At 62.2% G+C, this 163,630-nt stretch carries 150 protein-coding genes, 1 tRNA gene and 2 riboswitches; of the genes, 66 read left to right on the top strand and 85 right to left on the bottom strand.

The window, feature by feature from the left end; all coding sequences use genetic code 11:
* Window positions 1-211: 211 nt before the first annotated feature.
* A complete protein-coding gene (gene aroQ, locus ACIOTN_RS00755) occupies window positions 212-664 on the top strand; it encodes a type II 3-dehydroquinate dehydratase (RefSeq protein WP_105656979.1) in 453 nt (150 codons plus the stop codon).
* 9 nt (window positions 665-673) lie between these two features.
* On the opposite strand, the gene ACIOTN_RS00750 is transcribed toward aroQ, so the two are convergent.
* Window positions 674-1,864, bottom strand: a complete 1,191-nt coding sequence (locus tag ACIOTN_RS00750) for a MarP family serine protease (RefSeq protein WP_286134139.1) — start codon at window positions 1,862-1,864, stop codon at window positions 674-676.
* 204 nt (window positions 1,865-2,068) lie between these two features.
* Between ACIOTN_RS00750 and ACIOTN_RS00745 the strand changes: the two genes are divergently transcribed.
* Entirely contained in the window at window positions 2,069-2,746 is a 678-nt protein-coding gene (locus tag ACIOTN_RS00745) for a Crp/Fnr family transcriptional regulator (RefSeq protein ID WP_022874282.1), read from the top strand.
* 68 nt (window positions 2,747-2,814) lie between these two features.
* Here the strand turns inward: ACIOTN_RS00745 and ACIOTN_RS00740 are convergent, their stop codons facing one another.
* Window positions 2,815-3,729 carry an NUDIX hydrolase gene (locus ACIOTN_RS00740; protein WP_105656981.1) on the bottom strand — a complete coding sequence of 305 codons (915 nt, stop codon included), beginning with the start codon at window positions 3,727-3,729 and terminating at the stop codon, window positions 2,815-2,817.
* A 61-nt stretch (window positions 3,730-3,790) separates the two neighbouring features.
* Window positions 3,791-4,267: a RidA family protein gene (locus tag ACIOTN_RS00735; protein ID WP_105656982.1), complete on the bottom strand. Its 477-nt coding sequence runs from the start codon at window positions 4,265-4,267 to the stop codon at window positions 3,791-3,793.
* Between the two features lie 225 nt (window positions 4,268-4,492).
* Between ACIOTN_RS00735 and ACIOTN_RS00730 the strand changes: the two genes are divergently transcribed.
* The 4 genes from ACIOTN_RS00730 (at window position 4,493) to ACIOTN_RS00715 (ending at window position 11,669) form a co-directional block, all read left to right on the top strand.
* On the top strand, window positions 4,493-6,793 hold the full coding sequence (locus ACIOTN_RS00730; protein WP_105656983.1) for a transglycosylase domain-containing protein: 2,301 nt from the start codon (window positions 4,493-4,495) through the stop codon (window positions 6,791-6,793).
* A gap of 119 nt (window positions 6,794-6,912) precedes the next feature.
* The gene (locus ACIOTN_RS00725; RefSeq protein WP_105656984.1) at window positions 6,913-7,866 is read left to right on the top strand and encodes a metallophosphoesterase; all 954 of its coding nucleotides are present in this window, start codon (window positions 6,913-6,915) and stop codon (window positions 7,864-7,866) included.
* Between the two features lie 174 nt (window positions 7,867-8,040).
* Window positions 8,041-9,864 (top strand): ABC transporter ATP-binding protein, encoded by a 1,824-nt coding sequence (locus ACIOTN_RS00720; protein WP_105657084.1) that lies wholly within the window; start codon window positions 8,041-8,043, stop codon window positions 9,862-9,864.
* Window positions 9,861-11,669 (top strand): ABC transporter ATP-binding protein, encoded by a 1,809-nt coding sequence (locus ACIOTN_RS00715; RefSeq protein WP_402734692.1) that lies wholly within the window; start codon window positions 9,861-9,863, stop codon window positions 11,667-11,669. Before ACIOTN_RS00720 ends, ACIOTN_RS00715 begins: the two co-directional genes overlap by 4 nt.
* An 85-nt stretch (window positions 11,670-11,754) precedes the next feature.
* Here the strand turns inward: ACIOTN_RS00715 and ACIOTN_RS00710 are convergent, their stop codons facing one another.
* Together ACIOTN_RS00710 and purD are read right to left on the bottom strand one after the other, a co-directional pair.
* Window positions 11,755-12,660, bottom strand: a complete 906-nt coding sequence (locus ACIOTN_RS00710; protein ID WP_332498200.1) for a phosphoribosylaminoimidazolesuccinocarboxamide synthase — start codon at window positions 12,658-12,660, stop codon at window positions 11,755-11,757.
* Window positions 12,661-12,675: 15 nt separating this feature from the next.
* Window positions 12,676-13,962: a phosphoribosylamine--glycine ligase gene (gene purD / locus ACIOTN_RS00705; protein ID WP_402734978.1), complete on the bottom strand. Its 1,287-nt coding sequence runs from the start codon at window positions 13,960-13,962 to the stop codon at window positions 12,676-12,678.
* A 302-nt stretch (window positions 13,963-14,264) separates the two neighbouring features.
* Here purD and ACIOTN_RS00700 point away from each other — a divergent pair, with 302 nt between their 5' ends.
* From ACIOTN_RS00700 to purM, 4 genes are all read left to right on the top strand, one after another.
* Complete coding sequence (locus tag ACIOTN_RS00700) at window positions 14,265-14,645, top strand: sterol carrier family protein (RefSeq protein ID WP_105656988.1); 381 nt, start codon at window positions 14,265-14,267, stop codon at window positions 14,643-14,645.
* 52 nt (window positions 14,646-14,697) lie between these two features.
* Window positions 14,698-14,976, top strand: a complete 279-nt coding sequence (locus ACIOTN_RS00695; RefSeq protein ID WP_181148810.1) for a hypothetical protein — start codon at window positions 14,698-14,700, stop codon at window positions 14,974-14,976.
* Between the two features lie 105 nt (window positions 14,977-15,081).
* Entirely contained in the window at window positions 15,082-16,605 is a 1,524-nt protein-coding gene (gene purF, locus ACIOTN_RS00690) for an amidophosphoribosyltransferase (RefSeq protein ID WP_105656990.1), read from the top strand.
* Between the two features lie 79 nt (window positions 16,606-16,684).
* Complete coding sequence (gene purM / locus ACIOTN_RS00685; RefSeq protein ID WP_332485915.1) at window positions 16,685-17,827, top strand: phosphoribosylformylglycinamidine cyclo-ligase; 1,143 nt, start codon at window positions 16,685-16,687, stop codon at window positions 17,825-17,827.
* A 245-nt stretch (window positions 17,828-18,072) separates the two neighbouring features.
* Here the strand turns inward: purM and ACIOTN_RS00680 are convergent, their stop codons facing one another.
* Complete coding sequence (locus ACIOTN_RS00680) at window positions 18,073-18,963, bottom strand: Sir2 family NAD-dependent protein deacetylase (protein ID WP_402734977.1); 891 nt, start codon at window positions 18,961-18,963, stop codon at window positions 18,073-18,075.
* A gap of 191 nt (window positions 18,964-19,154) precedes the next feature.
* A complete protein-coding gene (locus tag ACIOTN_RS00675; RefSeq protein WP_105657086.1) occupies window positions 19,155-19,373 on the bottom strand; it encodes a DUF3073 domain-containing protein in 219 nt (72 codons plus the stop codon).
* Window positions 19,374-19,595: 222 nt separating this feature from the next.
* Between ACIOTN_RS00675 and ACIOTN_RS00670 the strand changes: the two genes are divergently transcribed.
* Window positions 19,596-20,237, top strand: a complete 642-nt coding sequence (locus ACIOTN_RS00670; RefSeq protein WP_133833565.1) for a septum formation family protein — start codon at window positions 19,596-19,598, stop codon at window positions 20,235-20,237.
* A gap of 73 nt (window positions 20,238-20,310) precedes the next feature.
* On the opposite strand, the gene clpB is transcribed toward ACIOTN_RS00670, so the two are convergent.
* Window positions 20,311-22,899 (bottom strand): ATP-dependent chaperone ClpB, encoded by a 2,589-nt coding sequence (gene clpB, locus ACIOTN_RS00665; protein ID WP_133833564.1) that lies wholly within the window; start codon window positions 22,897-22,899, stop codon window positions 20,311-20,313.
* A 170-nt stretch (window positions 22,900-23,069) separates the two neighbouring features.
* Here clpB and ACIOTN_RS00660 point away from each other — a divergent pair, with 170 nt between their 5' ends.
* From ACIOTN_RS00660 to ACIOTN_RS00650, 3 genes are all read left to right on the top strand, one after another.
* Entirely contained in the window at window positions 23,070-23,564 is a 495-nt protein-coding gene (locus ACIOTN_RS00660; protein ID WP_133833563.1) for a DinB family protein, read from the top strand.
* 30 nt (window positions 23,565-23,594) lie between these two features.
* Window positions 23,595-24,062, top strand: a complete 468-nt coding sequence (locus ACIOTN_RS00655) for an N-acetyltransferase (protein ID WP_133833562.1) — start codon at window positions 23,595-23,597, stop codon at window positions 24,060-24,062.
* Between the two features lie 308 nt (window positions 24,063-24,370).
* The gene (locus ACIOTN_RS00650; protein ID WP_105656995.1) at window positions 24,371-25,555 is read left to right on the top strand and encodes a TerC family protein; all 1,185 of its coding nucleotides are present in this window, start codon (window positions 24,371-24,373) and stop codon (window positions 25,553-25,555) included.
* A gap of 73 nt (window positions 25,556-25,628) precedes the next feature.
* On the opposite strand, the gene ACIOTN_RS00645 is transcribed toward ACIOTN_RS00650, so the two are convergent.
* Complete coding sequence (locus ACIOTN_RS00645) at window positions 25,629-26,039, bottom strand: YccF domain-containing protein (RefSeq protein ID WP_105656996.1); 411 nt, start codon at window positions 26,037-26,039, stop codon at window positions 25,629-25,631.
* 126 nt (window positions 26,040-26,165) lie between these two features.
* On the opposite strand from ACIOTN_RS00645, the gene trmB reads away from it, so the two are divergent.
* On the top strand, window positions 26,166-27,023 hold the full coding sequence (trmB, locus tag ACIOTN_RS00640) for a tRNA (guanosine(46)-N7)-methyltransferase TrmB (protein ID WP_133833561.1): 858 nt from the start codon (window positions 26,166-26,168) through the stop codon (window positions 27,021-27,023).
* A gap of 50 nt (window positions 27,024-27,073) precedes the next feature.
* Window positions 27,074-27,700, top strand: a complete 627-nt coding sequence (locus ACIOTN_RS00635; protein WP_105657088.1) for a GNAT family N-acetyltransferase — start codon at window positions 27,074-27,076, stop codon at window positions 27,698-27,700.
* On the opposite strand, the gene ACIOTN_RS00630 is transcribed toward ACIOTN_RS00635, so the two are convergent.
* The 4 genes from ACIOTN_RS00630 to dnaK all read right to left on the bottom strand — a co-directional run bounded on the left by ACIOTN_RS00630 (window position 27,697) and on the right by dnaK (window position 31,747).
* A complete protein-coding gene (locus tag ACIOTN_RS00630; protein ID WP_105656998.1) occupies window positions 27,697-28,125 on the bottom strand; it encodes a heat shock protein transcriptional repressor HspR in 429 nt (142 codons plus the stop codon). The genes ACIOTN_RS00635 and ACIOTN_RS00630 overlap by 4 nt on opposite strands.
* Window positions 28,126-28,238: 113 nt before the next feature.
* The gene (locus tag ACIOTN_RS00625; protein WP_105656999.1) at window positions 28,239-29,213 is read right to left on the bottom strand and encodes a DnaJ C-terminal domain-containing protein; all 975 of its coding nucleotides are present in this window, start codon (window positions 29,211-29,213) and stop codon (window positions 28,239-28,241) included.
* A gap of 85 nt (window positions 29,214-29,298) precedes the next feature.
* On the bottom strand, window positions 29,299-29,880 hold the full coding sequence (locus ACIOTN_RS00620) for a nucleotide exchange factor GrpE (RefSeq protein WP_105657000.1): 582 nt from the start codon (window positions 29,878-29,880) through the stop codon (window positions 29,299-29,301).
* A 13-nt stretch (window positions 29,881-29,893) separates the two neighbouring features.
* Window positions 29,894-31,747 carry a molecular chaperone DnaK gene (dnaK, locus tag ACIOTN_RS00615; protein WP_105657001.1) on the bottom strand — a complete coding sequence of 618 codons (1,854 nt, stop codon included), beginning with the start codon at window positions 31,745-31,747 and terminating at the stop codon, window positions 29,894-29,896.
* Between the two features lie 249 nt (window positions 31,748-31,996).
* Between dnaK and ACIOTN_RS00610 the strand changes: the two genes are divergently transcribed.
* Entirely contained in the window at window positions 31,997-32,215 is a 219-nt protein-coding gene (locus ACIOTN_RS00610) for a PLD nuclease N-terminal domain-containing protein (protein WP_402734691.1), read from the top strand.
* 82 nt (window positions 32,216-32,297) lie between these two features.
* Here the strand turns inward: ACIOTN_RS00610 and ACIOTN_RS00605 are convergent, their stop codons facing one another.
* The 3 genes from ACIOTN_RS00605 to ACIOTN_RS00595 form a co-directional block, all read right to left on the bottom strand.
* Complete coding sequence (locus ACIOTN_RS00605; RefSeq protein WP_105657003.1) at window positions 32,298-32,771, bottom strand: small multi-drug export protein; 474 nt, start codon at window positions 32,769-32,771, stop codon at window positions 32,298-32,300.
* A gap of 191 nt (window positions 32,772-32,962) precedes the next feature.
* Window positions 32,963-34,504 carry a DEAD/DEAH box helicase gene (locus ACIOTN_RS00600; RefSeq protein WP_402734690.1) on the bottom strand — a complete coding sequence of 514 codons (1,542 nt, stop codon included), beginning with the start codon at window positions 34,502-34,504 and terminating at the stop codon, window positions 32,963-32,965.
* Between the two features lie 305 nt (window positions 34,505-34,809).
* On the bottom strand, window positions 34,810-36,951 hold the full coding sequence (locus tag ACIOTN_RS00595) for an MMPL family transporter (RefSeq protein WP_402734689.1): 2,142 nt from the start codon (window positions 36,949-36,951) through the stop codon (window positions 34,810-34,812).
* Window positions 36,952-37,080: 129 nt separating this feature from the next.
* Between ACIOTN_RS00595 and ACIOTN_RS00590 the strand changes: the two genes are divergently transcribed.
* The 4 genes from ACIOTN_RS00590 to ACIOTN_RS00575 all read left to right on the top strand — a co-directional run bounded on the left by ACIOTN_RS00590 (window position 37,081) and on the right by ACIOTN_RS00575 (window position 40,867).
* Entirely contained in the window at window positions 37,081-37,593 is a 513-nt protein-coding gene (locus tag ACIOTN_RS00590; protein WP_105657005.1) for a MarR family winged helix-turn-helix transcriptional regulator, read from the top strand.
* On the top strand, window positions 37,590-38,213 hold the full coding sequence (locus ACIOTN_RS00585) for a LysE family transporter (RefSeq protein WP_133833557.1): 624 nt from the start codon (window positions 37,590-37,592) through the stop codon (window positions 38,211-38,213). The genes ACIOTN_RS00590 and ACIOTN_RS00585 overlap by 4 nt, the downstream gene beginning before the upstream one ends.
* Before the next feature lie 139 nt (window positions 38,214-38,352).
* The gene (locus ACIOTN_RS00580) at window positions 38,353-38,862 is read left to right on the top strand and encodes a low molecular weight protein-tyrosine-phosphatase (RefSeq protein WP_105657007.1); all 510 of its coding nucleotides are present in this window, start codon (window positions 38,353-38,355) and stop codon (window positions 38,860-38,862) included.
* Window positions 38,849-40,867: a chorismate-binding protein gene (locus ACIOTN_RS00575; RefSeq protein ID WP_402734688.1), complete on the top strand. Its 2,019-nt coding sequence runs from the start codon at window positions 38,849-38,851 to the stop codon at window positions 40,865-40,867. Before ACIOTN_RS00580 ends, ACIOTN_RS00575 begins: the two co-directional genes overlap by 14 nt.
* 1 nt (window position 40,868) lies before the next feature.
* On the opposite strand, the gene cls is transcribed toward ACIOTN_RS00575, so the two are convergent.
* Entirely contained in the window at window positions 40,869-42,365 is a 1,497-nt protein-coding gene (gene cls / locus ACIOTN_RS00570; protein ID WP_286134130.1) for a cardiolipin synthase, read from the bottom strand.
* A 166-nt stretch (window positions 42,366-42,531) separates the two neighbouring features.
* Here cls and ACIOTN_RS00565 point away from each other — a divergent pair, with 166 nt between their 5' ends.
* Complete coding sequence (locus tag ACIOTN_RS00565; RefSeq protein ID WP_105657010.1) at window positions 42,532-43,407, top strand: aminodeoxychorismate lyase; 876 nt, start codon at window positions 42,532-42,534, stop codon at window positions 43,405-43,407.
* Here the strand turns inward: ACIOTN_RS00565 and ACIOTN_RS00560 are convergent.
* Both ACIOTN_RS00560 and ACIOTN_RS00555 read right to left on the bottom strand, forming a co-directional pair.
* On the bottom strand, window positions 43,404-45,731 hold the full coding sequence (locus ACIOTN_RS00560; protein WP_402734687.1) for an ATP-binding cassette domain-containing protein: 2,328 nt from the start codon (window positions 45,729-45,731) through the stop codon (window positions 43,404-43,406). The two genes, ACIOTN_RS00565 and ACIOTN_RS00560, sit on opposite strands and share 4 nt — an antisense overlap.
* The gene (locus tag ACIOTN_RS00555) at window positions 45,728-46,336 is read right to left on the bottom strand and encodes an ECF transporter S component (protein WP_402734686.1); all 609 of its coding nucleotides are present in this window, start codon (window positions 46,334-46,336) and stop codon (window positions 45,728-45,730) included. The genes ACIOTN_RS00560 and ACIOTN_RS00555 overlap by 4 nt, the downstream gene beginning before the upstream one ends.
* 65 nt (window positions 46,337-46,401) lie before the next feature.
* Window positions 46,402-46,522: riboswitch (TPP riboswitch) on the bottom strand.
* Between the two features lie 75 nt (window positions 46,523-46,597).
* Between ACIOTN_RS00555 and ACIOTN_RS00550 the strand changes: the two genes are divergently transcribed.
* Window positions 46,598-46,849 carry a DUF4235 domain-containing protein gene (locus tag ACIOTN_RS00550; protein ID WP_286134132.1) on the top strand — a complete coding sequence of 84 codons (252 nt, stop codon included), beginning with the start codon at window positions 46,598-46,600 and terminating at the stop codon, window positions 46,847-46,849.
* Window positions 46,850-46,905: 56 nt separating this feature from the next.
* Here ACIOTN_RS00550 and mnhG read toward each other — a convergent pair whose 3' ends face one another.
* The 6 genes from mnhG to ACIOTN_RS00520 are packed head-to-tail and all read right to left on the bottom strand — an operon-like array spanning window position 46,906 to window position 53,229.
* A complete protein-coding gene (mnhG, locus tag ACIOTN_RS00545) occupies window positions 46,906-47,310 on the bottom strand; it encodes a monovalent cation/H(+) antiporter subunit G (RefSeq protein ID WP_105657013.1) in 405 nt (134 codons plus the stop codon).
* Window positions 47,310-47,576: a monovalent cation/H+ antiporter complex subunit F gene (locus ACIOTN_RS00540; protein ID WP_105657014.1), complete on the bottom strand. Its 267-nt coding sequence runs from the start codon at window positions 47,574-47,576 to the stop codon at window positions 47,310-47,312. Before ACIOTN_RS00540 ends, mnhG begins: the two co-directional genes overlap by 1 nt.
* A gap of 1 nt (window position 47,577) precedes the next feature.
* Window positions 47,578-48,207: a Na+/H+ antiporter subunit E gene (locus ACIOTN_RS00535; protein WP_105657015.1), complete on the bottom strand. Its 630-nt coding sequence runs from the start codon at window positions 48,205-48,207 to the stop codon at window positions 47,578-47,580.
* An 8-nt stretch (window positions 48,208-48,215) separates the two neighbouring features.
* A complete protein-coding gene (locus tag ACIOTN_RS00530) occupies window positions 48,216-49,817 on the bottom strand; it encodes a Na+/H+ antiporter subunit D (RefSeq protein ID WP_105657016.1) in 1,602 nt (533 codons plus the stop codon).
* The gene (locus ACIOTN_RS00525) at window positions 49,814-50,263 is read right to left on the bottom strand and encodes a Na(+)/H(+) antiporter subunit C (protein WP_105657017.1); all 450 of its coding nucleotides are present in this window, start codon (window positions 50,261-50,263) and stop codon (window positions 49,814-49,816) included. Before ACIOTN_RS00525 ends, ACIOTN_RS00530 begins: the two co-directional genes overlap by 4 nt.
* Window positions 50,260-53,229, bottom strand: a complete 2,970-nt coding sequence (locus ACIOTN_RS00520; protein WP_105657018.1) for a Na+/H+ antiporter subunit A — start codon at window positions 53,227-53,229, stop codon at window positions 50,260-50,262. Before ACIOTN_RS00520 ends, ACIOTN_RS00525 begins: the two co-directional genes overlap by 4 nt.
* 226 nt (window positions 53,230-53,455) lie before the next feature.
* Here ACIOTN_RS00520 and ACIOTN_RS00515 point away from each other — a divergent pair, with 226 nt between their 5' ends.
* The gene (locus tag ACIOTN_RS00515; RefSeq protein ID WP_105657019.1) at window positions 53,456-54,778 is read left to right on the top strand and encodes an MFS transporter; all 1,323 of its coding nucleotides are present in this window, start codon (window positions 53,456-53,458) and stop codon (window positions 54,776-54,778) included.
* A gap of 80 nt (window positions 54,779-54,858) precedes the next feature.
* On the opposite strand, the gene dcd is transcribed toward ACIOTN_RS00515, so the two are convergent.
* Window positions 54,859-55,440 (bottom strand): dCTP deaminase, encoded by a 582-nt coding sequence (gene dcd / locus ACIOTN_RS00510; protein ID WP_013349886.1) that lies wholly within the window; start codon window positions 55,438-55,440, stop codon window positions 54,859-54,861.
* A gap of 189 nt (window positions 55,441-55,629) precedes the next feature.
* Here dcd and ACIOTN_RS00505 point away from each other — a divergent pair, with 189 nt between their 5' ends.
* Entirely contained in the window at window positions 55,630-56,490 is an 861-nt protein-coding gene (locus ACIOTN_RS00505) for a M15 family metallopeptidase (RefSeq protein ID WP_181148811.1), read from the top strand.
* 425 nt (window positions 56,491-56,915) lie between these two features.
* Here the strand turns inward: ACIOTN_RS00505 and ACIOTN_RS00500 are convergent, their stop codons facing one another.
* The gene (locus ACIOTN_RS00500; RefSeq protein ID WP_105662528.1) at window positions 56,916-58,622 is read right to left on the bottom strand and encodes a fumarate hydratase; all 1,707 of its coding nucleotides are present in this window, start codon (window positions 58,620-58,622) and stop codon (window positions 56,916-56,918) included.
* Window positions 58,623-58,733: 111 nt separating this feature from the next.
* Between ACIOTN_RS00500 and ACIOTN_RS00495 the strand changes: the two genes are divergently transcribed.
* From ACIOTN_RS00495 to ACIOTN_RS00460, 8 genes are all read left to right on the top strand, one after another.
* Entirely contained in the window at window positions 58,734-59,219 is a 486-nt protein-coding gene (locus ACIOTN_RS00495; RefSeq protein ID WP_105662527.1) for an SseB family protein, read from the top strand.
* A 105-nt stretch (window positions 59,220-59,324) separates the two neighbouring features.
* Window positions 59,325-59,395, top strand: a tRNA-Gly gene (locus ACIOTN_RS00490).
* Window positions 59,396-59,464: 69 nt separating this feature from the next.
* Window positions 59,465-60,394 carry an AEC family transporter gene (locus tag ACIOTN_RS00485; RefSeq protein ID WP_133833550.1) on the top strand — a complete coding sequence of 310 codons (930 nt, stop codon included), beginning with the start codon at window positions 59,465-59,467 and terminating at the stop codon, window positions 60,392-60,394.
* An 87-nt stretch (window positions 60,395-60,481) separates the two neighbouring features.
* Entirely contained in the window at window positions 60,482-61,309 is an 828-nt protein-coding gene (locus ACIOTN_RS00480; RefSeq protein ID WP_332730604.1) for an amino acid ABC transporter substrate-binding protein, read from the top strand.
* A 73-nt stretch (window positions 61,310-61,382) separates the two neighbouring features.
* Window positions 61,383-62,048, top strand: a complete 666-nt coding sequence (locus ACIOTN_RS00475) for an amino acid ABC transporter permease (protein WP_105657025.1) — start codon at window positions 61,383-61,385, stop codon at window positions 62,046-62,048.
* Complete coding sequence (locus ACIOTN_RS00470) at window positions 62,035-62,802, top strand: amino acid ABC transporter ATP-binding protein (RefSeq protein ID WP_105657026.1); 768 nt, start codon at window positions 62,035-62,037, stop codon at window positions 62,800-62,802. The genes ACIOTN_RS00475 and ACIOTN_RS00470 overlap by 14 nt, the downstream gene beginning before the upstream one ends.
* 18 nt (window positions 62,803-62,820) lie before the next feature.
* The gene (locus ACIOTN_RS00465) at window positions 62,821-64,356 is read left to right on the top strand and encodes a helicase HerA-like domain-containing protein (protein ID WP_105657027.1); all 1,536 of its coding nucleotides are present in this window, start codon (window positions 62,821-62,823) and stop codon (window positions 64,354-64,356) included.
* 66 nt (window positions 64,357-64,422) lie between these two features.
* Window positions 64,423-65,445, top strand: coding sequence for a hypothetical protein (locus ACIOTN_RS00460; protein ID WP_105657028.1), 1,023 nt, complete (start codon window positions 64,423-64,425; stop codon window positions 65,443-65,445).
* On the opposite strand, the gene ACIOTN_RS00455 is transcribed toward ACIOTN_RS00460, so the two are convergent.
* From ACIOTN_RS00455 to ACIOTN_RS00405, 11 genes are all read right to left on the bottom strand, one after another.
* Window positions 65,442-66,680: an MFS transporter gene (locus ACIOTN_RS00455; RefSeq protein ID WP_105657029.1), complete on the bottom strand. Its 1,239-nt coding sequence runs from the start codon at window positions 66,678-66,680 to the stop codon at window positions 65,442-65,444. The two genes, ACIOTN_RS00460 and ACIOTN_RS00455, sit on opposite strands and share 4 nt — an antisense overlap.
* 181 nt (window positions 66,681-66,861) lie before the next feature.
* A complete protein-coding gene (locus tag ACIOTN_RS00450; protein WP_105657030.1) occupies window positions 66,862-68,769 on the bottom strand; it encodes an NHL domain-containing thioredoxin family protein in 1,908 nt (635 codons plus the stop codon).
* Window positions 68,770-68,941: 172 nt separating this feature from the next.
* Window positions 68,942-69,706, bottom strand: a complete 765-nt coding sequence (locus tag ACIOTN_RS00445) for a hypothetical protein (protein WP_105657031.1) — start codon at window positions 69,704-69,706, stop codon at window positions 68,942-68,944.
* Window positions 69,699-71,753 carry a cytochrome c oxidase assembly protein gene (locus tag ACIOTN_RS00440; protein ID WP_105657032.1) on the bottom strand — a complete coding sequence of 685 codons (2,055 nt, stop codon included), beginning with the start codon at window positions 71,751-71,753 and terminating at the stop codon, window positions 69,699-69,701. Before ACIOTN_RS00440 ends, ACIOTN_RS00445 begins: the two co-directional genes overlap by 8 nt.
* A 65-nt stretch (window positions 71,754-71,818) precedes the next feature.
* Window positions 71,819-72,967 (bottom strand): Dyp-type peroxidase, encoded by a 1,149-nt coding sequence (locus ACIOTN_RS00435; RefSeq protein WP_181148812.1) that lies wholly within the window; start codon window positions 72,965-72,967, stop codon window positions 71,819-71,821.
* The gene (locus tag ACIOTN_RS00430) at window positions 72,954-73,490 is read right to left on the bottom strand and encodes a copper chaperone PCu(A)C (protein WP_105657034.1); all 537 of its coding nucleotides are present in this window, start codon (window positions 73,488-73,490) and stop codon (window positions 72,954-72,956) included. Before ACIOTN_RS00430 ends, ACIOTN_RS00435 begins: the two co-directional genes overlap by 14 nt.
* A gap of 76 nt (window positions 73,491-73,566) precedes the next feature.
* Complete coding sequence (locus tag ACIOTN_RS00425) at window positions 73,567-74,157, bottom strand: copper resistance CopC family protein (RefSeq protein ID WP_105657035.1); 591 nt, start codon at window positions 74,155-74,157, stop codon at window positions 73,567-73,569.
* A 43-nt stretch (window positions 74,158-74,200) separates the two neighbouring features.
* Window positions 74,201-74,809 (bottom strand): hypothetical protein, encoded by a 609-nt coding sequence (locus ACIOTN_RS00420; protein ID WP_133833541.1) that lies wholly within the window; start codon window positions 74,807-74,809, stop codon window positions 74,201-74,203.
* Between the two features lie 158 nt (window positions 74,810-74,967).
* A complete protein-coding gene (locus ACIOTN_RS00415; RefSeq protein ID WP_013349906.1) occupies window positions 74,968-75,252 on the bottom strand; it encodes an HU family DNA-binding protein in 285 nt (94 codons plus the stop codon).
* Window positions 75,253-75,527: 275 nt separating this feature from the next.
* Window positions 75,528-75,812 (bottom strand): HU family DNA-binding protein, encoded by a 285-nt coding sequence (locus tag ACIOTN_RS00410; protein ID WP_013349906.1) that lies wholly within the window; start codon window positions 75,810-75,812, stop codon window positions 75,528-75,530.
* A 174-nt stretch (window positions 75,813-75,986) separates the two neighbouring features.
* Window positions 75,987-76,955 (bottom strand): SDR family NAD(P)-dependent oxidoreductase, encoded by a 969-nt coding sequence (locus tag ACIOTN_RS00405; RefSeq protein WP_105657037.1) that lies wholly within the window; start codon window positions 76,953-76,955, stop codon window positions 75,987-75,989.
* A gap of 219 nt (window positions 76,956-77,174) precedes the next feature.
* On the opposite strand from ACIOTN_RS00405, the gene ACIOTN_RS00400 reads away from it, so the two are divergent.
* Window positions 77,175-77,756 (top strand): DUF1992 domain-containing protein, encoded by a 582-nt coding sequence (locus ACIOTN_RS00400; protein ID WP_166650710.1) that lies wholly within the window; start codon window positions 77,175-77,177, stop codon window positions 77,754-77,756.
* Between the two features lie 60 nt (window positions 77,757-77,816).
* On the opposite strand, the gene rpsN is transcribed toward ACIOTN_RS00400, so the two are convergent.
* The 9 genes from rpsN to ACIOTN_RS00355 form a co-directional block, all read right to left on the bottom strand.
* Window positions 77,817-78,122 carry a 30S ribosomal protein S14 gene (gene rpsN / locus ACIOTN_RS00395; RefSeq protein WP_013349909.1) on the bottom strand — a complete coding sequence of 102 codons (306 nt, stop codon included), beginning with the start codon at window positions 78,120-78,122 and terminating at the stop codon, window positions 77,817-77,819.
* A 3-nt stretch (window positions 78,123-78,125) separates the two neighbouring features.
* Window positions 78,126-78,296, bottom strand: coding sequence for a 50S ribosomal protein L33 (rpmG, locus tag ACIOTN_RS00390; RefSeq protein ID WP_013349910.1), 171 nt, complete (start codon window positions 78,294-78,296; stop codon window positions 78,126-78,128).
* A 2-nt stretch (window positions 78,297-78,298) separates the two neighbouring features.
* On the bottom strand, window positions 78,299-78,535 hold the full coding sequence (rpmB, locus tag ACIOTN_RS00385) for a 50S ribosomal protein L28 (RefSeq protein WP_013349911.1): 237 nt from the start codon (window positions 78,533-78,535) through the stop codon (window positions 78,299-78,301).
* Between the two features lie 327 nt (window positions 78,536-78,862).
* Window positions 78,863-79,363, bottom strand: coding sequence for a MarR family winged helix-turn-helix transcriptional regulator (locus ACIOTN_RS00380; RefSeq protein WP_105657039.1), 501 nt, complete (start codon window positions 79,361-79,363; stop codon window positions 78,863-78,865).
* A 360-nt stretch (window positions 79,364-79,723) separates the two neighbouring features.
* Entirely contained in the window at window positions 79,724-80,521 is a 798-nt protein-coding gene (locus tag ACIOTN_RS00375) for an ABC transporter permease (protein ID WP_105657040.1), read from the bottom strand.
* A 1-nt stretch (window position 80,522) separates the two neighbouring features.
* Complete coding sequence (locus ACIOTN_RS00370) at window positions 80,523-81,446, bottom strand: ABC transporter permease (RefSeq protein ID WP_332730597.1); 924 nt, start codon at window positions 81,444-81,446, stop codon at window positions 80,523-80,525.
* Window positions 81,443-82,576, bottom strand: coding sequence for an ABC transporter ATP-binding protein (locus ACIOTN_RS00365; protein WP_332730596.1), 1,134 nt, complete (start codon window positions 82,574-82,576; stop codon window positions 81,443-81,445). Before ACIOTN_RS00365 ends, ACIOTN_RS00370 begins: the two co-directional genes overlap by 4 nt.
* Window positions 82,573-82,734: a hypothetical protein gene (locus tag ACIOTN_RS00360; RefSeq protein ID WP_166650709.1), complete on the bottom strand. Its 162-nt coding sequence runs from the start codon at window positions 82,732-82,734 to the stop codon at window positions 82,573-82,575. The genes ACIOTN_RS00365 and ACIOTN_RS00360 overlap by 4 nt, the downstream gene beginning before the upstream one ends.
* Before the next feature lie 15 nt (window positions 82,735-82,749).
* Window positions 82,750-83,973 (bottom strand): PotD/PotF family extracellular solute-binding protein, encoded by a 1,224-nt coding sequence (locus ACIOTN_RS00355; protein ID WP_402734685.1) that lies wholly within the window; start codon window positions 83,971-83,973, stop codon window positions 82,750-82,752.
* Window positions 83,974-84,183: 210 nt separating this feature from the next.
* Here ACIOTN_RS00355 and ACIOTN_RS00350 point away from each other — a divergent pair, with 210 nt between their 5' ends.
* The 4 genes from ACIOTN_RS00350 (at window position 84,184) to ACIOTN_RS00335 (ending at window position 89,244) form a co-directional block, all read left to right on the top strand.
* Complete coding sequence (locus tag ACIOTN_RS00350; RefSeq protein WP_105657044.1) at window positions 84,184-84,651, top strand: Lrp/AsnC family transcriptional regulator; 468 nt, start codon at window positions 84,184-84,186, stop codon at window positions 84,649-84,651.
* A complete protein-coding gene (locus ACIOTN_RS00345) occupies window positions 84,648-86,027 on the top strand; it encodes an aspartate aminotransferase family protein (RefSeq protein WP_105657045.1) in 1,380 nt (459 codons plus the stop codon). The genes ACIOTN_RS00350 and ACIOTN_RS00345 overlap by 4 nt, the downstream gene beginning before the upstream one ends.
* A gap of 156 nt (window positions 86,028-86,183) precedes the next feature.
* The gene (locus ACIOTN_RS00340) at window positions 86,184-87,242 is read left to right on the top strand and encodes an ImmA/IrrE family metallo-endopeptidase (protein WP_332485883.1); all 1,059 of its coding nucleotides are present in this window, start codon (window positions 86,184-86,186) and stop codon (window positions 87,240-87,242) included.
* 79 nt (window positions 87,243-87,321) lie between these two features.
* The gene (locus ACIOTN_RS00335; protein ID WP_402734684.1) at window positions 87,322-89,244 is read left to right on the top strand and encodes an acyl-CoA dehydrogenase family protein; all 1,923 of its coding nucleotides are present in this window, start codon (window positions 87,322-87,324) and stop codon (window positions 89,242-89,244) included.
* Here ACIOTN_RS00335 and ACIOTN_RS00330 read toward each other — a convergent pair.
* Complete coding sequence (locus ACIOTN_RS00330; protein WP_402734683.1) at window positions 89,241-90,983, bottom strand: HNH endonuclease signature motif containing protein; 1,743 nt, start codon at window positions 90,981-90,983, stop codon at window positions 89,241-89,243. The two genes, ACIOTN_RS00335 and ACIOTN_RS00330, sit on opposite strands and share 4 nt — an antisense overlap.
* Before the next feature lie 61 nt (window positions 90,984-91,044).
* Entirely contained in the window at window positions 91,045-92,571 is a 1,527-nt protein-coding gene (locus ACIOTN_RS00325; protein WP_332485880.1) for a PucR family transcriptional regulator ligand-binding domain-containing protein, read from the bottom strand.
* Between the two features lie 110 nt (window positions 92,572-92,681).
* Here ACIOTN_RS00325 and ACIOTN_RS00320 point away from each other — a divergent pair, with 110 nt between their 5' ends.
* The 6 genes from ACIOTN_RS00320 (at window position 92,682) to ACIOTN_RS00295 (ending at window position 98,644) form a co-directional block, all read left to right on the top strand.
* Complete coding sequence (locus ACIOTN_RS00320; RefSeq protein WP_402734682.1) at window positions 92,682-94,184, top strand: CoA-acylating methylmalonate-semialdehyde dehydrogenase; 1,503 nt, start codon at window positions 92,682-92,684, stop codon at window positions 94,182-94,184.
* 5 nt (window positions 94,185-94,189) lie between these two features.
* Window positions 94,190-95,569 carry an aspartate aminotransferase family protein gene (locus tag ACIOTN_RS00315; protein WP_332728380.1) on the top strand — a complete coding sequence of 460 codons (1,380 nt, stop codon included), beginning with the start codon at window positions 94,190-94,192 and terminating at the stop codon, window positions 95,567-95,569.
* Between the two features lie 59 nt (window positions 95,570-95,628).
* The gene (locus ACIOTN_RS00310) at window positions 95,629-96,987 is read left to right on the top strand and encodes an FAD-binding oxidoreductase (RefSeq protein ID WP_133833530.1); all 1,359 of its coding nucleotides are present in this window, start codon (window positions 95,629-95,631) and stop codon (window positions 96,985-96,987) included.
* 38 nt (window positions 96,988-97,025) lie between these two features.
* The gene (locus tag ACIOTN_RS00305) at window positions 97,026-97,463 is read left to right on the top strand and encodes a hypothetical protein (RefSeq protein ID WP_402734681.1); all 438 of its coding nucleotides are present in this window, start codon (window positions 97,026-97,028) and stop codon (window positions 97,461-97,463) included.
* A 91-nt stretch (window positions 97,464-97,554) separates the two neighbouring features.
* A complete protein-coding gene (locus tag ACIOTN_RS00300; RefSeq protein WP_286134134.1) occupies window positions 97,555-98,031 on the top strand; it encodes an HtaA domain-containing protein in 477 nt (158 codons plus the stop codon).
* Window positions 98,032-98,143: 112 nt separating this feature from the next.
* Window positions 98,144-98,644, top strand: a complete 501-nt coding sequence (locus tag ACIOTN_RS00295) for a hypothetical protein (RefSeq protein WP_402734680.1) — start codon at window positions 98,144-98,146, stop codon at window positions 98,642-98,644.
* Here the strand turns inward: ACIOTN_RS00295 and ACIOTN_RS00290 are convergent.
* Window positions 98,621-99,436 (bottom strand): shikimate 5-dehydrogenase, encoded by an 816-nt coding sequence (locus tag ACIOTN_RS00290; protein ID WP_365943155.1) that lies wholly within the window; start codon window positions 99,434-99,436, stop codon window positions 98,621-98,623. The two genes, ACIOTN_RS00295 and ACIOTN_RS00290, sit on opposite strands and share 24 nt — an antisense overlap.
* Before the next feature lie 102 nt (window positions 99,437-99,538).
* Between ACIOTN_RS00290 and arr the strand changes: the two genes are divergently transcribed.
* Window positions 99,539-99,949 (top strand): NAD(+)--rifampin ADP-ribosyltransferase, encoded by a 411-nt coding sequence (gene arr, locus ACIOTN_RS00285; protein ID WP_133833527.1) that lies wholly within the window; start codon window positions 99,539-99,541, stop codon window positions 99,947-99,949.
* Window positions 99,950-100,030: 81 nt separating this feature from the next.
* Here the strand turns inward: arr and ACIOTN_RS00280 are convergent, their stop codons facing one another.
* From ACIOTN_RS00280 to ACIOTN_RS00265, 4 genes are all read right to left on the bottom strand, one after another.
* Window positions 100,031-101,443 (bottom strand): aldehyde dehydrogenase family protein, encoded by a 1,413-nt coding sequence (locus ACIOTN_RS00280; RefSeq protein WP_332498503.1) that lies wholly within the window; start codon window positions 101,441-101,443, stop codon window positions 100,031-100,033.
* A 25-nt stretch (window positions 101,444-101,468) separates the two neighbouring features.
* Window positions 101,469-102,899, bottom strand: coding sequence for an APC family permease (locus tag ACIOTN_RS00275; RefSeq protein WP_133833525.1), 1,431 nt, complete (start codon window positions 102,897-102,899; stop codon window positions 101,469-101,471).
* A gap of 113 nt (window positions 102,900-103,012) precedes the next feature.
* The gene (locus tag ACIOTN_RS00270) at window positions 103,013-103,936 is read right to left on the bottom strand and encodes a helix-turn-helix domain-containing protein (protein ID WP_402734679.1); all 924 of its coding nucleotides are present in this window, start codon (window positions 103,934-103,936) and stop codon (window positions 103,013-103,015) included.
* Window positions 103,937-104,040: 104 nt separating this feature from the next.
* Complete coding sequence (locus ACIOTN_RS00265) at window positions 104,041-104,634, bottom strand: TetR/AcrR family transcriptional regulator (protein WP_105657060.1); 594 nt, start codon at window positions 104,632-104,634, stop codon at window positions 104,041-104,043.
* A 130-nt stretch (window positions 104,635-104,764) separates the two neighbouring features.
* On the opposite strand from ACIOTN_RS00265, the gene ACIOTN_RS00260 reads away from it, so the two are divergent.
* The 5 genes from ACIOTN_RS00260 to ACIOTN_RS00240 all read left to right on the top strand — a co-directional run bounded on the left by ACIOTN_RS00260 (window position 104,765) and on the right by ACIOTN_RS00240 (window position 110,712).
* Window positions 104,765-106,687 carry a primary-amine oxidase gene (locus tag ACIOTN_RS00260; protein ID WP_105657061.1) on the top strand — a complete coding sequence of 641 codons (1,923 nt, stop codon included), beginning with the start codon at window positions 104,765-104,767 and terminating at the stop codon, window positions 106,685-106,687.
* Window positions 106,671-107,111: a hypothetical protein gene (locus ACIOTN_RS00255; RefSeq protein WP_105657062.1), complete on the top strand. Its 441-nt coding sequence runs from the start codon at window positions 106,671-106,673 to the stop codon at window positions 107,109-107,111. The genes ACIOTN_RS00260 and ACIOTN_RS00255 overlap by 17 nt, the downstream gene beginning before the upstream one ends.
* Window positions 107,112-107,387: 276 nt before the next feature.
* The gene (locus ACIOTN_RS00250) at window positions 107,388-108,833 is read left to right on the top strand and encodes an FAD-binding oxidoreductase (RefSeq protein ID WP_105657063.1); all 1,446 of its coding nucleotides are present in this window, start codon (window positions 107,388-107,390) and stop codon (window positions 108,831-108,833) included.
* Window positions 108,833-109,201 (top strand): cupin domain-containing protein, encoded by a 369-nt coding sequence (locus ACIOTN_RS00245; protein ID WP_105657064.1) that lies wholly within the window; start codon window positions 108,833-108,835, stop codon window positions 109,199-109,201. Before ACIOTN_RS00250 ends, ACIOTN_RS00245 begins: the two co-directional genes overlap by 1 nt.
* Before the next feature lie 20 nt (window positions 109,202-109,221).
* Window positions 109,222-110,712 carry a gamma-aminobutyraldehyde dehydrogenase gene (locus ACIOTN_RS00240; RefSeq protein WP_105657065.1) on the top strand — a complete coding sequence of 497 codons (1,491 nt, stop codon included), beginning with the start codon at window positions 109,222-109,224 and terminating at the stop codon, window positions 110,710-110,712.
* Window positions 110,713-110,722: 10 nt separating this feature from the next.
* Here ACIOTN_RS00240 and ACIOTN_RS00235 read toward each other — a convergent pair whose 3' ends face one another.
* The 3 genes from ACIOTN_RS00235 to ACIOTN_RS00225 all read right to left on the bottom strand — a co-directional run bounded on the left by ACIOTN_RS00235 (window position 110,723) and on the right by ACIOTN_RS00225 (window position 114,238).
* Window positions 110,723-111,721 (bottom strand): CDP-glycerol glycerophosphotransferase family protein, encoded by a 999-nt coding sequence (locus tag ACIOTN_RS00235; RefSeq protein ID WP_105657066.1) that lies wholly within the window; start codon window positions 111,719-111,721, stop codon window positions 110,723-110,725.
* A gap of 139 nt (window positions 111,722-111,860) precedes the next feature.
* Window positions 111,861-112,916, bottom strand: a complete 1,056-nt coding sequence (locus ACIOTN_RS00230; protein WP_402734678.1) for a metal ABC transporter solute-binding protein, Zn/Mn family — start codon at window positions 112,914-112,916, stop codon at window positions 111,861-111,863.
* Between the two features lie 68 nt (window positions 112,917-112,984).
* A complete protein-coding gene (locus tag ACIOTN_RS00225; protein ID WP_105657068.1) occupies window positions 112,985-114,238 on the bottom strand; it encodes a YibE/F family protein in 1,254 nt (417 codons plus the stop codon).
* Window positions 114,239-114,497: 259 nt separating this feature from the next.
* Here ACIOTN_RS00225 and ACIOTN_RS00220 point away from each other — a divergent pair, with 259 nt between their 5' ends.
* Window positions 114,498-115,565 (top strand): CPBP family intramembrane glutamic endopeptidase, encoded by a 1,068-nt coding sequence (locus ACIOTN_RS00220; RefSeq protein ID WP_166650705.1) that lies wholly within the window; start codon window positions 114,498-114,500, stop codon window positions 115,563-115,565.
* A gap of 74 nt (window positions 115,566-115,639) precedes the next feature.
* Here the strand turns inward: ACIOTN_RS00220 and ACIOTN_RS00215 are convergent, their stop codons facing one another.
* The 10 genes from ACIOTN_RS00215 to ACIOTN_RS00170 form a co-directional block, all read right to left on the bottom strand.
* A complete protein-coding gene (locus tag ACIOTN_RS00215; protein ID WP_286134138.1) occupies window positions 115,640-116,770 on the bottom strand; it encodes a hypothetical protein in 1,131 nt (376 codons plus the stop codon).
* A gap of 140 nt (window positions 116,771-116,910) precedes the next feature.
* Complete coding sequence (locus ACIOTN_RS00210; RefSeq protein ID WP_105657071.1) at window positions 116,911-118,020, bottom strand: oxidoreductase; 1,110 nt, start codon at window positions 118,018-118,020, stop codon at window positions 116,911-116,913.
* A gap of 58 nt (window positions 118,021-118,078) precedes the next feature.
* The gene (mgtE, locus tag ACIOTN_RS00205; protein WP_105662516.1) at window positions 118,079-119,434 is read right to left on the bottom strand and encodes a magnesium transporter; all 1,356 of its coding nucleotides are present in this window, start codon (window positions 119,432-119,434) and stop codon (window positions 118,079-118,081) included.
* Window positions 119,435-119,850: 416 nt separating this feature from the next.
* Complete coding sequence (locus ACIOTN_RS00200) at window positions 119,851-121,260, bottom strand: L-serine ammonia-lyase (protein WP_105657073.1); 1,410 nt, start codon at window positions 121,258-121,260, stop codon at window positions 119,851-119,853.
* A gap of 185 nt (window positions 121,261-121,445) precedes the next feature.
* Window positions 121,446-122,768 (bottom strand): serine hydroxymethyltransferase, encoded by a 1,323-nt coding sequence (gene glyA, locus ACIOTN_RS00195; protein WP_402734677.1) that lies wholly within the window; start codon window positions 122,766-122,768, stop codon window positions 121,446-121,448.
* Window positions 122,768-123,148: a glycine cleavage system protein GcvH gene (gene gcvH / locus ACIOTN_RS00190; RefSeq protein ID WP_105659073.1), complete on the bottom strand. Its 381-nt coding sequence runs from the start codon at window positions 123,146-123,148 to the stop codon at window positions 122,768-122,770. The genes glyA and gcvH overlap by 1 nt, the downstream gene beginning before the upstream one ends.
* 60 nt (window positions 123,149-123,208) lie before the next feature.
* Window positions 123,209-124,336, bottom strand: coding sequence for a glycine cleavage system aminomethyltransferase GcvT (gene gcvT / locus ACIOTN_RS00185; RefSeq protein ID WP_105659074.1), 1,128 nt, complete (start codon window positions 124,334-124,336; stop codon window positions 123,209-123,211).
* 13 nt (window positions 124,337-124,349) lie between these two features.
* Window positions 124,350-127,196, bottom strand: a complete 2,847-nt coding sequence (gcvP, locus tag ACIOTN_RS00180) for an aminomethyl-transferring glycine dehydrogenase (protein WP_402734676.1) — start codon at window positions 127,194-127,196, stop codon at window positions 124,350-124,352.
* Between the two features lie 164 nt (window positions 127,197-127,360).
* Window positions 127,361-127,458: riboswitch (glycine riboswitch) on the bottom strand.
* 102 nt (window positions 127,459-127,560) lie between these two features.
* Entirely contained in the window at window positions 127,561-128,349 is a 789-nt protein-coding gene (locus ACIOTN_RS00175; RefSeq protein WP_402734675.1) for an SGNH/GDSL hydrolase family protein, read from the bottom strand.
* A 35-nt stretch (window positions 128,350-128,384) separates the two neighbouring features.
* Window positions 128,385-129,557 (bottom strand): serine hydrolase domain-containing protein, encoded by a 1,173-nt coding sequence (locus ACIOTN_RS00170; protein ID WP_105659076.1) that lies wholly within the window; start codon window positions 129,555-129,557, stop codon window positions 128,385-128,387.
* A 265-nt stretch (window positions 129,558-129,822) separates the two neighbouring features.
* Between ACIOTN_RS00170 and ACIOTN_RS00165 the strand changes: the two genes are divergently transcribed.
* The gene (locus tag ACIOTN_RS00165; RefSeq protein WP_105659077.1) at window positions 129,823-131,271 is read left to right on the top strand and encodes an APC family permease; all 1,449 of its coding nucleotides are present in this window, start codon (window positions 129,823-129,825) and stop codon (window positions 131,269-131,271) included.
* Between the two features lie 63 nt (window positions 131,272-131,334).
* Here ACIOTN_RS00165 and ACIOTN_RS00160 read toward each other — a convergent pair whose 3' ends face one another.
* Entirely contained in the window at window positions 131,335-132,264 is a 930-nt protein-coding gene (locus ACIOTN_RS00160) for an RNase H family protein (protein ID WP_400344186.1), read from the bottom strand.
* 117 nt (window positions 132,265-132,381) lie between these two features.
* Here ACIOTN_RS00160 and ACIOTN_RS00155 point away from each other — a divergent pair, with 117 nt between their 5' ends.
* Window positions 132,382-132,690, top strand: a complete 309-nt coding sequence (locus ACIOTN_RS00155) for a hypothetical protein (RefSeq protein ID WP_402734674.1) — start codon at window positions 132,382-132,384, stop codon at window positions 132,688-132,690.
* Between the two features lie 69 nt (window positions 132,691-132,759).
* Here the strand turns inward: ACIOTN_RS00155 and ACIOTN_RS00150 are convergent, their stop codons facing one another.
* Both ACIOTN_RS00150 and ACIOTN_RS00145 read right to left on the bottom strand, forming a co-directional pair.
* A complete protein-coding gene (locus ACIOTN_RS00150; protein ID WP_402734673.1) occupies window positions 132,760-133,869 on the bottom strand; it encodes a glutathione S-transferase C-terminal domain-containing protein in 1,110 nt (369 codons plus the stop codon).
* Between the two features lie 123 nt (window positions 133,870-133,992).
* The gene (locus tag ACIOTN_RS00145; RefSeq protein ID WP_133834851.1) at window positions 133,993-134,568 is read right to left on the bottom strand and encodes an NADPH-dependent FMN reductase; all 576 of its coding nucleotides are present in this window, start codon (window positions 134,566-134,568) and stop codon (window positions 133,993-133,995) included.
* 142 nt (window positions 134,569-134,710) lie between these two features.
* On the opposite strand from ACIOTN_RS00145, the gene ACIOTN_RS00140 reads away from it, so the two are divergent.
* On the top strand, window positions 134,711-135,196 hold the full coding sequence (locus ACIOTN_RS00140; RefSeq protein ID WP_105659082.1) for a MarR family winged helix-turn-helix transcriptional regulator: 486 nt from the start codon (window positions 134,711-134,713) through the stop codon (window positions 135,194-135,196).
* Here the strand turns inward: ACIOTN_RS00140 and ACIOTN_RS00135 are convergent.
* On the bottom strand, window positions 135,193-137,037 hold the full coding sequence (locus tag ACIOTN_RS00135; protein WP_402734672.1) for an ABC transporter ATP-binding protein: 1,845 nt from the start codon (window positions 137,035-137,037) through the stop codon (window positions 135,193-135,195). The two genes, ACIOTN_RS00140 and ACIOTN_RS00135, sit on opposite strands and share 4 nt — an antisense overlap.
* Before the next feature lie 189 nt (window positions 137,038-137,226).
* Between ACIOTN_RS00135 and ACIOTN_RS00130 the strand changes: the two genes are divergently transcribed.
* Window positions 137,227-137,619, top strand: coding sequence for a MarR family winged helix-turn-helix transcriptional regulator (locus ACIOTN_RS00130; RefSeq protein ID WP_181148955.1), 393 nt, complete (start codon window positions 137,227-137,229; stop codon window positions 137,617-137,619).
* A 75-nt stretch (window positions 137,620-137,694) separates the two neighbouring features.
* On the opposite strand, the gene ACIOTN_RS00125 is transcribed toward ACIOTN_RS00130, so the two are convergent.
* The 3 genes from ACIOTN_RS00125 to ACIOTN_RS00115 are packed head-to-tail and all read right to left on the bottom strand — an operon-like array spanning window position 137,695 to window position 141,758.
* Window positions 137,695-139,602: an SIP domain-containing protein gene (locus ACIOTN_RS00125; protein ID WP_402734671.1), complete on the bottom strand. Its 1,908-nt coding sequence runs from the start codon at window positions 139,600-139,602 to the stop codon at window positions 137,695-137,697.
* A 3-nt stretch (window positions 139,603-139,605) separates the two neighbouring features.
* The gene (locus ACIOTN_RS00120) at window positions 139,606-140,712 is read right to left on the bottom strand and encodes an iron chelate uptake ABC transporter family permease subunit (RefSeq protein ID WP_286134415.1); all 1,107 of its coding nucleotides are present in this window, start codon (window positions 140,710-140,712) and stop codon (window positions 139,606-139,608) included.
* The gene (locus ACIOTN_RS00115; protein WP_402734670.1) at window positions 140,709-141,758 is read right to left on the bottom strand and encodes a FecCD family ABC transporter permease; all 1,050 of its coding nucleotides are present in this window, start codon (window positions 141,756-141,758) and stop codon (window positions 140,709-140,711) included. Before ACIOTN_RS00115 ends, ACIOTN_RS00120 begins: the two co-directional genes overlap by 4 nt.
* 35 nt (window positions 141,759-141,793) lie before the next feature.
* Here ACIOTN_RS00115 and ACIOTN_RS00110 point away from each other — a divergent pair, with 35 nt between their 5' ends.
* Window positions 141,794-142,579, top strand: coding sequence for an MBL fold metallo-hydrolase (locus ACIOTN_RS00110; protein ID WP_402734669.1), 786 nt, complete (start codon window positions 141,794-141,796; stop codon window positions 142,577-142,579).
* Between the two features lie 6 nt (window positions 142,580-142,585).
* Here the strand turns inward: ACIOTN_RS00110 and ACIOTN_RS00105 are convergent, their stop codons facing one another.
* The 3 genes from ACIOTN_RS00105 to ACIOTN_RS00095 form a co-directional block, all read right to left on the bottom strand.
* On the bottom strand, window positions 142,586-143,644 hold the full coding sequence (locus ACIOTN_RS00105) for an ABC transporter substrate-binding protein (protein ID WP_105659088.1): 1,059 nt from the start codon (window positions 143,642-143,644) through the stop codon (window positions 142,586-142,588).
* A gap of 190 nt (window positions 143,645-143,834) precedes the next feature.
* A complete protein-coding gene (locus ACIOTN_RS00100) occupies window positions 143,835-145,160 on the bottom strand; it encodes an FtsX-like permease family protein (protein ID WP_105659089.1) in 1,326 nt (441 codons plus the stop codon).
* Window positions 145,157-145,900, bottom strand: a complete 744-nt coding sequence (locus ACIOTN_RS00095; RefSeq protein WP_105662723.1) for an ABC transporter ATP-binding protein — start codon at window positions 145,898-145,900, stop codon at window positions 145,157-145,159. Before ACIOTN_RS00095 ends, ACIOTN_RS00100 begins: the two co-directional genes overlap by 4 nt.
* 132 nt (window positions 145,901-146,032) lie before the next feature.
* Here ACIOTN_RS00095 and ACIOTN_RS00090 point away from each other — a divergent pair, with 132 nt between their 5' ends.
* Entirely contained in the window at window positions 146,033-146,293 is a 261-nt protein-coding gene (locus ACIOTN_RS00090; protein ID WP_105659091.1) for a thioredoxin, read from the top strand.
* Window positions 146,294-146,357: 64 nt separating this feature from the next.
* Complete coding sequence (locus ACIOTN_RS00085) at window positions 146,358-147,002, top strand: YqaJ viral recombinase family protein (protein WP_286134416.1); 645 nt, start codon at window positions 146,358-146,360, stop codon at window positions 147,000-147,002.
* Between the two features lie 69 nt (window positions 147,003-147,071).
* Here the strand turns inward: ACIOTN_RS00085 and ACIOTN_RS00080 are convergent, their stop codons facing one another.
* The gene (locus ACIOTN_RS00080; RefSeq protein ID WP_105659092.1) at window positions 147,072-148,166 is read right to left on the bottom strand and encodes a mechanosensitive ion channel family protein; all 1,095 of its coding nucleotides are present in this window, start codon (window positions 148,164-148,166) and stop codon (window positions 147,072-147,074) included.
* A 211-nt stretch (window positions 148,167-148,377) separates the two neighbouring features.
* Between ACIOTN_RS00080 and ACIOTN_RS00075 the strand changes: the two genes are divergently transcribed.
* The 3 genes from ACIOTN_RS00075 (at window position 148,378) to ACIOTN_RS00065 (ending at window position 151,533) form a co-directional block, all read left to right on the top strand.
* The gene (locus ACIOTN_RS00075) at window positions 148,378-148,923 is read left to right on the top strand and encodes a hypothetical protein (protein ID WP_402734668.1); all 546 of its coding nucleotides are present in this window, start codon (window positions 148,378-148,380) and stop codon (window positions 148,921-148,923) included.
* Window positions 148,924-149,018: 95 nt separating this feature from the next.
* Window positions 149,019-150,017, top strand: a complete 999-nt coding sequence (locus ACIOTN_RS00070; protein WP_286134418.1) for a PhzF family phenazine biosynthesis protein — start codon at window positions 149,019-149,021, stop codon at window positions 150,015-150,017.
* 61 nt (window positions 150,018-150,078) lie between these two features.
* Window positions 150,079-151,533, top strand: coding sequence for a DHA2 family efflux MFS transporter permease subunit (locus tag ACIOTN_RS00065; protein WP_105659094.1), 1,455 nt, complete (start codon window positions 150,079-150,081; stop codon window positions 151,531-151,533).
* A 78-nt stretch (window positions 151,534-151,611) separates the two neighbouring features.
* On the opposite strand, the gene ACIOTN_RS00060 is transcribed toward ACIOTN_RS00065, so the two are convergent.
* Together ACIOTN_RS00060 and ACIOTN_RS00055 are read right to left on the bottom strand one after the other, a co-directional pair.
* Complete coding sequence (locus ACIOTN_RS00060) at window positions 151,612-151,794, bottom strand: hypothetical protein (RefSeq protein ID WP_105662724.1); 183 nt, start codon at window positions 151,792-151,794, stop codon at window positions 151,612-151,614.
* Window positions 151,795-151,898: 104 nt separating this feature from the next.
* Window positions 151,899-152,330 (bottom strand): DoxX family membrane protein, encoded by a 432-nt coding sequence (locus ACIOTN_RS00055; RefSeq protein WP_105659096.1) that lies wholly within the window; start codon window positions 152,328-152,330, stop codon window positions 151,899-151,901.
* Between the two features lie 161 nt (window positions 152,331-152,491).
* Between ACIOTN_RS00055 and ACIOTN_RS00050 the strand changes: the two genes are divergently transcribed.
* Together ACIOTN_RS00050 and ACIOTN_RS00045 are read left to right on the top strand one after the other, a co-directional pair.
* Window positions 152,492-153,181 (top strand): TetR/AcrR family transcriptional regulator, encoded by a 690-nt coding sequence (locus tag ACIOTN_RS00050; RefSeq protein WP_105659097.1) that lies wholly within the window; start codon window positions 152,492-152,494, stop codon window positions 153,179-153,181.
* A 103-nt stretch (window positions 153,182-153,284) separates the two neighbouring features.
* Window positions 153,285-154,517, top strand: a complete 1,233-nt coding sequence (locus ACIOTN_RS00045) for an acyl-CoA dehydrogenase family protein (protein ID WP_105659098.1) — start codon at window positions 153,285-153,287, stop codon at window positions 154,515-154,517.
* 70 nt (window positions 154,518-154,587) lie between these two features.
* On the opposite strand, the gene hrpB is transcribed toward ACIOTN_RS00045, so the two are convergent.
* Both hrpB and ACIOTN_RS00035 read right to left on the bottom strand, forming a co-directional pair.
* Complete coding sequence (gene hrpB, locus ACIOTN_RS00040) at window positions 154,588-157,146, bottom strand: ATP-dependent helicase HrpB (RefSeq protein ID WP_105662726.1); 2,559 nt, start codon at window positions 157,144-157,146, stop codon at window positions 154,588-154,590.
* Window positions 157,143-157,928 carry an alpha/beta fold hydrolase gene (locus tag ACIOTN_RS00035; protein WP_105662728.1) on the bottom strand — a complete coding sequence of 262 codons (786 nt, stop codon included), beginning with the start codon at window positions 157,926-157,928 and terminating at the stop codon, window positions 157,143-157,145. The genes hrpB and ACIOTN_RS00035 overlap by 4 nt, the downstream gene beginning before the upstream one ends.
* Before the next feature lie 150 nt (window positions 157,929-158,078).
* Here ACIOTN_RS00035 and ACIOTN_RS00030 point away from each other — a divergent pair, with 150 nt between their 5' ends.
* The 3 genes from ACIOTN_RS00030 (at window position 158,079) to ACIOTN_RS00020 (ending at window position 161,253) form a co-directional block, all read left to right on the top strand.
* Window positions 158,079-158,240, top strand: a complete 162-nt coding sequence (locus ACIOTN_RS00030; RefSeq protein ID WP_166650864.1) for a hypothetical protein — start codon at window positions 158,079-158,081, stop codon at window positions 158,238-158,240.
* A 296-nt stretch (window positions 158,241-158,536) separates the two neighbouring features.
* On the top strand, window positions 158,537-159,598 hold the full coding sequence (gene mgrA / locus ACIOTN_RS00025) for an L-glyceraldehyde 3-phosphate reductase (protein ID WP_105662727.1): 1,062 nt from the start codon (window positions 158,537-158,539) through the stop codon (window positions 159,596-159,598).
* A gap of 272 nt (window positions 159,599-159,870) precedes the next feature.
* Window positions 159,871-161,253: an NAD-dependent succinate-semialdehyde dehydrogenase gene (locus ACIOTN_RS00020; protein WP_105659101.1), complete on the top strand. Its 1,383-nt coding sequence runs from the start codon at window positions 159,871-159,873 to the stop codon at window positions 161,251-161,253.
* Window positions 161,254-161,354: 101 nt separating this feature from the next.
* Here ACIOTN_RS00020 and ACIOTN_RS00015 read toward each other — a convergent pair whose 3' ends face one another.
* From ACIOTN_RS00015 to ACIOTN_RS00005, 3 genes are all read right to left on the bottom strand, one after another.
* Window positions 161,355-162,428 carry an HTTM domain-containing protein gene (locus tag ACIOTN_RS00015; protein ID WP_105659102.1) on the bottom strand — a complete coding sequence of 358 codons (1,074 nt, stop codon included), beginning with the start codon at window positions 162,426-162,428 and terminating at the stop codon, window positions 161,355-161,357.
* Complete coding sequence (locus tag ACIOTN_RS00010) at window positions 162,419-163,174, bottom strand: DUF5819 family protein (RefSeq protein WP_146112342.1); 756 nt, start codon at window positions 163,172-163,174, stop codon at window positions 162,419-162,421. Before ACIOTN_RS00010 ends, ACIOTN_RS00015 begins: the two co-directional genes overlap by 10 nt.
* 116 nt (window positions 163,175-163,290) lie before the next feature.
* The coding region (locus ACIOTN_RS00005) for an LPXTG cell wall anchor domain-containing protein (protein WP_402734667.1) at window positions 163,291-163,630 on the bottom strand (340 nt) is incomplete at its 5' end.

Genomic DNA, 163,630 nt, shown 5'->3' with positions numbered 1-163,630 from the left:
GGGGCCCGCGCGCCCCGCACCCCCCCCGCGCGGCCCACATCCCCGGTCAGCCCCCGCCCCCGCCAACCATCCCCAAACTCCCCCCCCCCCCCCCGGCCCCCCCCCCCCCCGCCCCCCCCCCCCGGGGGGGGCCCCCCCACGGCGGCTTCTTGTATTACGGGGCCAAAGAATTCGGGCGGGAATTTCCCGGTTGTGTAATAGATTTGAGTTCATGACTGAGAACGCATCGAACACCATCTTGCTGCTCAACGGCCCCAACCTGAATCTGCTGGGCACCCGGGAGCCGGAAATCTATGGCCACGACACCCTGGCCGATGTTGAGCAGCTGGCCCGGGAAACCGCTGCGGCCCTCGGCTTCGAATTGCGCGCCTTGCAGTCCAACCATGAGGGTGTGCTCATCGACGCGATTCACGAGGCCCGCACTACCGCAGCCGGCATCATCATGAACCCCGGCGCATTCACCCATACCTCTGTGGCTATTGCCGATGCCATCAGCGGCGTGCAGTTGCCAGCCATCGAGGTGCACATCTCGAACGTGCACAAGCGTGAAGCGTTCCGCCACCATTCCTTCATCTCGCCGGTAGCCAGCTCGATCATCATCGGTGCGGGCGTGCACGGCTACAAGCTGGCGGTTCAGCAGCTCGCGCATTTGCTGGGCAAATAGCCGCAAGCCCTAGCCGGTGACGCAGTCGCCTGTTTTGATGCTGGTGCGCCGATCGCCGCCCAGCTCCATGGCGTTCTCGATCTCTTCGAGGCTCAGGGCGAAGCCGACCTCGTCATCGCTGCGCGACTTGGCGAAGATCAAGCCCACCGCGTCGCCGGATTCATCCAGCAGCGGTCCGCCGGAATTGCCCTGGGCTACTTCCGCGGTGAGCTGGTAGACAGAGATTCGAGATGGGTCCGCGCCATAGATATTGGCAATGGAGACGAAGGCACGGGAAGCGATCAAGGCTCCGCGGATCTGCTGCGGGCCGCCCGCTGGGTGCCCGACAAAGGTTGCCGAGTCGCCGCGCATCAGGTCATCAGCGGCGAGGTCGATAGGCTCTGCCTCCAGCCCTTCGACGTAAAGCAGCGCGATGTCGGCCTTGGGATCGAAATAAACAACCTTTCCGCGGTGAACTTCGTCACCGCCGACCTCCACGGTTGCCGCGCTCAATCCGGCGACCACGTGCGCGTTGGTCATGACCAGCTCGTGGTCGACAACGAAGCCTGAGCCGGTCAGGTTCACACCGCATTGCACCGCGGTACCGGAGATCTTGGCGGCCGATTGGGCAGCGGCCAGCTGCAGGTCGTTAGCTGCCCATTCGGTGTTGGCCGGCGCCTGGACCGGGGGCGCGAAAGGCTCCAGGAATGCGGGGAGGGTTTCGGCGATCACCTTGGAGCGTGCGGTGGAAATCGCGGCATCGACAAACTCGGGTGTCAGGCCACGAATCGAGTCGATCATCTTGGACTTGCTGATCTCCAGCGAAAGCCTTGGAATACCCATGCTTGAAGTGGAAAAGGCCAAGCCACCGATGATTGTGGCGGTAATGAACACCGACAGCACGCCACCGGCAATGCGGTCCGCGGCACGCAGGAAATCGACATTCATCCAGTGGCGGATGCGGGTTGCAATCACCCGTCCCAGAGCTTGCCCGAGAATGATCAGCACGGCTGCGGTAGCTATCATCAGGCCGACCCGCCACCAGGGGTTCGTGGCGAAGGTGGAAACCAGCGGGATGGCGAAGAATGCGGCGACGCCGCCGACAATCAGGCCGAGCATGTCGCCAATGGTCAGCAGAAAACCTCGACGAACTCCAACAACGAAAAACGTCAGCAAAACAGCGCAGATGACTACGTCGAGCCAGCTGAAAATTCCGAGCACCAAGACCCCAGTTCATTCATAAAGTTCGTATAGACCCAAGGTACCCTTAGAAGCTGATGGATTTCTGCGAGCAGATTCGCGAGTTTTAGTCGAATGTGCGTGATTTTCAACATTTTCTTGGTTAAACCACGTGTGGAAACTGTCACATTGTTACCGAATACGGCACAATGAAGTAAGCGCCTACTACTGTTGACAGGAGATTTAATGGATATCGAGGTACTGCGTCGCGCGCCACTGTTTGCGTCGCTTGGTGATGAAGTATTCGCCGCGCTAACCGAAGAATTGACCGAGGTTGATCTCTCCCGCGGCGCATCGGTGTTCCGTGAAGGCGATCAGGGTGACCGTCTGTACTTCATCGTTTCGGGCAAGATCAAGCTGGGTCGCACCTCTTCGGATGGTCGCGAGAACCTGATTGCTGTTCTTGGCCCAGGCGAACTGTTTGGCGAGATGGCATTGTTCGATCCACACCCACGCAACGCAACTGCAACCGCCGTGTCCGAGACCCGCTTGGCGGGCCTGAGCCACGAGAACATGCGCAAGGCTATCTTGAACTCCCCTGAGGTCTCGATCCAGCTGCTGCAGGCTCTGGCTGCACGTCTGCGTCGTACCAATGAGTCCCTGGCCGATCTGGTCTTCTCTGACGTTCCTGGCCGTGTTGCCAAGGCTCTGTTGGATCTGGCTGACCGCTTCGGTCGCCCAGCTACCGACGGCATCCTGGTTGCCCACGAACTGACTCAGGAAGAGCTGGCTCAGCTCGTTGGTGCTTCCCGCGAAACCGTGAACAAGGCTCTGGCCGAGTTCGTGCAGCGCGGCTGGCTGCGCCTGGAAGCACGCGCCGTCGTGATCCTGGATATCCAGCGTCTGCGCCAGCGCTCGCGCTAAACCGCAGTGATGCAAACAGGCCGGGAATCCTTCAAGGATTCCCGGCCTGCTTTGTTTAAGTTCTGCTCTCAGTGCCCGGCAGTAGTCTGCCATGGGCGGGAGGATTCAGCGCTCATGGAGCCAAGGACTTCCAGATAGTAAATGCCATCGCGCACCAGCAGGTCCGGATGCTTGAGATTCAACGAACGGGCCCGCGAAAGGTAGGCGACCACTCCATTGGCCTCCGCCATGGCTTCCAGGATCATTTCCACCGCCGGGTAGCTAATCTCCGAGAGCGCGAGGTTCACTGTGTTGGGTTGGCCAACGCTGTCCCCCAGCTCGCTGGTGCTGCGTTTGGCCAATATTTCCCCGGCGGCACACCAGCGCCCCCATTTGCCTTTGCCGCGCAGCAAGGCAGCCTCCTGGCGGTTGGGCACGGTGGCAGTGAAGTACCAGGTGTCGAAGCGGCGCAGGGCAAAGTTCGGGTTGAGCCAGTGGGATACCGGACGCAAAAGGTCTGTGCGCAAGCCCAGTCCGCGGCGGCGCAGGAATTCGTCGAAGGCCAGGTCCTGTCCGGCGATTGCTTCGCGGGCGGTCATCCAGTCTTCTGCATCGGTCATTTCGACCACGGATTGCTCATCGGTGCCGGCCAGCAGGATTCCGGTCTCTTCGAAAAGCTCGCGGATGGCGCAAACGATGTATGCCTGCGCCAACTGCTGGTCCAGCATGTCCATGCGCTTGGACCATTGGGACAGGCTCGGACCGAACCATTGGTAGGTGGCACGGTCGCTCGCCTCGTGGCTGCCGCCTGGAAAGGCCACGTTGCCCAGTGGGGAGCCCCCGGGGCGATAAGTCAGATAGGTCTCCACGCCGTGGGAAGAATCCCTCACAAGGCAGATGGAGGACGCGCGCCGCGGGGTGCGCGGCGTGCGCGAACCGAAAGAGAACCAGTTTTCGGCGGTGGCAATTTGATGCGGTGGCAAATCAAAGAGCCGGCGCACCATACCGCTGCGCGGCCCCGCCGGGAATGCCCGTCGGGACCGCGCAGCAGGAATCTGGCTTGAATTACTCAAATTCGGCGATGACCTCGACCTCGACAGGTGCATCCAGCGGCAGAACGGCAACGCCGACGGCCGAGCGTGCGTGCAAGCCTGCATCGCCGAGTACCTCGCCGAAGAACTCCGATGCCCCGTTGATGACGCCTGGCTGTCCGGTGAAGTCCGGTGCCGACGACACGAAACCGACAACCTTCACGATGCGCTTAATGCGATCTAGATCACCAATTTCGGCCTTGATGGCGGCTAGCGCGTTAAGCGCAGCGGTCTGCGCCTGGGCCTTCGCCTCCTCGGCCGAAACCTCGGCACCAACCTTTCCAACGGCTGTGAGTTCACCCTTAATCAGCGGAAGCTGGCCAGAGGTGTAGACATAGTTGCCGGTGGTAACGGCTGGCAGGTAGGCGGCTACCGGCTTTGCCACAGCTGGCAAGGCATGACCGAGCTCGGCCAGACGAGCCTCGACACGCGAGGAAGTAGCTTCTTGCATGGGATTTCTCCTTCAGTAAATGTTGTTGCTAGTTACGCTTTCGGACGCTTCATGTAGGCCACTGGAGATGAGCCGTTGGGGCCTGGAACCACGGTTACCAGCTCCCAGCCATCGTCACCCCACTGGTCCAAAATCTGCTTCGTAGCGTGAATCAAAAGCGGCAAAGTGGCGTATTCCCATTTAGTCATACTCGATACGTTAGCGCGTCCTTGTAAACTAGTGGGTATGGCAGCCAAGAAGTCCCCTTTTTTTGATACCGCTACCACCCTGGGAAAAGTCGTTGCATTCTTCGGAATCAGCGCCCTGTGTGGTGTGCTCGCAGCAGGCATGCTCGTGCCCATTGCAGCTATCGCAAAAACCGGTTTGACCACCGGTAACAACATCGTCAGCGCGCTCCCGAGCTCGTTTGAAAAGCTCCCCATCCCGGAGCCTTCCACGATCCTTGACGCTGATGGCAAGGCCATTGCGAACTTCTACCAGCAAAATCGCCAGCCTGTGAAGCTAGATGACATCTCGCCAAACATGCGCAAGGCGATCATCTCGGTGGAAGATGAGCGTTTCTACGAGCACAAGGGCATCGACCCCAAGGGCATCGCCCGTGCAGTAGTTGGCAACCTCACCTCTTCGAGCCGCTCTGGTGCTTCCACCCTGACCCAGCAGTACGTGAACAACCTGCTAGTGAATAACCAGGTGCTCACCGGTTCGGACGAATCCACTGTTTCCGGCCAGAAGGGCTACTCGGATAAGATCCGCGAGCTGAAGTACGCGGTGGCCATCGAGAAGGAAATGTCCAAGGACCAGATCCTGGAGGGCTACCTGAACCTGGTGCTCTTCTCGGGTCGCGAGTACGGCGTGCAGGCTGCCGCTCAGCACTTCTACTCAACCGATGCCAAGGACTTGAACGTGCAGCAGTCGGCCATGCTTGCCGGCATGGTCCAGCTGCCAAACGTCTACAACCCGATCAACAACCCTGAGCGATCCATCGACCGCCGCAACAAGGTGCTGGGCAACATGTACCGCACCGGCGCAATCACCAAGAAGGAATACGACAAGGCGGTGAAGTCGGACCTGGAACTGGATCCGCGCACGTCCCCTTCCGGTTGCACCGCGGCCAAGGAAAATGCCTACTTCTGCGACTACGTCACCAATCTGATCCTTTCCGATGACACCTATGGCAAGACCAAGGAAGATCGCGAAGGCCTGCTGTACCGTGGCGGCTTGACCGTCAAGACCACCCTGAACAGCAAGCTGAACAAGAAGGCCGCCAAGGACGCAGCGAAGGCTATCGATCCAAAGGCCAAGTCCAACACCGACATTTACTCCTCGATCGTTTCGGTCGAGCCGGGCACCGGCAAGATCCTGACCATGGCGCAGAACACCACCTACGGTCCGGAAGTCAAGAACTCGGGCGAGAACACCTATTACAACTTCGCTGTCGAGCGTTCCCTGGGTGGCGCTGGCGGGTTCCAGGGTGGTTCTACCATGAAGCCGTACACCACCTTGGGCTGGCTGTCCGAAGGCAACCGCATGTACGACAAGATCAATGCCAAGAAGCAGGTTTTCGTACCCGGCTCCAAGTGGCGGGCATCTTGCCTTCCCGGAGGAACGACAACTGTTGGTTCTAATTGGGAACCGAAGAATGCATCGCCTGGCTTCTACCGCTCGATGACCGTGGATACCGGCCTGTACTGGTCGATCAATACCGCGACCGTGCAGGAGGCCTACAAGACCGACCTGTGCACCATCGCCGATTACACCAAGAAGCTTGGCGTACTGGATCAGGGCGCCAAGGGCGGCCCTGCCCCGATCTCGCCTTCGAACCCTTCGTTCATCATCGGCTCGGCAGAAATCACCCCGCTGTCCCAGGCCGCCGCATTCGCTGCATTCGCCAACAAGGGCGAGTACTGCGAACCACGCGCCATCAACAGCGTGACCGACAAGGACGGCAACGAGTACAAGGTCAAGAAGGAATCCTGCTCCCAGGAAATCGACCCGACCTACGTTGCCGATCTGAACGGCACCCTGAAGAAGATCGCCACCAACCGCGTCTCCAAGGGCCGCGTCGACGGCCCAATCGCTGGCAAGACCGGTACCAACAACTACGCGTCCTCGACCTGGTTCGTCGGCTACACCACCGGAATTTCCACCGCCACCTGGGTCGGCCGACTCAAGGGCAAGGCCGGCGAAGAGAAGAACCAGATGCACGGCGCGATGGTCAACGACAAGAAGGCCCCTTGGATGGTCGATTCCTCGACCTTCGCCGCCCCGCTGTGGGTGGACTTCATGGAGGAGGCCGTGCACGAATACGAGCGGAACAACTTCGGTTCGGCCCGTCGCCAGCCGCCTCCGCCAAAGCCGAAGGAAGAAGACGATTCCAAGTCCGACTCGGATGAGAAGGACAATGACAAGGAAGAGTCGAAGGAAGATTCCAAGCCTAAGGAAGAATCCTCGCCGAAGCCCGACTCCGATAACAAGGGCAACGGAAACGGCAATGGAAACGGCAACGGCAAGAAGTCCGATGACTAGCTGAATATTCGAAAGGCCGCGTTCAACTTTGGTTGGACGCGGCCTTTCGGTTTAGATTGGCATAGGAGAACTCCACCAGAAGTTGCCTCCGGGCTTGAAAGGACGATGGCACAGAAGTCATGGTTGAACAGAATAATTTCGCTTCGGCATTACGTCATGCCAGCGGTACTGCGGCCCTTGCCGCCACCGGCGCTCTGGCCATCGGCGGAGCTCTGGTGGGCTATGGCATGCTGGAGGCCCAAAAGTTCGGGCTGCGCCACGAATCGCTTAAGGTCCTGCCCCGCGGATACGGCGACATCAAGGTCCTGCACCTTTCGGACATCCACATGGTTCCAGGGCAGGAAGCCAAAACCCAGTGGCTGCGCGGTCTGGCTGATCTGAAGCCCGACTTTGTCATCAACACCGGGGATAACCTCAGCCACCGCAAGGCCGTGCCGGCTTTGATCAAGGCGCTGGAACCGCTGATGGCTTTCCCTGGCGCCTTCGTTCCCGGGTCCAATTGCTACTACGCTCCGAAGCTGAAGAACCCGTTCAGGTATTTGGCTCCTTCCACCGGAACTCCCAACCCTGCCCCGCGGGACCAGTTGCCGTTCGAAGAAATGCACCGGGCCTTCGGCGGAGCCGGCTGGATCAACATGTCCAACCGTGCGCATTCCACGGTGCTCAATGGCCTGCGCCTGGATCTTACCGGCGTGGATGATCCGCACATCGACCGGGACCTCTTCGCTGGCTGGCCGCGTGGTTCCTCCTCAAGCAGCCAGGCGCCCCACGTGCGCATTGCGCTCACCCACGCGCCCTACCAGCGGGTTCTTGACCAATTCACCGAGGCGAAGGCTGATGTCATTTTCGCTGGCCACACCCACGGCGGCCAGGTGTGCATCCCGGGCTATGGCGCATTGGTCTCCAACTGCGATCTGCCTACGTGGCGCGCCCGCGGCCTGAGCGATTGGGAATACAACGGCAACACCGTTCCGTTGAATGTTTCCGCTGGCGTGGGCACCTCGCGCTTCGCTCCGATTCGCTTCGCCTGCCCGCCGGAAGCCATCATGGTTACCCTGGCTGCCCGCGACTAAGCCACGAAATTTCTTCGGGTAATCCCCGGTCAAGCACCTTCTTGGTGCTCGACCGGGGATTATTTGCCTCCAATGTGAAGCACTTCTTTCCAATAGTTGCCTATTGATTGAATTATCCCAACTACTGCCGGTAGTCTGTAACTCTGTCAAACTTCTGGATGAATGCGGGGTACCGTGGCTCAAGCTCAACAGGCCGGTTCGAAAGATCCGGTCCCGCTCTCCGCAACACTGAAACGGCTTGCTCCATTCGTCAAGCCGATCTTCCCCCGGCTCTTTTGCGGTTTCCTCTGCGCGCTCGGCGCCGGAATTGTCGCGCTGGCCATCCCCCAGGTGCTCGCCTGGCTGGTCAATGTCGTCCTGCATCGTGATGGGGCAGCCTCGGAGGTGTGGCTCTCTGTTGGCATCGTTGCCGCATTGGGCCTTGTCGAAGCCCTGCTGATCTTCCTGCGCCGCCAATTCGTGCTGAATCCCGCAGCAGGCCTTGAAGCGCAGATGCGCATCCGCTTCTACAAGCACCTGCAGCGCCTGCCCGTGGCGTTCCACGAACGCTGGGGCTCGGGGCAGCTTCTCTCCCGCTCCATGTCGGATCTCTCCTTGTTGCGCCGCTGGCTCGCGTTCGGCGCGATGATGCTGGTTGTTGAAACCGTCACCGTCATCACCGGGCTGGTGCTGATGTTCACCCATTCATGGATCCTGGGACTGCTCTACCTGCTGGGATCTATCCCGATTGCCATCAAGGCCTACCGTTTCCGCAACGACTACCGGGCCGCCAGCCGCCGCAGCCAGGACCAGGCTGGGGACCTGGCCACCGCGGTGGAAGAATCAGTGCACGGCATCCGCGTCATCAAGGCCTTCGGCCGCGGGCCGCATGTCTACGCGGGCTTCAGCGCCCAGGCAAAGTCCCTGCAGGAAACCGAAATAACCAAGGCCAAGACGCTGGCCAGCTTCCTGCTCACCGTCGTTGCGGTGCCTGAAACCATTCTGGGCATCGGCCTGCTGATCGGCATTGCCCAGGTCGCCAACGGCACGCTGAGCGTCGGCTCGCTGGTGGCCTACTTCGCCATCGCCGCGGTCATCGCCGGCCCCGTCGAGGGCATGGGAATGCTGCTGGGCATGACACTGAGCACCAAAACTGCGCTGGACCGCCACTTCGAGGTCATGGATTCAATCAATGACATCGATTCCCCCGCGCAGCCCCGGGTCCCTGCAGAACGCGATGGCAGCGTGAAGCTGGAGCATGTGCGCTTCGCCTACCCGGATACCGCCGGTACCCACCGGCCGATCCTGGCCGACATCAACTTGGAGATCCGTCCCGGGGAAACCATGGCCCTTGTCGGCATCACCGGTTCAGGCAAGTCCACCTTGCTGAACCTGGTTCCGCGCCTGCATGAAGCGACCGCCGGCGAGGTGCTCATCCACGGACAGGACGTCAAGGACTGGGACCTCCGGGAACTGCGAACCGAGATCGCTGTGGCTTTCGAGGACACCACCTTGTTCTCCACCTCCATCCGCGGCAACGTGCTGCTCGGCGCCCCGGAAAACCTGGATGAGCAGCAGCGCGAAGCCCTGCTCGCCGAGGCCCTGGACGTCGCCCAGGCGCAGTTTGCCTACGCGTTGCCCGAAGGGGTAGAGACCTTGATCGGCGAGGAAGGCCTGTCGCTATCGGGCGGGCAGCGCCAGCGCATCGCCTTGGCCCGCGCCATCGCGGCGCGCCCGAGCGTGCTGGTCCTCGACGATCCGCTGTCCGCCCTGGATGTGCGCACCGAGGAACTGGTCACCGAGAGGCTGCGCGAAGTCCTGGCCGGAACCACCACGCTGATCGTGGCCCACCGGCCCTCGACCGTGATGCTCGCCGACCGCGTGGCGCTGCTGCGCGATGGCCGCATCGACGCGGTGGGAAGCCATGCCCACCTGTTGAGCACCAATGAGCATTACCGATTCGTCATCGCCAGCCTGGATGACGAAGACCAGCCAGCCACCGTGGAGGTCTCCCGATGAGCAAGCCACTGGGCGTCGCCAATGAAGACGCCATCAAGCTCTCTGCCGCCGAGCGCAAGGTCGTGCGGCAACGTTCCTTCCGGTTGCTGGCCTCGCTGGCCGTGCCGCAGAAGAAGCTGTTCGTCCTCACCGTGGTGCTGGTGCTGTTCTCCAACGCGGCACGCGTGCTGCTTCCGGTGCTGATCGCCTTCTCGATCGACTGGACCCTGCCGCAGGTGCGCGAAGGCAACTGGGGCGCCCTGGGGATGACCGGGGCCGGATACATCGTGTGCGCCGTGCTCAGCGGCGTGCTGCTCTCCTGGTACATCACCAGTGCGGCGAAGATCTCCCAGGCGATGCTCCTGGATCTGCGCCAGCAGGTCTTCCGCCATACCCAGCGGCTGAGCCTCGAATTCCACGAGAACTACACCTCCGGGCGGATCATTTCCCGGCAGACCTCCGATCTGGAAACGCTGCGCGAGCTGCTCGATCAAGGCGTCTCGGAACTGGCCTCCTCCTGCGTGTTCGTGGTCTTCACCCTGGTCTCGATTTTCTTCCTCGACTGGCGCAGCGGCCTGGTGGTCTGCGTGGCCGTCCTTCCGGTAGCGATCCTCTTCTTCTGGTACCAGCGCCGCTCCGAGCTGCTCTACCGCGAATCCCGCGTGGTCTCGGCCAAGGTCATCTCCACCTTCGTGGAAACCATGACCGGCATCCGCGCGGTCAAGGCCTTCCGCCGCGAGGAAGCCAACGACGCGAACTACTCGGATCTCGCGGAGCAGTACCGGGTGAACTCGGTGCGTTCCTTCAACCTCTTCGGCGTCCTGCAGCCGGGACTGGTCCTGATCGGCAACCTGACGGTGGCGGCATTGCTGGCCTACGGCGGATTCCGCATCATCGACGGCACCATGCAGGTCGGTGCGATGGTGGCCATCCTGCTGGCCTCCAAGCGCCTGTTCCAGCCAGTCGAGCAGATCGCCGTGTTCTATTCCTCGCTGCAGTCGGCCACCGCCGCCTTGGAGAAGGTTTCGGGGCTGCTGGAGGAAGAACCGACGGTGCGCGAGCCTGCGGCCCCTCGCACCATCCGCAAGGTGGCCGGCGAGCTGGTCTTCAAGGATGCGGTCTTCGGCTACGGCGAGGGCCCGGTGATCATGGAGGAATTCGACCTGCGGATCCCGGCGGGCCAAACGGTGGCCGTGGTAGGCCAGACCGGTGCCGGCAAGTCCACGCTGGCCAAGCTCATTGCCCGCTTCTACGACCTGCGTTCGGGCACCTTGGAACTGGATTCGGTGCCGATCAACGAGCTGTCGAACAAGGAACTGCGCCAGCACGTGGTGATGGTCACCCAGGAGGCGTTCCTCTTCTCCGGATCGGTGGCCGAGAACATCGCGCTGGGCCGGCCGGGCGCCTCGCCGGAGGATATCGAGTCAGCCGCCCGTGCGGTCGGCGCCCACGAGTTCATCATGGATCTGCCTGAGGGCTACGGCACCGACGTGAACAAGCGAGGCGGACGGGTCTCGGCCGGCCAGCGCCAGCTGATTTCCTTTGCCCGCGCCTTCCTGGCCGATCCTGCGGTGCTGATCCTTGATGAGGCCACCAGCTCCCTGGATATCCCTTCGGAACGGGCAGTGCAGCGCGGACTGCAAACCCTGCTGGGCAACCGCACCGCGCTGATCATCGCGCACCGCCTGTCCACCGTGCAGATCGCGGACCGCGTGCTGGTGGTCCACGATGGCAAGATCACCGAGGACGGCACCCCAGCGCAGCTGATTGCCGATGAGGGGCGCTTCGCGGCCCTGCACAAGGCGTGGAAGGACTCGCTGGTCTGATCCCGTCCAGGACAGCGCAAAGCCCTCCGCAGATCACTTCGATCAGCGGAGGGCTTTGCCGTGCGTGGTTGTTCTTCGCCTGCGCCTAGGCGCTGAAGACCTGGCCGGTGAGCCGTTCATAGGCCTCGATGTAGCGGGCACGGGTCTTCTCGATGATTCCGGCTGGCAGCTGGGGCGGTTCTTCGCCCGAGTTCTTGTCCCAACCCGATTCGGCGGAGGTCAGCCAGTCGCGGACGAACTGCTTGTCGAAGCTGGCCTGCGCCTGGCCCGGCTTGTAGGATTCGGCATCCCAGAAGCGCGAGGAATCCGGGGTCAGTACCTCATCGCCCAGGGTGATCTCGCCGGTGGCCGGATCAGCTCCGAACTCCACCTTGGTATCGGCCAGGATGATGCCGCGCGCGCGGGCGATCTGCTCGGCCTGCTCGTACAGGGCCACGGTCTTCTCGCGCAGCGCCTCGGACACTTCGGCGCCAACGCGTTCCACGGTCTGCTCGAAGGAGATGTTCTCGTCGTGCTCCCCCACCTCGGCCTTGGCCGATGGGGTGAACAGCGCCGGTTCCAGGCGCGAGCCATCCACCAGTCCTGCCGGCAGTGGCAGCTCGCACACGGTTTGCGAGGCCTTGTACTCGGCCAGGCCCGATCCGGTCAGGTATCCGCGGGCGATGCACTCGATCGGGTACATCTCCAGCTTCTTGCACACCATCGCGCGTCCGGCCACCTCGGCTGGAACATCGGTGGAGATGACATGGTTGGCGAAGTCGCCCAGCTGCTCGAACCACCAGAGGCTGAGCTGGGTCAGCACCTTGCCCTTGTCCGGGATTTCGCTGGCCAGCACGAAGTCGTAGGCGCTGATGCGGTCGGAGGCCACCACGAGGACACGGTCGGTGCCTTCGAAGCTGGCGCCCGCAGGCACGTACAGGTCGCGTACCTTGCCCGAGTAGTAATGGTCCCAACCTTCTAGGTCGAGTACTTCGGTCTGGAATCCTGCCATGAGTTCTGTAGTCCTCTACTTGCTTTCGTTGGCGATGGCGATTTCGCCGCGTTCGGCCTTCAACGCAATGTCGGTGCGCGACTGGGCACCGTCCCAGCTGATCTCGGCAACCCCGGCGTACGCTGCGGCGCGGGCCGCGGCGAGGTCATCGCCCAGGCCCACCACGGCCAGAACGCGGCCACCGGAAACAATGATGTTCCCTTCAGCATCCGCGGAAGTTCCGGCATGCATCACGTGCACGCCGTCAATTCCGTTGGCTGCCTCCAGCCCGGAGATCACCGCTCCCTTGACCGGGGTGTCCGGGTAGTTCTCGGCGGCGATGACCACATCAACTGCGGTCTGCGCGGACCAGGTCAGCTGCTCGGCATCATCGAGCCGGCCCTTGGCGGCAGCCAGCAGCACACCGCCCAGCGGAGTCTTCAGCCGGGCAAGGACAGCCTGGGTTTCCGGGTCGCCGAAGCGGGCATTGAACTCGATGACGCGGATGCCGCGCTTGGTGATCGCCAAGCCGCAGTACAGCACGCCGGTGAACGGGGTGCCGCGCTTTTCCATTTCGCGCAGGGTCGGGTAGGCGACGCGGTCCATGACCTCGTCGACGAAGCTCTCCGGCAGCCATTCCAGCGGCGAGTAGGCACCCATGCCACCGGTGTTCGGGCCTTCGTCGTTATCGAAGATGCGCTTGAAGTCCTGTGCCGGGGCCAGCGGAACAGCATGCTTGCCATCGCAGATGACAAACAGTGAAACTTCTGGGCCATCGAGGAATTCTTCGATCACTACGGTCCCGCCGGCGGCAAAGCAGGCTTCTGCGTGCTCCAGCGCTTCGTCGCGATCGCCGGTGACCACGACGCCCTTGCCGGCGGCCAGGCCATCGTCCTTGACCACGTACGGCGCACCGAAGTCATCCAGCGCACTGGCGGCTTCCTCGCGGTTGGTGGCCACATGGGCCATGGCGGTGGGAACCTCAGCGGCAGCCATGACGTTCTTGGCAAAAGCCTTGGACGCTTCGAGCTGCGCGGCAGCCTGGGTCGGGCCGAAGACCGGGATCTGCGCTGCGATCAGCGCATCGGAAACACCGGAAGCCAGCGGCGCTTCGGGGCCGACGACCACCAGATCGCTGCCCAGTTCCCGGGCGAGCGCGACGACTGCGGCAGGATCCTGCGCATCGATCGCGTGGGTAGTGACGTCCTGTGCGATACCGGCGTTGCCGGGGGCGCAATGAACTTCGTTGACGTAGGGGTCTGCACTCAGTGCACGGACAATTGCATGCTCACGGCCGCCTGGGCCAATAACCAGTACCTTCACCCGGTCGAGTTTACCGGAGATCCAGCGGGTCAACCGCGTCTATGACGCACAGGCATTAGCCGCAGGCCCCGTCCATCTGGCCGCCCGCCTGGCACCGGGCCGCGGGGCGAATTCGGCGCCAGCAAGCCCAAAGCGCCCCCTGGAAGTCTTCGGCACAGCATCATGCCGGCATCCAACCGGCGCTGCGTTGGCTGAACTAGAGTTGGCATGGCTGGATTTCTCGGTTTTCCAGATCCACAGTAGATGCCCAGCGCACGCAAATATGACGTTTCTCCGTCATTGAGAGAAAGTGGAATCGACCCATGGCAATCAAACGGCGCGTTGATGAAACCGCTGGCCGAGCGGCCCTGCGCGAATGGTCCGGAACCACGCAGGGACAAGGAAAAATAGCCCGCCCGGTGCTCGCCACCGCGGTGCGCTTTTCGCTGGAGGAGCTGGCCTCCCGCGCCGAGGGCAACTCGGTCGAGGTACGCGTTCCGCCCTTCGGTGTGACTCAGTGCATAGCGGGTCCCCGGCACACCCGCGGAACACCTCCGAATGTAGTCGAAATGCCTGCTGAACTCTGGCTTTCCCTCGCTACTGGGCGTATCGGCTGGGCCGAGGCCTTGCAGACTGGGCAATTGCATGCTTCGGGACTTAGGGCAGACTTGTCAGCGCACCTACCACTTATTGAGTACCCTTAAGGGTATGGAGCAACACCCCGCTACCCCGTCTTCTGCCGATCAGAGTGTTGAAGTGCATATTCACTCGTCGCCCAAGTTCTGGCCGTTCATTTTGACTTTCGCGGTCCTTGGCGCGCTAGCCGGTCTCATCATTGGCCTGCTTGGCGAACCATCGCAGGATTACACCCGCACCTCGGCGTCCGGATTCTTCGCCATATTCGGTGCAGGCCTGGGCGTAGGCATCGGCGCATTGGCGTATGTGATTGTTGATCGCGTGACCTCACGCAAAACCACCAAGCATCTGGCAGTTCCTCTGGCCGAGGACACTGACTCCAGCGGACTACAAGGCTAGGCAGCTTTTCTCCTGAATTAGAAGAGCAGGCGGCCGCGCACCTGGCCGCCACCCACCACATTTTTGGTCGGTGTCGACCAACTGGAACATGAGAGAATAACCAACATGGCGCGTGGCGATGGATTCTTAAATCACGACCTGCTTCCAAACGAAAAGGGGCCGCAGGATGAATGCGGCGTTTTTGGCGTTTGGGCTCCTGGCGAAGAGGTCGCAAAACTCACCTATTACGGCCTGTATGCCCTGCAGCACCGCGGACAGGAATCCGCTGGTATTGCCACGAGCGACGGTGCGCGTATCAACGTCTACAAGGACATGGGCCTGGTCTCCCAGGTGTTCGACGAGAATACGCTGAACTCCATGGCCGGCCAGCTGGCTATCGGCCACTGCCGCTACTCGACCACCGGTGCCAGCCACTGGGCCAATGCGCAGCCGACCTTGGGCCCGACCCAGGCCGGTACCGTCGCCCTGGCCCACAACGGCAATCTGACCAACTCCGCTGATCTGGCCGATATGGTCTCCGCCAAGCAGCAGGCCGAAGGCGGCAAGGTCCGCGGCGAACTCGCCCAGGGCAACACCACCGACACCGCCTTGGTCACCGCCTTGCTGGCCGGTTCCGAAGGGCAGTCGCTGGAAGAAACCGCGCTGGAGCTGCTGCCGAAGATCGAAGGCGCCTTCTGCTTCGTCTTCATGAACGAGGACACCCTCTACGCAGCCCGCGACCCGCATGGTGTTCGCCCCCTGGTCCTGGGCCGGCTGGACCGAGGCTGGGTTGTTGCTTCGGAGCAGCCTGCACTGGCTACCGTTGGCGCCTCGTTCATCCGCGAAATCGAACCCGGCGAAATGATCGCCATCGACGAGAACGGCGTGCGTTCCACCCGCTTCGCCGAAGCCACCCCCAAGGGCTGCGTCTTCGAGTACGTCTACCTGGCTCGTCCCGATGCTGCCATTGCCGGCCGCTCGGTCTACGAATCCCGCGTGGAAATGGGCCGCCAGCTGGCCCGCGAGAACAGCGCGGACGCGGACATCGTGATCCCGGTTCCGGAGTCCGGCACCCCGGCCGCCATCGGCTACGCCGAGGAATCGGGCATTCCTTTCACCCACGGCTTCGTGAAGAACGCCTACGTGGGCCGTACCTTCATCCAGCCATCGCAGACCCTGCGCCAGCTGGGCATCAAGCTCAAGCTCAATGCGCTGGAAACCGTGCTGCGCGGCAAGCGCGTCGTGGTGGTGGATGATTCGATCGTCCGCGGCAACACCCAGCGCGCGGTGGTGCGCATGCTGCGCGAGGCCGGTGCCGCCGAGGTGCATGTGAAGATCTCCTCGCCTCCGGTCAAGTGGCCTTGCTTCTACGGCATCGACTTCGCCTCGCGTGCCGAGCTGATCGCCAACGGCGCTGCCGTGGCTGAGATCGCGACCTCCATCGGCGCGGACTCCTTGGCCTACATTTCCGAAGACGGCATGATCGAGGCGACCCGCCAGCCGCGCGAGCGCCTGTGCACCGCGTGCTTCACCGGCGAGTACCCGATCGCCTTGCCGAACGAGGAGCGCCGCGGCAAGAACCTGCTGGAGCGCAGCAACCAGGGTGGCTGCGAGCCGGGTCCTGATGCCGAGTTCGAAACCAACAGCTAATCCCCTCCACGATCCCAACCATCTCGTTGCAAAGGGCGCCGGAAATGCGGCGCCCAGAACAGAAAAGGAACCGACTGCCATGAGCGGCAATGATCAGCAGCCAACTTCCATCACCTATGCCGGTGCCGGCGTTGACGTTGAGGCCGGTGACCGTGCCGTTGAGTTGATGAAGGGCGCGATCAAGGCAACCCACACCGCGGGCGTTGTCGGAGGGGTCGGCGGCTTCGCCGGGCTCTTCGATGTATCGTTCCTGACCGGTTACAAGAAGCCGTACTTGGCTACCTCCACCGACGGGGTAGGCACCAAGGTTGCCATCGCCCAGAAGCTGGACATCCACGACACCATCGGCCAGGACCTGGTCGGCATGGTGGTCGACGATATTGTCGTGGTGGGCGCCAAGCCTCTGTTCATGACCGACTACATCGCCACCGGCAAGGTCGTCCCGGAGCGCATCGCGGATATCGTGCGCGGCATCGCGGAAGGCTGCAAGCTGGCCGGCACCGCGCTGGTTGGCGGCGAAACCGCGGAGCACCCGGGCCTGCTAGCCGAGGACGAATACGATGTTGCCGGTGCTGCTACCGGTGTCATCGAAGCTGACCAGCTGCTGGGCCCGGAGCGCGTGCGGGCCGGCGACGTCGTCATCGGCATGGCGTCCTCGGGCATCCACTCCAACGGCTACTCGCTGGTGCGCCGCGTCATCGCCCACGCCAAGTGGGAGCTGGAACGCGAAGTTGCAGAGTTCGGCAAGACCTTGGGCGAGGAACTGCTGGTTCCGACCCGCATCTACACCACCGCTTGCCTGGATCTGGTGGGCGAGCTGAACGACGGCGAGAACTTCGGCGTGCACGGCTTCAGCCACGTCACCGGTGGGGGCCTGGCTGCCAACCTGGCTCGCGTGCTGCCCCAGGGCCTGATGGCCCGTGTGGACCGCTCGACCTGGTCCCTGCCAGCAGTCTTCTCCACCATCGCCCAGCTGGGCAACGTGCCACAGCCTGACCTTGAGCGCACCCTGAACCTGGGTGTGGGCATGGTTGCTGTTGTTGATCCAGCTGTAGCTGATCGTGCCGTAGAGCTGCTGAACAAGGCTGGCATGGGAGCTTGGGTCATGGGCGGCGTCGAGAATATCGATCCAGCGGCAGCCGATGCCGGACTGGACTACGTCCAGGGAGCCAAGGGCGTTGACGGCGGCGCAGTGCTGCTGACCGGCAACTACGCCAAGTAGTACTCGCAGGATCCGCTTCCTTGCCGATGCGCCGCACTGATCCCAGTGCGGCGCATCGGTTCTTTAACGCCATCGCCATGCGAATGGGGATGCAGGGTTGACCGGAGCCCTCTTGCCCGGCTTCCAGGCGCCAGGCAATGCTGCCGGTGGTGCTGCACCAGTGCGAGCTTCCTGCCGGGCTGAGTGCCCAGAGCAGCATTTGGCACGCTTCATTGGTGTCCCTTGCGGGACGAAATACCGGCCTGCTAGTCCAGTTGCTTCAGGGCGTGCTCCAAAGGCACACGCCAGCGCCAGGTTGCTTTTTGTTCACCGCGGACGTGGCCGTTGGTAATCAGCGCCACCGGCAAATCCCGCTTGACGAAGTTCAACAGGATCTTGTACCCGCTCATCACTGCAAGGGAGGAGCCCAGCACCAAGAGCGATGTGGATTCCGCTTCCAGTGCCGCAATGCGTTCCTTGCGTTCAACCGGAACGTTCTCGCCGAAATACACCACATCAGGCTTCAGGGCCAGCGAGCCGCAGCTCAAGCAGGCCACCATGTTGAACCGGTCAACCAGATACTGGGGCAGCTCCACATCCCCATCGGGGTTCACCGCGCTGGGGTCGATTTCCACGGCTTCCAAATAGCCTTCGTTGGCCGCCTGCAGGCGCAGATCAAAGTCATTGCGGTTCTCGCTGTACCCGCAGTCCAGGCAGCGGACGATCGACAAGTCGCCATGGACCGGAATGACCCGTTTGGATCCGGCCTGCTGGTGCAGCCCGTCAACGTTCTGCGTAATGATTCCACTGAGTTTCCCGTGCTCTTCCCACTGCACCAAGCGCTGGTGAATGTGGTTAGGCTCGGCTTTGTCCATATGGCGCCAGCCGACGTAGCCACGGGCCCAATAGCGCTGCCGGGCTTCAGGACGGAATCGGAATTCTTGATAGGTCATCGGCCGGTGGCGCTGCAATGAACCGTTGGGTCCCCGGTAGTCGGGGATTCCGGAATCGGTAGAAACACCGGCTCCGGTGACCACCAGGACCCCGCCAGCGGAAAGCATTTGGCGCACCCCGGCACGCGCTTCAGCTTCCGGGGATTCAGGTGCCTGCTGCTCGACAATGCGCTGCATCGACCGGATGGCCGAATTATGCGCCATCTGGATGGATAGCTCTTCTGGAGTGCTCACGTTCCACCTAACAATTACTGGGCACGACAAAGGCCGCAACGACTAAAAGCTAATTTAGCTTAGTCGCTGCGGCTTGTCGCAAAATGTACTGAAGAGCTGTACCACTCAATGCTTAAGGTGTGGCACTCTGAGCCAAGGACTCCCGGCATCAGAAGACGAGGCTACTCGTCTTCGTCATCTCCCGAGTACTTCTTAGTCAGCTCGTCGTATTCCGAATATTCTTCGTCATACGATGAATCATTACGCTCAGTGTTCTGAGCATGATGATCGGACTGAACGCCCAACTCGCGTTCAAGTGCCGAAAGGTCAGTGGACGGCGAGTAGTACTTGATATCTCGCGCCTGACGCTGTGCTTTAGCCTTTTGACGGCCGCGCCCCATGGCGTGACCCCCTCTTTTCAGTAGAGTCGGGAGGTGGTCCACCTTGAAAAGATGAAGGCCCCCGAATATGTGATCAGTTCTTTCGTAATTAAAGGTTAACACGATTCACCGGCGAGCGCTGAATGCAACACCCTCCGAAACCGCTAGACTGTCGATTAGTCCAACGACTATGTATTGAGCCGGCGAGCGATCGCCCGACCCAACCACGAAGGAGCTCAACAGGTGGTGGAAAACAATCTGCCCGAGCCGCAGGCGGCTTTGCCGCCATTGCAGCCAGAACCGGAGAAGCCCAAGCGTCAAAGTGCCCAATGGGCCTTGATGATTGTCGCCGTTCTCGCACTGGCCGCGGCAGTGGTTTTCGTGGTGTTGAGACTAGTGGATCCCCCTGCTTCGCCAACTGCGAACAACGTGGAGCGCAACGAGAATCCAGGCCTCGACGGCATTGTTGCCACCGAGATGCCTCCAACCCAGTTGGAGCAAGGCGACTGCCTGCGCGGATTCAATTCACCACTGGATCCGCAGACGGTCGTAACCTGTGATTCCTCCCACAATGCCCAACTGATCGGCATCTTCCAGGTCACTGGCGAGGAGTACCCGGGAGCCAACGTGCTGCTCACCCAATCCGAAGACCTGTGCAAATCGGTGTCACTGGATCCTCGTGCAGGGCTGGACTCCACCTGGACCTATCACTTCTCGCGTCCCTCGGAGAGCACCTGGGGCCAGGGCGACCGCACCGTTTCGTGCTTCCTGAGCCTGTCCGAGGGCGACGTCCGCAACTCATTGCTGCCAGAGGGCTCTACGGATGGAGAATCGGAGAACTCCGAAGAGGAGCCGTCCAAGGCACAGGAGACCACCGACAGCTAAGTCTGCGTTCAGGAAAAATGGCGAGGGCATGAACGGGATTCCATCCGTTCACGCCCTCGCCATTGCCAGGCTCCTAGGCCTTCTTGGCAACTTTGAGCTTGTCGCCAACTTCGTCCAGGGTGACCCCTACAGTATCCCCGTCCTGCACCGTTCCAGCCAGGATCTCCTTGGCCAGCCGGTCTCCGATCTCGCGCTGCACCAGGCGGCGCAGCGGACGAGCGCCGTAGGCAGGATCGTAACCGGTCAGGGCCAGCCAATCGCTGGCGGCCTGATCCACCTCCAGGTTCAAGCGGCGGTCGGCCAAGCGCTGTGCGAGCAGGTCGATCTGCAGCTTGACGATGCTGCCCAGCTCTTCGATGCTCAATGGGTCGAAGAGGATGACCTCATCGAGACGGTTCAAGAACTCCGGCTTGAACGATGCATTGACCACGCTCATCACCGCTGACTTCTTGGCCTCGTCTTCCATGCTCTGGTCCACCAGGAACTGGGAACCCAGATTCGAGGTGAGGATCAGAATGGTATTCCTGAAGTCCACGGTGCGGCCTTGGCCATCGGTCAGCCGCCCGTCATCGAGCACCTGCAGCAGGATATCGAATACTTCCGGATGCGCCTTTTCCACCTCGTCCAGCAGAATCACCGAGTACGGGCGGCGGCGCACAGCTTCGGTCAGCTGCCCGCCCTCTTCATACCCTACGTAGCCCGGAGGGGCACCGACCAGGCGCGAAACCGCATGCTTCTCCGAGTATTCGGACATGTCGATCCGCACCATCGCCCGTGGATCATCGAAGAGGAAGTCAGCCAGGGACTTGGCCAACTCGGTCTTGCCGACACCGGTAGGACCCAGGAACAGGAAGGATCCGGTAGGCCGGTTCGGGTCGGCAATGCCGGCGCGGGTACGGCGAACGGCGTCAGAGACAGCGGCAATAGCCTGCTTCTGCCCCATCAGGCGCTGCCCGATGATTTCTTCCATATCCAGCAACTTCTGGCTTTCGCCCTGCAGCATGCGCCCGGCCGGAATACCGGTCCACGCCGAGATGACTTCTGCAATGTCATCCGCGGTGACTTCCTCGGCAACCATGGTGTGCGTATCGGCCTTATCGGCTTCGGCAGCTGCCGCCGCATCCAGTTCCTGCTGCAGCGTTGGGATCTCCCCGTAGAGCAGGCGAGAGGCCTGCTCCAGGTCGCCCTCGCGCTGGGCCTTGTCGGCCTGGCTGCGTAATTCGTCGAGCCTGACCTTCAGGTCGCCGACGCGGTTCAAGCCAGCCTTCTCGGCTTCCCACTGGGAGTTCAGCGCGTCCAGCTGTTCCTTCTTGTCGGCCATGTCCTTGCGCAGCGCATCCAGGCGTTCCACCGAAGCTGGATCCGTTTCATCGGACAGCGCCAGCTCCTCCATGGTCAGCCGGTCCACCTCGCGGCGCAGCTCATCGATTTCCTCCGGAGCCGAGTCGATCTCCATGCGCAGGCGGCTAGCGGCCTCATCGACCAGGTCGATGGCCTTGTCTGGCAGCTGGCGGCCGGAGATGTACCTGTTGGACAGCGTGGATGCTGCCACCAAGGCGGAGTCCGCAATGGAAACCTTGTGGTGCGCCTCGTAGCGCTCCTTCAACCCACGCAGGATGGCAATGGTGTCATCCACGCTGGGCTCACCGACATACACCTGTGCGAAGCGGCGTTCCAGGGCGGGATCCTTCTCGATGTTCTCGCGGTACTCGTCCAAGGTAGTAGCACCAATCAAGCGCAACTCGCCGCGGGCGAGCATTGGCTTGAGCATGTTCCCCGCGTCCATGGCGCCTTCGGAGGCTCCGGCGCCGACCACGGTGTGGATCTCGTCAATGAAGGTGACAATCTGGCCGTCCGAAGCCTTGATCTCTTCCAATACCGACTTCAGCCGCTCTTCGAATTCGCCACGGTACTTGGCGCCGGCGACCATGGCGCCCAGATCCAGCGAGATCAGGGTCTTGCCACGCAGGGATTCCGGCACGTCGCCCGCGATCATGCGCTGGGCAAGCCCCTCAACGACAGCGGTTTTGCCAACGCCTGGCTCGCCGATCAGCACCGGGTTGTTCTTGGTTCGGCGGGAGAGCACCTGGACCACGCGGCGGATCTCGCGGTCGCGGCCGATGACTGGATCCAGCTTGCCCGAGCGCGCCAGGGCGGTCATGTCGGTGCCGAACTTCTCCAGGGACTGGAAGGTGGCCTCCGGATCCGGATTATCGACCTTGCGGTCGCCGCGGATGGTGGGCAAGGTGCCCACCAGCAGTTCGCGGGTGGCCCCGAATTCGCGCAACGCGTCGCCGGCCTTGGTCTGGTCTGATGCCAAGGCGATAAGCAGGTGCTCGGTGGAGACGTAGGTGTCCCCCATTTCTGCGGCAGCCGCTTGGGCGTTGCTCACAACCTGCAGCACCTGTCGGGAGTACTGGGCTTGGGCCACTGAACTGCCGGAGCTGGAAGGCAATGCGTTGATGACAGCGCTTGCCTTGACCGAAAGCGCGTCGACATCCAATCCGGCGGTCTTCAGGAGGGCGACTGCGACGGAGTCGCGCTGGTCCAGCAAGGCCTTCAGCAGGTGCGCAGGTTCAATCTGCGGATTGCCTGCGGTTGAAGCGTTCATCCCGGAAGCCGAGAGGGCTTCTTGGCTCTTAGTGGTGAGTTTGGTGTCCACGCGCATCCTTTCTCTAATTGGGTGAACCCATAAACTTGAGTGTACTTAACTCAACTCTACTCGCACTCTTCGTATTCCAGCTAGAGCAAGATTTTCGAAAGATTTTCCATTTCACTTGCCCCAGAGGCAAAATACCTTGTCACTGACGATTTGCCGACTTAAGATAAGGCATGGCCAACCCGGATTCCAAAGACATTTTTTCACTGACCCACGATGATATGGTCCAAGTTTTCATCGATCAGCACCGGCAGATGCTGCTTTCCTGCACCGGCGGACTGAGTGAAGCCGAAGCCAGATTGAAGTTGGTTGAATCCAAGACCACGCTGCTCGGGCTGGTGAAACATGCGATCTTCGTGGAACGGGTCTGGTTCGGTGAAGCAGCCACCGGCCGGAGCCGTGCAGAGCTGGGCATTGCCTCTTCGCCCAGCAAATCATTCGACTTGGAGGCTTCCGACACCATCGATTCGATTCGGCACGAATATGCCCAAGCCATCGAACTGTCGCATCAAGCAGTCGAAGGCAAAACAGGAGATGACGTCTTCTCAGGCAACCGGCGTGGACCGCTGCCGCTGCGCTGGATCCAGCTGCATATGCTGCGTGAACTGGCACAGCATTGCGGACACGCAGATATCCTGCGTGAACAAATCCTGGCCGCGCGGAAATAGCGTGCCGCCCTCAACCGGTAGACTCCGGGCATGCCATTAGAACTCCACCCGCTTCCCGCTGAAGAATTCCATTCGTGGATGGCACGAAGTACCGCCGAGTACGTATCGGACCTTGTTGCCGCTGGCAGTTCCCAGCACAAGGCGCAGGAAGATGCAGACCGGGCCATGACCCGGGCCTTTCCCACCGGATTGCCAAGTTGCACCAATGCGGTATTCACCCTGGAGCATGGCATTTTCGGCGATGTGGGCTATGTCTGGATCGGCCACGACACCTCAGGCGATCCGGCTTCATGGTGGGTTTGGGACATAGTTGTCGACCCCGGGCACCGCGGCAAGGGGTTCGGACGCCAGGCCATGAATTTGGCCGAAGAATACGCCCGTGCCCACGGCGCACGTACCCTGGGGCTGAATGTGTTCGGATTCAACCAGAGCGCTCGCGGCCTCTATGAATCGCTTGGATATGAAACCACCAGCATCAAGATGCACAAGTCGCTCTAGCAGCGCCTAGTTCCTGCCCCTAGCCCACGTTGCTCCAAGCAAAGTGCATTCTTCGAATTGCTATTGACGCCTACCCAACTGCACAAAGACAAAGTACATTACAGATCATCATGACATCCACGGACCAAGATTTTTCCAGAAGCATCGCATCAGGATAAGCTGGTAGAACGTAAGGGAGTATTCATAATCGTTGAATCCGTCAATACGCAGGACTTCATGGTCCTGCCGGGTTTTGCGGCCAGCCCCGGGGTCGGTGAAGAGACTTACTCAGATGCGTTCGCGCGCTACTTACGAAAGCAGGAATCCCTATGGGAGTTTCCCCTATGATTTGGGGCATCACGATTGTCGTGATTCTCGCCCTTCTGGCCTTCGACTATTTCTTCCACATCCGCAAGGCCCACGTTCCATCGCTGCGTGAAGCAGCCATCTGGTCCAGCATCTATGTTGGATTGGCCCTCGTTTTCGGTGTGCTGGTGCTGGTCTTCGGCGGAATCGACATGGGTGCCGAGTACTTTGCCGGCTACATTACCGAGAAGGCCCTGTCGGTCGACAACCTGTTCGTCTTCCTGATTATCATCGCCAGCTTCCGCGTACCCCGCGAAGACCAGCAGAAAGTCCTACTCTTCGGCATCGTCTTCTCGCTGATCGCACGTACCGCCTTCATCTTTGTCGGCGCGGCGCTGATCAACCAGTTCGCTTGGGTCTTCTACCTGTTCGGCCTGATCCTGCTGTTGACCGCAGGCAACCTGCTGAAGAAGGATGACGAATCCGATGAGGCCAACAACTTCATCATCCGGATCGCCAAGAAGCTATTCCACACTACCGACAACTATGACGGCGACAAGCTGTTCACCAAGATCGATGGCAAGAAGGTCCTGACTCCGATGCTGCTGGTCATGGTGGCCATCGGCGGTACCGATATTCTCTTCGCTCTGGATTCCATCCCTGCGATCTTCGGACTCACCCAGAACGTCTACATCGTGTTCACGGCTACCGCCTTCTCGCTCATGGGACTGCGCCAGCTCTACTTCCTGCTCGACGGATTGCTGGACCGCTTGATCTACCTGTCCTACGGGTTGGCAGCAATCCTGGCATTCATCGGCGTGAAGCTGATCCTGCATGCACTGCACGAGAACAACTTGCCATTCATCAATGATGGTGAGCACGTGATGGTCATTGAAATCAGCACCGGCCTGTCGCTGAGCGTCATTATCGGTGTCCTGGTGCTGACAATTCTCGCTTCGCTGTTCAGCAAGGCAGGCAAGGCCCAGACTGCCATCGGCAACCTGCGCCGCCATGCCAACAGCTACAACGACCTGAGCTACACCTCGGACGCGGTCGAACGCGAACGCATCTACCGCGCCTTGGTGGAGGAAGAAGCGTATGTGAAAACCATGGAAAAGAAGTACCGCGACAAGGCCAAGGACGTGGACAAGATCCGTGTCGAGGTCGCCGAAGCGCACCGCCAGCACGATGAGTACCTCAAGAGCTGATCAGGTTCGTACATAAAGCGAATGGCTGCCAACCCCATCAAGGGTTGGCAGCCATTCGCTGTCTTGGCGCAGCCTAGCGGCGAACACCGCCGATGAAATAGTCCGAAGGCACAATGACCTTGCCCAGAGGCATCAGGGAAACCGGGATCATCTTCAAGTTTGCGATCCCCAGCGGGATGCCGATAATCGAAATGAACATCGGGATCGCGGTTACCACGTGCCCAACGGCAATCCAGATACCAGCAAAAATGATCCAGATGATGTTGCCCAGGGTGGAGAACGCGCCTACCGGGCCGTTGTCGACCACGGTGCGGCCAAACGGCCACAGCGCATAGCCGGCAATGCGGAACGAGGCGATGCCGAATGGAATGGTCACGATCAGCACGCAGCAGATGATGCCTGCCAACACGTAGCCCAAGGCCAGCCACAGGCCGCCGAAAAGCAGCCAAATAATGTTGAGAATACCGCGCACTAAATCAGTCATGGTTATATTCTCTGTCTTTTGCCTGTTTTACTCCATCGGGGATCCCCCCGATTTTCTTCTAGGGGTGTCCAATCCCCTACCGTTCGGCAAGCATCGAAGCAGCTTGCTCGGATAGGATTAATCATCATGAGCGAATCGAGCGAGCAGCAGCGCCCAGCCCACGGCACTGCCCCTAGGAACCCAGACCTTTTCCGTGCCGAGCCGGTATCCTTCGTGCGCCGCGGCAACCGCCTGCAGGGCCGCCGTGCCAGCGCCTGGGAGCGCAATGCCGATCAGTACGTCATTGAGCCGCCCCGCAAGATCGCCGACACTTCGGTTGCCGATGACTTCCAGCTCGATCCTGCCGAGGCTTTCGGACGCACCGCACCGCTGATCGTGGAGATCGGCACCGGCCTGGGCGAATGCATCGCCAACGCCGCCAAGGATGATCCCGAGCGCAACTACCTCGCCGTTGAGGTCTACCGTCCGGGCCTGGCCCAGCTGATGCTGAAGGTCGAGTCTTTCGGCATCACCAACGTCCGCGCAGTGCAGGCCAATGCCCCAGAGGTTCTGGATGTCATGCTGGACGAGAACAGCGCCGATGAGATCTGGATCTTCTTCTCAGATCCATGGCACAAGCCGCGCCACCATAAGCGTCGCCTGATCAAGGCCTCGTTCCTGGACAAGGTCTCCCGCGTGCTCAAGCCGGGAGGCACCCTGCGCTTGGCCACCGACTGGTCCAACTACGCCGAGCAAATGCGCGAAGTCCTCGAAGCCCATCCGGACTTCGAGAACCAGCATCATGGCAATCTGTCCGGCACTGAGAGCAACCTGACCAAGGTGCGCCGCGAGGGCATGGAAGGCTTCGACCCCGAGCCAGAATTCACCGATGCCCAGGGTGGCTGGGCCCCGCGTTTCGAGCGCCGGATCCTGACCAGCTTCGAAGGCAAGGCGCTCAAGGCTGGTCGTCTGGTCTTCGATCTGGCGTACACCCGCATCGGCTAGTCGCCGAAATAAAGCATTGAAGAGGCCATGGAATCCATAGGATGGATTCCATGGCCTCTTCTTCTGCGCAAAGTCTGCACTACGCCCAAGCTCCGAGAATGGACTATGCCGGGGTGCGGCTAGAACAATTGTCAATGGACCACGCCCCGGATCTGATCCAGCTCGCAGCCAACGGCCAGTTGGATGAAGCGTGGTTTGCCACCACTCCATCGGCCGAATCCATGCGCTTGGATATCCAGCGCCGCTTGGCATTGCAGGAAACTGGCGAGATGGCTCCCTTTGCGATCATCGACCTGTCCACCGGCAAAGCGGTGGGGGCCACGACTTACTTGAATATCGACGCGGCAAATCACCGCGTGGAAATCGGCTCAACGTTCCTGGCCATGCCAGCCCAAGGCACCGGGATCAATCCAGCTGCCAAGTTCATGCTGCTGCGCCGGGCTTTCGAGGAACTGGATTGCTATTCAGTGGCTTTCTGCACGCACTGGCACAATGCCGCTTCACGCGCCGCGATTGCACGGCTCGGCGCCAAGCAGGATGGCGTGCTGCGCAATCACAAATATGATCCAAAGAGCGGCACCCTGCGCGATACGGTGATGTTCTCAATACTCCCGCACGAATGGCCTGCCGTGCGCACCCAATTGGAAGCGCGCTTGGCCCGGCACGGACGGATCTAGCGTCCGATAGCGCGGCGTGCGGTAAACAGCGTCACGGTCGGTTCACGGCGTTCAGGGCGCATGCCCCTAGCCAACGAAACGATGTCGCCTCCAGCGGTGCCCGCAGCGAAGATGCGAGATTGGCCCTGGCGTACGGCGGAAAGTTCTTGGCGAAGCCCATTGACTTCGGTTTGCAGATAGGCGACTTGATCTTGCAGGTCCAGGATGCGCTTGATGCCCTCGAGCGAGACGCCTTCCTTGCTCAGGGCCTGCACCTGGCGCAACAGTGATACGTCGCGCTGCGAGTAGCGGCGTTGCTTTCCGCTCTGGCGGCTGGGCGAAACCAAACCAATGCGGTCATACTGGCGCAGCGTCTGCGGATGCATGTCTGCAAGTTGCGCGGCGACGGAAATGACGAAGACAGGTCGCAGGTACTCCCCGTTCACGTTGCTTCTACCACCTTTCTGCAAGGACCTTGGATTCGGTCCCTATTGCCTTCGAGTCTATCTTCCCTGCCCAGCCAATTCGATGACGGGGCAGGGAAGACAGCCTATTGGGTTCAGAGCTTGGCTTTGGCAGCCAAATCCACTCGTGGATCCTCGCCCTCGGTGGCTGATGCGAAGTCCTCCACGGCCTTCTTTGCAGCATCCGAGAGGTTCTGCGGAATCGCGACATCCAGGACGATCAGCAGATCGCCGGTGGCCTTGGAGGTCTTCACGCCGCGGCCCTTCAGACGCAAGGTGCGCCCGGAGTTGGATCCAGCGGGAACCTTCACCGCAACGGAATCCCCGTCCAGGGTCGGTACGTGGATCTTTGCTCCAAGCACCGCTTCAGCGAAGGTCACCGGCACGTGGATGCGGATGTTGTTCTCTTCGCGCTTGAAGAACGGGTGCTCGCTGACCTTGACCTTGACCAGCAGGTCGCCGTTGCCGGCAGCACCAGGCTGGCCCTTGCCGCGCACGCGCACCGACTGGCCATCCTTGATGCCCGCCGGTATGCGCACGTCAATGACCTCGCCATTCTGCTCGCGCAGGCCAATGGTGGTGCCCTTAATTGATCCGGAGAAGGAAATCGTGGTGCTCGCCGTGCGGTCAGCACCCTTGCGCGGTGGTGCGCTCTGGCCGAAGCCGCCGCCACCGAAACCGCCGCCACCACCGAAGAGGTCGGAGAAGTCCGGCTGCCCGCCGCGGCCACGTGGGCCCGCTCCGCCGCCTCCGAAGAGGTTGGAGAAGATGTCCTCGAAGCCGGCTTGCCCGCCGGGGCCGCCCGGTCCGCCACCAGCAGAGAATCGCGCTCCGCCGCCCATGGCGCGGATCGCGTCGTACTGCTCGCGCTCTTCCTTGTCCGAAAGCACCGAGTTGGCTTCGGAGATGTCCTTGAATTTCTTTTCAGCGGCCGCATCACCCTGGTTGGTATCCGGGTGGTACTTGCGCGCAAGCTTGCGGTACGCCTTCTTGATGTCCGCCTCGCTGGCGTCCTTGGAGACGCCCAGAATGGCGTAAAAGTCTTTTTCGATCCAGTCCTGACTTGCCATCAGGGCCCCATCCTTTCAGTGCCAATTCGACACTGCCCACTGTCGAAGACTCGGCAGTGGGCAGTATCGATTGTGCTATTCGTGGCTATTCGCCGGTTGCTACCAGCACCTGAGCTGCACGCAGGATGATGGTTCCCTTGCGGTAACCGGTGCGCAGCACCTGTCCCACGTGGTCGGCTGGAATCTCGTCAACAGCCTGGCGAAGCAGGGCTTCGTGGATGTTCGGGTCGAATTCCACGCCGGCCTCGTTGATGCGCTCCAGGCCATGCTGAGCCAGAATTCCATCCAGCTTGTTGGCGATCGATGCGAACGGGCCGTCGGCGAGGTCGCCGTGGGCTCGCGCCGCATCGATGTCGTCAAGCACCGGAAGCAGGGTGTTGAGCACGGACTGCACGGCGTTTTCACGCGCTACGGCCCGGTCGCGTTCCACGCGCTTGCGGTAGTTGACGTATTCGGCCTGCAGGCGCAGCAGGTCGTTGCGCAGTTCGGTTTCCACCGCACCGGCCTCTTCCGGCTGCGCCGAATCGGCTTCAGCGCCAGCAGCAGCTTCGTTCAGGATCGCCTCGGCCTGACCCAGGGCGTCAGCGGTTGGCTGCTCGTTGGCGGCCTCTGGCTGGTTCTCCGGCTCCTGGCCGGAGTTCTCGTTCTGGTCCTTTGCCTCGGACATATTCCTAAACTCCTTACTTCTTGTCGGCTTCGTCTTCGTCGATGACCTCGGCGTCGACGATGTCTTCATCAGCGTTCGGTGCCTGCTCGCCCTCAGGAGCCTGGGCGCCCTCGGCCTGCGCGTTGGCGTAGATTGCCTCGCCCAGCTTGGTCTGCGATGCCTGCAGCTTCTCGAACGCGGCCTTGACCTCGTCGTCGTTGTCCTGCTTCTCCAGGGCAGCCTTCAGGGCGTCGACGTCAGCCTGGACCTCGGTCTTGACCTCTTCAGGCAGCTTGTCTTCGTTGTCCTTGATCAGCTTGTCTACGGAGTAGGCAGCCTGCTCAGCGGCGTTACGGGTCTCAGCGGCCTCGCGGCGTGCCTTGTCTTCTTCGGCGTGTGCTTCAGCTTCCTGGACCATGCGCTCGATGTCTTCCTTGGACAGCGAGGAACCACCGGTGATGGTCATCGACTGCTCGGTGCCGGTGCCCTTGTCCTTGGCGGATACGTGCACGATGCCGTTGGCGTCGATGTCGAAGGTGACCTCAACCTGCGGGATGCCGCGAGGAGCCGGTGCGATACCGGTCAGCTCGAAGGTGCCCAGCGCCTTGTTGTCGCGGGTGAACTCGCGCTCGCCCTGGAAGACCTGGATGGATACCGAAGGCTGGTTGTCCTCGGCGGTGGTGAAGGTCTCCGAACGCTTGGTCGGGATCGCGGTGTTGCGCTCGATCAGCTTGGTCATCACGCCGCCCTTGGTCTCGATACCCAAGGACAGTGGGGTGACGTCGATGAGCAGAACGTCCTTGCGCTCGCCCTTCAGCACGCCTGCCTGCAGCGCTGCGCCCACGGCGACAACCTCATCTGGGTTCACGCCCTTGTTCGCTTCCTTGCCGGCCAGGTCCTTGACCAGTTCGGCAACGGCTGGCATGCGGGTGGAACCGCCAACCAGGATCACGTGGGCGATGTCCGAAACCTTGACGCCTGCCTCGGCGATGACGTCGTTGAATGGCTTGCGGGTGCGCTCCAGCAGGTCCTTGGTCAGGTCCTGGAACTTGGCACGCGAGAGGTGCTCGTCCAGGTGCACTGGGCCTTCCGGGGTCACCGAGAGGTACTGCAGCGAGATGTTGGTGCTGGTAGCCGAGGACAGTTCCTTCTTGGCCTGCTCAGCAGATTCCTTCAGGCGCTGCAGCGCGATCTTGTCCTTGGACAGGTCCGCGCCCTTGGCCTTGGCCTGGGCCAGCAGCCAATCCACGATGCGCTGATCCCAGTCGTCGCCGCCCAGGCGGTTATCGCCTGCGGTAGAGCGGACCTGGATGGTCGAGAAGCCGTCGTCGTCCTTGCCGACTTCCAGCAGGGAAACGTCGAAGGTGCCGCCACCGAGGTCGAAGACCAGGATGAGCTCGTCTTCCTGGCCCTTTTCCAGGCCGTAAGCCAGCGCAGCTGCGGTTGGCTCGTTGACGATGCGCAGGACGTTCAGGCCGGCGATCTCGCCAGCTTCCTTGGTGGCCTGGCGCTCTGCGTCGTTGAAGTATGCAGGAACGGTGATCACCGCGTCGGTGACCTTCTCGCCCAGGTACGACTCAGCGTCGTTCTTCAGCTTCATCAGGGTACGAGCCGAGATTTCCTGAGCGGTGTACTTCTTCTCGTCAACGTCAATGGTCCAGTCGGTACCCATGTGACGCTTGACCGATGCGATGGTGCGGTCGATGTTGTTGACGGCCTGGCGCTTGGCGATATCGCCAACCAGGACTTCGCCGCTCTTCGAGAAAGCAACGATCGACGGGGTAGTGCGGTTGCCTTCCGCGTTTGCGATAACGGTTGGCTCACCACCTTCGAGCACGGAAACGACGGAGTTGGTGGTTCCTAGGTCGATACCTACGGCACGCGACATAATGGCTCTCCTTTGCCTTGGTTGAAAGTACTAACGCTGAGGACATTTATCCTCATTGAGCGTTCTGCACTCAAGTTTACTCAGCCGCTTTCGGCTGTCAAATCAACTTGAGCGAAGGTGACTCAACTTTGCGTTCTGCTCATTTCAACTGCGGTGGTGAGAGAATAATTCCCGTCCTGAAAAAATTTTTCATTCATCCGCTTTCAACGCGTCCAGCGGGCGGGAAAAGCGGCAGCTAGGAGCCACCTCATGGAAACGAAGCGCAAGTTCCAGGATCTGCCACCGGGCGGAAAGATCGCGGTCGCCTTTGCGGCAATTGCCGAGCTGACCTTGATGGTTGCGGCACTGCGGGATTTGTACAAGCGCCCCGCCGAACAGGTCAAGGGTCCAAAGCCGGCATGGGCAGCGGCCAGCATGGTCAATTTCCTTGGCCCCATCGCCTATTTTGCTTTTGGACGCCGCAAGTAATCCCTTGGCATTCCATAGCCACTGGAAAACAAGCCGTCCTCGGTCATTCGAGGACGGCTTGTTCGCTTTCAGCGAGTTCCGGTTAGCCCATCAGGCTAATTCCCCGGGCAGCCAGAACGCCAAACGCGGTGCCCCACAAGATAATCGAGATGATCTGCCAGATGATCACCTTCTGCTTATTAGCACCGAAGGAGACCAAGGCAGCCGAGGTCACCTGCGAAGGCAGGATGGTCTGTCCCAGAAGGCTCACCCCGGCAATGCCGTATTTATCGAAAGCTCGGCGCAGCTTCTCGAACTTGCGTTCCTTCTTCTCCGAGTCTTTGCCCTTGCGAACCTTGTTGCGCACGGCGTGGGCGCTGTTGACGAACAACAGCATGGAAATCACGTTGCCGATCACGGCGGTGGCGATGGCAGCAACCACCGGAACACCGATGACCACGCCAATGGCCGAACCAAAGTAGGACTCGATCAGCGGAATGGCAGCTAGCAAGGCAACCGCCAAGAATTGCAGTGGCTCCGGGAAGGACGCGGCGAAATTCTGCAGGGATTCAATCATGGCTGGTGCTCCTGAAGCGGTGAAGGTTAATCGGCGGCTCGTTGCTTCAATCCTATGTATCGCCTAGTCGAAACGTGATCAATCAGCGGAGCTAAACTTTTGACGCGCAATTTCCCGGGTTTAACGCAAAACTCCCCCGCATCCATTGGGATGGATGCGAGGGAGTACTCCGCAAGGATTAGTGCCAGCGCCTAGTTGCCACGACCAGCTGGGCTCGATGCGCGACGCGGGCCACGCGAACGGCCACCGGTTGCACCGCCAGCGGCATTGCGGCCGCCGGTTCGCGGTGAGCGCGAAGGGCTCGACGGGCGTTCAGCGTTGGCACCTCGTGCGCCGCGGGCTGGACGGTCGGAGTTCGCACCGCGGGCGCTGCGCGCTGGACGCTCGCCCTGGCTAGCGCCGTCACGTTCCGCACGGCGGCGTTCGCCGCCACGGCCCTGGGCTTCGGCAGCTGGCTTGGCGCCACGCGCCGGGCGCTGGCCGCGGCCACCGCGGCCGGCACCTTCACCGGCAGGCTTGCTCTTGGCAGGATTGCGCTTCTGCTGAACCGGAGCAACGTAGGCAACCGGCTCGGCAACTTCGCCGACGACCTTGGCCACAACCGGAGAATTCAGGTTGACCTTTTCGAAAGGCACCTTCAGTCCGGCCTGCTTCAGCAAAGTCGAAACGTCGCCCTGCTGATCAGGGGTGCAGATGGTCACTACAGTTCCATCCGAACCCGCACGTGCGGTACGGCCGGAGCGGTGGGTGTAGGCCTTGTGCTCTGCTGGTGGATCAACGTGGACAACCAGCTCCACACCATCAACGTGCACGCCACGAGCGGCAACGTCGGTGGCGACAAGAACCTTCGCCTCGCCTGAAGCAAAAGCAGCAAGGTTGCGGTCACGGGCATTCTGCGAGAGGTTACCGTGCAGGTCTACCGCCGGAACGCCAGCCTTGGACAGGGTGAGCGCCATCTTCTTGGCGTGGTGCTTGGTGCGCATGAACATGATGCGACGGGCAGTGCCCTGGGCTAGAACGCGGATCAGGTCCTTCTTATCATCGTTGCCGATGACGAAGACGTGGTGCTCCATGGTGTTCACAGCGGCCTTGGGTGCATCCACCGAGTGAATGGTCGGGTTGCTCAGGTAGCGCTTGACCACCTTGTCCACACCGTTGTCCAAGGTAGCGGAGAACAGCATGTGCTGGATGCCGGTTGGCATGCGGTCCATGATGCGGCGAACTACAGGCAGGAAGCCCATGTCGGCCATGTGGTCGGCTTCATCCAGCACGGAGATTTCCAGCTGGGACAGGTCCACGACCTTCTGCTTGATCAGGTCATCCAGGCGGCCCGGGCAGGCGATGACAATGTCCACGCCCTCGTTCATGGCCTTTTCCTGGCGGCTCTGGGCCACGCCACCGTAGATCACGGTGGTACGCAGGCCTGCGGCCTTTGCCAGGGGGTCAACGGTCTTGGCAATCTGGGTCGCCAGTTCACGGGTTGGAGCCATGATCAGCGCGCGTGGGAAACGGGCCTTGCGGCGCTGTGGGCGATCTGCCAGCCGAGCTACCAGGGGCAGCGAGAAGGCCAAAGTCTTGCCGGAGCCGGTCTGGCCGCGGCCCAGGACGTCGCCGCCGGCCAAGGTCGACGGCAAGGTGGCTTCCTGGATCGGGAAAGCGGCTTCGATCCCGCTGGCAACAAGGACTTTCGACAGGTATTCGGGCACGCCGAGGGCGCTAAAAGTTACGGACATATTCAAACTTTCTCTCTGATTCGCACGCCTGCTTCAGGCGTTGGGTTTCGCCGAGCCAGGAGGAAGTCCGCAACATGCAAGGCCAAGGAAGGCCTGCTGCCAAAAGTGGACCGGCGGAGGTTTTCCGGGCGATTCACAGGAGGGAAATCTAAACTGTCGACGCATGCGCCACAGAATTTTCCGGTGACGCACAAGTATCCATACTACAGTGCGAAAGCGGGGCCCGTCTGTGAGCGGCTCCGCTTTGCACTGCCGCCCCGGGAGACGTTCACCACTAGGGCTCCCGGGACAGGCCGCCGCGCTGCCTAGTTCAGCTCGAATTCCTTCTTCGCCAATTTCGAGGGCCACCAGACCTTTGGTCCGATTTCTTCGACCAGCGCCGGCACCAGCAGGCTTCGCACGACGAAGGTATCCAAGAGCACCCCGAAGGCCACGATGAAGCCCAACTGGCCCAGGAACATGATTGGCACCACACCCAGTGCGGCGAAGGTAGCGGCAAGCACCACGCCGGCGGAGGTAATCACGCCGCCGGTGACCTTCAAGCCCACCCGCATGCCCTCACGGGTTCCGCGCTTCAAGGATTCCTCGCGCACACGGGTCATCAAGAAGATGTTGTAGTCAACGCCCAGCGCCACCAGGAAGACAAAGCCGAACAGCGGTACGGATGGATCGGCACCCACGTAGCCGAAGACATTGTTGAAGACCAGCGCACTGACACCCATCGCCGTGCCGTAGGACAGCACGGTGGTCAGGATCAGCAGCACCGGAGCCAGAATGGAACGCAGCAGCAGCATCAAGATCAGCAAAATGGCCAGGAGGGTAATCGGAATGATCTTGAACAGATCCGCGATGGCCGTCTCGTTGGTATCGAGCTGGGTCGCAGTGGTGCCGCCGACCAGCGCGTCGGCGTCGACCGCATGCAGCTGCTCGCGCAGCTCGACCACGGTCTGCTTGGCGGCATCCGAGTCCGCTGCATCGGCCAGCGTCACCGACATCAGGTTGCGGCCTTCGACGCTCATTGGCTCGGCCCCGCGGGCGGCCATGGCCGGTCCGCCGTCTTCAGCCTGCAAGTAGGCCGAATCCACGCCGGAGACATCAAGGGCCTTTTCCAGGGCCGTCTGCGCTTCGGCTTCATCGACAATCACCGTGGCCGGGGATCCCGTGCCGCCAGGGAAGTGCTCGCCCAGGGCGATCTGCCCGTCACGCGACTCCGAACCGCCTACCACCAGCTCGCTCTGCGGCACGCCATGGGCCTTGAGCTGGGTCATGCCCAGCGCTCCCACGGCGAGCACCAGAGCGGTGATGATCCAGATCGGGCGCGGATGGCTGGCAACGAACCGCGCAATGCGGCCCCACAGGCCTTCCTTCTCCTGGCCTTGGGCGTCCACGGCCACCGGCTTGGGCGGGAAGGGCCAGTAAGCGGCCCGTCCCAGCAAGCCGAGCACCGCCGGCAGGAACGTCAACGCGGCAACGATCGAGAAGATGATGCCCGAGGCGCCAATGGGTCCCAGTGCCTTATTGGAGTTCAGATCGGAGAACAGCAGGCACAGCAGGCCCACCGTCACGGTGCCGCCCGAAGCGACAATCGGTTCCAGCGAGCCTTTCCATGCGGAAGCCACGGCCTGCCACTTGTCCTGCCCGGCCATGAGCGCTTCCTTGTGCCTGGCCACGAACAGCAGCGAGTAGTCGGTAGCCGCGCCGATGACCAGGATGGACAAGATGCCCTGGGCCTGGCCGTCGAGCCGGATCCAGCCTTCGGATGCCATGAAGTACACCGCGACAATTGCCGCGCACAGCGCGACGACCGAGGTGAGCAGCACCGTGAAGGGAAGCAGGATCGAACGGTAGACCAGCAGCAGGATCACCAGCACAGCTGCCAGGGCCACGCCCAGCAGCACGCCGTCGATGCCGCCGAAGGCCTCGACCAGGTCGGCGCTGAAGCCTGCCGGCCCGGTGACGTAGGCGGTGGTGCCCTCGGGCTTCTCGGCGGCCAGGAGCGCCCGCAGCTCTTCGACTCCGGTATCGGCCTCCACCTCGCCGGAGACCGGAACGATGAATTCAGCGGCCTTGCCGTCCTCGGAGAGGAAGGGCCCGGTGATCTGCCCGTCCAGATGCGTGAAGTCCTTCAGCGCCTCGCCGACCCCTCCAGCAGTTTCCTTGCTGACCTCGCCATCGCTGGTGAGCAGGACCACCGCTGGGATTGCTTCGGTGGAGCGGAATTTGTTCTGCCATTCCAGGGCTTCGGTTGCTTCGGCGGTGGCCGGGAGGAAGGAGGTCTGGTCGTTGGTCTGGACCTCGGAAAGCTTGCCGAAGGTCGGGCCGCCGATTCCGGCTACACCCAGCCAGAGGATGATCAGCAGGGCGTAGATTCCTGCCCTGATGCCGATACCCTTCTTGTCCAATCGCTTCTTGCCCGATGGCTGGTCGGTTTTCGCTACATGCGCCACTGATCCGTCCTCACTCGTGATTGCTGGCGGTGGATCAAAGGGCGATCCGAATGCCATACTACAAGACTTACTTCCATCGTAGAAATACTTCCCAGGCTATTAAATGCTTTTCCGACTAGGATTGCGCCTATGAGCGCAAGAGAACAGCACAATTTGGTCATGCTCCTGCAGGAATTCGGCCAAGCCTCGGACCGCTACGTTGAGTCCACCGGAGCACTTTACGCAACGCACCGCACGGATATGAATGCGCTGTCAATCATCATGAAATACGAGCAGCGCAGCCTTCTGCCTTCCCCGCGCGACCTGAGCCGCGACCTGCAACTGAGTTCTCCGGCTACCACCGCCATGCTCGACCGCCTGGAAAAACTGGGAATGATCGAGCGCCAGCGCTCGGACCGGGATCGCCGTGTCATCCGCATCGCCATGACACCCAAAGCCCGCGGCAAGGGCATGGAAATGTTCATGCCGCTAGGTGCCAAAATGCGGGAAGTGATCAGCCACTACGACGAGCAGCAGCTGCAGGTCATAGCCCGCTTCATGGCAGAAGCCGTCGCCGGCGTGGACAGCGCGCGCGAAGAAGTCGTAACACAGCGAGCAACGAAACCAGCCAAGAGCGCGACGGACACTAGCCTTAAGCAGTGACCCTTTCACTCTGGATATCCCTTCTCAGCGCCTGCATCGTCATCAGCTTCACCCCCGGGGCCGGAGCCATCAATACGATGAGCAATTCGATGCGCCAAGGCTGGCGCGCTTCCATTTGGGGCGTGCTCGGGCAGCAGATCGCCTTGCTGATCCACGTGGTGATCGTTGCCGCCGGAGTCGGGCTGCTCGTGGCCAGCTCGCCGTTGCTATTCGCCATCATCCGCTACGCAGGCGCTGCCTATCTGGTGTACCTCGGTATCCGCATGCTGCTCTCCAAGCCGGAGGTCGCCTCCGACGGAACTAGCACCGGGCATCGCCTGACCCGCTGGTCCATGCTCAACCGGGGCATCCTGGTCAACCTGCTCAATCCGAAGGCCATCGTCTTCTTCCTGGCTTTCACCCCGCAGTTCATCCGCACCGATCAGCCGCTCCTGGCCCAATACGCCATCTTCATCGGCACGGTCATCGTGGTGGACATCGCGGTGATGTTCTTCTTCTTTGCCGGCACGGCCCGCACCTTCCAGCGCTTCACCGCGACCTACCGCGGCGCCAAGCTGCTGAACATCCTCTTCGGCGTACTGTTCATCCTGGTCGCCGCGCTCCTGCTGCTCATGCACTAGCATTTTCGCCCCGCTCTTGCCGCAGAACTCCTAGCCGTGAACCGATTCCCGGGCCAATTTCCGAATCGTTGCCGATTTGTTGCCGGGAAACGGGCGCGTAGCTATCGATCGAATCGCCTTGTGCCCATAGACTGATGCCATGTTCCGGATAATGATCGTGTGCACGGGAAATATTTGCCGTTCGCCTATGGCCGAGTACATGCTCAAGAATGCGCTCAAGGATGCCGAGGTCTCGCAGGTCGAGGTCATATCGCGAGCCATCACCGATGGTGAAGTCGGCAAGCGCATCGATGAGCGTGCTGCCAGTACTCTGCGCAGCCATGGACTTGATGCATCTGAGCACATTGCCGCCCAGATCGACTCGGACGAAATCGCCAAGATGGATCTCGTACTGGCGATGGACACCGACCACTTCGAGGAACTCGTTCCCGAATTGGCCGAAATCGATCCGAGCGAACGTCCGCAACTGCGGATGTTCCGTTCCTTTGATCCGGGAACCGCGAGCTCCCCGCACGACCAGCAGGGCATCTATGACCCCTGGTACGGTGATGCCGGAGACTTCCGCGAGACCTGGAAACTCATTTCTGCTTCCCTGCCTGCCCTTGTAGATTACGTGCGGAGTAACATCGCCTCTCGTGGAAACCGCTAGACCAACGCTGATTGCCATTGACGGGCGTTCCGGATCCGGCAAAAGCACCTTTGCAACAGACCTAGCGAAATACCTGGAAGCCACCGCCTCCGTAGCTATTTTGCGCCTTGAAGAGCTCTACCACGGTTGGGACGGGCTGCACCGGTCCTTCGATCTCTACCACCGGATCCTGCCTCAGCTCGCAGCAGGCAACACGATCACCTACCCCACCTGGGATTGGGCCGCGGGTGCCCTTGGCGCATCCAAGAACTTCACTCCGGCCGAGGTAGTGATCATCGAAGGCGTAGGAGCGATCCATTCCGACGCCCGAGAATTCCTCGATATCGGGATCTGGCTGGAAGCACCCGAAAGCTTCCGCCGCGACCGGGCGCTGGCACGCGATGGACAGGCCTACCGTCCGTACTGGCAGATGTGGGCCGAACAAGAGGAACGGTACCTGCTGGCCCATCAGCCGCACGCCGCAGCAACCCTGATCATTGATGCCGCTGGCGACCACGACCCCATCGAGATCTGGGCGCGTTCCTGCCGCTACCTGCCGGCCATGATGCGCCAGCTTTGCCTCCGCTCCAACCAGTCCCCCACTGCCCCAACCTTCCGCCAGAGCTACGAGGCGCCAGCCGATACGGCGTCACTCTTCGAGGAACTGGCCCGGTCCCTTCCGCATGCCGCACTACTGGAATCAACAAGCCATAAGCTCAGCGACCCGTTGGGACGCAACCGCTATTCGTTGATCGCGCTTTCGGCGGCAGAACAGCCCCCGGTACTGAGCGCCACCAGCCACGGCACCACCGTCAGCTTGCCCGGAGCGCAAGTACGGCTGGGCGAGGATTTCTTCCGCGCGCTGGCAGGCCTCTGGCCTGCCGGAACCACCGCTAAAGTCGGCTACCCGCTGCCGGCATGGGTGGGGTACCTCGGTTATGAGCTCAAGCGCGAGCTCGGCGCCGCGGATCTGCAGGCAGTGGTTGAACCCGGGCGGGTGCGCCCCGATGCCCAGTTCTTTGCGCCGGATACCGTGGTGGTCATTGACCATCAAGAAGGCCAGATGCATCTGCACAGCATTAGCGAACCGGCAGCAGCGCTGAGCATCCGGTTGGGCAATCCTCCAGAACTGCGCGCCCACCACCCGTTGCCTATCCCGCAGTTCAGCTGCGCGGATACCGAAGCCGGCTACAAGCAGAAGATACGCCAGGCCCAACGCGAGATCTATGAAGGCAACACCTACGAAGTTTGCCTGACTACCGAACTGACGGCCCATGCCGAACTGTTCGATCCGTTCGAGGCCTACTGCCGGATGCGCCGCTCCAGCCCTGCACCGTTTGCCCACTACCTGCGTTTCACTGATCTGCAAATCGCCAGCATTTCACCGGAACGGTTCCTCGCGCTGTCCAAGGACGGGCAGTTGCGGGCCGAGCCGATCAAGGGCACCCGGCCGCGTGGCGAAAATGAAGAATCAGATCTCGCGTTGAAGCATGATCTGGCCACCCATCCCAAGGACCGGGCCGAGAACATCATGATCGTTGACCTGTTGCGCAACGACCTGTCGCACCATGCGGTTCCCGGGTCGGTGAAGGTTGCCCGGCTGTGCGCGGTGGAAACCTACGCGACAGTGCACCAGATGGTCTCCACCATCGACGCCACGCTATCCTCCCCGCAGCTGGCCGCCGAAGCCCTGCGCGAAGCTTTCCCGCCGGGCTCCATGACCGGTGCACCGAAGCTGTCCACGATGAGCATCTTGGATGAGCTCGAAGAGCACCGTGCCCGCGGCCTGTACTCCGGGGCCGTGGGGTATCTGGGTGCTGATGGTGCCGCCGATTTCTCCGTGGTGATCCGAACCCTGGTGTGCGACCGGCTAGCTGACCAGTCATGGCGGTTGAGCCTGGGCCTTGGCGGGGCAATCACCGCTGATTCGGTGCCCGCTGAAGAGTGGGACGAGGTCATCACCAAATCCCGTGGCGTGCTTCAAGCGCTGGGCGCCAGCTTCCCGCAAGACACTCAAGCCAACTGAATTATTGCAAGGTGGCCGTCAAGCGAGCCACGTTGTCGATCCAGCGTTGCATGCGAGGACGGCGGCGCCACTGCGAGAGGGTGATTTCCGAGGAAATCCCGCGGTAGTGGTTCTGCACCTGATTAACCGCATCGACCATTTCCTTGCCCAGCAGCATCACGGAAATTTCCATGTTCAGGCTGAATGAGCGCATGTCCATATTCGAGGATCCCACCACGGCCACGTCGTTATCCACGGTGAAGCACTTGGTATGCAGCACCATCGGTGCCGGGTAGCGGTGAATGCGCACGCCGGCTTCCAGCAGCTGCTGGTAGTAGGACTGCTGCGCGTGGTGCACCAGGAACTGGTCGCCCTCTTCGCAAACATACAATTCCACTTCTACTCCGCGCTGGGCGGCAGTGGTGATGGCATAGAGCAGCGAATCGTCGGGAACGAAGTAGGGGCTGGTGATTTCCAGGCGTTCGGAGGCAGAATAGATCAGCGTATTGAACAGCCTGAGGTTGTTCTCGGTACCGTATCCGGGGCCGCTGGGCAGCAGCTGCGCCAGGGTGGAACCGGGACGTTCCTCATAGGCCAGCGGGTGGCGGGCCTCGGCCATGTCCATCAGCACTTCCTGGTCGTCGTCCTCCTGCCACCAGTCGGTAGCGAAAGTGACGTCGAGGCTGCGCACCAGCGGACCTTCGACCCGGAGCATCATTTCAACCCATTCGCGGCCCACCTTATGCGAGGACTCGCGCTTGTAGCCGGGTTCAATCAGGTTCTGGCTTCCGGTGAAGGCCACCTCGCCATCAACAACGAGGATCTTGCGGTGGTTGCGCAGATCCGGGCGGCGCCAACGACGGCCAATCAGGTCGATGGGCAGCATCGGGCGCCAGTTGATACCGGATTTCTTCAGCCGCTTCTTGAAATCCTTGTAGCCCTTGACGCGCAAGGTTCCCAGGTGGTCGAAGAGCAACCGGACGTGCACGCCGCGCTCCGCGGCCGCTTCCAGCGCATCGAGTACCGGTCCAACATAATCCGGGTCATCGCCCATGATGTAGAACTGGATGTGCACATAGCGGGTGGCGTTATCGATTTCCTTGCGCATGGCATCGAGCGAAGCCCGGTAATCGGAAATGACCTCTACCTGGTTGCCGCCTTCCAGCGGCATGGCACCAAGATTGCGGTTGAGCATGACTGCCGATTCGACCCATTCCTCCTGGGAATGGAATTCTTCGGGCAGCTGCATGTGGCTCGTGGCCTTCATGATTTCATCGTGCGCACGCCGCTGCTTTTCCAAGCGGCGGCGCGACAGGTGCGGATTGGCGAAAAGCCAGTATGCGACAAGTCCCACAACGGGCAGGAAGAAGATAGCCAATAGCCATGCCATGGCGGTGGTGGGGCGCCGGTTGCCCGGAACGATGCCGATCATGAAGTAGCGAACCGCTAGCTCTATTGCGACCAGCACGCTCCAGAGAACGCCGCCAATCTGCAAGAAGACTTCATTACTTGGCCACACTCGGGCACCCCCTTGGCTACACCCCGCGAATTCGGCATTATCGGCCTCTGATCTGCGATGTACAGGCCAAAATCCTTCGCTTAGCTTATCGAACATTGCCGGACTTGTCTGAATCTCCGCCTGCAGAAATCGCGCAGAAGACGCTGGGGTTCGATAATCTGTCTTTATGAGCTCACTTGTATTCTTGGATCCGGCCTATCCGGCTGGTCGTCTTGCAGACATCACTGCACCGCAACTTCTGGTCACAGCACAGGGAGTCACGCGAGGTGATGGCATCTTTGAATCGATGCTCTACACCAACCAGGCCGTACGCAAATTCGAAGCGCACCTGGCACGCTTGGCGACCTCGGCTGAAGTTGCCGACTTGGCCATTCCCGATGCGCGCAGCTGGTTTGCCGCGGTAGATACCGCTGTGGCCGATTTCGATGCCACCGGCGGCGCTGAAGAAGCGGTGGTCAAGCTGGTCGCCGCGCGCGGCGAGCACGACAATGATCCTGCCATTTGCTGGGTCACCGTGACCCCTGCCCCGGCTTTGGGCAGGGAACAGCGTGAAACCGGTGTGGATGTCCTGATGCTGGATCGCGGCTACGACTCGAAGCTGGCCGAACGTGCGCCATGGCTCATGATGGGCGCCAAGACCCTTTCCTATTCGATCAACATGGCCGCCCTGCGCTACGCGCACAAGCACGGCGCCCATGATGTCATTTTCACCTCCGCCGACGGGATCATCCTGGAAGCTCCGACCTCGACCGTGCTGGTAGCCCAGCGCGATGGCGAGACCAAGCGGCTGCTGACCCCGATGCTTGAAACCGGCATCCTGCCAGGCACCACGCAAAGCGCCATTTTCGACGCCGCGGCCCAGGATGGCTGGGAGCTGGGCTACGGCCCGTTGCGCCCGGAAGACCTGTACCAGGCCGATGGCGTGTGGCTGGTTTCCTCCATCCGCCTGCTGACCCCGGTGCGCACCATCGATGCCAAGCCGTTGCGCCTGGACGCTGAGCTCCATGAAGAGCTCAGCGCCCTGAGCGAAGCAATCCGCTAGGACCACACCAAGTTGTAGGTCCCTGCCAGCACGGCCGCAGCCATTGCGGCCGTGCCAAACAGGATCCCCGTGGCCAGCACCATGCCATCACGCCAGGTGAAGGTGGCCGTGCGAATCCATGTGCGCTTGGCCGTGCCAAACCCCTTGGCCTCCATCGTGGTGGCCAACCGTCCGGCGCGGCGAATCGCTTGCACCAGCAAGGCCAGCACCTGGCCGAGGGTTGCCTTGATGCGTTGGCCCACGGTGCCGAAGTTCCCGACACCGCGAGCGCGCCGGGCCAGCGTGAGCGTGGTGAATTCTTCCACCATCAACCCGAGTAGGCGCATGCCGGCCAAGGCCCCGAGCACAAACCGGTGGGGTACCTTCAGCTGCTGAGACAGCGCCCCGCCCAAATCGCTTGGATTCGTGGTGGCCAGCAGCAAGATGCACGGGATGGCCAGCGCGAAAGCGCGCAGTCCGGTGGCAATGCCCCCGGCCACCGATCCCTCGGTGATGCTGAAGGCGCCGAATTGGGCGTAGACCATGCCGCTATCCTGGCCCACCAAGGCGATGCCCCACGCCGCAAGGATTCCGGCAATCAGCAGTGGCCACGCGCGCTTGAGGAATTTCAGCGGGCTCAGCCCTGCCAGGGGGAAGAACACCACGGTCGCCACGATCACCACCAGCGCCGAAACCCAATCCAAGGTGGTGATCAACGGCAGTGTTGCCGCAGCCACCGCACCGAGCTTGGCCAGCGGATTGATCTTCGCCAACCAGCTATGCCCTACCGGCGCATCAAGCACCGGCCCCTGTCGCGGGGTACCAGCTTCCGGGGTGCCGGCAGTGAGCACCAGGTCCCTTGCTTTGAGCACCGAGGCAAAGTGATCGTCGTGGGTCACAGCAATGATCGCGGTGCCCTGCTGCAATTCCTCAACCAGCAGCCCGGCCAGTTCCCTCCACGTATTCGCATCCTGCCCGAAGGTCGGTTCGTCGAGGATCAGCACCTGGGGGGATGCGGCCAGAACAGTGGCCACGGACAAGCGCCGCTTCTCGCCCCCGGAGAGAGTGAACGGGTTCGCGTCTGCCAAATGCGCCAGGCCCAAGCGTTCCAGCAACGCGTCCACGCGCGCTTGGACCTGGGCCGGCTCGTATTTCGGCGCATCGGCGCTGCTGGCCTGCGCGCGGCTGGGAGCGAAAGCCAGCTCTTCCCGAACGCTCTGGGTCACGAATTGGTGTTCGGGTTCCTGGAACACCGAACCGATCCGCCCAATCAATGCACCGGCCTTCCAGGCAAACGGGGAGTTGCCCAGACCGTCGGCCAGTTGCGCGGTGGCCGCCAACCCGCCGTCGGCCGGGACGAGCAATCCGCCCAAGGTCAAGGCCAGCGTCGACTTTCCAGCGCCATTCTCGCCGCGAATCACCGTCGCGGTGCCCGCTTGCACATTCACGTCCACCGCTTGGGTGCGCGGTGCCGTGGCGGTGCGGGCGGATACCAGCTGCTGCGCTTCCAGCAGCGTGGCACCGGCACCGTTCGTTGCCCGGGCCACCTGCGGGAAGTAGCCTGGAATCCACAGCCCGGCAGTAGCCAGCTCCTCGCGCACCGTTTCATCGGTGTACAGCTGCTGCGGGTCCAGATCGTGCGCGACTCCCCCACCGGGCTGCAGCACGATAACCCGGTCCACATGCTGCGCCCAGGCTTCAATCCGGTGTTCCACGACGACCAGCGTGGCACCGGAAAGCCGGGCGGCGTTCAGCACCGCATCGCGCAAGAGCTCAATGCTCTGCGGGTCCACATTGGCAGTCGGTTCATCGAGCAGCATGACGCTGGGTTCCATGGCCAGAATGCCGGCCAAGGCCAACCGCTGTTTCTGTCCGCCGGAAAGTTGCTGGGTGCGGTGCTCGAAGGACAGCGCACCCAGACCCACAGCGTCCAGCACTTCGGGGATCCGCTGGCGGATCAGTTCGGGATCCATTCCGAGGTTCTCGGCGCCAAAGGCCACGTCATCGGCGACCCTGCTTTGCACTACCTGGGTTTCCGGGTCTTGCTGCATCAAGCCCACCGGGTGGCTCCGGATGAAGGCATCGCTGCCATCTATGAGCAGCCGGCCAGCGACCTGATCGTCCTCATCCGCTTCCAGCAACCCGGCCATCGCGTGCAGCAAGGTTGACTTGCCGGCGCCCGATGGACCGACCAGCAGCACCTTCTCACCGGCGTGGATCACAAGGTCCAGTCCCGAGATGGCAGGATTCTTCCTCTCGGAGTGCTGCCAGCCGAACCCCGTTGCGGTGATGGCGGCACCGCGCTGTGTCAGCGAGGCTGCGCCGGAATTGGCAAAGGAACTCATTTTGCGCTTTCCAGGTGCGCACGCCGGCTCGGCAGGGCGCTCAATGCACCGGTCTTCGCCAGTCCACGCGTGGCCAACCAGGACAGCAGCCCTGCGACGACTACGCCGGAAATGCCGGTGGCGATCACGTGGAAGATCTTCATTCCGGCGGTGTACTCAACGTAGTAGGCCAGGATGTAGGCCTCGGAAATGCCGGCGAACAAGCCGGCGAACAAGCCTGCCAGCAGCGCCACGCCCAGGTTCCACTTGCGGTAGCGGAATGCTGCGAAGACCAGCTCTGCACCCAGGCCCTGGACCAGGCCGGACATCAGTACGGTCAAGCCGTAGTGCGAGCCGAGCAGCGCTTCAACCACAGCGGCCAGCAGCTCGCAGTAGATTGCGGCGCCTGGCTTGCGGATGATCAGTGCGCCGAGCACCGCCGGGAAGAGCCACATGCCGGTGAGCAACGCGGTGGCTGGCGGGAAAGCCGCAAAGGCGAGCGAGAACAGGCCATAGCCGGCACTCCACGCCCAGAAAATGACCCCTGAAGCGACGGCGATCACCGAGGCGACGACGATATCAACTACACGCCAGCCGGTCCGCTGCTTCGAAACTGTTTCGTTCATTGCTGGTCCTCCTGTGGAAAGGAGGGGAGATGGACGGAATGAGGGCATACTGCCGCGCCTATCCGCATCCGAGATGCTCGACTTCCTTCGCCGGTACTAGCCGGGGCAGGTTCGAGGGTCTGCGATCTATCGCACTCTCAGCGTCTTGCGACTTTTTAAAAGTCTGACGCTCCCCTGTCGGAATAATTACTGCTCCCCCACCATACCGCAGGTATGCTGGGCAGAGGAACGATATGTCAAGAGCTTGATCGCGAGGAAAAAATGGATAAAGTGCAGAAACTTGCCACTACCGGTATCACCGTTGGCGCTGGCATGCTCGGCGGCAAGCTGGTTGATTTCCTTTGGTTGAAGGCAACCGGCAGCAAAGCACCACGCAAGGGCACTGAGGAAGCAGCGGAAGCTTCTTTCCGCCGTGCCTTAGGCTTCGCAGTCGTTTCGGCCCTGGTCGCAGCAATCCTGCAGACGGTGGCTGACCGCAGCGCCAACAAGGTTGTTGCCAAGTTCACCAAGTAAGCTTCGGCGTTGAGCCAAAAGCGGGAGCCGCCCAGAGGGGCGGCTCCCGCTTTTTCTCAATCTTGTTCGTCTGGCGATCCGGTCTTGGAAACCGGGGTGGTTCCGGTCGGCGGTGTTCCGTTGACCTTGTTGACCACGTGGCTCAGCTCATCGGAGAACAGGGTTTCCTTGGCAGCGTGCTTGGTCCGGTAGCCGGAACGGCCAATCATGTGGGCCGAAACCGGTGCGGTCAATAGCTGCATTCCCCAGGCCAGCACGAGTACCGGGACCACAGCCCAGCTGCGCAGGTAAATGGCCAGTCCAGCGAAAATCAGCAGGAAGCCGAGTACCTGCGGTTTGGTCGCTGCATGCATGCGGGTGAGCATGTCCGGGAAGGTCAGCAAGCCGATACCTGCGATCAATGACATCAGGCAGCCAAGGATCAGCAGGACGGCAACGAGGACATCGAGGAAGATTTCCATTAGGCGTTCCTCTGATCCGAAACGAAGCGCGAGACGGTCACCGAACCGATGAACCCGAGCATGCAGGCGGCCACGACGAACAGCAAGTAGTCGGTGTGCTTGTGCAGCACCATTTCCAGGCACAGCGCGGCGGAGATGATCAGCAGCATCACGTCCAGGGCCAGCACCCGGTCAAGGATTGACGGCCCCTTGGCAACACGGACCAGGCAGGCGACAGCACCGAGCCCGAGCATGATGCCGCAGATCCAAATGACGATATCCAGCATGTTACCCCTTCCTCGCATCAAAGTTCGGTCCGCATTCGCTCTTGATCGCTTCGTACTCGTCTCGGCTGCCAATAGCCATGATCAGCCGGCGTTCGATGTCCCGGATGCCGGCACGCGCCTTCTCCACGTCCGCAGGCGACTCGATGTCGATGTAGTGCAGGTACAGCGTCGACGAGCTGCGGTCCACGTCGATCACGAAGGAGCCCGGGATCAGCGTGAGCACGTGTCCCACAGTCATCACGATCAGGTCCGAGTCGGTGCGCAGCGGGACCGCAATGACCGCGCTGCGGGTGCGCTTCCCGCGGACCAGCGCCAGCCAGGCCACATGGACGCTGGCCGCGAAGACCTGTCCGAGGAACCAGATGAACAGCTTCAGGCAGTACCAGGCATTGATCCGGCCCGAAAGGACCACCGGCGGCAGCGGGAACAGGTTCACGATCAGCAGCGCGATGATCACGCCGAAGACCATGTTCCCCAGGGAGAAGTCCTGCCAGAGAGCACCCCAGACAAAGAGCAGCAGCAGAAGCAGCGGCCATTCCTGCTTGAGTGTCGCGCGGTGGCGCACACCGGAGGTATCCAGCGCATCGTCAATGCGCTGGTCACGCGGTTCAAAGTTCTTGTTCGGCATCATCCCTCCAATCAGAATGGCAAGATCGAGCTGATATACGGTTCGCGGGCGATCAGTTCCGCAGCCACCCGCTCGCAGAATTCGAAGATCGGCCCGGCAAAGACGGTCAGGGCGATGCCCGCAAGCACCAGCGAACCGGTGGCGTAGCGCATGCCCCACGGCAAGGAGTCGGCTTCCAGCTGCTTGGCCAGTTTCAACCCCAAGCGGGGGTTCTGCGCGCCGCCGGCCAACGTCTCGTCGGCGACCTGCGTCGCTTCGGCCACCAGATCCTGGTTGGGCACCTCGGCATCAGCAGCACGGCGCCAGAACACACGGGCCCACACGCGGATGATCGCCATCAAGGTCAGCAGGCTGGTCAGCAATCCGGCGCCGATCACGACCCAGGTCAGCGGATCGGCATCCTGCGCGGCCGCATGCAATAGCCCGAATTTGCCCAGGAATCCGGAGAACGGCGGGATGCCGCCCAGATTGATGGCCGGGATGAAGAAGAGCAGGGCCAATGCCGGGGAGAGCTTGGCCAGCGAGCCGAGCCGGGTGACATTCGAGCTACCGGCACGGCGTTCGATCAGTCCCGCCACCATGAACAGCGAAGTCTGCACGATGATGTGGTGGCCCACGTAGTAGATGGTCGCGGCGATGGCCAGCGGCCCGCCCACGGCCACGCCGAAGATAAGGTAGCCGATGTGGCTGGTGAGCGTGAAGGAAAGCATGCGCTTGAAGTCCGTCTGCGCCAGCGCACCGAGGATACCGATGACCATGGTCAGCGCGGCCACCACCAGCAGTCCGGCGTTGACCGAGCCGCCCGGGAAGAGCAGGGTTTCGGTGCGGACGATCGCGTAGACGCCCACCTTGGTCAGCAACCCGGCGAACACGGCGGTCACCGGGGCCGGTGCGGTCGGGTAGGAGTCCGGCAGCCACAGGGACAGCGGGAAGACCGCGGCCTTGATGCCGAAAGCGATCAGCAACAGCACATGCAAGATCAGCTGCGGGCCCTGGCCCAGCTCGGGCAGCTTCACCGCAAGGTCAGCCATGTTCACCGTGCCGGTGGCCGCATAGGTCATCGCGATGGCCATCAGGAAGATCACCGAGGAAACCACGGAAACCACCACATAGGTGGTACCGGCGCGGATGCGCTCGGCGGTACCGCCCAAGGTCAGCAGCACGTAGCTGGCGGTGAGCAGGATTTCGAATCCGACGTACAGGTTGAAAAGGTCAGCGGCCAGGAAGGCGTTGGACACTCCGGCTAGCAGGATCAGGTACGCCGGGTGGAATATCGACACCGGTCCGGGCTCGTCCCCGTCGGCCAGGCCCTGGCTGGTGGCGAAGAGCAGCACAGCCAGCGAGACGACGGTGGAGACCAGCAGCATGAAGGCGCTGAACCCGTCGACCATCAGGGCGATGCCGAAGGGCGACTCCCAGCCGCCAATATGGATGGCATAGCTTTCCCCGCCCCATACGGCGGCGAGCATTCCCGCTTCGAGCACCAGGGTCAGGCACAGGATGCCGATGGTGATCAGGCGCTGCAGGCGGACCTGGCGGCGGGCCAGGAAGGCTGCCCCGGCGCCGAAGATCGGCAGCACCACGGCCAAAGGGGCTAGATCCAGGAAATTCACTCTTCCCCCTCGCGCACTGGGCGTCCTTCTTCATCGACGAATTCGGTCGTATCCTCGGCCACTGGCGAGTCTTCTTCCTCGTCGTAGGCGGTCTTCTGGGACACCTTGATATCTTCGGTGTCATCGGTGAGCTCATCAGCGCTGGTCAGGGTCCAGGACCGGTAGATCATCGCCAGCAGGAAGGCGGTCACCGCGAAGGTGATCACAATGGCGGTGAGGATCAGGGCCTGCGGCAGCGGGTCCGAGTACGAGTCGGCCGCCGCATCCGGCTTGAACAACGGCGCCGCGCCCTTGCGCCCGCCGCTGGTGAGGATCAGCAGGTTGATGCCGTTGCCCAACAGCATGATGCCCAGCAGCACCCGGGTCAGGGTGCGTTCGAGCACCAGGTAGAAGCCGGCCGCCAGCAGCACGCCGGTGACTACGAGGAAAGTGATGTTCACGCTCATCGGCCAACTCCAGTCCGGGAGGCCTGGATCTCGTCGTGGCGCTCCACCGGGCTGCGGCCCTCGGAGAGCGAATCAATCTCACTGCCCAAAGAACGCAGCACGTCCTGCACGAGGCCAAGGACCACCAGATACACTCCAATGTCGAAAATCGTTGAGGAAACGAACTTGTGCTCGCCGAAGAACCAGAATTCCAGGGCATAGGTGGTGAAGATGCCATCACCCAGCAGCAGCGGCACGATGCCCGCCAATCCGGCCAGCGCTATGCCGCCGCCGATCAGCATGCCCGGAGCGATGCGCATCGACTCGGAAAGTTCCACGCGGCCGCCGGCCAGGTAGCGGATGGTCAGCGCCAAGCCGGCGATCAGCCCGCCAGCGAAGCCGCCGCCCGGGGTATTGTGCCCGGTCAGCAGCGTGTACACCGACATGATCAGCACCGTGTGGAAAATCAGCCGGGTGACCACTTCAAAGATGATCGAGCGGCGCTCGGCGACCAGGGTGCTGCCAGCCATCAACCAGTCCTGGTTGGAGCTGGAGGCAAAGCGGCGGGCAATGCGCAGCTCGGTTTCCTTGGAGTCCTTGCTGCCCATGGCTTCGGAACCCGCGTCGATGCTGCCCGGTGCCACCTGGTGGGCCCGCACCCGGTTGCCGAAGCTGCGCCCGGCGAAGATCAGCGAAGCCACACCGGTGGCAGCCGCTGCCAGCACGGTGATCTCGCCGAAGGTATCCCACACGCGCAGGTCCACCAGGGCCACGTTGACGATGTTCTTGCCGTAGCCCTCGTAATAGGCCAGATCCGGCCAAGCCAGGGAAATGCGGGCCTCGTTGCGGGCGGCCATCATCGCGATGGCAATGTAGACGACCATCACGGCCAAGGCGATCGACAGGATGGCCCGGCCCCACTTGATCCGGGTCAGGCCCACCCACAGTCGCTTGGGCAGGGCGCGCAAGGCGAGCACGAAGGAAACCAGCACGATGGTTTCCACCAGCAGCTGGGTCAGCGCCAGGTCCGGGGCACCTTGCAGGGCGAAGATCGCGACCATGCCGTAGCCGGTCACCGAAACCATCAGCACCGCCATGAAACGCTTCGGCGCGGTAATGGAGACCACCGCACCGGCGATGATCACCGCACCGATCAGCAGCTGGGCCGGGTGGTCGGCGATGATCCAGTTCGTTGGCCACGGCGTGTAGACGGTCAGCGCGATGGCCAGCGGAATCACCAGCACCACGACCAGGATGACGCCCAGGTAGAAGGAGAGCGAACCACGCTGGGTGCGACCGGTGATCCAGATGGCCACCTTGTCCAGCACGTTCACCGACATGCGGTAGATTTCCTCGGCCGAGGTGACCATGCGGCGCAGCGGTGCGCCGGTGTCGGTTCGGTGACGCAGCCAGAAGAAGCACAGGCCCAGGCCCACCGAAATGGCGCTCAGCCCCAGTGCCGCGTTGAAGCCGGCAAATGGCAGCAGGTGCATTTTGCCCGGTCCGCCCTGCGCGGCCGACCAGTGGATGGCCAGCGGCTCCACCAGCTGCGGGTACAGGCCCAGGAACAGCGTCGCCGCCGAAAGAACCAGCAAGGGCGCCAGGAAGATCAGTGTCGGGGCCTTGCACTGCAATGCAGGCAACTTCTTTTTCTTCACGCCGAAAGCCCCGAAGAAGAAGCGCAGCGAGTAGGCCATGGTCAGCGCCGCACCCATCAGGATGCCGACGAGCGCGGCCATCCCCCAGCCGGTTTCCAGGTGCAGGGCCGATTCGTAGACCGCTTCCTTGGCAACGAAGCCGAACAGCAGCGGCACGCCGGCCATGGACGCCGCGGCGATGCCGGTGGTCGTGGCCAGGATCGGCATGGCACGGCGCAAGCCGCTGAGCTTGCGGATATCGCGGGTACCGGTGTTGTGGTCGATGATGCCCACGCTCAGGAACAGCGTCGCCTTGAACAGGCCGTGGGCCAGCGTCATGGCCAGTGCGGCAAAAGCCGCTTCGGGGGTGCCGAAGCCGAAGACCGCGATGATGAAGCCCAGCTGGGAGACGGTGCCGAAGGCCAGGATCAGCTTCAGGTCGTATTGCTTGAGCGCCCGGTAGCCGCCGATGAGCATGGTGAGAATACCGATGCCTACGGTCATGGGGACCCACAGGGTGGTCTCGGCGAAGCCCGGGGCCAGTCGGGCGATCAGGTAGACGCCGGCCTTGACCATGGCTGCCGCGTGCAGGTACGCGGACACCGGAGTCGGAGCGGCCATCGCGCCGGGCAGCCAGAAGTGGAAAGGCACCAGAGCCGATTTGGAGATCGCCCCGACAATAATCAGCGCCACCGCAACATCGGTGAAGGCCCCCAAGGCCACCAGTTCATCGGCCGATGCCATGATCTCCGAGAGCTGGTAGCTGCCGGCCGCCGCGCCGAGCATCAAGATGCCGGCGAGCATCACCAGTCCGCCAAGGGTCGTGATGATCAGGGCGTTCATGGCTGAACGGCGCGCGGTGATCAGGGCCTGGCTGAAACCGATGAGCAGGTAGGAAAGCACGCTGGTGATTTCCCAGAAGATGAACATGATGATGATGTCATCGGCCGTGACCAAGCCGGTCATGGCTCCGGCGAAAGCGACCATCTTCGCCGCGAAGCTGCCGATCTGCGGATCATCATTCTTGAAATAGCGGGCGCAATAGAACAGCACCAGCGCGCCCACGCCGAGGATCAGGAGCAAGATTGTCGCGGCCAAAGAATCCATGCGGAAATTCAGGGCGATATTCAGCCCGGGAATCCATTCCATTTGAACCGATGGCGGCGCATTTGGCGCACCATTGGCCAGGGAATTATCGGCAGAAAGCACCGCCGGCATGCGGGTCAGCAACCAGATGAATCCCACTGCGGGCACGGCCGCCACAACGTAAAAACCGTTTCGTTTCAAGGCCCGGAATATTAATGGGCATAAAACAGCGGTGGCAAACAGCGCAGTGAGAATTATTAGCACGCTTTTCCTCTGTCGGCTGGTGGTGGGCAGAGTATCCAGAGCACTTCGAAAAGCGCCTGCATCTGTAATTTTATCAGCCGTGGCCTGCCTGCAATCGCACGAATGTGCCCTTTAAGGAATATTCCCTGCATTTTCCGCGACCAGCTGATTTTCCAAGCTAGCCGCTATTCTCCAAAAGGTCGTTCCTATTCATCGCCTGATTACCTGTTGCAGGTACGATGCCAGCATGGGAATCAATCAGGTCGAACCGTCGGCGATTCGTGAAAAGTGGCTTAATAAGTACACCTGGGCGTGGGCCAGCTGGGATTGGGGACAAGCCGCGATCAACGCTGTCATGATCACTTTCGTGTTCACCGTCTATCTCACCAGCGAGCTATTCGGCGACACCGACCATGCGTCGCTGGTCCTCTCGCAGGCACTGGCCATCGGCGGACTGGCCATCGCCCTGCTGGTGCCCGTCACCGGGCTTCGCGCCGATGTTGCCGGGCGGCGCAAGCTGTGGATCGTGGTCAACACCCTGGTTCTCGTCGCCATCTGCGCGGCCTGCTTCTTCGTCTACCCCGACCCTTCCTACCTCTGGTTCGGCGCGATCCTCGTCGCGGCCATGTCGGTCTTCGGCGAATTCGCCGGCGTGAACTACAACGCGGTGCTGAACCAGATTTCCACCAAGGCAACGGTCGGCAAGGTCTCCGGTTTCGGCTGGGGCATGGGCTACGTCGGCGGAATCCTCGCCCTCGCCCTGGTGCTCTTCCTGTTCGTGCAGCCAATCGTGGACTGGCCAGGTGCCAGCACCGAAGAATCGTTGAACTTGCGCTGGGTGGCAGTGTTCTCTGCCGCTTGGTGCTTGCTCTTCGCGCTGCCGCTGTTCTTCGTCATCCCCGAAGCGCCACCGAGCACCTCGAAGAAAATCCCGCTGATGCTTACCTACAAGGTCCTGTTCAACAACATCAGGGAACTGTGGCGCAGCGACCGCAACCTGCTCTTCTTCCTCTGCTCCTCCGCCGTCTTCCGCGACGGGCTGGCCGCCATCTTCACCTTCGGCGGCGTCATTGCCGCGGGCACCTTCGGTTTCGAACTGACCGAAGTGATCATCTTCGCGATCGTCGGCAACGTCGTTGCGGCCCTTGGCGCGGTGCTTGGCGGCCGCATCGATGACGTGGCAGGCCCAAAGGCGGTCATTGTCGGTTCGCTGATCGGCCTGCTGGTTGCCGGCGCCGGAGTCTTCTTCTCCCCCGAAGCCGCGGGCTTCTGGATCTTCGGCCTGCTGCTGTGCTTGTTCGTCGGACCGGCACAGGCAGCTTCCCGCTCCTACCTCTCGCGCTTGATTCCCGAAGGACGCGAAGGAGAGCTCTTCGGGTTGTACGCGACCACCGGTCGCGCCGTGTCCTTCCTGGCACCGGCGTTGTTTGCCGGAGCCATCGCCATCGCTACCCCGCTGGTGGCATCCGGCCAAGCCCAGCGTTACGGCATCCTGGGCATCCTGGTGGTCTTGGCGCTCGGCCTGCTCCTGCTCCTGCCAATCCGGTCGCCCAAGAAGGTCACCGCGTAGCTTCCAGCCGCAAACGGCGCTGGCCCCCAACAAATGTTGGGGGCCAGCGCCGTTTGCGGGATCCTGAGCGGTACTGCCGCTTAGTTCTCGATGATGGTCCGGTGGAAGTTCAGGTGGCTGCGCGAAGCCGTGGGGCCACGCTGGCCCTGGTAGCGATTGCCGTAGGGTCCCGAACCATATGGATGCTCGGTGTCCGACGTCAGCTTGAAGAAGCACAGCTGGCCGATCTTCGATCCCGGCCACAGCTTAATGGGCAAGGTAGCCATGTTGGACAGTTCCAAGGTCACGTGGCCGGAGAACCCCGGATCGATGAACCCCGCGGTGGAGTGGGTCAGCAGGCCAAGGCGGCCCAAGGAGCTCTTGCCTTCCAGCCGCGCGGCCACGCCGTGGCCCAAGGTCACCACTTCGTAGGTCGAGCCGAGCACGAATTCGCCCGGGTGCAGGATGAATGGCTCATCGGGGTCGACCTCGACCAGGCGCGTCAGTTCATCTTGCTCCACCGAAGGATCGATGTGCGCATACTTGTGGTTATCGAAAAGCCGGAAGAACCGGTCAAGTCGAACATCCACGGATGCGGGCTGGACCATCTGCGGGTCAAAGGGCTCTAGCCCAATCTCACCGGACGCTATTTCTCGACGAATGTCACCATCTGAATACAACACGCGTATAAATTTATCCTGACTTTCCCCGGCAGCCGAACTATTAGGCCAATTATGTACAGTGAGTCGAGATCACTGGCCGCATCCTGTTCACCAGCTGGTCGCAGATTTCCCACCAATTACCCAGCGTTTCCAGCTATCGTTAAGGTGGGATTTCCCATCATCGCTCCGCAACTCAAGGGTTTATTCAACATGCGCCTAGCCTCCGCGCTGACTGGCACCGTACTCGCATCGGCATTGCTGCTCTCCGGCACCGCCGCACTCGCTGCGCCGGCCGAGGATCTGCCTGCTGTCCAGAGCTCGCAGCTGTCGAAGGCATCGAGCCCCTTGGCCTTGATCAACCCCACCACGAAGCTTTCGCCGGAGGACTACGTTCCCGGCAAGCTCGTTGGTGTTGCCGGCAGCTCGATGACCCTGCGTCCTGAGGCGGCAGAGGCCGTTGAAGCGTTCATTGCTGATGCGCGCGCTGCCGGCCATTCGATCAAGCTGCTGAGCGCATACCGTTCGTACCAGCGCCAGGCGGTCTTGTTCAACCAGTACCAAGCCAAGTACGGCACCGCTTATGCCGAACGGATTTCTGCGCGCCCCGGAACCAGCGAGCACCAGCTTGGTTTGGCGGCAGACCTGGGCTACACCGATAGCCGCGCCGAATTGAAAGCCGAATTCGGCCAGACCCCGGCTGGCCTGTGGATTGCCGAGCACGCGGCGGAATACGGCCTGATCATCCGCTACCCCCAGGGCAAGGAAGAGATCACCGGCTACAAGTACGAGCCGTGGCATGTGCGCTATGTCGGCGTCGAGCATGCCGAAGCGATGCTTGCTTCCGGAGCGGAAACTTTCGAAGAGTACCACCAGATGCTGGCTGCCTCGATAGCGGAGGCCGAGCAAAGCGAAGCAAAGGCAGCTATCGAGAAAGAACCCGCGAAAGCCAAAGACGAAGAGCCGCAGGAAAAATCCAAGAAGGCGGGCGAAGATGTGGTCGTGGACGAGGACTTGATGGTCCTGCGTTTCCTTCCGCCGTACCGCGACTGGGGCTTCGGCTTCACGCAGTAGTCCGGTCTGGAACAGGCCGCTGCCAGCTCCACTAGAACCGCCGGAACCACGAACATTGTTGCTGCGAGTCGCCATTTCGCGGCTCTGCCCGAATCCGCTGGGCGTTGGGCGGTGCCCGAATCAGGGTGCAGCGGGGCATCCAGTACTAGCGTCCAATATTAACTAGTGCCCGGGACGCGAAGCAGCAAGTTCACACGAAGTAGCCTCGTCAGCACCCTGCCCCTCTGCGCTTCGCGCAAGGGGCTTCCCTTTTGCGGGAGCATCCTGGAATCTGCCCTCCGCACCGCGAGCAATCCCGGGAACGGTTTTCCAGGTTGCGTGGCGCCAGGTGGCATGAAAATGCTCCCCAAAAGTTGCTGGCTTCTACAGTCCAAATTTTGGGGAGCAGTTCATGGCAGGTGGTTCCTGCCCAGAGCGCTGGAGAATTACTTCGCGCGCACCGGAATGCCGGTGAAGGTCGGCTTCAAGGTCTCGGCGAAGAAGTCCTCGCCCTTGTCATCGACAACGATGAAGGCCGGGAAGTCCTCGACCTCGATCTTCCAGATCGCTTCCATGCCCAGTTCCTCGTATTCGAGCACCTCGACCTTCTTGATGCAATCCTGGGCCAGGCGTGCCGCCGGGCCGCCGATGGAACCAAGGTAGAAGCCGCCGTGGGTGTTGCATGCGTCGGTGACCTGCTTGGAGCGGTTGCCCTTCGCCAGCATGACCATCGAGCCGCCGGCAGCCTGGAACTGGTCCACGTAGGAGTCCATGCGGCCTGCGGTGGTTGGGCCGAAGGAACCCGAAGGCATGCCTTCAGGGGTCTTGGCAGGACCTGCGTAGTAGACCGGGTGGTCCTTGAGGTACTGCGGCATTTCCTCGCCAGCATCCAGGCGTTCCTTGACCTTGGCGTGTGCGATATCGCGGGCCACAACCAATGGACCGGACAGCGACAAGCGGGTCTTGACCGGGAACTTGGTCAGCTCGGCCAGGATTTCGCTCATCGGCTTGTTCAGGTCGATCTTGACCACCGAAGAGCCACCGGTGCCGGTGACGCCATCGGTCTCGTCGTCGTGCGCGGCCAGGGCCGGGTGGTCCTCCGCCGGCATGAAGCGGGCTGGATCGGTTTCCAGCTGCTCGACGAACAGTCCCGCTTCGGTGACCTTGGCCAGCATCTGGCGGTCAGCCGAGCAGGATACTGCGATGGCCACCGGCAGCGAGGCGCCGTGGCGAGGCAGGCGCACCACGCGCACATCGTGGCAGAAGTACTTGCCGCCGAACTGCGCGCCAATGCCGAAGTGGCGGGTCAGCTCAAGGACCTTGTCTTCCAGCTCGGTGTCGCGGAAGCCGCGGCCGGTCATCGCGCCTTCGGTCGGCAGCGAATCCAGGTACTTGGCCGAACCGTACTTCGCGGTCTTCAACGCCATCTCGGCCGAGGTGCCGCCGATGACGATGGACAGGTGGTACGGAGGGCACGCGGCGGTGCCCAGCGAGCGCAGCTTCTCATCGAGGAACTTCAGCATCGAGTTCTCGTTGAGGATCGCCTTGGTCTCCTGGTACAGGAAGGACTTGTTGGCCGATCCGCCGCCCTTGGCCATGAACAGGAACTTGTAGCTGGTGTCAGCGCCGTCCTTGGTGTTCGCGTAGAGGTCGATCTGCGCCGGGAGGTTGTTGCCGGTGGCCTTCTCTTCCCAGGTGGTGATCGGAGCCAGCTGCGAGTAGCGCAGGTTCAGGCGGGTGTAGGCGTTGTAGATGCCGCGCGAGAGCGAGATCTCGTCCTGCTCTTCGGTCAGCACGCGCTGGCCGCGCTTGCCCATGACGATCGCGGTACCGGTGTCCTGGCACATCGGCAGGATGCCGCCGGCGGCGATGTTGGCGTTCTTCAGCAGGTCCAGGGCGACGAACTTGTCGTTCGGGCTGGCATCCTCGTCGTCGAGGATATTGCGCAGCTGCTGCAGGTGGGCCGGGCGAAGGTAGTGCGAGATGTCGTGCAGCGCGGTCTCGGCCAGCTGCTCCAGTGCCTGCGGCGCGACCTTCAGGAAGTTCTTTCCATCCGGGCCGGCGACAACTTCGACACCTTCGGAGGAAATCTTGCGGTACGGGGTGGTATCTTCGCCAATTGGCAGAAGATCCTCGTAACGGAATTCAGGCATGCTCAGTCCTTGATTCAATCGTGTGTGCTCATCTGCCATTTTAGGCCTTTACCCCGAATTAACCGCATTCGGCGTTTGCACCTGGGGGTTTATCGCGACATGCTGTAGTACATGAGCAACGAGAACACCTCCGCCGCCGCTGAAGGCCAAGAACCAGACCAGGTCCCGGATGCGATCATCGAAACGCCAATGGACAAGCAGCGGGCACAGCCCAAGACGCATTTCGAAATGATGCTGCAGGCCGGGCTCAACAAACCTGAGCTGTCCGGCTCGGTCATCGGCGCTTTCATGAGCGCCGAGGTGTATTTCCTCTCCCGTGAAGAGGTCACCGGCGAGAACAAGAATGCCCAGCCGATGATGCTGACCAACCCTTCCGGCGAGGCCGTGGTAGCGGTCTTCACCACCTTGGAGCGCATCCCTTCCTCGTACATCGACATGGCGCCCTACGGCGTGAAGGTCCAGGGCGCCACCGTGGTGCGCGCCTTGGAGAACACCGGCTTCGTAGTGAACCCCGGCGACGAGCTCAGCTTCGAGGTCCCGGCCGATGGGGTGGCGATCCTGCGCGAGCAGCTGCTCAACGAGAAGCCCTCCGAATAGGCATTGCGTAACTTTGGCCACGATTTTCCGTGCCGTTTTCCGGTGCGCGGGATTCGTGGGATATGCTTTTGATGCCCGGGCCGTCAATAGGCCGCTCGGTGCACTGCGGGCGTAGCTCAATGGTAGAGCGCTAGCTTCCCAAGCTCGATACGCGGGTTCGATTCCCGTCGCCCGCTCAAGCGAACGCCGGGGCACCAATGGTGCTCCGGCGTTGTTGGTCTTCTGATAGCCAGCGAAGGAGCACGATGACCGGAGTCCTCGAAGGCTTCTCCATCATTTGGGTTGTCATTCTCGTCGGCTACTTGGTGGGCCGCACCGGGGTGCTGGGCGAGCAAGGCCGCCATGTGCTCAGCCGGGTCACCTTCTTCGTGGCCAGCCCCGCCCTGCTGTTCACCACCTTGGCCGAGTCCGATCCGGTTTCCGTGCTCGGGCCGCTGCTCTGGGTTGCCGCCCTGTCCGCGGCGCTGACCGCGGTGCTCTACTACCTGGCGACGGCCCGGATGCTCAAGCGCCCGGCCTCGGAAAGCATCATCGCGGCAATGTCCGCCTCCACGGTGAACTCCGCCAACTTGGGCCTGCCCATCGCGTTGTACGTGCTCGGCGACATGTCCTACGCGGCACCGATCATCCTCTTCCAGTTGGCCCTCTACCAGCCGATCAATCTGGCGATGCTGGATGCCACCACCTCGCGGCACCGCACCACCCCGATCGCTTTGCTGCTGGCCACCGCGAAGAACCCGATGATCATCGGGTCGCTGCTCGGCTTGGCCGTCGCGCTGACCGGCATCGAATTGCCCTCCATCGTGCTCGAACCGATCGACCTGATCGCCGGCGCCTCGATCCCCGCCATGCTCATGGCTTTCGGCATCTCCTTGGTGGGTTCCAAGCCGCTGGAAAAGAAGTCGGGCCGCCGCGCCGATGTGCTGATCGCCGCCGGGGCCAAGCTGCTGCTCCACCCGTTCCTGGCCTGGGCACTGGCCTACTGGGTATTCAATCTGCGTGGCGAGCTGCTGGTGGCGTCGGTCATCATGGCCGGCCTGCCAACTGCGCAGAACATTTTCGTGACGGCCATGCGCTATGACCACGGGGTGGTAATCGCGAAGGACACGGTCCTGGTCACCACCATCTGCGCGATCCCGCTGATGATGCTGCTGGCGATCGTCCTCGGAATTTAGCGTAACTTCCACCTGCAGGAATAAGCGATCATCACTAGAGTGTTCAGTAGGACAACAGCTTTTATCCACTCCCCTAGCGAGGTCACCATGAAGCGCACCGCACCACTGCTGGCTACTGCCGCAATTATCGCCCTGTCACTGAGCGCCTGCGGCTCGGCAGGCCCATCGACCTCCGCAAGCGAATCCGGTGGTGCCAAGCCCTCGGCGGACACCGGAGCCACCTTGAAGAAGGTCCAGGATTCGGGCGTGCTGACCGTGGGCACCGAAGGCACCTACCGCCCGTTCTCCTACCACGAGGGCAACGAGCTGACCGGCTACGACGTCGAGGTCATCGAAGCCGTCGGCGAGAAGATGGGCGTCGAGGTCAAGTTCCAGGAAACCCAGTGGGACGCGATCTTCGCCGGACTGGATGCCGGGCGTTTTGATGCCATCGCCAACCAGGTCTCGATCAACCCGGAACGCGAAGAGAAGTACCTGTTCACCGAGCCTTACACCGTCTCCACCGGCGTGGTGGTGACCAAGAGCGATAACAGCGAGATCACCTCCTTCGAGACGTTGGAGGGCAAGACCACCGCGCAGTCGCTGACCAGCAACTTCTACGAGACCGCCAAGGCCGCCGGCGCGAACGTCGAGCCGGTGGAAGGCTGGGCCCAGTCGATCACCCTGCTCAAGCAGGGCCGTGTCGATGCCACCGTGAACGACAAGCTGACGTTCCTGGATGCGCAGAAGACCAACCCGGATGACAGCATCAAGATCGCTGCCGAATCCGAGGAGAAGAGCGAATCCGCTGTAGCCCTGCGCAAGGATTCCACTGAACTGGCCCAGGCCATTGACACCGCGCTCGAGGAGCTGCGCGCCGAGGGGGAACTGGCAAAGATCTCCGAGAAGTACTTCGGCGAAGACGTCAGCAAGTAGCAAACACTATAAGTAGACTGGCTCCACACGTAAGAACGCGTGGAGCCAGTCTCATTTGCGCAAAAGGTAGCCCATGGATTCGAAATGGCAGTTATTCCTCGACTCGCTCGGGCCGTTAGCCCTCGGGGCGATCACGGCAACCATTCCGCTGGCCCTGATCAGCATGGCCTTGGGCCTGGTCATCGCCTTGCTGATGGCGCTGATGCGGATCAGCAAGAACCGGGTCATCTCCTCGATTGCCCGGATCTACATCTCCATCATTCGCGGCACGCCGCTGCTGGTGCAGCTGTTCGTCATCTTCTACGGCATGCCTTCGGTGGGCCTGACCATCGACCCGTGGCCTAGTGCCATCATCGCCTTCAGCCTGAACATCGGCGGTTACGCCGCTGAAATCATTCGTGCCGCGATCCTCTCGGTCCCCCAGGGCCAATGGGAAGCCGGCTACACCCTGGGCATGTCGCGCACGCGCACCCTGTACCGGCTGATCTTGCCGCAGGCCACCCGGGTGGCTGTGCCGCCGCTGTCGAACTCCTTCATTTCCCTGGTCAAGGACACCTCGCTGGCCTCCACCATCCTGGTCACCGAAATGTTCCGCAAGGCCCAGGAAATCACGGCCTCCACCTACGAGTTCCTGCTGCTCTATTGCGAGGCCGCAGCCATCTACTGGGTCATCTGCCTGGTACTTTCGGCCCTGCAAAACTCTGTTGAAGGAAGGCTTGAAAAGTATGTCGCCAAGTAATTCCGCCCTGCTCTCCGTCACCGCCCTGCATAAGGCCTTCGGCGAGAACCAGGTGCTCGAAGGCATCGACTTCACCGTGCATTCCGGTGAAGTAGTTGCACTGATTGGCCCGTCGGGCTCTGGCAAGACCACCGCCCTGCGTTGCCTGAACGGCCTGGAAATCGCCGATGCCGGCACCGTCGGATTCGCCGGCGGGCCGGAAGTTTCCTTCAGCGCCGGGATGAAACCCAAGGCCGCACAGATCCTGCGCAAGCGTTCGGCGATGGTGTTCCAGGGACATCACCTGTTCCCCCATCTGACGGTGCTGCAGAACGTGAGCATCGGGCCGATCGAGGTGCAAAAGCGTCCCAAGGACCAGGTCCTGGCGCAGGCGAAGAAGCTGCTGGCCCGCGTGGGCCTTGAAGCCAAGGCCGACGCCTACCCGAACTCCCTGTCCGGCGGCCAGCAGCAGCGCGTGGGCATTGTCCGCGCGCTGATGCAGCAGCCGGATCTGCTGCTCTTCGACGAACCCACCAGCGCACTGGATCCGGAGCTGGTCGGCGAGGTGCTCACGGTCATCAAGGAATTGGCCCAGGAGGGCTGGTCCATGGTGCTGGTGACCCACGAGCTGGCCTTCGCCCGGGATGTGGCCGACACCGTGGTGTTCATGGATGGCGGGGTGGTCGTGGAGACCGGTCCGGCGGCCAAGGTGCTCGGCACGCCTGCCAACCCCCGCACCCAAACTTTCGTCCAGCGTCTGTTGCACCCGTTCTAAAAGCAATAAAGTGAAGCCATGACCCAGGAAACGAATACTTTGCTGACCAGCCTCGTTGAAGGCTACAACTTCGAATCCGATTGCTTGGAGCTCGGGGCTGCACTGATCGGCGGCAAGGCCGAGCCAACCGCGCAGGTCCGCCTGCCGTTGAAAATGCTCAACCGCCACGGCCTGATCGCTGGTGCCACCGGCACCGGCAAGACCGTCACCTTGCAGACCATGGCAGAACAGCTCTCTGTGGCCGGGGTTCCGGTTTTCCTCGCCGATGTCAAAGGCGATCTGAGCGGCCTGGCGCAGCCTGCCGAACCGTCGGAGAAGCTCAGTGCCCGACTGGCCGAGCTCGGCCACGAATTCGTTGCGCGCACCAACCCGGTCGAGTTCCTCAGCCTGGGTGGCAATGGGCAGGGCGTCCCGGTACGCGCCAGCGTGGACGCCTTCGGCCCGATTTTGCTGGCCCGTGTCCTGGAACTGAACGAAACCCAGGAAGAATGCCTGCAGCTGATCTTCCATTACGCCGATTCCAATAAGCTGCCGCTGGATGACCTCAGCGACCTGAAAGCTGTCATCAGCTTCCTGCTCAGCGACGACGGCGCCCCGGCGCTGGCCGCCCTGGGCGGCGTCTCCTCATCCACCGCATCGGTGATCCTGCGCGGCATCACGATCATGCAGACCCAGGGACTGGACCAGTTCTTCGGGCAGCCGGAGTTCGATACCGCGGACTTCTTGCAGGTGCGCGACGGCGCGGGCGTCATCAACATCCTGGAACTGCCCTCGGTCAGCTCCCAGCCAATGCTTTTCTCCACGTTCCTCATGTGGCTCCTGGCCGACATGTTCGAGGACCTGCCAGAAGCCGGGGACCTGGAGAAGCCCAAGCTGGTGTTCTTCCTCGACGAGGCCCACCTGCTCTTCAAGGATGCGACCAAGGCGTTCACCGATGCGATCATCAACACCGTGCGCCTGATACGCTCCAAGGGCGTGGGCCTGTTCTTCATCACCCAGTCCCCGACCGACCTGCCCGATGAGGTGCTCGGCCAGCTGGGTAACCGCATCCAGCATGCGGTGCGCGTGTTCACCGCCAAGGACCAGAGCGCGCTCAAGCAGATCATCAAGACCTTCCCAACCGGTGAGCTGGACCTGCAGGAAGCACTGACCCAGGCCGGTGTCGGCGAGGCTGTGGTCACCGTGCTGGGCGAGAAAGGTGCACCGACCCCGGTAGCGTGGACCAAGATGTCCTCGCCGGGGTCCAACATCGGCCCGGCCTCACCTGAGGTGATGGCCCAGGTCCGTGGCACTTCGACGCTGGCTGCGCAGTACAGCGCCGCAGTGGATCGTGATTCTGCCCGCGAAATGCTCGAGGCCAAAACCCGGGCCGCGGCGCCGGAGCCAGCGACTGCTCCCGAGCCGGCGAAGGAGCCACGACGGGAAAGCGCCCCACGCCAGAGCCAACCGCGCCAAGAAGAGAACCCGATGATGGACATGGCCATGGGCGCCGCCAAGGTGCTTGGCCGCGAGCTGATCCGCGGCTTCTTCGGCAACCGCAAGCGCCGCCGTTAGTAATACCTGGCTCTTCCAGCACGCCGTTTTCGGTCTGGGCCCGGAAACCAGATAGCCTAGCTACTGATGAACACTCGTAATTCCACGCCGATCTCCGCTGCCCGCCTGGCTCTTCGCTGGGCATTGGCTGCAGCGGCTGTCGTCTTTCTGGTCATTGCCGGAACGATCGCCGCCAACCGTACGCTCTTCTCCCCCCAGCACCAGGTGCAGGCACTGCAGCAGCATCTGGCCAGGGGCGAAGGCGCCGAAGCCCTGGGCCTGATGCAGGCCCAGGTCCCGCAGGGCGATGCTGTTGCCCTGGATGGGGACGTGCTCAAGCGCACCCAGGCCGGAATTACGGATTTCTCCACCGACAAGGCCCAGGCGGTAGAGGGCGATGAGCAGTTGCGCACCGTCACCGCGCATTACAAGGCCCACGGCGTGGACAAGGAATCGACCTACACGCTGCGCCATGCCGGCAAATCCTGGCTGCTGTTCGACAAGTGGGCCTTCGAGCCAAGCACGCTGCCCAGCGTGAAGATCAAGGCCAACACCGTCAACGAGGTCACGGTCAACGAGCAGAAGATCCCGTTATCGGCTGGCGTGAGCACCCTTCCGGTGTTCTACCCCTCGATCCTCGACGCGAGCTTCAGCACCAAGAACTTTGCGGCCGACACCCGCGGGATGGTGGTCACCAAGCCTGCCAAGGAGCCGGTGGAGATCGCGCTGAAGACCGAGCCGACCAAGGAATTCATCGCTGCCATCAATGCCAAGGTGAAGAACTACCTCAACGAGTGCGCCAGCGAGCAGGTGCTGATGCCTGCCGGATGCCCGTTCGCCTACAGCACCTCGGCGCGCGTGGACCCGGCAACCATCGACTGGTCCATCGCGAAGTACCCCACCATTGAAGTGAACTACTACAACGGCGCCTGGGTGCTGTCCCCGCTGAAGGCCACCGCCACCTTGACCCTGACCGAGCAGGATCTGCGCACCGGCGCCAAGGCCAAGAAGACCGTCAAGGATGACTACTCCTTCACCGCGCAGCTGACCACCAGCACCACCGAAGTTTCCGTGGTTCCGGTGGCCGGCGGCGAACAGGTGGCCGGCTAGCGTCCGAGCAGTTCGCGGAACTGGCTGCGCAGCGGCACCGCGTTGGTCTTGAACTTCTGCCAGACCACCAGCGCTGCCAAGCTGGCGGCCAGCGACAACCCGGCGCCAATGGTCACGGCGATCTGGATCCCGAACAGTTCAGCGAACCAGCCGATCAGCGGCGAGCCGATGGGCGTACCGCCCATCACCACCATCAGGTACAGCGCCAGCACGCGCGCCCGGTACTCCGGGGGCACCGAGGTCTGCACCATGGTGTTGCAGCTGTTCAAGAAGGTCAGCGACCCCAGTCCCACCGGGATCAGCACCAGCGCGAATGCGATGTAGTTGGGCATCCACGCACTGGCAATCCCGGCGATGCCGAAGAACACGCCGCCGCCGATCAGGAAGCGCCAGCGCGGAGCCGAACGCCGGGCGGCGAACAGCGCCCCGCCAAAGGTGCCCACGGCCATGATCGAGCCCAGGATGCCGTACTCCCCTGCTCCTACCCCGTAGACCTCGGTGGCCATCAGCGCGTTGGTCATCTGGAAGTTCAGCCCGAAGGTGCCGATCACGCCGGCCAGGAAGAAGATCAGCACCAGATCCTTGCGGTTCTTCACGTAGGCCAAGCCCTCGCGCACCTGCCCCTTGGCGCGCGCGACCGGTTTGGAAGGGTTCAGTGCGTCCTTGCGCATGAACGCCAGCGAGAAAATCACCGCGAGGAATGAGGCGCCGTTGAGCAGGAACGCCGGTCCGGTGCCCACCAGCGCGATGACCGCACCGGCCACGCCGGGCCCGGCCAGCCGGGCCAGGTTGAAGTTGGCGCTGTTCAACGCCACCGCGTTGGCCAGGTGGGTGCCGGGAACCACCTCGGAGACGAACGCCTGGCGTGCCGGGGCGTCGAAGGAGGCGCCGATGCCCAGCATCGTGGCCAGCACGTAGACATGCCACAGCTGCGCCGTGCCGGTAACCACCAGCAGGCCCAGGACCAGGGCGCAGACTCCCATGAAGCTCTGCGTGAGGATCAGCAACCGGCGCTTGTCGAAGCGGTCGGCGATCAGTCCGGCATAGGGGCCCAGCAGCAGCACGGGCAGGAACTGCAGGCCGGTGGTGATGCCGGTGGCCACTGCATCATGGTCGGTGAGCTCAGTGAGCACCAGCCAGTCCTGGGCCACGCGCTGCATCCAGGTTCCGATATTGGAGACCAGCGCACCGATCACCCACAACCGGTAATTTGGTACTTCCAGTGCACGGAACATTTTCGACGCCATAGCTACCGCCAGATCCCTCCGGCTCCTCCCGCCCTCCAGTCTAGCCACCCGGGCAGGAAAATGCTGAGGTTTCCTCAGATTCTTGCTGTGGCGCTGCCCCGGCGTTCGCCGCCGGGCACGCAAAAGGCGCACCATCGCTGGTGCGCCTGATGCATGCTTCGGGCCGGGGCTAGTTCACGCCACGCAGGTCAAGGAGCAGTTCATTCTCGCCCTCTGCGTCCAGCACCACCGGGATGCCCCAGTCCTGCTGGTACAGGTGGCAGGCCGCGTGATCGGGAATCTCGCCGCCCGGTTCGCCATCGCAGGCCGCCGCGCGGGCGGTAATGTGCAGCACGCCCTCGGCCACCTCCGGATTCAGTTCCAGGGTGCGGGACAGGCCCACCGAGGTGCCGGCGCCGTCGAGGATCAGTTCCTCCGGGCTGGCCGAGATCTTCAGCTGGGTCGGATCGCCCCAGCGGTCATCGAGCTTCTGCCCCTTGGGTGCGGCGAAGCGGACCAGGATCCCGTGCTTGCCGGCCTGCACCCGGGTCTTGGGGCGCTGGGTCTGGCTGGCGCCCTGGTCGACCACCAGTGCTTCGGCAGGGATCGGGATGCGCACCAGCTGGTGGGAGTTGGTCTCCACGACCAGCAGCACCGGATCGCCGTCCACGGTGGTGTCCACCAGCACGTCGGCCGGTTCCTTCAGGCCCTTGGCCAGGGTGGAGACAGTCTTGGTGGCCGGATCGAAGCGGCGCACCGCGCCATTGTAGGAGTCGGCGATGGCAATCGAGTGGTCCGGCAGCACGGCCACGCCCAGCGGGTGCTGCAGGCGCGCCTGCTGCGCATCGCCATCGCGGAAGCCGAAGTCGAACAGGCCGGTGCCCACCGCGGTGTTCACGCTCTTGGCCTTGCCTTCTTCAACCTCGATCCAGCGCAGGGCGCTGGTTTCCGAGTCGGCGATCCACACGTTTTCGCCATCCAGTGCCAGGCCCGAGGACTGGGCGAACCAGGCCTCATCCGGCGCGCCATCGGTTAGGCCTTCCAGCCCGGTGCCGGCGAAGACCGACACGGCGCCGGTGCGCGGATCGAAGGCGAAGATCTGGTGGGTTCCGGCCATCGCGACGATGACCTGCCCCGATGGGTGGTAGAGCACATCCCATGGGGACGAGAGCGAAATATTCAGCGCATCGGTGCCCAGCTCGGTAGGCTGGACTTCTTGGCGGGCGTTCTCCGAATCCAGCAGGCGCTGCACGCCGTTGCCGGCCAGGGTGCCCACGGCGCCGGTGGCCAGGTTCACCGAGCGCAGGCGGTGGTTGACGGTGTCGGCGACGATCACGTCGTAGCCGACTTCGGCGGCCAGTTCCGCCGGCAAGGCGGCCAGCCCCTGCAGTTCGTTGAACTGCGCGGTGGCAGCGTCCCCGTCGGCATAGCCCTTGACCCCGGCGCCGATGGTGCGCACCACGGTGGACAGGTCGCCGGCCAGTTCGACCAGGCGGTGGTGGCCCGAATCGCCCACCAGGAAGTTGCCGTTGGCTAGGGCGATCGCCTTGCCCGGGAAGCGCAGGTCGCCCTCGCGGGCTGCCGGTGCCACGTACGGACCGTTGCCGCGGTGCAGCGTGCCCTTGGCTTCGTGCTCGGCTACCAGTTCCTCGACCAGCGAGCCCAGGCCCTGGGCGTGGCCCTCGCCGGACAGATGCGCGACGATGTAGCCTTCGGGATCCAATACCACCAGGGTAGGCCAGGCGCGGGCACCGTAGGCCTGCCAGGTGACCAATTCCGGGTCGTCGAGCACCGGGTGGTGGATTTCGTAGCGCTCCACGGCGGCGGCCAGCGCATCCGGATCCGCTTCGTGCTCGAACTTCGGGGAGTGCACGCCGACGGTGACCAGCACGTCCTTGTACTGCTCCTCTAGCGGGCGCAGCTCGTCGAGCACGTGCAGGCAGTTGATGCAGCAGAAGGTCCAGAAGTCCAGGAGCACGATCTTGCCGCGCAATGCGTCCAGATCCAGTTGCTTGCCGCCGGTATTCAGCCAGTTGCGGCCCAGCAGTTCGCTGGCGCGCACCTTGTAATTGGCGCGGACGGATTCGGAAGTGCTCATGGTGATCCTTTCGCTGTCGCCGCGGCTGCGGCAATTCGAACCTCAATTATCTGCCACCGCGGCCCGCTGGGGCTAACGGTGTTAAGCAACATTGAGAAAAGTGTGAAACTCGCTCACGGTCTGCTGGTGTAACCGCAGGCCCAGGGCTTCTATTCCCTGCCGGGGCGGCAAGCTAGGGCAGCTGCGCGAGCACGGTGTCCATGATGCCGGTGGCCACCTGGTTGAAGGCGGCATCCTGCAGCGAGGTCGCCGAGAGGAAGGAGACCATCACCGCATACTCCCCGGTGCTCTTGATCAGCACCAGCGAATCCTGCGCATACTGCCCATCACGGCTGTAGTACAGGGCCGAATCGGCATCCTGCACGCCCGGATCGGAGAATGCCAGGGTCTCGCGGTAGTCCAGCCCGTTGAGCTTCACGCTCTTGCATTCCTCCAGGATGGTGGCCACGTTCGCATTGTGCGCCGCCACCTTCTCCGCCCCGTCGCCGAGCTTGGCCACCTCCACCGACCCGGTGATCGACTGGTTCTCGTTGGTGAAGTCGGTGCGCGCCGCCTCGGTGCCCAGCTGCACCGGCGACCAGTTCAAGTCCTCGATCGGAGCCGAGCATTGGGACGGCAGGACCACCAGGTCCTTGAGCGTATCGGTAGGCGGCGTGGCCAGGGATTCGAGGTCCTCGCCCTGGATCTTGGCGCTGGAGGGGAAGCCGAGCTCGGCGGCCATCACTGCGCCGGCCGTGGTGGCCACCTGCGCGGTGGTCATTTCTTCCGGCTGGGCAGGCTCTTGCGGCTCTTGCGATGCGCTGGGCGTCGCGGTGCCCTGCACGGCGATCTTGTGCGTTTCGTCCTGCGGCATTTCGGATTGCGCGGAGCAGGCGCTTGCGGCCAGCAGCGCGCACACCGCCAGGGAGGCGGCGAGGATTTTCTTGGTGCTAGGCACGTGGGTCCCTTCGGTCGGCTTGCTTGAAGCGGGCGAACATTTCGTTGTAGGCAGCCAGCTCGGCGTCGTTGTCGCGCTCGGCCTGGCGGTCGTAGCGCTTGGTGTCCTTCTTGTCCTGGCGCAGCCACGAGATGACCACGAAAATGGCCAGGACCAGGGTCGGCACTTCGCCGATCGCCCACATCGCCCCGGCACCCACCACCTGGTCTTCCAGTGCGGTGCCGCCCCAGGTGCGGCCCATGTTCCCGAAGTAGTCCGGGGCCAGCAGGGTTTCGGTGCTCATCAGCGCCACCCCGAAGAAAGCGTGGAAGGCGACGGTGGCCAGCAGCACCACCAGGCGCATCGGGTACGGGTAGCGCTTGGGGACCGGGTCGGCGTCCACCAGCGACAGCGCGAACAGGTATCCGGTGAGCAGGAAGTGCAGGTTCATCAGCTCGTGGCCCGCGTGGTAGCGCATGGCCGGTTCCAGCAACGGGGTGAAGTAGAAGACGACGATCGAGCCGGCGAAGTTCACCGCAGCGAAAATCGGGTGGGTGATGACCTTCGAGTAGCGCGAGTGCACCAGGTAGAGGATCCATTCGCGCGGGCCGCGGGTGCCGTCGACGCGCGATCCCAGCACCTTGAGCAGCAGCGTGACCGGGGTGCCCAGGACCAGGAAGATCGGCACGATCATGGTCAGCGACATGTGGTCGACCATGTGGGTGGAGAACTGGATCTTGCCGTACACGGCCACCGCGCCGCTGGTCACGTAGAACAGCGCGAAAAGGCCCACGATCCAGCTGGCCAGGCGCAGCACGCTGGGCTTGTCGCCGCGGCGGGCCAGCTTGATGAAGGCCCACAGGTACACGGCCAGGCCGAACAGGCACACGGCCACCCAGATCCAGTCCATGCGCCAGGTGGTGAACCACGCGGCGGTATCCGGGGCCGGCGGCAGATCGTAGCCGGTGAGCAGGCGGGCCGGGGTCGCTTGCACCGGAGGCTCATCGGAAGTCGGCGGAGCGGTGCGCGCCAGCACGGTCGCCACCGACATCACCGCAGCCATCAGGATGACCTCGCCGGCCACGACCTGCCAGGCCGCGCGCAGCGCCGTGAACTTGCCCTCCAGCAGCCGCGGGATCACCATGCGCCGGTGCCACAGGCCCAGTGCGCCCAGCCCCAGGGTGATCAGGATCTTCACGATCACCAGGATGCCGTACGGGGTCAGCCACTGGTCCCAGCCGGTGATGCGGATCACCGCCGAAGCCAGGCCCGAGCCGATCATCAGGAACACCGCGAAGGTGGCCAGCGCGGAATAGCGCTTGAGCACCACCCCGGCCAGCACCTGCCCGCGTTTGCGTCCCGGCGCTTCGCCGGCCAGCGTCGGAGCGAGCAGGGCCAGCACCATGATGCCGCCAAACCAGAGCACCACGGCCAGCAGGTGCAGGCCGATGGAGTTCACCGCGGCGAAGTGGTCGTCTCCCCCGGCCGCGTGGCCGATGAAGGCCAGCGGCAGGATGCCGAACAGCGAGAAGAATGCGCTGAGCCCCACCGTGGTCCTGGAGCGCGCGGCCAGGGCCAGCGAACTGGTGATCGCTGCGATCACCACCATCCAGGCCCAGGCCCGCCCGCTGGTGATCGACAGGATGTAGTCCAGGATCGCGGCCGAATACTGCGGATCCAGGCTCATCGGGATGCCGGCCAAATCCCAGAAGGTCAGCAGCATGACGGTGGCCGCGGACAGGGTCCACACCACCGCGGCCCCGGCGGCGATATTCATCGTGCGGGCGAACGCCGGATGGGCTTGGCCTTCGGCATCGCCGGTCACCTTGGCGGCCCGCGGGATGATCGCCGCACCGAAAACCAGCGCGGCGATGCTCAGCGACATCGAGGCATGGTGGATGGCCCGGGAGATGGGCAGCGACCAGCGCACGAAAGCCCCGGGATCGGCCAAATCCGCCGGCCGGGCGATCCCGGTGAACAACACCGCCGCCAGGAAGGCCACCGCCGCAGCGAGGATTCCGGGCAGGATGAAGCGGGTGACTGAAACCGTGCGCTGTGCTGTATCCATAACCTTCTCATCATCTCATTTTTCGCCCGGCCGGTCACCGCGCGGCAGCCCGCTTTAGGCGCATCTCACACCTGGCCCAGCAACGCCTCCCCCAGGTAGCCGCCTTCGCGCACCCCGGGAAGGATCGCGTACAGGCCCGATCCCACCGGCTTCAGCCAGGTGTTCAGCGCATCTGCGGCCGCCAGCCGGTGCTGCACCGGGATGAAGCTGGTGGCCGGGTCGCGCTGGTAGCTGGCGAACAGCAACCCGGAAGCCGCCCCGTCGAAGTTGTAGCCCCGCCGGTGCATGGTTTCGTCCGCGCTGGCCGGCTTGGCCAGCGCCACGTGGGCGTTGGCCGCGATCGCCGGCAGCCCCAGCTCATTGGCCGCGGCCAGGTCCACCGGATCATCCACGCTGGCGCCCGACAGCGGCGCGCCGTCGGACTGCCGGCGGCCCAGTGCATGGTCCCGTCCGGCGCCGTCCACCTCGTCCCAGCCGTCCAGGTCCATCTCGAACCTGCGCAGCGCCAGGGTGGTCCCGTTCTCGATCCAACCCGGCTGGCCGAACACCGCGCTCTCGCGCAGTTCTCCGCCGGGGTTGTTGATCCCGTCGAGCTGGCCGAACAGGTTGCGGAACCCGCGCCCGCCGGGGTTGATGAACCCGGTCTGGGCGAAGCGCCTGGCGCCCAGCCCGCGCAGGTTCTTGGACACCGCCCGCACCGCATGGTGCAGCACGGTCTGCTCCTGCGCGCAGAACTGGATCAGCAGATCGCACTGCCCGTACTGCTCATCGAGCTGGTCCCCGGCGAAGCGCGGCAGCGTGCCGATCTGCCCGCGCCCGGCCACATCCAGCAGGCTCTGGCCCAGCCCCACGGTCAGCGTCAGCTCGCCTCCGGGCTGCGCCATTTCCGGTTCGGTGTCGGCCAGCACCCCGCGGCCACTGGCCAGCCGGGCCGCATCATCGGTGATCATCTGCAGCACCGCGCGCAGCTGCTCCTTCTTGGAGCCCTCTCGCCAGTGCAGATCCCACCCGGCGAAGACCGCGTGGGCCTGCTGGCCGTCGAGAATCCCCGACTGGTACTTCCCGTAGAACGGGCGGTACCCCTGCGGGTTGGCGGTGGCCGCTGGGGCTGGAGCGCTCAGCTTTCCGGTGCCGAACCCGGTGAGCATTCCGCCCAGCGCGGCGGCCGCGGTGGTGCCCAGCAGCAGCCGGCGGTCGACGCTAGTGCCCGGCATGCGCATCCCCGGCATGCTCGTCGTAGCTTTCGTTGGCCCCGTCGAAGTTGCGGATCGGGAAGTCCACCTCGGTGCTCGACCCGTCGGCGAATTCCAGCTTCAGCCTCGCCGTCTGGGCCGCCACCAGCGATTCCTGCAGGTCCATGAACATCAGGTGGTGGCCGCCCGGTGCCAGCACCGCGTCCTTGCCGGGTTCGATCACCAGATCCCCTTCGAGCTGCGCCATCGTCATCCCGTCGCCGGTGCCGCGCATTTCGTGGATCTGGATCTGATCGCCCTGGGCATTGCTGATCTTGCGCAGCGCAATCGGGGTGCCAGAATTATTGTGCAGGATGCCGAAGGCCGCGCTCATGCCCGACTCGGCGGCCTTGGCCCAGGTTTCGCTGGTGGCCAGCGCTTCGGCTTGCCCGGCGGTTTTCTGTTCGGCGGCCGGTGCGGGCTGCTGCCCGTCGGCGCTCTGCGCGCAGCCGGTGAGCAGCAGTCCAAGGCCCAGGGCCAGTGCAGTGGTTTTGCGGAAATTCATGTTCTCAAGCTTTCGGGTTCGGTGTCCAGGCGCGCCAAAGGCAGCGGTGGCCTCGGGCGCACCGGAAGGGTGGGGGCTACTTGGACTGGCGCATGAACTTGGCCAGCACGCCCAGCGCGCCGCCAAGGATGACTACGCCGATGATGACCCAGACCACCGGGCTCATCGAGCTGCCCAGGTCCTGGACCGGGTTAGCGCCTGGATCCAGGTCGGCGGACCCTGCGGAGTCGCTAGGCGCCGCTGGCGCGCTCGAGCTGACCAGGGTGGGGGCGGCCTGTGGCGCGTCGACGCTGAAGCCGATCTTGTTCTCGATCGGGTGGCCGTCAGACGAGACCACGCGGTAGGCCAGCTGGTACTCGCCGTTGCCCAGCTCCTTGGCCGGGGTGACGGTGACCTTGGTGCCCTTGGTCTTGGCCTCGGTGTCGATCTTTTCCCCATCGAGGGTCAGCGAGACCACCGTGGAGTCCACGCCGGATAGGCTCTGGAGCACGCCGGAGAATTCGAGGGTGATGTCCTCGGGCACTTCCTGGATGGTGGCCCCGGCCTCCGGGGTAGAGCCGATCAACTGGTCGTGCGCGTTGGCGGCACCGATCGAGCCGGCGAAAGCCAGCAAGGAGAATGCCAGTACTGCGACTAGTCGGGTGATGTTCTTGGTTACTACGCTCATGATGTTCCTTCCAAGCCCCTTGCGGGGCGCTTCAATTCTTTACTCAGGCAGCAAGAATGAAGCAGGGCGGACCGCGGCGCTCCGGCAGTCTTCCCAATTGCGCCAGCTTGAGTTGGAAACGCAAGGGGAAGTAGGCACGAAGCGGCCGGGCAGCAGGTACCTGCACGCGAATGCGCGAGAGGATCCGCCGGGCCGTTGAAAGGGTGAGCCAGCCGGCCATGGCCTTGAGCAGGCGTTCACCGCCGTAGAGCACCAGTACGCTGGCGATCGCGGCCAGCACGTGGGCGTAGAGCATCGATTCGGTATGCACGTTGGCGTACTGCGCGGTGATGTCCTGCGCCAGCGCTGGATTGCGCCCCGCATGGTGCGCGTGTTCCAGACCGGAAATGTCGCCGCCCTGGTGGCTCATCACCGACAAGCTCAGGTGGTAGAGCCCCTGGCTGAGCAGCACGACCAGGCTGGTCGCCCACAGGGAGAACTTCCGGCCCACCAGCACGACGCCGATAGCCGCAGAGACGCAGGTAATGAGCACCATGGCCACCACCGATAGCGCTGTAGGCGCACTGTGGGCGTGCGCGGCAAAGGCTGTCCAGGTGCACACGCTTGCCGCCAACCAGCCGCGGATAACGCGGGTTGCGGGTTTCTGTGACACGATGGGCAGCCATTCTTCGCGGAGTTCTACGATCGAAGCTGATTCTACGCGAAGTAGAAGAGCGCCTCAAACGGTGCTCCGATAAAGCAGAAGGCCCGACCCTGCCTCCTGGATTTCTCCGGAGCGGGTCGGGCCTTGCGCAAAGCTCTAGCGGAAGCTTACTTCTTGGCTACAGCAGCCTTCAGCTTCGACCCAGCGGTCAGCTTGACCGAGTGGCCAGCAGGAATCTGGATTGCTTCACCGGTCTGTGGGTTGCGGCCGGTGCGAGCTGCACGATCGGTGCGCTCTACAGCCAACCAACCTGGGATCGACACCTTCTCACCCTTGGAAATCTGGTCGACGAAAACCTCGAAGACTGCATCCAGAACACCATTAACGGCAACCTGGGAGTTTTCGGTCTTCGCTGCAACAGCAGCAACAAGTTCGCTACGGTTCATAGCCAATGTATGGTCCTCCTGGACTAGTGATCCAAAGCCCTCTTCCGGGCCCCGAACGCCGCACGGTCGCACGGTCTTACCAGTGAGAACATATCAAACGTTTCGCCCCAGAACTGCGGAAAACAGGCGGAAAACCGGGATTTTTTCAACTAATTGCAGATTTCTTGGCTCAACGGCAGCATTTTTGGGTTCAATGAAGGCTTTTGCAACGTTCCTTAACGCCGCAAGGCCCGCCAATCCGGGAACGGACAGCGGGCCTTGCGCAAAGCTCTAGCGGAAGCTTACTTCTTGGCTACAGCAGCCTTCAGCTTCGACCCAGCGGTCAGCTTGACCGAGTGGCCAGCAGGAATCTGGATTGCTTCACCGGTCTGTGGGTTGCGGCCGGTGCGAGCTGCACGATCGGTGCGCTCTACAGCCAACCAACCTGGGATCGACACCTTCTCACCCTTGGAAATCTGGTCGACGAAAACCTCGAAGACTGCATCCAGAACACCATTAACGGCAACCTGGGAGTTTTCGGTCTTCGCTGCAACAGCAGCAACAAGTTCGCTACGGTTCATAGCCAATGTATGGTCCTCCTGGACTAGTGATCCAAAGCCCTCTTCCGGGCCCCGAACGCCGCACGGTCGCACGGACTTATCAAGAGTTGAACTTACCAGCTGAAAGCGACAAAAAGTGCATCATCTTGCGGATTCTGCTGAATTTTCGCCAAATCAAGGGTGTGAAAGTTCACCCGGGACCTACAGCGCGAACGGATCGAGGCCTTCGTTTGCCTCCACGAAAAGTTCCCAGGCTTTGCTTTGCAGCTCCTTGCCGCGGGTCGCTTTCGCCGGGCTGGCCAGTGCCGTTGGACCCTTCGTGAGGTATTTCGGCCCCAAATAGCTGCCTCGGGGCGCGTCTTCGAGTTCCGGCGCCAATGCCGCTTCGACCAATGCCACCGCACCTTCATGTTTGCCCTGCGCGAAACTGGACTGCAATTGGCCAATCAGCCGCTTGGCAAAGTCCGGTTCGTTGATGTTGGGCACCTGCGGGGTCAGCCCGGAAAGCGAATACCCCGGGTGGATGGCCAGCGCGCGAGCCGGCAGTTCCAGCTGGCGCAGCCGGTGGTCCAGGGCCAAGGTGAAGGCTTGCACTGCCGCCTTGGACTGCGCATAGGCACGGTATGGATGGTAGTCGCGGGTCAAGGCCAGGTTTTGCGGATCGGTAGCCAGCATCCGGGTGGACATCGATCCCAGCCCGATGAACCGCAGCGGCTGGGCGAAGCGTTCGGCCAGCTCGCCGACTAGCCGCGCATGCCCGATGAAATTCGTGCTCATGGTCAGCTCATGGCCCAGCAGGCCCTCGACGCGGCTCTGCGGCGCCCGGATGACCCCTGCATTGGCGATCAGCGCATCCAATGGCCGATTGCGCAGTTCAGCTGCCAGTCCCATTGCGGATTCCATGCGCGAGGAGTCGAACTGCATGAATTCCACGCTAGCCGCCGGTACGCGCAGCCGGATCTGCTCCATGGCATGCTCCGCACGGCTCTGGTTGCGGCAGGCCAGGATGACTTGCGCACCGGCTCGCGCCAAGCCGAGGCTCGCGAAGAAGCCAAGGCCGCTATTCGCGCCGGTCACCACAACGGTCTTGCCTTGGCCCAGCGGCGCCCACCGCTGCCGGTTCGCGTAGATGTCAGTTGCGGGTCTCGGATAGCGCGTCGCTGGCTTCATGGAATACACGCTACTACAGGGATAATGCTCGATTGCGGGTGGGACATGGCCGCTTATAGCGATCTCCAGCCACCTCGCAGCCGCTTGCTGGGCACTGAATCCTTGGCGAGGCGCCCGAACCCGAAGGGAATGATTTTATCTTCCCAGCTCCCCCATCAATTGCTTCGGAAAGTCCCAGTGCCGTTGCCGGGCTCAGGCGCACGGTGGGATCATTGGAAGATGGAGCACAGCGAGGATGCCGCACTGAATGCGGCCCGGTACAAGATGAAGCAGGACAGCGAGCCGTTGCCGGTGGACGAGTATGCGCAGGCCACCGGGATGGCTCCCGTCGAGAAGCAGAAGACGCCGCTGCAGCTGCATGCCGAGGACGAGGCATGGGAAGTGGCCAACTCCGTGCTCGATGAGGCTTTCGCCCGCGGGGACTTCGACAATCTTGCCCTCTCGGGCCAGAAGATCGACCATATCACCAGCAATGACGATCCCGACTGGTGGCTGAAGTCCATGATGCGCCGCGAGCAGCTTACCGGGCTGGGCCCACCAGCGCTGACCTTGCGGGTGGAAGATGAGCAGATGGAGCAGACCTTGGACCGCTTGCCCTCCGAGCGGGCCGTGCGTGAGCATATCGAGGATTTCAATGCCCGCATTATCGAGGCGCGGCGGCAGCTGCTTGGCGGCCCGCCGGTGATCACCGCTTTGCGCGATTCCACCGCAGAGGTGCTTGGTTGGCAGGAACGCCGGGCGGCAGAACCTGCACCGGTGGCAGAGAAAGCACCGGTGAAACGCCGGTGGTGGCGGCGTTAAAAGGCGAAGCCGCCTTCCCGAAAGGGAAGGCGGCTTGCTAAGTCAAAAGACTTGCAGGTCTTACCAGGAAGACTTGGTGATGCCCGGAAGCTCACCACGGTGCGCCATGTCGCGGAAGCGAACACGGGAGATACCGAACTTCTGGAAGGTGCCGCGTGGGCGACCGTCGATTGCGTCGCGGTTGCGAACGCGAATCGGGGAAGCATCGCGTGGAAGCTTCTGCAGGCCTACGCGTGCAGCTTCGCGAGCTTCGTCGGTTGCGTTTGGATCAACCAGGGTCTTCTTCAATTCGAGACGCTTTGCAGCGTAACGCTCGACAATGACCTTGCGCTGTTCGTTCTTTGCGATCTTGGACTTCTTGGCCATGTCTTAGCGCTCCTCTCGGAATTCAACGTGCTTACGGACGACTGGGTCGTACTTCTTCATGACCATGCGGTCAGGGTTGTTACGACGGTTCTTACGGGTTACGTAAGTGAAACCGGTTCCAGCGGTGGACTTCAGCTTGATGATCGGACGTACGTCCTTATCCTTCTTTGCCATTTTTAGAGCTTCACACCCTTCGCAATCAGGTCAGCAATTACAGCGTCGATACCGCGAGCATCGATGACCTTGATGCCCTTGACCGACAGGGTCAGGGTCACCTTACGGCGCAGGGAAGGCACGTAGTAGGTCTTCTTCTGGATGTTCGGATCGAAACGACGCTTGTTGCGACGGTGCGAGTGGGAGATGCTATGTCCGAAGGCCGGAGTAGTACCGGTTACCTGGCAAACAGCTGCCATGATCACTCCTCAGTTAGTTAGTAGTAAAATTCGGCGGTACTCGCGCACAGTGCCCATACCAAAATATCGACACCGCTTCTGCGTTATGAGTCCCGCCAACCAGTGAAACACCGTTAATACTGCACACTAGGAAGGTAACCAGGCTGGGTGAGAACCAACCGAAGAGCCTTAAAGTATGTAAGTCGGTGAACTTCGCAACCGGTCGAGCAATTTCCCCGTACTCAGTCGGCCACGATATTCGGTATTACGGGCAACGCGCAGTTGTTCTGCTGTTAGACGGCATAACAACACACGCGATTAACGCCTGATTAGCTTATCGAGAATTCCTCAGTGTTCCAAATCGAGGTTTTCCGAATTCAGGATCCAATGATCCGCATCAAGCGAAGTTGTAATTTTGCGTGCGATCCGCGTGAGATCGTTAACGTCCTTGTCATCAAGGGTATCGAAGAGAAGTCCGCGCACCGAGGCAACGTGGTGAGGCGCCATCTGCTGCACGGCTTCCCATCCGGCCTGCGTTAATGAGGCGATTTTCACACGGGCATCTTCTGCGGACTGCTCGCGGGTAACCCAGCCGCGCTTCTCCAGCTTCTTGACCACATGCGACAGTCGCGAAAGCGAAGCACTGGTGTGCGAAGCCAGCGTCGTCATGGTCAGCTGATGGTCCTTGGCCTCGGAGAGCATGGCGAGCATGTGGTAGTCGAAAAGCGTGATGCCTTCCAGGCCCTGCAGATCGGAATCCAAGGCCGCCGGAAGCAAAGTCATGACAGCATGCAGTCCAAGCCAGGCGTCGCGTTCAGGCCCGGAGAGCCAAACTGGCTTATCGCTCATGAAGTTTCCAATCGTTCATAGACCTGCACCTACAGGCCAGCAAGGTATCAACCTGTAGACCATATATTGTAAAGCTAAGTATTTACTATATGTCAGATGCCCGCATTTCGGCTCTCTGCCAATATTTCGTTCCGCCAGCCACCCTAATGGCCTTTGGGCGCGGCTGCATCCTGCAGGCAATGGTCCTGCAAATCACCGCAAGAGCAGCAAGCGGCCGGAGGCCTAGCGCCAGTCCAACAACGTGCAGGTCCCAGAGGGTGCAAGGAGCGAGCTGGGTACCGCTCACGCTAGTGACGATCCCTGCTTTTTGACCAGCTGGCAAGCCAAAGGCCCGCGCTGAAGAGCGCGGGCCTTTGGAACCTAGGAATTCTCCAGCTGTTTCTTCTTCCGGTAGCTGATCACCTGTCCGATGACCACCACGAGCAGGGCAAGGATGAACATCGCCGAACCAATGACATTCGCCTGGGCCGGGATGCCGCGGGTAGCTGCCACATAGATGAACTTCGGGAAGGTCTGGAAGGTGCCGGAGTTGAAATTCGTGATGATGAAATCATCAAAACTCATCGCGAAGGACAACAGCGCGGCGGCCACAATGCCTGGCAGCAGCAGCGGGAACGTCACCTTCCAGAAGGCCGCCCGCGGCGAGGCGTAGAGATCGGCGGCCGCTTCTTCCAATCGCGGATCCAGCGAGGAGACACGAGCCCTGACGGTGACGATCACGAAGGACATGCAGAACACAATGTGGGCGATCACGATGGTGGCGTAGCCCAGTTCCCAACCGAGGTTCAGGAACTGTGCCAGCAGAGAAGCGCCGAGCACGACCTCCGGAGTAGCCAACGGCAAAATGATCAGCACATCGGTGAGCTTGCGGAACCGGAACTTGTAGCGGACCAGGCCGATGGCGATCAGCGTGCCCAAGGCGGTGGCGGCAATCGTGGCCACCGTGCCGACCTGCAGCGAGTGCGCCAGCGATTCGCAGACCGCCGGAGCGCCGCAGGGGTTCTGCCAGTTCTCCAGGGTGAAGCCGCGCCAGTCCAGGTTGGTGCGGCCGGCATCGTTGAAGGAGAACACGAAGATGTACGCGATCGGGACCAGGAGGTAGATGAAAGCCAGCCCGCCGACAGCGGGGATGAACCAGCGTCCGATTTTCTGCTTCATGCTACATCAGCTCCTTGGTCCCGAAGCGGCGGATATAGATCGTGACCAGGATCAGGATCGAGACCATCAGCACGAAGCTCAACGCCGAGGCGCCCGGGTAATCGATGACCTTGAAGAATCTGGAATCGATGATCTGGCCGATCATCGTAGTATTGCGGTTATTGCCCAGCAGGGCCGCGTTCACGTAGTCGCCGGCGGCCGGGATGAACGTCAGCAGGGTGCCGGCGAAGACGCCCGGGGCGCTCATCGGCAGCGTCACCTTGAAGAAGGAGGTCACCGGGCTGGCATACAGATCCCCCGAGGCCTCGAGCAGGCGGGTGTCCAGCCGGCCCAGGTTAGCGTAGATCGGCAGCACCATGAACGGCAGGAAGTTATAGGTCAGGCCCGCGACGACCGCGAACGGCGTGGCAGTCAGGTGCCCGTCGGCTGGCAGGATCGCCAGGAATTTCAGCGTTTGGGCGATGAACCCCTCATCGGCCAGTATCTGCTTCCAGGCCTGGGTGCGCAGAATGAAGCTGGAGAAGAACGGGGCGATCAGCAGCACCAGCAAGATGCCCTGCAGCAGCGTCTTCTCGCGCAAGCGGACTGCCACCAGGTAGGCCATCGGGAAGCCGATGAGCAAGGCCAGGACGGTGGCGATCAGCGCGAACCCGAAGGAGCGCAGCAGCTCGGGCCAGTAGGCGGCGAGCACCGTGGCGTAGTTGCCGATTTCGAAACCCGGCACGAATTCGCCGATTTCCCCGCCCTCGGGTTTCACGTACAGGCTCATTGCCAGCAGGACTACCACCGGAAGCGCGAAGAACAGGGCGAGCACCAGCATGCCCGGGGCGATCAGGTAGACGCCGGTGCGGCCCTTGCGCCGCTCCGCCCGGATCTCCTCGGGGCTGCGCAGGTCGACGATGCCCTTCTTGGTCATGACCGTCATGGCTGGTCAACTCCGGCATCCTCGTGCTCGGCACCGGCCAATCCGAAGGAATGCTGCGCTTCCCAGGACAGGTACACGGTGTCGCCTTCGGCAGCAGGCTGCTGGCCGCGATTCTGCGCGAAGGTCCCGAGCGTGCCGATCCCGTCCACCTCGACCAGGTACTCGGTGGTGGTGCCGGTGAAGGACACGTCGACCACGGTGCCGGACAAGCGGTTCTCTCCCGCATAGCCATCGCGCGAGATCGTGATCTTCTCCGGGCGCACCCCGACGACCACCTCCCCTGAGGCCTGCACGGCGCGGTCGGCCGGCAGCAAGATGGCTTGGCCGTTGACCATGACGCTGAGCATGCCGGCGTCATTGCCGGTGACCGTGCCGCGCATCAGGTTCGACTTGCCCAGGAAGTTCGCGACGAACGCGGTCTTGGGCAATTCGTAGAGTTCGCGCGGCGGGCCCATCTGCTCGATCCGTCCGCCGTTCATCACGGCGACCACGTCGGCCATGGTCATGGCCTCTTCCTGGTCGTGGGTGACGTGGATGAAGGTCAGGCCGACTTCGGTCTGGATGTTCTTCAGCTCCAGCTGCATTTGGCGGCGCAGCTTCATGTCAAGTGCCCCGAGGGGCTCATCGAGCAGCAGCACCTGCGGGCGATTGACCAGCGCCCGGGCCAGGGCCACGCGCTGCTGCTGCCCGCCGGAGAGCTGGATCGGCTTGCGATTGGCAAGGTGCCCGAGCTCCACCAGGTCCAGCCCGGCCCTGGCTTTCTCCATCGCCTGCTTGTCCTTCTTGCGCTTGAGCCCGAAGGCCACGTTTTCCAGCACGCTCATGTGCGGGAACAGCGCATAGGACTGGAACACGGTGTTCACCGGACGCTGGTGGCTGGCCAGCGCGGTCACGTCCTGGCCGCCGATCGAGATGCTGCCCTCGCTGGGGGCCTCAAGGCCCGCGATCATGCGCAGGGTGGTCGACTTGCCGCAACCGGAGGGTCCGAGCAGGGCGAAGAAGGTGCCCGAAGGGACCACCAAATCCAGGTCCTTGACCGCCACGAAGCTGGAAAAGCGCTTGGTGATGCCCGAGAGGTGCAGATCCGCGCCGGTGGCAGTGGTTTCGGTACGCGTTGCCAAGGTTGTCATGCCCCTATCACTTCCTGGAACTGGTTGTGGAAATCGGTTTCTGCTGCCGGTACAGCACGTGCGGAGGTTGCCCGGTTGACGACGTCCCTGGCACGGGCCGGGCCCGAACCGTGGCCCTTGGGCAGGCGCTGGCAGTTGATGGCTCGTTGGCGAGTCATGGTGTTCCCCGCTTTCTAGGCGCCGATTGCACTCTGGAATTCAGAGTTCAACGCGGTCTCTTCATCCGCTTCCAGCGAGCGGAAGACATGTGCCTTTGCCAGATCCTCATCGGTCGGGAAGATCAGCGGGTTGCCGACCAGGTCAGGGTCGATCTTTTCCATTTCTTCCTGGGCGCCGACCACCGGGCAGATGAAGTTCACGTAGGCTGCGACCTGCGCGGCCACGGCCGGGTCGTAGTAGAAGTCCATGAGCTTCTCGGAGTTGGCCTTGCGTGGCGAGGCCACCGGGACCATCAGGTTGTCGCTCCACAGGGTGCCGCCGGCCTCGGGGATCACGAACTCCCACTGGTCATCGTTCTCGAAGTTCATCTGCACGATATCGCCGGACCAGACGATGCCGGCGATCGCATCGCCCGAGACGAAGTCCTCCTTGTAGGAGTTGCCCTTGACCTGGCGGATCTGGCCATTGCCGATGTTCTCGCGCAGCACGTCGGCAGCGGCGCCGAATTCGCTTTCGCCCCATTGGCCGGCGATGTCCACGCCGTTGTGCAGCATCAGCAGGCCGATGGTGTCGCGCATTTCATCGAGCACGGTGATACGGCCCTTGAGCTTTGGATCCCAGAGGTCCTCGACGGATTTCAGGCCCTTGGGGAATGCCTTCTTATTCCAGGCGATGCCGGCGTAGCCGGACTGCCAGGTCAGCGAGTGCTTGCGTCCCGGGTCGAAGTCCACGTCCTTCAGGTTGGGCAGCAGGTTGGCCGAGTTGGGGATGTTCGCCAGGTCCAGCTCCTGGGCGTAGCCCTGGCGGATCATGCGGCCGGCCATCCAGTCGGTCATCGTGATGACGTCCTGGCCGATGTCCTGGCCTGCCTTGAGCTGGCCCTGCACCTTGCCGTAGTAGGTGTCGTTGCCGTCGATATCCTCGCGGTAGTTCACCTTGATGCCGGTCTGCTTGGTGAACGCATCCAGTGTCGGGTAGGTCTTCTTCTCGTCGTCGTAATCCAGGTACAGGGTCCAGTTGGCCCAGTTCACGGTGGGGTCGTTTGCGGAAATGTCCTCGATCGACGGTGCGGCTTTGGTGCTGCTTCCTCCCGTGCCGCAGGCTGCGAGCAGCCCGGTCAGGCCCAATGCGCCGGTCGCGGAAAGCACGCTGCGGCGGGAGTAGCTGCGCTGGCTCACGGCCTGGACCAGTGCGCGGACTTGGGGGTCTTGCGGAAGTCGGCGTTGCGAGTGCGACATGGCTGGAATCCTAACGACGAATGTGATCGGCCACACATGAAAGTGTTGTCGTTCATCCTGCCAGCAATGCACAAGTCCAACAAGACCCGAACGCAAGTTTCCTTGTAAAAATTACGTTACGAAAACTGAAAACTTTCAAAAATACCCCTTTCGCAACTGAATCAGTGACGGTAGGGTCTGTGGAAAGTCCCTTAGACCTAGGAGGTCGATATGACGCTGCCCTCGCATACGGCACAGGCCATTGATGAAATTTCCAAGGAGATCATCGAGCAGCTGCAGGAAGATGGCCGGCGCTCCTATGCCGCCATCGGCAAGGCAGTGGGCCTGAGCGAAGCGGCTGTGCGCCAGCGCGTGCAGAAGCTGGTCGAGAGCCGCGTCGTGCAAATCGTCGCAGTCACCAACCCGCTGGAATTGGGATTCACCCGCCAGGCCATGATCGGCGTCGTCGCCGCCAGCGACATCAGCGGCACCGCCGACCGGATCGCCGAACTTCCGGAAGTCGACTACTGCGTGGTCACCGCCGGCAGCTCGGACATCCTCGCGGAGGTCATCTGCTCGAACGATGAGGACCTGCTGCGCGTGATCGGAACGATCCGCGGGCTCGAAGGCGTGGTCAGCACCAATACGTACACCTACCTTTCACTCAAAAAACAGGAATACAACTGGGGAACACGATGAACACACCACGTGGTACCGATCGCCAGCAAGCCGCTCGCGATCACCTTTGGATGCACATGGCCCGGCACTCCGGAATTTCCAACGGCGCGCATGTTCCGATCATCTCGCGCGGCGAGGGGCACAAGATCTACGACGATGCCGGGCGCGAATACATCGACGGCTTGGCCGGGCTGTTCGTGGTCAACGCGGGGCACGGGCGCGCCGAATTGGCCGAAGCCATGGCCAAGCAGGCCGAGAAGCTGGCCTTCATGCCGCTGTGGTCCTACGCCCACGAACCGGCGATCGACCTGGCTGAGCGCCTGGCCAGCTATGCACCGGGCGACTTGAACCGCGTCTTCTTCACCACCGGCGGCGGCGAGGCGGTCGAATCCGCCTTCAAGCTGGCCAAGCAGCATTTCAAGATGAAGGGCAAGCCGGGCAAAACCAAGGTCATTTCGCGCGCCCTGGCCTACCACGGCACCCCTCAGGGAGCCTTGGCCATCACCTCGCTGCCGGATATGAAGACCCCGTTCGAGCCCTTGGTCCCCGGCACCTTCCGCGTGCCGAACACCAACTTCTACCGCGCACCGCAGATGTTCGCGGACAACGAGAAGGACTTCGGGCTGTGGGCCGCGGAGCGCATCCGCGAAGCCATCGAATTCGAAGGCGCCGACACCGTGGCGGCGGTCTTCCTGGAACCGGTGCAGAACTCCGGCGGCTGCTTCCCGCCACCACCGGGGTACTTCGACCGGGTCCGCGAGATCTGTGACGAATACGACGTGCTGCTGGTTTCCGACGAAACCATCTGCGCGTTCGGCCGCATCGGCTCGATGTTCGCCTGCAACGACTTCGGCTACGTCCCGGACATCATCACCTCGGCAAAGGCGCTGACCAGTGGCTATGTCCCGCTGGGCGTGATGGTCGTTTCCGACAAGCTGTTCGAGCCTTTCACCAAGGGCGATACCACCTTCTACCACGGCTACACCTTTGGCGGGCATCCGGTGGCAGCCGCGGTGGCGATGGCGAACCTGGACATCTTCGAGCGGGAAGGATTGAACGAGAACGTCAAGAACAATGCCGACGCGTTCAAATCCACGCTGTCCAAGCTCACCGATCTGGACATCGTTGGCGACGTGCGCGGCGCCGGCTACTTCTACGGGATCGAGCTGGTCAAGGACAAAGCGACCAAGGAGACCTTCAGCGACGCGGAGTCCGAACGCCTGCTGCGCGGGTACCTCTCCCCGGCCCTGTGGGAGGCGGGACTGTATTGCCGCGCCGACGATCGCGGCGACCCGGTCATCCAGCTGGCTCCGCCCATCACGATCGGGCAGCCGGAGTTCGACCAGATCGAATCCATCCTGCGCACCGTGCTGAAGGAAGCGGCCAGCAAGATCTAGCGCCACGAAGGCTCGCAGGCACCGCCTGCGAGCCTTTTCGCAAGTCAGAGCGTGTTACTTCACGAAGCTGCACGCAATTGGTGCTTTGTGGCATAGGCCACTAGTCTGAGGTCATTAGACGATCAAGATCGCCTTTTGGAAGATTGCAGGAACCTCATGACTTTGGAACCGACCAGAATCAGGTTGGCACGCGAACGTGCAGCGCTGAGCCGGTCCGCCTTGGCCGCCTCGCTGGGTATTTGCGAGCGCGAACTCGCCCATGCTCCCGAGGATCTTTCCCTTGCGCTGGCCGATGCGCTGGGCTGCGCGCCGCAGTTCTTCCGGCTTCCCGCGGCCCAGGGCATCGACACCGAACGGATCTTCTTCCGCTCCCCGCGCCGCACCAGCACCGCGCAAAAAGTCGCCGCAGCCGCGCTGGGCCGCAACGGCGTAGAACTCTACAACCTGATCACGCGGAACTTCCGGCTCCCGCACACCGGGATCCCCGAGCTGTGCGGCTTCACCCCGGAAGATGCCGCCGCGCATCTGCGCACCGAATGGGATCTGGGATGCGGCGCGCTGCCCGATCTGCTGCATCTGCTCGAAGCCCGCGGGGTGCGGGTGCTGAGCCTGCCGGCCTCGCTCGAAGCGGTCAAGACCTTCAGCTTCTGGGAAGACGAGCAGGCCTTCATCTTTCTGGCCGCCGGCAGCCGCAATGCACAGCGCCTGGCGATGGCCCACGAGCTGGGGCATCTGCTGATGCACTCCTCGCTGGGCGAGAACCGCGAGCAGGTGGCCGCCGCGGAACGCGAAGCCGACGAATTCGCGGCACGCTTGCTCCTGCCCTCCCTGTCCCTGCAGGTTCGGGTCTCCGATTCCCTGCAGATCCCGCAGCTGCTGGCACTCGAAGAGCAGTTCGGTGCACCGGCCCAGGTGATCCTCGCGCATTCGCGTGCCCGCGGCTTGCTGGGCGAAGGCGCCTACCAGTGGTTGTCCCAGGAGCTGGCGCTGGAACCGGCCCAGGAGCACCAGCAGCTGGTCTCCCGGGTCTTCTCCCTGGTCTTCCCCTCCCTGCAGCGCGACCATCGGGCCAGCACCGCACGGATCGCCCGCGAATTAGGGCAAACCGCATCGCAGATCCATGAGCTGACCTTCGGGCAGGCGTTCGTGCTGCTCGAAGGAGAGAACCTGCACGACGCCGGCCAGGCGATCCGCGGCCACTTGCACGCGCTCTAGCAACCCCGGGGTTTGGCAGCTACGCTGGTGCCACCAGGCGATGGCGCCGCGGCCGATCGCCGAGCCAAAGGGGATCGCCATGCAAATCAACGCCGACAAATCCAGGCAAGTCGCCGAGGAGTCCCGCGAGCAGTTCGACCGGCCCAGCTTCGCCAAGGGCCTGTACATGGGGGCCGTGGACTTCTCCCTGATCGAACCATTGCCCAGCGCCCTGCATCCAGAACGCGGACAGGAATTCCTGCCGCAACTCGAAGCGGTCCTCGATGGCATCGACCCGGAGCGCATCGAAACCGAGGCGCGCATCCCCGGCGAATATATTGCCCAGCTGCGCCGCATCGGCGCCTTCGGCATGAAGATCCCGATTGAATACGGCGGACTGGGGCTGAGCCTGCTGGACTACGGCCGGGCGCTGATGCGCGTCGGCGTGGTTTCCCCGGCCATCGGCGCGCTGCTCTCGGCCCACCAGTCCATCGGCGTCCCCGAACCGGTGAAGTCCTTCGGCACCGAGGAGCAAAAACGCGAATACCTGCCGCGCTGCGCGGCAGGAGCCATCAGCGCCTTCCTGCTCACCGAGAACGATGTCGGTTCCGACCCTGCACGGTTGGGCACCGAAGCCCGGCTCAGTCACGACGGCAGCCACTACATGCTGGATGGCGCGAAGCTGTGGACCACCAACGGGGTGGTCGCCGAGCTGCTCGTGGTGATGGCCGCGGTGCAGCCGCATGAGGCCCTCGGCCAAGAGCCTGCAGGTTGCGGCGGAATCACCGCCTTCATCGTCGAGGCCGATACCGCGGGCATCACCGTCGAGAACCGCAACCAGTTCATGGGCCTGCGCGGAATCGAGAACGGGGTGACCCGGTTCCGCTCGGTGCGCGTGCCGGCGGCCAACCGCCTGGGCAAGGAAGGCTCGGGGCTGAAGATCGCGCTGAGCACCCTGAACACCGGGCGCTTGTCCATCCCGGCCATGTGCGCCGGGGCCGGCAAATGGTCCACGAAGATCGCCCGTGAATGGTCCGCGGCCCGCGTGCAGTGGGGCCACCCGGTCGGCAAGCACCAAGCCGTCGCCGGCAAGCTCGCCTGCATCGCGGCCAGCAGCTATGCGCTGGAAGCGGTGTTCGAGGTGTCCGCCCGGCTGGCCGATGCCGGCATGAAGGATATTCGCATCGAGGCGGCCCTGGCCAAGCTCTGGGCTTCGGAGGCCGCCTGCACGATCGCCGATGAGCTGCTGCAGATCCGCGGCGGGCGCGGATTCGAGACCGCGCAGTCGCAGGCAGCGCGCGGCGAGCGGGCGGTGCCGGTCGAACAGATGCTGCGCGACCTGCGGATCAACCGCATCTTCGAAGGCTCCACCGAAATCATGCACCTGCTGATTGCCCGCGAGGCCGTGGATGCGCACCTGCAGGCGGCCGGGGACCTGGCGCGTGCCGGGTCGAGCATCCAGGACAAGGCCCGGGCGGCGGTGGAAGCCTCGGGATTCTATGCCCGGTGGCTGCCCAAACTTGCGATGGGCGCAGGCTCGCTTCCGAACTCCTATGCCGAGCACGGCCCATTGGCCAAGCACCTGCGCTATGTGGAGCGGACCTCGCGGCGGCTGGCACGCCAGACGTTCGCCGGGATGGCGCGCTGGCAGGCCGGCCTGGAAAAGCAGCAGGTCTTCCTGGGCCATATCGTGGATATCGGCGCGGAGCTGTTCGCCATGTCCGCGGTGATCGCCAAGACCACTGCGCTGCCGCAGTCCCCGGCCGGCCAGCGCGACTCTGCGCAGGATCTTGCCCTGGCCTTCTGCGAACAGGCCGCGCAACGCTGCGAGGAGCATTTCGACAGGCTCTGGAAAAACACCACCCGTACCGATGGACGGATCGCCGCGGACCTGCTGGACGGGAAGTTCCAGTGGCTGGAGGCAGGGGTCCGCGATGTCTCCGAAGGCACCGGAGAGTGGATCGCCCAGTGGTCCGATGGAGTTCGCAAAGACGTGCGGTGGCCCTACCCGGAGGATGACTAGGGCTCCACGATCTCGATGTCCAGTTCCCCGGCACGCCACTTCGCGGTCATGCGCTCGGCGAGGGCATCGGCCGCCAGGGCTTCCTGCGGGGTCATCCAGTAGGTGTTCACCCGGAGTTTCTGCTGCGGGTCGAGTTCCTTGGACAGCAGGGCCATCGGCCGGCATCCAGGGATCTTCACCGCGTGGAACAACCCGCAATGCCTGCCGATATGGTGGATCATGCATCCCAAGGCCGCGGACTCGATGTCCGTGTTGCCGCCCTTTTCCCACGCGTCGAGATGATCCAGTTCGCATCGTTCGGCGGGCATGCTGCATCCCGGATACAGGCACCCTCGATAGGCCGCCCGGATGGCGCGGCCCTGCGCCTTGCTATACAGCCGCTGGGTGCGGCCCAGATCCAGGGGAAGGCTCTGGCCGTTCAGCACCAGCGGATAGATTCCGGCCGTGCACAATGCCGCTCTGGTTTCGCCCGGGGATAGCTGGATCCCGGTGGAAGTGACCGCGAATTCCTTGCCGTCGCGTCTCATCTTCTCGTAATCCAGGATGATGCTCACCTGCGGTACCGCCAACCCGGGTTGCTTCCCTGGCGAACCGCTCTGGTTGCGGTCGGTCATCAGCAAGGCCAGGAATCCTACGAGCCGGCGTCGTTCTGGCCTGAGTTCCTCGAACTGGGTGGCGGCCGGGCCGGCAGGTTCCTCGGGCTCTTCAGGTTCTTCGGGTTCGTCAGGTTCCTCGGGTTCTCCAGGTTCGTCAGGTTTGTCAGGTTCTTCGGGTTCTTCAGGTTCTTCAGGTTCGGCGGATCCCTCGGGTGCCGATCCGGCAGGTTCCCCGTCTTTGGCCCAGTCGGGCATCGATTCCTCGTCATCCCAGCCGCTGTCTTGGGCACCGGTGAACTGCGCCTCGGCGTGCGCCAGGGCTTCGCGGTTCCCGGCCACGGTGGCCGGGTTGTCCAGCGCGTTGAAATACGCTTCGATCATCGCCGCATGGGCGGGCAGGACGCGCAGGACGTATTCGACCAGGCCCTGGCGCATGCCCTTCTTGAAGATCCCGATCCCATCCAGCAGGGCCTGCAACGGGCGCTGGCCGGACTTCACCTGCGCCACCAGTGCGTTGATGTGCCTGCGGGCGGCCTTGGGTTCGCTGCGGATGAAGGCGGCCGATTCGGCTTGCAGCTGGTCCTTCTTGGCCTGCCCGGCCTGGCCTTCGCCGAAGTCCTTGCGGGCCGAATGCAGTTTCAGTGCGGCCGAGGACACCAGCCGGGGATCCACGTCGGGGTCGGCGAATTGCCCGGCCAGTTCCGGCAACCAGGCGGGCAGCGGTTGCCCTGCCTCGTCGACACCGCCCAGCAAGCAATCCACCAGGGCCAGCCGGTCGCGGACCGTGCTGCGCGGGATATCCAGCCAGCCGTGCAGCAGCCCGGCCGTGTTCTTGAAATGCGTGCGGGCAGTGGTGGTGCGCCCGGCGGCCGCCTGGAATGCGGTGAGGCTCGGGTGCTCGCCTGCCTCGGTGACGGCCTGGAAGGATTCCTGGTCGAGCTTGTGGGCACCGGTGCGGCGCAGCGCATGGGCGGCGTGCAGCTGGGTGCGGCTCTGGCGGCGGGCGAGCTTGTCAGCAAGCTGCGCAAAGCAGGCCGCGTGGCCGGGGCTCAATGGCCCGCCGGAAAGGACCGCGGTGGCCGATGCGATGAGTTCTTCCGCGTCGGCCAGGTCCTTTAGCGCCTGTGCCTGTTCTGTGCTCATGCCCCCATGATGCCCGCGGCGTCCTGCGGGGTTTTCTCACCGGGAGCCAAGTGTGGATAGCTCAGCCGTGCATGCGGTACCAGAGCAGCGCCACCTGCAGCGAGGCGCGGGATTCGGCGGAGTCCAGCTGCACCCCGAGCTTGGCTTCGAGCTTGGCCAGCCGGGAGTAGAGGGTGGGCCGCGAGAGGTAGCCGGCCTTGGCCAGCGCGGTTTTGTTCCCGCCGTGGGCCAGGTAGAGATCGAGCAGGTCAAGGGCGGCCAGGTCGAGCGGGTTGAGCAGGCCGGAGAGCTCGGCCAGCGCGAAGGTGCGCAGCTTCGGGTCGCTGCCCATGGCCGAGAGCACCCCGCGCAGGCGCAGGTCGGCGAAGCGGTAGTAGGGCTGGGCGCGGGTGGGCAGGTGCGGGACGATCTGCGCGACCTGCGCGGCTTCCTCCAGCCCGGCGATGCTGGTGGCCAGGGTGCCTTCGGGCCCCACGCCGATGGCCACCGGCGCGGTGAGCTGCTCGGCCAGCCGGCGAGTGAAGCCCTGCAGGGTGGAGTCCAGCAGTTCGCGGGCGCGCAGCGGCAGAATCAGCCCCAGGTACCCGGGCTTGAGCGAGCCGGCCAGGATGCCCAGGTGCAGGGTGTCGGCCAGCTGGTCGAGCACTTCGAGCAGGGCGCGGTCGGCCAGCTGGGTTTCGGTCGGCGTTCCGGAACCGGCCAGGGAGATGACCACCGGGACATAGTAGGGGGCGGCGGCCAGGCCCAGGGCCTGGGTGCGGATGGCGATGTCCTTGTCGCTGTAGCTGTGCCCGGCCTGCAGTTCGTGCAGCGTGGAGGTGCGCGCCTGGTAGAGCAGCTCGCGCTGGTCGCGCCCGGACAGGCGGGCGATGGTCAGCGCCTGGCCGGCCCGTTCCAGCACCAGGGCCGCGCGGTCGTCGTCCTCCAGGACGGCCGGGACGATCAGCCGCCCCCAGCGGCTGCGGACCGCGCCGACCGGGGTCTGCAGCCAGTTCTCGGTGCCGGTGGCGCGTCCGGTGTGCTCCAGGAACCCGACGAAGCGCGAGCGGGTGATCCAGTGTTCCAGTTGCGCGCCGGACTGGGCGAGCACGTGGTGGCGGACGTCTTCCAGGACCACGGGGGCCGAGAGCAGCTGCGCGGTGCGGTCCACGATCTGCGCTTCGTCGGCCTCGGTCAGCGAGAGCCCGGTGTAGATTTCGTGCACCGTGCGGGAGAACTGGACGGCCTCGAGCTGCTCGGCAACGAGTTTCTGGTGGATGACCTCGGTGATGGACACGAAGCGGGTGGTGGTGCGCAGGGCGATGACCGGCAGGCCCAGGTCGGCGACGTCCAGCGGTGCGCCGGAAAGGTCCTCGATGATGACCCCGACGGCCCCGGCCTCGCGCAGCGCGGTGATGAAGGCGCGCACGTCGCTCACGTTGCGCAGGGTCGTGAGGATCAGCTCGCGGCCCAGCAGCAGGTCGATGTTCTCGGTGGATTCGGTCACGTGCACCCAGCGAAGCGGCGCGTCCATCCCTGTTCCGCAGAGCACCTGGGGGTCAGCGGCCTGGACCACTGGCAGGTGCAGTACCTCGTCTACCGTCAGCATTTTTACACTCCGTCAGCACTAGTGCTTAAATCATGGCACAGTGATGGTGTTGTCCCTCACATCCATGACCCATGATGAAGGCAGGCACCCAACTTCGAAAGGCCGATACGATGACCGCAACGCTGACCGGCACCCTGCAGCACTGGATCAACAACGCCAATTACTCCGCCGATGACCGCACCGGCAAGATCTACAACCCCGCCACCGGCGAGGTCACCCGCCAGGTTGCGCTGGCCTCCAAGGCCACCACCGAGCATGCGATCGCCGCAGCCGCTGAGGCCTTCCCGAAGTGGCGCGACACCTCGCTGGCCCGCCGCACCGCGATCATGTTCAACTTCCGCCAGCTGCTGGCCGAGCGCAAGGGCGAGCTGGCCGCGATCATCACCGCCGAGCACGGCAAGGTGCTGGACGACGCGCTGGGCGAAGTGGCCCGCGGCCTGGAAGTCGTCGAGCTGTGCTGCAACGCGCCCTACCTGCTCAAGGGCGAGTTCTCGCAGAACGCCTCCACCGGCATCGACGTGCAGTCCATGCGCCAGCCGGTCGGCATCTCGGCCATCATCTCCCCCTTCAACTTCCCGGCCATGGTGCCGCTGTGGTTCTTCCCGGTAGCGATCGCCGCCGGCAACGCGGTGGTGCTCAAGCCATCGGAGAAGGACCCGTCGGCCGCCAACTGGCTGGCCGAGCTGTTCACCGAGGCCGGCCTGCCCGAGGGCGTGCTGAACGTGGTGCACGGCGACAAGGAGGCGGTGGACACCCTGCTGACCGATCCGCGCGTGAACTCCGTGTCCTTCGTGGGTTCCACCCCGATCGCGCAGTACGTCTACTCCACCGGCACCGCGCACAACAAGCGGGTGCAGGCCTTTGGCGGCGCGAAGAACCACATGCTGGTGCTTCCGGATGCCGACCTGGACCTGGCCGCCGACATGGCGGTCAACGCAGGCTTCGGCGCGGCCGGCGAGCGCTGCATGGCGATCTCCGTAGTCGTCGCGATCGACACCATCGCCGATGAGCTGGTGGCCAAGATCGCCGAACGCGCCAAGACGCTGCGCGTGGGCGATGGCACCCGCGGCTGCGACATGGGTCCGCTGATCACCGGCGAGCACAAGGCGAAGGTGGCCGGGTACATCGAGGCCGGCATCTCCGCCGGCGCGGACCTGGTGCTCGATGGCCGCACCGGCACCGTGGATGCTGATGGCGAGGGCTTCTTCCTGCACCCGACGATGTTCGACCACGTCGGCACGGACATGTCCATCTACACCGAGGAGATCTTCGGTCCGGTGCTCTCGGTGGTGCGCGTGGAGAGCTTCAACGAGGGCATCGAGCTGATCAACTCTTCGCCGTACGGCAATGGCACCGCGATCTTCACCAACGACGGCGGCGCGGTCCGCCGCTTCGAGGACGAGATCCAGGTGGGCATGGTCGGGGTCAACGTGCCGATCCCGGTACCGGTGGGCTACCACTCCTTCGGCGGCTGGAAGGCCTCGCTGTTCGGCGACCAGCACGCCTACGGCCCGGAGGGCTTCAAGTTCTTCACCCGCAACAAGGTGATCACCAAACGCTGGCTCGACCCGAGCCACGGCGGTATCAACCTCGGCTTCCCGCAGAATGACTGATACCCATGACTGAACCATTGGCACAGCCACTGACGCAGGGCGTTTCCGCAGCGGATATCGCCGCTGGCCAGCACGCCTATGAGCTGGACCGCAAGCACGTCTTCCACTCCTGGCAGGCCCAGGGGCCGTTCGCCCCGATGGCCATCCTGAAGGCCGAAGGCTCCTGGGTATGGGACGGCGAGGGCAACGCGCTGATCGACCTCTCCAGCCAGCTGGTGAACACGAACATCGGGCACCAGCACCCGAAGGTGATCGCCGCGATCCAGGAGCAGGCCGGCAAGCTGGCCACCATCGCCCCGCAGCATGTGAATGACGCGCGCTCTGAGGCGGCCCGGCTGATCGCCAAGCACACCCCCGGGCAGCTGGACAAGATCTTCTTCACCAATGGCGGTGCCGATGCGGTGGAGCATGCGGTGCGCATGGCGCGGCTGCATACCGGCAAGCACAAGGTGCTCTCCGCGTACCGCTCCTACCACGGCGGCACCCACCTGGCGGTGAACCTCACCGGGGATCCGCGGCGCTTCGCCTCGGATCACGGAACCGATGGGGTGGTGCGCTTCTTCCCGGCCTACCCGTACCGCTCCTACTTCAATTCGAGCACCCCCGAAGAGGAAACGCAGCGGGCGCTCAAGCACCTGGAAGACACGATCCTGCTCGAAGGCCCCGGCACCATTGCCGCGATCATCCTGGAGAGCATTCCGGGTACCGCCGGCATCTACCTGCCGCCCCCGGGGTATCTGCAGGGCGTGCGCGAACTGACTAAGAAGCACGGCATCGTGTACATCGCCGATGAGGTGATGGCCGGCTTCGGGCGCAGCGGGAAGTGGTTCGCGGTGGACCATGCCGGCGTGGTGCCGGACCTGCTGACCTTTGCCAAGGGCGTGAATTCCGGCTATGTGCCGCTGGGCGGGGTGGCGATCAGCCCGGAAATCTTCGAGACCTTCCGCGAGCGGGTCTACCCGGGCGGGTTGACCTATTCGGGCCACCCGCTGGCCTGCGCGGCGGCGGTAGCCACCATCACCGCGATGGAGGACGAGGCCATGGTGGAGAACGCCCAGCGCTTGGGCGAGGAAATCATCGGGCCGCGCCTGGCGCAGTTCGCCGCCGAGCACCCGAGCGTGGGCGAGGTGCGCGGAACCGGCGTGTTCTGGGCGATCGAGCTGGTGAAGAACCGGGAAACCCGCGAGCCGCTGGCCGCCTATGGAGGCAGCAGCCCGGAGATGAACCAGGTGGTTGCCGCCGCGAAGGCCGCAGGGCTGCTGCCCTTCGCGAACTTCAACCGGCTGCATGTGGTGCCGGCGATGAATATCGAGGACGACGTGCTGATCGAAGCACTGGATCGCCTCGAGCAGGCCTTGGCCGTCGCCGACACGTTCGTTCAATAGCACCGATCTGGCAGGACAGCTCAGCTGTCCTGCCAGTTCTGCATTCAAAGGAGATCGAGATGACTACCGTGGCAACCAGTCCAGTGCTATGCGCCCATCCCCGGGCCTCGCTCGATGAGCAGGACCGCAAGCAGGCCAGCGTGGACCGCTCCGGCTATGTGCCCCCGACCTTTGCCGACGGGGTGATCTTCGCGCAGGACATCGATGATGTGGTGCTGGCGATGCAGTTGGCCCACAAGCATGGCGCCACGATCGTCCCGCGCGGGGCCGGCACCGGGCTGGCGGCAGGGGCCAGCGCCGAGGCCGGGCAGATCGTGCTCGACTTGTCCCGGATGGACAAGATCCTGGAAATCGATCCGGTGGAAGCCACCGCGGTGGTGCAGCCCGGCGTGCTCAATGCGGCGGTGAACCAGGCCGCCGGCGAGCACGGGTTGTTCTACGCCCCGGATCCTGCCAGTACCGCGATCTGCTCGATCGGCGGCAATATTGCGACGAATGCCGGCGGCATGTGGTGCGCCAAGTACGGGGTGACCCGCGAGTCGGTGCTCAGCTTGCTGGTGGTGCTGCCCGACGGGCAGCTGCTGCGTACCGGGCGGCGGACCATCAAGGGCGTGGCCGGCTATGACATGAATGCGCTGATGATCGGTTCGGAAGGCACCTTGGGCATTGTGGTTGAAGCACTGCTGCGCCTGCGCCCGAAGCCCAAGCACACCTCCACCTTGGTCGCCTACTTCCCCGATGAGGATACCGCGGCAAAGGCCGCCTCGGCGGTGATCGCCGAACGGCTGGCCCCCTCGGTGCTGGAGCTGATGTGCGGCAAGACCCTGAAGGCAGTGGATGCGGCGCTCGGAACGGATCACGAAGCGCGCGGCGGCGCGTTGCTGCTCGCGCAGACCGACGGCTACGGCGCGCAGCTGGAAATGCAGGCCCTGCAGGATGCGATCGCCCCGCTGGCCGCGCACATCGAGATCGCCACGGACCAGGAGCAAGCACAGGCGCTGATCGAAGCCCGGCGCCAGGCGATCCCGAGCATGGAGCTGCTGGGCACGGCCTCGATCTGCGATATCGGCGTGCCGCGCAATCGCTTGGCCGAAGCCTTCGCCGGCCTGCAGCGCATCGAGGATGAACGCGGAGTATCGATCTTCACTATTGCCCATGCCGCCGATGGCAACCTGCATCCGATCATCGTGGTGCCTGAAGGCCAATCCATCACCAGCGGCGCACCGAAGGCCGCGCTGGGAGACATGTTCCACCTCGCCAAGTCCCTGGGCGGCACGCTCACCGGCGAGCACGGCATCGGTTTGCTCAAGCAGGATTGGCTGGCCCAAGAGCTGGGCGAAACCTCGCTTGCGCTGCAGCGACGGGTGCGCGCGGTGTTCGATCCACAGGGCATCTTGAACCCGGGCAAGGCGATTTAACCCTAGAAGTCATCCGCTGACATGGGTAGGGTAAATACATGGATGAGTATCTACCGGTGGAATTCAGCCTTCCTCTCGTGTCGCTGGCCGCTTCTGTGATCTTCTTGCTGATCGGGTTGCCCTTGATCATCCACGCCCTGATCCGCCGCAAGGGCTTCACGCGCCTGCGTGACGGGGAGCAGACTTATGCGCGACGCGCATCCATCCGCACCGAGTTCATTTCTGCCGATATTGCTGTGGTGGCAACGGCCATCTGCCTGGTCATGGGCATCACCGGCTACAACACCGCGATGAGCAACCTCGAGGCGAACGTCCAGAAGGAATATTCGCCGACCGAGTTGGAGATCAAGTACTGGAACGGGTCGTGGGCAACAGCAGATATCGCCTTTGCCGACGGTACCAGCTACGTGGATGCCCAGATCTCGATGCAGTCTGCCTACCGTCCACTAGTTGAACCCAAGATGACGCTGGATTAGCTGGCAGAGAACTGTCGCCATGATCCAACTCCAGTATGAAATACTGGCCACAACATATTTTCACGCCGATATCCTGTGGAGGGAAAAGACAATGACCGGAAGTGGTGCGCCAGCAGGCGATCCGTTCCAGCCGCATCTTGAATGGGGTCTGAAAACCTCGTTCGTGAGCTATATTTCTTCCCTCGCCGACGGACGCATTGAAGCTGCCAACGGGGTATGGCAGGCAGGCAACGCGTTGGCGTTCCCCGTCTCCCCCGCTGCAGAGGTACCGGAAAACGAAATCTGGTTCAACGGGCGTGTGTCCTTCTCCGGGCACGGCGGCATGATGAAGCTGGATCTCTTTGAACCGCGCATCGTGAACCATGACGAGAACATCAGCCTCACGATCGACGAAGCCGGCGAACGCGTTGCCATTGCCGAGCTCACCGAAACCAGCGTTTCGAACGCTTTCGGCCTGGTCAAGACCCGCTTCTCGGCGGTGCTCACCGAGGCAGGTTCGAAACTGTTCAACGGCCAGTACCCTGCCGGCCAGCAGATGGAAGAAGTCGAGGTCGTGCTGCGCGGTTAGCAGCTCACCAGCAACAGGGCCCGGCACGAAAGTGCCGGGCCCTTGGCATACCTATCACCCGTGTTCAGTTGCCGGGGCTGGTTTTCTTCCTTTAACAAGGTAGGTTCGGATCATGTCTAGAACTTTCCTGTCGAAGATCAGAATCCTGACTGCACTGAGCATTGCGATGATGGCTTTGTCTTTCGTCATGGCTCATTCGTGGTTATTGCAGATCCTCACGCTGGGTCTAGGCGCTTCGGCACTAATCGGTCTTCGCCCGTATATGCCAAATAAGGCGCACAAGTGCCGACAACCAGTCACTTCTGCTTCCCTCGCTCGCCATCACCGCGGCAGGTGCATTCATCTTCCGGTTCTTCATCTTGTGGGCGACATCCAGGCCTGCAAGGTACGCCGACTACATGCCCGAGAACGGTGTACCGATCACGAATGGAATTGCATTGAACACACAATTCTTCCAGTTGCTATCCATGGGATTGATCGTGCTCTTGCCGATCGCGTTCTTCGTCCTGCTGATGGTATTTTTTCGTGGAAAGAACATCATAAGCCAGGTGAATACCGCCAACTAGGGCGCGTACTGATATTCGGGGCTTCAGGATTCCCGGGAGAATTCTGAGGCACGCAATACCTGCTCTTCACTTAGTGCGTGGCCGGTGTACTTCTGAAACTGCGCCGCGGCCTGCAGGGCGATGACTTCTGCCCCGGTAATCACCTGCTTGCCAGCAGTTCGTGTTGCGCGGATCAATGGTGTTTCACTTGGGAAAGCCACCACGTCGAAGACGGTTCGTGCGGCTTCAATCTGCTGGGTGCTAAATGCGTGCTCCTCAGACTGGGCTCCGTCCATGCCCAGCGGCGTTACGTTCACAAGAATCTCGTGTCCTGGAGCCGGGTCAGCACTGGTAAATCGGTAACCGTATTTGTCAGCTAAGGCTTGGCCGGAAACTTCGTTACGTGCCAGCACCGTCAGGTCGTTGAATCCGGCTTCGCGGAAGGCAGCCACGACGGCCTTGGCCATTCCTCCGGAGCCTCGGACAAGCACGGAACTTTCAGGATCCAGCTGGTGGCGTTCGATGAGCGTCGCGATCGCCTCGAAGTCGGTATTTGAAGCAACCAGTCGCCCGTTGGTATTCACGATGGTGTTCACCGAGTCGATTGCCTTGGCCGAAGGCTCAATCTCATCGACCATGTTCATCACGCCTTCCTTGAACGGCATGGATACCGAACAGCCACGAATGCCCAAGGCCCGGACCCCAGCGATGGCACCAGCGAGGTCTTCGGTCGAGAAGGCCTTGTAGATGAAGTTCAGCCCGAGTTCTTCATACAGGTAATTATGGAACCGGGTGCCGATATTAGATGGTCGACCAGATAACGAAATGCACAGGGTCATGTCCTTGTTCAAAATAGGCACGCGTTGCTCTCCAAATACTGTCGTCGGTTCACTTCCCAATATACGTGGCGATACGCGGCCGATCCTTTCATGAACCGGCAATGGCGACTATCGTCTTGGCCTATGAGCAACGAACTTGATGACGGCCCGTTCTTCCACGGCACCAAAGCCGCGCTGCACCCCGGGGATCTGCTGTCCCCCGGTTTTCCCTCGAACTATCGTCCGGAAATCATCATGAACCACATCTACTTCACCGCACTTGCCGATGGCGCGGGGTTGGCCGCCGAAATTGCGGCCCTGGAGGGGACCGCCCATGTCTATGAAGTGGAACCGACCGGGGCGTATGAAGATGACCCGAATGTCACCGACAAGAAATTCCCGGGCAATCCCACGCGTTCCTACCGCAGTGCGCATCCTGTACGGGTGATCCGTGAAGTCCACGATTGGACCCGGCTGTCGCCCGAAGCCTTGCAAAGCTGGCGTGAACGCATCGCAAGGATCACCGATGACCCCACTGCCGAGATCATCAACTAGCCTTCGCACGCAAATGGGCGGTGCCCGATGCCTGGATAGGCACCGGGCACCGCCGGGGAATGCTGGCGAACGCAGTCTCCGTCAGCCCTTGATGATCTGCGGCTGAGCCAGGGACTTCAAGCCGTCAATACCGAATTCCAGGCCGTAGCCGGACTGCTTGGCGCCGCCAAATGGAATGCGCGGGTCGATGGTGCCGTGCGAGTTGATCCACACGGTGCCTGCTTGGATCTGCGCCGCGACTTCTAGTGCCTTCTCGCGGTTGCTGCTCCATACCGAGGCTCCGAGCCCGACTTCCAGGGCATTGGCGTGCTTGATCGCTTCGGCCGTGTCCTTGACCTTGATGATCGGCAGGGCCGGGCCGAACTGCTCCTCGACCACCAGCGGGTTGCCCGGGTCGATGTCGGCAATGAGCGTGGTCGGGTAGAAGTAGCCGGCCGCGTTTTCATCGGGGTTGGCACCGAGCAGCACCTTGGCGCCGGAATCCACGGCATCCTTGACCAGGGAAGCGACGATGTCGTACTGGGCCTTGTTCTGCAGCGGGCCCAGCACGTTGTTCTCGTCGAGGCCGACACCCATGGGCATCTGCGCGGCGACGCCGGCCAGTGCATCGCACACCGCGTCGTAGATCGATTCGGGCACGTACAGGCGCTTGAGCGCGGCACAGGTCTGGCCGGTGTTGATGAAGGCACCCCAGAACAGGTCTTCGGCGATGGCCTGCGGATCGGCGTCTTCGAGCACGATGCCGGCGTCGTTGCCGCCCAATTCCATGGTCAGGCGCTTCACGGTATCGGCCGAGGAGCGGATGATGGCCTTGCCGGTGCGGGTGGAGCCGGTGAACATGATCTTGGCGATATCCGGATGGCCCGAGAGCCTCTCGCCGACCTCGCGTCCGCCAGCCACGATCTTCAGCACGTCTGCTGGCAGCACTTCGTTGAGCACGTGGACCAGGGCCAGGACCGAGAGCGGGGTGTATTCGCTGGGCTTCATCACCACGGTGTTGCCCATGCGCAAGCTCGGGGCCAGCTGCCAGATGGAGATCATCATGGGCCAGTTCCACGGGCCGATGGCGCCCACTACACCCAGTGCGCGGAAGTGCTTGGCTGCATAGGTTTCGCCGTCATCCACGACCACTTCCGGCTCGATTTCATAAGCGGTGGCGGCGCGCAGCCAGGCGGCTGCTCCCCCGACCTCGAAGCGCGCATTCGGCCCGTTCAGCGGCTTGCCCTGCTCACGGGAGAGCAGCTCGGCGAGCGCTTCCGCGTTGGCTTCGATATTGTCCGCGGCCGCATTGAGCACGCGGTTGCGCTCTTCGTGGCCCAAGGCATCCCAGGCCGGCTGGGCGGACTTTGCGGCGGCAACGGCCGCGTCGAGATCGGCGGCAGTCTGCTCGGCAACACAGCCAACCAGTTCACCGGTTGCCGGGTCCAGGATTTCGGTGCCACCGGTTGCGGGCTGGATCGCATCCAGCAGTTCTTGGGCGTTTGCGTAAGCCATCTTTGAGCTCCTTGGTACTGAGTTGTTAGGTGACGGGAAGTTTTTCGGCCATCGGTGCACGCCGTTTGGACGAGCGGATGACCAGTGCCAGCACCCATGCGATGAGGCCAGGCAGGATCACGATGCCTTGCAGCACATAACCGAGCATTCCCGGTTCTGCCATGCCAAGCAAGATTTCGAAGTTGATGACGATTTGGGCGAAGACATAGACCAGGGCGATGCCCGAGACCAGCGGAGCGATCACCCGGGTTATCAGGGATTCTCCGCTGCGGTTCGCCTTGAAGTATCCGATGACGGCAAAAGAGGTCAGTGCCATGAGCAGCACCAGCCCGTAGGCCGCCGAGTTGGTCATCCAGGTGAACATCGTGAACACGACATACATCGGATCCTTGCCATGCGAGATCACCGCGAAGACGGCGATAACCGCCAGTCCGAGGGTGGACTGCGCCAGCGAGCCTGCAACGGGGGCGTGGGTGGTGCGCGAAGTTGCGGCAAGGAACTTCGGCAGCGCCCCGCCGCGGCCCATGGAGTAGAAGTAGCGGGCAATGACGTTGTGGAAGGCCAGCAGCGCGGCGAACAGGCTGGTGATGAACAGGATGTTGGCCAGATCGACGAACCAGGCTGGCGCGTTGGCGCCGAAGAACGCGAAAATCAGGTCGGGGCCGAATTGTGCCGAAGCGCCGATGACGTTCGAGGCGCCTTCGCCGACAGCTACGGCGAAGGCCGAAAACGCGTAGAAGCAGGCGATGATGACGACCGCGATCATCGTGGCACGCCGGGCGGTGCGTGCTGGATCCTTGACCTCTTCGTTGTAGATGGTTCCGGATTCGAAGCCCATGAAAGCGGCGATGGTGAAGGCCATGACGGCGCCCATGCCCGGTGCGATGGCGTCAGCCATGTTGAAGGATGCGGCCGGCTGCGGCGCTTCGGGAGCCAGCACGAAGGCCATGATGTTGTAGATGATGACCACGAGGAATTCTGCGGCCACGACGATGCCCAGGATCTTGACGGAGAAGTCGACCCGGTTCATGCCCAGGAAGCCGACAACTGCCCACGCGGCCAGGGCCATGGCCCACCATGGGATGGCGGTGCCGAAGGAGGCATTGGCAAAGGATGCCGCGGCGAATCCGAACATGCCGTAGATGCCGATCTGCATGAGGTTGTAGCTGACCAGGGCGACCATTGCCGCTCCCACGCCCAATGCCCGTCCCAGCCCCTGGGCAATGTAGGCGTAGAAGGCGCCGGCGTTCGGGATGTAGCGGCTCATCGCGGTGTAGCCGATGCTGAAAACCAGCAGGATGGCACCGACCATGAGGAAGGACAACGGCACGGATTCCATGCCGGTCACCGCGTAGTTGGTAGTCACGCCGCCAGCCACGGCGGTTAGCGGTGCGCTGGCGGCAATGATCATCACGACCAGAGCCGGCACCGTCAGTGTGCGTTGTTCGAGTCCCATTCGATCCCCCATTTGCCGAGTGCTTGGATATCAGCATCGCCCAAGTGCTCGGGCTTGTCCTTGGCATTGAGTGCAGGACCATTGGCTCCGCGTGCACAAGAGTGTCCTGCGCCTCAGCCGGCGCAGCGGTATTTGCCCGGGGTGGAACCGAATTCCTTGGAGAACATGCGGCTGAATCCGGCCGCATCGGCAATCCCGACCCGGGACCCGATGGCTTGGACGGGCAGTTCGGCCAGCAGCGGGTCGCGCAGCAGGCGCGCGGCTTCGTGCATCCGCAGATGGCGGATCAATGCGGCAACACTGAGCGGCTGGTTCTCGAAAAGCGCGTGCAGGCTGCGCACGGACATGAAGTGGGCGGCAGCGATGCGTGCAGGTCCCAGGTCGGGATCATCCAGGTGTGCGCCGATGTAGCTGGTGGCCAATTCGCGCTGCCGCTCCTTGGCATCGCCATGGCACTCGGCGCCAAGCGCCCCGCCCAGGGCAGTTGCCAGCAGGTCCACGGTATTGCGCGCCAGCTGGTAGCCGCCGAATTCATCCCATTGGGACAGATTGGCGCCAAGATGGCGCAGCAGCGGGGCGACGGTTCCCGATAGCGGGTGGGTTTGCCTCAGGGCGACGGCGGTGAGCTGGCCGACCTGTTGCTGGGACAGGCGGAAAAGACCATGGGGAACCAATGCGACGAGCACCGACGCCGGCTTTTCAAAGGCCAGGGTATAGGGGCGCTGCGTGTCATAGATCGCCAGGTCCCCTGGGGCCAGCAGGGTCTCGCGACCGTCTTGGATCAGCAGCCCGTAGCCATCGAGCTGGTAGGAGACCTTGTAGAAATCCCCGTCGCCGCTGGAGGTGAGGTTCTCGGTTCGTTGCACTGCGTGGGGTTTGGCATGTATGCGCATCAAACCGATATCGCCGAGCATACTGGCACCCAGTGTGGCGGTGAAATGGCCGCTGGAAATCTGCTCGCTTTGCAGCCTGACGAAGGCGTCGGAAATGAGCCGCGACCACGCGGTGAACGAATCGACGTGCTGAAGTTGGTACATGCTTGCCTCCCCATTGAAGCCCATCAACTGTGTCGGGCATCACGAATGAGAGTACGCCGAGCGAGGCGAAAAGTCACTATTTTCTTCGCGCGGAGAATATCCGCCTAGCTCTGGGGGTGCAGGCGGCGCAAGGCATCCAGGCGGTATTGCAGCTGCGCTTCGAGCGACTCGGCGGTGTTGACAGCTTCATCGAGCACGCTGCTGGCCTGAGCGCCCATCAGGAAATTGATCATCGAGTCGCGGGCAACACGCGCCGCGGGATGCTCCGGACCCAGCAGCTGCCCAAGCCACTGGTCGATGAGCTCGCGCCACCGGTCCATGGTTTGCGCATTGACCGCAGCCAGCGCACGGTCCCCGAGGGCCAGATGCCAGAAGTGCACAGCAATGCGGGCTTCATTGCGCCGCAGCTCATCAAGCGGGAGCACTTCGCGCGAGAACGCCTCCAGCGCACCCAGCCCGGCTTGCCCCTGGCACATGCGGGCGATGCGCCGGTCGGTAGCCTCGGCCACGTAGCGGAACGTGGCAACCAGCAGCGAATCGCGCGTCGGGAAGTAGGGCTTGAAGGCGCCATTCGAATAGCCGGCTGCGGCCGCCAAGTCACGCAGATTCAGCTTCTCGATGCCTTCGCGGGCAATGAATCGCCAAGTGACTTCGACAATCTCCCGGCGACGCTGATCATGGTCCACGATTTTCGGCATGATTCAAGATTAGCGAAAAACAATTTATTTCAGGCAAGGGCTTGCGTCACATTGGCCCCGTCCGTATTCTCTACAACTAGAGAATAATAAATGCCGCAGATCACACTTCAGTGCCGAAGGAGCCACTCCCATGCCAATCACCACCACCACGGATTTCACCCTGCTCAGCGAAGCAGAGATTGCCACCGCCAAGGAATTGCTGGTCAGCCACCAGCTTTTCACCGAGAACACCCGCATCGCCTACATGGGCCTGGAAGATCCACGCGCTGACCGCCCCGGACGTTTTGTCCGCGTCATGCTCATGGACAAGCTGGCCAACTCACCCAAGGACGTCGTCCTGGACTTGGGCGCGCAGGCCGTGCACTCCCGAATCGACCTGGATCCGGCCAAGGTGGGGCAGATGCCCGTGCTGCTGGAGGAATTCGAAATGGTGGAGGCCATCCTGGTTGCCGATCCGCAGTGGGCGGCCGCTCTGGCCAAGCGCAATCTGACGCCAGAACAGGTGCGCGTTGCCCCGCTCTCCGCAGGTGTCTACGAGGACGAGTACCCGCAAGAAGCCGGGCGCCGCATCCTGCGCGGCCTGGCCTTCCGCCAGGATTTCGCCGAAGACTCCGCCTGGGCCCATCCCGTTGATGGACTGGTGGTTTACATTGACACCATCGCCGGAAAGATCGACCAGCTGCTGGACCTGGAAGTCATCCCTGTGCCCGAAACCCACGGCAACTACACGGATCCGGAACTCACTGGCCCGGTGCGCACCACCCAGAAGCCCATCGAGATCACCCAGCCTGAGGGCGCCAGCTTCACGGTCAGCGCAGGCAACCACGTCGAGTGGGAGAAATGGTCGCTGGATATCGGTTTCGACATGCGCGAAGGGCTGGTGCTCTACAACATCGCCTTCAACGATCGGGGCACCGAACGCCGCATCCTGGATCGTGCGTCCATCGCGGAAATGGTAGTCCCCTACGGGGACCCTTCCCCGGTGCGCAGCTGGCAGAACTACTTCGACACCGGCGAGTACCTGATCGGGCGCCTGGCCAACTCGCTGGAGCTGGGCTGCGACTGCCTGGGCGAAATCCACTACATCTCCCCTGTGGTCACCGACGCCGATGGCAATGCGCAGAAGATCACCAACGGCATCTGCATGCACGAGGAAGACGCCTCGATCCTCTCCAAGCACGCCGATGACTGGTCAGGCGTGAAGTACACGCGCCGCAACCGCCGCCTGGTGATCAGCTTCTTCACTACCGTGGGCAACTACGACTACGGCTTCTACTGGTACCTGTACCTGGACGGCACCATCGAATTCGAGGCCAAGGCCACCGGCATCGTGTTCACCTCGGCCATGCTCGACGAGCGCTACTCCTCGGAAATGGCGCCTGGCCTGGGCGCGCCCTTCCACCAGCACATCTTCGGCGCCCGGCTGGACTTCGCCCTGGACGGCGGACCCAGCCGCGTCATCGAAGAAGAAGCCGTGCGCCTGCCCATCAGCAAGGAGAACCCCCGGGGCAACGCCTTCACCCGCAGCCACACGGTGCTGGCTACCGAGAAGCAGGCAGTACGCGATAGCAATCCGACCGCCGGCCGCACTTGGGTGGTGACCAACCCGGATTCGAAGAACTACCTCGGCAAGCCGGTGGGCTACAAGCTGATGTCCCAGGGACTGCCGACCCTGCTGGCCGCCGAAGGATCCTCCATCCATCGTCGCGCAGAATTCGCCTCCAAGGCCCTGTGGGTGACCAAGCGGGAGGACGGCCACCGCTATCCAACCGGTGACTTCGTGAACCAGAACCCGGGCGTTGACGGCATTGGCTCGTGGATCGAGGACGACAAGAACATCGACGGCGAGCAGATCAGCCTGTGGCACACCTTCGCGTTGACCCACTTCCCGCGGACCGAGGACTGGCCGATGATGCCTGTGGACACCGTTGGCTTCACCATCCGTCCCGAGGGCTTCTTCGACCGCTCCCCTGTCCTTGATGTTCCAGCCCCGGTCCAGCACGGCTGCTGCGCCACCAAGGAATCAGACGGTTGCTGTGGCAGCGGCGACTAGCCACGCGGCCAGGGTGCCGGCCGGACACATTGCCCTGGGAGCCGCTTCGCTGGGCCTGGCCGCAACCCACCTGCTGGTTCTGGCACTGATGCCGCACTCCTTGTGGTGGAACCTGGCATTGCTTGCCATGACCTTGTGGTGCATCAAATGCTCCTGGTGCGTGCTGCGCGGCGGTTCTCCCCTGCGCCTGCTGGTGATGAGCGCGCTCATGGGCACCTCCCATGTGGCGATGGTGATCGGCATGCCGTGGTTTGGCGGCCATCACGCGTCCCACGCTGCGCACGGCGCCCAGCATGCACCGGTGATGCTGGGAGTTGCGGCCGCCGAATTCCTCCTGATGTTCGGCGCGGCTTGGCTCAGCCGCCATTTCCCGGGACGGGCGCATCAATTCACTAGCGGCAAACCGGTCGCGGTTCCCGCATGACCAGGCCCGGTCTTCGAAGCAGTGCTTTGCTGTTTCGAAGGCCGGGTTTCGGCTTGGCTTCGGGACCTTGACAACCCCGAGCGGCGCAGGCTTAGATGAGTAATGAATCACATTCAATTTGTATTCATCTTTCCGAGAAGAGGGATAGCCTTGGCCGCCGATTGGCACTCAACTGGCATCCCCGGTGCCCAGCAGACGGCAAAGCCGCACGGACCACTGGTCGTTCCCCTGCCTCGATAGCGCCTGCCGAACCCGCTACCTTCGAGGAAAGAACCAATGAACAGCACCAATGACCTGACTTTTGACAGGCATGAAGCCGAAGTCTCGCCCACCCTGATCTCCCGAGCATTGGCCGGCGCCAAGCGCACCAGCTACTGGCTGGATCATGAGCACCGCCCCGCACCCCACCCGGCGCTGCATGGCTCGCTCACCACCGACTTGCTGATTATCGGCGGCGGCTACACCGGATTGTGGACCGCGCTCCAAGCCAAGGAGCAGAACCCCGGCCGAAGGGTCGTACTGATCGAGGGCCAGCGCTTGGGCTGGGCTGCTTCCGGGCGCAATGGCGGCTTCTGCGAAGCCTCCCTGGTCCATGGCGAGGCCAACGGAGAAAACCATCTGCCCAAGGAAAATGCGCTGCTTGCGGAGCTCGGCAGGAAGAACCTCGACGAGTTCGAAGCGACGGTGCGCCGCTATGCAATGGACGTGGACTTCGTCCGCGAGGGCGCGCTCAGCGTGGCCACCGAACAGCATCAGATTGCGTGGGTGGCCGAGGAAGCTGAGGCACCGGGTGTCGACTACCTCGATGCCGGCGCGGTAAGGCAACTGGTCAATTCGCCAGACTTCTTGGCCGGCGCCCGTGACCATGACTCAACCGCGCTGGTCCACCCCGCCAAGCTGGTCTGGGAACTTGCCCGCGTCTGCAGCGAGCTAGGCGTCGAGTTCTACGAGCATACCCACGCCGTGGAGATGAACAATGCCGGCACGCAGGTCCAGGTGCTGACCGCCGACGGGCAGATCACCGCCAAGCATGTGGCCCTGGCAACCAATGTTTTCCCGTCTCTGCTCAAGCGCCACCGCTCCCGAATTGTGCCGGTATACGACTACGCGCTGATGACTGAGCCGCTCACTGCGCAGCAGCGCGCGGCCATCGGCTGGGAGAACATGGTGGGCTTGGCCGACCTGAACAACCGGTTCCACTATGCCCGCCCAACCATCGACGCCGAAGGGAACTTCCGCATTCTCTACGGCGGCTACGACGCGGTCTACCACTTCGGGGGCAAGGTCCGCTCCAGCTACGACACCAACCAGCAGACCTTCGAGAAGCTCGCCGCGCATTTCTTCGGCAGCTTCCCGGACCTCTCACAGGTGAAGTTCTCTCATGCGTGGGGTGGCGCCATTGATACCTGCTCCCGCTTCTTCTCCTTCTTCGATCTGGCCTACGGCGGCAAGGTCGCCTACTGTGCAGGCTTCACCGGCCTCGGTGTCGGCGCTACCCGTTTCGGTGCAAGGGTCATGCTGGATCTGCTCTCGGGCCAGAAGACCGAGCTGACCGAATTGGAACTGGTGCGTACCAAGCCGATCCCATTCCCGCCGGAACCTGCCGCATGGGTGGGCGTGAACCTGATGACAAGCCAGCTGGTCAAGGCCGATCGCAATCGAGGCGAGCGCTCGGCCTTCTTGAAGCTGATGGATAAGATCGGAATGGGGTTCGATTCCTGATGCCTGGAAGAATACTTCAAGCCGGCATCGTCCAAGCCGATGCCCTTGAGGTCAAGCATGTTGCCATCGGCGACGAGCAGGTGGTCGCCGGTCAGGCATCCGCAACCGCAGGCTACCGCGAGCTGGGCACCCTCGGGGATGCAGAAATCGGCGTCTGGGAGATGTCCCGCGGCGCCATGCAGGATATTGAAGCGGACGAGTACTTCGTGGTGCTTGCCGGGTGCGCGACGGTGCAGATTCTGGAAACCGAAGGTTTCGGTGCCCAAGAACTGGTGCTGGTTCCAGGCAGCGTTGTCCGGCTCCATGCGGGCATGAGAACCCGTTGGATCGTCACCGAAACCCTGCGCAAGATCTATTTCACCCTCTGAATCCCCCTAGGAGAATTCACATGGCCTACTACGATAGTTCCCTTGGACACCAGTTCATCAATGGCCAGCAGGTCCGCGGGCACGGCCCGGTGCTGGAGCGCGCGAATCCAGCCACCGGAAAGAAGCTGCTGGACGTGGATACCGCGACCGGCGAGCAGGTTGACCAGGCGGTGCAGGCGGCCGCCGGCGCCTTCAAGACCTGGTCCCGGCTGACCCCGGGCGAACGGGCCGACCACCTGCTGGCATTCGCTCGCGAACTGGAAAAGCATGCCGATGAAATCGCCGCCCTGGAAACCGCTCAGACCGGCAAGAGCATCCGCATGTCGACCCAATTCGATGTGCCCGGTTCCATCGACAACGTGAATTTCTTTGCTGGCGCTGCACGCAATTTGCAGGGATTGGCCGCCGGGGACTACGCGGGCAACACCACCTCGATGGTTCGCCGTGAAGCTATCGGCGTGATCGGTTCGATCAGCCCGTGGAACTACCCGCTGCAGATGGCTGCGTGGAAGGTCCTGCCAGCGATTGCCGCCGGCAATACGATTGTGCTCAAGCCCAGCGAGCTGACCCCGGGCACCTCGGTGCTCTTTGCCCGGGCCGCCAAGGATGCCGGGTTGCCGGACGGCGTGATCAACATTGTCGTTGGCGACGGGCCCAGCGTTGGCTCGCCCTTGGTGCGCCACAAGCTGGTGAAGATGACTTCGTTCACCGGCTCTACCGCCGTGGGCCTGAAGATCATGTCCATGGCGGCCGAGACCGGTACCCGGGTTCATCTTGAACTCGGCGGCAAGGCGCCGATGGTGGTCTTCGATGATGCCGATATCGAAGCTGCCGCACATGGTGCGGTGGCCGGCTCGACGATCAATTCCGGACAGGATTGCACCGCCGCCACGCGCGCGTACGTGCATTCCTCGGTCTTCGAGAAGTTCACCAGCAAGGTGGCCGAACTGATGGAGGCCATGGTGGTGGGAGATCCGACCGATCCCGATACCGACATGGGTTCGATGATCAGCGAAGCCCACCTGCAGAAGGTTTCCTCGATGGTTGAGCGTGCCAAGGATGCCGGAGCAACGGTGCTTGCCGGTGGCAAGCAGCTTCCGGGCGATGGCTGGTTCTACCGTCCTACCCTGGTGGTGGGAGCTGCGCAGGATTCAGAGATCGTGCAGCAGGAAGTCTTCGGCCCGGTCCTGGTGGCGTTGGCGTTCGATACCGATGACGAAGCCATCGAATTGGCCAACGACACCCCGTATGGCCTGGCGGCGAGCGCATGGACCAAGAACGTTGACCGCGCGATGCGTGCCAGCGCCGAAATCCAGGCCGGTTGCGTGTGGATCAACGAGCATATCCTGATCGTTTCCGATATGCCGCATGGAGGCTACAAGGCTTCGGGGATGGGCAAGGACATGAGCCAGTATTCCTTCGATGAGTACACCAATGTCAAGCATGTGATGATCTCCCATGATCCCGCGGCCCATCGCGAATGGCAGGATACGGTCTTCAAGCAGCGCTAGGCCCAGAAGGCTAGAGGCTCGAAAGCAGCTGGCTCAGCTTCTTCGTAGCCACCCCGGGTTCTGTGGTGGCAAAGAAGTACTGTGCCAGCTGTTTTTGCGCCCCGGCAACCGAGGATGCGGCAAGATCCGCAACCCGCTGCGCCAGTCCGTTGGCGTTGCCCAGCCGCTGGTCCAATGGCAACCCTGAATGGAGCTTGCTTTGGGGGTCTCCGGCCAGCAGCAGCGGGATGTTGAGCGCTACCGCGTCATAGGCCATCGCCGAGGTGTCGCAGATGGCCACATCCGCCCACACCAAGGACTGCGCCGCGTCGCTGAGCGCATCCACGGTGGCAGCGTAGTTGCTTTTCAGGCTTACCACGGCCTTTTTTGCCTCTGCGGACACATCACCGGTCTTCGGATGAGGACGGAAACGTACTTCGAAACGCTCATCGTTGCTCAGCTGGGCTAGAATTCTCTCGCCCAAAGTAGCCACCGAGGAGTACGCCATGGCTTGCGAGTCGCCCTCCCAAGTCGGTGCGTAGAGAACCCGGATCTTCTCCGAAGGGCCGGGCAATTCCAGTTCATCGAGCTGCGGGCGTCCGATCTGCACCAGATGCGATGGGTCGAAACGGGAGATGTTCTCGGTGATGCGCTCTACCGCGGCAGCACCAGCCACGCAGGCGAAATCGTAGGCTTTGAGCTGGTTGGAGACCATGGAGGCCTTTTCGCTCTCACCGTGGTTCAAGTGAATATGCGCCGGTCCGTTGAAGCGCAGCATCGTGAAGTTCCGCTGGGCGTTGTTCACGTAGTTGATGGATTTGGTATTCCACTCGCTCAGCTTATTCTCGATCTGCTCCATGGAACGCGAGAACAATATCGGCAGGTTCGACTCTGCCAGCGCGTGTCGTGCACTTAGTGCGTCCATGAGCACCACGCCGACGTTGAGACCCTGGGCAGCCAGTCGCTCGAAGGTACCCAGCCAGACTCCGAGCTGGTAGAACTGCCCGGGCCCCTCGGCGAAGAAAAGCACATGGTCGGCTTGCTCGATTCCCCGGTCCGAGTGAGCGATCTCCGCTCGAACAGACCGCTCCGCAATGAGGGAGCGTGCTTTACCTGTCGCTTGCGTTATCTGGGAAGAGAACAATGCCATGCATTTAGTTTACGTAGGTTTAGCCGTTGATTGCGGAAGCCAAGTCGGAAATGTTGGATTCCATCCATTCGAGGTAGCTGGAATCATCCTGAATGGTTTCTGCAAAGTCGACTACAGGTACCTGTCCCCGCTCAGCGTTCTTCTTCAGCGCCTTGGTTTCGCTGCCTTCGGTCTGCACGTTGTAGGCAAGCATGTCAGCGTCGCCAGCAACGAGCTTGCCTTCAGCCTTCTTCATGGTCATCGGCGCAATGCCCTCGCCCTCTTCGATGGCTTCGCTCAGCCCTTCAGGAGTGGTGTTCTCCATGCCGGCTGCTTCCAGCAAGTGGAATGGAACCGGCTCGGTCATCATGAAGCTCTTGCCATCCAGCTTGGCGGTTTCGAGCTGGGCTTCGAGTTTCCCGATCCCTTCGTTGAAGGCTGCTGCGTTCTGCTTGTACTGATCCGCGTTGGCGGTATCGGCCTTGGCGAAGGACTCGGCCAGTGCATCAGCAAGTTCACCCATGGAATCCAGGTCGTACCAGATGTGCTCGTTGTAGCCCGCGTGGTCGTGGCCCTCATGGCCGCCCTCATCAGCGTGCTGCGCATGCTCCTCAGCGCTTTCGCCCTCATGGCCGCCCTCATCAGCGTGCTGCGCATGCTCCTCAGCGCTTTCGCCCTCATGCCCGGCCTCTTCGGATTCCGCAGCTACCGGCGAGGAGTCCACAGCGTGCATGAGCGTGATCTCTCCAGACTTGCCTTCCGGTAGCGAAGAAACGAGAGAGTCCATGAATTGGTCATATCCGCCACCATTGGCAAGGACCAGGTCCGCGCTGGATATCGCAAGCTTGTCGCGTGCGGTTGGCTCATAGGAGTGCGGATCCTGTGCGGCCGAAGTGATGATCTCGCTGACCTCCACGCTATCTCCACCAATGGCACGGGCGATCTGTCCGTAGACGTTCGTCGTGGCCACTACGCTGATCCCTGCAGATTCCGCGTCCTTCGATTCGCTTCCCGTGGCGCTACCGCATCCGGCAAGGATCAGTCCGGCAGCGGGCAGGGCGACGGCAGCTGCGAGCAGCGAGCGGTAGTTCTTCATGGTGGTCTCCATCTAAATCGGATCGCTATTGAGAACTATTCTACATTACATATGAGAATGGTTCGCACCTAGGAGTCGGAGGTTACACTCTGCAAAGCCCGCTTGCCGTGGGCACCACCGGTGCCGGTAGCTTTCACCACCATCACTGCAATGGCGGTGGTTACCGGGATCGCCAATACCAATCCGATGGAACCAATCAGGATTCGGATGACCTCTTCAGCCATGGCGCCGGAGCCGAGGGTGACCCCGAAACTCTGGTTGCTCAGCGCCGCAATGGCCAGCACCGGCAGGGCCGCACCGGCGTAGGCGAAGGCGATGGTGTATACGGTCGAAGCGATATGGTCCCGGCCGATGCGCATGCCGCGGAAGAACAGTTCCCTGGCCGAGGCCTTGGGCGTGCTCTCTGCCAGTTCCCAGACGGTTGCCGACTGGGTAATTGTCACGTCATTGAGCACACCCATGCCGCCAACCAGCACGCCGCAGATCAGCAAGCCGGGCAGGGAAATTTGCGGGGCCACCGTCGATAGGGTGATTGCCGATTCATCGTTGGCTCCAGTCAAAGCGGCCGCATCGGTCAACCAAAGCACCATCGCCGCGGTCACCGCCAGGCCAAAGAGCGTTCCCAGCAGCGCTGTGGATGTTTTCGCGTTCAGACCATGGGCGAAATACAACGCGACAAACATGATGGCGGTAGAACCGGTGAGTCCCACCAGGACCGGATTGCCGCCTTCAAGCAAGGCCGGAACCATGAAGATGATCATGAAGGCGATGCCACCGACCAAGCCGATCATCGCCCGCGTGCCGCGCCATCCGGCGACCAGCACCACGACCACGCCATAGGCGATGGCCAGCAGTGCCATGGGCAAAGTGCGCACGAAGTCAACGAATACGTACGGGCTGCCGCTGGTGGTGTCCACCGCGGAGAGATCAAGGTATCGAATGCTGTCGCCCGCGCGCGCATCACGTGATTGCAGCATTTCCGGTGGGATTTCCAATTGGATCTCCGCGCCTCCGGATTCGGGCATCACGTAGGTGACTTGGCATTCGAGAACCTTGCCACCAACTTCTTCCAACCCTTGGGAAGACGGGCAGTCCTGGACTGTGCTGCGCGTGACAGTGCCCACTTCCATCGTTGCGCCACCGGTAGTGTCCATGGCTCCATTCAGGGCAAACTTGTCGTAGTTGCCTTGCGGCCACAACAAGATGACCATGACCAGGGCCAGGGCGCCGATAGGCGCAAGCAGCGCCCATAAGATGATCGAGGCACGCCGCCGGCGCCGGGGATCCTGCAAAATCGGTTCGTCATGGTGATGATGGCCCACGTGGTGCTGCTCCAAATCAAAGAAGGCGAATCGTTCTTTCCCAGTGTAAGAGCTAGCCCATTGGAGTTTGCCTTGGATGCCGACCGCGTTGCGAAGAGCTGGTCCTGGATATTCAAAAGGATGACCCGATAAATCCTCCGTAAGGTTCATACCTTCAAACACTGCGGAACGGGAGAATTGAGCCATGAGCTTGCCAATGAACCAGCCACCCTTGCCGCAAGGCGCCGAGGTTGAGATGAACTATTCGTTCCATCGCCTAATGAGACGCAGTGAGAACTACCGCTGGTGGAGGCCGCTGGCGTTCACCGGCATCGGCATTGGCTTCTACGGCGCGGCATTGCTCATCGCCATACTGGCGATGTTCATTGCACTGATCATGAACCCGCTGACGTGGGCTGCGGAGAATCCAGATGAGGCTCCCGATCAGTTCCTCATGGATCCAACCCTGAACATGGCCACGGCGACGGACTTCTCGATGACCATGGTCTCCCTGATCATCATGATCCCGGCGGTCTACCTCGCCTACTTGCTCATCGGACCCAAGCCTGTCGGCTTGCTGATATCGGTCGCCGGCAAATTGCGCTGGCGCTGGTTCGGCCTGGTGTTGGGTGCCAGCGCCATCTTGTTCGCAGTGTATTTCGGGCTGAGTTTCGGGTTGGGCGCCTTGGGCATTGGCGAGTCCGAACCCGTGCCGGCGAGCAGCCTGCCGGCCGATCCGCTGTTCTATGCCCTGCTGGTGATCCTCTTGACGCCCTTCCAGTGCGCAGCTGAAGAGCTTGTTTTCCGTGGCGCGTTCATGCAGGTCATCGGCAGCTGGCTGAAGCATCCACTGTTCGCCATCCTGCTTCCAGTTCCCTTCTTCACCATCGGCCATCTCTACGATGTCTGGGGGCTTCTCGATGTGGCGGCGTTCGCTATCGCGGCAGGCTATCTGACCTGGCGCACCGGTGGGCTTGAAGCAGCGATGGCGATGCACATCATCAACAACACCTTCTTGTTCCTGCTCGGTGCAATGGGCGTAGTTGATCTGAACGCCACGGAATCCAACCCGGTCTCGCTGGTCTTCTCGGTGTGCTTCATGGCCCTATTGACCTTCGTGCTGGTGAAGCTGGCAGACAGGCAAGGCATTGCGCGTACGGCAGGCCCGATTCCAGCAGCAGAGCGCCGTCCGATGCTGCAGCCTTGGCAGATGAACCAGCCACCGGTTCACCCTAGCCAGGCCTACTGGGCTCCTCCGGCCTACCAGCCTGGACAGCAGCAGAACTCCGATCACGGTTCAGATGTTTCCCCACCGGCTCCCCCGGCAGCCGGCCCGTCAGATCGCTAGGCACCAGATAGCTGGAACGCAAAAAACGATCCGCGCAGGATTTCCTGTGCGGATCGTTTCTTTTAATGAACTGTTCAGGATTTGGCCCAGCGCAGCAAGGCTGCGATTCCTGCACCGCCAGGAATCACCGAATCCGGTACATAGCGAATGCTGGCATCGGTCAGCGCAGTGGCCCGCAGGAGCACTTCTGGCGCCGGCCATTCCCCGACGACCAACTCTGCATGGTCATCTCCGTCCTGATGGGCAATCCATGGTTCGGCGCTCAAGGCGCGAAGGGTATGCTCGCTTTGGTACTGTCCAACCAGCACCATTTCGGCTTGCGCCGATTGGAGCGCAGTGACAACTTCATCGAGACCGACAGCAAGCTGCGCTTTGCCGTTGCCGGACTGCGCAGCGATCTTCGATTCCAATTCAGCCAGGGACTTGGCTTTCACTTCCTCTACAAGCTTGGTGATTTGGGCATCGACTTGCTTGGTGTCCGCACCCCCGGTGCGCGTATGCGAGTCGATGACTTCTACATAGTCCTTGAGCGCCACGGGCACTGCCCCGAGCACTAGTTCACGAGCCTTGATGTCGCCCGAAAGAATGATCAGGCGGACGTAGTTCTCGTTGGACATTTCACTGATCAGCTCGGCAACTTCGTCAGCGTTTCGACGAGCCATCTCATCGGCGGCGGCCTGCGCCTTGGGCTGGTCGTATTCCCCGGGCACCTTGCGTGCATGGTGGATTTCCTCGGGCAACCCGACGATGCCACGGCTGCCCAGGCGTTCAGGTGACGCCGTATTGTAGAGGTGCACCTCGCCTCCGTCCTTGCTGACTTCAGCTACGAGGTAGGAGAACGATCCGCCACGGGCGCGGGCCAGCGCCGTGAAGTTCGGGAACGGACCCACATCAACCGATGAAGTTTGGACCTTGAGGCCTGGGATGACTTCGTTCAGGACGATTTCGCCGTCATGAACAGCTACGAACCGTGCTACTGGTGCTCGCAGTCCCTGGGCTGGCTCCAGTGCGCCGATCAGTGCTTGGACATCGCTGGGCTGCGCCTGCTGGCTCTTGAGCAGCTTGGCTACCTCGTCCGGAAGCCGGTCTGCTGCTTCCTGGGCGGCAGTGGTTCCCAACGATGCATCCACGAGAGCTGTGCTCCACGAGCCGTTTCTCCGATAGAGCGAAGCGTCGATTCCATTAGAATCCGCGCGTAGTGCCATGCTGACTCCCTTCCGCACGCGACCCTTGGCCGCGGTGCGACTAGATCCGTGGCACTAACCTAACATCACTATTCAGTGGCTGGAAGAGGTAACCAGAAACTATGTCGTTGTTTGGATGAAATCAGCATGGCAACTTGCGTTTACCAGCGGCCGCGCCAGTATTGGGCGGGGAATGCCATCGGTGCACCCAATTCCTGCGCCGAACGGTTAGCCCACTGCGGATCGCCCAGGGCAGCGCGCCCAACGCAGACGCCGTCCGCTTGCCCGGTCACGACGATCTGCTCTGCCTGCATCGGCTCGGTGATGACGCCGACCGCGGTAACGAAGGCATCCTGGGGCAGCGCTTCCTTCACTGCCTGAGCCAACGGCACTTGGTAGCCCGGACCAGACGGTCCGTTGAACTTGCCAATTCCTGCACTGGAGAGGTCGAAGTGGCGCACACCGTAGCCGTAGAGTTCCTTGGCGATCCGAACGGTGTCAGCAATGCTCCATCCATCGTCCACCCAGTCTTCTCCGGAGAAGCGAATGCCCAGGGCCTTGTTTTCCGGCCACACGGCAGCCACAGCCTCGATGACTTCACGCAGGTATCGAGTGCGATTCTCGAAGCTGCCACCGTATTCGTCGGTGCGCTTATTGGTCAGCGGCGACAGGAATTGGTGCACCAGGTAGCCGTGCGCGGCATGGATCTGGATCAGGTCGAATCCGGCCGCGTCGGCACGCTTAGCCGCATCAGCCCAGTCCTGCACCGATGCCTGGATCTGTTCCACGCTCATCGCGGTAGCTGGCTTCAGCCCGTAGAGCTCGCTGGGCGAGGAAGTGAAGGTTTCCCAGCCGCCATCTTCCGCGCTGATGCTGCCGGATTTTCCAGCTTCTTCAAGATCCTTGAGCCAGCCATAGGTCGATGCCTTGGCTCCGGCGTGCGCCAGCTGCACGCCGGCGGCTGCCCCATGGGCGCGGATGTATTGGGCAATCGGTTTCCAGGCTTCGGCCTGCTCGTCATTCCACAGGCCGGTATCGCGATCCGAGATCCTGCCTTCAGCTGCCACCGCAGTTGCTTCGGCGATCACCAAGGAGTATCCGCCATGGGCCATGGAACCCAGGTGAGCCAAGTGCCAGGTCGTTGGAACGCCGTCGCGTTTTTCCACGGAATACTGGCACATCGGCGGAAGCACGACGCGGTTGCGAAGCTTCAGGCCTGCTCCGCTTCTGGCCGGGACGGTAAATTCAGTAAAGAGCTTGCTATGAGGCATACCTGTTACGACGCTGGGGTGCGCGAATTTATTCCGCGCACCCCAGTGCAGCTGCAGGCTATCCAAGAATCAGCACGGCCACCGACAGGTAGACGATCAGCCCGGCGGCATCCACGAAGGTTGAAATGAAGGGGTTGGAAAATACCGCAGGATCAACCTTGAAGAATTTACCGATGATCGGCATCACCCCGCCGACAGCGGCAGCAATGCTGCACAGTGCCACCAGGCTGATGCCTATCACCAATCCGATGCGCAGTTCGAAAATGCTCCCGGCCACCACCAGCGCTATGGCGCCCAGGCACAGTCCCAGGACCGCTCCGATTCGCACCTCGCGCATCAGCACCCGCCAGAAGTCGCTTCCCCGCACATCACCCATGGCCAGCGCACGGGTGACAGTGGTCGCCGCCTGGTTGCCGGTGTTCCCGCCAATGCCCACGATCAAGGGGATGAACAAGCTAAGCACCACCATCGACTCCAGTGTCTGCTCGAAACTGGACAGCACCTTGACCGTCAAGGTGGCGCCGATAGCCAGGACCAGCAGCCAGATGACGCGCGCCTTCACCAGGTGGCGCAATGGCGTCCCCAGGTAAGGGCGGAAGAGCGGATCCGTTCCGGAGCCGTACGCGGAGCGGCGCTCTTCGGCATCCTCTAGGATCGCGATCGCCATGGGCAAGGTCAGCACTCCCAGCAGGCGATCTTCCCGATCAAGCACCGGGAGCATCCCTGCCTTCCGATCCACCACCACCCGTGCCGCGCTCGTCTCCGGCTCGCAGGCCTGGACGACCGGGCTCTGGGTGCACAGTTCTCCGATCGTTGTCCCGGCCGGCTCGGTGAGCAACTCGCTGAGCTTGATGGTGCCAAGCAGCCGGCGTTCATCATCGATCACCAGGATGTGCTGCGCGTTCTCGCAGTTCCCGAGGCGTGCGCTGATGCGTTCCAGGGTTTCGGCCACAGACAGCTGCGGGTGGGTCGAGATGAAATCCGGGGACATCGCCCTGCCGGCGCTTGATTCCGGATAGCCCAGCAGGATTCCGGTTTCCTGGCGCGTGGCCGTCGGCAGCCCTGCCAGCAGTTTCGTGGCCACCATCGCTGGCAGTTCATCGAGCAGCGCTACCCGTCCCGCGGCGGGGAGTTGGGCGAAGGCATCGATGACGGTCTGCGACTGCAGCGCCCGCACCAGGTCGGCTTGCACCGGGGCGTCGAGTTCCTGGAAGACCAGTACCGCGGTCTGCTTGTCAAGCAGCCGGTAGGCCAGGGCAGCCTCCGTGGCATCCAGTGCTTCGAGGTGCTCAATGGTCTGGGCGATGTGCAGACCGCCCAGCAGCCCTGCCGCGAGCTGGAATTCTGCGTGATTGAGATGGGAGCGCAAGGCTCGCGAAATAGTAGAGAAGTCTACCTTTTCTGGAGAAAACATGATTTTGGTCCAAATGGTTCATTTGGCGCGTGAATACAAGCCTGCCAGCAACTTCTCACCGCTTGACCACCCCATGAATACAGGGAGATAAATCAGTCAGTATTTGCGTGCAGGACCAGGCGCCGGTGACATGTACAAGAGTCACGAACTCGTTGGGATCCCATGGCGGGATGCTGCCAGATTCGGCTGATTCGGCTACGAGCGTCCGGGTGAGTTCGTGTGCATAGATCGACTAGAACTGTCTTCCACGACACTCACCTCCTCGAAACTGGTTTGCGCTAGCGCGCATCAGGCCTAGTCCCAGTTCTATCAGCTATGGCTGGGAATTGCCGGACTTGGGGGCCAAGATCACATTTAAACAGTTCGGGAGGTCTGCAGTGCAGGCCTCCCGAACTGGGTCATGCGTTACTGGGAAATCAGCATTCCACCACGTTGACGGCCAGGCCGCCCATCGCAGTTTCCTTGTACTTGTCGCTCATGTCCTTGCCGGTTTCGCGCATGGTGATAATGACTTCATCCAAGGTGACGTGGTGTTCGCCGTCGCCCATCAGCGCCATCTTCGCCGCGTTCACTGCCTTGGAAGCAGCGATGGCGTTGCGTTCGATGCAAGGGATCTGGACCAGTCCGCCGATCGGGTCGCAGGTCAGGCCAAGGTTGTGTTCCATGGCGATTTCCGCTGCGTTCTCTACCTGCGCTGGGGTGCCGCCAAGAATTTCGGCCAGGCCGCCAGCAGCCATCGATGATGCCGAACCGACTTCGCCCTGGCAGCCGACTTCGGCGCCGGAGATCGATGCCTGCTCCTTGTACAGCACGCCGACGGCACCAGCGGTGAGCAGGAAGCGTACGACAGCGTCGTGCTTTTCCTCCTCATTCCAGTACTTTGCGCCCGGTGCGTAGTGGGTGGCGTAGAACAGCACGGCTGGGATGATGCCCGCTGCGCCGTTGGTCGGAGCGGTGACCACGCGTCCGCCGGAGGCGTTCTCCTCATTGACGGCCAGCGCAACGAGGTTGATCCATTCCTGCCAGTAGACCGGATCCCGGTCCTTGTCTTCCTTGCGCAGGCGTTCATGCCATTCCGGCGCACGGCGGCGAACTTTCAAGCCGCCGGGCAGCACGCCGGTGCGTTCCAGCGCGGAATCCTTGCAGTCTTCCATCACTTCGTAGATGTGGACCAGGCCGTTGCGGATCTCGTCGCGGGACCGGTAAGCCATTTCGTTGGCCATCATGATGTCGGCAATGGACAGGCCGGTTTCCTTCACATGTTCCAGCAGCTTGGCTGCCGTGGTGAAGGGATAGGGCTGCTTGTTCAGCTTCTCTTCGAGGTTCTTCTCGATGCGGTCTTCGGCGCCTTCGCGCACGATGAAGCCGCCGCCTACGGAGAAGAAGGTCTCGTTGGCGATTTCGTTGCCGTCAGCGTCGAGGGCAATGAACTTCACGCCGTTGGTGTGGCGTGGCAGTACGGTGAGCGGATGCTGGATCATGTCTTCGACCTTGTAGTTCAGGTCCTTGCGCTGATCAAGCTGTTCGGCCAGGTGGAGGATTCCAGTGGCTTCCATGTCCGCCAGACGGTCATCGACCTGTGATGGCAGCACGGTTTCAGGTTCGAAGCCTTCAAGCCCCAGCATGATGGCAGTGAAGGTGCCGTGGCCGCGTCCGGTAGCGGCCAGGGATCCGTAGACATCAACACGGATATTTTCCAGTGCGTCCAGTTGGCCTTCTCGGATTACTTGGGCAATGAATGCGTGTGCTGCACGCATTGGTCCCACGGTATGGCTGGAAGACGGTCCGATGCCAACCGAGAAAAGATCGAATACGCTAACCGCCATAGCGGGTCACATCCTTAGAACTTGGGTAATCCGAGAGCTTCTGCCCCGGATCTGTGGAGTGTGGTTCCAGAGGCTTGCGGCCACCGCACGTACCGTGCAGCGCCTGGACCTCTGGATGTTGAAAGACCGCGGGCCCGAAAAGCGAGTATTTCCACCTTCCGGGCCCACATCCTAATCAGATGATGCTACTCGGAAACCTTAGCCAGTTCCGGGTACAGCGGGTGGGCCGCGGCAAGCTTCAGAACACGATCCTTCAGCTCCGGCAACACCGCCGTATTACCCTCAGCACCAGCAATCAACGTCTGTGCAATGATCTCCGCAACCTCAGCGAACGCAGCCTCCGAGAAACCACGGGTAGCCAACGCCGGAGTACCAATACGCAACCCCGAAGTCACCATCGGCGGACGAGGATCAAACGGCACCGAATTGCGGTTCACCGTGATCTCCACCTGAGCCAAAAGATCCTCACCCTGCTGCCCATCCAACTCGCTATTACGCAAGTCAACGAGCACCATGTGAACATCCGTGCCACCAGTCAAAACGCTGATGCCCTTGGCAACAACATCTTCCTGGGTCAAGCGCTCAGCCAAAATCCGCGCACCAGCCAAGGTCCGCTCCTGGCGCTCCTTGAACTCCGGCGAAGCAGCAATCTTGAAAGCCACCGCCTTGCCAGCAATCACGTGCTCCAACGGACCACCCTGCTGACCAGGGAACACCGCCGAGTTCAACTTCTTCGCAATCTCCGCATCATTCGACAGAATAATGCCGCCACGAGGACCAGCCAACGTCTTATGCGTCGTGGAAGTCACCACATGAGCATGCGGCACCGGCGAAGGATGCAACCCGGTTGCCACCAAGCCAGCGAAGTGCGCCATATCCACGAACAAGTACGCGCCAACCTTGTCAGCAATCTCGCGGAAACGCTGGAAATCCAGCTGGCGCGGGTACGCCGACCAGCCAGCAACAATCATCTTCGGCTGGTTCTCGATGGCAAGGCGCTCCACCTCGTCCATGTCCACCTCATAGGTTTCCTCGTCCACACCGTAAGGAACGATGTTGAACAAGCGGCCCGAGAAGTTCAGCTTCATCCCGTGGGTCAGGTGGCCACCGTGGTTCAGGTTCAGCCCCAGCACGGTATCGCCCGGACGCACCAGCGCGTGGTACACCGACGCGTTAGCCTGCGCACCGGAATGCGGCTGCACATTAGCGAACTTCGCCCCGAACAACTCCTTGAGCCGCTCAATCGCCAACGTCTCGATGACATCAACTTCCTCGCAACCGCCATAGTAGCGGCGGCCCGGGTAGCCCTCGGCATACTTGTTGGTCAGTACCGAACCCTGCGCCTGCATGATTGCCTGCGCAGTGTGGTTCTCCGAAGCGATCATTTCCAGGCCGCGCTGCTGGCGAGCCAGCTCAGCGTCAATACGCTGCGCGATCTCCGGGTCCAGCGAAGCCAGCGACTGGGTCAACGTTGCAGCGGCAACGGATTCAAAAGTCTGGTTGCTCATTACTCGACGTTTCCACCGTTCGCGCTTGCGTAGTCAGCTGCCGAAAGCAGCGGACCCTCTTCGGCGACCTCAACGGTGAACAGCCAGCCGGCACCGTATGGGTCTTCGTTCAGGATGCCTGGGTTGTCCACTGCCTCGTCGTTGATGGCAACGATGGTGCCGGTCACTGGCGAGTACAGGTCGGAAACCGACTTGGTGGACTCGACTTCGCCACAGGTCTCGCCTGCGGTAACGGAGTCGCCGACCTCTGGCAGGTCGACGTAGACCACGTCGCCCAGGGCGTCGGCGGCAACCTGGGTGATGCCGATCTTTGCTGGGGACGATGCATCGATCCACTCGTGTTCGGCCGAGTAGCGCAATGACGAAAGAACTTTACTCACGGTATTTCCTCTCCCAAGGGAATTAGCGGGCGATTTGCTTAGCCCTACTGATGTTTAACGTTACTTGGCTCGGGTGTAGAACGGCAGTTCGACTACGACAAAAGGCAAAGTCTTACCACGCAGGTCTACCTCCAGCTCGGTTCCCACTGCACCGAATTCGGCGTCGACATAACCCAGTGCAACCGGGTAGCCCAGGGTTGGCGAAGGCTGGCCGGAGGTGATTTCACCGATGGTTGCGCCGTCCTTGACGATGGCGTAGCCGCCGCGGCCGGCGCGCTTGCCCAGGCCCTTGAGGCCGACGAGCTTGCGTGGCGGGGTCGCACCGCGCAACGCTTCCAGGGCTTCGCGGCCCACGAAGTCCTCTTCCTTCTTGAAGGAGACCACCGGGCCGAATCCGGCATCGAACGGGGTGCGTTCCAGGGACAGCTCGTTGCCGTACAGCGGCATGCCGGCTTCAAGGCGCAGCGAGTCGCGGGCGGCCAGGCCGCAAGGAACCAGCTCGTGGTCCTTGCCGGCGTCAACGCTCTTTTCCCAGAGGGCTGCCGCATCCTCGTTTTCGATGATCAGCTCGAAGCCGTCTTCGCCGGTGTAGCCGGTGCGGGCCAGCAGCACGTCGATGCCACCGAGCACCACCTTCACCGCAGCGTAGTACTTCAGTTCGGTGACCGCCTGGGCGGTTGCCTCGTCGGCGGCCAGCTTGCGCACAATTGCCTCGGCGTTCGGTCCCTGGACGGCGATCAGCGACTGGCGGCCCGAAGCGTCGTCCACGACGACGTCGAAGCCGGCGGCGCGGGCAGCCAGCTCGGCGGCAACCACCGGAGCGTTGCCGGCGTTGGGCACGACGAGGAACTTCTCCTCTTCCAGGCGGTAGACGATCAGGTCGTCGATGATCTTGCCCTCGGCGTCAAGGATCAGCGAGTACTTCGCCTTGCCGACCTTCATGATGCTCAGGTTCCCTGCCAGGGCGGTGTTCAGCGCCTTGCCGGCTTCCGGGCCGGAGAGGTAGACCTCGCCCATGTGGGACAGGTCGAACAGGCCAGCGGTGGAGCGCACGGCCTTGTGCTCTGCCAGTTCCGATCCGTACTTCAACGGCATGTCCCAGCCGCCGAAGTCGGTGAAGTTGGCGCCGAGAGCTTCGTGCTGCGCGTGCAGCGCGGTGTGCTTGAGTGCTTGGGTAGTCTCAGTCATCTCTAACTCTTCCTTAGTCTTCGAAGGCTTCGGGAGCCGGGCAGGAGCAGATCAGGTTGCGGTCGCCACCGGCGCCGTCGATGCGGCCCACGGTTGGGAAGTACTTGTCGAACTTCAGCGCCGGGACCGGGAAGGCCGCCTGCTCGACCGAGTACTTGCGGTCCCACTTGCTGTTGACCACAGCGGAGACCGTGTGCGGAGCGTTGCGCAATGGGGACTCCTCGATGCTGTAGGCACCGGAGAGGACCTCGTCCATTTCCTGGCGGATGGTGATCATCGCTTCAATGAAGCGCTCGATCTCGGCCAGGTCCTCGGATTCGGTGGGCTCCACCATCAGGGTGCCTGCCACAGGGAAGGACAGGGTCGGCGCGTGGAAACCGAAGTCGATCAGGCGCTTGGCCACGTCCTCGGCGGTGACCCCGGTCTTGGCGGTCAGTTCGCGCAGGTCCAGGATGCACTCGTGGGCAACCAGGTCCTTGTTGCCGGTGAACAGTACCGGGAAGTGCTCGTTCAGGCGCTTGGCAATGTAGTTCGCGTTCAGGATCGCGTGCTTGGTGGCTTCGGTCAAGCCGTCCCCGCCCATCATCGCGATGTAGGCCCAGGAGATCGGCAGGACGCCGGCCGAGCCGAAAGCGGTCGCCACCACCGGCACGCCATCACGCTCGGAGTAGGTGCCCGAAGCATCGCCTGGCAGGAATGGCAGCAGGTGCTCGCCAACGCCGATTGGGCCTACGCCTGGACCGCCACCGCCGTGCGGGATGCAGAAGGTCTTGTGCAGGTTCAGGTGCGACACGTCGCCGCCGAACTTGCCTGGCTGGGCCAAGCCAACCATGGCGTTCATGTTCGCGCCATCGATGTACACCTGGCCGCCGGCGGCGTGGACCTTGTCGCAGACCTCGCGCACGTCCGCGTCGTAGACGCCGTGGGTGGATGGGTAGGTGATCATGATGGCTGCAAGGACGTCCTTGTTGGCCTCGATCTTGGCATCCAGGTCGTTCGCGTCGATGGTGCCATCGGCTGCGGTCTTCACGACCACCACGCGCATCCCGGCCAGCACTGCCGACGCGGCGTTGGTGCCGTGGGCCGAGGCCGGAATCAGGCACAGATCGCGCTGGCCTTCGCCGCGCGAACGGTGGTAGTCCGAAATGGCCAGCAGGCCCGCGTACTCGCCCTGCGAGCCGGCGTTGGGCTGGATCGAAACGCCAGCGTAGCCGGTGATTGCGGTCAGGCGCCCTTCCAGGTCGGTGATCAGCTCGCGCCAGCCCTCGGTCTGCGCTGCAGGCGCGTAGGGGTGGATCGAGGCGAATTCCGGCCAGGTGATGGATTCCATTTCGGCGGCCGAGTTCAGCTTCATGGTGCACGAACCCAGCGGGATCATGGTGCGGTCCAGGGCCAGGTCGCGGTCCGAGAGCCGGCGCAGGTAGCGCATCATCTGGGTTTCGGAGGAGATGGTGTTGAAGATCGGGTGGGTCATGAAGTCGCTGGTGCGCACCTGCCCTGCCGGGATCTCGAAGCCTTCCGGAGCCGAGAGCTCTGCGCCGAAGACCTCAAGCAGGGTCTTGACTACGCCCGAGGTGGTGGCCTCGTCGGTGGAGACGCCCACCTGGGTCTCGCCCACCTTGCGCAGGTTGATGCCTGCTTCGATGGCCTTGGCAATGATGGCATCGGCGTTCTCGACGTTCACCACAACGGTGTCGAAGAAGGAGTCCGAAGCCAAGGTGTAGCCCCCGGAAACCAGCGAGCTGGCGATCACCCGGGCGTGGTTGTTGGCGCGCGAGGCGATCTGCTTCAGTCCGGCTGGGCCGTGGTAGACCGCGTACATCGAAGCGCAGATGGCCAGCAGGGCCTGTGCGGTGCAGATGTTGGAGGTGGCCTTTTCGCGGCGGATGTGCTGCTCGCGGGTCTGCAGGGCCAAGCGGTAGGCAGGGACTCCGGCGTCATCGGCCGAAACGCCCACCAGGCGTCCTGGCATGGAACGGGTCAGGCCATCGGCCACGGCCATGTAGGCAGCGTGCGGTCCGCCGAAGAACAGCGGCACGCCGAATCGCTGGGTGTTGCCCACGGCGATATCGGCACCCTGCTCGCCCGGAGGGGTGATCATGGTCAGGGCCAGCAGGTCGGCAATCACGGTAACCATGGCGCCGGCTTCCTTGGCGGCGGCGATGATCGAAGCGTGGTCCGCGATCGAGCCGTCGTTGCCAGGCTGCTGCAGGACAATGCCGGAGATCTCGCCCTCTGGCAAGCCTGCGGAAAGGTCGGCAATCTCGACTTCGAAGCCCAGCGCGTCAGCGCGGCCCTGCACGACCTTGAGGGTCTGCGGGAAGATGTTGGAGTCCAGCACGGTCTTGCCCTTGGACTTCTTCTTGTTGGCGCGGCGCATCATCAGCACGGCTTCGGCGGCAGCGGAGGATTCGTCCAGCAGCGACGCGTTGGCGATGGGCAGGCCGGTCAGGTCCATGACCATGGTCTGGAAGTTCAGCAGGGCTTCGAGGCGGCCCTGGGAGATTTCCGGCTGGTACGGGGTGTAAGCGGTGTACCAGGCTGGGTTTTCCACGATGTTGCGGCGGATCACAGCTGGGGTGATGGTGTCGTAGAAGCCCTGGCCGATCATCTGGGTCTTCATGACGTTCTTCGAGGCAAGCGCACGCAGGTGGGCTAGGGCTTCGGTTTCGCTCAGAGCATCAGGGATATCCAGTGCGGAGTCCTGGCGGATGTCTGCCGGAACGGCGGTGTCGATCAGTTCTTCCAGGCTGTCGTAGCCCAGGGTCTGAAGCATGGTGGTGACGTCGGAAGGACGTGGGCCGATATGGCGTGAAACGAATTCAGTATTCGCTCGTGCCGAAGTCTGCGTGATGGTCATGGTGCTGGTATCTCCATGGGATCTGTCTTGGCGCATGCCAAAGGAAGGTCTTTTTACCTCCCCATCCCTGTTGCATAACCTGAGAGTTTTACGCATCCAGCAAACCAAGCCGGGCACTTGCACCTTCGGTGAACCGGAACGGGCCGGTTTCTTTCCAGAGTTGCCTCATGATGGCGGTACGGGTGCCTGAGAGTTTCCTGGGGAGGAATTGCTCCTACGGCGCCCGTCCATGGTGTGAACGGGACTCTCCCGCCATCCGTCTATGGCGCGCGCTGCCGGCCGGAGACCTGCAGCACACCACCATGTTACCTGCCCCGCCCCCAAGGTCAAACAGGAGCGGGGTCCGGAAAAGTCATAAATGCGTTCAGTTGGCGTCGGCAGTTAAACGGATGTAATCAGGATATTTCGCTGACAAGGAATCACCCGACGAGGTGCCGGTGATCCGGCGCTTGACCCACGGAGCCAAATGCTCTCTGGCCCAGCCCAATTCCTGCTTCAGCTTTTCGCCGCGCGAGTTCACGGCCAGTTCCGGCAGGGACGGCTGCTGGATCCTGGAGGACCAGTTTCCCTCGGTGATCCGATGGGTGCCGAACACGTCAAGGACCTTCGAAGCCATCAGCGTGTGGCCCAGCTCGTTCATGTGCAGCCGATCCACCGCCCAGTAGCGCAGATCGGAGAATTCTCGCCACCGCCAGTAATCCGCGATCACCGCACCGTACTCGTCCGCGATTTCGCGAACCTTCTCGTTGTAAATGGCCGTGCGCGGACGGGTCTTGGAGAACAACGGTGATTCCACGGTGTCGAAACCGGTGAACAGCACGACCGCGCTTCCGGCTTCGGCAAAGCGGCTCACCATGCCTTCATAGCCGCGCATCAGCGCATCCAGGTCCGCCTTCGGGCGCAGGATGTCATTGCCGCCGGCATAGATGGTGACCAGGTCCGGGGCCAGTGCGAGCGCCTGGTCCAGCTGCTGGTTGATCACCTGCCCGATCTTCTTGCCGCGCACCGCCAGGTTGGCGTATTCCCACTCGCCTTCGGCGCAGAGCACTTCCGAAACCCGGTCCGCCCAGCCGCGGACCTGGTTGGGCCGGGTCGGATCCACATCGCCAACGCCTTCGGTGAACGAGTCACCTAGTGCCACAAACTTCTTCACTTCGCTCCTGCTTCGTTCCATTCCCGATGGGTTTACTACGCGTTGCTGCCGGCAGCCTGGGCCGACATGTTCTTCTGCATGATCAGCTGGCGGGCCAGCTGGCTGAGCTTGACTCCGGTGGAGATCTCCTTGGCGCCTTCATTGCGCGAGGGAATGAAACCGAAGCCCAGCTGGTGGGCTGGATCGGCGAAGGCCAGCGAGGAATTCGCACCGTCATGGCCGTAGGCGAAAATCGATCCATAGTTGTTGCGCGCGGAGGCCTTCATGAACCCCAGGGCGAAGGCCTGCAGCAGCCCGTTGGTCCGGTCATGGCCGTAGACCAGCTCGGTGGAAACCTGGGACCAGGTGTCGGCGGTGAGGAATCCGCGGGTGGCGCCCAGTGCCGGCACGGCACCGAATGAGGCGGCATAGATTGCGGCCAGGCCTTGGGCATTGGCGACCGCGCCCATGGATGCGGGGCCCAGTTCGCGCACCTGAGGCGCGTTGGCCAGTTCGTGCCAGTTGTAGACCGGGCCGTTTTCCAGCGCGAAACCGGAGGCCGAGTTCACCGAAAGCCCGGCCGGGGAGAACGGATCGAAGAATTCCGGTGCGGCGTCAGCGCCCGGCAGTACATCGCGGTAGCGCGATTCCAGCGCGGGGTCCTGGCCGATGTAGGCTTCGGCTCCCAGCGGCTTGCGGATGCGCTCCTCGAAGACGTCTTTCAGTTCCTTGCCGGTGACCCGGCGTACCAGTTCTTCCATGAGCACGCCCAGGGTGATCGCATGGTAGCCGACAATGTGCTGGCCCAGCGGCCAGACGCTTGGCATGGAAGCGAGCACCTTGGCGTATTCGGCGGAGTTCAGGAGGATCTCGCTGGGAACGCCCCCGGGCACGCCCAGCACTCCCGCTTGGTGGCTGAGCACCTCGCCGACGGTGAGCTGGGATTTCCCGTTGTCCCCGAATTCCGGCCAGTAGGTGGCCATTGGCGCGTTCGGATCAATCAGCCCATCTTGCACGAGCAGTGCCACGACCAGCGCACCCAGGCCCTTGGTGCAGGAGAAGACGCAGGTCAGCGCGTCACCAGAGAGGTGCTCGCCAACGCTGTGGCTGAGCACCAATTCGCCGCGGTGGTACACGGCCAGCTGCGCCGAATAGCCTTCTTCCTCAGCGGCTCGCGCCTCTAGTGCTTCCGCCAGGGGCGCGAACTCTTCAGTGATCACCGATTGCATCTAAATCCTTCAAAGTGCTTGTCTCTCATCAACTAACCCTAACCGCTTCGATCCCATGGCCCGGTAGTTCCACACGCTGACCCGACACCTAGCATATAGGTACGTCAGCTCACAGCATTGGCTTGTTTAAGCCACTAATCGACATTTCACTACCGCTGGACCCCAAGTTCTGTGAGCCAGCCTTGAAGCCGGTTTGCCCACTTCATGCGCTGACCCTAAAGTTGTAATGTTTGCCTACAAAATTGAAGGAGATGATCTCGATCGCATGACTGTGAACAGTGACACGGCCGTTACCGACGGCAAAGAAACAGAACTCCGCAGGGTGATTGGCCCGAAGCTGCTGCTATTCCTCATCATGGGCGATATCATCGGCGCCGGAATTTTCGCCATCACCGGCAAAGTTGCCGGCCAGGTGGGCGGAGCCGCCTGGCTGCCGTTCCTGATCGCTTTCACGATCGCGACCCTCACCGCCTTCAGCTACCTCGAACTGGTGACCAAATACCCGCACGCGGCCGGTGCCGCCTTGTACATCCACAAGGCATTCGGCATCCACTTCGTCACCTTCCTGGTGGCGTTCACCGTGGCTTGCTCGGGCATCACCAGTGCCGCCACCTCGGCCACTTTGGTGGGGCGCAACCTGCTCATTGGCATTGGCCAGTTTGTCGACGGTGTTCCCAACACCCCGGAAGCGGGCATGTGGGCAGCTATTGCAATCATCGTGATCCTCGCCGTGATCAACTTCCGCGGCGTAGGCGAGAGCGTGAAGTTCAACCTCGTGCTGACCATAGTTTCGCTGGCCATCATGGCCGCGATCATCGGCATCGGCTTCGCGGTGATCGCCTCGGGCCAGGGTGACATTTCCCGCCTGGTGGTCTTCGAGACCCCGACCGACCGCAGCGTCTTCGCCGCCGTGACCATGGGTACTGCCATTGCGTTCTTCGCGATGGTGGGCTTCGAGGATTCGGTGAACCTGGTTGAGGAAACCAAGAATCCCAACAAGACCTTCCCGAAGATCATGCTCATCGGCTTGGGCATCTGCGCCTTGATCTACATGCTGGTGGCCGTCACCGTCATCATGGTGATTCCGACCGGCGATCTGCTGAACCCTAAGAACCCGGATGCCGGCATCCTGCTGGATGTTGTGCGCATCGGCCTGCCGAACCTGCCGGTTGACGCGATCTTCCCCTTCTTGACCGTCTTCGCGGTGGTTAACACCGCGCTGATGAACATGCTGATGGCTAGCCGCCTGCTCTACGGCATGGCCCGCCAAGGCGTGCTACCGCAGTTCCTGGGCAAGGTGCATTCGACCCGACGCTCGCCATGGGCTGCGATCCTGTTCAGCACCGGACTGGCCATCGCCTTGGTGGTCTACGTGAACCTGAGCAACGGAAGCAGCATTGTCGGCTCGCTGGGCGGCACGACCGCGCTGCTGCTGTTGTGCGTGTTCGCCGTAGTCAACGTAGCCCTGCTGGTACTGCGCCGCGACAAGCCGGAACCCGATTCGTTCCGCGCTCCAACGATCATCCCGATCCTCGGCGTGTTCTTCTGCTTGTTCCTTGCCGGCCCGTGGGCTCGCGCCCGCGAGGACTGGGTCCAGTACGAGATTGCCGGCCTGCTGCTGGTCATCGGCGTGCTGCTGTGGGCCGTGACCTGGTTGGTCAACCGGATCAACTACAAGAAGGGCGTCATCGAAACCCGCCCGGGACAGTACTGATCCCAGCCCGTTAACGCAGTGATGCCCGCCATTTGGCGGGCATCACTGCTTTAAGCGTGTTTTCTACGCGGTCTGCTCGACCGTTTCCTGGCGGAAACGAAGCTTCAGGCCGCCTTCGGTGCTCTGCCACCAGGAAGATACGACGAGCACCGGGCCCTCTGCAGGCTTCATGCGGTAAGCGAGCAGCACCATTTGCGCATCCACTTCCCGGGCCGCAAGGACCTGCACCGCACCGGTGCTGGGCAGGCTCGCCCCGGATTCCAGCATGGTCCGGACCGTGGCCACATCCAGCAGGCCGCCATGGCGAGTCACTTCCTGGTAGCCCGGATGCAGGAAGTCGTTGAGTTCCGCGAAACTGGTGCGGATCTGCGGGTCGAGGAAACCTTGTTCCAGTTCGAAGACGGTGGCCGCGATGTCCACGCCGGGTTCCGGTGCGGCGGCGGTTTGCCCGCCGGGTGCCAGCACGGCATCTTCAGCCGCTGGAGCATGGGAAGCCGCTGGAGCATTGGAAGCCACGGGGCCGCCGCCGGCAGTGTAGCCCGGCCCGGCCTCTACCGCAGAGCCCTGCTGATGCGCGGTGGCAGCCGCACGCGCATGGCCGTCAGCAGCTTCATTCAGCTCATGTCCGGCATGGCCCTTGACCCACTCGAAGGTAAACTTGCGCCCGGCAATGGCCCGGTCAAGTTCCTTGAGGATGTCCTGGTTCAAGACCGGTTTGCCGTCGGCCTTTTTCCAGCCCTTCTTCTTCCAACCCGGCATCCACTTGCTGATGCAGTTGATCGCATACTGCGAATCGCACAGGATCCTGAGTTCTTCTTCTGGCAGGTGCTCGGTGGCCCGGAAGAGTTCGAGCACCGCTTGGAGCTCCCCCATGTTGTTGGTTCCGTGGTCCCAACCGCCGGCGGCCCAGTTGTCCTGGTCCACGTACCAGGCCCAACCTGCCGGTCCGGGGTTTCCTAGGGCTGATCCATCCGCAGCTGCAATGATCGTCATGCTTTAATCCTGCCACGTTGACGCCCGCACTCGGTTCCATGTATTGGGCCATGTCGCCAGCGAATACTTGCACAATGGATCACAGCATCCAGTCAGGTCCATGCCTAGGATTGGAATGTGAAGAAAATCCTGCCTGTACTGGCCACCCTGGTTCTGGTTCTGTCCGCATGCGCTGGCCCCTCGGTCGACGAGCTGCGCCAGCTCGATCCCGAGGGCCATACCGCCTGCGTGCATTTTAGCGGGGGCCTGGTTGACCCCGAGGGCATCGGCGCAACGAATATGCAGAAAGCCGCTGATCATGGGGCGAAGGCTTCCACCGAACAGATCAGCGCTGCGGTGGCCGCCGATGAATCCGGGGATCCCCAAATTATTGACTTGGCCGCTTTCCAGGAAGCTTGCGAGGGGCAAGGCTTCGATTTCGATTAGGACAGATCGGCCCAGGAGCCCTCGAAATAGCGGGCTCCTGAGCCGATCCGCTGTGGATCGCCAGCGCGCCTAGGCGGGGTACAACGGGTTGTGCCCGGCTTGGACTCGCTCGTCGGCCCGGACTTCGCCCGGTGCCGTACCGTTCAGGAACGGACCGTTCTCGGCCAGCTCGTCTCGGCCCGGCGCTTCGAGCCAGTTCGCCAACTCCGGCCCCTTCGGGATGATCCGGGTCGGGTTGATGTCCTCATGAACCACGTAGTAGTGCGCCTTGATCTGCTCGAAGTCGATGGTGTCGCCGAAACCCGGGGTCTGGAACAAGTCCCGCGCATAGCCCCAGAGGTTCGGCATGTCGATGAGCTTGTTGCGGTTGGCCTTGAAGTGGCCATGGTAGACCGGGTCGAATCGAACCAGCGTGGTGAACAGCCGGACATCGGCCTCGGTGATGTAATCACCCATCAGGAAGCGTCGGGTGCCCAGCCGGTCTTCGAGGTAGTCCAAGGTGGCGAATAACCGGTCGTAGGCATCGTTGTAGGCCTGCTGGTCCCCCGCGAACCCGGCACGGTAGACGCCGTTGTTGACCTCGGTGAAAATCCGCTTGATCAGCGGAAGCATCTCATCGAGCTGGTCCTGCGCGATGAGGTCCGGGGCGCCTTCCCGGTGGAACTCCTTCCACTGCGTGGACATGTCCCAGGTGATCTGCGGGTAGTCATTGGTGACAACCGCCCCGGTGGGGATATCGACGATTGCCGGCACGGTGATGCCGCGTGGATAGTCGGCAAAGCGCTTGAAGTAGTTCTCCTGGACCCGCTCGGTACCCAGGACAGGGTCCTTGCCCCCGGGGTCCAGGTCAAAGGTCCAGCTGCGTGCGTCGTGGGTTGGGCCGGGCAGTCCGACGGACAGCGCGTCCTCCAAGCCCAGCAGGCGGCGAACGATCAGGGTGCGGTTGGCCCAGGGGCACGCGCGGGCTGCGACCAGATGGTAGCGGCCAGCTTCCACCGGCCAAAGCCGGGCCCCGTCCGAAAGCCCCGCGTTGGGATGCCCGATCTTGCTGTGGCTGTTTCCCTCGCCATAGTGCTCGGCGCTGGCATCAGCGACGATGCGGTCCTGGATGTAATTGGTGTCCCGGGTGAATTCTCCGCCGGTGACGTAGGCGCCCTTGGTCGAATATTCCTCGCTCATCGCATTCCTTCCAAAGAATTTTGAAGTCCCGTGCATAAACCATTCACCTCGAGACTATGGCAGTTGGGCAGGTATGGAAATGGCGCAATGCACTTTTCCACTCCCCGCCGATTTCAACCCGGTCTAGGCGTTGACCGTGGCGCCTTCGCGTACGGTGCGCATCGCCTTGCTCCAGGCGAGCACCTGTTCAAGCATGGGCTGCACGCTGTTGGCCGACCGTTCGGTCGGAGCGAAAGCCGAGAAGTTCTCGAAGTCGGAGAATAGCGAGAACATGCCGGTTTTCTGCACGTGGGCGATCTGCAGTTCAGAGAGGATCCCGCGCAGGTGCTCCACGGCACGCGAGCCCATGGCGGAACCGTATCCGACCATGCCGGCGGCCTTGTTGTTCAGCTCTGCATTCAGGTAGCTCAGTGCGTTGGCCAATGCAGGCTGGACGGAGTGGTTGTACTCGCCAACAATGAAAATGTATCCATCGAATTCGCTCATCTTGGCGGCGAAGGCCTTGGTGTGCCCGTTCTGGTAGTTCTGGTAGGCGGCCGGGAACGGCTCGTCGAGCATCGGCAGGTTGAAATCAACGATGTCCACCAGCTCGTAGTCGGCACCACCGAATTCCTGGGCCCTGGCCAGCACCCATTGGGCGACGCCCTGGTTGACACGTCCTGGACGGGTGGAACCGGTAACGATAGCGATCTTCGACAAGTTGCTCTCCTTGGAGGTCTCCGGCCAACAATGTAGTTGACACGTCATCTTCTCTTGCTAAATCCCACTATACAGGAGATGATTGATACGTCAACAATATTGTGAATGCCCCTCCCTGGGGACAACATGGTTAGGAAAGAGAATGAAGAGCGAAGAGACCCGCTGGCTCACCGACAGCGAGCAGGACCTCTGGCGCACCATACGCGAGTTCCTCTGGCAGTTCCCCAGCGGCATGGATCGCCAGCTGCTGCGCGATTCGAACATGCTCTCCGGTGAATACTCGGTGCTGGCTGTGCTTTCGGAAACAACCGAACCAAGTCTACGCCCGGCCGACGTGGCGACCGCATTGCGCTGGGACCGCTCGCGCCTCTCCCACCTGCTGCGCCGCATGGAAGCCAAGGGCCTGGTCAGCCGCTGCTCAGATGAGACCGACCGCCGCGGGCACCAGATTACGCTCACCGCCCAGGGGCGCAAGACCATTGAGGAAGCCGCGCCAACCCACGTGAGCTTCGTGCGTGAAACCATTTTCGATTCCCTGAGCCCTTCCGAACGCACGGCATTGGAATCGGCACTTCCGAAGATCCTGGCCTCGCTGGAAAAGCAGGGACTGAAAGATGGCCAGTGCTAGCTGGCCCTTTCGGCCAGTTCGCTCTTGGCTACCAGCTGGGCGAATTGCCCGCCAAGCTGGACCAGCTCGTCAAAAGTTCCCGCTTCGGCAATCCGGCCAGCTTCTAGCACGACGATGCGGTCCGCTCGCATCACGGTGCTCAACCGGTGCGCGATCAGCAAGGTGGTTCGCCCCAGTGCGAGCTCGTCCAGCGCCCGCTGCACCAAAGCTTCGGTGACCGTATCCAGGGCACTGGTCGCCTCATCGAGCACCAGGACCTTGGGTTTGCGCAGCATGGTGCGGGCAATAGCCAGCCGCTGCTGCTCGCCGCCGGAGAAACGGTGGCCGCGCTGCCCCACCTGGGTTTCCAGGCCCTGCGGCAGGCTGCGGACCAGCTGCGCAATCTGCGCGGCTTCCAGCGCCTGCCAGAGCTCTTCCTCGGTGGCCTGGGGCGCTGCCCACAGGAGGTTCTCCCGAATCGAAGCATGCAGCAGGTAGCTTTCCTGGGCAACGACGGAGACCGCCTGGGCGATGCCTTCAGGGTCGAATTCCTTCAGGTCAATGCCGTCGAGCAATACCTGGCCCTCGGTGGGGTCAAGCAGCCGGGGCAGCAAGGATCCCAGGGTGGACTTTCCCGAACCGGTGGAACCGACGACCGCGGTCATGGTTCCCGCCTCCAGGGTCAGGTTCAGCTGCTCCAGGGTGGCGCGGTCCGCCTCGGGGTAGCGGAAGCTGACATTGCGCAATTGCACTTCGCCACGCAGTTTCCCGGGTTCTACCGCCCGCGGCCGCTGGGGTACCGGCAGCGCCTGGTCCGTATCCAGGTATTCGAAGACGCGGCTGAACAAGGCCAAGGCCGAGACCCACTGGACCGAAATCTGCATCATGCCCATGACCGGACGGAAGATTCCGGCCTGCAGCCCGGTAAAGGCCACCAAGGTGCCGATGCTCATTCCCTGCCCGGTGGCGGGCAGCCCCGCCACGATGTACAGCACCGCGGGGATGGCCGCGAAAATGATGCTCATCGTGGCCATGCGCCAACGCCCGGCCAAAGCGCTTTTCATTTCCAGGTCGATGAGCTTGTGGCTGGACTCTCCGAAGGCCGCCGCATCAGCGGCTCCGGTGCCCATGATCTTGGCCAGGCGGACCCCGGAGATGCTCAGGCGCTCGTCGATCAGCGAAGCCAGGTTCGACATCTCGCGCTGGCGCTTTCCTGTCACGGCGCGGCGCAGTTTCGCGGTTTGCTTGGCAAGCAGCACCGCTGGCGGCAGCACGACCAATGAGATCAAGCTCAGTTTCCACGAGATCGCCACCATCGCGCAGGCGGTGGCCACAACGGTGGTCAGGTTCGAGGCAATGCTCGTGGCCGAATTGGTAATCACCGATTGCATCTGCCCCACGTCGTTGACCAGGCGCGACTGCACGTCCCCTGAGCGCGAGTTGGTGAAGAATCCCAGGGATTGCTTCTGCAGGTGCGTGAACAGTCCGGTCCGCAGGCCATGCATGACGCGTTGGCCCATCAGGGTTGCCCGCCAGGTCTGGACGACTTCCAGAATCGCGGTAGCCAGGGAGATCAGCACCAGTCCCCCGGCACCCAAGAGCAGCAATCGGATATTGCTGTTGGGAATCGCGTCATCAATGAGTTCGCGGATGATGAACGGCTGGGCCAGGCCGATGACCGACGCTGCCACGATCAGCGCCATGACCGCAATCACCGTTCCCAGATGGGGCCGGAAGAGCGCGGCGATGCGCGCCAGGGACACCGGATGCTCGGTGAGCCGCTGCTTGTCCCGGGCGGCGTTGCCGGACCGTCCTTGCCCGCCACCGCCCGGATGCGGCCCCGGCATTCCCATTGCACTCATGGACTCCCCCTACCTCTGGATTTCTCAAGTCCAGAATAACAGAGGGAACCTCACTATGTGGTTGCATCTTGAAATTGTTCCCAGAAACACACTATCCTTGAACATATGCAGAACGAAGAGCCCAAGCCTGACTTGGCAGATCTTTTCCTCCACGCTTCACGCATGCTTCGCGGCAGATGGAGGGACAGCTTGACTCCCCTGGGCATCACTCCGCACCAATCGAGGGTGCTGACCTTGCTGTCCCGGGCCGATAGGATCGGGCTGCGCAACTCGCAGCTCGCAGAACAGCTGCACATCGCCGCGCGCTCGACCACCGAGGTAGTCGACCAGCTGGAAGCCAAGGAGCTTGTCGTGCGCACCCCCGATCCGGCCGATCGCCGCGCCACGTTGATTGCGCTTAGTGCCACGGGCCGCGCCCAGCTCGGCGAGCTCGCCGAATTGCGCCGTTCGAGCATGGACGGCTATTTCGACAAGCTCGGCGACGAGGACCGCGCCGAGCTCACCCGGCTGCTGGCAATCCTGGACCGCGAGAACCCGCGGCCGGTGCGCGGCGCTTGCAAGAACCCGGCGAAAGAAAACTAGCTGCCAGCTAGCGGATAGAACCCGAGGCCCCGGCATATGCGTGCCGGGGCCTCGGGCACTGGTTGCCGCTGCTGGCTAGTTCTCGGTCTTCCCGCGGCGCCAGTAGCCCATGAAGGCTACCTGCTTGCGGTCCACGCCGGCATCGCGCACCAGATAACGGCGCATTTCCTTGACCGTGCCGGCTTCACCGGCAATCCAGGCGTAGAACGGTGCGGAATTTTCCTGGCCCGTCTCCCACAGGATGTCCGCATCAACATCGATATCTTCCGGCTCGGCGTTGGTATGGACCACGCCGGCTGCTGGAATCGCGACTACCTGGCGCAAGGCCGACTGCAGCAATTCGCCGTGCTCATGGCTGCCACGGGTCAGCCACTGCACCGAGACGCCGGAGCGGGTGGAGGCACCGAGGATATCCGTGGTCTCCGGGACCTCGATCAGCGCATGGCCGGTGACGTTGGAGGGCAAGGCTTCGAGGATGGCGCAAATCGCCGGGGCGGCGGTTTCGTCACCGGCCAGCACCACGCGGGTTGCCTCGCCGCGGCGGAACTCGATGCCGCCGTAGCTGGAGTCGTTCAGGGTCTTGTTCGGGCCCAGCAGCAACAGCTGGTCGCCCACCTTGGCCCGGTCGCCGAACTCCGTAGCCGGCCCGCCCTGGAGCTGGCCGTCAACCATGTGCCCGTGCATCACGAAGTCGATATCCAGCTCGGCTGTGGCCCCGATATTGTCCCGGTGCCCGGCTTCGCGGAAGGCCCGCACGGTATAGGTGCGCATGTGGCCGCGGGTATCGGGATCAATCGACAACCAGCGCTTGTACCAGCCCTGCTGCTCGGCAGGACTGGTCATCGCCCCGGGTCGCATCGAGGCGATCTCGTCGGTCAACGCAGTACCGCCGGCCGGTGGCAGCAAGAGCTTGATGCGCATATCCAGCGGGTGGCTGTTGGTGCCGAAGTACTCCAGGTCCTCGCCGCTGACGGTCACCCGGCGGAAGGATGGCGCGAGCTGCTGGCTATTGACCACCGTGGTGTCAAAGGCCAACGTCGGCACATGCTCATAGGCCGGGCGTTCCGATTGCGGATCAAGGGCGGCGGCTGCTTGGGCAGCTTGCTTCACATTTGCCGCCTGCTTCACCGCAGTTTTCTTCGCCGAAGCTTCGGTACGGAAAATGCCCTGGGAAGCGAGCACCTGCTCGGTGCGCAGCACCCGGTGGCGGCCAATGGGCAGCACCAGCGGAGTGCCGCCCACCGGGTCGGGGATCACGCGGCTGGGCATTCCGAAAACATCCTTGACGGTCTTTTCGGTGACCACATCGTTGGGATGGCCGGCAGCGTAGATCTTGCCGTGGCGCAACGCCACCAGGTAGTCGGCGTAGCGGGCGGCCAGGTTCAAATCGTGCAGCACGATCACGACGGTGATCCCGCGGCTGCGGTTCAGCTCGCTGACCACATCCAGGACTTCGAGCTGGTGCGCCACGTCCAGGAAGGTGGTCGGCTCGTCGAGCAGCAGCAGGTCGGTCTCCTGCGCCAGGGCCATGGCGATCCAGACGCGCTGGCGCTGCCCGCCGGAGAGCTCATCCACCGAGCGGTCGGCCAGCTCGGTGGTGCCGGTCAGCTCCATGGCGCGATTAACCGCTGCCTCGTCCTCGGCAGAGAAGCGCTTGAACAGGCCCTGGTGCGGGTAGCGGCCGCGGCTGATCAGCTCGCGGGCGGTGATGCCGTCCGGAGCGGTGGGCGATTGCGGCAGCAAGCCCAGGGTCTTGGCGACTTCCTTGGCCGGCTTGGAGTGGATGTCCGCGCCGTCCAGGAGCACCTGGCCCCCGGCTGGCTTGAGCAACCGCGACAGTGCGCGCAGCAGGGTGGACTTGCCGCAACCGTTGGCCCCGACGACGATGCTCACCTGCCCGGCAGGGATATCCAGCGACAGCTCGTCGACGATGGTGACCTTGTCATAGGCCAGGGTCAGATCGCTTGCCTGCAAAGTGGCCATGGGTTATGCCCCGCTTCCAGTTGAGTTTGCGCGCACCAGAATCCAAATCAGGAAGGGTGCACCGAATGCGCCGGTGATAACGCCCACCGGCAGCGAAAGATCCGCGAACAGGTTCGCGGCAAAGAAATTGGCAACAGTCACCAGCGTTGCCCCCGTCAGGCCGGAAAGCAGGATGTTGATCGGGCCGCGGGTCAGCGCGGCAGTAATCGGGCCGGCCAGGAAGGCAACGAACGCCATCGGCCCGGTGACCGCAATCGGCAAGGCGCCCATGGCCACCGCAACAAAGACCAAGATCGACCGGGCCCAGCCCACGTGCAGCCCCAGGGCCGCCGCGGTGTCCTCGCCCAGCTCCAGCATTTTCAGTTGGCGAAGCACCAGGGGCAGCAACAGGATGCCGATGGCGCCAAGGGACGCCAAAAGCAGCAGCGCATTTTCCCAGTTGCTCGAGGCCAGTGAACCCGTCAGCCAGTGCATCACATCGCTGGCCGTATTCACCTGCGCCTGGGTCAGCAGGTACTGGATCAGCGCCTGGAGCATCGCGCCGATGGCCAGGCCCGCCAGGATCAGCCGGGGACCGGTCCGCTTGCCCGAGGCCGAGAGCCAGTAGATCAATGCAGCGACCAGCAGCCCGCCGGCCAGTGCGAAGGCGTTGAGCTTCCAGTCGGTATAGCCAAGGGTGATCATCGCGAAAACCGCGGCCGCCGATGCGCCGTAGCCCACGCCGATCACGTCGGGACTGGCCAGCGGGTTGCCCAGCCAGCGCTGGAACAAGGCACCGGAAATGCCCAAGCCGGCACCGGCCAGGGCACCCACCGCGATGCGCGGCAGGCGGTCGGACATGATGATGAAACTGGTGCCCGGCACCTTTTCACCGCTGAGAACCTGGAAGACTTCGGCAGCTGGAAGGCGGTCCCGCCCCCAGAACAGGTAGGCCGCCACGGCGAGCACCAGGGCCAGGGCCATCCACAATGCGGTGCGGCGTACCCGGGATCTGCGGCGGGCTGCCAGCGCCGGTGCGGCTTTCGAGGCCGGGGCCGTCGCCGGTCCGGCCGTTTCCGTGGTGCTGCGGGGCTGGGTCATGTTCGCTGCTGCCATTTCGCTCGTGCTCACAGGCTCACCGACTTCATGCCGCTGCGCATCATGATGATGAAGATCGGTCCACCCAGCATGGCGCACATGACGCCTACTTGGATCTCGCTGGGCGGGGCAATGATTCGTCCCACCGTATCAGCCAGCAAGAGCAGGATCGGCCCGGCGATCAGGCTCGCTGGCATCAGCCAGCGGTAGTCGGAACCGACCAGCAAGCGCACGGCATGCGGGATCATCAGGCCGACGAAGGCGATGGGCCCGGCCACGGCGGTGGCGGTGCCAGCGAGAATGACCACCCCGATGGAGCCGATCAGCCGGGCGCGGTTCAAGTTGAAGCCCAAGGCGATCGCGGTGTCATCGCCCATGGACACGGCATTGGATACCTTGGCGGTGGACAGCACGATCAGTGCGCCGGCGGCCACCACGGGAATGGCCCCGAGGAAGGTGTCGATGCCGCTGCTGGACAATGTGCCGATCTGCCACATGCGGAAACGGTCCATGGTGGCATCGGAAATCATCAGGATCGCATTGGTAATCGCGCCCACGCCCACAGCCATGGCGGCACCGCCCAGCGCAAGCTTAATGGGCGTGGCGCCTTCACGGCCCACGTTGGCCACGAGATAAACCAGGGCCATCACCCCAGCAGCGCCGAGGAAGGCGGCCACCATGATTCCGGCCAGGGAGCTGACTCCCAAGAAGGCGATCGCCAGCACCACGGCCATGGAGGATCCGGCGTTCAAGCCCAGGATCCCGGTATCGGCCAGCGGGTTGCGGGTCAGGCCCTGCAGTCCGGCGCCTGCCAAACCCAGGGCAGCGCCAACCACGATGGCTCCGATGGTGCGGGCGAAGCGGGACGCGACCACGCCCTGGTCGCCATTGGACGGGTCGAAATTCCAGATGGCATCGATCACGGTGCCCATCGAGACGTTTCGCGCGCCCAGCAGCAGCGAAGCGAACAGCGCCAGCCCGAGCAACAGGGCAAGGAGCAGCAAGGCGCCGAGCTTCCGGCCGGCTTTTGGCGACTTGGCCCCCGGTACTTGGCGCGTAATACTTTCAGTCGCGGTCATTGGTTCCTACACTCATTGCTATGGCTCTTCTTCCCTTGCCCACTATTATCGCTCCAGGCATCGGCCTGCTTCGCGCGCAGAACCCTTCTGAAATGACGTTGGACGGGACTAATTCCTATCTGCTGTTCGACCCTGCTGTGGACGAACTTCTTCCTGGAGCTCCGGTCGTCCTGATTGATCCGGGCCCTGAGCTCGAGGACCATCTGCAGGCCTTGGCGGCCTTCGACATCCAGCTGGTGCTCATTACCCATCGGCATGCCGATCACACGGGAGGCATCGATGCGCTCTACGGGATGACCGGTGCGCCGGTGCGTGCCACGCTGGAGCAGTACTGCCGGGATGCCCCGGTCTTCACCGATGGCGAAACGATCAGCGCCGCCGGTGCCAGCATCCAGGTGGTCTTCACCCCTGGCCACACCTCGGACTCGGTGTGCTTCATCCGCCAGGGCGGGGCTGCCCACTTGTTCACCGGGGATACGGTGCTGGGCCGGGGCACCACCATCTTGGAACACCCGGACGGCACATTGGCCGACTACCTGGATTCCCTGCAGCGGCTGCTCGCGCTGCCCGATATGGCTTTGCATCCGGCGCACGGCGAGCAGCATGATTCCTCGCATCCGCTGCTGCAGATGTACATCAAGCATCGGCATGCGCGGCTGGACCAGGTGCGTGCGGCTTTGCAGAAACTCGGCAAGGCCGGGGTCCACACGCAGCCAGCTGAATTGCTGGAGCATGTCTACCCCGACCTCGATGCGCGCTTGGTGGGCGCAGCTACCCATTCCCTGGAAGCCCAATTGCACTATCTGTCAGTGAATCCCTAGCCGGAGCTACTTCGCGGCAGCTGCGTTTTCAGCAGCCTTGACGATGCCTGGAACTACGTTATCCAGTGCCCATTCGATGGACAGCGGCGAAGCCGCGGAGATCGCCAGTGTTGCTTCATCGGTGCCTGGCAGCGCCACGGCATCGTTCTTCGCGGCAGGGATCTGGCCGTAGAGCGGCTGGCCCTTGACGACATCTTCCATGGTGTTGCCCGCAACAGCCGAAGCGAAGACGATGTCCGAATCCCACTCGTTGACCTTTTCCGGCGACACGGTGAAGAAGAAGGTGTCCTTGGCGGCATTCTTCTGCACGTAGTCGGCCTGGGTCATGCCCAGTGCGCTCAGGAAGCGCGGGCGGGTGTCGCCTTCGGAGTAGATGTAGGCGGTATCCGGCGCCGAGAGGTCAGCTGCGATGAAGGTGGTGTCCTTCAGCGCTGGGTTGTCTTCGCCGACCTTGGCCAGCTTGCCTTCGATCTCTTCGATCAGGGCGTCGGCTTCTTCTTCCTTGCCCAGCATCTGGCCGGCAACTTCGGTGACCTGTTCCCAGCTGGTCAGGTAGTTAGGCTCGATGGGGCCAACGACCGGAGCGATTTCCTGCAGCTTCTCGTACTGTTCCTTCTTCAACCCCGAGTATGGAGCGAAGATGACCTGGGGCTTGCTGGCGGCGATGCCGGTGTAGTCGATGTCATCGCCCACCTTGTACTGCACGGGCGCCTTCTCGGAGCCGATGGAAGCGCCCTGCTCTTCCAGAGCGGCGTCCTTCCATGCGGTGGAGTTGTTCTCGTTCATGCCGTAGGTGTCGGTGTCCATGCCGACCGGCACGGTATCCAGAGCCAGCAGGGTATCTGCGTTGACCCACGAGATGGTCGCAATGCGTTCCGGGACTTTTTCGATCGTGGTTTCACCATAGATGTTCTCGATGGTGACCGGAGTGAAGTCTTCTGCGGCCTTGGCTGAAGTGTCAGCCGACGGATCCGCGGAGTTGCTCGACGCGCCGCAGGCGGTCAGGCCCAAGGCGAGGATGGCAGTTGAAGCGGCGAAAATTCCGGCGCGACGTGAATTTTTCATGGGTCGGTGATTCCAGACTATGCGAGGTTCTGTCAACGTTTTGTTTAGCTAGGTTAGGCAAGCCTATCCGGGCCGTATGCCACGATACGCGTTTCTCTGCGCATTACGCAACACGAAACGTCCCTAATCACCGACCCTGAAGTGACCCTAACCAAATCGGGCGGTTTTTTCGGTGGGCTGACCAGAGACTTTATTCTCTAGTTGCTAGCAGCTTCCGCGGATCAGCCACCAAAATTGCTCCCCGCACCAGCAGCAAGCCGAGTAATACGGAGACAATTACCGTGATGACCGTCAGCGGCTTGAGCAGGATGGCGGCCCCGGCCAGGGGCAGCACGAGCACCGTGGAGGCAATGGCGAAACCGATCGAGGCAGCCAGCGCCGGGATCATGATCGATTTGGTGCGCGCGGCATTCATCGTTTCGTAGGGCATGCCCAACCGGTTCAGCCCGCGATACAGCTCAGCGCGATCCAGGGTACTGGCGCTTTGGGAGATCGCCGCCGAAGCGGCCACGCAGATGAAGCTGATCGCCAAGGTCACCAGCACGCCGGTGGTGACATCGGCCGGCACATGCTCCAGCCAGGTGCCCTGATCGAGTTCGCTTCCGGTCAGCTCCATCAAGGCGGCCCCGCTGCCGCCCACCACCGCGACGAACGAAGCCATGGCAACCCCGGATACCTGGCGCCAGGATTCGGCAGGGCTTTCCAGGATCATGCGGGCCGCCAGCAGCTCTTGCGGAGTTCTGGCCTTGCGCAGCTTGGCCTTGCCCACCTTCGCCACCAGATACGGACCGACCAGGTTCATCACCAGCAGGCCGAAGCCGAAACCGCCAACCACCACTGCGATGATCGCGGCGATGGACTGCACGAACTGGCCCATGTTGGAGAACACCATGTACAGCACCAGAATGCCGGCAAGGGTGATCACCGCGCGCAGCCAGCTGGGGGTGGGCACCGTGCTGCGGGTTGCCACCGCCAACGGGGTGATCACCAATTTGCGCAAGCCGGCAGCCGCACTGCCTGCCGAGAGGAGCACGACAGCGACTACTGCTATCGCCAGCACCCACAGCGGCAAATAGATGGCCGAACCGATCGGCGCACCTTGGAACGGAATCAGCGAAGCCAATGGTGCGGCCAGGAGGTAGAGCACGATTCCGGCGAGTGCGCCGGCCAACGCCGTGCCGGCGGCTTGCAGCACGGCCACGAGGCCGATCTGCGCCCCGGTCGCGCCGAGCAAGCGCAAGGACGACAGGGCGCGGTCATTGGACCGCGCGGAGAGCCGGGCAGCGGCCGATCCCAGCACCAGCAATGGGACTACCAGAAGCACCACGGCGAAGGCTGCCAATGGCAGGTACATCCCCTGGGCCGCGGATTCGAAACTGGTAAAGGAGTAGGCGCCTCCCAGCACGATCAGCAGGATCGCGCTGACCATGGCGTAGGCGCTGGCGGTCAGGACCTGTGGTGCCAGCCGGGACTTCGCCGGCCGGCCAAGCATCCATGACAGGTGCAGGATATTCACTTCTGGGCACCGCCATCCACGGTGGCCGATGGGTGCAGGCTGTCGCTGATCAGCTGGCCGTCCTGCAGCTGCACTACACGGTCGCAGCGCGCGGCGACATTGGGATCATGGGTCACCATCACCAGGGATTTTCCGGCACCGACGGTGCATTGCAGCAAGATCTCCAGCACTTCGAAGCCCGTGGTTGAATCCAGCGCGCCGGTAGGTTCATCGGCAAAGACCATCATCGCCCCGGTGACCTGCGCGCGGGCGATGGCTACTCGTTGCTGCTGCCCGCCGGAGAGCTGGCCGATGCGGCGTTGCTCCATTCCTGCCAGGCCCAGTTCTGCCAGGGCGGCCCCGGCACTGGAAATGGCGGCGTTGCGTGGCACCCCGTTGATCATCAAGGCCATGGCCACGTTCTCTTCGGCAGTGAGCTCGGGAATCAGCAGTCCGGATTGGAAGACGAAGCCGAAGGATTCACGGCGCAGCCTGGTGCGCGCCTTATCCTTGAGCCCTTGGATATCCACCGGTGCTCGGCCCGGGATGTTCAGCATGATGCTGCCGGCGTCGGGAAGTTCAATACCGGCCAAGGCGTGCAGCAGCGTGGATTTTCCGGAACCCGAGGGGCCCATGATGGCAAGGGACTGGCCCAGTGAAATCTGCAGATCGACGCCGTTCAGTGCAGTGGTGGAACCGAAGCTGCGGTAGAGTCCGTGAGCGGCGAGTACGGGAGGTTGGCCAAGGGAATTTTCAAGCATGATCCAATGTTTTCAACAAATGGCACCCGCGCACATCAGCACAGGGTTCCAAGTAGCCTCCGGCCAGGCTCATCCCCCGGTAGGAGCAGCCGGCAGCTAGTTCACGACGACAGCAGGAGCAGTAGGCAACAGATGAAGCTGGAACTGTATACGCAACCATTCTGCGCACCGTGCGTGCGCACGCGGCTGGCTGTCGCCCGCGTGCAGGAACTGCTGCCCGCGTTGGAGGTCGAGGAGATCAATGTCGTGGAGCAGGTGGAGCGCGGCGAGGAAATGGGAATCACCAGCACCCCGGTCATTCGGCTATTGCAGGAAGGCACGGAGAAATTCCGTGCCAGCCAGACACCGACTATCAATCAGCTGTTGAGCGCTATCGCTGAAGCCAGCGACTAGTCTCACGCCAGCTCGAAGCCCAAGGTGCACGGTTCTTGCCCATTCATGGGGAAGAATAGGTCAAGTGATTACTGTGCCCGGCGTCCAACATGAATGCTTCGAACGTGTTCTAGCCGACTCTTCCAACCGCATTGAGTGGCTCCGCGCACGGGCCCAGGGCATCACCGCAACGGACGTGGCCAAGTTGTCCACCGAGAAGTCCATCAAGAACGCCGCATGGGACAAGCTATACGGCAATGGCTTCTCCGGCAATCCCTACACCGATCACGGGCGCAAGCGCGAACCGGTCATCGCTGCCTGGGTCCAAGAGAATTTCAATATTTTCCCCTCCTCCCAGCTCTTCCACTCGCAGCATTCGAGACTCCATCTGGCGACTCCCGATGGCTTGGGTTTCGATGCATCGGGAGTTCCGGTTTTGGCTGAAATCAAGACCACCAACAAGCCCTTCAAGAAGATCCCCAAGAGCTACCTGCGCCAGGTGCTCTGGCAGCAGCATGTGATCGGGGCCGAACGCACGTTGTTCGTTTGGGAAGAGCACGATAATTTCGTGCCGGTGCGCGCGGTTCCCGAATACCTTTGGGTGGAACGCGACGATGATTTGATCCAGGATCTCATTGGCAAGGCCGAGTCGCTCATCTCCGCATTGCGCGAAGCGACGGCCCGCCAGGAGCGCTACAACGACTACGGACCCGCTGCGTTGCGGCTCTAAGTCCCCGGAAACGGCAAAAGCCGCTGATCCCAGTTCACAGTACTGGGATCAGCGGCTTCCGTTATGCCGCTAGACCGGGTTGCTTGGAATCATCCGGGGATCCGGCAGGCAATCAGGGTAGTTTTCCACCAGCTCGGCCAGCAGCTTCTCCCGAAGCATATTGCGCAGGTTCCACAGGTCCCCGGCGTTGCGCGCGGATAAATAAATGGTCACTGTTTGCAAGCCGTTTTGCGCGTCGGTCACGAGCAGCTCATTGTCCCGGCCATCCCACCAGTCGGAGGCTTCAAGCAGTTCGCTGCTGCGCTGGCGCAGGTAGGAAATCGGCGCATTGAGCTTCAGCTGCAGTGCTACGTTTCCGGAGATCTCCGTGCTGCGCCGCGACCAGTTCTCAAACGGCGTCGTGGTGAAGTAGGTCGATGGCAGGATCATCCGGCGCCCGTCGATCAGGTGCACCACGACGTAGGAGAGGGTGATCTCCTCTACCGTGCCGCGTTCCCCCTCGACTACCACCGTGTCGTCCACGCGAATCGAGTCGGTAAAGGCCACTTGCAAGCCGGCAAATACGTTCGCCAAGGTTGACTGCACGGCCAGGCCAACGACCACCGAAGCCAGGCCAGCCGAGGCCAACAGGCCGGCGCCCAGCGCCCTGACTTGCTCGATCGTCAGCAGCACCGCGGCGATTGCAATGATGCAGAGCACCGCAACCAGTACCCGTCGCATCAGGCCGACCTGCGTCTGGACCTTGGCCAGCCTGCGCCCTGGACCGAATCTCACCTCGAAGCGTGCCATCATGCCGGTCTCAATCACGCGCACCAGCTTGATGATGAACCAGGTGAGGAAGAAGACCAGAATGATCAGGATGGCGAACTGCCAGGGGTTGTACCAAGTGCGTTCTCGATAGAAGACCGCGAAGGCCGACTTGGCAATAATCGAGGTAACCAGGCCGAAGAACGGGAATCTGGTGGCTTTCACGTCGGCTTCGTCCACGCCGATCCGGCGCAGCACGCGGCGGGCAACGCCGCTGAAAACAAACGCCAGGATTGCGGCTACGAGCGCACCGATGAGCAGGACAACCCAAAATTGCAACGATTCGGGGAGGAAGCTTGAGGCTGTAATGACTTCCTCGACGGTTTCGCCGATGGGTTCAACGGGGGTAGGTGACATGTTTAAAGCATGTCATATGGCGCTAAATAAATGCTGTGTGGAACCTGCCTTCCGCCCTACGGCCCGGGAGTTCTCCGGCTCCATTGCAGAAGCGTCTCAGAGTGGTTCCAATTCTTTTCTGCCCTTGCGCTTGCCGCATTCCAGGCCTTTAGTTGATTCACTGGCAGTCCGCTCTGCCTGCGGGCGCAAACCAAGAGAGACGGTGATCCATATGCGCCACGGAAAAATTGGAATCGTTCTAGGCACGGTGGCGGCAGCCTTGCTCGTGATGACGCCCGCTTCCGCGGCGGCCCCCGCTCCGGCCGCCCTCGCGTCTGCTTCCTGCCCAACGGTTTATTGGGGATCCTTGGCCAAAACCAGCTCCTTGTCCACGCATTCCGCAGTGGAAAATCTTCGGTCCGGACGGCACCTGTGCTTTGACCGGCTGGTCATCGATCTCGCAGGACCAGCTGCCAGCCATTCAGCCAGGTATGTCAGCGAACTGACCGGAATCGGTTCCGGCCTGCAGGTGGACACCACTGGCGGTGCCAACCTGGAAATCCTGGTGCAGGCCCCGGCAACCGAGGATTTCAACCCGGGCGCCGAAGTGAAGACTCTGGGCTACACGACGTTCCGCCAATTGGTGTGGCTGGGCAGCTTTGAAGGCCAAACCAAAGTGGGGCTCTCGACCAGGGCACAGCTGCCCATGCGCGTGTTCGCGCTGCCTGGACCTGGCGACGGTTCACGCTTGGTCATCGATGTTGCGCACCATTGGTAAAGAAGGTTCATTTCCTTGATGCGTTCGCAACTTTTTGCGTGACGTACCACGTAACACCGGGTCAACCTGCTGATTAATGTGCCACCATGCTAAGTATGTCGCGCACATTCTCTTATCAGCAGGTTGATGTCTTTGCACCCACTGCTTTCAACGGCAATGGCCTGGGAGTCGTGTTCAATGCCGACAGCCTGAGCGATGACCAGATGCAGCACTTTGCGCAGTGGATGAATCTTGCGGAAACTGTATTCTTCGTCGAGCCCACTGATGAGGAAGCGGACTACGCCATTCGCATTTTCACCCCGAGCACCGAGCTGCCCTTTGCTGGCCATCCGACGCTGGGCGCGGCTCATGCTTGGCTGGAGTCCGGTGGCGAGGCTGGTCCCGCAGGCCATCTGATCCAGCAATGCGGTGCCGGGCTGATTCCGGTGCGTGTGGAACGGGAAAGCAGCGACCGCCACTCGCGGCGCTTGGCCTTCCTCGCACCCCCGCTGACCAGGTCGGGCCCTTTGGAACCAGATGTCCTGCAATGGGCGATTGCCGGGCTGGGCATTCGCGAAGAAGACGTGGTGGACCACCAGTGGCTGGTCAACGGTCCGCATCCTGCGGGCCTGGTGCTGCGTGACGCCGATATCGTGCTGGGCATCGAACCTGACTATGAGGCGCTGCAGGGATTGGAAGTAGGCGTCATCGGCCCCTACACCGCAGCCAGCGTTTCGCAGAGCGTGTGGCAACCGCGCGGATCGGTCATGCCGCGCGTTTCCGGTACCCGCGAAGAGCTGCGTCCGCTGGACTTCTCTGATTTTGAGCGTTCCGAAGAGCGCTTCCGCAATGTGGTGCTGCAGCCTCCGGCGGACTATGAGGTCCGTGCCTTCATTCCCGGCGAGGCTGTTCCGGAAGACCCTGCCACCGGTTCGCTGAATGCTGCGTTCGGCATCTGGCTGACGCAGACCGGTTATGCACCCCAGCGCTATACCGTGCGCCAGGGCACGCGTTTGGGCCGCGAAGCGATCTTGCATATTGAAGCTACCGAAAAAGGCGTCTGGGTCAGTGGCGATGTCGCCACCCGCATCTCGGGCGATGTGAGTTTCGACTGATTTCCTATGCATAGTTTCGCTATCCGTTCCGCACAGGGCTGATAGGGACTAGCCTTGACAAGTGCCTGAAACTGCGAATCCCGAAACACACTTCGACAAGAAAGCCGCCTGGCGTGCCCTCTGGGCACTGGTCATCGGCTTCTTCATGATCCTGCTGGACACCACGATCGTGTCCACCGCAATGCCCTCCATCATGACGTCGCTGGACGCCGATATCTCCAGCATCTTGTGGGTCAACAGCGCGTACCTGCTCACCTTCGCGGTGCCGCTGCTGGTCACCGGGCGCCTCGGTGACCGCTTCGGTCCGCGCAATATCTACCTCATCGGCATGGTGGTCTTCTCGCTGGCCTCGCTGTGGTGCGGCTTGTCCGATTCCCTCGGCTCGCTGGTGGCGGCGCGCGCCGTCCAGGGCCTTGGCGCTTCGATGATTTCCCCTCAGGCGATGACGCTCATTACCCGCCTCTTCCCTTATCAGCACCGCGGTGCAGCCATGGGCCTATGGGGTGCAGTGGCGGGCATCGCTTCGCTGATCGGTCCGATTGCCGGCGGTCTGCTGGTGGACTCCATCGGCTGGGAATGGATCTTCTTCATCAACTTGCCCATCGCGGTAGTCAGCTTGACCATGGTCTTCAAATTCGTGCCAGCCCTTGAATCCCAAGCGCATTCCTTCGACTGGTTCGGCGTCATCCTTTCGGCGTTGGCCATGTTCTGCTTGGTCTTCGGCATCCAGGAAGGCGATGCCACCAATTGGGAACCATTCATTGGCCCGCTGAATTCGTGGCATCTGATTATCATCGGCGCGGTGCTGATGGGAGCCTTCATCTGGTGGCAGTCCAAGACCACGTCTGAACCGCTGGTTCCGCTGCGATTGTTCAAGGTCCGCAATTTCTCCTTGGCCAATGTCGCGATCACCTTCATGGGCCTGACCATCGCGACCATCGCCTTGCCGATGGTGTTCTTCTTGCAGAATGTCCGAGGCCTGACTCCCACCGAATCCGCGTTGATGATTTCTCCGATGGCTTTCGTGGCGATCTTCCTCGCGCCGCAGCTGGGAAAGAAGGTCAATCAGCTCAGCCCGCGGATCTTGGCCGTGCCCGGGTTCTTCCTGTTTGGCGGTGCCACGGTGGTCTACGCCTTCATGATGCACGCCGATATCCCGCTGTGGATGCTGCTGATTCCTTCAGCGGTTCAAGGCATCGGTTCAGCCATGATCTGGCCATCGCTGTCGCTGGCAGCCACCAAGGACTTGACCGCGCGTGATGCGGGTGCCGGTTCAGGGATTTACAACACCACCCGGCAAATCGGTTCAGTGCTTGGTTCTGCGCTGATCGCGGTGATGATGGATGCCCGCATTTCGGCACAGATCGCGCAGGCAGATTCCAAGGATCCTGCGGTGATCATGGAAGCCACGTCTGTTGGCCTGGGACAGGCACTGATGCTGCCAGGCTTCATCGGCGTGGCTGCTGTGCTCGTTGTAGCGTTCCTCAGCGATGGCAAGAAGGCGCAGCGCCACTAGCCAGAGGCAGCTCTTAACGGAGCCAGCGCCTGGTCCGGGACTCGAAAGTCGCTGGATCAGGCGCTGGCTTCGTGGTCGCTAGACCTTGTCTTCAGGTTCTTCGTTGCTATCGCCGTTCTTGAATTCATCGACCTTCTCGCCGATTTTTTCTTGGGCGTCCGCTGCGAAGTTCTTCACGTTCTCGGTAGCGTCGCCTGCGAAATCCTTCGCGTTTTCGACTGCCTCGCCCAGCTTCTTCTTTGCATCATCTAAGAAACCCATTGGTTCTCCTCTTAGCTTGTAGTTCAAATGTGGCCGCTGAAAACCGCAGTCTCCAAGATCAACTTACGGCTTGCCGAACGTTTTGCTCAAGCGATTCCGTCCGCTTATTTTGCTTTCTTGATCTTCTTGGCGCCCTTGCGGCCAAGAATCAATGCCACAGCGATACCTGCCAGCCATACGTCCTTGGCCAGGGCGGTGCCATCCGCGGTTGGGCGGATGCCGTCGGATTCTGTCATGCCCGGAGTGCGCAGGTAGGAAGCCAGCAGCACACCGGAGAATGCGCCCAGGCCCAAGCCGGCCAGCCGCGATGGGATCAGCGGCAGCAGCAAGGCGCTACCCAGCGAGATCTCGCCGATGGAAACGGCCTTGCCGAAAACTGCCGGTTCCAGCTCGGCCAGCTGAGGCACGCCGTTGGCTGCCATCTGCTGCAGGCCTGCGGCGCTGGCTTCATCGATGCGCAACTTGTTGATGCCGCTGTTGAGAATGAACGCACCACTGACCAAACGTAGCGCGGCGTTTGCAATCGAGATTCCCATGGGCCCTCACTTCTCTTTCATTTCGTCCAAGAATGGCGTTCCTGCATGGAACGCCCTGATGTTCAGCGTAGTCATGGGCGCAGTAGTTCACAATCATTTGCGCGGCGCGCATAGCTGAACCCAAGAATTTCCCAGCTTGAATCGTGCTAAATTCGTGAATCATGATCGCTTCTTCCGCAGTACCCCCAGCAGCCCTTGATCTACTCATTACCCAGGGCTTCGATGCCACCAGCGTCGACGAGCTGGCAGCTGCCGCTGGCATTTCCCGTTCCACTTTCTTCCGCCGTTTCGGGTCGAAAGAGAATATGGTCTTCGCCGACCAGGAAATGATCATTACACACGTCGAGACCACGCTGGCCGCCTCGTCGGTTGATGCAATCACTACGCTCATCGATGCCGCACATGTGGTTTTCGACCAGTACACGGTCAACCCCGAAGGAGCCCAGCTGCGCCACAAGCTGCTCTCCTCGGTGCCGTCGCTGCGAGAGCGCGAGCTGGTCTCCACTCACCGCTACGAACGGGCGTTTTACGGGTTCCTGAACCGTCGCGATTTGGCAAAGAGCGCCACGGAGAAGTCGCTGTGCCTGGGCGTTAGCGCTGGCCTGGTTGCGATCCACAACGATCATTTGCGCAGCTGGCTGAAAGACGCGCAAAGCACGGACCGCACCAAGCTGGCCAACGATGTGCGCCAGTTCCTGAACCGCTTCGCAGATCTGCTCGACCCCGGACAGGCAGCGACTGCCACCAAGCCGGCGGCCCCCAGCGTGGTGGTTTCCGTCTTGGATACCGGCGCCGATGAGCAGGCGATTCTCCAGGCCGTCTCCCGCGCGCTCAAAGAGCACGGAAAATAATCGATTCCACCCAACTTCTGAAACCAAGTTTCTTGACATGGCACTGCGTTCCACTAGTCTAGGAGTGAAGCTTTTTTCACCGTAGCTATTAGGAGCATCTGAAATGTCCCAGCTGGAGACCGGTTTTGAATTTCCCGCCGGCGTTGTCGAACCCGAATACGACCTGTGGTCCGGAGACGTCAATATCGATCCGACCGGAATCTTCGCCGAAGTAGGCGAAGCGGACAACGCGTGGCGAGCCAAGGCCCGCGCATTCATCCTCGACGAGGTCAAGGACGACATCCACGAGTACTGGGACAAGGCCGACTACCCGCTGCATCTGCTCAAGAAGCTCGGCGATGCGGATCTGCTGCGCGATGGCCTGAACCTGGAAGGCTACGAGGAAATGAGCCCGCTGGCTGCCGGCTTGGTCAACATGGAAATGGCCCGTGGCGACGGTTCGGTCTCCACCATTGTTGGCGTCCAGGGCGGTCTGGCTCTGCGCTCCGTGCTGTACTGCGGCAATGCCCAGCAGATCAAGAAGTACGCCATCCCCATGCTGCGCGGCGAACTTCCAGGCGCCTTCGCGCTGACTGAACCAACTCATGGTTCCGACTCGGTTTCGCTGGAAACCCGTGCCACCAAGGTCGAGGGCGGATACCGCCTGAGCGGTGAAAAGAAATGGATCGGCAACGGCTCGGTCGGCGGCGTGAGCATCGTTTGGGCCCGCGACGACGAAGGCAAGGTCCGCGGATTCATCGTGCACCAGGATGCCGAAGGCTACAAGGCCACCACCATCGAAAACAAGCTCTCCCTGCGCGCTATCTGGCAGGCGCATATCCGCATGGAGAACGTCTTCGTTCCGGACCACGATGTGATGCCCGAAGCCAAGAGCTTCAAGGACACCTCGCGCGTCCTGTTCGCCACCCGGCTGGGTGTCGCCTGGTCTGCCGTGGGCCACGCGACCGCTTGCTACGAGTCGGCCGTGAGCTACGCCAAGCAGCGCGTGCAGTTCGGTCGTCCGCTTGCCGCCAGCCAGATCGTCCAGGAGCGCCTGGCCCGCATGCAGTCCGAACTGGCTACTATCCAGGTTCTGGTCATGCAGGCGACCAAGCGCGAAACTTCCGGTGAGCTGACCGGCCCGCAGGCGTCGCTGGCCAAGTACACCGCTACCCGCACCGCACGCGCCATCGCAGCGAACGCCCGCGACCTGCTCGGCGGCAACGGCATCCTGACCAGCAACCGCGTGGCCCGCCATTTCGCCGATGTGGAAGCAATCCACACCTATGAAGGCACCGAAACCGTGCAGGCCTTGATCATGGGCCGCGACATCACCGGCTTCTCAGCGTTCGCCTAGAACCTGGGCGCCGGAAAGCACGCCGGGACCTGGCTCGTTCTTCCGGGCCCCGGCCCCGGCGTGCTTTTGCCTACTGCCGGCCCAATCGGTTCTTGGTCTTTGCCGTTGCCACGTGGTCCCATGGATTCTCCGGCCAAGGATGCTTCGGGTAGCGCCCGCGCATTTCAGAACGCACCTGGGCGTAGGGCCCATTGAAGAAGCTAACCAGGTCATCGGTCACCGCCAGCGGCCGGCCACCGGGCGAAAGCAAGTGGAACTGGACGGCAAGCTTGCCCTTGACCAGCCGCGGCGACTCATCGAGCCCGAAGCATTCTTGCAATTTCACGGCGACGACCGCTGGACCGGTTTCACCGACCTCGGGATAGGCCACGGAAATCCTTGATCCCGAAGGCACCTGGAGCCGTTCGGGCACCAGCGAATCAAAATCATGGGCATGCTCCCACGGCAGCAAGGTCCGCAATGCCGAATACAGGTCAACCTTGGCCGCGTTCTTGCCGGCGGCTACCTGCCGCAAGACCGGCTGCAGCCAGTTGCCCGCCGAGGCAATCAGGGCCTGGTCATCCACCGCGGCAAAGGGTTCGCCCAGCAGGCGATGGGCCACGGCCATTCGCCGGCGCAAGGCATCAAACTTTTCATGGGTGCCGAAGAAGGCTATCCCCTGCGTAGCTATGGCGCTGGCAACAGCCTGCATGCCCAGCTCTGCGGTGGCCTTGACCGGATGGGCCGCCAGCTCGATCTCGCCGAAGCTCTCGATCTGGCGAGCGGTGATCCTGCCGTCAACCAGCTCCGCCACTTCGCGCTTCTGGTGCATCTGCGGCAACAGGTCGACGGCAGTGCCAAGTTCGATGCCAACGGCCCGTCGGATCACCGCCTTGGATCCGGCACGGGAGACTTCGGCGACCGCAAGAAATTCCTCATGCATCAGCTGGCTGCCGCGTGGCAAGGTTGCCCGGGTCCCCGAAGCCAACAGGTATTCCTCCTGGCCGACCTTGCGCGCAATCCATTGCGGGTACGCCAAAGCGCACACGCCTGCCAGGGCCGCAGCTGCCGGTGCAGGCTGCCGCCCGGTGCGGTTTTCCGCAGTGCCCAGGAGCTTTTCCAGGCGCTGCGCTTCATGCTTCCAGGCACGGTGCGCCGGATGCGAACTCCGGCGCACCGCGGCAAGCAATTCATTCAGGTCCGCACTGGCAATGCGTTCCGAGCTGGCCATCAATGCGACAGCATCCGAGGCAGCCCGGGTGCCGAAAATCCGGCTGCCTTCGAGCAACGCGCGGGCGGCACGCGGGTCTGCTGGAACCTTCATCATCTGCTCGCCCAGGGCGGTGATCTGCCCGGTGCCGTCAACCGCGTCCAGGCTGCGCAGGATCTGCTCATCGCTGGCCATGGCGCTAGCCGGCGGCGCTTCCCACATGGCCAGCCCCTCGCCACGCGGGGTCCCCCATGCCGCGAGCGACAAGCCGGCGGCGACCAGGTCGCCGGTGCGGATTTCCGGTGTGGAGTGCGCCGGGGCGGCGGCAAAGGACTTGGGGTCCAGGGTCCGCACCACCTTGCCCGGCCCGAGTCGTCCTGCCCGGCCCGCCCGCTGGGTGGCCGCGGAACGGCTGGCCACCACGGTCATCAACCCCGAGAAACCACGCGAGCTGTCTCGGCGCGGCTCGCGGGCGTAGCCGGCGTCCACCACCAGATGAACGCGCGGCACGGTCACCGACGATTCGGCAATGGAGGTGGAGACGATGATCCGCGGGGCGCTGCCAGCCTCCGGCTCACTGAGGATCCGGTCTTGTTCCTTGGAAGAGATCTGCGAGTGCAAGGCCAGGACTTGCACTCCGGAGGCAGAAATCTGCGAGCAGACGCGGTCGACTTCCCGTACCCCGGGGACGAACACCAAGGTGTCCACCGGGGTTGCGCTTGCTGCGTTGGCTGCCGCGCTGTGGCGTACCGCGACGGCGGCAACGTGGCGCAGGTAGTCATCGTTCAGCCCGCGTTCGGTGTTCCGGATTCCGGCGAAGCTGTCGAAAGCTTCTTGCACGGCAAACTGCGCGGTGTGGGCGCTGAGCACTGGAGCGGCCTGGCCACGGGCCAGCAGCGCCGAGAGTTCCCCGGCGTGCAAGGTGGCACTCATCAGGATCAGCGACAGGTCATCACGCAATTCGCTGACCTGGTTGGCCATCGCCAGCAACAAATCCGTATCGATTGACCGCTCGTGGACCTCATCAATGATCACCGCGCTCACACCGGCAAGATCCGGATCGGCCAGCAACCTGCGCAGCATCAGGCCTGCGGTCACGAATTCCACGCGGGTCTGCGCCGAAGCTTGCCGTTCCCCGCGCACGGCGAAGCCAACGCGCTGGCCCAGAACCGATCCATCAAGCTGGGCGAGGCGACGGGCAGCGGCCCGGGCTGCGACACGGCGTGGCTGGGTCACGATGATCTTGCCAGCCAGTCCTGCCTGGTCCAGGGCGTTGGCTACCGTGGGTGGAACTATCGTCGTCTTGCCGGATCCCGGTGGCGCCTGGATCACCAACGGCTGGGCAGGATTAGCCGCCAAGGATTCATGGAGTTCCTCCCTGCTGGGACCGAAAGCCAGCCCTGAAGCAATCCTGTTCAGGTCGAAGCGGGCCGAACTCATGCTTGGCGTCCATCCCAGAAGGACTCGATGGCCTCGACCACAGGTTCAATCGGGAACAGGGTGCTGCCGTGGGTTCGCCCCGGCAAGGCCACCATGCGCGCATTGGGCAAAGTGCGGACCATGATCTTGTTCTGGTCGAAGCGCGGCTGGTCCCGGGTGCCGATCAGCAGCAAGGTCGGGATTCTGATCTTCGCCAGCTCGGACAGGTTGGTGTTCTGCAGGGTCTCGGCGGCCTCGTAGTAGGCAGCCAGGGCCAGCGGGTCGTTGGACTTGAAGGCCATGCGGGTTGCTGGATCCAGGCGTCCATTCTTTTCTTGCCCGGTGACGAATCCTTCGATGTCGCCATTGCGCAGGACCTCGAGGTAGCCGGGGAAGAAGAGCTTCCCGATTTCGCCGGGGGTAATTTCGTAGGTGCCGCCGAGCATGATCAGCGAGATCACCTGCTCTGGGTGGTGCATGGCAATGTGCAGCCCGGTGCGTGCACCAAAAGAGTAGCCGACAATGTGAATACGTCCGATGCCCAGGTGATCCATCACCGCGCGGATATCGCCGGCCACCTTGTCCATGGTGTAGTCGGCTACGTCATGGGATTTGGCCGACTTGCCATGCCCGCGCAGGTCCATGCGGATGGTGCGGTGCCCCTGGCCCAACGCCTTGGTGTAGCCGAGCCCTCTCCAGATGGACCGGGACAGGGCGGAGCCATGGAGGAACAGAATCGGCTCCCCGGCAGCCCCGTCATCGTCAAAGAAGATTTCGGAACCATCTGCGGGATTATTGATCATCGGCATGCCTTCGATTAAATCCTGTATTGACGGTGAAGGCGAAATCAGCGTTTGCCGCCGCCCTCGACATCCGCGGCTAATAGGTGAACACTGAAGACACAGGGTCCAGCCATCCGCAGGAAGTGGCCCACGGAAGTTGGGAGGAAGATCATGCCTGAACAATCAGCTGCTGGGCAGCCCGGTGGCGCTGAAGAGGAAAAGCTGCGACTGGCCGCAGAAGAAAAGAAGCGCCATGACGAGCACGATGAAGCTCTCGTCGAAGAGTGGGAAGACGAATCATTCCCGGCTTCGGATCCGCCCTCGAATTATTAGCAAAAGCATTTTCCCAAGAGACCGCACACCTCGCATTCAGCTACTTTCAAGTTTCAGCTCCTAGTGTGGTTATTACCTTCTCAAGGTGCGAGTGATCTAGATGAACCGATCCGCACAGGCGTTACCTCCTTGGCCTGGCGGGTCGGTGCTTCATTTAATCCCAATCCACGAAACCATTACGCACACAGCGGATTCACCTTTGCGCTATTTATTTAGTTCAGGCTCTGGCCTATTGTGGAAACTGACGTCAAATCGATTTCCGCTCGCCAGCGCTTGACCTGGCAGAAAGGTGCCTCGTGGAATACGAACGCCTCCCGTCCATCCCGGAACTGCACCGTCCCTACACTGCTGCCGCAGACCGCTATGCGCACTTCGGCTACCGCCGCGTTGGCGACTCCGGCCTGCGCCTGCCCCCGCTGTGCCTGGGACTGTGGTGGAATTTCGGCGATAACCGTCCATTCGATTCCCAGCGCGAGATCCTGCGCCACGCTTTCGATAACGGCATCAACCACTTCGATCTGGCCAACAACTATGGTCCTCCGGCAGGTTCAGCCGAAGAGAACTTCGGCCGCATGATGGAAAAGGACTTCAAGCCCTACCGCAACGAGCTGGTCATCTCCTCCAAGGCCGGCTACGACATGTGGCCAGGCCCGCACGGCACCTTCGGCTCGCGCAAGTACCTGCTGGCCTCCTGCGAAGCATCGCTGACGAAGATGAATCTGGACTACGTGGACATCTTCTATTCGCACCGTTTCGATCCGAATACTCCTCTGGAAGAAACCATCGGCGCTTTGGATACCCTGGTTCGCCAGGGCAAGGCTACCTACGTGGGCATCTCCTCGTACTCGGCAGAACGCACCGCCGAGGCTGCCGCTATCGCCAAGGACCTGGGAACCCCGCTGGTAATCCATCAGCCTTCCTACAACATCCTGAACCCGTGGGTAGAGCACGGCCTGCTGCAAACCCTGGAAAAGGAACGCATGGGCACCATTGCTTTCACCCCGCTGGCCCAGGGCCTGCTCACCGATAAGTACCTGGAAACCACTGATGTGGTCCGCCAAGGCGGACGCCGTTCGCTCGAAGCCCAGCTGACCGATCAGAACCTGGCCAAGGTCCGCAGCCTGAACGAGGTTGCGCAGACGCGCGGGCAGTCGCTGGCGCAGATGGCCCTGGCCTGGTTGCTGCGCGATGGCGCGGCAACCTCGGTATTGATCGGCGCCTCGTCCACCAAGCAGCTCGACGAGAACTTGGGCGCGCTGGACAACCTTGAGTTCTCCGACGCGGAATTGGCCCAGATTGCCAAGATCGCCCAGGGCGATGCCGGAATCGACTGGTGGCGTTCTTCCGCTATCGGCTAGTAATCCACTGATCACACAGGTAATACCTGTGTTCTTGAGCCGCGGTTTCCGAGACAAGTCTTGGAAACCGCGGCTTTTTCATTCGCTTCCGTCTGCAACTTCCACTCAAGCCAAATACCTGCTGTTCCTTGGTGGCTGAATGTTGTTTCTGCGGATAAGCTCGGAGTAGACGCAATATGAAGTGAATTACATTCATTTATTGCGTGGAGTCCGCTAGCGTTAGATCCACACGGCTTACGCTGACCACTTTTGTGCATACGACAGGAGCATTGATGAGCGCCCCAACCTACAAGGTCTTGAACCCGGCAACCGGTGAAGTCGTCGAGGAATTCGCCGCGGCCACCGATGAGCAAGTCGAACAGGCGCTGGCTGCCGCGCAGAGCGCCTACGAATCATGGCAGGACGTTGACATCAACGAACGCGCCAAGATTGTTTCCAAGGTAGGCACGCTCTTCGCCGAGCGCGCAGCAGAACTCGGCAGGATCATGACCACCGAAATGGGCAAGCCATTGTCCGAGGCCGTGGGCGAAGCTGAATTCTGCCAGGAGATCTTCGAGTACTTCGCCACCGAGGGACCAGCCTTGGCAGCGGACCAGGAGATCAAGTCCTTCTCCGGCGGCAAGGCCGTCGTTCAGAAGCGCCCGGTTGGCCCGCTGCTGGGCATCATGCCGTGGAACTTCCCGCTGTACCAGGTAGCGCGCTTCGCGGCACCTAACCTGATGCTGGGCAACACCATCATCTTGAAGCATGCCGAGTCCTGCCCGCGTTCAGCACTGGCCATCCAGGAAATCATGGATGAGGCTGGAGTACCGGCCGGCGTCTACAACAACCTCTTCGCCACCCACGACCAGATCTCCACCATCATCGCCGATTCCAGGATCCAGGGTGTTTCCTTGACCGGCTCGGAGCGCGCTGGCGCCATTATCGGCGAGCAGGCCGGCCGCAACCTGAAGAAGGCCGTACTGGAGCTGGGCGGCTCGGATCCATTTGTTGTCCTGGACTCCGATGACGTACCGGGCATCGTGGATACCGCTTGGGGCTACCGCATCGACAACACCGGCCAGGCCTGCAACTCGAACAAGCGCATGATCGTCATGGAAGACATCTATGACGAGTTCGTTTCCGAACTGACCAAGCGTGCCGAAGGCCTGCAGCCTGGCGACCCGATGGCGGAAGCCGAAGGCACCTTCGCTCCGCTGTCCTCCCGCAAGGCGGCAGAGTCCCTGCACGAGCAGGTCCAGGACGCCGTGGCCAAGGGCGCTACCCTGCACGCCGGCGGCGTGCTGCACGACGGCCCTTCGGCCTACTACTCCCCTGCGGTGCTCACCGGCATCACCAAGGAGATGCGTGCCTACTACGAGGAGCTCTTCGGCCCGGTAGCAGTGGTCTACAAGGTATCCAGCGACGAGGAAGCCACTGAGCTGGCCAACGACACCATTTACGGCTTGGGCGGTTCGGTGCACTCCACCGACGTCGAGCGTGCCTCCAGGGTGGCTCAGAAGCTGCAGTCCGGCATGACCAACGTGAATGCAGCCAGCGCAGAGGGTGCAGAAATGCCGTTTGGCGGCGTGAAGCGTTCGGGCTTCGGCCGCGAGCTTGGCCCGCTGGGCATGGACGAATTCGTGAACAAGCGCCTGTTCTACGTAGGCGAATAATCTGGATAGGCCCGCAACGGCTGCCTGAACTAAGAGATACATAAATTTAGGGGCGAACCAAAACGGTTCGCCCCTAAGTTTATTTTCTAGTGCTTCTTCTCCTAGGCGTTGGAAGAGACTTTCTCGCCTGATCCCACGCCAACTTCGTTCTGTTCGGAGACCGTCAGCGACGGCTTCTTCGCACGGAACCGACCCCTCCACAACGCTGAGAACCAGCGCTGAATCGTCAACCAGGTCGCGCTAGACACCAGCACGGCGTCTGCGGAAGCCATAATTCCTGAGAAGAAAGGCAGGCCCATAACAACTGCGATGCCGATATGCATCCCAAGAATAGTAATCAGCGCAATTCTCCGGCTGATCTTATGGAACAGCATGAATGGGAATGCAATTTGAGCAAGCACTGTCACATAGGTGATCAAGGCAACGATCCACGAATTCGTAGTGATCAAATCACTAAGCCAAGGGAAGACACCATACGCCTCGGAACTAACCGGGTAGTACATAGCTGTACCGTTTTGCCAAAGAGTGCCTTGAACCTTGTACAGCCCAGCTTCAAGATAGACAATACAAAGTTGGGCTACGACCAGGCATAACGCAAGGTTGTGCAGCACCGTAACGGCTTCGAATTCTTTCTTCGTTTTCCTCGCGCGTTTACGTAGCCAAGAATCGACAGACCAGTGCTTGGACAAGTCAGCAAAAATCAGATAGATCAGCATGATACGGATGAAATAATTTCCGCCATCCGAAACCGGCGTATTCTGTGCGTTAATCGCCGTATAAAAAATGAAGAAGAGCGGCGTGACGAATCTAGTTTGCCAACCAACTACAAATGCGATTGCCAACACGATGGCCATCACGTACCAAAAGACGAAGAACCCGAGTCCCGCGTCACGCAGAATATCCAAAGGCCACTGGTACCCAAGTACAGAACGGTAGGGTTCAAGGTACTCGGAACCAGGTCCCCAGATCTTAGCTGCGACTGGTATGTTGGCAATTAACCAACCCAGAATGAAGAGTCCCGACGACATGCGCATGACTGCAAGACCGTATGGTGCATGCCGGTTTTCGGTAAACCACCCGTAGACCCAGTTCAGTGCTTTGGGGACGAAATCGCGATTCTTAGAAATCCATTCGCTGATCGAAGGAGCACTGCTTGTTTCACGTTTCAGCTCCATACCGACACCGCCGCTTGACTAAATTCCTTGGTATCTCGCCATCCGATGTAGGTTTCGCGAGGTTTTGTTGTTGCGTTCTCATCGCTCCGCTGAGCAAACGGAACAATTGGTTCACGTCGGAGCTTAATTTCCACCATTGATGCTCCGCCCCACTGTTCTATTGCGTAGAGTGACGCGAATCCGACGGCCGTATCTTCCATACGTTTATAGGCTCGAAGATTGCTCAATTCTGTTGCAGAATACTTCTCGCGGGCCTCCGCTGAGTTGAGTTCCACACCAAAAACGGGCGTTCCCTGAATAAAGGGTCTAGAGATTTCCGCTCGAGAATCCGCAGTCAAATCCGAAGCCGCACTCCATAGCCGTCCGTGAATAGATTTGGATTGTTTTGTCTCACGATTGGCAAACATGTTGCCGGCACGGCTTTCCATTTCTTCGGCCGTAACGTCGCGCCACTCTGAGAATTTCGCACCATGTTGGCTCCCCTTGGCACAAATTTCCGCGCTAGAAAGACATACACGCATTGTGAAATATTCATCTTGCGAATAGGGCCCAGGAGCAAAAAGGCTCCAGCCTTGATCTAACGGCCCTAGAAAATACTTGTTCAATTCGGGCTGTAATGATGACTTGATGGGTGTTGAAGGACCCGTGAACGCCAATGTGGCTCCGATATGCCCTAACGCGGCTACACTCGCAATTAAAAGCACCAACACTGTAAACAGCTTGGGCTTGGTTTTCTGTTGCCTCATCAGGCTATTGTCTCCAAATTCTTCGACACCCGTGAATTGTTGCAAAGACTACTTGAAAGCGAAATGGGAGGGGCATCGTTTAGATGCCCCTCCTATTTCAAATTACTGCAGTTCGACTATGCTGAACGCTTTCGCGCGAAGACAGCCACACCAGCTCCGAGCAGTACAAGTGCTAGTGCACCTGCACTGATCCAGAGGGCTCCGTTAGAACCGGTATCCGCAAGGCGATCCTTCTTGGAGTCATCTTTCTGGGATCCCTTAGAGTCATCCGACTTAGAGTCCGAGTTATCTGAGGTGTTTGCATCCGTGTTGGCACCGGCGTTCGCATCAGCGTTATCCGCAGTGTTCGCATCGGTGTTCGCATCGGTGTTCGCATCGGTGTTCGCATCAGCGTTATCCGCAGTGTTCACATCGGTGTTCGCATCGGTGTTCGCATCAGCGTTATCCGCAGTGTTC

The sequence above is a fragment of the Glutamicibacter sp. NPDC087661 genome, from assembly GCF_044743275.1.
GTDB lineage: Bacteria > Actinomycetota > Actinomycetes > Actinomycetales > Micrococcaceae > Glutamicibacter.
The sequence above is the reverse complement of the archived record's forward strand: the minus strand, read 5'-3'. Positions and strand labels throughout refer to the sequence as shown.

What these genes read in the sequence shown, in the direction of transcription:
- rpsN (WP_013349909.1), bottom strand. Translation starts at nt 78,122, where the DNA reads ATGGCCAAGAAGTCCAAGATCGCAAAGAACGAACAGCGCAAGGTCATT.
- ACIOTN_RS00220 (WP_166650705.1), top strand. Translation starts at nt 114,498, where the DNA reads ATGAGACGCAGTGAGAACTACCGCTGGTGGAGGCCGCTGGCGTTCACC.
- ACIOTN_RS00450 (WP_105657030.1), bottom strand. Translation starts at nt 68,769, where the DNA reads ATGAGCACTTCCGAATCCGTCCGCGCCAATTACAAGGTGCGCGCCAGC.
- ACIOTN_RS00300 (WP_286134134.1), top strand. Translation starts at nt 97,555, where the DNA reads ATGACCGGAAGTGGTGCGCCAGCAGGCGATCCGTTCCAGCCGCATCTT.
- ACIOTN_RS00680 (WP_402734977.1), bottom strand. Translation starts at nt 18,963, where the DNA reads ATGGCGCATAATTCGGCCATCCGGTCGATGCAGCGCATTGTCGAGCAG.
- ACIOTN_RS00470 (WP_105657026.1), top strand. Translation starts at nt 62,035, where the DNA reads ATGTCGCCAAGTAATTCCGCCCTGCTCTCCGTCACCGCCCTGCATAAG.
- ACIOTN_RS00260 (WP_105657061.1), top strand. Translation starts at nt 104,765, where the DNA reads ATGCCAATCACCACCACCACGGATTTCACCCTGCTCAGCGAAGCAGAG.
- ACIOTN_RS00045 (WP_105659098.1), top strand. Translation starts at nt 153,285, where the DNA reads ATGTCCCAGCTGGAGACCGGTTTTGAATTTCCCGCCGGCGTTGTCGAA.
- ACIOTN_RS00480 (WP_332730604.1), top strand. Translation starts at nt 60,482, where the DNA reads ATGAAGCGCACCGCACCACTGCTGGCTACTGCCGCAATTATCGCCCTG.
- ACIOTN_RS00730 (WP_105656983.1), top strand. Translation starts at nt 4,493, where the DNA reads ATGGCAGCCAAGAAGTCCCCTTTTTTTGATACCGCTACCACCCTGGGA.
- ACIOTN_RS00240 (WP_105657065.1), top strand. Translation starts at nt 109,222, where the DNA reads ATGGCCTACTACGATAGTTCCCTTGGACACCAGTTCATCAATGGCCAG.
- ACIOTN_RS00440 (WP_105657032.1), bottom strand. Translation starts at nt 71,753, where the DNA reads ATGGATACAGCACAGCGCACGGTTTCAGTCACCCGCTTCATCCTGCCC.
- ACIOTN_RS00430 (WP_105657034.1), bottom strand. Translation starts at nt 73,490, where the DNA reads ATGAATTTCCGCAAAACCACTGCACTGGCCCTGGGCCTTGGACTGCTG.
- ACIOTN_RS00335 (WP_402734684.1), top strand. Translation starts at nt 87,322, where the DNA reads ATGCAAATCAACGCCGACAAATCCAGGCAAGTCGCCGAGGAGTCCCGC.
- ACIOTN_RS00580 (WP_105657007.1), top strand. Translation starts at nt 38,353, where the DNA reads ATGTTCCGGATAATGATCGTGTGCACGGGAAATATTTGCCGTTCGCCT.
- ACIOTN_RS00020 (WP_105659101.1), top strand. Translation starts at nt 159,871, where the DNA reads ATGAGCGCCCCAACCTACAAGGTCTTGAACCCGGCAACCGGTGAAGTC.
- ACIOTN_RS00050 (WP_105659097.1), top strand. Translation starts at nt 152,492, where the DNA reads ATGATCGCTTCTTCCGCAGTACCCCCAGCAGCCCTTGATCTACTCATT.
- dnaK (WP_105657001.1), bottom strand. Translation starts at nt 31,747, where the DNA reads ATGTCGCGTGCCGTAGGTATCGACCTAGGAACCACCAACTCCGTCGTT.
- ACIOTN_RS00070 (WP_286134418.1), top strand. Translation starts at nt 149,019, where the DNA reads ATGTCGCGCACATTCTCTTATCAGCAGGTTGATGTCTTTGCACCCACT.
- ACIOTN_RS00380 (WP_105657039.1), bottom strand. Translation starts at nt 79,363, where the DNA reads ATGAGCGATAAGCCAGTTTGGCTCTCCGGGCCTGAACGCGACGCCTGG.
- ACIOTN_RS00345 (WP_105657045.1), top strand. Translation starts at nt 84,648, where the DNA reads ATGAACACACCACGTGGTACCGATCGCCAGCAAGCCGCTCGCGATCAC.
- ACIOTN_RS00365 (WP_332730596.1), bottom strand. Translation starts at nt 82,576, where the DNA reads ATGACAACCTTGGCAACGCGTACCGAAACCACTGCCACCGGCGCGGAT.
- ACIOTN_RS00140 (WP_105659082.1), top strand. Translation starts at nt 134,711, where the DNA reads ATGAAGAGCGAAGAGACCCGCTGGCTCACCGACAGCGAGCAGGACCTC.
- ACIOTN_RS00600 (WP_402734690.1), bottom strand. Translation starts at nt 34,504, where the DNA reads ATGTCCGTAACTTTTAGCGCCCTCGGCGTGCCCGAATACCTGTCGAAA.
- ACIOTN_RS00560 (WP_402734687.1), bottom strand. Translation starts at nt 45,731, where the DNA reads ATGAGTTCCTTTGCCAATTCCGGCGCAGCCTCGCTGACACAGCGCGGT.
- gcvT (WP_105659074.1), bottom strand. Translation starts at nt 124,336, where the DNA reads ATGACTGAGACTACCCAAGCACTCAAGCACACCGCGCTGCACGCGCAG.
- ACIOTN_RS00460 (WP_105657028.1), top strand. Translation starts at nt 64,423, where the DNA reads ATGAACACTCGTAATTCCACGCCGATCTCCGCTGCCCGCCTGGCTCTT.
- ACIOTN_RS00075 (WP_402734668.1), top strand. Translation starts at nt 148,378, where the DNA reads ATGCGCCACGGAAAAATTGGAATCGTTCTAGGCACGGTGGCGGCAGCC.
- ACIOTN_RS00505 (WP_181148811.1), top strand. Translation starts at nt 55,630, where the DNA reads ATGCGCCTAGCCTCCGCGCTGACTGGCACCGTACTCGCATCGGCATTG.
- ACIOTN_RS00305 (WP_402734681.1), top strand. Translation starts at nt 97,026, where the DNA reads ATGGATGAGTATCTACCGGTGGAATTCAGCCTTCCTCTCGTGTCGCTG.
- ACIOTN_RS00465 (WP_105657027.1), top strand. Translation starts at nt 62,821, where the DNA reads ATGACCCAGGAAACGAATACTTTGCTGACCAGCCTCGTTGAAGGCTAC.
- ACIOTN_RS00555 (WP_402734686.1), bottom strand. Translation starts at nt 46,336, where the DNA reads ATGAACGAAACAGTTTCGAAGCAGCGGACCGGCTGGCGTGTAGTTGAT.
- ACIOTN_RS00645 (WP_105656996.1), bottom strand. Translation starts at nt 26,039, where the DNA reads ATGACTGATTTAGTGCGCGGTATTCTCAACATTATTTGGCTGCTTTTC.
- ACIOTN_RS00675 (WP_105657086.1), bottom strand. Translation starts at nt 19,373, where the DNA reads ATGGGGCGCGGCCGTCAAAAGGCTAAAGCACAGCGTCAGGCGCGAGAT.
- ACIOTN_RS00400 (WP_166650710.1), top strand. Translation starts at nt 77,175, where the DNA reads ATGGAGCACAGCGAGGATGCCGCACTGAATGCGGCCCGGTACAAGATG.
- ACIOTN_RS00535 (WP_105657015.1), bottom strand. Translation starts at nt 48,207, where the DNA reads ATGATGCCGAACAAGAACTTTGAACCGCGTGACCAGCGCATTGACGAT.
- ACIOTN_RS00080 (WP_105659092.1), bottom strand. Translation starts at nt 148,166, where the DNA reads ATGTCACCTACCCCCGTTGAACCCATCGGCGAAACCGTCGAGGAAGTC.
- ACIOTN_RS00010 (WP_146112342.1), bottom strand. Translation starts at nt 163,174, where the DNA reads ATGAGGCAACAGAAAACCAAGCCCAAGCTGTTTACAGTGTTGGTGCTT.
- ACIOTN_RS00565 (WP_105657010.1), top strand. Translation starts at nt 42,532, where the DNA reads ATGAGCTCACTTGTATTCTTGGATCCGGCCTATCCGGCTGGTCGTCTT.
- ACIOTN_RS00250 (WP_105657063.1), top strand. Translation starts at nt 107,388, where the DNA reads ATGAACAGCACCAATGACCTGACTTTTGACAGGCATGAAGCCGAAGTC.
- ACIOTN_RS00060 (WP_105662724.1), bottom strand. Translation starts at nt 151,794, where the DNA reads ATGGGTTTCTTAGATGATGCAAAGAAGAAGCTGGGCGAGGCAGTCGAA.
- ACIOTN_RS00435 (WP_181148812.1), bottom strand. Translation starts at nt 72,967, where the DNA reads ATGCCGGGCACTAGCGTCGACCGCCGGCTGCTGCTGGGCACCACCGCG.
- rpmB (WP_013349911.1), bottom strand. Translation starts at nt 78,535, where the DNA reads ATGGCAGCTGTTTGCCAGGTAACCGGTACTACTCCGGCCTTCGGACAT.
- ACIOTN_RS00660 (WP_133833563.1), top strand. Translation starts at nt 23,070, where the DNA reads ATGGCCAACCCGGATTCCAAAGACATTTTTTCACTGACCCACGATGAT.
- ACIOTN_RS00655 (WP_133833562.1), top strand. Translation starts at nt 23,595, where the DNA reads ATGCCATTAGAACTCCACCCGCTTCCCGCTGAAGAATTCCATTCGTGG.
- ACIOTN_RS00015 (WP_105659102.1), bottom strand. Translation starts at nt 162,428, where the DNA reads ATGGAGCTGAAACGTGAAACAAGCAGTGCTCCTTCGATCAGCGAATGG.
- ACIOTN_RS00725 (WP_105656984.1), top strand. Translation starts at nt 6,913, where the DNA reads ATGGTTGAACAGAATAATTTCGCTTCGGCATTACGTCATGCCAGCGGT.
- arr (WP_133833527.1), top strand. Translation starts at nt 99,539, where the DNA reads ATGAGCAACGAACTTGATGACGGCCCGTTCTTCCACGGCACCAAAGCC.
- ACIOTN_RS00540 (WP_105657014.1), bottom strand. Translation starts at nt 47,576, where the DNA reads ATGCTGGATATCGTCATTTGGATCTGCGGCATCATGCTCGGGCTCGGT.
- ACIOTN_RS00200 (WP_105657073.1), bottom strand. Translation starts at nt 121,260, where the DNA reads ATGGCGGTTAGCGTATTCGATCTTTTCTCGGTTGGCATCGGACCGTCT.
- ACIOTN_RS00635 (WP_105657088.1), top strand. Translation starts at nt 27,074, where the DNA reads ATGGCCTCTTCTTCTGCGCAAAGTCTGCACTACGCCCAAGCTCCGAGA.
- ACIOTN_RS00495 (WP_105662527.1), top strand. Translation starts at nt 58,734, where the DNA reads ATGAGCAACGAGAACACCTCCGCCGCCGCTGAAGGCCAAGAACCAGAC.
- aroQ (WP_105656979.1), top strand. Translation starts at nt 212, where the DNA reads ATGACTGAGAACGCATCGAACACCATCTTGCTGCTCAACGGCCCCAAC.
- ACIOTN_RS00030 (WP_166650864.1), top strand. Translation starts at nt 158,079, where the DNA reads ATGCCTGAACAATCAGCTGCTGGGCAGCCCGGTGGCGCTGAAGAGGAA.
- ACIOTN_RS00095 (WP_105662723.1), bottom strand. Translation starts at nt 145,900, where the DNA reads ATGCTTGAAAATTCCCTTGGCCAACCTCCCGTACTCGCCGCTCACGGA.
- ACIOTN_RS00135 (WP_402734672.1), bottom strand. Translation starts at nt 137,037, where the DNA reads ATGAGTGCAATGGGAATGCCGGGGCCGCATCCGGGCGGTGGCGGGCAA.
- purM (WP_332485915.1), top strand. Translation starts at nt 16,685, where the DNA reads ATGAGCGGCAATGATCAGCAGCCAACTTCCATCACCTATGCCGGTGCC.
- ACIOTN_RS00740 (WP_105656981.1), bottom strand. Translation starts at nt 3,729, where the DNA reads ATGGTGCGCCGGCTCTTTGATTTGCCACCGCATCAAATTGCCACCGCC.
- ACIOTN_RS00265 (WP_105657060.1), bottom strand. Translation starts at nt 104,634, where the DNA reads ATGCCGAAAATCGTGGACCATGATCAGCGTCGCCGGGAGATTGTCGAA.
- gcvP (WP_402734676.1), bottom strand. Translation starts at nt 127,196, where the DNA reads ATGACCATCACGCAGACTTCGGCACGAGCGAATACTGAATTCGTTTCA.
- ACIOTN_RS00700 (WP_105656988.1), top strand. Translation starts at nt 14,265, where the DNA reads ATGGCAATCAAACGGCGCGTTGATGAAACCGCTGGCCGAGCGGCCCTG.
- ACIOTN_RS00165 (WP_105659077.1), top strand. Translation starts at nt 129,823, where the DNA reads ATGACTGTGAACAGTGACACGGCCGTTACCGACGGCAAAGAAACAGAA.
- ACIOTN_RS00710 (WP_332498200.1), bottom strand. Translation starts at nt 12,660, where the DNA reads ATGGCAGGATTCCAGACCGAAGTACTCGACCTAGAAGGTTGGGACCAT.
- ACIOTN_RS00610 (WP_402734691.1), top strand. Translation starts at nt 31,997, where the DNA reads ATGGAAACGAAGCGCAAGTTCCAGGATCTGCCACCGGGCGGAAAGATC.
- ACIOTN_RS00425 (WP_105657035.1), bottom strand. Translation starts at nt 74,157, where the DNA reads ATGAGCGTAGTAACCAAGAACATCACCCGACTAGTCGCAGTACTGGCA.
- ACIOTN_RS00330 (WP_402734683.1), bottom strand. Translation starts at nt 90,983, where the DNA reads ATGAGCACAGAACAGGCACAGGCGCTAAAGGACCTGGCCGACGCGGAA.
- ACIOTN_RS00735 (WP_105656982.1), bottom strand. Translation starts at nt 4,267, where the DNA reads ATGCAAGAAGCTACTTCCTCGCGTGTCGAGGCTCGTCTGGCCGAGCTC.
- ACIOTN_RS00375 (WP_105657040.1), bottom strand. Translation starts at nt 80,521, where the DNA reads ATGAAGCAGAAAATCGGACGCTGGTTCATCCCCGCTGTCGGCGGGCTG.
- ACIOTN_RS00355 (WP_402734685.1), bottom strand. Translation starts at nt 83,973, where the DNA reads ATGTCGCACTCGCAACGCCGACTTCCGCAAGACCCCCAAGTCCGCGCA.
- ACIOTN_RS00125 (WP_402734671.1), bottom strand. Translation starts at nt 139,602, where the DNA reads ATGGCCACTTTGCAGGCAAGCGATCTGACCCTGGCCTATGACAAGGTC.
- rpmG (WP_013349910.1), bottom strand. Translation starts at nt 78,296, where the DNA reads ATGGCAAAGAAGGATAAGGACGTACGTCCGATCATCAAGCTGAAGTCC.
- ACIOTN_RS00475 (WP_105657025.1), top strand. Translation starts at nt 61,383, where the DNA reads ATGGATTCGAAATGGCAGTTATTCCTCGACTCGCTCGGGCCGTTAGCC.
- ACIOTN_RS00715 (WP_402734692.1), top strand. Translation starts at nt 9,861, where the DNA reads ATGAGCAAGCCACTGGGCGTCGCCAATGAAGACGCCATCAAGCTCTCT.
- ACIOTN_RS00210 (WP_105657071.1), bottom strand. Translation starts at nt 118,020, where the DNA reads ATGCCTCATAGCAAGCTCTTTACTGAATTTACCGTCCCGGCCAGAAGC.
- ACIOTN_RS00650 (WP_105656995.1), top strand. Translation starts at nt 24,371, where the DNA reads ATGGGAGTTTCCCCTATGATTTGGGGCATCACGATTGTCGTGATTCTC.
- ACIOTN_RS00245 (WP_105657064.1), top strand. Translation starts at nt 108,833, where the DNA reads ATGCCTGGAAGAATACTTCAAGCCGGCATCGTCCAAGCCGATGCCCTT.
- ACIOTN_RS00280 (WP_332498503.1), bottom strand. Translation starts at nt 101,443, where the DNA reads ATGGCTTACGCAAACGCCCAAGAACTGCTGGATGCGATCCAGCCCGCA.
- ACIOTN_RS00160 (WP_400344186.1), bottom strand. Translation starts at nt 132,264, where the DNA reads ATGACGATCATTGCAGCTGCGGATGGATCAGCCCTAGGAAACCCCGGA.
- ACIOTN_RS00550 (WP_286134132.1), top strand. Translation starts at nt 46,598, where the DNA reads ATGGATAAAGTGCAGAAACTTGCCACTACCGGTATCACCGTTGGCGCT.
- ACIOTN_RS00350 (WP_105657044.1), top strand. Translation starts at nt 84,184, where the DNA reads ATGACGCTGCCCTCGCATACGGCACAGGCCATTGATGAAATTTCCAAG.
- ACIOTN_RS00310 (WP_133833530.1), top strand. Translation starts at nt 95,629, where the DNA reads ATGACTACCGTGGCAACCAGTCCAGTGCTATGCGCCCATCCCCGGGCC.
- ACIOTN_RS00115 (WP_402734670.1), bottom strand. Translation starts at nt 141,758, where the DNA reads ATGACCGCGACTGAAAGTATTACGCGCCAAGTACCGGGGGCCAAGTCG.
- mnhG (WP_105657013.1), bottom strand. Translation starts at nt 47,310, where the DNA reads ATGGAAATCTTCCTCGATGTCCTCGTTGCCGTCCTGCTGATCCTTGGC.
- ACIOTN_RS00340 (WP_332485883.1), top strand. Translation starts at nt 86,184, where the DNA reads ATGACTTTGGAACCGACCAGAATCAGGTTGGCACGCGAACGTGCAGCG.
- ACIOTN_RS00275 (WP_133833525.1), bottom strand. Translation starts at nt 102,899, where the DNA reads ATGGGACTCGAACAACGCACACTGACGGTGCCGGCTCTGGTCGTGATG.
- ACIOTN_RS00090 (WP_105659091.1), top strand. Translation starts at nt 146,033, where the DNA reads ATGAAGCTGGAACTGTATACGCAACCATTCTGCGCACCGTGCGTGCGC.
- ACIOTN_RS00320 (WP_402734682.1), top strand. Translation starts at nt 92,682, where the DNA reads ATGACCGCAACGCTGACCGGCACCCTGCAGCACTGGATCAACAACGCC.
- ACIOTN_RS00215 (WP_286134138.1), bottom strand. Translation starts at nt 116,770, where the DNA reads ATGGCACTACGCGCGGATTCTAATGGAATCGACGCTTCGCTCTATCGG.
- hrpB (WP_105662726.1), bottom strand. Translation starts at nt 157,146, where the DNA reads ATGAGTTCGGCCCGCTTCGACCTGAACAGGATTGCTTCAGGGCTGGCT.
- ACIOTN_RS00315 (WP_332728380.1), top strand. Translation starts at nt 94,190, where the DNA reads ATGACTGAACCATTGGCACAGCCACTGACGCAGGGCGTTTCCGCAGCG.
- ACIOTN_RS00325 (WP_332485880.1), bottom strand. Translation starts at nt 92,571, where the DNA reads ATGCTGACGGTAGACGAGGTACTGCACCTGCCAGTGGTCCAGGCCGCT.
- ACIOTN_RS00170 (WP_105659076.1), bottom strand. Translation starts at nt 129,557, where the DNA reads ATGCAATCGGTGATCACTGAAGAGTTCGCGCCCCTGGCGGAAGCACTA.
- ACIOTN_RS00270 (WP_402734679.1), bottom strand. Translation starts at nt 103,936, where the DNA reads ATGTACCAACTTCAGCACGTCGATTCGTTCACCGCGTGGTCGCGGCTC.
- ACIOTN_RS00745 (WP_022874282.1), top strand. Translation starts at nt 2,069, where the DNA reads ATGGATATCGAGGTACTGCGTCGCGCGCCACTGTTTGCGTCGCTTGGT.
- ACIOTN_RS00620 (WP_105657000.1), bottom strand. Translation starts at nt 29,880, where the DNA reads ATGTCCGAGGCAAAGGACCAGAACGAGAACTCCGGCCAGGAGCCGGAG.
- trmB (WP_133833561.1), top strand. Translation starts at nt 26,166, where the DNA reads ATGAGCGAATCGAGCGAGCAGCAGCGCCCAGCCCACGGCACTGCCCCT.
- ACIOTN_RS00295 (WP_402734680.1), top strand. Translation starts at nt 98,144, where the DNA reads ATGTCTAGAACTTTCCTGTCGAAGATCAGAATCCTGACTGCACTGAGC.
- ACIOTN_RS00525 (WP_105657017.1), bottom strand. Translation starts at nt 50,263, where the DNA reads ATGAGCGTGAACATCACTTTCCTCGTAGTCACCGGCGTGCTGCTGGCG.
- glyA (WP_402734677.1), bottom strand. Translation starts at nt 122,768, where the DNA reads ATGAGCAACCAGACTTTTGAATCCGTTGCCGCTGCAACGTTGACCCAG.
- ACIOTN_RS00105 (WP_105659088.1), bottom strand. Translation starts at nt 143,644, where the DNA reads ATGAAAAATTCACGTCGCGCCGGAATTTTCGCCGCTTCAACTGCCATC.
- ACIOTN_RS00230 (WP_402734678.1), bottom strand. Translation starts at nt 112,916, where the DNA reads ATGAAGAACTACCGCTCGCTGCTCGCAGCTGCCGTCGCCCTGCCCGCT.
- ACIOTN_RS00035 (WP_105662728.1), bottom strand. Translation starts at nt 157,928, where the DNA reads ATGATCAATAATCCCGCAGATGGTTCCGAAATCTTCTTTGACGATGAC.
- ACIOTN_RS00515 (WP_105657019.1), top strand. Translation starts at nt 53,456, where the DNA reads ATGGGAATCAATCAGGTCGAACCGTCGGCGATTCGTGAAAAGTGGCTT.
- ACIOTN_RS00605 (WP_105657003.1), bottom strand. Translation starts at nt 32,771, where the DNA reads ATGATTGAATCCCTGCAGAATTTCGCCGCGTCCTTCCCGGAGCCACTG.
- ACIOTN_RS00500 (WP_105662528.1), bottom strand. Translation starts at nt 58,622, where the DNA reads ATGCCTGAATTCCGTTACGAGGATCTTCTGCCAATTGGCGAAGATACC.
- ACIOTN_RS00485 (WP_133833550.1), top strand. Translation starts at nt 59,465, where the DNA reads ATGACCGGAGTCCTCGAAGGCTTCTCCATCATTTGGGTTGTCATTCTC.
- ACIOTN_RS00455 (WP_105657029.1), bottom strand. Translation starts at nt 66,680, where the DNA reads ATGTTCCGTGCACTGGAAGTACCAAATTACCGGTTGTGGGTGATCGGT.
- ACIOTN_RS00055 (WP_105659096.1), bottom strand. Translation starts at nt 152,330, where the DNA reads ATGGGAATCTCGATTGCAAACGCCGCGCTACGTTTGGTCAGTGGTGCG.
- ACIOTN_RS00590 (WP_105657005.1), top strand. Translation starts at nt 37,081, where the DNA reads ATGAGCGCAAGAGAACAGCACAATTTGGTCATGCTCCTGCAGGAATTC.
- ACIOTN_RS00405 (WP_105657037.1), bottom strand. Translation starts at nt 76,955, where the DNA reads ATGAAGCCAGCGACGCGCTATCCGAGACCCGCAACTGACATCTACGCG.
- mgtE (WP_105662516.1), bottom strand. Translation starts at nt 119,434, where the DNA reads ATGTTTTCTCCAGAAAAGGTAGACTTCTCTACTATTTCGCGAGCCTTG.
- ACIOTN_RS00370 (WP_332730597.1), bottom strand. Translation starts at nt 81,446, where the DNA reads ATGACGGTCATGACCAAGAAGGGCATCGTCGACCTGCGCAGCCCCGAG.
- ACIOTN_RS00360 (WP_166650709.1), bottom strand. Translation starts at nt 82,734, where the DNA reads ATGACTCGCCAACGAGCCATCAACTGCCAGCGCCTGCCCAAGGGCCAC.
- ACIOTN_RS00625 (WP_105656999.1), bottom strand. Translation starts at nt 29,213, where the DNA reads ATGGCAAGTCAGGACTGGATCGAAAAAGACTTTTACGCCATTCTGGGC.
- ACIOTN_RS00150 (WP_402734673.1), bottom strand. Translation starts at nt 133,869, where the DNA reads ATGAGCGAGGAATATTCGACCAAGGGCGCCTACGTCACCGGCGGAGAA.
- purF (WP_105656990.1), top strand. Translation starts at nt 15,082, where the DNA reads ATGGCGCGTGGCGATGGATTCTTAAATCACGACCTGCTTCCAAACGAA.